The organism is Agrobacterium sp. CGMCC 11546 (assembly GCF_013365515.1).
In the GTDB taxonomy this organism is placed as follows: domain Bacteria; phylum Pseudomonadota; class Alphaproteobacteria; order Rhizobiales; family Rhizobiaceae; genus Agrobacterium; species Agrobacterium fabrum.
The window spans coordinates 1,317,132-1,547,817 of the sequence record NZ_CP047388.1; the positions used below are offsets into that span (position 1 = coordinate 1,317,132).

Annotated in this window: 204 protein-coding genes, 1 tRNA gene and 1 riboswitch (2 of these 206 only partly in view); of the genes, 114 read left to right on the forward strand and 91 right to left on the reverse strand. The window is 59.7% G+C overall.

All coding sequences use genetic code 11. The annotated features are described in order from the left end of the window. From GSF67_RS20665 to GSF67_RS20695, 7 genes are all read right to left on the reverse strand, one after another. Window positions 1–688: the 5' portion of a glycosyltransferase family 4 protein gene (locus tag GSF67_RS20665; RefSeq protein WP_006315622.1), read on the reverse strand. 518 nt of this gene lie to the left of the window's left edge; the window shows 688 of its 1,206 coding nt (coding positions 1–688); the start codon lies at window positions 686–688; its stop codon lies off the left edge, out of view. A gap of 16 nt (window positions 689–704) precedes the next feature. Beyond that, window positions 705–2,228 carry an O-antigen ligase family protein gene (locus GSF67_RS20670; RefSeq protein ID WP_006315626.1) on the reverse strand — a complete coding sequence of 508 codons (1,524 nt, stop codon included), beginning with the start codon at window positions 2,226–2,228 and terminating at the stop codon, window positions 705–707. A gap of 78 nt (window positions 2,229–2,306) precedes the next feature. After that, a complete protein-coding gene (locus GSF67_RS20675) occupies window positions 2,307–2,984 on the reverse strand; it encodes a hypothetical protein (RefSeq protein WP_244399898.1) in 678 nt (225 codons plus the stop codon). Continuing rightward, the gene (locus GSF67_RS20680) at window positions 2,977–5,226 is read right to left on the reverse strand and encodes a polysaccharide biosynthesis tyrosine autokinase (protein ID WP_006315642.1); all 2,250 of its coding nucleotides are present in this window, start codon (window positions 5,224–5,226) and stop codon (window positions 2,977–2,979) included. Before GSF67_RS20680 ends, GSF67_RS20675 begins: the two co-directional genes overlap by 8 nt. Before the next feature lie 131 nt (window positions 5,227–5,357). After that, a complete protein-coding gene (locus GSF67_RS20685; RefSeq protein ID WP_006315643.1) occupies window positions 5,358–6,284 on the reverse strand; it encodes a hypothetical protein in 927 nt (308 codons plus the stop codon). A 181-nt stretch (window positions 6,285–6,465) separates the two neighbouring features. Then, the gene (locus GSF67_RS20690; protein ID WP_035216475.1) at window positions 6,466–7,578 is read right to left on the reverse strand and encodes an acyltransferase; all 1,113 of its coding nucleotides are present in this window, start codon (window positions 7,576–7,578) and stop codon (window positions 6,466–6,468) included. A gap of 144 nt (window positions 7,579–7,722) precedes the next feature. Beyond that, a complete protein-coding gene (locus tag GSF67_RS20695) occupies window positions 7,723–9,051 on the reverse strand; it encodes a hypothetical protein (RefSeq protein ID WP_006315645.1) in 1,329 nt (442 codons plus the stop codon). A 495-nt stretch (window positions 9,052–9,546) separates the two neighbouring features. On the opposite strand from GSF67_RS20695, the gene GSF67_RS20700 reads away from it, so the two are divergent. From GSF67_RS20700 to GSF67_RS20720, 5 genes are all read left to right on the forward strand, one after another. Next, the gene (locus tag GSF67_RS20700) at window positions 9,547–10,782 is read left to right on the forward strand and encodes a glycosyltransferase family 4 protein (RefSeq protein ID WP_006315647.1); all 1,236 of its coding nucleotides are present in this window, start codon (window positions 9,547–9,549) and stop codon (window positions 10,780–10,782) included. A 161-nt stretch (window positions 10,783–10,943) separates the two neighbouring features. Next, window positions 10,944–12,422: a lipopolysaccharide biosynthesis protein gene (locus GSF67_RS20705; protein WP_006315649.1), complete on the forward strand. Its 1,479-nt coding sequence runs from the start codon at window positions 10,944–10,946 to the stop codon at window positions 12,420–12,422. After that, window positions 12,415–13,752, forward strand: coding sequence for a polysaccharide pyruvyl transferase family protein (locus GSF67_RS20710; RefSeq protein ID WP_176072079.1), 1,338 nt, complete (start codon window positions 12,415–12,417; stop codon window positions 13,750–13,752). Before GSF67_RS20705 ends, GSF67_RS20710 begins: the two co-directional genes overlap by 8 nt. Beyond that, the gene (locus tag GSF67_RS20715; protein WP_006315652.1) at window positions 13,749–14,975 is read left to right on the forward strand and encodes a glycosyltransferase family 4 protein; all 1,227 of its coding nucleotides are present in this window, start codon (window positions 13,749–13,751) and stop codon (window positions 14,973–14,975) included. Before GSF67_RS20710 ends, GSF67_RS20715 begins: the two co-directional genes overlap by 4 nt. A gap of 140 nt (window positions 14,976–15,115) precedes the next feature. Then, complete coding sequence (locus GSF67_RS20720; protein WP_006315673.1) at window positions 15,116–15,772, forward strand: DUF2161 domain-containing phosphodiesterase; 657 nt, start codon at window positions 15,116–15,118, stop codon at window positions 15,770–15,772. A 69-nt stretch (window positions 15,773–15,841) separates the two neighbouring features. Here the strand turns inward: GSF67_RS20720 and GSF67_RS20725 are convergent, their stop codons facing one another. Next, entirely contained in the window at window positions 15,842–17,860 is a 2,019-nt protein-coding gene (locus GSF67_RS20725) for a hypothetical protein (RefSeq protein ID WP_006315674.1), read from the reverse strand. Window positions 17,861–18,087: 227 nt separating this feature from the next. Between GSF67_RS20725 and GSF67_RS20730 the strand changes: the two genes are divergently transcribed. Then, window positions 18,088–18,423 (forward strand): hypothetical protein, encoded by a 336-nt coding sequence (locus tag GSF67_RS20730; RefSeq protein WP_006315675.1) that lies wholly within the window; start codon window positions 18,088–18,090, stop codon window positions 18,421–18,423. A 70-nt stretch (window positions 18,424–18,493) separates the two neighbouring features. On the opposite strand, the gene GSF67_RS20735 is transcribed toward GSF67_RS20730, so the two are convergent. Continuing rightward, window positions 18,494–19,747, reverse strand: coding sequence for an arsenic transporter (locus tag GSF67_RS20735; protein WP_006315676.1), 1,254 nt, complete (start codon window positions 19,745–19,747; stop codon window positions 18,494–18,496). 326 nt (window positions 19,748–20,073) lie between these two features. Between GSF67_RS20735 and GSF67_RS20740 the strand changes: the two genes are divergently transcribed. Then, window positions 20,074–21,768 carry a dihydroxyacetone kinase family protein gene (locus GSF67_RS20740; RefSeq protein ID WP_006315677.1) on the forward strand — a complete coding sequence of 565 codons (1,695 nt, stop codon included), beginning with the start codon at window positions 20,074–20,076 and terminating at the stop codon, window positions 21,766–21,768. A 14-nt stretch (window positions 21,769–21,782) separates the two neighbouring features. On the opposite strand, the gene GSF67_RS20745 is transcribed toward GSF67_RS20740, so the two are convergent. The 3 genes from GSF67_RS20745 to GSF67_RS20755 form a co-directional block, all read right to left on the reverse strand. Continuing rightward, window positions 21,783–22,574 carry a metallophosphoesterase family protein gene (locus GSF67_RS20745; RefSeq protein WP_006315679.1) on the reverse strand — a complete coding sequence of 264 codons (792 nt, stop codon included), beginning with the start codon at window positions 22,572–22,574 and terminating at the stop codon, window positions 21,783–21,785. Window positions 22,575–22,693: 119 nt separating this feature from the next. Continuing rightward, window positions 22,694–23,296 carry a transglutaminase-like cysteine peptidase gene (locus tag GSF67_RS20750; RefSeq protein WP_006315681.1) on the reverse strand — a complete coding sequence of 201 codons (603 nt, stop codon included), beginning with the start codon at window positions 23,294–23,296 and terminating at the stop codon, window positions 22,694–22,696. 146 nt (window positions 23,297–23,442) lie between these two features. Continuing rightward, the gene (locus tag GSF67_RS20755; protein WP_006315682.1) at window positions 23,443–23,832 is read right to left on the reverse strand and encodes a hypothetical protein; all 390 of its coding nucleotides are present in this window, start codon (window positions 23,830–23,832) and stop codon (window positions 23,443–23,445) included. 233 nt (window positions 23,833–24,065) lie between these two features. On the opposite strand from GSF67_RS20755, the gene GSF67_RS20760 reads away from it, so the two are divergent. After that, entirely contained in the window at window positions 24,066–24,623 is a 558-nt protein-coding gene (locus tag GSF67_RS20760) for an HNH endonuclease (protein WP_006315684.1), read from the forward strand. A gap of 30 nt (window positions 24,624–24,653) precedes the next feature. Here the strand turns inward: GSF67_RS20760 and GSF67_RS20765 are convergent, their stop codons facing one another. From GSF67_RS20765 to GSF67_RS20785, 5 genes are all read right to left on the reverse strand, one after another. After that, window positions 24,654–25,169 (reverse strand): disulfide bond formation protein B, encoded by a 516-nt coding sequence (locus GSF67_RS20765; RefSeq protein WP_006315687.1) that lies wholly within the window; start codon window positions 25,167–25,169, stop codon window positions 24,654–24,656. 348 nt (window positions 25,170–25,517) lie between these two features. Beyond that, window positions 25,518–27,059: a sugar ABC transporter ATP-binding protein gene (locus tag GSF67_RS20770; RefSeq protein ID WP_006315698.1), complete on the reverse strand. Its 1,542-nt coding sequence runs from the start codon at window positions 27,057–27,059 to the stop codon at window positions 25,518–25,520. 4 nt (window positions 27,060–27,063) lie between these two features. Then, on the reverse strand, window positions 27,064–28,041 hold the full coding sequence (locus GSF67_RS20775) for an ABC transporter permease (protein ID WP_006315702.1): 978 nt from the start codon (window positions 28,039–28,041) through the stop codon (window positions 27,064–27,066). Between the two features lie 10 nt (window positions 28,042–28,051). Beyond that, entirely contained in the window at window positions 28,052–29,092 is a 1,041-nt protein-coding gene (locus tag GSF67_RS20780; RefSeq protein ID WP_006315704.1) for an ABC transporter permease, read from the reverse strand. Window positions 29,093–29,231: 139 nt separating this feature from the next. Beyond that, entirely contained in the window at window positions 29,232–30,272 is a 1,041-nt protein-coding gene (locus tag GSF67_RS20785) for a sugar ABC transporter substrate-binding protein (RefSeq protein ID WP_006315706.1), read from the reverse strand. Between the two features lie 150 nt (window positions 30,273–30,422). On the opposite strand from GSF67_RS20785, the gene GSF67_RS20790 reads away from it, so the two are divergent. The 6 genes from GSF67_RS20790 to GSF67_RS20815 are packed head-to-tail and all read left to right on the forward strand — an operon-like array spanning window position 30,423 to window position 36,476. Continuing rightward, complete coding sequence (locus tag GSF67_RS20790; protein WP_006315708.1) at window positions 30,423–31,172, forward strand: GntR family transcriptional regulator; 750 nt, start codon at window positions 30,423–30,425, stop codon at window positions 31,170–31,172. A 22-nt stretch (window positions 31,173–31,194) separates the two neighbouring features. Next, on the forward strand, window positions 31,195–31,935 hold the full coding sequence (locus GSF67_RS20795; protein WP_006315710.1) for an SDR family NAD(P)-dependent oxidoreductase: 741 nt from the start codon (window positions 31,195–31,197) through the stop codon (window positions 31,933–31,935). A 17-nt stretch (window positions 31,936–31,952) separates the two neighbouring features. Then, complete coding sequence (locus GSF67_RS20800; protein WP_006315712.1) at window positions 31,953–33,425, forward strand: mannitol dehydrogenase family protein; 1,473 nt, start codon at window positions 31,953–31,955, stop codon at window positions 33,423–33,425. A gap of 3 nt (window positions 33,426–33,428) precedes the next feature. Then, window positions 33,429–34,622: a mannonate dehydratase gene (uxuA, locus tag GSF67_RS20805; RefSeq protein ID WP_006315713.1), complete on the forward strand. Its 1,194-nt coding sequence runs from the start codon at window positions 33,429–33,431 to the stop codon at window positions 34,620–34,622. Next, a complete protein-coding gene (locus GSF67_RS20810) occupies window positions 34,619–35,608 on the forward strand; it encodes an aldo/keto reductase (RefSeq protein WP_006315714.1) in 990 nt (329 codons plus the stop codon). Before uxuA ends, GSF67_RS20810 begins: the two co-directional genes overlap by 4 nt. Before the next feature lie 25 nt (window positions 35,609–35,633). Continuing rightward, the gene (locus GSF67_RS20815) at window positions 35,634–36,476 is read left to right on the forward strand and encodes an amidohydrolase (RefSeq protein WP_006315715.1); all 843 of its coding nucleotides are present in this window, start codon (window positions 35,634–35,636) and stop codon (window positions 36,474–36,476) included. Window positions 36,477–36,537: 61 nt separating this feature from the next. On the opposite strand, the gene GSF67_RS20820 is transcribed toward GSF67_RS20815, so the two are convergent. Next, a tRNA-Leu gene (locus GSF67_RS20820) sits at window positions 36,538–36,622 on the reverse strand. Window positions 36,623–36,978: 356 nt separating this feature from the next. Between GSF67_RS20820 and uppQ the strand changes: the two genes are divergently transcribed. After that, window positions 36,979–37,641, forward strand: coding sequence for a polysaccharide biosynthesis GNAT family N-acetyltransferase UppQ (uppQ, locus tag GSF67_RS20825; protein WP_006315717.1), 663 nt, complete (start codon window positions 36,979–36,981; stop codon window positions 37,639–37,641). A 52-nt stretch (window positions 37,642–37,693) separates the two neighbouring features. Here uppQ and GSF67_RS20830 read toward each other — a convergent pair whose 3' ends face one another. From GSF67_RS20830 to secA, 5 genes are all read right to left on the reverse strand, one after another. Continuing rightward, window positions 37,694–38,965: a GNAT family N-acetyltransferase gene (locus GSF67_RS20830; protein ID WP_006315718.1), complete on the reverse strand. Its 1,272-nt coding sequence runs from the start codon at window positions 38,963–38,965 to the stop codon at window positions 37,694–37,696. A gap of 29 nt (window positions 38,966–38,994) precedes the next feature. Next, window positions 38,995–40,389 (reverse strand): Wzx-type polysaccharide biosynthesis protein UppV, encoded by a 1,395-nt coding sequence (gene uppV, locus GSF67_RS20835; RefSeq protein WP_035216450.1) that lies wholly within the window; start codon window positions 40,387–40,389, stop codon window positions 38,995–38,997. A 56-nt stretch (window positions 40,390–40,445) separates the two neighbouring features. Further along, window positions 40,446–41,648: a glucans biosynthesis protein MdoC gene (mdoC, locus tag GSF67_RS20840; RefSeq protein WP_083816019.1), complete on the reverse strand. Its 1,203-nt coding sequence runs from the start codon at window positions 41,646–41,648 to the stop codon at window positions 40,446–40,448. A gap of 81 nt (window positions 41,649–41,729) precedes the next feature. Further along, window positions 41,730–42,623 carry a DMT family transporter gene (locus tag GSF67_RS20845; RefSeq protein ID WP_006315723.1) on the reverse strand — a complete coding sequence of 298 codons (894 nt, stop codon included), beginning with the start codon at window positions 42,621–42,623 and terminating at the stop codon, window positions 41,730–41,732. A gap of 149 nt (window positions 42,624–42,772) precedes the next feature. Beyond that, window positions 42,773–45,481, reverse strand: coding sequence for a preprotein translocase subunit SecA (secA, locus tag GSF67_RS20850; RefSeq protein ID WP_006315732.1), 2,709 nt, complete (start codon window positions 45,479–45,481; stop codon window positions 42,773–42,775). Between the two features lie 242 nt (window positions 45,482–45,723). Between secA and GSF67_RS20855 the strand changes: the two genes are divergently transcribed. The 6 genes from GSF67_RS20855 (at window position 45,724) to GSF67_RS20880 (ending at window position 49,903) form a co-directional block, all read left to right on the forward strand. After that, on the forward strand, window positions 45,724–46,590 hold the full coding sequence (locus tag GSF67_RS20855; protein ID WP_035216477.1) for a peptidylprolyl isomerase: 867 nt from the start codon (window positions 45,724–45,726) through the stop codon (window positions 46,588–46,590). 92 nt (window positions 46,591–46,682) lie between these two features. Continuing rightward, window positions 46,683–47,924, forward strand: a complete 1,242-nt coding sequence (argJ, locus tag GSF67_RS20860; protein ID WP_006315734.1) for a bifunctional glutamate N-acetyltransferase/amino-acid acetyltransferase ArgJ — start codon at window positions 46,683–46,685, stop codon at window positions 47,922–47,924. A gap of 18 nt (window positions 47,925–47,942) precedes the next feature. Next, entirely contained in the window at window positions 47,943–48,719 is a 777-nt protein-coding gene (locus GSF67_RS20865) for an N-acetyltransferase (RefSeq protein WP_035216479.1), read from the forward strand. After that, a complete protein-coding gene (mutT, locus tag GSF67_RS20870; RefSeq protein WP_006315742.1) occupies window positions 48,716–49,129 on the forward strand; it encodes an 8-oxo-dGTP diphosphatase MutT in 414 nt (137 codons plus the stop codon). Before GSF67_RS20865 ends, mutT begins: the two co-directional genes overlap by 4 nt. 172 nt (window positions 49,130–49,301) lie before the next feature. Then, complete coding sequence (locus GSF67_RS20875; protein WP_006315743.1) at window positions 49,302–49,616, forward strand: hypothetical protein; 315 nt, start codon at window positions 49,302–49,304, stop codon at window positions 49,614–49,616. 95 nt (window positions 49,617–49,711) lie between these two features. Further along, window positions 49,712–49,903, forward strand: a complete 192-nt coding sequence (locus GSF67_RS20880) for a Flp family type IVb pilin (protein ID WP_006315744.1) — start codon at window positions 49,712–49,714, stop codon at window positions 49,901–49,903. 17 nt (window positions 49,904–49,920) lie between these two features. On the opposite strand, the gene GSF67_RS20885 is transcribed toward GSF67_RS20880, so the two are convergent. Next, window positions 49,921–50,802: a methyltransferase domain-containing protein gene (locus GSF67_RS20885; RefSeq protein WP_006315746.1), complete on the reverse strand. Its 882-nt coding sequence runs from the start codon at window positions 50,800–50,802 to the stop codon at window positions 49,921–49,923. Between the two features lie 142 nt (window positions 50,803–50,944). Between GSF67_RS20885 and GSF67_RS20890 the strand changes: the two genes are divergently transcribed. From GSF67_RS20890 to GSF67_RS20905, 4 genes are read left to right on the forward strand one after another with little or no spacing between them, the layout of a single operon-like run. Next, on the forward strand, window positions 50,945–51,736 hold the full coding sequence (locus tag GSF67_RS20890) for a ComF family protein (protein WP_006315747.1): 792 nt from the start codon (window positions 50,945–50,947) through the stop codon (window positions 51,734–51,736). A gap of 60 nt (window positions 51,737–51,796) precedes the next feature. After that, a complete protein-coding gene (grxC, locus tag GSF67_RS20895; protein WP_006315748.1) occupies window positions 51,797–52,051 on the forward strand; it encodes a glutaredoxin 3 in 255 nt (84 codons plus the stop codon). 24 nt (window positions 52,052–52,075) lie between these two features. Next, complete coding sequence (locus GSF67_RS20900) at window positions 52,076–52,936, forward strand: carbon-nitrogen hydrolase family protein (protein WP_006315749.1); 861 nt, start codon at window positions 52,076–52,078, stop codon at window positions 52,934–52,936. Further along, window positions 52,933–53,361, forward strand: a complete 429-nt coding sequence (locus GSF67_RS20905; protein WP_006315750.1) for a DUF1178 family protein — start codon at window positions 52,933–52,935, stop codon at window positions 53,359–53,361. The genes GSF67_RS20900 and GSF67_RS20905 overlap by 4 nt, the downstream gene beginning before the upstream one ends. An 85-nt stretch (window positions 53,362–53,446) precedes the next feature. On the opposite strand, the gene ubiG is transcribed toward GSF67_RS20905, so the two are convergent. Next, window positions 53,447–54,199, reverse strand: coding sequence for a bifunctional 2-polyprenyl-6-hydroxyphenol methylase/3-demethylubiquinol 3-O-methyltransferase UbiG (gene ubiG, locus GSF67_RS20910; RefSeq protein ID WP_006315751.1), 753 nt, complete (start codon window positions 54,197–54,199; stop codon window positions 53,447–53,449). A gap of 258 nt (window positions 54,200–54,457) precedes the next feature. Between ubiG and GSF67_RS20915 the strand changes: the two genes are divergently transcribed. Then, window positions 54,458–55,276: an SH3 domain-containing protein gene (locus tag GSF67_RS20915; protein ID WP_035216456.1), complete on the forward strand. Its 819-nt coding sequence runs from the start codon at window positions 54,458–54,460 to the stop codon at window positions 55,274–55,276. 69 nt (window positions 55,277–55,345) lie between these two features. On the opposite strand, the gene GSF67_RS20920 is transcribed toward GSF67_RS20915, so the two are convergent. Continuing rightward, complete coding sequence (locus tag GSF67_RS20920; RefSeq protein WP_006315755.1) at window positions 55,346–55,603, reverse strand: DUF2934 domain-containing protein; 258 nt, start codon at window positions 55,601–55,603, stop codon at window positions 55,346–55,348. A gap of 261 nt (window positions 55,604–55,864) precedes the next feature. On the opposite strand from GSF67_RS20920, the gene GSF67_RS20925 reads away from it, so the two are divergent. From GSF67_RS20925 to GSF67_RS20945, 5 genes are all read left to right on the forward strand, one after another. Then, on the forward strand, window positions 55,865–56,956 hold the full coding sequence (locus tag GSF67_RS20925) for an enoyl-CoA hydratase/isomerase family protein (protein ID WP_371814447.1): 1,092 nt from the start codon (window positions 55,865–55,867) through the stop codon (window positions 56,954–56,956). Window positions 56,957–57,125: 169 nt separating this feature from the next. Continuing rightward, window positions 57,126–58,112: a thiosulfate ABC transporter substrate-binding protein CysP gene (cysP, locus tag GSF67_RS20930; RefSeq protein ID WP_006315763.1), complete on the forward strand. Its 987-nt coding sequence runs from the start codon at window positions 57,126–57,128 to the stop codon at window positions 58,110–58,112. Between the two features lie 61 nt (window positions 58,113–58,173). Then, complete coding sequence (gene cysT, locus GSF67_RS20935) at window positions 58,174–59,007, forward strand: sulfate ABC transporter permease subunit CysT (RefSeq protein WP_006315764.1); 834 nt, start codon at window positions 58,174–58,176, stop codon at window positions 59,005–59,007. 3 nt (window positions 59,008–59,010) lie between these two features. After that, window positions 59,011–59,898: a sulfate ABC transporter permease subunit CysW gene (cysW, locus tag GSF67_RS20940; protein WP_006315765.1), complete on the forward strand. Its 888-nt coding sequence runs from the start codon at window positions 59,011–59,013 to the stop codon at window positions 59,896–59,898. A 5-nt stretch (window positions 59,899–59,903) separates the two neighbouring features. Continuing rightward, window positions 59,904–60,929 (forward strand): sulfate/molybdate ABC transporter ATP-binding protein, encoded by a 1,026-nt coding sequence (locus GSF67_RS20945; protein WP_006315766.1) that lies wholly within the window; start codon window positions 59,904–59,906, stop codon window positions 60,927–60,929. 15 nt (window positions 60,930–60,944) lie between these two features. Here GSF67_RS20945 and GSF67_RS20950 read toward each other — a convergent pair whose 3' ends face one another. Both GSF67_RS20950 and GSF67_RS20955 read right to left on the reverse strand, forming a co-directional pair. Next, window positions 60,945–62,042 (reverse strand): DNA alkylation repair protein, encoded by a 1,098-nt coding sequence (locus GSF67_RS20950; protein ID WP_035216458.1) that lies wholly within the window; start codon window positions 62,040–62,042, stop codon window positions 60,945–60,947. A gap of 238 nt (window positions 62,043–62,280) precedes the next feature. Beyond that, complete coding sequence (locus GSF67_RS20955) at window positions 62,281–63,717, reverse strand: NAD-dependent succinate-semialdehyde dehydrogenase (protein ID WP_006315769.1); 1,437 nt, start codon at window positions 63,715–63,717, stop codon at window positions 62,281–62,283. A 597-nt stretch (window positions 63,718–64,314) separates the two neighbouring features. Here GSF67_RS20955 and GSF67_RS20960 point away from each other — a divergent pair. The 4 genes from GSF67_RS20960 to GSF67_RS20975 all read left to right on the forward strand — a co-directional run bounded on the left by GSF67_RS20960 (window position 64,315) and on the right by GSF67_RS20975 (window position 68,775). Continuing rightward, window positions 64,315–64,821, forward strand: coding sequence for a molybdopterin-dependent oxidoreductase (locus GSF67_RS20960; RefSeq protein ID WP_006315770.1), 507 nt, complete (start codon window positions 64,315–64,317; stop codon window positions 64,819–64,821). A 21-nt stretch (window positions 64,822–64,842) separates the two neighbouring features. Next, on the forward strand, window positions 64,843–66,765 hold the full coding sequence (locus GSF67_RS20965) for a bifunctional diguanylate cyclase/phosphodiesterase (RefSeq protein ID WP_230058160.1): 1,923 nt from the start codon (window positions 64,843–64,845) through the stop codon (window positions 66,763–66,765). A gap of 161 nt (window positions 66,766–66,926) precedes the next feature. After that, window positions 66,927–67,622, forward strand: coding sequence for an FkbM family methyltransferase (locus tag GSF67_RS20970; RefSeq protein WP_006315772.1), 696 nt, complete (start codon window positions 66,927–66,929; stop codon window positions 67,620–67,622). A gap of 316 nt (window positions 67,623–67,938) precedes the next feature. Further along, window positions 67,939–68,775 carry an alpha/beta fold hydrolase gene (locus GSF67_RS20975; RefSeq protein WP_006315773.1) on the forward strand — a complete coding sequence of 279 codons (837 nt, stop codon included), beginning with the start codon at window positions 67,939–67,941 and terminating at the stop codon, window positions 68,773–68,775. Between the two features lie 52 nt (window positions 68,776–68,827). Here the strand turns inward: GSF67_RS20975 and GSF67_RS20980 are convergent, their stop codons facing one another. The 7 genes from GSF67_RS20980 to GSF67_RS21010 form a co-directional block, all read right to left on the reverse strand. Next, window positions 68,828–70,210, reverse strand: a complete 1,383-nt coding sequence (locus GSF67_RS20980) for an FGGY-family carbohydrate kinase (RefSeq protein ID WP_006315775.1) — start codon at window positions 70,208–70,210, stop codon at window positions 68,828–68,830. Next, a complete protein-coding gene (gene rhaM / locus GSF67_RS20985; RefSeq protein WP_006315776.1) occupies window positions 70,207–70,530 on the reverse strand; it encodes an L-rhamnose mutarotase in 324 nt (107 codons plus the stop codon). The genes GSF67_RS20980 and rhaM overlap by 4 nt, the downstream gene beginning before the upstream one ends. Window positions 70,531–70,533: 3 nt before the next feature. Beyond that, window positions 70,534–71,544 (reverse strand): ABC transporter permease, encoded by a 1,011-nt coding sequence (locus GSF67_RS20990; RefSeq protein WP_006315777.1) that lies wholly within the window; start codon window positions 71,542–71,544, stop codon window positions 70,534–70,536. Next, the gene (locus tag GSF67_RS20995; protein WP_006315778.1) at window positions 71,541–72,542 is read right to left on the reverse strand and encodes an ABC transporter permease; all 1,002 of its coding nucleotides are present in this window, start codon (window positions 72,540–72,542) and stop codon (window positions 71,541–71,543) included. The genes GSF67_RS20990 and GSF67_RS20995 overlap by 4 nt, the downstream gene beginning before the upstream one ends. A 12-nt stretch (window positions 72,543–72,554) precedes the next feature. After that, a complete protein-coding gene (locus GSF67_RS21000) occupies window positions 72,555–74,090 on the reverse strand; it encodes a sugar ABC transporter ATP-binding protein (protein ID WP_006315779.1) in 1,536 nt (511 codons plus the stop codon). A gap of 224 nt (window positions 74,091–74,314) precedes the next feature. Beyond that, window positions 74,315–75,325 (reverse strand): rhamnose ABC transporter substrate-binding protein, encoded by a 1,011-nt coding sequence (gene rhaS / locus GSF67_RS21005; RefSeq protein WP_006315028.1) that lies wholly within the window; start codon window positions 75,323–75,325, stop codon window positions 74,315–74,317. Between the two features lie 47 nt (window positions 75,326–75,372). Then, entirely contained in the window at window positions 75,373–76,203 is an 831-nt protein-coding gene (locus GSF67_RS21010) for a DeoR/GlpR family DNA-binding transcription regulator (RefSeq protein ID WP_006315029.1), read from the reverse strand. Window positions 76,204–76,403: 200 nt separating this feature from the next. Here GSF67_RS21010 and GSF67_RS21015 point away from each other — a divergent pair, with 200 nt between their 5' ends. Both GSF67_RS21015 and rhaI read left to right on the forward strand, forming a co-directional pair. Then, window positions 76,404–78,500, forward strand: a complete 2,097-nt coding sequence (locus GSF67_RS21015) for a bifunctional rhamnulose-1-phosphate aldolase/short-chain dehydrogenase (protein WP_006315030.1) — start codon at window positions 76,404–76,406, stop codon at window positions 78,498–78,500. Window positions 78,501–78,551: 51 nt separating this feature from the next. After that, window positions 78,552–79,844 (forward strand): L-rhamnose catabolism isomerase, encoded by a 1,293-nt coding sequence (gene rhaI / locus GSF67_RS21020; RefSeq protein ID WP_006315031.1) that lies wholly within the window; start codon window positions 78,552–78,554, stop codon window positions 79,842–79,844. Between the two features lie 200 nt (window positions 79,845–80,044). On the opposite strand, the gene panB is transcribed toward rhaI, so the two are convergent. The 8 genes from panB to GSF67_RS21060 form a co-directional block, all read right to left on the reverse strand. Then, on the reverse strand, window positions 80,045–80,884 hold the full coding sequence (panB, locus tag GSF67_RS21025) for a 3-methyl-2-oxobutanoate hydroxymethyltransferase (RefSeq protein WP_006315032.1): 840 nt from the start codon (window positions 80,882–80,884) through the stop codon (window positions 80,045–80,047). Next, a complete protein-coding gene (gene panC, locus GSF67_RS21030) occupies window positions 80,881–81,759 on the reverse strand; it encodes a pantoate--beta-alanine ligase (protein WP_006315035.1) in 879 nt (292 codons plus the stop codon). Before panC ends, panB begins: the two co-directional genes overlap by 4 nt. A gap of 140 nt (window positions 81,760–81,899) precedes the next feature. After that, complete coding sequence (locus GSF67_RS21035) at window positions 81,900–82,676, reverse strand: enoyl-CoA hydratase-related protein (protein ID WP_006315036.1); 777 nt, start codon at window positions 82,674–82,676, stop codon at window positions 81,900–81,902. Next, window positions 82,666–83,592, reverse strand: a complete 927-nt coding sequence (locus tag GSF67_RS21040) for a hydroxymethylglutaryl-CoA lyase (protein WP_006315037.1) — start codon at window positions 83,590–83,592, stop codon at window positions 82,666–82,668. Before GSF67_RS21040 ends, GSF67_RS21035 begins: the two co-directional genes overlap by 11 nt. A 1-nt stretch (window position 83,593) precedes the next feature. After that, complete coding sequence (locus GSF67_RS21045; RefSeq protein ID WP_176072080.1) at window positions 83,594–85,588, reverse strand: acetyl/propionyl/methylcrotonyl-CoA carboxylase subunit alpha; 1,995 nt, start codon at window positions 85,586–85,588, stop codon at window positions 83,594–83,596. Between the two features lie 7 nt (window positions 85,589–85,595). Continuing rightward, entirely contained in the window at window positions 85,596–87,197 is a 1,602-nt protein-coding gene (locus GSF67_RS21050; RefSeq protein ID WP_006315039.1) for a carboxyl transferase domain-containing protein, read from the reverse strand. Window positions 87,198–87,205: 8 nt separating this feature from the next. Continuing rightward, entirely contained in the window at window positions 87,206–88,378 is a 1,173-nt protein-coding gene (locus tag GSF67_RS21055) for an isovaleryl-CoA dehydrogenase (RefSeq protein ID WP_006315040.1), read from the reverse strand. 80 nt (window positions 88,379–88,458) lie between these two features. Next, on the reverse strand, window positions 88,459–88,932 hold the full coding sequence (locus GSF67_RS21060; RefSeq protein WP_006315041.1) for an Lrp/AsnC family transcriptional regulator: 474 nt from the start codon (window positions 88,930–88,932) through the stop codon (window positions 88,459–88,461). 232 nt (window positions 88,933–89,164) lie between these two features. Here GSF67_RS21060 and GSF67_RS21065 point away from each other — a divergent pair, with 232 nt between their 5' ends. From GSF67_RS21065 to gpmI, 6 genes are all read left to right on the forward strand, one after another. Next, window positions 89,165–90,280 (forward strand): acetyl-CoA C-acyltransferase, encoded by a 1,116-nt coding sequence (locus GSF67_RS21065; protein ID WP_035216219.1) that lies wholly within the window; start codon window positions 89,165–89,167, stop codon window positions 90,278–90,280. A gap of 11 nt (window positions 90,281–90,291) precedes the next feature. Then, the gene (locus GSF67_RS21070) at window positions 90,292–91,419 is read left to right on the forward strand and encodes an acyl-CoA dehydrogenase family protein (RefSeq protein ID WP_006315043.1); all 1,128 of its coding nucleotides are present in this window, start codon (window positions 90,292–90,294) and stop codon (window positions 91,417–91,419) included. A gap of 44 nt (window positions 91,420–91,463) precedes the next feature. Beyond that, complete coding sequence (locus tag GSF67_RS21075; RefSeq protein WP_006315044.1) at window positions 91,464–92,702, forward strand: 3-methyl-2-oxobutanoate dehydrogenase (2-methylpropanoyl-transferring) subunit alpha; 1,239 nt, start codon at window positions 91,464–91,466, stop codon at window positions 92,700–92,702. Between the two features lie 3 nt (window positions 92,703–92,705). Next, window positions 92,706–93,719, forward strand: a complete 1,014-nt coding sequence (locus GSF67_RS21080) for an alpha-ketoacid dehydrogenase subunit beta (protein WP_006315045.1) — start codon at window positions 92,706–92,708, stop codon at window positions 93,717–93,719. Between the two features lie 2 nt (window positions 93,720–93,721). Further along, on the forward strand, window positions 93,722–94,999 hold the full coding sequence (locus GSF67_RS21085; RefSeq protein WP_006315046.1) for a dihydrolipoamide acetyltransferase family protein: 1,278 nt from the start codon (window positions 93,722–93,724) through the stop codon (window positions 94,997–94,999). 361 nt (window positions 95,000–95,360) lie between these two features. Next, a complete protein-coding gene (gene gpmI / locus GSF67_RS21090; protein ID WP_006315048.1) occupies window positions 95,361–96,878 on the forward strand; it encodes a 2,3-bisphosphoglycerate-independent phosphoglycerate mutase in 1,518 nt (505 codons plus the stop codon). Window positions 96,879–96,952: 74 nt separating this feature from the next. Here the strand turns inward: gpmI and GSF67_RS21095 are convergent, their stop codons facing one another. The 7 genes from GSF67_RS21095 to GSF67_RS21125 all read right to left on the reverse strand — a co-directional run bounded on the left by GSF67_RS21095 (window position 96,953) and on the right by GSF67_RS21125 (window position 101,840). Continuing rightward, window positions 96,953–97,390: a YeeE/YedE family protein gene (locus tag GSF67_RS21095; RefSeq protein WP_006315049.1), complete on the reverse strand. Its 438-nt coding sequence runs from the start codon at window positions 97,388–97,390 to the stop codon at window positions 96,953–96,955. After that, window positions 97,387–97,794: a YeeE/YedE family protein gene (locus GSF67_RS21100; protein WP_006315050.1), complete on the reverse strand. Its 408-nt coding sequence runs from the start codon at window positions 97,792–97,794 to the stop codon at window positions 97,387–97,389. The genes GSF67_RS21095 and GSF67_RS21100 overlap by 4 nt, the downstream gene beginning before the upstream one ends. Beyond that, window positions 97,791–98,144 carry a sulfite-sensing transcriptional repressor BigR gene (bigR, locus tag GSF67_RS21105; RefSeq protein WP_006315051.1) on the reverse strand — a complete coding sequence of 118 codons (354 nt, stop codon included), beginning with the start codon at window positions 98,142–98,144 and terminating at the stop codon, window positions 97,791–97,793. The genes GSF67_RS21100 and bigR overlap by 4 nt, the downstream gene beginning before the upstream one ends. Beyond that, complete coding sequence (gene blh, locus GSF67_RS21110) at window positions 98,138–99,433, reverse strand: bifunctional sulfur transferase/dioxygenase Blh (protein WP_006315052.1); 1,296 nt, start codon at window positions 99,431–99,433, stop codon at window positions 98,138–98,140. The genes bigR and blh overlap by 7 nt, the downstream gene beginning before the upstream one ends. A gap of 262 nt (window positions 99,434–99,695) precedes the next feature. After that, a complete protein-coding gene (locus GSF67_RS21115) occupies window positions 99,696–100,181 on the reverse strand; it encodes a hypothetical protein (RefSeq protein WP_006315053.1) in 486 nt (161 codons plus the stop codon). 13 nt (window positions 100,182–100,194) lie between these two features. Further along, window positions 100,195–100,986 carry an SDR family oxidoreductase gene (locus GSF67_RS21120; protein WP_006315054.1) on the reverse strand — a complete coding sequence of 264 codons (792 nt, stop codon included), beginning with the start codon at window positions 100,984–100,986 and terminating at the stop codon, window positions 100,195–100,197. 26 nt (window positions 100,987–101,012) lie between these two features. Continuing rightward, the gene (locus tag GSF67_RS21125; protein WP_006315055.1) at window positions 101,013–101,840 is read right to left on the reverse strand and encodes an alpha/beta fold hydrolase; all 828 of its coding nucleotides are present in this window, start codon (window positions 101,838–101,840) and stop codon (window positions 101,013–101,015) included. Between the two features lie 128 nt (window positions 101,841–101,968). Here GSF67_RS21125 and GSF67_RS21130 point away from each other — a divergent pair, with 128 nt between their 5' ends. Further along, window positions 101,969–102,952 carry a GlxA family transcriptional regulator gene (locus GSF67_RS21130; RefSeq protein WP_006315056.1) on the forward strand — a complete coding sequence of 328 codons (984 nt, stop codon included), beginning with the start codon at window positions 101,969–101,971 and terminating at the stop codon, window positions 102,950–102,952. 95 nt (window positions 102,953–103,047) lie between these two features. Continuing rightward, window positions 103,048–103,776, forward strand: coding sequence for a FadR/GntR family transcriptional regulator (locus tag GSF67_RS21135; protein ID WP_006315057.1), 729 nt, complete (start codon window positions 103,048–103,050; stop codon window positions 103,774–103,776). A 27-nt stretch (window positions 103,777–103,803) separates the two neighbouring features. On the opposite strand, the gene GSF67_RS21140 is transcribed toward GSF67_RS21135, so the two are convergent. Next, window positions 103,804–104,439, reverse strand: a complete 636-nt coding sequence (locus GSF67_RS21140; protein ID WP_035216255.1) for a LysE family translocator — start codon at window positions 104,437–104,439, stop codon at window positions 103,804–103,806. Window positions 104,440–104,742: 303 nt separating this feature from the next. Between GSF67_RS21140 and GSF67_RS21145 the strand changes: the two genes are divergently transcribed. From GSF67_RS21145 to GSF67_RS21160, 4 genes are read left to right on the forward strand one after another with little or no spacing between them, the layout of a single operon-like run. Continuing rightward, a complete protein-coding gene (locus GSF67_RS21145; protein ID WP_006315059.1) occupies window positions 104,743–105,765 on the forward strand; it encodes an ABC transporter permease in 1,023 nt (340 codons plus the stop codon). After that, window positions 105,765–106,652 carry an ABC transporter permease gene (locus tag GSF67_RS21150; protein WP_006315060.1) on the forward strand — a complete coding sequence of 296 codons (888 nt, stop codon included), beginning with the start codon at window positions 105,765–105,767 and terminating at the stop codon, window positions 106,650–106,652. Before GSF67_RS21145 ends, GSF67_RS21150 begins: the two co-directional genes overlap by 1 nt. A 4-nt stretch (window positions 106,653–106,656) precedes the next feature. Next, window positions 106,657–107,493 (forward strand): ABC transporter ATP-binding protein, encoded by an 837-nt coding sequence (locus GSF67_RS21155; protein ID WP_006315061.1) that lies wholly within the window; start codon window positions 106,657–106,659, stop codon window positions 107,491–107,493. Then, a complete protein-coding gene (locus GSF67_RS21160; protein ID WP_006315062.1) occupies window positions 107,493–108,251 on the forward strand; it encodes an ABC transporter ATP-binding protein in 759 nt (252 codons plus the stop codon). Before GSF67_RS21155 ends, GSF67_RS21160 begins: the two co-directional genes overlap by 1 nt. 217 nt (window positions 108,252–108,468) lie before the next feature. Here the strand turns inward: GSF67_RS21160 and GSF67_RS21165 are convergent, their stop codons facing one another. The 3 genes from GSF67_RS21165 to GSF67_RS21175 all read right to left on the reverse strand — a co-directional run bounded on the left by GSF67_RS21165 (window position 108,469) and on the right by GSF67_RS21175 (window position 111,933). After that, the gene (locus tag GSF67_RS21165) at window positions 108,469–110,067 is read right to left on the reverse strand and encodes an ABC transporter substrate-binding protein (RefSeq protein WP_128822057.1); all 1,599 of its coding nucleotides are present in this window, start codon (window positions 110,065–110,067) and stop codon (window positions 108,469–108,471) included. Between the two features lie 81 nt (window positions 110,068–110,148). Beyond that, window positions 110,149–110,778: an SGNH/GDSL hydrolase family protein gene (locus GSF67_RS21170; RefSeq protein ID WP_006315067.1), complete on the reverse strand. Its 630-nt coding sequence runs from the start codon at window positions 110,776–110,778 to the stop codon at window positions 110,149–110,151. A 6-nt stretch (window positions 110,779–110,784) separates the two neighbouring features. Then, a complete protein-coding gene (locus GSF67_RS21175) occupies window positions 110,785–111,933 on the reverse strand; it encodes a mandelate racemase family protein (RefSeq protein WP_006315069.1) in 1,149 nt (382 codons plus the stop codon). 427 nt (window positions 111,934–112,360) lie between these two features. On the opposite strand from GSF67_RS21175, the gene GSF67_RS21180 reads away from it, so the two are divergent. Further along, entirely contained in the window at window positions 112,361–113,389 is a 1,029-nt protein-coding gene (locus GSF67_RS21180) for an LLM class flavin-dependent oxidoreductase (protein ID WP_006315070.1), read from the forward strand. Between the two features lie 86 nt (window positions 113,390–113,475). Here GSF67_RS21180 and GSF67_RS21185 read toward each other — a convergent pair whose 3' ends face one another. Beyond that, the gene (locus tag GSF67_RS21185; protein ID WP_006315071.1) at window positions 113,476–114,783 is read right to left on the reverse strand and encodes an NtaA/DmoA family FMN-dependent monooxygenase; all 1,308 of its coding nucleotides are present in this window, start codon (window positions 114,781–114,783) and stop codon (window positions 113,476–113,478) included. A gap of 347 nt (window positions 114,784–115,130) precedes the next feature. Between GSF67_RS21185 and GSF67_RS21190 the strand changes: the two genes are divergently transcribed. From GSF67_RS21190 to GSF67_RS21220, 7 genes are all read left to right on the forward strand, one after another. Then, the gene (locus GSF67_RS21190) at window positions 115,131–116,183 is read left to right on the forward strand and encodes an ABC transporter substrate-binding protein (RefSeq protein WP_006315072.1); all 1,053 of its coding nucleotides are present in this window, start codon (window positions 115,131–115,133) and stop codon (window positions 116,181–116,183) included. Between the two features lie 7 nt (window positions 116,184–116,190). Further along, window positions 116,191–117,084, forward strand: coding sequence for an NmrA family NAD(P)-binding protein (locus tag GSF67_RS21195; protein ID WP_006315073.1), 894 nt, complete (start codon window positions 116,191–116,193; stop codon window positions 117,082–117,084). Further along, window positions 117,075–118,244: an LLM class flavin-dependent oxidoreductase gene (locus GSF67_RS21200; protein WP_006315074.1), complete on the forward strand. Its 1,170-nt coding sequence runs from the start codon at window positions 117,075–117,077 to the stop codon at window positions 118,242–118,244. Before GSF67_RS21195 ends, GSF67_RS21200 begins: the two co-directional genes overlap by 10 nt. A gap of 92 nt (window positions 118,245–118,336) precedes the next feature. Next, entirely contained in the window at window positions 118,337–118,501 is a 165-nt protein-coding gene (locus GSF67_RS21205; RefSeq protein ID WP_006315075.1) for a hypothetical protein, read from the forward strand. A gap of 158 nt (window positions 118,502–118,659) precedes the next feature. Continuing rightward, window positions 118,660–119,010, forward strand: coding sequence for a DUF3088 domain-containing protein (locus tag GSF67_RS21210; RefSeq protein WP_006315076.1), 351 nt, complete (start codon window positions 118,660–118,662; stop codon window positions 119,008–119,010). Window positions 119,011–119,049: 39 nt separating this feature from the next. Further along, a complete protein-coding gene (locus tag GSF67_RS21215) occupies window positions 119,050–120,645 on the forward strand; it encodes an ABC transporter substrate-binding protein (protein ID WP_006315077.1) in 1,596 nt (531 codons plus the stop codon). Window positions 120,646–120,700: 55 nt separating this feature from the next. Further along, window positions 120,701–122,053: an LLM class flavin-dependent oxidoreductase gene (locus GSF67_RS21220; protein WP_006315078.1), complete on the forward strand. Its 1,353-nt coding sequence runs from the start codon at window positions 120,701–120,703 to the stop codon at window positions 122,051–122,053. A 16-nt stretch (window positions 122,054–122,069) separates the two neighbouring features. Here the strand turns inward: GSF67_RS21220 and GSF67_RS21225 are convergent, their stop codons facing one another. The 7 genes from GSF67_RS21225 to GSF67_RS21255 form a co-directional block, all read right to left on the reverse strand. Further along, window positions 122,070–123,041 (reverse strand): LysR substrate-binding domain-containing protein, encoded by a 972-nt coding sequence (locus tag GSF67_RS21225; protein ID WP_006315079.1) that lies wholly within the window; start codon window positions 123,039–123,041, stop codon window positions 122,070–122,072. Window positions 123,042–123,060: 19 nt separating this feature from the next. Then, on the reverse strand, window positions 123,061–124,299 hold the full coding sequence (locus GSF67_RS21230; protein ID WP_006315083.1) for an acyl-CoA dehydrogenase family protein: 1,239 nt from the start codon (window positions 124,297–124,299) through the stop codon (window positions 123,061–123,063). A gap of 67 nt (window positions 124,300–124,366) precedes the next feature. Further along, the gene (locus GSF67_RS21235; protein WP_006315084.1) at window positions 124,367–125,422 is read right to left on the reverse strand and encodes an aldo/keto reductase; all 1,056 of its coding nucleotides are present in this window, start codon (window positions 125,420–125,422) and stop codon (window positions 124,367–124,369) included. An 18-nt stretch (window positions 125,423–125,440) separates the two neighbouring features. Then, on the reverse strand, window positions 125,441–126,376 hold the full coding sequence (locus GSF67_RS21240) for an ABC transporter ATP-binding protein (RefSeq protein WP_176072081.1): 936 nt from the start codon (window positions 126,374–126,376) through the stop codon (window positions 125,441–125,443). Next, window positions 126,354–127,352 carry an ABC transporter ATP-binding protein gene (locus tag GSF67_RS21245; RefSeq protein ID WP_006315086.1) on the reverse strand — a complete coding sequence of 333 codons (999 nt, stop codon included), beginning with the start codon at window positions 127,350–127,352 and terminating at the stop codon, window positions 126,354–126,356. Before GSF67_RS21245 ends, GSF67_RS21240 begins: the two co-directional genes overlap by 23 nt. Beyond that, window positions 127,349–128,344 (reverse strand): ABC transporter permease, encoded by a 996-nt coding sequence (locus GSF67_RS21250; RefSeq protein ID WP_006315087.1) that lies wholly within the window; start codon window positions 128,342–128,344, stop codon window positions 127,349–127,351. The genes GSF67_RS21245 and GSF67_RS21250 overlap by 4 nt, the downstream gene beginning before the upstream one ends. After that, on the reverse strand, window positions 128,341–129,330 hold the full coding sequence (locus GSF67_RS21255; RefSeq protein ID WP_010973037.1) for an ABC transporter permease: 990 nt from the start codon (window positions 129,328–129,330) through the stop codon (window positions 128,341–128,343). Before GSF67_RS21255 ends, GSF67_RS21250 begins: the two co-directional genes overlap by 4 nt. 269 nt (window positions 129,331–129,599) lie before the next feature. Here GSF67_RS21255 and GSF67_RS21260 point away from each other — a divergent pair, with 269 nt between their 5' ends. From GSF67_RS21260 to GSF67_RS21270, 3 genes are all read left to right on the forward strand, one after another. Beyond that, window positions 129,600–131,207: an ABC transporter substrate-binding protein gene (locus GSF67_RS21260; protein ID WP_006315089.1), complete on the forward strand. Its 1,608-nt coding sequence runs from the start codon at window positions 129,600–129,602 to the stop codon at window positions 131,205–131,207. A gap of 69 nt (window positions 131,208–131,276) precedes the next feature. Beyond that, a complete protein-coding gene (locus tag GSF67_RS21265; protein WP_035216257.1) occupies window positions 131,277–132,308 on the forward strand; it encodes an ABC transporter substrate-binding protein in 1,032 nt (343 codons plus the stop codon). Then, on the forward strand, window positions 132,305–133,483 hold the full coding sequence (locus GSF67_RS21270) for an acyl-CoA dehydrogenase family protein (protein ID WP_006315091.1): 1,179 nt from the start codon (window positions 132,305–132,307) through the stop codon (window positions 133,481–133,483). Before GSF67_RS21265 ends, GSF67_RS21270 begins: the two co-directional genes overlap by 4 nt. Window positions 133,484–133,540: 57 nt before the next feature. Here GSF67_RS21270 and GSF67_RS21275 read toward each other — a convergent pair whose 3' ends face one another. Beyond that, complete coding sequence (locus GSF67_RS21275) at window positions 133,541–134,611, reverse strand: LLM class flavin-dependent oxidoreductase (RefSeq protein ID WP_006315092.1); 1,071 nt, start codon at window positions 134,609–134,611, stop codon at window positions 133,541–133,543. A gap of 386 nt (window positions 134,612–134,997) precedes the next feature. Between GSF67_RS21275 and GSF67_RS21280 the strand changes: the two genes are divergently transcribed. From GSF67_RS21280 to GSF67_RS21300, 5 genes are all read left to right on the forward strand, one after another. Further along, on the forward strand, window positions 134,998–135,615 hold the full coding sequence (locus tag GSF67_RS21280) for an alpha/beta hydrolase (RefSeq protein WP_006315093.1): 618 nt from the start codon (window positions 134,998–135,000) through the stop codon (window positions 135,613–135,615). A gap of 140 nt (window positions 135,616–135,755) precedes the next feature. Continuing rightward, a complete protein-coding gene (locus tag GSF67_RS21285) occupies window positions 135,756–135,953 on the forward strand; it encodes a hypothetical protein (protein ID WP_006315094.1) in 198 nt (65 codons plus the stop codon). 167 nt (window positions 135,954–136,120) lie between these two features. Then, window positions 136,121–137,290 carry an FMNH2-dependent alkanesulfonate monooxygenase gene (gene ssuD / locus GSF67_RS21290; RefSeq protein ID WP_035216223.1) on the forward strand — a complete coding sequence of 390 codons (1,170 nt, stop codon included), beginning with the start codon at window positions 136,121–136,123 and terminating at the stop codon, window positions 137,288–137,290. A gap of 154 nt (window positions 137,291–137,444) precedes the next feature. Beyond that, a complete protein-coding gene (locus tag GSF67_RS21295) occupies window positions 137,445–137,990 on the forward strand; it encodes a flavin reductase family protein (protein WP_006315096.1) in 546 nt (181 codons plus the stop codon). Between the two features lie 51 nt (window positions 137,991–138,041). Then, complete coding sequence (locus GSF67_RS21300; protein WP_006315097.1) at window positions 138,042–138,986, forward strand: acyl-CoA dehydrogenase family protein; 945 nt, start codon at window positions 138,042–138,044, stop codon at window positions 138,984–138,986. Window positions 138,987–139,012: 26 nt separating this feature from the next. Here the strand turns inward: GSF67_RS21300 and GSF67_RS21305 are convergent, their stop codons facing one another. Next, window positions 139,013–139,462: an Rrf2 family transcriptional regulator gene (locus GSF67_RS21305; RefSeq protein WP_010973026.1), complete on the reverse strand. Its 450-nt coding sequence runs from the start codon at window positions 139,460–139,462 to the stop codon at window positions 139,013–139,015. Window positions 139,463–139,764: 302 nt separating this feature from the next. On the opposite strand from GSF67_RS21305, the gene GSF67_RS21310 reads away from it, so the two are divergent. From GSF67_RS21310 to GSF67_RS21340, 7 genes are all read left to right on the forward strand, one after another. Continuing rightward, window positions 139,765–140,766 (forward strand): LLM class flavin-dependent oxidoreductase, encoded by a 1,002-nt coding sequence (locus GSF67_RS21310; RefSeq protein ID WP_006315100.1) that lies wholly within the window; start codon window positions 139,765–139,767, stop codon window positions 140,764–140,766. Between the two features lie 23 nt (window positions 140,767–140,789). Then, the gene (locus GSF67_RS21315; RefSeq protein ID WP_006315101.1) at window positions 140,790–142,130 is read left to right on the forward strand and encodes an LLM class flavin-dependent oxidoreductase; all 1,341 of its coding nucleotides are present in this window, start codon (window positions 140,790–140,792) and stop codon (window positions 142,128–142,130) included. A gap of 83 nt (window positions 142,131–142,213) precedes the next feature. Continuing rightward, the gene (locus tag GSF67_RS21320) at window positions 142,214–143,401 is read left to right on the forward strand and encodes a M20 aminoacylase family protein (protein WP_006315102.1); all 1,188 of its coding nucleotides are present in this window, start codon (window positions 142,214–142,216) and stop codon (window positions 143,399–143,401) included. 23 nt (window positions 143,402–143,424) lie between these two features. After that, window positions 143,425–143,970 carry a GNAT family N-acetyltransferase gene (locus tag GSF67_RS21325; RefSeq protein ID WP_006315103.1) on the forward strand — a complete coding sequence of 182 codons (546 nt, stop codon included), beginning with the start codon at window positions 143,425–143,427 and terminating at the stop codon, window positions 143,968–143,970. Window positions 143,971–143,983: 13 nt separating this feature from the next. Beyond that, window positions 143,984–145,795, forward strand: a complete 1,812-nt coding sequence (locus tag GSF67_RS26270; RefSeq protein WP_006315104.1) for an amino acid ABC transporter permease/ATP-binding protein — start codon at window positions 143,984–143,986, stop codon at window positions 145,793–145,795. A gap of 22 nt (window positions 145,796–145,817) precedes the next feature. After that, window positions 145,818–146,756, forward strand: a complete 939-nt coding sequence (locus GSF67_RS21335) for an ABC transporter substrate-binding protein (protein WP_006315105.1) — start codon at window positions 145,818–145,820, stop codon at window positions 146,754–146,756. A gap of 139 nt (window positions 146,757–146,895) precedes the next feature. Next, entirely contained in the window at window positions 146,896–147,831 is a 936-nt protein-coding gene (locus tag GSF67_RS21340) for an ABC transporter substrate-binding protein (RefSeq protein ID WP_006315106.1), read from the forward strand. A gap of 90 nt (window positions 147,832–147,921) precedes the next feature. Here GSF67_RS21340 and GSF67_RS21345 read toward each other — a convergent pair whose 3' ends face one another. Then, window positions 147,922–149,247: an FAD-binding oxidoreductase gene (locus tag GSF67_RS21345; protein WP_006315107.1), complete on the reverse strand. Its 1,326-nt coding sequence runs from the start codon at window positions 149,245–149,247 to the stop codon at window positions 147,922–147,924. A gap of 229 nt (window positions 149,248–149,476) precedes the next feature. Here GSF67_RS21345 and GSF67_RS21350 point away from each other — a divergent pair, with 229 nt between their 5' ends. After that, window positions 149,477–149,953, forward strand: coding sequence for an Lrp/AsnC family transcriptional regulator (locus GSF67_RS21350; RefSeq protein WP_004445447.1), 477 nt, complete (start codon window positions 149,477–149,479; stop codon window positions 149,951–149,953). 146 nt (window positions 149,954–150,099) lie between these two features. On the opposite strand, the gene GSF67_RS21355 is transcribed toward GSF67_RS21350, so the two are convergent. From GSF67_RS21355 to GSF67_RS21385, 7 genes are all read right to left on the reverse strand, one after another. After that, the gene (locus GSF67_RS21355; RefSeq protein ID WP_006315109.1) at window positions 150,100–151,755 is read right to left on the reverse strand and encodes an ABC transporter ATP-binding protein; all 1,656 of its coding nucleotides are present in this window, start codon (window positions 151,753–151,755) and stop codon (window positions 150,100–150,102) included. Further along, window positions 151,755–152,606, reverse strand: a complete 852-nt coding sequence (locus GSF67_RS21360) for an ABC transporter permease (RefSeq protein ID WP_006315110.1) — start codon at window positions 152,604–152,606, stop codon at window positions 151,755–151,757. The genes GSF67_RS21355 and GSF67_RS21360 overlap by 1 nt, the downstream gene beginning before the upstream one ends. Next, window positions 152,606–153,556: an ABC transporter permease gene (locus tag GSF67_RS21365; protein WP_006315111.1), complete on the reverse strand. Its 951-nt coding sequence runs from the start codon at window positions 153,554–153,556 to the stop codon at window positions 152,606–152,608. The genes GSF67_RS21360 and GSF67_RS21365 overlap by 1 nt, the downstream gene beginning before the upstream one ends. Before the next feature lie 92 nt (window positions 153,557–153,648). Next, window positions 153,649–155,259: an ABC transporter substrate-binding protein gene (locus tag GSF67_RS21370; RefSeq protein WP_035216267.1), complete on the reverse strand. Its 1,611-nt coding sequence runs from the start codon at window positions 155,257–155,259 to the stop codon at window positions 153,649–153,651. Window positions 155,260–155,352: 93 nt separating this feature from the next. Then, window positions 155,353–156,066 carry an HAD-IA family hydrolase gene (locus tag GSF67_RS21375; RefSeq protein WP_006315117.1) on the reverse strand — a complete coding sequence of 238 codons (714 nt, stop codon included), beginning with the start codon at window positions 156,064–156,066 and terminating at the stop codon, window positions 155,353–155,355. Between the two features lie 257 nt (window positions 156,067–156,323). After that, window positions 156,324–157,697, reverse strand: a complete 1,374-nt coding sequence (locus GSF67_RS21380) for an aspartate aminotransferase family protein (protein ID WP_006315122.1) — start codon at window positions 157,695–157,697, stop codon at window positions 156,324–156,326. A gap of 14 nt (window positions 157,698–157,711) precedes the next feature. Further along, window positions 157,712–158,548 (reverse strand): GNAT family N-acetyltransferase, encoded by an 837-nt coding sequence (locus GSF67_RS21385; protein ID WP_006315124.1) that lies wholly within the window; start codon window positions 158,546–158,548, stop codon window positions 157,712–157,714. A gap of 324 nt (window positions 158,549–158,872) precedes the next feature. On the opposite strand from GSF67_RS21385, the gene GSF67_RS21390 reads away from it, so the two are divergent. After that, window positions 158,873–159,541: a haloacid dehalogenase type II gene (locus GSF67_RS21390; RefSeq protein ID WP_006315126.1), complete on the forward strand. Its 669-nt coding sequence runs from the start codon at window positions 158,873–158,875 to the stop codon at window positions 159,539–159,541. Between the two features lie 15 nt (window positions 159,542–159,556). Further along, window positions 159,557–160,831 (forward strand): FAD-binding oxidoreductase, encoded by a 1,275-nt coding sequence (locus tag GSF67_RS21395; protein ID WP_006315128.1) that lies wholly within the window; start codon window positions 159,557–159,559, stop codon window positions 160,829–160,831. Between the two features lie 93 nt (window positions 160,832–160,924). Here the strand turns inward: GSF67_RS21395 and GSF67_RS21400 are convergent, their stop codons facing one another. The 6 genes from GSF67_RS21400 to argE all read right to left on the reverse strand — a co-directional run bounded on the left by GSF67_RS21400 (window position 160,925) and on the right by argE (window position 167,559). Continuing rightward, window positions 160,925–162,382 carry an NAD-dependent succinate-semialdehyde dehydrogenase gene (locus GSF67_RS21400; RefSeq protein ID WP_006315130.1) on the reverse strand — a complete coding sequence of 486 codons (1,458 nt, stop codon included), beginning with the start codon at window positions 162,380–162,382 and terminating at the stop codon, window positions 160,925–160,927. 15 nt (window positions 162,383–162,397) lie between these two features. After that, window positions 162,398–163,441 (reverse strand): tartrate dehydrogenase, encoded by a 1,044-nt coding sequence (locus GSF67_RS21405; protein ID WP_006315132.1) that lies wholly within the window; start codon window positions 163,439–163,441, stop codon window positions 162,398–162,400. Between the two features lie 13 nt (window positions 163,442–163,454). After that, entirely contained in the window at window positions 163,455–164,918 is a 1,464-nt protein-coding gene (locus GSF67_RS21410) for an aldehyde dehydrogenase (protein ID WP_006315134.1), read from the reverse strand. A gap of 189 nt (window positions 164,919–165,107) precedes the next feature. Then, on the reverse strand, window positions 165,108–165,464 hold the full coding sequence (locus GSF67_RS21415; protein ID WP_006315137.1) for a cupin domain-containing protein: 357 nt from the start codon (window positions 165,462–165,464) through the stop codon (window positions 165,108–165,110). Window positions 165,465–165,488: 24 nt separating this feature from the next. Continuing rightward, window positions 165,489–166,412 (reverse strand): glyoxylate/hydroxypyruvate reductase A, encoded by a 924-nt coding sequence (locus tag GSF67_RS21420; RefSeq protein ID WP_006315138.1) that lies wholly within the window; start codon window positions 166,410–166,412, stop codon window positions 165,489–165,491. A 22-nt stretch (window positions 166,413–166,434) separates the two neighbouring features. Then, a complete protein-coding gene (argE, locus tag GSF67_RS21425) occupies window positions 166,435–167,559 on the reverse strand; it encodes an acetylornithine deacetylase (protein ID WP_176072082.1) in 1,125 nt (374 codons plus the stop codon). 202 nt (window positions 167,560–167,761) lie between these two features. On the opposite strand from argE, the gene GSF67_RS21430 reads away from it, so the two are divergent. The 5 genes from GSF67_RS21430 (at window position 167,762) to GSF67_RS21450 (ending at window position 172,413) form a co-directional block, all read left to right on the forward strand. Beyond that, window positions 167,762–168,640: a GNAT family N-acetyltransferase gene (locus GSF67_RS21430; RefSeq protein ID WP_006315140.1), complete on the forward strand. Its 879-nt coding sequence runs from the start codon at window positions 167,762–167,764 to the stop codon at window positions 168,638–168,640. A 50-nt stretch (window positions 168,641–168,690) separates the two neighbouring features. Further along, a riboswitch (cobalamin riboswitch) is annotated at window positions 168,691–168,926 on the forward strand. Window positions 168,927–169,083: 157 nt separating this feature from the next. Continuing rightward, window positions 169,084–170,115 carry an ABC transporter substrate-binding protein gene (locus GSF67_RS21435; RefSeq protein WP_006315141.1) on the forward strand — a complete coding sequence of 344 codons (1,032 nt, stop codon included), beginning with the start codon at window positions 169,084–169,086 and terminating at the stop codon, window positions 170,113–170,115. Continuing rightward, window positions 170,112–171,140 (forward strand): iron ABC transporter permease, encoded by a 1,029-nt coding sequence (locus GSF67_RS21440; protein ID WP_006315142.1) that lies wholly within the window; start codon window positions 170,112–170,114, stop codon window positions 171,138–171,140. The genes GSF67_RS21435 and GSF67_RS21440 overlap by 4 nt, the downstream gene beginning before the upstream one ends. Then, window positions 171,137–171,937, forward strand: coding sequence for an ABC transporter ATP-binding protein (locus GSF67_RS21445; protein WP_006315143.1), 801 nt, complete (start codon window positions 171,137–171,139; stop codon window positions 171,935–171,937). The genes GSF67_RS21440 and GSF67_RS21445 overlap by 4 nt, the downstream gene beginning before the upstream one ends. Next, window positions 171,934–172,413 carry a pseudoazurin gene (locus GSF67_RS21450; RefSeq protein WP_006315144.1) on the forward strand — a complete coding sequence of 160 codons (480 nt, stop codon included), beginning with the start codon at window positions 171,934–171,936 and terminating at the stop codon, window positions 172,411–172,413. Before GSF67_RS21445 ends, GSF67_RS21450 begins: the two co-directional genes overlap by 4 nt. A gap of 176 nt (window positions 172,414–172,589) precedes the next feature. On the opposite strand, the gene GSF67_RS21455 is transcribed toward GSF67_RS21450, so the two are convergent. Further along, window positions 172,590–173,414: a class I SAM-dependent methyltransferase gene (locus tag GSF67_RS21455; RefSeq protein WP_006315145.1), complete on the reverse strand. Its 825-nt coding sequence runs from the start codon at window positions 173,412–173,414 to the stop codon at window positions 172,590–172,592. Between the two features lie 113 nt (window positions 173,415–173,527). Between GSF67_RS21455 and GSF67_RS21460 the strand changes: the two genes are divergently transcribed. The 20 genes from GSF67_RS21460 to GSF67_RS21555 all read left to right on the forward strand — a co-directional run bounded on the left by GSF67_RS21460 (window position 173,528) and on the right by GSF67_RS21555 (window position 199,435). Beyond that, a complete protein-coding gene (locus GSF67_RS21460) occupies window positions 173,528–174,661 on the forward strand; it encodes an ABC transporter substrate-binding protein (protein ID WP_006315146.1) in 1,134 nt (377 codons plus the stop codon). 96 nt (window positions 174,662–174,757) lie between these two features. Then, window positions 174,758–175,897 (forward strand): ABC transporter substrate-binding protein, encoded by a 1,140-nt coding sequence (locus GSF67_RS21465; protein WP_176072083.1) that lies wholly within the window; start codon window positions 174,758–174,760, stop codon window positions 175,895–175,897. Beyond that, a complete protein-coding gene (locus GSF67_RS21470; RefSeq protein ID WP_006315148.1) occupies window positions 175,894–176,961 on the forward strand; it encodes an iron ABC transporter permease in 1,068 nt (355 codons plus the stop codon). Before GSF67_RS21465 ends, GSF67_RS21470 begins: the two co-directional genes overlap by 4 nt. Then, on the forward strand, window positions 176,955–177,707 hold the full coding sequence (locus tag GSF67_RS21475) for an ABC transporter ATP-binding protein (protein ID WP_035216228.1): 753 nt from the start codon (window positions 176,955–176,957) through the stop codon (window positions 177,705–177,707). Before GSF67_RS21470 ends, GSF67_RS21475 begins: the two co-directional genes overlap by 7 nt. A gap of 211 nt (window positions 177,708–177,918) precedes the next feature. Next, window positions 177,919–178,419 carry an RNA polymerase sigma factor gene (locus GSF67_RS21480; protein ID WP_006315151.1) on the forward strand — a complete coding sequence of 167 codons (501 nt, stop codon included), beginning with the start codon at window positions 177,919–177,921 and terminating at the stop codon, window positions 178,417–178,419. Window positions 178,420–178,530: 111 nt separating this feature from the next. After that, entirely contained in the window at window positions 178,531–179,526 is a 996-nt protein-coding gene (locus GSF67_RS21485) for a FecR family protein (protein WP_006315152.1), read from the forward strand. Between the two features lie 149 nt (window positions 179,527–179,675). After that, entirely contained in the window at window positions 179,676–182,447 is a 2,772-nt protein-coding gene (locus tag GSF67_RS21490) for a TonB-dependent hemoglobin/transferrin/lactoferrin family receptor (RefSeq protein ID WP_006315153.1), read from the forward strand. A 103-nt stretch (window positions 182,448–182,550) separates the two neighbouring features. After that, window positions 182,551–183,306, forward strand: coding sequence for a hypothetical protein (locus GSF67_RS21495; RefSeq protein WP_006315154.1), 756 nt, complete (start codon window positions 182,551–182,553; stop codon window positions 183,304–183,306). 14 nt (window positions 183,307–183,320) lie between these two features. Next, window positions 183,321–185,168 (forward strand): type I secretion system permease/ATPase, encoded by a 1,848-nt coding sequence (locus GSF67_RS21500; RefSeq protein WP_006315155.1) that lies wholly within the window; start codon window positions 183,321–183,323, stop codon window positions 185,166–185,168. Further along, the gene (locus GSF67_RS21505; protein WP_006315156.1) at window positions 185,155–186,468 is read left to right on the forward strand and encodes an HlyD family type I secretion periplasmic adaptor subunit; all 1,314 of its coding nucleotides are present in this window, start codon (window positions 185,155–185,157) and stop codon (window positions 186,466–186,468) included. The genes GSF67_RS21500 and GSF67_RS21505 overlap by 14 nt, the downstream gene beginning before the upstream one ends. A gap of 207 nt (window positions 186,469–186,675) precedes the next feature. After that, complete coding sequence (locus GSF67_RS21510; RefSeq protein WP_006315159.1) at window positions 186,676–187,581, forward strand: LysR family transcriptional regulator; 906 nt, start codon at window positions 186,676–186,678, stop codon at window positions 187,579–187,581. Window positions 187,582–187,761: 180 nt separating this feature from the next. Continuing rightward, window positions 187,762–188,706: an ABC transporter permease gene (locus GSF67_RS21515; RefSeq protein ID WP_035216269.1), complete on the forward strand. Its 945-nt coding sequence runs from the start codon at window positions 187,762–187,764 to the stop codon at window positions 188,704–188,706. Continuing rightward, entirely contained in the window at window positions 188,703–189,521 is an 819-nt protein-coding gene (locus GSF67_RS21520; protein ID WP_006315161.1) for an ABC transporter permease, read from the forward strand. The genes GSF67_RS21515 and GSF67_RS21520 overlap by 4 nt, the downstream gene beginning before the upstream one ends. After that, window positions 189,518–191,152: an ABC transporter ATP-binding protein gene (locus GSF67_RS21525; RefSeq protein ID WP_006315162.1), complete on the forward strand. Its 1,635-nt coding sequence runs from the start codon at window positions 189,518–189,520 to the stop codon at window positions 191,150–191,152. Before GSF67_RS21520 ends, GSF67_RS21525 begins: the two co-directional genes overlap by 4 nt. A gap of 13 nt (window positions 191,153–191,165) precedes the next feature. Beyond that, window positions 191,166–192,008, forward strand: coding sequence for a serine hydrolase (locus tag GSF67_RS21530; RefSeq protein WP_006315167.1), 843 nt, complete (start codon window positions 191,166–191,168; stop codon window positions 192,006–192,008). Between the two features lie 29 nt (window positions 192,009–192,037). Continuing rightward, window positions 192,038–193,582 (forward strand): ABC transporter substrate-binding protein, encoded by a 1,545-nt coding sequence (locus tag GSF67_RS21535; protein ID WP_035216271.1) that lies wholly within the window; start codon window positions 192,038–192,040, stop codon window positions 193,580–193,582. A 127-nt stretch (window positions 193,583–193,709) separates the two neighbouring features. Next, on the forward strand, window positions 193,710–195,152 hold the full coding sequence (locus tag GSF67_RS21540) for a M20 family metallopeptidase (RefSeq protein ID WP_006315169.1): 1,443 nt from the start codon (window positions 193,710–193,712) through the stop codon (window positions 195,150–195,152). Window positions 195,153–195,669: 517 nt separating this feature from the next. Beyond that, entirely contained in the window at window positions 195,670–196,599 is a 930-nt protein-coding gene (locus GSF67_RS21545) for a sugar ABC transporter substrate-binding protein (protein WP_006315171.1), read from the forward strand. Between the two features lie 233 nt (window positions 196,600–196,832). Further along, window positions 196,833–198,374 (forward strand): sugar ABC transporter ATP-binding protein, encoded by a 1,542-nt coding sequence (locus GSF67_RS21550; RefSeq protein WP_010972980.1) that lies wholly within the window; start codon window positions 196,833–196,835, stop codon window positions 198,372–198,374. A gap of 32 nt (window positions 198,375–198,406) precedes the next feature. Beyond that, the gene (locus GSF67_RS21555; protein WP_006315173.1) at window positions 198,407–199,435 is read left to right on the forward strand and encodes an ABC transporter permease; all 1,029 of its coding nucleotides are present in this window, start codon (window positions 198,407–198,409) and stop codon (window positions 199,433–199,435) included. 82 nt (window positions 199,436–199,517) lie between these two features. Here the strand turns inward: GSF67_RS21555 and GSF67_RS21560 are convergent, their stop codons facing one another. Further along, window positions 199,518–200,273 carry a gamma-glutamyl-gamma-aminobutyrate hydrolase family protein gene (locus GSF67_RS21560; RefSeq protein WP_006315174.1) on the reverse strand — a complete coding sequence of 252 codons (756 nt, stop codon included), beginning with the start codon at window positions 200,271–200,273 and terminating at the stop codon, window positions 199,518–199,520. Between the two features lie 304 nt (window positions 200,274–200,577). On the opposite strand from GSF67_RS21560, the gene GSF67_RS21565 reads away from it, so the two are divergent. Next, on the forward strand, window positions 200,578–201,675 hold the full coding sequence (locus GSF67_RS21565) for a TRAP transporter substrate-binding protein (RefSeq protein ID WP_006315175.1): 1,098 nt from the start codon (window positions 200,578–200,580) through the stop codon (window positions 201,673–201,675). A gap of 388 nt (window positions 201,676–202,063) precedes the next feature. Here the strand turns inward: GSF67_RS21565 and GSF67_RS21570 are convergent, their stop codons facing one another. Beyond that, on the reverse strand, window positions 202,064–203,533 hold the full coding sequence (locus GSF67_RS21570; protein ID WP_006315176.1) for a TRAP transporter large permease subunit: 1,470 nt from the start codon (window positions 203,531–203,533) through the stop codon (window positions 202,064–202,066). Between the two features lie 32 nt (window positions 203,534–203,565). Beyond that, on the reverse strand, window positions 203,566–204,105 hold the full coding sequence (locus GSF67_RS21575) for a TRAP transporter small permease subunit (RefSeq protein WP_006315177.1): 540 nt from the start codon (window positions 204,103–204,105) through the stop codon (window positions 203,566–203,568). Window positions 204,106–204,521: 416 nt separating this feature from the next. Here GSF67_RS21575 and GSF67_RS21580 point away from each other — a divergent pair, with 416 nt between their 5' ends. Both GSF67_RS21580 and GSF67_RS21585 read left to right on the forward strand, forming a co-directional pair. Then, on the forward strand, window positions 204,522–204,746 hold the full coding sequence (locus tag GSF67_RS21580; protein WP_035216233.1) for an aa3-type cytochrome c oxidase subunit IV: 225 nt from the start codon (window positions 204,522–204,524) through the stop codon (window positions 204,744–204,746). Between the two features lie 69 nt (window positions 204,747–204,815). Continuing rightward, window positions 204,816–205,349, forward strand: a complete 534-nt coding sequence (locus tag GSF67_RS21585; RefSeq protein WP_006315179.1) for a hypothetical protein — start codon at window positions 204,816–204,818, stop codon at window positions 205,347–205,349. Window positions 205,350–205,364: 15 nt separating this feature from the next. Here GSF67_RS21585 and GSF67_RS21590 read toward each other — a convergent pair whose 3' ends face one another. Continuing rightward, window positions 205,365–206,618, reverse strand: a complete 1,254-nt coding sequence (locus GSF67_RS21590; RefSeq protein WP_006315180.1) for an FAD-binding oxidoreductase — start codon at window positions 206,616–206,618, stop codon at window positions 205,365–205,367. 314 nt (window positions 206,619–206,932) lie between these two features. Here GSF67_RS21590 and GSF67_RS21595 point away from each other — a divergent pair, with 314 nt between their 5' ends. Further along, window positions 206,933–208,669, forward strand: coding sequence for a PAS domain-containing methyl-accepting chemotaxis protein (locus GSF67_RS21595; RefSeq protein WP_006315181.1), 1,737 nt, complete (start codon window positions 206,933–206,935; stop codon window positions 208,667–208,669). Window positions 208,670–208,747: 78 nt separating this feature from the next. On the opposite strand, the gene GSF67_RS21600 is transcribed toward GSF67_RS21595, so the two are convergent. The 8 genes from GSF67_RS21600 to GSF67_RS21635 form a co-directional block, all read right to left on the reverse strand. Then, window positions 208,748–210,058, reverse strand: coding sequence for an LLM class flavin-dependent oxidoreductase (locus GSF67_RS21600; RefSeq protein WP_006315182.1), 1,311 nt, complete (start codon window positions 210,056–210,058; stop codon window positions 208,748–208,750). Between the two features lie 26 nt (window positions 210,059–210,084). Further along, window positions 210,085–211,431 carry an MmgE/PrpD family protein gene (locus GSF67_RS21605; RefSeq protein WP_006315183.1) on the reverse strand — a complete coding sequence of 449 codons (1,347 nt, stop codon included), beginning with the start codon at window positions 211,429–211,431 and terminating at the stop codon, window positions 210,085–210,087. A gap of 4 nt (window positions 211,432–211,435) precedes the next feature. After that, entirely contained in the window at window positions 211,436–212,251 is an 816-nt protein-coding gene (locus tag GSF67_RS21610) for an amino acid ABC transporter ATP-binding protein (RefSeq protein WP_006315184.1), read from the reverse strand. 12 nt (window positions 212,252–212,263) lie between these two features. Further along, on the reverse strand, window positions 212,264–213,046 hold the full coding sequence (locus GSF67_RS21615) for an amino acid ABC transporter permease (RefSeq protein ID WP_006315185.1): 783 nt from the start codon (window positions 213,044–213,046) through the stop codon (window positions 212,264–212,266). Next, complete coding sequence (locus GSF67_RS21620) at window positions 213,043–213,786, reverse strand: amino acid ABC transporter permease (RefSeq protein WP_006315186.1); 744 nt, start codon at window positions 213,784–213,786, stop codon at window positions 213,043–213,045. The genes GSF67_RS21615 and GSF67_RS21620 overlap by 4 nt, the downstream gene beginning before the upstream one ends. A gap of 184 nt (window positions 213,787–213,970) precedes the next feature. Next, entirely contained in the window at window positions 213,971–214,810 is an 840-nt protein-coding gene (locus GSF67_RS21625; RefSeq protein ID WP_006315188.1) for a transporter substrate-binding domain-containing protein, read from the reverse strand. A gap of 251 nt (window positions 214,811–215,061) precedes the next feature. Next, a complete protein-coding gene (locus GSF67_RS21630) occupies window positions 215,062–217,350 on the reverse strand; it encodes an NADP-dependent malic enzyme (RefSeq protein ID WP_006315189.1) in 2,289 nt (762 codons plus the stop codon). A gap of 160 nt (window positions 217,351–217,510) precedes the next feature. Further along, window positions 217,511–218,485 (reverse strand): LysR family transcriptional regulator, encoded by a 975-nt coding sequence (locus GSF67_RS21635; protein ID WP_006315190.1) that lies wholly within the window; start codon window positions 218,483–218,485, stop codon window positions 217,511–217,513. Between the two features lie 326 nt (window positions 218,486–218,811). Between GSF67_RS21635 and GSF67_RS21640 the strand changes: the two genes are divergently transcribed. From GSF67_RS21640 to queD, 10 genes are all read left to right on the forward strand, one after another. Continuing rightward, on the forward strand, window positions 218,812–221,241 hold the full coding sequence (locus GSF67_RS21640) for a glucose/quinate/shikimate family membrane-bound PQQ-dependent dehydrogenase (protein WP_050813498.1): 2,430 nt from the start codon (window positions 218,812–218,814) through the stop codon (window positions 221,239–221,241). 280 nt (window positions 221,242–221,521) lie between these two features. After that, a complete protein-coding gene (locus GSF67_RS21645; protein WP_006315192.1) occupies window positions 221,522–222,952 on the forward strand; it encodes a mannose-1-phosphate guanylyltransferase/mannose-6-phosphate isomerase in 1,431 nt (476 codons plus the stop codon). A 302-nt stretch (window positions 222,953–223,254) separates the two neighbouring features. Next, on the forward strand, window positions 223,255–224,487 hold the full coding sequence (locus tag GSF67_RS21650) for an ABC transporter substrate-binding protein (protein WP_010972963.1): 1,233 nt from the start codon (window positions 223,255–223,257) through the stop codon (window positions 224,485–224,487). A 143-nt stretch (window positions 224,488–224,630) separates the two neighbouring features. After that, on the forward strand, window positions 224,631–225,533 hold the full coding sequence (locus tag GSF67_RS21655; RefSeq protein WP_006315195.1) for a carbohydrate ABC transporter permease: 903 nt from the start codon (window positions 224,631–224,633) through the stop codon (window positions 225,531–225,533). Beyond that, a complete protein-coding gene (locus GSF67_RS21660) occupies window positions 225,526–226,467 on the forward strand; it encodes a carbohydrate ABC transporter permease (protein ID WP_006315196.1) in 942 nt (313 codons plus the stop codon). Before GSF67_RS21655 ends, GSF67_RS21660 begins: the two co-directional genes overlap by 8 nt. A gap of 5 nt (window positions 226,468–226,472) precedes the next feature. Beyond that, a complete protein-coding gene (locus GSF67_RS21665) occupies window positions 226,473–227,561 on the forward strand; it encodes an ABC transporter ATP-binding protein (RefSeq protein WP_006315197.1) in 1,089 nt (362 codons plus the stop codon). Window positions 227,562–227,617: 56 nt separating this feature from the next. Further along, entirely contained in the window at window positions 227,618–228,382 is a 765-nt protein-coding gene (locus GSF67_RS21670; RefSeq protein WP_006315198.1) for a sugar phosphate isomerase/epimerase, read from the forward strand. 23 nt (window positions 228,383–228,405) lie between these two features. Next, complete coding sequence (locus GSF67_RS21675) at window positions 228,406–229,539, forward strand: Gfo/Idh/MocA family protein (RefSeq protein ID WP_006315199.1); 1,134 nt, start codon at window positions 228,406–228,408, stop codon at window positions 229,537–229,539. 144 nt (window positions 229,540–229,683) lie between these two features. Further along, a complete protein-coding gene (gene queC / locus GSF67_RS21680; protein ID WP_006315200.1) occupies window positions 229,684–230,394 on the forward strand; it encodes a 7-cyano-7-deazaguanine synthase QueC in 711 nt (236 codons plus the stop codon). After that, window positions 230,394–230,686: the 5' portion of a 6-carboxytetrahydropterin synthase QueD gene (gene queD / locus GSF67_RS21685; protein WP_006315201.1), read on the forward strand. The gene runs 64 nt beyond the window's last position; 293 of the gene's 357 nt are visible here — the first part of the coding sequence; its start codon is at window positions 230,394–230,396; its stop codon lies beyond the right edge, outside the window. Before queC ends, queD begins: the two co-directional genes overlap by 1 nt.

Here is a 230,686-nt window from a genome sequence, read left to right on the forward strand (position 1 = left end):
CGAAGACCAGCGGCGCTCCTGGCGCGCGGGCAGTGCGCGGTTTTGGCGCGTCCGGCGTTGAAATCGCGTTCCAGATCACGGTACGGCGGCTCTCAGGTACATGGGTGAAAAACCCGGCCCGCACATGGCGCTCGACGATATCGCGACCAACGCCGGCGACGGCGTCGACCGAACATTGGCAACGCCGGTGGAGATAGGAAAAGGCACGGCATTTTTTGCTGCTGCCATCACAGATATGCCCGTCATGAAACAGCGAACCATTGGTGCACATGCTGGTGAAATCATGCAGCGAGTGGACGAGGGGAATGCCGCGCTTGCGGATCATCGGCCAGATCAACGGTGTCAGTTCCGACAGCGAATGGGTATTGACCACATCCGGCCGGAACTCATCGATGACGCGCGCAAGCCGGCGAATGAGGCACGGGTCCAGTTGCACAGCGATTTTGTAATATTTCCGCTTCCATTCCGGTTGCTGGCGCCAGTCGCCGATAAAGAACGGCGTGGTATGCCCGAGGCGATGAATGGCAAAACCATCGCGTTCTTCCGGCATCTGTTGTTCACGGGAGATGGCGGCTACCGCGACGGTGTGACCTTTATCGGCAAGCCCACGCGCAAGGTCTTCCACGAATATTTCCGCACCGCCCACCCGGTCCGGAGAAAACAACGAGGTTATCTGCAATATCCGCATGCTCAAATTCCTGCGCTCATTCTGAAATCACGACGGCTGAAGATTGCCTCTGCCTTTTGCGCGCGTCGCGCTCCACCCCGGGCGGGTTCAGGCAAAGTGTGACGACGGGGGCGAGAAAAACCGCGTAAGCCATGGCGAAGCCGGGGATTTGCAGCGAAAAATCAAGGATCGAATGCAGCAGGACAAGTAGCAGCGCCGCAAGGCCGAGATGAGATGCATAACGATAATTCCTGCGCTTGCGGGCCCCGCGAATAAAAATTGTGAGTTGGACCAGCACGAAAAAAGCCACGTAGAACGGAAAAGCGGCGCCCAGCGTCAAAAGGCCCTCGGCATAGACATTGTGGGCATGGGTGACGACGGCGTCCACGCCACATCGCGCGGCATGATAGGGGGCATAGATTTCGGCGAAGCTCGAAAGACCCGATCCCAGCGGCCAACTGTCGGTGATGGCGCGCGCGATGCCGGGCATGTAGCAGAAGCGCATGTCATCCTCCAAACGCGTTTCCATGCGTATTGCCACCCGATTGGCGAAAAGCGCGAACAGGGCGATGGCGACAGCGATCACAAGTGCGGCGCGACGTCTCGACCCGCGCTGTTTTCGCCGGCTGGAAGCGCCGTTGCGACCGGTTTTCGGCGCGGAATTGAAAACGGTCAAAAGGATCAGGAAAATCAGTGCGGCGAGGCTGGAGGCTATTCCCGCACGTGATCCCGTCAGCATCAAAGCGATGAAGGAGAAGCCGGCGAGTACGCCGATAACGACCGACTTGCGTATCAGTTTTTTCTGATCGGCCGGCACGGTCAGGCGATTGGCGACAAGCGCTTTTACCATTCCCCAGTCAGGCGCCAGAAGGCTTTTGTGCAGCAGCGTGGCGAGGGTAAGAAGGATGAGGCCGAAGAAGGTCGCGGCGGTATTGCGGTTGACGAAGAGACCGGTCAGGCTGCCGAGATAGAAGCGTTTCTGGATGAAGCCGAGCGCGTCGGGAAAAAGCGCGAATTGCACGATCGAAAACAGCGCCAGCCAGCCGCCGGCGATTGCGAACCATCGCAGGGTTTTGGCGGCGCGTTCATCGGTGTCGAAAATCACCAGGCCGGTCATGAAGGCGCCGAAGGGCAGGGCTGCGCTCATGAGGCCGAGCCAGTCATCCGCGGGTGTGAGCGAAATGGTTGCGGCCGGCGCAAGCCGCGTGAACATGGCGGCGGTGGACCAAGCCGGGTTGGGACGCGCCATTGCGGGCATGGACGATATTTGCAGCAGCATCTGCACGATGAGCGCGCCCAACAGAAAGCAGGCGGCAAGAAGCACCTTGCCCGCACCGGCCTTGGGCGGTCCGAACAGAAGGATCGCCGGTACCAGCAGCAGATAGATGGCAGCCGTGACAACGATGCGGCTTTCGATGTCCGTGGCACCCTGATTGAGCAGCGCCAGCAGAAAAATGGCCCAGAATGCGACGATCGCGACCGGCCGGGCATAGTTCTGAAATGCCATCGATTGCGGCTGCGAGGAAAAGACTGGTTCTGATCTGGCTTCGTTGAGCGACATTCTGGCGGCTTTACCGGTACATTTGGTGGTGGCTGAACCCCAAAGAGGGGCGGGGCTTTGCCCTTTCACCGTGTGGGATCATGGCAGCGTCGTCGGGCGTTTCGTGCCGCTCTGCGGCGGCTTCGGGCAGACAGCGGCGAGGGTCCATCGCAGGATTTCCCCTTCCTTGCCGCAGACAACAACCGTGTCCGCATCGCGCGCCGCTACGGCTTGGGGCAATGCATCTCTCTGAAATTTTTGCCACATCACGAAACGTCCGCGGATGAGATTGGCATCGGCGGGTCCATAAAGCTGAGAAAAATTCATCAGTACGGCGACTTCCATGGGCGAGGCGTTGCGCAGGGAACGGACCATGGCAAGACGCAGCCAGACATCGCCATTTGCGGGCAGGCAAAAAAGTGAATGGCGAATAAAGGTCTCGGCAAAATCAAGCCGCGCCATGCCGGAAGCAGATGCTGGATCGGCACCATTTGCATCGAGATCGGCGAGGATGAGCCGCAGCCCGGCCTTGACGATATCCGACCGGCAGATTTTTTCTGTGACGACAGAGCTGAGTTCAGGGACCGTTGCGGCAAGGAGAGCCGGTGCAAGGCCGTTATTGTCGTCGGCGATTTTCGCCATTGCGACAATGTCGGAGAAGCGCCGGCTTTGCGAAAATGCCTCAGCCGCGACGGACAGGACAAAAACGGAAATGACGAGGACTGGCGCGACCGCGAGGATTTTCCGCAGGCGCATCACGCCGTCACGCCTAGTCATGGTAATATCGCGTGTAGCGCGAATGATAATATTCGCTGGAACCATAGGCGCGATAGAGCTTCAGCTTTTCGGTGTCCACCTTGTTGAGGATGACGCCGAGACATTTCTTGCGGATGTGGACCTCGTTCTCCACGGTGTTGCGTACCGCCCTGCGTGCGGTTTTGCCCCATTCCGTAACGAAGATGAAACCGTCAATCCGTCCCGCCATCGCACGGGCATCCACCACCGGCCCGAGCGGCGGCAGGTCGACGATGATGTAGTCGAAAGCGCTGCTCGCTTCGGCCAGCAGCTTGTGCATTTGCGCCGAAGTCAAAAGTTCGGAGGAATGAGGCACGCGCTGTTTGACCACCGTGGGCAGGAAAGCAAGGTAGGTCTTTTCGTCGCGAAGCAGCACATCCTGCACGCTGCGACCTTCCAGCAAGACTTCGAGCAGGCCTTCTGCGGCGTGACGCGCCATGGCGCGCGTGGCGCCGGGATTGCGGATATCCGCATCCAGCAACAGAACCCGCGCACCCTGTCCGGCCAGCAACTGGGCGAGATTGATCGAGATCGTCGATTTTCCTTCGCTCGGCAAGGACGAGACAACGCCGACAATCCGCGCGCCGGTCTTGGCGGGAATGCCGAGATCAATGGCCAGTCTGGTGCTGCGCAGCGTTTCCGCAAAGGAGGAAAGCGGATGATCGACCGCATATCGGGCGACGCTGGTGGGGCGCGTCAGGCCGGGATGGCCGTTTTCCTGAGCCTCTGTCGTGGGCTGGTTCGGGATGAGCGGGGTGTTGCCGAGGAACTCCAGCCCGAGCACATCGCGAACCTGGTCGCCGGTGCGGAAAAACCGATCGCGGAATTCGCGGAAAATCGCGATGCCGCCGCCGGCCGCTGCGCCCATGACCATAAACAGAACCAGAATCATTGGCTTGTTTGGTTTGCTTGGCATGTAGGGCGGCATCGCCTTGGAAATCACACGCGCTTCCGTCACGGGGAAGGATTGCTGCTGCATCGCTTCCTGATAACGCTGCAGGAAGGTCTGATACATGTTCTTGTAGGTTTCAGCCTCGCGCTGTAATTCGCGCATCTGAACCTGTGTTTCGCTGGCGGAATTGCTGATATCGGTTGCTTTGGCGACGCTCTCGGCAAGCGATTTTTCCTTCGCCTCCGAAACCTCGAGATCACTTTTGTAACTCTGTGCAATGCGGCTGATTTCCTGGAACATCAACCGCCGGTATTCCTGCATTTCATTGCGCAGTCGCACGGCCTGAATATGGCTGCTGCCGAGCCGTCTGGTGATCTCCGTCTCTAGCTTCGAGGATTCCAGGTATTTCTTGCGCAGATCGTTTGCGACGGAACTGTCGAGAATATCGGTAACGACAGCATCGACATCGTCGGTTGCGAGAATGTGCTCGATACGCTGCACCCGCGCCCGCGCCTTTGCCGTTTCCGACTGGGCCAGAATAAGGGCGCTGTTGGATTCGGCCAGCTGCTGATCGGAAAGCAGGCCGTTATTACCGGTCGTGATCAGATTATGTTCGGCCCGAAATTTCTGCACGGCAAGATCGGTGTCGAGTGCGCGCTGGCGTAACTCGGCAATACGGTCGGACAGCCAGTCGCTGGCCCGCCGCGTCGCTTCATATTTGGAGTTCAGCTTATCCAGCAGATAGGCCGATGCCACCGCATTGACGATCTGCGCGGCAAGAACCGGCGATGTCGAGTTGTAGGTGAGTTCCAGCGCGTAGGTGCGGCCGATGCGCTTGACACTGAGGTCGTTGAGCAGGCGATCCGACAGGGATCGCTTCAGCGTTCCATCGTCGATGACAGCTTCTTTTTTCGTCGGCGAGAACCATTGCGATACGTTGACGAGCGAGCGGATCGTGCCGAAAATCGAGCTCAGAAGCGAGGCGCGTGTTGCCCTGAATTCCTGGTTTTCCGTGAGTTTGAGACTGTCGACGACGGCAAGCCCGATGGTTTCCGATTGCAGCACCTCGACCTGGCTGAGAATGGAGGCCTCGTCCTCCACAACGCCACCGATCGTCGAAAGTTGTTCGACAATCTGGCTATTGTTGCGGTCGATCAACAGGGTGGCCGTGGCCGAATAGATCGGAACGGCCGTCGCGGCAAAGGCGAGGCCGATTGCCCCGGCCACCGCGATTGCGGCAAGCACGACGCGCCACTGCCGGCGGATAATCGCAAGCGCGGCATCGATGTCGATAAACTCGGCCGTGAGACCGCTTTTATCGTAATCGGACATTGTGAGGGGATCGTGCCTTTGCAACAACTGTCAGCCTCGCTCATTTCGGCGGGCGCAGGGCCCACCAAGTCACGGTTGCATCACAGAACGGGTGGCAGCCTTCCCATTTCGGAAAGGCAACTAAGCCAAACTCAAACGGGACTTGTGCTGACCGGCGTGGTGGTATTGCCGGTCGAGAAGAAGTTATTGATTGTAGTGAAATTATTGGTCGTGGTGGATGGGGATGTGCCACCACCGCTGGTCGTTCCACCAACGCTACCGCCGCCACCTACTGGGGCGGCGCCACCACCCGCCTGGGCGGTGCCACCTTCTGTACCCGCGGTTCCCGAACCGCCGATGCTGTTGGCGCTGGCCGGTGAGGAACCGGCGCCGCCGATCGGCGATGCTGCGGCAGGCGCTGCGGCCGCTGCCGCCGGCCCGGCTGCCGTTCCCTGGATATTTTCGCTAAAGGCAATCAAGAGATCGGAAGGCACGCCGGGGCCTTTTGTCTGCAGCTGGATGGCGGCTGCAAGGATCGTGTTGCCGTTGCGCATCGCGGTGGCATGGGCAAGCGCCAGGCCTTCGCCGACAACTTCGGAGAAGTCCTTGTTGCCGACCTTCTGGGCCAGTGCGACGACGGTGGGCAGCTGGCCGGAATCGCTGAGGATCAGGGCGGAAAGCTGTTCGGAGAACTGTGCCGCGTTGGTGGAGACGGCGATGATCGGAAAACCGCTCGTCACTTTTCCGGTGATGTCTGCCGTTGCCGCATCCGTGCTGGACGCGATGGTGACAAGATCTTTGACGATTGCCTGCGTCGGAGACTGCTTGAACAGTTCCGCAGCGCTGATGGAAACGCTGTCCGGATTGGTGGTGTTGACGCGGGCCAGAAATGCAGCGGTTGATTCATCGGCTGCCTTGACGGGTGCGCCTGTAGCAGCGCTCTCCACCGCAGGTGTCTGCTGCGGGGCGGCCGGCGGAAGGGTTTCCACGGTCTGTGCGTTGGCGACTGAGGAAAAAACACCAAGGCTGGCGACGAACATCGCACCAACGAGCATCGAGCCGTTATGAATGCGGGGCATCCAACTCTCCAAATCTTTAAAATACGACTTTAAATACATCCAATGCTGAATATGGTTATCCAACATCTAAAATTTCTTTTTAAATCGCACAGCGCAAGCAAAGGATCAAGCGCTAAAATAAGACCGCGGCGGAAACCCTCAGCTATTGTTAACGGCCCGCCCCGCGCCTGTCTTGCGTTCTTCAGGACACGACGACTTTTCGTGGTGATGTTATTAGTCTGTCACGAAGCCAGAGATTGGCCGGTGTTTCGACGAAGACGTGGAATGCGTGGGCGATGGCGACTGTGCTGATGACGATGACGAGATAGACGAGGTTGCTCCATTCCGGCGGGAAGGTGACGCCGCCGAGCACGGTTTTGAAGCCCCTGAAAATAAACGGGTGCAACAGATAAAGCGCGTAGGACGAATCGCCGAGCTTTGCCAGCGGCTGTGCGAAGCGGGGCAGAGAGATATTTCGCGTCAGGGTAGCAGCCGCCATCAGCAGGATGGCGCCGCCACCGAAGATCAGCAGTCGCGAAAACGAATAACATCCGGGATTGCACTGGAAGCCGATGCTGTTCAGATCCGTCAGCATCCAGATCGCGAGGCCGCATAGGGCCATGGCAATGCCGAGCAGGGGCGGCAGGCGCACGCCCCGCAGGAAAAGCGTGGCGATCAGCATTCCCGCGACGAATTCGAGAATGATCGGCTGAAACCAGAAACTGAAGGGCAGGGCGAGATCGACACTAGAGCCGATCAGTACGGCCACCAGCAGCACGCCGGCTGTCGTGAAGACGGCGTGCTCCAGCGGCAGGAATATGAACACTGCGAAAACGAGATAAAAAAACATCTCGTAATTCAGGGTCCAGCCCAGATCGATCAGCGGAAACGGATAGGCGTCGCCAAAACCCATGCTGTCATAAGGAATGAAAAGATAGGAGGTCACGATCGCTTGCAGAGTTGGAAACGCCTTCATTCCCACGAAGGCGGTTCCTGCCAAGGCGATGAGCTTGAGAGTGAGCACAAACCAATAAAGAGGAACGATGCGGATAAATCGGCGTAAGAGGAAAGCGCGGCACCCGCCGCTAGCTGCAAAATATGGCTGTGATGCATACACGATGACGAAACCGGAGATGACAAAAAAAAGATCGACGCCGGCGCCAAATCGCAACATCTGTATCGGTAACGGCGTGAAACTCCAGTTTGCTTGCGCATGCAATGCGACGATCATGAGGGCCGCCACGGCGCGCATTACCTGAAGAACATCAAGACGCTGCGCCCCGGTTGCGGGCGCTTTCGTAAAGTTTTTCATCATCGTCAATCTATAAAAATAAAGATATATTTGGTAATATATTGCACCCGCTTTCGCGGAGCCGAAGTTCATTATTCGGTCAAGCTAACACGCCACAGGCGGGCGCGATACACACAATTTTGCGATGCGGCATTTCCTCCGCACCATTCAGAAAACTTCCAGAACCGTGAGCTGATCGCTGACAGAAAGCCGGTATTGTCCACCCTCCGGTGCAATCGTCTGCTGGCTCACCGAACCGTCATCAAGGAAGCGGTGTGCGACAACGCGGCTATGCTGGCCGGCCACTGAAAATGCTGCAACCCGTTCCGCAGGCGGGTTTTCGATCCGGGCGGGCCATTGCCAGCCTGAAACGGCAAGCCAGACCGGCACGAGCAAAGCGCCATCCCGCCTCGTGAGGGGCATGGACAGTCTTTGGGCGTCGGCATCGAGAAAGGCAACCTCTCGTTCCACAGATGTGGTCTGGCGGTTTGCCTTGCAGAGCGAAAGAAGGCCACGAACGGCCTCATAAGCAGGGGTGCGGCTCAGGTCATGACGCAGGAGGCCGAAGGAGGATTCCGGGTTCGTCGCATCGGCGGCGAAGCTTGAAACCAGTTCATAAATATAAGACCGGCGGATGCCGCTGATGAAACTCCAGAGCAGCATGCGCGGCATGTACCGCGCCTTGATGCCTTCGGTAACGGGAAAATGGAAGGTCTTCGTCTGCAGCGAGGTGTGGTAGCCCATTTCCGTGGCCAGCACCGGCTTGCCGGCCGCTATATGCGCCGAGGCGGCGATGGATTTGGAGAGTGCACCCGGACCGGTGGTTTCGGGATGTTCCATCCCGGCATAGGGATGAATATTGCCATAGTCGCAGGCATCCTTCAGATCCAATGCCAGTGCTCTGTGCGTCAAGACATAGCTTGGTGCTGCGACGGGCACTGCGCTGAGTTGCGGATTCGAATGGACTGCGTTGTAAAGGGCCGCCTGATGCTCTGCCGAAATGGGCGGGGCATTTTGCGGATCCTTCGTCAGGTTCGGTTCATTGCTGCCCTCGAAAATATTGATCCCTCCGTCACACCAGGCGTAAAAATCCGCGAGCCTGTCGAGCGGCGTCGAGACATAGGGGTTGAGATTGTCGTAACAGATGATGGTAAGGCGAATATTCGATGCCACGATCCGGCGCAGCCTCTGGAAGACCGGACTGTTGCGTTTGTCTTTCGGCGTAATAAGGCCGTCATCCCGAAGATGCTGCACGCCCAGTGCTTCGAACTCCGGCATGATCCGTTCGAACTGTTCCGTATAGACCCCGTTGGGGCGGGTGAAGTGGCCGCATACGCCAACACTGTTCAGAAAGGCGTCGGTGGTGGCGGATGCAACCGTCTGGGCCCTCGCGGAAACGGCCCGCAGACCCGAGGCGGCGACCAATGCAAGGGGGGCGGCTGAAAGCAGGCTGCGCCGTGTCAGGCTGCCCAGGGCGATCGGCTGTTTTCCATTCATAGGCGTCTCCCGACTGGCACGGAAAAAATACGGGGCAGGCATCATCCGATCGACATAGCCGTCTCAATGGCAATGACGCCACCTCACATGTCGATATCAGAATGTGCTTGATGTTTCTGGCGTCTGCAGACGCTCCAAAATCCATGTCTTTGAAATAAAATAAATATTATCGATCAGAATAGCATTATCGACGATGATGAAGCCTATTGCTTCCCTTCGCCGACATTTAAAACCGTTAAAAACGGTAACACGGGAGAGGTTCTTTTCGCAACACCGCATGACTTTTACCGCGCCGCGAAAAAAATCACTTGAAATGCCGCCGGTTCCCGTGCTTTTTGAAAAGTAGATTTTGGTAATTCATATTTTCAAACATTAGATCCGCTCCGGTTCCTGTATTTTTTACGGATATCTCACTGGTCTCCAGCATTACGGGGAGACAAACGAGCCGGGATGGACGCCATACATTTTCGATGAAGGAAAATAGAGCGTATCCGCATGAAAATTCTCCATCTTAGCAGCCTTTATCCGCCGCATATCGTTGGTGGATGCGAACGCTCGGTCGAACATCTCGCCGAGGAACTCGTTTCCATGGGCCACACGGTCGGCGCCGCCTGTATCGAGCGGCAGGCCGAGCCGAAAACGGTGCGCAATGGCGTCACCGTTTACCGCATGTTCCATAACAATGATTTCTGGCTTGAGGACTGGCCGCAATATTCGCCGCAGCAGCGGCGTATGCAGAAGCTCAAGCAGCAGTGGAATTTCGACGTCGAAAAGCAGTTCGAGGCCGTTCTCGACGATTTCAAGCCTGATGTTCTCAATACCCATTCGCTGCTGGATGTGACGACGCTGGTGTGGCGGGCGGCGCAAAAGCGCGGTATTCCGATTGTTCATACAATCTGCGAATATGATCTTCTCTGCGGCAATGCCGCCATGTTTAAGGGCGGCAAGCCCTGCGAGCATATCCATCTCGGCTGTCAGGTGGTGAATTTCTTCAAGAAATTCACGCAGCGTTCCATCAGCGCGGTGGCAAGCGTGGGCACCGAAATCCTCAAGACACATGTCAATCACGGGCTTTTCCATCACATTCCGGAAAGCCTGCGCCGCGTCATCTTTTATTCCTGCACGGTTCCGGGCGGCGACCCTGTCGCACGCCGGCAGATCGACCGCACAGGCCGGCCGCTGACCTTCGGTTACATCGGCCGTATCAACACCGAAAAAGGCGTCGGCAACATGGTCGATGCTTTCAAGGAAATCGGCCACGGCAACTGGCGCTGTCTGGTCGCCGGCCATGCCATGGATGATTCCATCGAGCGTTTCACGGCTCAGGCCGGCGATCTGCCGATCGAATTCGTCGGCTGGGCAAAGCCGAAGGAGTTTTTCGAAAAGATCGATGTGCTTATCGTCCCTTCCTTCTGGGCCGAGCCTTCGCCGCGCACCATCTACGAGGCCTATGCCATGGGCGTGCCCGTCATCGGTGCGGCTTCGGGTGGTATTCCCGAACTGATAGGCGAGACGAACCATGACTGGCTGTTCGAGCCGGGCAACGTTGCCGAGCTTGCGGACCGTATCCGCCGTGTTTTGACGCTGTCGCGCGAGGAGCTGCCGACGGAGGCCGATTTCGGAAACATCGTTGAGGAATCGACCTCGCGGCGCGTCGGCGAAAATTACGTGAAACTTTATGAGGACGTGCTGGCGAAAAGCAGGGAAGGCCGAACCTTACGCGCATCCTAGACCGGCAACGGACCCGGTCCGTTGCAAGCGTTTCTTCCAAGGAGAAAGCACATGGTAGAAGGCAATATCGGCGCCGTCCGTTTCCCCATGCCGGACTTCGGTCGTGTTTCTGCCGCTGAAGTCGTCGCCCTGCCGCGACCGGCCTTTCAGGCGGTGGGTTGATGGCGGAGCAACATTCGATAGGCAACGCTGCCCTAACTGGCGTTTTCTGGTCCATCGTCCAGAACTGGGGCGGCAAGCTTTTCACCTCCATCCTCTTCATCGTCCTTGCCCGTTTCCTCAGCCCCACCGATTACGGCATGGTCGCGACCGCCGGGCTGGTGCTGATGCTGATCCAGATGATATCTGAATTCGGCTTCGGTGATGCGATCGTGCAGAAGCGCGATCTGGAGCCTAGTGACGTCAACCTGCCATTTTACGCCTCGGTTGCGGTTGCGACGCTGCTGGCCATAACCGTCTGCGTATTTTCGTCGGAACTGGAACGCTGGTTCGAGGTCGAGGGGCTGGCGCCGATCATCGTGGCGATCTGCATATTGCTGCCGCTGAACACGGCTTCGCTGTTTCAGGAAGTGAATTATCGCCGCGCACTCGCTTTCAAACCGCTGGCGATCCGAACCTTCATTTCGAACATCGTTGGTGGCGGCGTGGCGATTGCTTTCGCAATCATGGGCCTGGGTGTGTGGAGCCTAGTGGTTCAGACCTATGTCGCAACCACCGTCACGCTGATCTGGCTCTGGCGAAAACCACATTGGCTGCCAGGCACCACGCTCAATCTCCGCAGCTTTATCCAACTGTTTCGCTTCGGCTCATCGGCGTTGAGCTTACGCAGCGTCGAGTTTGCTTCGACCCGACTGATCGATTTTATCATTCTAGGACGTTACGGCGTGGCGGCTTTCGGGCTCTACACCGTAGGCAGCCGGCTTTATCAAATTCTTATGCAGTTGCTTCAGTCGGCTCTGTATGATGTCTCGCTTACAGTGCTTTCCCGCATATCGCATGAGCGTGAGCGCATGGCGGAACTTTACAAACAGTTGATTGGGATATCAGCCATTGTCTCCACCCCTGCATTCGTGCTCTTCGCCGCGTTAGCGCCAGAGATTTGCCGCGTCCTCTTCGGACTGGCGTGGCAGGGGGCGGATGAGATTGCGCGACCGCTGCTGGTGCTTGGGGCCTTGCAATGCGTGCAGTTTCAAAACGGTCCGTTTCTTTCCGCGCGCGGCAGCCCGAATAAGGTGTTGATAGCCGGCACAGTCAAGTCGGTTTCGACGATCCTCATGATCCTCCTTATCCCGACACACAGTATCGGCGAACTCGTCGTGATCTATGTCCTGGGGCAACTCGCCTCCACGCCCTTCACGTTTTTTTATGTCTCTCGGGAACTGAATGTTCCGCTTCGTCGAATAATTCTCCTGCTTCTGCCGAGTTTCGTCTCAAATGGTGTCAGTTTTTTCGTGGTGGAGTTGATGCGCCCCGAAGTCGCGAGCTTTGGCCTCGGCGATTTTATGGCGGGCCTGATGCTCGGATTCATCTTCGTCGTTACATATTTTTCGCTCATGGCGCTTGTGGCGCGCAGGCAGGCTCAGGCGGCCCTTCTGTTCGTGACCAGCAAGATGCTCCCACGAAAGGAAGCGAATGCGTAAGCTTATAAAAAAGATACTTCCAGCTCCACTGCATCGCGAATGGGTGAGGTTCAACGAAGGCCGCAACGAAGAGATTGCAATTCGCCGTTTCTTTGATGCTTTGCAGCAGCGGAAACGCGATATAAAAATTGAAAGCGGTGGGGAACACCTAAATCGGATATTGATCGTAGCCTGCGATCCTTTTTCCGTTTTCGGCTCGATTGGTGATGATGCCATGATTACCGCGACTGTCCAACATGCGCGCGAAAGGAACCCCGATGTTGATATCGATGTCCTTCTCGAGGGCACTCATGCTTCGGAACTTGTGCGGCAGAGAGGATTCAATCCCGTCGATATCTTTGGAGACGTCGATTTTATCGCAGCGCTTTGCAATCAGTTCGAGGCAAGGCGGTATGATTGCGTCGTCGTGATTGGGGCCGATGTGATGGATGGCTATTATCATCCATTGGTTACGGCAAAACTTTTGGCAAGTGCCGACTTGGCAGCCGCCGTCGGTATAAAAAATGTCATCCTCGGTTTCAGTTTCAATGAAACGCCACATCCTTCTTTAGCGCTGTTTTACAGCGCGCTTCATCCAGGTGTGTCGATCAATGTGCGTGACCCGGTTTCATTCGGTCGCCTGAAATTGTTTGCAAAAACGAATGCTGCGCTGGTTGCCGATTCGGCCTTTAGTCTGATTGCATCTGAGGCCGATGCGGATACCAGGTCCTGGATCGCGCGAAAGCGCGCTGAAGGATACAGGGTGATGGGTTTTAACCTGCATCCCATGCTGTTCAAGAATGCGGATCGCAGTCAAATTGAAACGATCATCAAGCGCGGTGCGGAGGCGCTTCGGTACGTGGCTGACGCGCGGCCGGTTTGCTGGCTGCTTATTCCACATGATTACCGGGACGGTTTTGGCGATCAGTCTTGTCTTCAGGCGATTGCGGACCTGGTGCTCCCTTCACTTGAGGATAGGGTTAGATATCTGGAAGGAGAGTGGCCGGCGACTGTTCTCAAGGGGGTCGCAGGACAGCTTGATGGAATTGTCAGCGGTAGAATGCATCTTGCTATAGCAGGACTTGGCAAAGGTGTTCCTGTCATATGCATTGCTTACCAAGGAAAATTCGAAGGACTATATCAGCATTTTTCTCTGTCTTCCTCAGACCTGCTGTCCCCCTCGACTTTTTATACGGATGAGGGCCTCAGGAATGCTTTGATGGAATTCGTTGACAAGGTGGACGAGCGTCGCGAACAGGTACGAACGAAATTGCCGGACGTCCTCCGTATGTCGAAAAGCAATTTTCAGGTCTTCGAGACCTTTTCAAAAACTACTCGATCAGTCACATGAAAATTGCTTTCGTCTCAGCCATTCCGGCGGTTCCCGCGTCCGAAGGCAATCGTAGCCGTATTCTGCAGCTGACACGCGCTGTTCGTAGCCTCGGTCACGAGGTTCATTTCGTCTATATCGATACGCCGATGGTGCTCGATTTTGATTCCGCTGCCCATGAGGCGGAATTCGGGCCCCAATACGTGCATTTCGTCTCCCGTCAGCGGGGCGGTCTTAAATCTCGCGTTGATCAAGATATGAGCCTCGAATTTGGATTTACCGCCTTTCGGGCGGTCCGAAAAGTCCACCGGCTTCTCGGCCTCGATAGCGGTTTCTACAATTATCTCGACGAGTTCTATTACCCGGAAATCGGCCGGCAGGTGCGGGATATTCAGCGCCAGCTTGGCATTGATGCCGTCATTGTCGAATATGCCTTTCATTCGCGGGCATTTCTGGGTTTGCCGGATGAGGTGCTGCGTATTCTCGACACCCACGATTCCTTCGCGGACCGACATAAGGCCTTCATCAACACCGCCAACAAATACGGCTATTGGTTTTCGGTTCCGCCGAAGATGGAATGCAAGGCTTTCCGCCGTGCGGATGTGGTGATCGCCATCCAGGAAGAGGAGGAGCGGACGTTCAGGCAGCGGCTGGGCAAAGAGCCACCGGCTGTTGCAACCGTCAGCCATATTCTCGATCTTGACGGAAGAGTGGAAGACCTCAGTTCGAGCGACTTCCTGTTTCTTGGTTCCAGCAATGACGCCAACATCATTTCCCTGACGGGCTTCCTTGACAACGTGCTGCCGATCGTCAGGGCGACACGGCCGGATATTCGCCTGGTCGTGGCTGGCAGTATATGTGGCAAGATCGGGGATAGGGAGGGTGTTGTCAAACTCGGCCGTGTCGATCATCTGAAGGACGCCTTCACCCGTGCGCCTCTTTCGATCAATCCCATCACGCTTGGAACGGGTATCAACATAAAATTGCTCGACGCTCTCGCCGCAGGGGTTCCCACGATCAGCACCCGGACAGGCGCGAGGGGACTTTCGGACCGATACCAGCGCGGCGTGGTCATTGTCGGCGATGACGACCATCAGGCTTTCGCCGATGCGATCCTGCAGCTGGCCGCGAGCCGGGATCAACGGCAGGAACTGGGAAACAAGGCCTTCGAGGACGCCATTGAGTGGAATCGTCGGCAGATGGCGGTCCTTGATGATATTCTGACCGGCAGGAAGCCCGGATAAGGTATGAGTTTTCCCGTTGGACGTCGTCCCCGCCGAGGGGACTGATAATCGGTGATGCCATGACGGGCGCACCGAGGGTTGTTCTCGGTGGGCGGATCGATGTATTCAGGGGCCGGATCGTCACTTGAACCCGCTGGTATATGGAAACGTCGCTTTATCTGCCCGTCAAAGGCTTTCTCGAAAACGCTGGTTACACCGTCAAGGGTGAAGTTGGTGGTTGCGACCTCGTTGGCCTCAGCGACGATGACCCGTCTGTTGTCGTGATCTGCGAGTTGAAACTGAGCTTTAATCTGGAACTAATCCTGCAGGCCGTTGATCGCGCAGCTATCGCAGACGAGGTCTGGATCGCGGCGCGGGTTTCGGCCAAGGGCAGGGGCCGTGAGGCCGACAAACGCTACCGGGATCTCTGCCGCAGGCTCGGGATCGGCATGCTCGGTATTTCCGATACCGGCGATGTCAGCATTCTCGTCGGCTCCGTGACCCCCATGCCGCGCACCAATCCGAAACGGCGCTCCCGGCTCATGCGCGAACACCAGAGGCGGCGCGGCGATCCGGCGGTGGGCGGCAGCACACGCGCACCGATCATGACCGCCTACCGCCAGCAGGCTCTCGGCTGTGCGGTCGCACTGGTGTCTGGCCCACTGCGCGTGCGTCAGATCCGGTCCAGCGTACCGGACGCGGGCAAAATTCTGCTTGCGAATGTCTATGGCTGGTTCGAACGGCTCGATCGGGGGGTCTATGGCCTGACCGAGGCGGGGCAGGAAGCCCTGCAGAGATGGCCGCAACCGGCAACCTGATACGAAACTGCGCGTTCCATAAACCGGAAGGCCTTCTCGGCCTTCCGGGTCTTGTCGAACGGCGGCGGCTTATTCTGCCGTTGCCTGAATGTCGACCTTGTCGAGCAGAAGCATCGGATTGTCGGAGGCGGCAACGAGATCCAGAAGGCCGAGGCCGTTTGCACCTGTTGACTTGACCGTAACCGTCAGCGTTCCCGGGGTGCTGATGAAGCGGCCGAGCGCCTCCACCGCATTTTGCAGCTTCGGCTGTTCAGCCGCGACCTGCTGCAGCAGGGCACTTGCCACCAGTGTCAGGGTGGCGCGAACCTCTGCTTCGGTCATGTCGTTCTGCAGGGCATAGAGCTTGACCGCCTTGGCCATCAAACCCTCGTCCTTGATCGTGAGTTTCACTTCGCGACCGGCCAGCCCGAAGAGAGCGGCCTGGGCCCGACCAATGTCGAAGGAGAAGAACTCTTCCGTAAATCCGCTCGCCAGACCGGAGAAATTGACGCTGCCAATATCCTTGCCGCTGAAGAAGATTTCGCGGATCATCAGGTTGTTGTTCGGTTCGTCCCAACCTGCGGAGAGGCCATAAGACAGGGCGAGCGATTCGATCCCCAGCTTGCGTGCCTCAACGAAAACCTCCTCCGACGAGTCTGCCGGTATGGGGAGGGTAAGATCGTCCTGCCGGATTTTGATATCCGTCGGGATGCCGTTGAAAGGCTTCGTCAGTCCCATCTCGAAGTTCTTGAGCGTGAACTTGATGCGCTCCGGCGTGCCTTTCGTTTCGTCGTCCGTCTCTTCGTCCGACTTTTCTGGCGCAGCCACATCAACATTGATGCCGCCGACGCGGACCGTCCCCAGTTCCGGTATCAGACGGTTGAACGGGAAGGTCTCGATTTCCGTATCGTCGAGCCCGGCGAGCTCAGAAATTGCCTCGATCGTCGAAGTCCAGTCAAAACCCTTGAGGCTTGCCTCATCGAATTTGATCGTGTCGTCGCCATTTCCGACCGACATGCCATTCAGACCGAAATCGAGCTTGCGGCCGTCCATCTGTATGTCGATACGATCGATGGTAGCCTTGACCCTCTTGCCGGCCGCGCCTTCGCCTTCGTCGGGCGCATCCATCTTGAACCCGATCATCTGCATGTTGCTCTTGCCGACGATATCGAGAATAGAGATGATCTTCCTGAAATAGGCCTTGCGTTCTTCCGGGGACAGCTCCTCGGGCTTCTTGTCCGCGGAAAGGGCTTTCAAGGTTTCCAGAAGCGGTTCGGCTGGCAAGCGGGCGGTAAAGCCGTCGCTGCGGATTTCGTCGTAGCTGAAACGGCCATCACCTTCCGAGAACGAAATCGTGCTGACGGACAGCGGACCGTAGACAGGTTTTGCATCCTTGTCTTCCGGACCGGCTTTGTCGGTATAGAGCCGGGCGAGATAAGCGACGTCGATATCCTGACCGGCGATGGCGCCCGTCGACACGACCATATGCTTCTTTTCCATCGCGCCACTGTTGTTCGGCAGATCCATCTGGATGTCGAAGTTGGCATTGTCGATGGAATAACGGGCGATCCGGCCGCCGGCGATATCAGAGAAAGCCACGTTCTTGTAAACGGTTTTCTGCTCGCTGGTCGTGATGGACTGTGTAAGGGTCAATTCCGGCGTGGAGATGCGCGATGCACCGAAGCGCTCGATGCGCTTTGCCAGAGAATTGGCATTGCCATCGGCGGCTACCGCGGGTTTTTCAAAGGCGGCATTTTCGACGCGCGCATGCGCCATCGAGACTTTCCCGGCGGGCATATCGATATTGATGTCATTCATGTCCAGCGCGCCGTCCAGGAACGGCAATTTCGGACGTCCGTCGATGGCCGCAATCTTGATGTTTTTACCGTCTTCAAGCGGCAATGTCAGATCGCGAACGTGGATTTTCCCGAGGAAATCGACTTCCACGGAACCGGCCATGGCACCGCTGCGGGCAACGAGTTCGTTGACCTTGGCCTGGTAGAAGCTTTTGCCTCCCACGACACCTGCTGCAGCAACAGCAATGATCGCAACCGCCGCCCATAGAGCCGTGCGCCGGCCCTTGCCGGTCTGGGTAGTTGTCTGTTCCAAGAATTCGTCCTCTGTGACGCCAAATGAGCTATGCGCCTTTTAAGCACGCAAAAGTTGCTTCGCAAGCCGCTGTTAAGGGAAAACCGGCGCGTATTTCGCGTAAATTCTAACGGCCGTCGCGCCCCATGACACAGCCCCCAATAATCAAGAATTATTTTTTGCAGTCGGCAACTGACCGCGCATGAGGCCGTTTTCTCAGCGTTGTTCAACTCAAGAGGCCCATCCTCATGAAAAAGCTGATCATTGCAGGCGCTGCGATACTCCTCGCGGCGGGAACCGCCGTCGCCCAACAGCCGCCACCGCCGCCGCCCGGTCCTGCGGATAGCATGGCCCGGCCAGATGCACCGCCGCCGCCTCCACCACCGCCCCATCCCGGTCCGAGGGATGCCGGTCCCGGTGAAGACGGACCACGCGGCCATATGCCGCCGCCGCCTCCCTCGAAAGGCGCGCATTTCCGCCTTGAGCAGGGCGACATCAAGATCGATGTCAAATGTGCCGATGACGAGCCGATGAAGGCGTGCTCGGACATCCTCATGCAGCTGATCGACAAGATCAACGAATAATCCGATAGGACAACGGAAGCGGCGCAACGGCGCCGCTTCACGTCACTCTCAATACGTCCTCATGCGCGTGTCAGAGAAGCAAAGTTGCTAGCGACGCCAGCAAAGCCGGTGTCATGACAAGAGCGCCCAGTTTGAGGAAGTCAAGCGCGCTCACATGCAGGCCTTCACGGCGGAGCGCGGAAAGCCACAGGATGGTTGCAAGCGACCCCGTGACAGACAGGTTCGGTCCGAGATCGACGCCGATCAGGATGGCGGCGGTGACATTGTCCGGTACCTGTGCAGCCTGAACGGCACTTGCGGCGAAGAGGCCAGCCGGCAGATTGTTGACGAGGTTGGAAAAAAGCGCGACTGCCACGCCGCCGATCCCGATGGCCTGTGCCTCGGAATGCATACTCAGCGCCTTCAACTGCTCGGCGACGACGGCGGTGATGCCCGTGTGGCTGACGGCTTCGACGATGACGAACAGGCCCGCAACGAGCGGCAGCACCCCCCAGCTCACATCCTTGATGATCTCCACCGGGTTCTGCCGCACGATGGCAAGAACGAGGATGGTCGTGATCACGCCGGCGAGGAAGGTCGGAAGGCCGAGATCCATGTGGAATGCAGAGGCAGACAGCAGCACGGCGGCGGTTGCCAGCAGGCCGACGCCCGCCAGTTTTGCCGGCAGGCTGAGGGTCGGGCGTTCCACCCGATCCGCGACGGTGTCTTCCGCCAGAACACGCCGCTGCGACCAGTAAAGCGCGAGAAAGGTGACAATGATTGCCGCAATCGACGGAAGCAGGAAGGTGTCCAGCCAGCGGGACAACGGCGGCATCTCGCCGCCCGCGAAAATGACGAGGTTGGCCGGATTGGAGATCGGCAGCACGAAACTCGCCGCATTGGCAATGAAGGCGCAGATATAAAGGTAAGGAAGCGGATCCTTGACCCTGGCAGCGCGGCATGCCGCATAAACGGCAGGCGTCAGGACAACGGCGGTTGCGTCGTTGGAGAGAAGCGCGGTCACGATGACGCCGATCAGGTAGATCAGCACGAACAGGCGCCGCGACGATCCTCTGGCGTAGGAGATCGCAACGGCGGCGACCCAGTCGAACAGGCCCTCGCGCCGGGCAAGCTCTGACAGCAGCATCATGCCGGTCAGGAACAGGTAGACGTCGAGACCCTTGATCACCCCCGACCAGACTTCCGCAGGCGTCAGAATGCCCAGGGCGAGGATCAGCAGCGCTCCGGCGACTGCCCATACGGCCTCGGGCCACCGGAACGGCCTGATAACTACCCCTGCCGCAGTCGCGACCGCAATGGCCGACGTATAATACGCAGCGCTCATGTGTTTCCTTGATGCTGGTTGTTGAGGTTGATCAGGTGGCGGGTTGCGTCCTGTTATTTCAGTATTGTTCTTCGCGACCGGGAGGCCTGTCGAGAAGAAGGGAGATCACCGGCGTCCTATACAATGTTGGAGGCTGGCTGACCAGAAGTCTGCAGACAATTACACACTGGTACTGTTCCGCGCTTGAGGCTTCTCCATGCATGTCCAGCGGTTGCAATCGGCAGGGAGATCGTGCTTGTTCACTGTTTAAACGGCATCTGCGTTTTCCAGCTTGAGCAAATGCCGGTACCGCCCGCCAGCTGACGCACTGCATCGAGGAGTAAGGCATGAAGAAGCTCATCAACGATCCATCCACCGTTGTCCGGGACATGCTGGAGGGCATCGTGGCGCTCAGCCCCGAAACCATTCTGCTTCAGGATGAGAACGTGGTCATAAGGTCCGGCCTGCCTGAAGCGGAAAAGCGCAAGGTTGCAGTGCTTTCGGGCGGTGGCAGCGGACATGAGCCGGCCCACGCCGGTTATGTCGGCACGGGCATGTTGACGGTTGCGGTGGCGGGCGATGTCTTCACTTCGCCGAGCACCGACGCGGTTCTCGCCGGCATCAGGGCCGCGGCCGGCCCTGCCGGTGCGCTGGTCATCGTCAAGAACTATACCGGCGACCGGCTGAATTTCGGCTTGGCGGCGGAGCTGGCGAGGGCCGAAGGAATCCCTGTCGAGATCGTTGTCGTCGCCGACGACGTTGCCTTGAAGGATACGGTTCCCGCCGAGCGCCGCCGCGGGATTGCGGGGACGGTGCTCGTGCACAAGCTCGCGGGGGCCGCAGCGGAAAAGGGCCTTCCTCTTCAAGAGGTGGCCCGCATCGCCCGGGACGCTGCCGCCAAGCTATCTTCCATGGGTGTCTCGCTGGGATCCTGCACGCTGCCGGCTGTCGGCAAGCCGGGCTTCGTGCTTGGCGAGACCGAAATCGAAGTCGGGCTCGGTATCCATGGCGAGCAGGGCGTGCAGCGGATGCCCATTGCCTCGGCTGACGCGCTCGTGCAGCTGGTGATCGAAACGATCGAAGCCGACGGCAAGCTCGCCGGCGGCAATCGCGTCGCTCTGCTGGTCAACGGCCTGGGGGCAACGCCGCCGATGGAACTCGCCATCGTCGCACGGTCGGCAGTCGCGCGGCTGGAGGCGAAAGGCATCGTCGTGGAACGTGCCTGGGCCGGCACCTTCCTTTCAGCCCTCGATATGCCCGGGTTTTCGTTGTCGGTCATGCAGGTTGACGACGCAGCGCTCAGCCTCATCGACGCGCCAACCGAGGCTGGCGCATGGCCGCGCGGCGGTGCGGTGAACCGCAAGCGGGTTCTGCCTTCGGCAAACGCCGAAAAGACCGTGGTTGCGACAAACAAGATGACGGCGGCCGGCGAGCGGCTTCGTTCGGGCGCGGAACGGTCCGCGAGAGCCCTGATCGCTGCGGAGCCCAGGCTGACGCAACTCGATAGCGTTGCAGGTGACGGCGACCTCGGCGCCAGCATGGTGCGTGGCGGCGAGGCGATCCTTGCGCTGCCGAAAGAGAGTTTCGGCGACGTCTCCGATGGATTGATGGCGATGGCCAATGCGATGCGCAAGGCCATCGGCGGAAGCTCGGGGCCGTTCTATGCGACAGGCCTCATGCGCGCTTCGCGACAGCTGGCAGGGATCGATGAGCCAGCGGCCCAGCAGATGGCGGAAGCATTCGTGGCGGCTGTTGCGGCGGTCTCGGAACTTGGCGGTGCGAAACCGGGCGATCGCACGATGATCGATGCGCTTTATCCGGCAGCGAAAACCTTCAGGGACAAGCTTGTGACAGGCGCTTCGGCAGAAGAAGCCTGGCAATCCGCGGTGGCGGCGGGCGAGGTGGGCGCAGAGGCGACAGCGTCCATGAAGCCACGGCTCGGGCGCGCAAGTTACCTCGGTGAGCGGGCCGTCGGCCATCCCGATGGGGGCGCGGTCGCCGTTGGCATCTGGCTCAAAGCTATCGAGGCTGAGATCTCGTGAAAGTCTGACCGGGCTCAGCCGATCAGGTGCAGGCCTGCATCCGAGAGCCTGAGAATGGTGAGCCTGCCCGTGGTATAAGCGCCGGTGTCGATGCCGATGCGCTGCGGGCCGGTCTCCGGTTGCTCCACTGGCGTGTGCCCGTGAACGACGAGGAGGTCGAGTCCGGCTCCCTGCGAAAGGAAAGGCTCACGGATCCAGAGCATGTCCTCATCGGTCTGCGCATCCAGCGGCAATCCCGGTCTGAAGCCAGCATGCACGAAGATATAGGAGCCAATGCGGGCATAGACGGGCAGGCTGGATAAAAGCTGGCGGTGGGGCTGCGGGATTGCGCCGAGCAGCGCGTCCCTGAATGGCTGCTGCCTGAGACGGCCCTTGTGCATGAAATAGTCGATATCGACCCCGTAAGACAGAAGCGTCTGGCGGCCGCCAAAATCCAGCCAGTGCATGTTTTCCTGCGGATTTTCGAGAAAGTCGTGGAAGAGCTGCTCATGGTTGCCGCAAAGGGCGATACGGCGAAGCGGCGCGGGCGGCGCTTGCAGCAGATGTTCGAGAACGCCGCGGGAATCGCGCCCGCGATCGACATAATCACCCAGCAGGACGACCAGCGCGGGGGAGGGGTCGGGCTCCAGATCGGCAAGGATTTTCCGCTCCGCCTGCAAGAGCAGGTCGAGGCTGCCGTGCACGTCGCCAATGGCGTAAATGGGGAAGGTGGGCGGCTTGTCGCCAAGGTCTATTCTGCGCCGCCTCCGGTCGTCGCGGGGGGCTGGTTGCTTACGACCGCGAATCCAGTTGAATACCTTGGGCATAGCTGCCGATACTGTCTCTCCCGCACAAGGTCAAGAGCGTTGAAAACGGCTGTCTCATCCTGCGCCTAGGCTACGTCGTAGCCTCCTTGAATGAAGCCTACAAGCATGGATCCGGCGGTCTAGAGTTTCAGCCATATACGCGGGTTCTCGTGCGACTGGATCTTGATCCATTTCAGATCGACCGCTTTCCAAGGTTTGACGACATTGGTGCGGTTATCGAGCACGAGATCGCCCTGGCTGGTGCTGACGACCAGGACGGCATGGCCGATGCCATCCGTCGTGCGCGCCGTTGCGATGCGCAACGCGCCCGAGGGCCAGCCGGCGCGCAGGAGGCGCTGCCGCTTGGTCACCGCGAAATCATCGCAGTCGCCGCTTGCCGGGTTCAGCTTCCAGTCGTCTTCGCCGTCCTGCTCGCTGGCGTAAATGATCGATGTGTTGATCTCGGCGTTGACGCGCTGGAGTTCCATGCGCTTCTGTTTTGTCAGCTCCACCATGTCGCCATCGCCGATCCGGACACATTGGTCGGCGGCGCTGTCGCAGAATTTCGCAAAGGCAATGGGCGCGATGGTCGGGCGGCTTGTCGGCATGAACTGGCCGGGTCGAGCGCCGCCCGGCTTCTGGGCGAGGCCAAGCGGTACGGCCGATGCCGTTGTCGCAATGCTTGCCGCCACGCCGGCAGCGACGGCAAAAATCTTTGCCAGACGGATTTTTTTCTTCGCCATGTCCTTGCCCCTGCACAATTGTCTTCTCTTGTGCCTGGCATCATAGCGGCCCATTCTTGCAGGCCGTTTAAGTCGATGGATTGCATTTTAACGAAATCCGATTTTCTCACGGCGGGCTGAAAACAGCGATAAGAAGGAGCCGGCGCTCACTTGCAGCGCGTTCGGCCCTCGCTGTCGACGATACAGGTCTGTTGCGGGACGGCCTGCCTCAGGTCGCGCCGTGTCTCGGGTGGGGCACCGCCCGCCGGCGGCCGGTCGTAATTTCGCTCAACCTCGAAATTGCGTCCGCCGATGGCTCCCTGTGCACCGCCGCGCCCATCCGGCGTCACTTCGAAATTCTGGTATTGTTGGGCATGAGAACCCACCGCCAGGCCGATCACGACGGCGAGCGTCCCCGCCGCCAGGCTGCCCCGCAATATCGCCGCTTGCCGCATGCGCAACATCATGAGCGTTTCCTCCAAAGAAGGAATGATGGCCGCCGCCGCCGCACATTTGCCACGGCGGGCGCGCATTGGTTTCTCGTTGAAGGTCATCATACCACCGATATTGCGTCCGCCGTGAGAAGGATTTGTGTCTGGCCGAATCGCCGTCCTGCCGCATGGACCAGAGATGCACATGGCGACGGCGTCGCCCGGTCTTCAGGAATGCGAAAACGGCCTTTCCCGGGCTTAAAAATTAAGCTCTTTGCCGCTGCATTTATAGGCTTCACAATCCTGTAACAACGGACCTAATATACAGGTGCAGATGCCGAATCGATCAGGAGAAGCCCTTGACGATTGCAGTTTCACCACAGGCCCTGCCGGCGCTCGTTCTGAACGCAGACTACAGGCCACTGAGTTACTACCCCTTGTCGTTATGGTCCTGGCAGGACGCGATCAAGGCTGTCTTTCTAGACCGTGTGAACATCATTGCAGAATATGATCACGCGGTGTCGTCCCCCAGCTTTTCCATGCGGCTGCCGAGTGTCGTCAGCCTCAAGACCTATGTGCAGCCCATCCGCAACCCTGCCTTCACACGCTTCAACGTTTTCCTTCGGGACAAGTTCGAATGCCAGTATTGCGGTACGCGGGACGAATTGACCTTCGACCATGTCATTCCCCGCGCGCATGGCGGTGAAACGACGTGGCACAATGTCGTGGCGGCGTGCTCTCCCTGCAACCTTAGAAAAGGCAGCAAGCTTCCCAAGCAGGCGGGCATGTTCCCGGCGCAGAAGCCCTTCCAGCCAACGGTTCAGGATCTGCACAATAACGGACGGTTGTTCCCGCCCAACTATCTGCACGAAAGCTGGATGGACTATCTTTACTGGGATACCGAACTGCAGCCCTGATCCTTCAGGACTGCGACGCGGTTTTTCCGCTTACCGGCTTTTACGGCTCGCGCCAAAAAAGGCGACTGCCGCAAGTGCGATGCTTGCGATGACATTCCAGCCCGCAAAGGAAAGGCCGAGCACCCGCAATGCGGCGTCGTTGCAGGAGGGTGCCTTGATGGCGTTCAAATTGCCCAGGAGATCGCCGGCATTGGTGGTGATGGAAGGAGCCCCGGTCGCGCAGGTGATCGGGCCTGCCCAGAAACCCCATTCCACGCCGGCATGATAGACGCCAAGCCCGGCGCCGATCAGCATCGCCACGCCGATCAGGGCAAGAAGTAGGCGGGTGATCTGGGTCGGCAGTTTGAAGATGCTGGTCGCAATGGCCAATATGCCCAGCGGAATCGCGTAATAATAGGGATCGCGCTGCAACAGGCAGAGCGCGCAGGGCGTATAACCGCCAATATGCTGGAAACCGAGGGCGGAGCCGACGGTGAAGATCATTCCCGCCGTGACGCCGAGAGCGGCGAGCGTGCGGCTATTGTCGGCGGTGGTCGCATTGGCCATGTTGTTTTCCTCAAACTTCGCAAAGAAGCAGATATCCCGGACGGGCTTTCAAAAAGGCGGGCGTGATGGCGAAATTAAGTCGCCGGTTCCACGGTGTAACGGGATTCGTCTAATCCAGTCCGCTGCGTCTGGCAAATGAAAGCCCGGCAATGTTGGCGGGATGAACAAGCAAAGTTTCGTGAGTGCGCCGACGGCAAAATCGCACTCCAGGCCAGACATGCGCCTTCACGGCACCGCAGTCGCCGGGAAAAAGTCATGGCCGCTTTCGCCGCTCGAAGGCAGTCTCACCTTGCAATGATGAGACATGCCATCAGCATTCGGGCAGGCGGAAGCTCGGAGTGGTGAGACCTATGCCTGGTGGAGGCGGGCTTCGCTCTCTTCAGAGTGATGGATGAGAGCCATGATGTCGTGGCTCATATCGGCATAGAGGCCATTGTTCTCCACGACACCTTTCACCCTGTATTGGTCCATCACGACGATGCGATCGGCCAGCGCCACCATTTCCGGCATGTCGCTGGTAATGACGAGAATGGCGGTGCCGTTATCTGCCAGCTCGCGCAGCAGATCATGCAGATAGGCCTTGGTCTTGATGTCGATGCCGACGGAGGGTTCGTCGACGATCAGCAGTTTGACATCGGCGGCGAGCCATTTGGCGACACTGATTTTTTGCTGGTTGCCGCCGGACAGATTGCCGACCGTCTGGCTGAGGCTTGGTGTCTTCACCTCCAGCTTTTTCAGGAAAGGCGTTACCGCCGCCCGGATGCGCCCATCCGAAAGCACGCCGAACGTATTCGAGAGTTTGCGCCAGATGGGAACGCCCGCATTGGCAAGAACCGAGTGCTGGAGAATGAGGCCATCGCCCTTGCGGTCTTCGCTGACATAACCCACGCCGTAGTCGTGGATCGCTTCGGCAACGGAGCGGATGCGGGCGGGCCGGCCCGAAACACGCACGTTGCCAGAGGTGACCGCGAATTTGCCCATGATCGATTTTGCAAGTTCGGTGCGCCCGGCGCCGACCAGCCCGTAAAGGCCGACGATCTCGCCCTTGCGCACGGACAGACTGACATCGCCATGACCGATCGCGGTCGATACGCCCTCAAGTTCCAGCACCATCGGATTGTGTTCGACCGCGCGTTTGCGCCAGCCGCCGCCGCTTTCGGCGCGTCCGATCATCAGGCGCACGAGATCCTGACGTCCGAGACCTTCCATCGACCGACTTTCACAGGCGTTTTCGCCGTCCCGCAGAACCGTGACCCGGTCGCAGATATCCAGAACCTCTTCCAGCTTGTGGCTGACGAAGACAAGGCTTGCGCCGTCATCGCGCAGGCGCCGTAGAATGCGGAAGAGATTGTCCGTTTCGCTCGGCGTCAAGGATGTCGTCGGCTCGTCGAGGAGCAGCACACGGCTTTGCAGGGAAAGCGCCTTGGCGATTTCCACGAGCTGCATCTGCGCGACGGAAAGCTCCGATACTGGCGTTGCCGGATCGATTTCCAGATTGAGCGCCTCAAGCCAGCGGCGCGCATCGCGGTTCAGCGCGGCGTAGTCGATGGGTTTGAGATAATGCGCCCCGAGCTTTTCCATGTGGATATTCTCGGCAATCGAAAAGCGCGGAATGAGGTTGCGTTCCTGATGGACGACACCAATGCCGCGGGCAATCGCCTCGCGCGGATTGCTGAAACGCACGGCCTGCCCATCAACAAGGATCTGGCCGCTGCTTTGGTGATGGACACCCGTGACGACCTTGATCAGGGTCGATTTGCCGGCACCGTTTTCCCCAAGCAGGGCGTGGATCGAGCCGGGTTGCAGCGAAAGATTGACGCCCTTGAGCGCCCGAACGCCTGGAAATACTTTTTCGACGTTTCGTGCCTGAAAAACGGGTTGCTTGTCCATGATGTCAGGCCTTCCCTGTCTTTTTGCCGAGATGCGTTTCGCGCAGGCGGTTGATGCCGACGGCGGCGAGGATCATCGCGCCCAGCACCACCTGCACGAGGAACGGATCGATGGAGAACAGCACCAGCGCCTGCGTGATGATGGCCACGATGACGACGCCGAGCAGGGTGGCCCCGACGCTGACATGGCCGCCCGCCAGTACCGCGCCGCCGATGACGGGGGCGGCAAAGGAGAGGATGAGCCAGTCGTCACCGATGGAAGGCTGGCCGATCTGCAGGCGGGAGACGAGCAGGATGCCTGCAACCGATGCCAGAAAGCCGGAAATGCCATGCGCCACGATCACCGTCATGCGCACCGAAATGCCGGAAAGCTCCGCCGCATGGCTGTTGCCGCCGATGGCAAGGATGAAGCGGCCTATCGGCTGGCGTCGCAGCATGAACCACAGGGCGAATGCGACGATGATGGTCGGGGCAGCAAGCCATGGCACGGGCCCGACAATGAGGGCCGAACCGAAGTCTTTCACCGATTCGGGTATGCCATAGAAAGGCTCCGCCCGGGTGATGCCGAGGTTGATGCCCTTGTAGATCGACAGTGTCGCCAGCGTGATGACGAAGGCGGATATGCCGGTGATGGCGATCAGCAGGCCGTTGAGCATGCCGCAGACAATGCCGATCAGCACTGCGGCGATGGCAGCCACCGGTGCCGGAAGCCCCCAGACCTGCATCAGCCCCGCAAAGGAAATTGCCGCAAGGCCGCCGATCGCACCCACGGAAAGGTTCATCTGGCCGATGGCGATGATGATCATCTGCGAAAAGGCGATGAGCGCATTGACCGAGATGGCCAGAAGCAAAATCTGGATGTTGAAAGACGACAGGAAGTTGGGGCTGAAGCCACGGATCAGCACGATGGCGAGCACGGTGACCAGCAGGGGGCCGAACCAGTCGGTTCTGGCAAGGCGTAGAAGGGTGTTGTCGGTTGCCATCGTCCAGTCCTCAAGCCAGATTGCGCCGGGCGAGATAGCTTCGCCGCGCCTTGTCCATCAAAACCGCCAGCAACAGCAGCAGGCCGAGAAATGTCTGGACCCAGAATTCACCGAGCTGGAGCAGCAGCAGGCCGCTGGTCAGCATGGTGACCAGAAGTGCGCCGAGGCATGTGCCGAGCACCGAAACCTTGCCGCCCTGCAACAGCGTGCCACCGAGGACGGGCCCCAGAAACGCGGGCAAAAGCCAGTCCTGCCCAAGTTGGCCTGCCATGGAAGGAATGGCCGCGCCCGTGCGCGTCACCAGCATCAGGGCGGCAAGTGCGGCAAGCAGGCCCGACAGCACGTGACAGGCGATGAAGATGCGGTCGACACGGATGCCTGATAGTTCCGCTGCTTCCGGTCGCGCACCTGACGCCAGCATTTCTCGGCCGAGAACCGTGCGCCGGTAGAGAAAGGAAAGTGCAAGGGCGGTTACGAGCGTGACGAGAAGCAGCGGCGAAAAATATGTCGCAAGCTTCATCTTTCCGAAGGCGGCAAAGATCGGCGGCAGGCCGCGATAGGCCTCGGCCCGCGTCAGGAAGATCATCACCCCGAAAAAGATGCTCATGGTTGCGAGTGTGATGATGAAGCTGTGTAATCCCGTACGGATGACGGTCCAGCCGTTGATGAAGCCGAGCGCTGCGCCTGTGGCGAGGCCGCCGATGAGCGCGAGCGGCCAGGGCACGCCAAGCACCTCGATGAGATAACCGCAGGCCATGGCCGCCGACACGCCGATCGCGCCAACGGCAAGGTTGAGGCCGCCGGTCACGATCACCGCCATCATCGATAGGCCGATCATGATGTTGATCGCAGCACTTCGGCCGAGCGTGAACAGGTTGAAAGGCGAAAGGAAGCCGCCGGCCGCCACGCCGAAAATGACGGCGAAGACGACGATCAGCAGGATGAGGCCGAATTCATTGGTCAGGAAAAAACGGCCCTGCGAAAGGCTGGACCCCATTCGTTCCTCGGCCTCCTGCACGCCTTTTGTGAGCAAACTATCGTTCACGGTCATGAAACTGTTCCGGTATTGGTTCGGCCTGAGGCACCTCTCCGGGTGGCCTCAACGTGATGCTACCGCCGGAAGACGTTTTTCCGGCGGAGCTGGTTGCCGGGCGTGGTCGTCAGCCGCCCGGCAACCGCAAAGGGCTTGCTTAGTTGCAGCTCAGATACGTCGTATCGAAGTTTGCGAGCAGCTTTTTGGTCTCGGCGCGCATGGCATCAACGTAGTTGTCGACCTTGCTGGCATCGACATAGGCGGTGCCGGAATCGATGAACTTGGTCGTCAGCGCGTTGGATTTGAACGGTGCATCGGCCTTCACCTTGCAGCCGGACTGCAATTTGCTCAAAGCGAAGGAGCCGACATAACCCTGGCCATAGGGGTTCTGCAGCATCGTGCCATCAACGAAACCGTCCTTGATCGCCTTCAGCACCACTTCGTCGTGGTCGATGCCGACCATGTGAATGCGCTTGTCGCCGATCTTACGCAGCGCGTTGGAGGCGACAACTGCTGGAACCCAGGCCGTGGTGACGATGCCGTCCACTTCCGAGGCGTGAGCGGCGAGGTAGGCATTGATCTTTTCTTCGGCCGGCTCCGGCGCGTCGATATCGGCGATGACCTGAACGACCTCGGCGCCTGCTTCATCAGCCGCCTTCTTCACGGCATCGATGCGAAGTTGGGTGTTGGGGTCGACAAGGAAGCCGGTGAAATGGGCGATGCGTTTTTTGCCACTTCCCATTGCCTTAATGAGCTCCTTGGTGCCGAGATAGGCCGAATTGCCGGTGTCGGTGCCGAGGCAGAAGGCGGCGGGTGAGGGGTCTTTGAAGCAGCCGGCGCCGGCAATCACGTTCGCGCCGTTACCGGTCAGTTCCTCGGCCGTGGAGACCGCGCCGACGGGATCGCCGGGGAAAATCAGGAAGCCGTTATAACCCTGGCTCAGAAGGCTTTCGAGAAGCTGGTTCTGCTGCGCCAGTTCCCATTTCTGCGGCACCTTATAGTCGGCGCCAGCCAGACCGAAATCCTTGGCGGCGTCCTTGCCGGCCTGTTCCCACGCGGCGAAATAGGGGTGCGGACCGCCCGGAACGAGGGCGACCTTGGTGTCGTCCGCCGCCTGCGCAACACCGCAGGCTCCAGCGCCGATGATTGCGGCAGCGACGAGGCTGCGCATGAAATGCGTCATGTTTTTCTCCTCCATGAAACGGCCTGTTTCTTTAAAAAGCGACTGGAACCTCCCTTAATCGCTCTTTCTCCCAACAGCCGACTTGCGTAAGCGCCATGGACACTAGTATACTTGTATCCAAGTAGCAATGAGATTTTCACGGCGGCCTTTTGAAGGGGAGCGTTCATGACGAAAAACACCAATGCAGGTTTCATTGGGCGCGGCGGTCATCAAGAGGTTGCCGGCTCCGGAATCGAAAGCGTGGAGCTTGTGGTCAATCGTTATGGTCCGGTCGCCGATCAGGTGCATGCGGCGCTGCGTCAGGCGATTGTCGAGGTCCGCCTGGCGCCCGGTGCGCCGATCAGCGAGAACTCGATCTGCCGTCAGTTTTCCGTTTCGCGCACGCCGGTGCGCGCCGCGATCCAGCGCCTCTCGGAAGAGGGTCTTGTGGACGTGTATCCGCAACTCGGCAGCTTCGTTGCGCCGATCAGGCTCGGTGAAATTCAGGACAGCCATTTTATCCGCCGTTCGCTCGAAGTGGCGCTGCTGCGCGAGGTTGCGCCGAAATGGACGAAGGAGATGAGCCGCACGATGCGCGATGTCATCGCCGAACAGGAAAGGGTGATCGCCGCCCATGACGCCAATGGCTTTTTCCATGCGGACGAGGCGTTTCACCGGCTGCTCGGCACGTTTTCCGGCCGCGAGGGCGTCTGGCAGGCAATCCTTGCCGCCAAGGTGACGCTGTCGCGGTTCCATCGTTATTGGGCGAAACCCGAGCGCCTGCCCGCCGTGATCGAGGAGCATCTGGCGGTCGTCGACGCCCTCGATCAGGGCGATGCCGACGGCGCGGAAAAGGCGCTGGTGACACATCTGGATATGGTTTTCGTGATCTACGAACAGCTGCCCGAAGAAGAGCGCAAGCATTTGTCCATTTGATAATGGACGTGGAGGAGACAGAATGGAACTGAAACACAAGGCCGCGCTCGTGACGGGTGCGTGCGGCGGCATCGGCCGCGCCGTGGTTGCGGCGCTGGTGGCGCAAGGGGCGAGGGTGATCGCCTTCGATCGCGATATCGAGGCTGTGACGGCACTCGCGGAGGGCTTTGGCGGTGCCTGCGATCCTATCGCCGTCGATCTCGGTGATGCGGCGGCGCTACAGGCCGTCATGAGGGATATAGCCGGCCGTTTCAAGGTCATCGACATTCTCGTCAACAATGCCGGTGTGCTGTCTCCGCACAAGCTGGCCGCGACCACGCTCGAAGAATGGCACAGGCTGATGGCCGTCAATCTCGATGCCGCGCTGCTGCTGACGCAGGCCGTCGTTCCCGCCATGAAGGAAAACCGCTGGGGGCGACTGATCAACATCTCCTCCTACGCCTGGAAATCCGGCGGACTGACGGCGGGTACGGCCTATTCGGTCTCGAAATCGGCACTGGTCGGCCTCACCTACTCCTCCGCCCGTGAACTCGCCTCCTTCGGCATCACTGCCAATGCGGTCGCGCCGGCCTATGTGGTTTCGCCGATGATCATGGAGCAATTGTCGGAGGAAGATCGTCAGCGCCAGCTTGCAGCCATTCCCGTCGGCCGTTTCTGCCAGCCGGAAGAGGTCGCGCATGCGGTGCGTTTCCTTGCCTCGCCGCTGTCCGGCTTCATGACCGGCACTGTCGTTGACATGAATGGTGGCCTGCAATTCGGCTGAGATACGGAGATAATAACGTGACCAATCGACTTTCTTCCCTTGCGCTGCCGCATCTGCCAAAAGACGTGCTTTTGCCCGCCTATGACCGCAAAACGGTGACGCCGGGCATCGTGCATCTCGGCGTCGGCGCCTTTCACCGCGCCCATCAGGCCGTGTTCATCGATGATTGCCTGGCGCGCGGCGAAACCGGCTGGGGCATTGTCGCGGCCTCGCTGCGCAGCTCCGATACGCGCGATGCCATCGCGCCACAGGACAATCTCTATACATTCTGCCTGCGTGACGGTGAAAACGAGACGTTGCGGATCGTCGGTTCCATCCTCGAGACCATCGTTGCCCCTGAGGATCCGGAGCGGCTGCTGCGGGCCATGACCGATCCGCGGGTCAGGATCGTCATTTTGACGGTGACGGAAAAGGGCTATCTCGCCGATTTGTCGGCGGGCACGCTTCTTCGTGATCATCCCGATGTCGTCCATGATCTGGAACGTCCGCAAAAGCCGCGCTCCGCGCTCGGCTTTCTGCTGGAAGCGACAAGGCGCCGGCGGGTCGCCGGGGCTGTGCCGCTGACTTTGCTTTCCTGCGACAATCTCCCGTCCAACGGCCGCATCCTGCACCGGCTTCTGGTGGAGATGGCCGGTCTCACCGATAAGGATCTCGCTGAGTTCATCACGGAAAACCTCTCGTGCCCCTGCGTCATGGTGGACCGCATCGTGCCCGCCACTACCGCCACCGACCGCGAACGGGTGACGGTACGTCTCGGCTGCGAGGATGCCTGGCCGGTGATTGCGGAACCTTATTTCCGCTGGGTGATCGAGGATCGCTTTCCGCACGGTCGCCCCGGCATCGAGCTGTCGGGTGCCGAAATCGTCGATGGGGTCGAGCCTTATGAGCATATGAAGCTCAGAATGCTGAACGGCGCTCACACCGCCATGGCCGCGATCGGCCAATGCAGCGGGCTGGAGACGATCGCCGATATCTATGCCGATCCGCGGGTGCGCGGGTACATCGATCGTTACTGGCGGGAGGTGGGTTCGACATTGAGCCCCGCCGTCAGCGGCCCGGATTATGTCGCCGGTCTGCGCCAGCGTTTTGCCAACCCCGCACTTCGCCACCGCGCCACCCAGATAGCTTCGGACGCTTCCCAGAAAGTGCCGCAACGCATTCTCGCGCCACTTGCGGAGCTGCGTGCCGCAGGCGCGCCGCATACAGCCGCTCTTTTTGCCGTCGCCCTGTGGATACGGTCCTGCGCGGCGCTGAACGAGCGGGGAGAAGCAATTGTCATGGCCGATCCCGCCTTTGCGGAGTGGGGTGTGCCGACCGGTAACGGCGAGGAGCCGGATGCGGTGATCGACCGGTTTTTAACATTCCGTCGCGTTTTCGGTCCTGAATGGCTGGCGGACGAGGCGTTCGTTACGGCGCTTCGGGCGGCCTATCGCGACATCGTCCAATACGGCGCGCTCGGCGCCATCGAACGGCATTTTTCGGAGGAGTAGACTATGAAGGAAACCTGGCGCTGGTTCGGTGAATCGGACCCCATCACCTTGGAGCATGTGCGGCAGACGGGTGCGAGCGGCGTTGTAACGGCGCTGCACCAGATCCCCGACGGCACGGCTTGGCCGGCGGAAGAGATCGCCAAACGCAAGGCGATGATCGAAGCGGCCGGTCTGGAATGGAGCGTCTGCGAATCCATTCCGATGGAACAGTCCGTTAAGCGCGGCGACGCCGATGCCCCGAAAGCGATTGCGCGCTGGAAGGATACGCTCGCCCGCCTCGGCCACGCTGGCGTTCCCGTCGTCTGCTACAATTTCATGCCTGTCGTGGACTGGACGCGCACCAATCTGCGCTGGCAATCCCGCAATACCGGATTGGCACTGCGCTTCGAAATGGCGGATTTCGTCGCTTATGACGTGTTCATCCTGAAGCGTGTTCGCGCTGCTGAAAATTACGACCCTGCGCTGGTGGCGCGAGCCGAGAACCGTTTTGCGCAAATGAGCGAAGAGGAGCAGTCGCTTCTGGAGCGGAACATCATCGCCGGTCTTCCGGGCGGCGCATTGGTGCAGACGCGAGAGTCCATCGCCGCGCTGATTGCTTCGTTCGACGGCATCGACAGCGCGACCATGCAGGGCAATCTTCTGGCCTTTCTGAAAGAGGTCGTGCCGGTGGCGGAAGAGGTGGGCGTGCATCTTGGCATCCACCCCGATGATCCGCCATTCTCGCTCTTCGGCCTGCCGCGCGTGGTCTCGACGCCTTCGGATATTCGCGCCATCCTGTCGGCCGTTGAAAGCCCGAACAACGGTATCACCCTTTGCACCGGCTCCTACGGTGCCCGCAGCGACAACGATCTTGTGGCGATGGCACAGGAATTCGCATCCCGCATCAATTTTGCCCATCTGCGAAATGTCACCGTCGAGGCGGATGGTTCTTTCTTCGAGGACGATCATCTGGATGGCGGAACGGACATGATCGGCGTCATCGAGGCATTGTTGCGCGAAGAGCAGGCCGCTGCCAAGGCCGGACGCCGGACCAATATTCCGATGCGGCCGGACCACGGCCATCTGCTGGGTGACGACATCACCAAAAAGACCAACCCCGGCTATTCCTATATCGGCCGCATGAAGGGTCTCGGCGAACTTCGTGGTGTCATCCGTACCGTCGAGCGCCAGCTTCGCCGAGAGGAGGGGGCCGCATGAAAACCCGCAAACTCGGACGCACCGCACTGTCGCTGAGTGAGCTTTCCTTCGGCGCTGCCGGTATCGGCAATCTCTATCGCAGCGTCAGCCGCGAGGATGCGATGGCGACGCTGCAAGCTGCCTGGGACGCCGGTATCCGCTATTTCGATACCGCGCCCTATTATGGGCAGGGCCTTTCCGAACGACGCGTCGGCGATTTTCTTCAGGGGAAACCACGCGATGCATTCGTGCTGTCCACCAAGGTCGGGCGGATCCTGAAGGCGGCGGAAGACGGCGTCACACCGGATTATGGTTTTGTCGATGCGCTGCCTTTCGTGGTGGAATACGACTACAGCTATGATGGCATCATGCGCTCGTATGAGCAGAGCCTTGCCCGGCTTGGCCTCGGCTCCGTGGATATTCTCTATGTCCACGATCTGGAGGCGACCACGCTTGGAGAGGAAGCCTATCGCCATCATTTCGGGATATTCACCGAAAGCGGCATCGAGGCGCTGCACGAGTTGAAGGCTAAAGGCCAGATCGGCGCATTCGGCCTTGGCGTAAACGAGGTTCCGGCCTGCCTGAACCTCATGGAGATCGACGAAATCGACTGCATCCTTCTGGCAGGCCGTTACACGCTGCTTGACCGTTCGGCTGCAGCGCGGCTGCTTGGCCGTTGCGCGGAAACTGGCACCTCGCTCATCATCGGCGGTGTCTTCAACTCGGGCATTCTTGCAACTGGCGCAAGGCCAGGCGCGACCTTCAATTACGCTGAGGCTGCACCTGAAGTCATGGAGCGGGTGCGCGCCATGGAGGCCCACGCCGCCGGCCATGGCGTCGCGCTCGCGGCCGCCGCTTTGCATTTTCCGCTGCAAAACGCCGATGTCGCCAGCGTGCTGATCGGCACGGCGAAACCGGACAGTCTCCGGCGCAATCTATCCATTTTCGAAACTGCGGTGCCGGCCGCCGCCTGGGCGGGTTTTGACACGCTCGCGCTTGAAGAATGACCGACGCGACAGGGAGGAGGACGCCATGGACCTGATTGATACTCACCAGCATCTGATCTTGCGGGGCAAACTCGGTTACGCCTGGACGCGCGGCGAGCCGAGCCTTGCGGGAAGCTTCACCCGGGCGGATTATGCAACTCTTGTCGAGGGCAGCGGTGTCATCGGCACGATCTTCATGGAAACCGGGGTCGATGACGGTGATTATCGGGCGGAAGCCCGGCTTGTTGCCGGCATGGTAGGGGAAGGCACCTTGCCGATGTTCGGCCAGATCGCCAGCTGCCGGCCGGAGACGAACCAGGGCTTCGACGCCTGGCTGGAGGAGTGCCGCCACCTCAAAGTTGTCGGCTTCCGGCGTATCCTCCAGGTCATGCCCGACGATACCAGCCGTGTGGAAAATTACCGGCGAAACGTGCGCAAGATCGGCAAGGCCGGATGGCCGGTCGATCTGTGTTTTCATTCGCGCCAGCTCGCAATTGCCGCCGAACTTGTCCGGGCCTGCCCCGACGTCCGCTTCATGCTCGACCATTGCGGCACGCCTGACATCGTCGGAAACGATTTCCCCGCCTGGAGCGAGCGCATGGCCGATCTGGCCAGCTTGCCCAATCTCTCCGTCAAGCTCTCCGGTGTCACCGCCTATTGTGCGCCGGGGCAAGCGACGCTGGAAAGCGTAAGGCCTTATGTGGAAACCGTATTGAACCTGTTCGCCCCGGCAAGAATGGTCTGGGGCGGTGACTGGCCGGTGGTCGATCTCGGCTCGGGCCTGCCGGAATGGATCGCCATGACGAGAGAGCTTCTGTCTACGCTTTCCCCGGATGAGCAGGCATCGATCGGCCATGGCAACGCCAGACGATTTTATCTGGCGACATAGGATGATCCTCAACCGGATAGGGTCTCGTTCATGCCGATAATGTCGCGCAAATTATCAGAGGTGGTGCGGGTGGTCGGGGTCGAACCGACACTCCTTGCGGAACCGGATTTTGAGTCCGGCGCGTCTACCAATTCCACCACACCCGCATTCGCTGCCGATTGTGTTTCAGTTCACTGAGGCAATGCCACGGCGTCTATCACGGGCGAGACCGTGCGTGCAAGCCCAAAAGCGGGAAATTTGCCTCGCGAAACGTTATGTTCGTGCGCCGTTAGGTGAGGCAAAAATCACGGGCCGCTATTTAAAAAAATCCGCAGGATTGCCGCGGCGAAGGCAATTCAATCGGTCGCGCCTGTTTCAAAATGATACACCTATGATTGAATTATTCGGATAATTTTAGATATCTCTAATAAATTAGTATATACGCAATTGCTAATTGAAACTATGATACCGAGGTGGAGTTTTCCACGCGGGGCGGGAGTAGCCAACTCATAGGGAGGAAATTATGAGGGCTCTTTCTCGCAATTTGTTACTGTCTGCCTGTCTTATCCTGCCGGTTAATGCCCATGCACTGGATATCGGGATCGGCGGAGAGAACGGGGTAAATGCTAGCGTGGGTGGCAATGGCAGCGGTGGTCTCGGGGTCGATGCCTCCGTTGGCGGCAGCGGCGGTGTCAACGCCAGTGCGGATGTCGGCGGCAGGAGCGGCGGCGGATTGGGTGCAGATGTCAACGCTTCGGTCGGTGGCAGCAATGGGGTCAACGCCAACGTCAACACATCCGTCGGTGGTGCCGGCGGTGTCAATGCCGCCGCCAAGGCTTCCGTCGGCGGCTCTGGCGGCATCAACGCCAATGTCGGTGCGAATGTGGGTGGATCGAGCGGTCTCGGCCTCGATGTCGGGCTCGGAATTGGTGGTTCAGGTTCGCCTGGCAATCCAGGTAACCCTGGGAATCCGGGAAATCCAGGCAATCCGAACAATCCAAATAATCCCGGTAGCAATCCGGGGCAACTTTCCCCTGGCGCCGTGCGTAATGCCATACAGGCCTATAACGACATGTCACGTATCGAGCAGATCAAGCTCGCCCGTCGGTGTGTCGATATTCTGGGTGGCGGATATGATGCTGCCCTGACGCAATTGTGCAAGATGATCCGGACGGCCTCGCGCTGAAGCCGGCCGCATTTGCCGAACTAATCCGAAGGGCGCCCCGGCGTCCTTCGGATTAGTTGCCCTTGCGTCCGAAGGATAGGATCTTCTGCCGCAGGCTGCGGGCGAGGTTGCGGGTATTGCGGTACATGTCCACCTGCGTGGAAACCTGCCGCACGTCGCGGTCGCTGTTCTGGGTCAGGCCGACGACCAGCGTCCCCATTTCCTGCCGTTCCTGCCAGAAGCGGCTCATGATCGGATGATCGGGCACGGCGCAGCTGTCGCTGCGCAGAATATTGGCGTCGTCCAGATGCCAGTCGGTGAGTTTCTGCACCAGCAGCTTGCCGGGCGAATATTGCGAATAGGTTTCGTCGAAGGCGGTTTTCCACGTATAGGCTTCGCCGGCCGTGATGAAGACCACCATGGATGCGATGGCGCTACCATTGAGATCGATGGTGTGGATACGGACGGCATCGGCTTCGGCGAGGTTGGTGATGGCCTCGCGGGCGAAAGCGGCGCGATACCGGTCGTTGACCAGCGCGGTGCGTTTGCGGCCCTTCCAGCCACTCGCCTCCAGCGCCAGAAATTCCTCCATCCGGTAGCGCACATCCTTCGGCTGGCGGGTCACGCTGTAGGAGAGGGATCCAAGTTTTTCGAGCTGGCGCCACTGCCTGCTCATTTCGCGCAGATGGTGTGGTGCAAGGGTGTTGCGCAGATAGGCCTTGCCATCAAGGAGGCTTTCCAGCATCGGCCGGTGATAATTGCCCGTCGTCGTCACCGGCAGGTTGCGGCTGAGCGCAATCGCCCTGAACATGCGCGCAAATGGCCCTTCCAGCCGCACATCCGGCAGGACAAGAACATTCGGCAGACGCATGTTCCGGTCGGAAAGGGCATCGAAAAGATTGTCGAGGGTTTCAGCTGCCCCTTCGGTATCGACCAGCGGTGTGCCGAGCGGCCCAAATGGATTGGCCCAGACGCGAATGATGGACGGACCAATGGAAAAACCTGGCTTTTCCACGGTAAAAGGCATCAGGAAGCGCATACGGCTTCTGGCGCCGTTCTCGTCGCGAATGAGGGCGAAGCGCACGGACTTGTCTTCGATACGTGGCATGGCGGGCGCAAGTAGCCGCCCGGTGAAGAAGACATTCGCCTCCATCACGCGGTTGGAAAGGAAGTCAAGTTCTTCCTGCATGTCGTAACCGAGTTGACCCGGATAGATGCAGAATTCCCGGCCGTCGCGTCCCACGCGCCGGCTGCTGTCTGCCGCGGGACGGTCACGCTCCGCAGACGCCAACAGCGCCGCGATGCGCGGGTCCTGAAAATCCGGATTCTTTGGATCGCTGGACATGCTTGTTGTTATACCGCCTTCCCAGTGTCTTAACCTGCCCGGGGATCGTTGAAAGCAAAAAGCACGATCCCGAGTGTGCGGCGAATGGCAATATGCAATAGCACAGCTTCCATGCACATGGCTATTGCCACCGCTGCCGCGGCCCCTGCCAGACCATAGACCGGAATGAGCGCCATGTTGAGTGCAATGTTGCAACCAAAGATAATAATATAAAGCACAACGCAAAGTTTTTGTTTGCCGGCCATATTCAGCAGCGTTTCTCCCGGGCCGATCATCGCTTTGGCGAGGAAACCGGCAAACAGGAAGAACATTAGCTGGTAACCCTGGACGAAGCCCGGGCCGAAAAGTGACAGCAGGAACGGACCTGCCAGAAGCACCATGCTACCGACGGCGAGCGATGGCCAGAAAGCCCAGCGTGCGGCCTGACCGGCAAAACCCGCAAGCCCCTGACGATCATTGGCCGACATCAGGGCGGCAAGACGTGGCGCGGCAGCCGCCTGCACGGAGAAAAACACGAATTGCATCAGCACGATGGTTTTCGCCGCCGCAAAATAGATGCCGACCTGATCGGGTGGCAGGTAAAGCCCGACAATCACCACGTCGGAATTGGTCATCAGGAAACCGATGCCATCGATCAGGAACATCGGGAAGGCGAACCTTATCCAGTGACGGAAATGAACCTTGCGGGCTGTGCTGCGGAAATGCCGGTTGAGCCGGCGGTTCATGAAGGCGAAGTGAAAGAGCGTGGTGACGTAGGTGGCCAGAAGGGCCATGAGCATGGCGGTGGTCGCGGTTTTTTCCGCGCCGAAATGGACCGCCGCCATCATGAACAGCAGGATCAGCACCGGGCGGACGATATAGGTGGGGCTGAGGGCGGAGACGGCCCAGCCATTGGCGCGCGCGGTGCCGTTCAACACATCGCCCAACGCCACCATCGGCAGGGTGAAAAGCGCCAGCGCAACCGGGATGAGATAATAGGAAGCGATGCGCTCGCCGAAGAAATACAGGAAAACAAAACCGAAAATTGCGAGCGCGCTGGCTGCAAGCATCGCGAAGACGCGTGCCGTCGACGTCAGCCCCATGATCTTGTCATGGGCTTCCTCTAGACGGTAGCCGGGTAAAAAGCGGATCACGGTCGTATGAAAACCGAGACAGGAAAGGTTGCCGAACAGGATCACCAGAACCCAGACAAAGGCGAAGAGGCCATATTCGAATTCGCCCATCAGGCGGGCAAGGATGATCTGGGAAATGAAGGCGATGCCGGCGCTGACGATGCGCACTGCAAAGGCAACGAGCGCCATGCGTTGAGCGCGCGAAACCTCATCTCTTCCGGAAAGAAGGACGGCAACTTTCGCCCCCAGCGGCGCAAGCTTTGCGCGCAGGCTTGCGGGTAAGGCTTTTTCCGCCGAGTTGAGGATAGCCATGATCCACACGCCATCATTTCCAGTTGAATAGGCAGTTCGACTGTAAGCGCTTATCCTTAACGAAGGGTTTGGGAGGCGCCGGCCTGTGTGCCGATATCATCCACCTCGCGTGGCCTGCGGACGCCGTTGAAGAGGAAAAGTGCGAGCGGGCTCCGGCGTATCGCCTGATGCAGCACATAGGCCGTTGCCGTCGTAGCTGCGACGATGATCGCGAATTCCAGGATCGGCGGCAGCGCGATCAGGATGAAGAGGATACCAAAAGTGTAAATCAGCGGATGATGAAACAGGTAAATGGTGAAGGACGCATCCGTCATGCGTCTCGCAAGCGGGCTTGGCCTGTCGAAATAGCGGCAGGCGAGGTCGATCAACAGACGGCTCGCTGCCACCGCAGCAATTGCGGAAACAAGGACCAAAAGGGCCGGAGTCGAAAAAGGATGTTGCAGGCGCAATGCCACCGCCGCACCAATAGCGCCCGCAGCGATGACAACGGTGGGAAAACCCGTCTGACGGAATTGGTGAAAAAGAGCGCGATTACGCTGCAACAGGGCGCCAAGCAGGAAGAAGGGCAGGTAGCGCGCATAGGGGTCGGAAGCACGCTCATAAAGAAGGAAGAGCCTGCTTCCACTGCTTGCCGCAAGCAGACCGGAACCATAGACCATCAACTCCCACAGAACCGGGAGGGTGCACAGTGTCGCGAAAACCAGGGTAGCGTGCCGCTGCTGCAAGCTGTTGAACCAGTTTCTGACATGGGTAAATGGCGGGTGTGCTGCCAGAAACAGAAGAGCTGCCAGCAGGACCGAATAGGCAATGAGGGCCGGCAGGAACCACAGATGCATGATCCACTGTTCGCTCGGGCGCAGCAAGCCGGGTAGGCTCTCAAGCAAATGGTCAGCGGGAATATCGCCTTTGGCGACGCTGGCCAGTTGCAGCAGGAACAGCTGTAATGGCCCGAGCAGAACCACGGCCACGATGAAGGGCACGCCGAGGCGCAGGAAACGCTGCCTCAGCCAGCGCATCTTGCCCTTCTTGCCGATGACCATGGTGGAAAAATACCCCGCCACCAGGAAGAATGTCGGCATGCGGAAGGTGACGAGCGCAGCACCCAATGCGCTCAGAAGCGGGCTGGTCTCGAAATCCTTGATGTCCCAGGGCAGAACGTGGCTGTAGAGCAGGGAGGCGTGGTAGGGAATGCCGAGCATCATCAGGAGAGCCCTTAGAGGGTCCCAGTAATGCTCATAGTCTGACTTGCCCGGTTGCATTTTTCCCCCGCGCCGAAAACGCGATCCCGCGTGCTCCGTGACGACCAACACGACTATTGGTGGAAAACGCTAATAAACCCTTCACGCGCCCGAAGGGGTAGGCGGCGCCTTTTTCTTGGGCAGAAGGTCGAGCACCAGCGCGCAGCCGAAAATGATGATGCCGGCGCCGAAAAGCTGGGGAAGCGACAGGGGTTCATCGAGCACCAGGGCGCCGACAAGCACCGCCACGACGGTGACGGCAAATTCCACGCTGATCGCCTTCGTTGCGCCGATTGAGGAGACCAGCTTGAAATAGGTGATATAGGTCAGGCCGCTCATGACGACCGCCTGTATCAGAAGATAACCGTAGTCAACGAGATCAGGTGTTCCGGGCAAGGGCACCGCGAAAAGAAGCGGCAGGGTCATCAGGCCGCCTGTCAGGAAGGAACCGATGGTGATTTCCCACGATCCAACCCCTTTGAGGTGCAGGCTCGCAAAATTACTGCCATAGGCCGCACAGATGCAGGCGGCGACAGCGGCAGCACAGCCGATGATAAAGCCGGATGTGACGGGAACAGCGGGAAAGCCGACGAGCAGAACGATACCGGCAAAGCCGATGACGAGACCGGCAATGCCCTGCCGCGTCAGGCGTTCCAGACCCCATATCTGCGAGATGAGCATCGAGAAAAGGGGAATGGTCGCCACCAATATGGCTGCCATCGCGGTGCCGATCTGTGGCGTCGCATAGGAAAGGCCGATCAGTTGCCCGGCGACCGTCGTTGCGCCGACGATTGCGAAAGCGCGCCAGCTGGCGGAAAATGCCAGCTTCCGGCGGGCTGCCCGCGCAATGAGATAAAGGGCGACAGCGGTTATAAGCGAGCGAAGCGTGACCGCGCCAATCCAGCCGAAGGCGGCGACGACATGCAGAAGCAGCAGGAAAGACACGCCCCACGTAATCGCGAGAAAAATATAGGCGGCAAGATCGCGAGGGGCCATGAAAGCAGTTTCCGCAAGGTGATCCGGCTCCCATATGGAAAGTGCCGATACCAGTCAACACCCCGGCCGGCAGCAATGATCCGGCACAAACAAAATCGCCCGTAACGCAGGTTACGGGCGACCGATTTCTGGCATAAAGCCCTGACCTTTTACGCCTGTTCGTAAACGCCATGGCAGTGCTTGTATTTCTTGCCGGAACCGCAGGGGCACATTTCATTGCGCCCGATACGGCCCCAGGTGGCGGGGTTATTCGGATCGCGCTCCTCGGCCGGCACGAAAGCGGCAGGCACGCCCAGCGCCATCTCGTCTTCGCCGGTGACGGGGTCGAGGTGATGGGCGGTCATCTCAGGCAGTTCCGGCTGCTGCGGTTCCTGCTGCACCAGTTCCACGCGCATCAGCTGGGCAGTCACGGCCTCGCGCAGATTGGTGAGCAGCGACTGGAACAGTTCGAAGGCTTCCGCCTTGTATTCCTGCAGCGGATCGCGCTGGGCGTAACCGCGGAAACCGACGACAGAGCGCAGATGGTCGAGATTGACGATATGTTCGCGCCACAGATGGTCGATCGTCTGGAGAATGACCGAGCGTTCCACATAGGTCATGATCTCGGGGCCGAAACGTTCGGCGCGCTCGGCGGCGTATGTGTCGGCCGCTTCGGTGACGCGCTGGAGAATATCGTCCTCGGCGATGCCTTCTTCCTTCGCCCATTCCTCCACCGGCAGGTCGAGGTTCAGGAACTGGGCGATACCAGCTTTCAGGCCGGCGATATCCCACTGCTCGGCATAGGCATTTTCAGGAATATGCTTGGTGACGAGCGCTTCGATGACCTCGTGGCGCATGTCGGCGGCGGTTTCACCGATATTGTCGGCTTCCATCAGCTCGAGGCGCTGATCGAAGATGACCTTGCGCTGGTCGTTCAAGACGTCGTCGTATTTCAGAAGGTTCTTGCGGGTCTCGAAGTTGCGGGCTTCGACCTTCTTCTGGGCACGTTCCAGCGCCTTGTTGATCCACGGATGGACGATGGCTTCGCCGTCCTTCAGGCCGAGCTTCTGGAGCATCGAGTCCATACGCTCGGAGCCGAAGATGCGCATCAGATCATCCTGAAGCGACAGGTAGAATTTCGAGCGGCCCGGGTCACCCTGACGGCCGGAACGGCCGCGCAGCTGGTTGTCGATACGGCGGCTTTCGTGGCGTTCGGTGGCGATGACGTAGAGACCGCCGGCGGCAAGCGCCTTTTCCTTCAGCACCTTGATCTCGGCGCGGATAGCCGCTTCCTTGGCATCAAGCTCCGGACCCGGCTCCATACCTTCCAGCTCGCGCTCGAGGCGCATGTCGACGTTGCCGCCGAGCTGGATGTCCGTACCACGACCGGCCATGTTGGTGGCGATGGTAACGGCGCCAGGAACGCCGGCCTGCGAAACGATATAGGCTTCCTGCTCGTGGTAACGGGCGTTCAGCACCTGGAAATCGGTAAAGCCGGACTGGCGCAGCATATGGGCCAGAAGCTCGGATTTTTCGATCGAGGTCGTGCCAACCAGAACCGGCTGGCCGCGCTCATGCGCCGCCTTGATCTCGGTGATGATCGCCAGGAACTTCTCTTCGCCGGTGCGGTAAACCTCGTCGTCCTCGTCGATACGCTGGATCGGCAGGTTGGTCGGCACTTCGATGACGTCGAGGCCATAGATGTTGCCGAACTCTTCCGCTTCTGTCGAAGCCGTACCGGTCATGCCGGCAAGCTTGGCATACATGCGGAAATAATTCTGGAAGGTGACGGAGGAGAGCGTCTGGTTTTCCGGCTGGATCTGCACTTTTTCCTTGGCTTCGAGAGCCTGGTGCTGACCTTCGGAATAACGGCGGCCCGGCATCATGCGGCCGGTGAATTCGTCGATGATGACGATTTCATCGTTGCGGACGATGTAGTCCTTGTCGCGGGTGAAGAGCTTGTGGGCCTTCAGCGCATTGTTGATGTGGTGAACGATGGCGACATTTTCGATGTCGTAAAGCGATTCGCCCTTCAGCAGACCCGCCTGACGCAGCAGGTTTTCGAGCTTCTCGGTGCCATCTTCGGAGAAGTTGGCCGAGCGCTGCTTCTCATCGATCTCGTAATCTTCCGGCGACAGAAGCGGGATGAAAGCGTCGATGGTGTTGTAAAGGTCGGAACGGTCGTCCAGTGGGCCGGAGATGATAAGCGGCGTGCGCGCTTCATCGACGAGGATCGAGTCGACTTCGTCGACGATCGCGTAGTTGTGGCCGCGCTGCACCATCTGGGCGCGATCATATTTCATGTTATCGCGCAGATAATCGAAGCCGAGTTCGTTATTCGTCGCGTAGGTGATGTCGCAGGCATAGGCCTCGCGGCGCTGGTCGTCGTCCAAACCGTGGACGATGACGCCGGTCGTCAGCCCGAGGAAGCCGTAGAGCTTGCTCATCGTGGCGGCGTCGCGCTTGGCGAGATAGTCGTTGACGGTGACGACATGCACGCCCTTGCCGGCGAGTGCGTTGAGGTAGACCGCAAGGGTCGCCACCAGCGTCTTGCCCTCACCGGTCTTCATTTCGGCAATGGCGCCGCCATGCAGAATCATGGCGCCGGTCAGCTGCACGTCGAACGGGCGCATGTGCAGAACGCGGCGCGATGCCTCGCGAGCGACGGCGAAAGCCGGGATCAGCAGATCGTCCAGCGTCTTGCCGTCGGCAAGCTGTTGGCGGAATTCCGCGGTCTTGGCCGCCAGCGCTTCGTCGGAGAGCGCCTTAGTGGCCTCTTCCAGCGCATTGATGGCTGCGATCTTGCTTTTATAGGAGCGGACGCGGCGTTCATTTGCCGAACCGAACAACTTGCGGGCTATTCCGCCGAGACTGACCATCTTACTGGCCCTTTCTGAAATTCCGTTTTGCCGGGCGCTTTTCTCCGTCACGCTGTTTTCAGCACAAATGACGGACTTCGCCCTTCAACGTATCTGGACGCGAGGTTGCGTGACAGATAAGAGGGGGGGCAAATGATGTCAACGGTTCTGCCCGTTACAGAATGGCCACATTCCGGTGTTTGGAAGTTTTTTCAGAGCCGGAAACCATGTCTGGAGCCGGCATTGTCCCCGAAAGGTTCAAAATGTTGCGCTATAATAAAATTGCGGCTGCGGTGATTGTGGCCACGCTCGGCCTCCAGCTTCCGGCCTTTGCACAGGAAGACAAGGTTGTCGCCAAGGTCGGCGATCTGGAAATCCACCAGTCCGAACTCGACCTCGCCATGGGTAACCTCGACCCCCAGCTCGCGCAGCTTCCCGATGAACAGAAGAAGGTCGCAGCCTTGTCCGGCGCGATCGACGTCAAGCTTCTCGTGAAGAATGCAGACGCCGAAGGTCTGGAAAAGACTGAAGATTTCAAGAAGCGCATGGAATTCATCAAGGATCGTGAGCTGCACAACGCTTATTTCCGCAAGCATGTGGTCGACGCCGTCACCAATGACGAAGTGAAGGCCCGCTACGACAAGGAAGTCGCAGCCCTGCCGCAGGAAGAAGAAATCAAGGCCGCGCACATCCTCGTCGCCAGCGAAGACGAAGCCAAGGACATCATCAAGCAGCTTGATTCGGGCAAGGATTTCGCCGCACTCGCCAAGGAAAAGTCGACCGATTCCAACAAGGATGACGGCGGTGATCTCGGCTGGTTCGGCAAGGGCCGCATGGTGCCGGAATTCGAAGAAGCCGCTTTCGGCCTCGAAAATGGCGCCTACACCAAGACCCCTGTCAAGACGCAGTTCGGCTTCCATGTCATCAAGCTGGAAGACAAGCGCATCGCCCCGCCGCCGGCTTTCGAGCAGGTCGAGCCTCAGGTTCGTCAGCTTGTCATGCGCGACAAATACGTTGCCCTCATCGAGAAGGCAAAGGCTGACCAGAAGATCGAAATCATGGATGAGACGCTGAAGAAGGGCTACGACGAAGCCACGAAGGAACAGCAGGCTCAGCCGCCGCAGCAGTAATAAATACCAATGTTACGGGGCGGCTTCGAGGCCGCCCCGTTTCATCTCAGGCTTTCCCAGACCCTCCCTTTCCAGAGTTTCAGGCGCTTCCCATGTCCGTTGCCGTTTCCCCGCTCGCTCCCAAATCCTATCCCGATATGCCCGCGCTGCGCGGCGTTCGCATGGCGACGGCTGCCGCCGGCATCAAGTACAAAAACCGCACCGACGTTCTCTTGATGGTGTTCGACAAGCCGGCAAGTGTGGCTGGCGTCTTCACCAAATCGAAATGCCCCTCGGCCCCCGTTGATTTCTGCCGCGCCAATCTCGGCGGCGGCGCGGCGCGAGCCGTGGTGGTCAATTCCGGCAATGCCAATGCGTTTACGGGCGTCAAGGGCAAGGCCGCGACCGAACTGACGGCGAAATCCGCCGCCGCTGCCGTCGGCTGCTCCGAAGGCGAAGTATTCCTGGCATCAACTGGCGTGATCGGCGAGCCGCTGGACGCCTCGAAATTTGCCGGTGTTCTCGGTGATATGAACGTCAGGGCGGAAGCCGATTTCTGGCAGGAAGCCGCCAAGGCGATCATGACGACCGACACCTATCCCAAGGTTTCGACCCGCACCGCCGAGATCGGCGGCGTGATCGTCACGATCAATGGTATTTCCAAAGGTGCCGGCATGATCGCGCCTGATATGGCGACGATGCTCTCCTTCGTGGTGACGGATGCCGACATCGAACCCGCCGCGCTGCAATCCTTGTTGTCCGCCGGTGTCGGCCCGACCTTCAATTCCGTGACGGTCGATAGCGACACGTCCACGTCGGACACGCTGATGCTGTTCGCCACGGGTGCGGCGGCAGAAGACGGTCAGGTAAAGGTGACGAGCGCCGATGACGAGCGCCTGTCCTCCTTCCGCGCCGCGCTCAACGATCTCCTGAAGGATTTGGCGCTGCAGGTGGTTCGTGACGGCGAAGGCGCGCGCAAGATGGTGGAAGTCACCGTGACAGGTGCGGAAAACGATGCCGCTGCCAAGAAAATTGCCCTTTCCATCGCCAATTCGCCGCTGGTGAAAACTGCCGTTGCAGGTGAAGACGCCAATTGGGGCCGCGTCGTCATGGCTGTCGGTAAATCAGGCGAAATGGCTGACCGTGACCGCCTCGCCATCTGGTTTGGCGGCGTGCGCGTGGCCGTGAACGGTGAACGCGATCCAGATTATTCGGAAGCGGAGACCACCGCCGTGATGCGGCTGGAAGATATTACGGTGAAGGTGGATATCGGCCTCGGCCAAGGCACGGCCACGGTCTGGACCTGCGATCTGACCAAGGAATATGTTGCGATCAACGGCGACTACCGGAGCTGACCGTTGGAATCGAAGAAAATGCAGGACAACAAGGCCGTCAATCTGCCGCTGGTTCGCCGTCTGGAAGCCGTCAGCTTCCGGGCATGGCCTGCCTCGTCGGTGATTTATGATGGCAGCTGGCAGATCCGTCTCACGGGTTCGCATCCCTCCAAACGTATCAACTGCGTGGTGCCGCTTGACCCGTCCGACTATGGCAACTGCGCGGTGCGGCTGGAAAAGGCGCGCAAGCGTTTCGAGGATTTCGGCCGGCCGCTGGTGGTGCGCGAAACGACGCTGATGCCGCCGCAACTCGTGGATTTTCTGATTGGCGATGGCTGGTCCGTCTTCGAAGAGGTGCTGGTTATGACGGCCGATCTCTCCAGCATGGAACTGCCGGAAACGCTGGTCAGCCTTCCCAGCCATGATATCGGTCGTTTTGTCGAAGCGAGCATCAAGGTGAGCGATGGCGATCCGGCGCTGCGCCCGGCAATCGCGGAAATCGTCAGTTCCATCAAGCCGACGCTCAGCCTCTTTATCAACGAGGAAGTGGAGGGCAACCCGCTCGCCACCATGATTTGCGTGCAGGATAACGATCTTGCCGGCGTCATCTCGCTCGATGTCGAAAAATCGCAGCGTAAAAAGGGACTGGGCACGCAGGTTCTGTCGTCGGCACTGCGGTGGGCCAGAATCAGCGGCGCCAAAACCGCCTGGCTGCAGGTGGTTTCCACCAATGCACCAGCGATCGCGCTTTATGAAAAATTCGGCTTCTCCGAGGCTTATCGTTATCGCTACTGGCAAAAGGGCACCGGCGAATGAGTGAGGCGGGCAAAAAAATCCTGCTGGTCGCCGCCTGTGCGCTTCTCGATCAGGATGGGCGCATTCTCCTGGCGCAGCGGCCGGAAGGCAAGTCGCTTGCTGGGCTGTGGGAATTTCCCGGCGGCAAGGTGGAGCAGGGCGAAACACCGGAAGAAACCCTTGTCCGCGAACTGGACGAGGAACTCGGCGTCAAAACCAAGGTCGCCTGTCTCGCACCGCTGACATTTGCCAGCCATACCTACGAGACCTTTCATCTTCTGATGCCGCTTTACGTGTGCCGCCGTTATGAAGGCATCGCCCATGGCCGGGAAGGACAGGCGCTGAAATGGGTCAAGCCCCAGGCGCTGCGCGATTATCCCATGCCGCCGGCCGATGAGCCGCTCATCCCCTTCCTTCAGGACTTGCTGTAAGAATCGAGGGGCCTCTGAGGCCCTCCTGCCTTATCCCGTCACAGCTTCGTGAAAACGCCCTTCGTGCACGGTTTTGCCGTGCCAAAACGGGGCTTCGTTAAGAGATCGTTCAGCACCCTCTGGCAGATTGTTAAGCTAAAGAAGCGGTAAACTGCGCGAGACGAGGTTGGTCATGAACGAGGATTTCTGGAAGACGGTGGAAGGTCGTCATTCGTATTCCAACAAATCCCGTCGCACCGGCGTACTCAATGTGGCGCTGTTGTTCGGCACGGCGGTCATCGCGCTCTCGCTGATCATCACTCCCATGCTTGCCGGAAAATCTCCCACGCGCGTGGCGCAGTTCCCCGACAATTACGACATGATCAGCACCGGCTCCATCAAGAAGACCGATGTGGGCAAGACCTATTCCATCCGCCGCAGTGTCACCCAGCCGATGCCGGAGATGCCCTGCGTGGTCACGGGTTACAGCAACGAGGGCGGTTGCTGATCATTTACCATCAACGGTAACGGATTCCTCATGTCGCCGACCTAGGATGGTGCTGAATTTCAACAGGGCGTGTGCCGGTTGTCGAAACGCACCGGATGGTGGATGGGGAATATCCTGTGCTGCATTTTTTTATCAATTTTTGCAAAAATGAAAACGGCGCGACAGCGATTGAATACGGCCTGATCGCAGGGATAATTTCCGCAGCGCTCATCGCCGGCCTCGGCAACATCAGCAGCGGTATCAATGCCGTGTTTCAGTTCATCGTCGACGCTTTTCCCAAGGGTTGAAAGCTCGCGCCGATCATTCAGGACAGTTTTACTTCTGTTGTCTTCAAGGCGTCAGCAAGGCGCATCTTGGCGGAGCCGGGCTTCAGGGGCTTTTGCTGGCTCTCATGCGGCGCCCAGCCCGATACATAGATGATGGAAAATGTCGCCCTTATCCGCCCGTCGGGATCGGAATAACGCTCGGCATAGAGTTCCGCCGCCCGCAGGAAAAAGGCGCGGTTGAGCGGCGTTCGGCTTCTGCTTGCCAGCGGGTTGGCCATGCCCATGGCGCGCAGGTCGCGCATCAGCGGGAAAATCGAATCATAACGCACCGTGTAGGTCTCTGCGTCGGTGACGGGAAGCGCAAAACCGGCGCGTTGCAGGAGCGCACCGACATCGCGCACATCGGCGAAGGGAATGACGCGCGGGCTGGCACCTCCGCTCAGCTCCGCTTCTGCGGTCAGCAAGACATCGCGCAGCTCATGCAGGGTGCCGCTGCCGGGAATGGCGCCGAGAAACAGACCATCGGGCTTCAATGCGCGCCTTATCTGGATCAGCGCACCGGGGGTGTCGTTGGTGAGATGCAGGGCAAGCGGTGAAACGATGAGATTGGCGGAGGCTTCCGCGAGCGGCAGATGCTCCATCGACGCCGTCTCAGGAATGTTTCCGTCCATCGCAAACGCGCTTTCGGTTTCGATGCGGCGAATGCTGTCCACTTTTCCCGTCTCGGCCAGCCGGCGGGCGGTGACGCCCGTTCCGCCGTGCAGTTCGATGGCCGTCTCGAACTTTCGCTCGACGATTGCAAGCCTGTCAGCCAGTTCTTCGGCCGCCATGTCAAGGAGAAACAGTGCCTTGTCGTCACGCCGGGTCCACGCCCGGTGGCGGTTTTGTTCGATCAGGGCCTGGTCAAAGAGAATATCCATCGTCTTGCCTGCTCGGCCTTCAGCGCCTTCTGGGTCGGCGGGCCGTATCGTTGCTGTCATGCCGCTTCGGGCATTATTTCCGGTGTCGCGCCGGAGCGTATCGCTCTCGCAAAGGCACCCGTTCGGCGCTAAAGTCAACCTCATGAGTGCTGGTGACGACTTGTTTTCGGGATTGCTGTCGAAGTCCGCCGTCGTGCCTTCCGCGGCACGCGAGGTGGCGCGTTCGTTCTTCCGCCTCGTCTATCCGCCGACCTGCGCCGGCTGCAATCGCATGACCGGTGGCGAAGGCGCCTTATGCCCCGATTGCTGGATGGATGTCGGCTTTATCGATCGCCCTTTCTGCGAGGTTCTGGGCATTCCCTTCGCGCGGGACCATGGAGAAGGTGTTGTCAGCGGGCGGGCAATCGCCGATCCGCCACCTTTCGATCGCCTGCGTAGCGTCGCCAGCCATGAGGGCACGGCCCGCAAGCTGGTTCACCGGTTGAAATATCAGGATCGCACCGATCTCGCCCGGTTGATGGCGCTGTGGATGTTGCGGGCAAGTGACGGGACGGTTGACGCCTGCGATTGCATCGTGCCGGTTCCGCTGCATCGCCGCCGCTTCCTGCACCGCCGTTTTAACCAGTCCGCTGAGCTGGCGCGGCATCTTTCCAAAGCCGCCGGCAAACCTTTGCTCGCCGGCACGCTGCTGCGCGTGAAGCCGACCGAGCGGCAGGTGGGGCTTTCCGCGCTTGCCCGTCGGGATAATGTGCGGGGCGCTTTTTCGCTCGCACCCGGCCGGGAGGCCGATATTTTCGGCAAGCGCGTGGTGCTGGTGGATGACGTCTATACGACAGGCGCGACGGTGGGCGCGGCAAGCCGCGCCCTGCGCAAGGCGGGTGCCGTGGATGTGACAGTTTTGACCTTTGCAATGGCCATTTCCGGCCCTATATGAAGCCTGAACGACGTGACTTTATCGTGCGTTTTGCCGCACGTTTGCGAGGCTCTGAAGAACATGGCACCGGTAACGATCTATACGCGGGATTTTTGTGGTTATTGTGCGCGCGCCAAGGCGCTGCTGGACATGAAGGGCGTCGATTACGCCGAATATAACGCCACCACGACGCCGGAATACCGGCAGGAAATGATCGAGAAATCCGGCGGCACGACCTTCCCGCAAATCTTCATCAACGGCCAGCATGTAGGCGGTTGTGACGATCTGCATGCGTTGGAACGTGCCGGCAAGCTGGATGCCATGCTGGCTGGCTGATCGGCAGGGTTTATGGAGGACGTGATGAGTTTCAAGGCTGCCGCCATCCAGATGCGCTCCGGCGTCGACCCGGTAAGGAACGCCGCCGATATGGAACGGCTGGTGCGCGCCGCCGCTGCGGAAGGGGCTGTGTATGTACAGACCCCGGAAATGACGGGCGCAATCCAGAAGGACAGGCAGGCGCTTCGTGCCCAGCTGCGTGATGACGATGGCGATATCATCGTAGCGACCGCCGCACGGCTGGCACGCGAACTCGGCATTCACGTCCATATCGGCTCCACGGCCATTGCCCGCCCGGATGGCAAGATCGCCAATCGCGGTTTTCTCTTCGCGCCGGATGGTTCGCGCATCTGCAGCTACGACAAGATCCATATGTTCGATGTCGATCTCGATAATGGCGAAAGCTGGCGTGAAAGTGCCGCTTACCAACCCGGTGAAGTGGCACGTATCGCCGGACTACCGTTGGCAAAATTCGGCTTTGCGATTTGTTATGACGTCCGTTTCCCTCAGCTTTTCCGGGCAGAAGCGCTGGCTGGTGCGGAGGTTCTGACGGTTCCGGCGGCCTTCACACGCCAGACGGGGGAAGCCCACTGGGAAATCCTGTTGCGTGCCCGTGCTATCGAAAACGGTGCTTTTGTCATCGCCGCCGCACAGGCCGGCGTTCACGAGGACGGTCGCGAGACATTCGGCCATTCCATCATCATCGACCCCTGGGGTAAGGTGCTGGCTTTGGCGGGCGGTGCGGGGGAAGAGATCATCTTTGCCGAGATCGACACGTCGCTGGTTGCGGCTGCGCGCGGCAAAATTCCCAATCTGCTCAATGCCCGCGAGTTCGGGCTGGACACCGTCATTCCCCTGAAACCTGCCGGAGGTGAGGCGGCGTGATCCGTTATGCGCTGGCCTGTGAAAAGGGCCATGAGTTTGAAGGCTGGTTTGCCGGTAGCGACGATTTCGACAATCAGTTGCAGCGCGGCTTGCTGTCTTGTCCGGTCTGCAATTCCGTTGAGGTCTCCAAGCTCCTGATGGCGCCTTCCGTCTCCACCGCCCGCAAGAGGGACGAACGCCAGACGCTCGCGATGGATTCCGCCAGGAAAGAGGCGCTTGCGAAAATCCGGGAAGCCGTTGCCAATATCCGCGCGAATGCGGAGGACGTCGGCGACAAGTTTCCCGAGGAAGCCCGCAAGATCCATTATGGCGAGGCGGATGAACGCGGCATTATCGGCAATGCCTCGGTACAGGAAGCCAAGGCCCTGCTGGACGAGGGCATAGAGATCGCGCCTCTGCCGGTGCTGCCCGACGACGTGAATTGAGTTTCTTCAGCTCGATATTGCCGCACCTAATCGCCTTCACGAGATGGCCGACCTGAGAGCGGCCCGTAAAAGCAGATAGGTTGTTTCACGCGGCCGCTGGGCGTTTCGCCATCATCATATAGTTGACTTCCATGTCCGGCGAGAGATTCCAGCGATCCTGGAGCACGTTATAGAAGACGCCGGTGCGGTGAATGATATCCATACCGCTCGCCACGATCGGCCGCTCGAGTTCTTCCGGGCGGACCAGCTTTTCATACTGGTGCGTGCCGCGCGGCAGCCAGCGCAGCACGTTTTCGGCGGCGAAGATTGCCAGCGCCCTAGCCTTCAGCGTGCGGTTTATGGTGGCGGCGAACATCAGCCCGCCGGGGCGCACCATTTTCGCGCAGGTGGTGACGAACAAATCGACATTGGCCACATGCTCCACCACCTCCATGTTGAGGATGACGTCGAAGCTTTCGCCGGCTTCCTGCAACTGTTCCGCGGTCACGGCGCGGTAATCAACGCTGACGCCGCTTTCCCGTGCATGGGTTGAGGCGATGCCGATATTCTTCTCCGAGGGATCGGCGCCCACCACGGTGGCACCCATGCGTGCCACGGGTTCGGACAGAAGGCCGCCGCCGCAGCCGATATCCAGCACGCGCAGCCCTTCCAGCGGGCGATGCGCCTTCGGGTTGCGGCCGAAATTCTCGCAGACGCGGTTGCGGATATATTCGAGCCGAACCGGATTGAATTTGTGCAACGGGCGGAACTTGCCTGTCGGGCTCCACCATTCCGCAGCCATCGCGGAGAAGCGATCCACCTCGCTCTGATCGACGGTCGTCTGTGCGGTCTCGCTCATGGGTCTGCTCCATATTGCTCTTGCATTGAAGTCGGATGATTGATCCCCGAAGTCAAGACCGGCGGTCTATTCCGCAGGTAAATTGTCGGGGGGCGCATTGCCGCAGATGGAACTGACACGGCACCTTGTTTGTTTCATGCTGCGTTCATGGAGGAACGCGTATTTTCCGATCGTGGCAGTATGCGGAACGCATGCTCGTCCATCGAATATGATGGATGCCGACAAGGGCAAAGCGGGCCTTTGCTTGAGGAGAAAGAAGTGAAGAGAAAACTATTTGGCGCACTAGCGCTGGTGGCGATGCTCGCTGCGCCGGCACTTGCAGAAGCTGCGACGCGCGGTTTCGCCACCGCAAATGTGAATATGCGCTCCGGCCCGAGCACGGCTTATCCGGCCGTCGTGGTGATCCCGGTTGGCGCACCATTGACGGTGCACGGCTGCCTGTCCGATACGCCGTGGTGCGACGTCTCTTTTGTCAATGGCCGTGGTTGGGTCGCCGGTCGTTATATCCAGACGACGTTCCGGCAAAACCGAGTCTACGTCGAGCCGCGTTATTATCGCGATCTCGGTGTTCCCGTGATCACCTTTGAAGCCGGCCGTTATTGGGACCGTTATTATCGCGACCGCGACTTTTACCGCGAGCGTGACCGCTGGCGTCGTCCGCCGCCATCAGGCGGTTACTGGAACGCGCCACCTCCGAGTGCCGGCTGGGATCGCCCGCGTCCGCGTGATGACTGGCGCGATGGCCGCCGGGATGACGGGCGCCGTGATGAATGGCGCGATCCGCGTCAGGGTGGCCCGAATGATGGTCGCTGGGAACGTCGTTACGGCGACTGGAACCAGGGTGACCGAAATCAGGACAGGCCACGTCGCGACGACGACCGCCGCCGTTGGGAAGATGAGAACCGCGACCGAAATCGTGATCGAGACAGCAATCGAGACGGCAATCGTGATCGCCCGCAAAATCAGTATGATGGTCAGCGTGGCCAGTTGGAAGGCCAGCCACGCCCGCCTGCACCAGCCCCGGATGCTCCTCTGCAGGGGTGCATAATCGGTAGTCCAGGTTGCGCCCAGCGCTAACAGACAAAGCCCGGCGAGATTTCGTCGGGCTTTTTCATTTGGGGCTTTGTTCGATGTATTCGTGCGGCGTTATTTCGCGGCAGTAGCCTTGCGGGCACGGCTCTTGGATTTTGCCGGTGCTTCCGCGTCCAGTGCGGCAACGTCAACAATCGCCGTAGGAGCGGCTTTTTTGCGAGTTGCCGGTTTTGTCGCTTCCGATGTCTTCAGCAGCGAAAATTCGTGCCTGGCCTGTTCCCAATGCTGCGCATCGCGGCCATGGGGATGGCCTTCCTTTTCCCAGAGTGTATATGCCCGTTTACTGATCCATTCGTTTTCCGAAACCTGCATGCTCGTCTCCCGTTGCTGTTTACAGCGCCTTTGTGAAGGCGACATTCCGCTTGGTCCGGCACACGCTCGACAGCAATCAATGCCGGCATTTCCACAACCTATTACATGCCATGATCTTTCGGGCGTCAAGCAAACATGCTGCATTGCGAAAGAGGATTTCTGGCATTTTCTCTCCTGCAAAGCGGTTTTGGCGAAAGACGTTCCCGCAGGACAAGATCAACGTTGCGTGATCGCGCCAAGGCCGCCAAGATGGGTGGATGCATGGCGGCGGAGGAGGCGGTCTTGGAACTGGCAAGGGAAGTGGAAACTGAGGTCATCGTCGAGACAAAAGGAGCGGCCGGCATCATCGGCCTCAATCGCCCGAAGGCCATCAACAGCCTGACGCTGCCGATGGTGCGCGCCCTGTTTCAGGCACTTCAGCGCTTCGAGGACGATCCCGCCATTTCCTGCGTGGTGTTGAGAGGAGAGGGCGAGAGAGGGCTCTGCGCTGGCGGTGATGTCCGTATCATCCATGATCTCGGCAATGCAGGCGACCCGCAAGTGCTGGATTTCTGGCGGGAGGAGTTTCCGCTCAACTATCGCATCGCCCGTTTCGGCAAGCCCTATGTGGCCTTGATGGACGGCATCGTCATGGGCGGCGGTGTCGGTATTTCCGCCCATGGCAGCCACCGCATCGTCACGGAGCGCACGCGGCTCGCCATGCCGGAAACGGGCATCGGTTATTTCCCCGATGTCGGCGGGTCCTGGCTTTTACCGAGGGCACCCGGCGAATGCGGTACCTGGCTGGGGTTGACGGGCAACGCCGTCACCGCTGCAGATGCGATTTATGCCGGTTTTGCCGACTATTGCGTGCCATCAGGACATCTCGACGAATTGGTGCAGGCTCTGTCGAAAGCCACCGATATCGAAGGTGTCGATGCGGCGATAGCGTCCTACGCCACTGACGAGGGCGAAGGCCTGCTGGCCGCAAATCGGGATATCATTGACGCGACATTCCGTTTCGACACGGTCGAGGAAACCTTCGCTGCGCTTTCGGCGCGTGAAGATGCTTTTTCACGCGAGACCCTCGAGATACTGCGTAAACGCTCTCCCACCAGTCTGAAACTGACCCTGAAGTTACTGCGCCTTGGCCGGGAAAGCGCGAGCCTGATCGAATGCCTGGAGCGCGAATTCGCCGCAGGCACGGAGATATTGCGGCAGCACGATTTTTACGAGGGCGTGCGTGCGGCCCTGGTCGATAAGGATCGCAATCCCCGCTGGCGGCCTGCACGGCTGGAAGAGGTGAGTGAAGAAGACCTTGCACCTTATTTTGCCGCGCATTCCGGCAATCTGTTTCCCGAGCATCGTCTTTAGCCTGACGCAAAAGAAATCCGTCTTCCCGCTCCATATGAAATCATCGCCTTTAGAAATTCAATTCTTTGGGCGAAATTTCCAATCTGCGCTTGCGCAAAGCACGACTATTTCTCGTCGCTGTTGCCGCCGCCGGTTATGTTGAGCACCATTCGAATTGCCGGGGGTATTCATGAAACGTCTTCTCATTATCGGTACTGCCATTGCCGCTCTTTTTGCAGGTGCGGCGCAGGCGCAGTCTCCGACCACCATTCTCAACGCGTCCTATGATGTCGCCCGTGAAGTTTTTGCGGCCGAGAACGAGGCGTTCATCAAGCTGCATCCGGGCATCACGGTCGATCAGTCGCATGCCGGCACTTCCAAGCAGGCGCGCGCCATCGTTGAGGGGCTGGAAGCCGATGTCGTCACCTTTAACCAGGTGACGGATGTCGATTTTCTGGTGAAGCAGAAGTTCGTGTCCGCCGACTGGAAAAAGGATTTCCCGAACGACGCCTCGCCGTTCTATTCCTTCCCGTCCTTCCTCGTGCGCGCCGGCAACCCCAAGAGTATCAAGGACTGGGACGATCTTGCCCGCGACGATGTGAAAGTGGTTTTCCCCAATCCGAAGACCTCGGGTAACGCCCGTTACACTTATCTCGCCGCCACGGCTTACGCCAAGGAGAAGTTCAACGGCGACGAGAAGAAGGTTCAGGAATTCGTCAAGAAAATCTTCGACAACACGCCAGTGTTCGATACCGGAGGCCGCGCAGCCACCACCACTTTCGTGGAGCGTGAAATCGGCGACGTGCTGATCACCTTCGAAGCCGAAACCCGCGGCATTGCCAAGCAATATGGCGCCGAGAAGGTGGAAGGCGTTGTGCCCTCGGTCAGCCTGCTCGCCGAATTCCCTGTCGCCGTGGTGGACAAGGTGGTCGACAAGCGCGGATCGCGTGAGCTGGCGAAGAGCTACCTGGACTTCCTCTATACCGAGGAAGGCCAGCGCATCGCCGCAGAATTCGGTCACCGCGTTCATGATGAAAAGGTCGTCGGCGAGTTCAAGGACAAGTTCCCGGCCATTCGCCTCGTCAACGTCAATGATGCCTTCGGCGGCTGGGAGAAAATCCAGAAAGAGCATTTTGCATCAGGCGCGACGCTTGATACGCTTTACGGCAGCCGTTAATCACAACGATAGAGAACGGTCAAAAGACCCGGCGGGAAACTGCCGGGTCGCTTTATGATTGATGGGGGCGGGTTTGAAGCGGAATGTTCTGCCGGGGCTGAAATTGTCCCTTGGCGTTACCCTCACTTACGTCGCCATCATCGTGCTCCTGCCGCTCTCGGCGCTGGTGTTCAAGGCCGCAAGCCTTGGACCTGCCGAATATTGGTCGATCATCTCTTCGCCACGCGCCGTCGCCAGTTACCGTGTCACGGTGCTCTGCGCGCTGGCTGCGACATTGTTCAACGTCGTTTTCGGGGTGGCGCTCGCCTGGGTGCTGACGCGTTATCGCTTTCCGGGCTGGCGCATCGTCGATGCCATTGTCGATCTGCCTTTTGCGCTGCCCACCGCCGTTGCCGGCATTGCGCTGACGACGCTGTTTGCGGGAAATGGCTGGTTCGGTTCTCTGCTGGCGCCGCTCGGCATCAAGGTGGCCTATACGCCTGTTGGCATTATGGTGGCGATGGCCTTTACCAGCTTGCCCTTTATCGTACGCACCGTGCAACCGGTGCTGGAAGACCTCGATCCGGCGCTGGAGGAAGCGGCGCAGTCGCTTGGCGGCTCGGATCTGGAAATCTTCCGCAAGATCATCCTGCCGCTGCTGACGCCGGCGTTGCTCGCCGGTCTTTCGCTTTCCTTCGCCCGTAGCCTCGGTGAGTTCGGGGCGATCATCTTCATCGCCGGTAACCAGCCGTTCTCGACAGAGATTACTGCACTGCTGATCTTTATCCGGCTGGAGGAATATGATTATCAGGCCGCCGCCGCCATCGCCTCCGTGCTGTTGATAACCGCCTTTGTGATGTTGGCCGTGACAAATTACCTGCAGGCGCGTGCGCTGCGTTATACGGTGAGGAGCTGAGGCATGAGCACCGTTTCCCGACACCACAAGCCGCCGCGCGTTGGTGACGCGCCTCTCGTTCGCCGCAGCCTGATCGCCTTCGTGCTCGTCATTGGCGCTCTCTTGGTTGTCGCACCGCTTATCATCATCGGTGTCGAGGCGTTTTCGCAGGGGTGGAAGGTCTATTCCGCCACCATCACCCATCCCGATACCCGTCACGCCATCATGTTGACGGTTCTCACGGCGCTGATCGCGGTGCCGGTCAATACAGCCTTCGGGGTTGCTGCGGCCTGGGCCATCACCAAATTCGACTTTCCCGGCCGGCGCTTCCTGCTGGTGCTGATCGAGATACCCTTCTCGATTTCGCCGATCGTCGCCGGTGTCGCCTATCTCTTCGTGTATGGTTTGCAGGGGCTGTTTGGACCGTTCCTTGACGCGCATGACATCAAGATACTGTTTGCGCTGCCGGGTATCGTCATTGCCTCGATGTTCGTCACAGCACCTTTCGTGGCACGCGAGCTGATCCCGCTGATGCAGGCGCAGGGGCGCGATCTCGAGGAGGCTGCGACCTCACTCGGCGCGTCCGGCTGGCGCACCTTCTTTTCGGTGACGCTGCCGAATATCAAGTGGGCGTTGCTTTATGGCGTGGTGCTGTGCAACGCCCGCGTGATGGGCGAGTTCGGCGCGGTATCGGTCGTATCGGGCAATATCCGCGGACAGACCAATACGCTGCCTCTGCATATCGAACTGCTTTACCACGACTACCAGACGGCTGGCGCCTTCGCCTCGGCCTCCATCCTCGCTTTGCTTGCCGTCGTTACCATCATCGCCAAGGTGGCGCTGGAACGGCGCGGTGCCGGGCGCGGAGCCAAAAAGACCAACGGCGATGCCGCCATCGCCACGGAGACCTGATTCCCATGAAAATCCGCCTCGAAAATGTGGTGAAGACCTTCGATACCTTCCGCGCCGTGCGAGATGTTTCGCTGGATATCGAAAGCGGCGAGCTTCTGGCGCTGCTCGGCCCTTCCGGCTCCGGCAAGACCACGATTTTGCGCATGGTCGCGGGTCTCGAATATAGCGATGGCGGCCGCATCTTTTTCGGGGACGAGGATGCCACCAATATTCCCGTTCGGGACCGCGGCGTCGGTTTCGTGTTCCAGCATTATGCGTTGTTCCCGCATATGACGCTCCATGAAAACATCGCCTTCGGCATGAAGGTTTCGAAGGTCAAGCGCGACAAAGCGGCGATTGATGCCCGGGTCAAGGAACTTCTGAACCTCGTCAAACTCGATGGTTTGGGTGACCGTTTCCCGGCGCAGATTTCCGGCGGGCAGCGGCAACGCGTGGCGCTGGCCCGCGCCCTTTCGGTCGATCCCAAGGTGCTGCTGTTGGACGAACCGTTTGGGGCACTGGACGCCAATGTGCGTCGCGACCTGCGGCGCTGGCTGCGGGAAATTCACGATTCGCTTGGTATCACCACGATTTTCGTGACCCACGACCAGGAAGAGGCGCTTGATCTGGCTGACCGCGTGGTCATTCTCAATCAGGGCGGGATCGTGCAGCAGGGCACGCCGAAAGAGGTGTGCCGCCAGCCCAACAGTTCTTTCGTCATGCGTTTCCTTGGCGATGCCAACCGGGTGTCCGGCGTGGCGCGCGGCGGCAAGGTCTATGTCGGCGACAACGAGCTGCCCTTCTCCTATGCTCAAGGCGACGGCGCCGTTGATATCTATGCCCGCCCCGGCGATCTTGAATGGGAAGATCTACATGAGGGGATTCCGGCTTCGGTGGAGCGTGTCCTCGACCGCGCTGGCGAGCGCCGGGTGATCGCCAGCACCGATGGTGGCGATATCCTGGAGTTCGACGTGCCCCCTGAAAACGATGTTACGGCCGGAGATCGCGGTTCGGTCATCATCCGCCGCGCGAAGATTTTTCCGGTGGCATAGGGGTGACAGCCGGCTTCAGATCAGAAGCTCGAAGGCGCTTTCCGCCACAAGCCTGCCATTGATCATCAGCTCGACCTTGTGGATACCGGCATAGTGCTTGCGCGTGGTGAAGTCGCGCATGGCGCGGCTGATCGACAGCGCGCAGGTTTCACCGGGCTGAAGTTCAACTTCTTTCCATTTGAAAACCTTGGCGGAGGCATCGCCACTCTTCTTCACGTAATGCACGGCGTAATCGATCACCAGCTTCTGCGGGCGCGTTGCCGTTGAGGTGAAAGAGGCGGAAATCCGCACCGGATTGCCGAGAGTGACCGTCTCAGGCGAGACTTGAAACGCCGCAAGCGTAATCTGCGCTTCCTCATGGGCGCCGAGATGGGCAAGCGCTGCGGCATCACCCTTTTTGATGAGGGTGCGCAGAGCCTGCCGCATGATCCAGCGGGTATGCGCGTTGTCCTTCGGCCATGTGTCGATCAGCGCCAGCACGAAAGCGGGATTATCCTTGGTAATATCGTTCAGGTGATTGGCGACGGATTTGCGCACATATAGCGCTTTATCGGCTTTCATGGCGTCGAGGATCGCGGTGACCGGGGAGGGATCATCGATCAGCGGTTTCAGCTGGAACGACCAGGGCAGGCGGGGCCGGCAGCCTTCGCTCGCCAGCCGCCGCACATGCTCGTTTTCGTGCAGCGACCATGTTTCCATCACGGCAAGCGTGGCGCCCAAGTCCTTTTGCAGGAAATGACGGATGGCGAATTCCGAGGAGCCGAAGCGGGTGAAATAGGACAAGGCCTGCATGGAAAGATCGAAATCATCAAGACCATAGAGTGCCACATATTCCGGCAGCGAAATGGAGGCGAAACCGTTGCCGATACCGGGGGCTGCGGCGGTCAGGATTTCGATGTTGCGGGCATAGTCGCCGGGAAGCGTCGCATGCAGGCTCGTCGCCACCTGCCGCATGCGCTGCATGATGCCGAGCGCCTCCAGATTCGTCGTGGCGTGTGCCATGAAGGCGGAAACGTCGAAGGACGGATGAACGGCCTTGGTCTGATCGGCGATGTGCTGCAGTTTTTCGCGGTTGAAGATTTCCTTCAATGCCGGTGCCGCGGTGTCGCTCATGTTGCCCTCAAAGTTCACTTTTTGTTCTTTTAGGGGATGGTAGGTCTTGAGGCAAGGGAGAGATTGCAGCTTTCATAGGGTGAGGGGCTAACTCGGTGCACCCTGCGCCTTCTCGCGGCCGGGGGAGAAGGTTGCGGCAGCGGGTTAAGGGGGGCGAGCGTAGCGACGCGCGGCTAGCTTGCCCCCTCTGCCATTCGGGCATCTTCTCCCCGGCGGGGAGAAGAAGTTTCTGTAAAAATCAACTCATCTGGCTGACGAATTTGGTCTCCAGATAGGCCTGAACCGCTTCCGAACCGCCTTCCGTGCCATAACCGGAATCCTTGATGCCGCCGAAGGGGACTTCGGGAAGCGCAAGGCCGTTATGGTTGATGGTCAGCATGCCGGCCTCGACCTGTTGGCCGAGCGCATGCGCGGTCTTGACCGAGCCGGTGAAGGCATAGGATGCAAGGCCGAAGGGCAGGCGATTTGCTTCGGTAATGGCATCATCGAAGCTCGAAAAGCGGTTGATGATCGCAACCGGGCCGAACGGCTCGTCATTCATGATCTTGGCGGTCACCGGCACATTGGCGAGAACCGTGGGCTCGAAGAAATTGCCCTTGTTGCCGATGCGGCGGCCGCCGGTCTTCAGTTCCGCGCCATGGGAAACGGCGTCGTTGATGAGACCTTCCAGGGCGGGAATGCGGCGCTCATTGGCGAGCGGACCCATGATGACGCCCTCTTCGAGACCGTTGCCGACCTTGATGGCTTTCGTTGCTTCCACGAAACCCTCGAGAAAGCGGTCCGCCACGCCATCCTGCACGAGGAAGCGGGTGGGGGCGACGCAGACTTGGCCGGCATTGCGGAACTTGGCAAGCGAGGTCACCTCGATCGCCTTCTCGATATCGGCATCATCGAAGATCATCACTGGTGCGTGGCCGCCCAGTTCCATCGTGGCGCGCTTCATGTGCTTGCCGGCCAAGGCCGCCAGATGTTTGCCAATGGGCGTGGAGCCGGTGAAGGAAATCTTGCGGATGACCGGATGCGGGATCAGATATTCCGAAATCTCCGACGGAACGCCGTAGACGAGGCCGATGACACCTGCCGGCACGCCCGCATCCACGAAGGCGCGGATGAGTTCGGCCGGCGATGCCGGGGTTTCCTCCGGTGCCTTGACGATGATGGAGCAGCCGGTGGCAAGCGCTGCGGAAAGCTTGCGGACGATCTGGTTGAGCGGGAAATTCCACGGCGTAAACGCCGCCACGGGGCCGACCGGCACCTTGATGGCAAGCTGCGACACACCGGTGGCGCGCGCGGGGATGACCTGGCCATAGGTGCGGCGCGCTTCCTCCGCGAACCAGTCGATAGTGTCGGCGGCGCCCATGATTTCGGTGGCGGACTGCGCCAGTGGCTTACCCTGCTCGCGGGTCATGATGTAGGCGATCTTGTCCTTGCGCTCACGCAGGATGTCGGCGGCCTTGCGCATGATCTTCGAACGCTCATAGGGCGAGGTGTCGCGCCACAGCTTGAAACCGCGCTCGGCGGCGGCAAGCGCCAGATCGAGGTCTTCCTTCTCGGCATGGGCAATCGCGCCGATGATCTCGTCGGTTGCCGGATCGGACACGGCGATCGTCTTGCCGGAAACGGCGTCTCGCCATTCGCCATCAATGAGAAGTTTGATGTCGGGATAGGTGTGCATAGGGACTACCTTCATGATGTGGCCGATACAGCGAGTGCCGTCCGGCCCGGAGACGTGAACAGAATTTTCCTGACCGGACGATATCCGGCGTCGCGGCTTGCGCTGCGCGGAACAGATGTCTGGATATTTCCGGCATCCGAGATGGCCAGAAACGGAAGTGACAGTCTTTATATTAAGTTCCGGGCGGTGCGTTTCAACCGTGCGCGTCGGCAATTGTCACGATTTTTCTGTGACGGGGACCTGTCTGCGTCATTCCGGTTCGGTATCTGGAAGGACGATGAGTGGCAGGCCGGTCCGCGCGAATCAGAAGGTTCTGTCCAAGGGTGGAACAGCTTCCGTCACAATTCGGCCTTTGTCACACCGGACGGATTGCCTCTGGCGTCTGCGGATTGCCTCATAACAGGGCGTCGAGCGTAAAAAACTATAATAAGACGGAAAAATTATCCAAAGGGTTTACTCAAAACCTAGAGAAAATACGGATAAAATCTCAGTGAGGATATAACATCAGTTCCTGATATATATTGTGAGTGTCGGTGCCTTTAACCTTCAAAGGTTGGCGAAAACCCTCGAGCTGAACGTTATAGATGGAGAAAAAATATGAGTGTCGGCCGGGTACTTCTCAGTGCATTCTTGTCGCTTATGTGGCTTTCCTGCGCGCAGGCCGGGACAATTGCCAAACCGCAGGGCAAACCGATATTAACCATATCCGGAAACATCACCAACACGAATGCCGAGGGTGCGGCGCAGTTTGACCGCGACATGCTGGAAGCGCTCGGCATGGAGACGGTGGAGACGACGACGCCCTGGCATGATGGCCGTGTTCGCTTCGATGGTGTTTCGCTGGCAAAGCTGATGGATATCGTCGGCGCGAAGGGCACAAGCGTCACGGCGGTCGCTCTCAACGATTATGTCAGTACGATACCGATTGAAGATTTTAAGAAATTTAACGTTATTCTGGCGATCAAGCTGGATGGCAATTACATGACAGTTCGCGAAAAAGGCCCGTTGTTCGTCATCTATCCCTATGACAGCGACCCGGAGCTGCAGAAGCAGACGTATTATTCGCGGTCCGCATGGCAAGTTGCCAAACTGATAGTGGAATAAAGGTGCCGTTTGCGAAAACTTGTGGCGGTGATCATCTGTTGCTTCGTCCTGGCAACGGGCTATATCGCTTTCGTCATTGCCGAGCGGCAGACCGCTCTGCAGAAATTCGCCCGCTACAATGATTCCTGGGCGGTCAGCCAGACGGTGGCGGAATATCTGCGCCTGCAGAACAAGCTGGCCGTCTTCGCACTCAACCCCGGCAAGATAGACCGGGACGAGTTGCAGCTGCGTCTGGACATCATGCTGAGCCGGCTTGAGCTTCTGAAGCAGGGCAATCTCGGGGCCTTCATCAATGAGAAACAGCAGTGGCGGGATTTGGTAACCCGCCTCGATGCCATTCTTGCGCACCTGGAGCAGGAGGTGAACACCCTTGATCCCGCCGAGGTTCCGGATTTGCTAGCGGCGATGAGCGCGCTCGATGCGCCGATGACGACGCTCGCCTCCTCTTCCGTCGCTTATGATGTCAATCTCATCGATACCGCCCACGAGGATGTGCGCAAGCTGCATATCGTCTATACCGCGCTGGCCGGTGGCCTGATCCTGTGCGGTATTGCTCTCGTCATATTGCTGCTGCGCCAGAACGATCTCCTGAACCGCGCGCAGAAAAGCATGCGTGGCCTGACGGACGACCTGCGCGCCGCCACGCTGGAATTGCAGGCGAAGAATGTCCGGCTCGAGCACGATGCCTATCATGACGCATTGACGGGGCTGCCGAACCGTTCACTGTTCCGGCAGGAGCTGATCGAGAGGTTGCGACGATCCTTCGGCGGCACCGGAACGACGGCCATCCTCCTGCTCGATCTCGACGGGTTCAAGGACGTGAACGATACGCTCGGCCATGATGCGGGCGATGCGCTGCTTCAGGCCGTGGCGCAGCGCCTTTCGGCCATCGGCGGCGATTATGACATGGTCTGCCGTCTGGGCGGCGATGAATTTGCCGTCGTCTCCGACGATCTGAACGAAGACGCCGCCCGCCGCCTTTCCACCAAGCTCATCGACCAGATCAGCCGCACCTATCAGCTGGGTGAGCAGGAGGTCAAAATCGGCACCTGCATCGGCATCGCCATCTCGCATGGTGCCGTCGATGCCGATGAATTGTTCAAGCGCGCCGATCTGGCTCTTTACGAGGCGAAAGCCATCGGCCCGGGCCGCGCAAGCGTGTTCAAGGTCCGCATGCAGAAGCAGCTGACCGAGAAGAAATCCTTCGAGGCCGATCTGCAGACGGCACTGCAGAACGACGAAATGGAAGTCTATTACCAGCCGCAGGTGGCAACGCAGACCCGCAAGCTCTGCGGTTTCGAAGCGCTGCTGCGCTGGAAACATCCGGTCAGGGGCGATGTGCCGCCCAGCGTGTTCATTCCCGTCGCGGAAAGGACCGGCCTTATCCATTCGCTTGGAAAATGGGTGATGGAGACCGCCTGCCGCGAGGCGATGGGGTGGGACGAGGATATGAAGGTGGCGGTCAATCTTTCGCCGGTTCAGTTCCACAGCACCAACCTCATCCAGAACGTCATGGGCGCGCTTGAGAAAAGCGGGTTGGAACCGAGCCGTCTCGAGCTTGAGATTACCGAATCGATCCTACTTAACAAGAGCGACCAGACGATCAACACCCTGTCGCGGCTGAAGGCCGTCGGTATCAAGATCGCCATGGACGATTTCGGCACGGGTTATTCATCGCTCGCCAATCTGCGCGGCGTGCCCTTCGACAAGATCAAGATCGACCGATCCTTCCTGCGCGATATCACCAGTGACCGTGACGCCTTGGCGATCGTGGAATTCGTGGTCGGCGTCGGTCGCAGCCTGCGCATGACGACGATTGCGGAAGGTATAGAGACGGAAGAGCAATATGAATGTGTCAGACGTCTGGGATGTGATCAGGTGCAGGGATATCTGATCAGCCGGCCCTTGCCAGCCAAGGAACTGGTGGCCTGGAGTTCCGTCTGAAACAGGCCTGTTTCACGACCTTGCAAGCGTGTCGAATTCTTAACCGATATATCATTGCCTGCTAAAACCGATATCGGTCGCCGCGCCGATGTTGTAGAGCAGTCCCGGTCGATGTGGATCATTCGGACGAAGCGACCGGGTTTTGCGAAAAGGCTTGAAACATGGAAATACTGGACGTGCATGGAGTTGCCCTGCCTCTTTCTTCCGATGAGGTGTCGCCCGTCATATGGCAGGCGCTGACCGACGGTAGCTACGAGGCGAAGGAGGCCCGCAGCGTCCTGAAAGCCATCAAGCCCGGCGACCGCGTGTTGGAGCTGGGATCCGGTATCGGCATCATCACCTCGATCATCGCCGGCATCGAGGATGTTTCCGTCTGGGCCTTCGAGGCCAACCCTGCGACGGCCGCGCTGGCGGAGCGGGTCATCAAGGCCAATTGCCGCGACAATGTGGTGTTTTCGCAGGGGCTCCTCACGGCAGACGAGCCTCGCTCCTATCCCTTTTATGTTCGCAAGGATCTCTGGATGTCGTCCATGGACGAAAATCAGGGTCCTTATGAAAAACGCATCGAAATCTCCTCGGCGAATATCGATGAATTTGTGGCCGAGCAGGGCATTACCGCGCTCGTCATGGATATCGAGGGTGCAGAGCGCGATCTGCTTGGCAAGGCCGAGCTGGCCGGTGTCGAGCGGATATTCGTCGAGCTCCACGACCACCTCTATGGTCTCGCCGGCGTTCGAGACATCATGCAGGCGCTGACCGCCAAGGGTTATGCCTATGATCCGCGCGGCTCACGCGGCCCTTGCGTGCTGTTTTCCAGGGATGACAGCCCGCGGGAATACGATCCCGACGTGGATTGAAAGCCGGGCACCTCAAGTAGAGGGTGACGTCAGAGAGTTTGTTCAAACTGAGGGCAGGGCGCGGAGCGTTCTGCCGTCAATCAGTTTTCCTTCCGCTTGCGCCATCCGGTGCAACTTTTGAGGCTGCGTGAAGTTTAGTGCCCATGCCATAATCCGGCAGGCAGCGGGCGGCTCCATTATTATTGCTAAAAGCGCAACTCATTCCGAATTATTATTGTAATTGTTGGGACCGTTTTCCTGCGTCATTATCCCTCCATCAAACCGGCGCACAAGAAGCTGCACTGTAGATGCCAACGCAACCGAAGGAGAAACGATCATGGGCTTTGTTAAGACGACAGACGGAACCGAAATCTTTTACAAGGACTGGGGCCCGAAGGATGCCCAGCCGATCATGTTCCACCACGGCTGGCCGCTCTCGTCCGATGATTGGGATGCGCAGATGCTGTTTTTCCTCTCTAAAGGTTTTCGTGTTGTCGCCCATGACCGCCGTGGTCACGGCCGCTCCGCCCAGGTAGCCGATGGTCACGATATGGACCACTACGCCGCGGACGCCTTCGCCGTCGTCGAGGCGCTCGATCTGAAGAATGCCGTTCATATCGGCCATTCCACCGGTGGCGGCGAAGTCGCCCGTTATGTCGCCAAGCATGGCGAACCCGCCGGCCGCGTTGCCAAGGCCGTTCTCGTTTCCGCGGTACCGCCGCTGATGCTCAAGACCGAGGCCAATCCGGAAGGCCTGCCGATGGAAGTCTTTGACGGCTTCCGCTCAGCCCTTGCCGCAAACCGAGCCCAGTTCTTCCGCGACGTGCCGTCCGGCCCGTTCTACGGCTTCAACCGCGATGGCGCGTCCGTGCAGGAAGGCGTGATCCAGAACTGGTGGCGTCAGGGCATGATGGGCGGCGCGAAGGCTCATTATGACGGCATCAAGGCCTTCTCCGAAACCGACCAGACTGAAGACCTGAAGAATATCAGCGTTCCAACGCTCGTTCTCCACGGTGAAGACGACCAGATCGTTCCGATTGCCGACTCGGCTCACAAATCGGTCAAGCTGCTGAAGAACGGCACGCTGAAGACTTATCCCGGGTTCTCGCACGGCATGCTGACAGTCAATGCCGATGTGCTGAATGCGGATCTGCTGGCCTTCATCAAGGGCTGATCCTCTGCAGAATCGAAATGCGGTCGATTGTTCGGCCGCATTTTTATGCGGATCAGGTCAGATGGTTTTGCCAGGCGGTGCGATAAGACGTAAGGCCCGCAATATCCTCCGCCGTGAAATGACGCTCGCGACCGGCAACCGGCTTGATCCCGGTGAGGAGCGCTGCACCCGCACTGGTTCCCGTCGAACCCTCCATGGCAATGACGTCGGTTGCGGCGAAAGCGGCGAGTGCCTTCAAATACAGTGCGTTTCCGGCGAATGGACCCTCAACGACAATCGGCCCTCTCCGCTCAACGAGCGAAAGGCAGAACTCCGTCATCAGGGCGAGATAAAGCGAGGCGGCCGCATGTCGCTCCGCCCCTGTTGCATCGCTATCGGCGATCCAGCGTGATGCGCTTTCCGGAAAGGGGCCGGAGCCGCTGACGACGCTCGGCAGCAACATCATCCCTTTTTCGACAACCCCACTGAGCGCGGTTTCGATGTCGTGGGGCGTCGCAGCTCCGAATTGCTGCGCCAGCATCTCATATTCCCTGCCGCCCATGAAGCGGGAGGAGGGAACGGGTCGCCCGAGAGCATCGACATTCAAAAGCGTATCGCGGGCGGGATCCAGTGCATCCGCCTTGCCGCCAATGGCGAAATTCACCACCCAGGTGCCGGTGGAGACGACGGAAAAATCGCCCTCCCGGCGCAATAGATGCGGCAGGAGCGATGCGTTGGAATCGTGGATGCCGCAATAGACCGGCATATCGGGTGAGAGCCCGGTTTCCTGCGCCAGTGATGGGCGGATCGTGCCCAACACATCGAAAGCGGAGCGGACAGGTGCCATCAGGTGCTCGATGCCAAGACGCCCGACCAGCGAGGAGAAGCTTTTCCAGCGTGGGTTCCACAGATCGGTATGGCACCCGAGCGACGTCGTTTCGGTTGCCTGCACCCCGGTCAGCCGGCCCGCCCAATATTGGGGATAGGTGACGATGCTGCGCACGCTGGCGAAATCGTCCGGAAAGTTGGTTTTCTGGAAATGGATCTGCGCACCGAGGTTCAGTCCGGCGGGAAGTTCCGGTGAGCCGGTTTCGGCAAAATCGGGCCTGATGCCGCGATAGGCCTGCTGAACCGGTTCGGGGTAGCTATGCTCGTAATCGAGCACCGGCATGGCGAGGTCGCCGGTTCCATCGAGAAGCGCTGCCGAAGCGCCATGGGTGGTGATGGAAATCGCATCGAAACCCGGCTCGCGGCCAAACCGCGCAAGAGCGGCAAGAATGAAGTTCCAGAGCATCTCCACATCGTAATGCGGGTAGGGGCCATCGCGAAGAACCGGGTTCGTCCGCTTCTCGGCAGCAATCTCCTCGCCGCTGCCGGTGTCGATGACGACCACCTTGGCGTTGGTCTTGCCGATATCGATGACCGCGACGCGGCCAGGTTTGATGCTGTCGCTCATGGCAGATGGAACACCGTCACCAGGTCTTTTGCGACGGGCGAATTGTCGGGATTGCTCTCCATGATATCAGCCATATGCGCCCACCATTTTTTCATCACGGGATGTTCGGGCAAAGCCGCCATGCCATGGACCTTCGGCCGGGTCAGCACGCCGAAAAGAATGTTGGTTTCGGGGTCGAGATGGATGGAGTAGTCGCTCACACCCGCCTCGTGCAGCAGCGCCACCAGCTCCGGCCATATCTCGTCATGGCGCTTTTTGTATTCGGCCTCCTTGCCGGCGAAGAGTTTCATCTTGAAGGCGTGTTTTTCGAGTTCCGGCATGGCTCAGCCTCTCATGGCTTTAAGGCGGCGAACGACGATGGGGATGGCGATGGTAATGATCAGCAGCAGGCCGACGAAAATCGACATGACGATGCCGGGCACGTTCAGAAGCCCCAGACCGAAAGTGACGAGACCCATGACGAAGGCAGCGATGACGACGCCCGCAATGGTGCCGGAGCCGCCGAGGATAGACACGCCACCCAGCACCACCATGGTCACCACCTCAAGCTCCCAGCCCTGAGCGATTGACGGGCGGGTGGAGCCGAGCCGCGAGGTGAGGCAGACGGCGGCGATGCCGCTCATCAGGCCGGTGAGCAGGAAGAGGATGAACTTCACGCGCTCGACGGGAATGCCGGAAAAGCGGGCGGCGAAGGGATTGGTGCCGATGACATAGACCTGCCGGCCGAAATTGGTGGCGTGCAGCAGAATGGCGAAGAGGACGGCCATTATGACGAACAGCACGAATTCGAAGGATATCACCCAGAACACGTAGCCCTGACCGAAATAGGCGAAATCCGCCGGATATTTGCCATAGGCCTGATCCCCCAGCACCATGTAGGAGATACCGCGAAACAGGCTCATCGTGCCGATGGTGACGACGATGGAGGGTAGTTTCAGCCCCGCGACCAGAAAGCCGTTGAAGGCGCCGCAGAAAAGCCCGGTGCCGATGCCGATGGCGACGAGGCCAGGCGTGCCGACCCCCATCTGCACCGCCGCACCCATGGCGGTGGAGGCCAGTGCAATGATGGCGGCAACCGACAGGTCGATTTCACCGGCAATGATCAGAAGCGCCATGGCAAAGGCGATGATCGCCTTTTCGGTGAAGTTGAAGGTCGCGTCGGAGAGATTCCAGGCATTGAGGAAATAGGGCGAGGCGAGCGAATTGGCGATGAAGATGAGGATCGCGACGCCAAGCAGCAACACTTCCCAGCTGGCCATGATACGGCTGAGCGGCGTGCCAAGTTTGTCGGGAATGACGCGCGGTGCCTGTGATGGTTGGGAATTCGTGCTCATGCAGATGCTTCCTTCCCATGGTCTGCCGCGGCCCGGTCACGCAGGATGATACGGCCTTTTCTGGCTTCGGCGCGGGCGTTGAAGACAACGGCGAGCACGATGACCACGCCTGATATCGCCATCTGCGCGAAGGGCGAGATACCGATGACGGGCAGCGCGTTCTTGATGACGCCGAGGAACAGCGCGCCAAGCACCGCACCGGCCACCGAGCCGATACCGCCGGCAATCGAAATACCGCCGATCACATTGGCTGCGACGCTGTCCAGTTCGAAACCGGCGGCGATATCCACATAGGCGACGGCGTAACGCGACACCCAGAGATAGCTAGCGAGGCCAGCCAGAGCGCCTGAGAGCACGAAGGCGAAGAAGCGCGTGCGGCCGACATCGATGCCCGCATAGGCCGCCGCACCCGGGTTGCCGCCCGACGCATAGGCTGAGCGGCCGAAAGAGGTACGGGTGAGCACCAGCCAGGCTCCCGCGATGATGAGAATGGCGACCCAGGACAGAACCGGCATGCCAAGGATCATCGTGCGCGGCACGTTGAGGAAGGTCGGCGAAAACTGATGCGCATTCACCCAGCCGCCGCCCGAGAGCACGAAAGCCATGCCGCGATAGATGGTGAGCGTGCCGAGCGTCACGACAATGGGCGGGATGCCGAGCCACCAGACGAGGATGCCGTTGAGCGAGCCCAGAAACGCGCCGATGCCGACCGCCATGACGATGAGCAGCGGCAGGGGCACGCCCGGAAAGGCGGCATTGGTCATCGCCACCGCCATGCCGGTAAAGGCGAGATTGGCGGCGACTGAGAGGTCGATGGATTTGGTGAGAATGACCGCCATCTGGCCAAGCGCCAGGATGATGAGGATCGACGTGTCATTGAAGATATTGACGAGATTGCCGGGCCGGGCGAAGCCGGGCGCGCGCAGGGCAAAGCCGGCAATCATGATGATGATGATACCCGCCAGCAGCCATTCGCGATTTTTGAGTAGACGTTGCATGTTTTGCCCCTCTCAGGCATTGCCGGTGGCGGCGCGCACCAGCTTTTCCGGAGAAAATTCGGTGCGTTCGAACTGGCCCGCCATCAGGCCTTCGCGCATGACGATGGCGCGGTCGGACATGCCGAGGATTTCGGGAAGTTCGGATGAAATCATGATGATCGACAGGCCCTCTGCCGCAAGCTCGCTGATGAAGCCATGGACGGCGGCCTTGGAGCCGATATCGATGCCCTTGGTCGGCTCATCGAGAATGATGACCTTCGGCTTCGTGGCCAGCCACTTGCCGATCACCACCTTCTGCTGATTGCCGCCTGAAAGCGTGCCAACAGGCACCGAAAGCGCGGCAGCGCGCAGATCGAGCCGCGCGGCATATTTGCGTGCCAGCGCGAATTCATTGGCGGCAGCGAGAAACCCCTTGCGCGACGTGCGGGTGAGGGATGGCAGCGACATGTTCTGATAGATCGGCATATCGAGTGCCAGCCCGTGGCGGCCGCGCTCTTCCGGCACGTATACGATGCCGGCGCGGATCGCATCTTCCGGTGAGCGGATGGTGAGCGGCTGGCCATCCAGCGTCACCTCTCCCGAAGCCGGGCGGGTGATGCCGAACAGCGACTGGCAGAGTTCGGAGCGCCCGGCGCCGATCAGCCCATAAAGACCGAGAATTTCACCCTTGCGCAGCTCGAGGGAAATGTCGCGGAATTCGGTCTGGTGTGAATAATCACGCACCGAAAGGACGGTTGGACCAAGGGTGACCGCCTGCTTCGGGAAGGCATTCGTCACGTCGCGGCCAACCATCAGCCGCACGATCTCATCCTGCGGGGTGGTGGCAAGCGTGCCGGCGCCAACCATTCTTCCGTCACGGAACACGGCATAATTCTCGGCGATTTCATAGACCTCATCGAACTTGTGGCTGATGAAGAGGATCGCCTTGCCCTGCCGTTTCAGGTTCTCGACGATGCGGAAGAGATCGTCGATCTCCTTGCGGGAAAGAGCGGCCGTCGGCTCGTCCATGATGACGATGCGGGCCTCGACCGATAGCGCCCGGGCGATGGCGACCAGATGGCGCTGGGCGATCGACAGGTCCTTCAGCCGGATGGTAGGATCGATGGTGCTTTCGAGCTGTTCCAGCAGAATTCTGGCCCGCTCGTTGATGGTCTTCCAGTCGATCAGGCCGAAACGGCCTTTGGGCGCATGGCCGAGGAAGATGTTCTCACCAACGGAAAGCTCGTCGAACAGCACGGTTTCCTGATGAATGGCGGTGACGCCGGCATCGATGGCATCTTGCGCACCGTGAAAGGTCACAGCTTTGCCATCCAGCAGGATTTCGCCCTCGTTAGGGCGATAGATGCCCGTGAGAATCTTGACCAGCGTGGATTTGCCCGCGCCGTTCTCACCGATCAGCGCGGTGACCTTGCCGGGGTAGAGCGCGATATCGACGCCATCAAGCGCTTTCACGCCGGGGAATATCTGGCTGATGCCGCGCATTTCCAGAATGGGCATGGCGCTGGAAGCCTCTGAGATGTTTATGGTTTGGGTTTCAGCACGCATCATTCCGTCTTACCGGTCAGTTTTGAGTGAAGTGATCGGGGCCACCCCCCTCTGCCCTGCCGGGCATCTCCCCCACAAGGAGGGAGATCGGCCAGAAGAAAACGCTCGCTCACTCGCAACGTTAGAGATGGCCGAGAGGCCGCCGCCTATCGATCTCCACCCTTGTGGGGGAGATGCCCGGCAGGGCAGAGGGGGGGTAGCCTCCGCACCGCCGGATATTATCAAGATCAGAAAATCTTCGAGAACTGATCGATATTCTTCGCGTCATAGATAAACGGATCGGCCATGGCGGCTTCACTGTTTTCGCCAACCTTGATCTTGCCCATGCGGCCTGCCTCGATTTCCGAGCCCGGCTTGCCATCGGCTTCACCCTTCACAAGGCGATAGGCGATCTGGGTAGCGGAATAGCCGAGGTCGATCGGGTTCCAGATGGCGAATTCCTTGGTCGCGCCAGACTTGATGGCGCCGGCCATTTCAGACGGCAGGCCAAGGCCCGTCACGAAGACCTGGCCGATCTTGCCCGCATCCTTCACGGCCTGCGACGCGGCGAGCACGCCAACGGTGGTCGGTGCGACGATGACCTTCACATTCGGCTGCGAAGAAAGCAGTCCCTGCGCTTCGCGATAGCTCTTGTCGGCCAGGTCGTCACCGTAAACCGTGGTGACGAGGTTGAGGCCGGGGAAGTCCTTCAGCTGCTTCTTCATCTCGCCGATCCAGACATTCTGGTTCGTGGAGGTGGTGGTGGCGGAAAGAATGGCGAAGTCGCCCTTGCCGCCGTCCAGATGGGCTGCCGCGAGCTGCAGGCACATCTTGCCGATCAGCGCGTTGGAGGACGGGTTAAGCTGGAGAATGCGGCCTTCAGGTGCAACGCCGGAATCCCAGGAAATGACCTTGATGCCGCGCTGGGCAGCTTTCTTCAGCGCCGGAACAACGGCGTCGGGGTCGTTGGCGGAAATGGCGATGGCGTCGACGCCCTGTGCGATCAGCGAATTGATGACTTCGATCTGGCCTTCCGCCGTGGTGCTGGTCGGGCCGGTATAGATGATCTCGACGCCGCCGAGATCCTTTGCCGCTTCCTGCGCGCCCTTGTTGGCGGCTTCGAAAAAGCCGTTGCCGAGCGACTTGACCACCAGTGCGATCTTGACGTCTGCCGCTTGGGCAACGCTGCCAAGCCCCGCGACGGAGAGTGCCGCGCTGAGTGCCAGAACGCTGGTCAATGTTCTGCGTGTAAGTTTCATGTCCCTTTTCCTCCCGTTTTGAACCTTGTCTTTCCCTCCAGCGCTCCTCAAGCGACTGAAGAAGAATTCTCCTCATCCGGCGGACCGGCGGCTTTACCCGCCGCCACCGCGCCGGCGATCAGCAATTCCACGCCGGCATTTTCCACCATCCTTGCCGCTTCGTCCGAAATCCCGTCATCGGTAATGATGGTCGTGACGTTTTCGAGCGGGCATAAAATCAGGCTGGATCGTTTTCTGAATTTCGAGGAATCGACCATGACGATTAGCTCCTCGGCCTGCCGCATCAGCTTCTGTTCGCTCTGGATGACCAGTGCGTCGGATTCCATGATGCCAAGCGCGCCCACGCCCTGCGCCCCTAGAAAAATCCGTCGCGCATAAAAATTGCGGATCGCGTCGTTTTCGAAAGGCGACAGGATAAGGCTCTGATCGCGATAGATCGCGCCGCCCGGCACATTGATGTTGCATTTGGAATGTTTGACCAGATGTTCGGCGATGGCGAAAGAATTGGTCATCACCTGCAGCCGTCGTGCCGCCATGTAATGCACCATCTGGAATGTCGTCGTGCCGCCATTCAGGATGATCGCGTCACCATCATTGCAGAGATCAACCGCCTTGCGCGCAATTGCGCGTTTCTTGTCGATATTGACCGATTCGGAGACGCGGAACGGGCGGGCTGCGAGATTGCCGAGCTGCGGCGGATGAACCGCTTCCGCTCCGCCGCGCACGCGCCGCAACTTTCCCTGCACATGCAAAGACGCAATATCCCTGCGGATCGTCGCTTCCGACGCATCCGTCAGTTCGGCAATATCCTGCACCGTCACGACAGCTTTTTCCTGCGTGGCGCTCAAGATGATGCGATGGCGTTCGCGTTCGTGCATGGGGTCCTCCTGATTGTGATTATTCGCAATCTCTTTACGTTGTCAATCAAGAACGATCAAATTAATCAATATCGCGTTGCAACATGAAAATTTATGATCGTTTTTGATTGACATTCTGCTTTTGGATGCGCGATACCTGCCATCAAAGGAGGCGGGCCGATATCGGCTCCGCGAATGCAGACAGATATTGGGAGGAAGACATGACGGGAACATCCCGCCTTCTCGAAAGCCGTTGGGACGACGCCTACGCACAGACGCTCGATGAGCCCGGCAAGCTGCTTTATCGCTCCAATCTGCTCGGTGCCGACAAGCGCATCACCAATTACGGCGGCGGCAACACATCCGCAAAGGTGCTCGAAACCGATCCGCTAACCGGCGGAAAGGTCCGGGTGATGTGGGTGAAGGGCTCCGGCGGCGATGTCGGCACCATCAAGCTCGATGGTTTTGCCACCCTTTATCTCGAAAAACTGGAAGCGCTGAAGGGCATCTACAAGGGTGTTGAAGATGAGGACCGCATGGTCGGCTTTTTGCCGCACTGCACCTTCAACCTCAACCCGCGCGCGGCCTCCATCGATACACCGCTGCATGGTTTCGTGCCTTTCGATCATGTTGACCACATGCATCCGGATGCGATCATCGCGATTGCCGCCTCCAAAAACTCCAAAGAACTGACACAGCAAATCTTTGGCGATGACATCGGCTGGCTGCCCTGGCGTCGTCCGGGTTTCCAGCTCGGTCTCGATCTGGAGGCTTTCGTCAAGGCCAATCCCACGGCAAAGGGCGTGGTGCTGGAAAGCCATGGTCTCTTCACTTGGGATAATGATGCCAAGGCTTGCTATGAACTGACGCTCGCCATCATCAACAAGGCGATCGAATGGTTTGCCGCTGAGACCGAAGGCAAGACAATCTTCGGCGGTGCCTTGGCCAAAAGCCTGCCGGTGGCCGAACGCCGTGCCATCGCTGCCCGGCTGATGCCGGAAATCCGTGGCCGGATCGGCCGCGAGGAGCGCAAGCTCGGTCATTTTGACGATCAGGACGCGGTTCTGGAATTCGTTAATTCGAAGGATCTGAAACCGCTTGGTAACCTCGGCACATCCTGCCCCGACCATTTTCTGCGCACCAAAATCCGGCCTCTGATTCTCGATCTCGATACCGCGAAACCCGATGTGGACGCGCTGACGGCGGGTCTGGACAAAGCGCTTGAGGCTTACCGCGCCGACTACAGCCGCTATTACGAGGCATGCCGCCACGATAACTCGCCAAAGATGCGTGATCCGAACCCGGTGATTTTCCTGATCCCAGGCGTTGGCATGTTGTCCTTTGCCAAGGATAAGGCGACGGCCCGCATCGCTGGCGAGTTTTATGTCAACGCCATCAACGTTATGCGTGGTGCATCCACCGTGTCCGAATATCAGGGCCTGCCCGAGCAGGAAGCCTTCGATATCGAATATTGGCTGCTGGAAGAGGCAAAGCTGCAGCGCATGCCGAAGCCGAAAAGCCTTGCCGGCCGCGTCGCCTTCGTCACCGGCGGTGCCGGCGGCATCGGCCGGGCAACCGCGGAACGGCTGGCAGGCGAGGGCGCCTGCGTTGTGCTGGCGGATATTGACGAGGCGGCGCTGGAAGCTGCCAAGGGCGATTTCGTCAAGCGTTACAGCGGCGATGCGGTGCGCACCGTCAAGCTTGATGTGACGCAGGAAGATGCGGTCATTTCCGCCTTTGCGGAAGCGAGCGTCGAATTCGGCGGTGTGGATATTCTGGTCTCCAATGCCGGCATTGCTTCCTCCGCACCCGTGGAAGACACGACGCTTGCCATGTGGAACAAGAATATCGACATTCTCGCGACGGGCTATTTCCTCGTCTCGCGAGAAGCATTCCGGCTGCTGCGGCGCCAGAATCTCGGCGGCAACATCGTCTTCGTCGCTTCCAAGAATGGCCTTGCTTCTTCGCCCAATGCATCGGCCTATTGCACGGCCAAGGCTGCGGAAATTCATCTCGCCCGTTGCCTTGCGCTCGAAGGGGCAGAGGCCGGCATTCGCGTGAACACCGTCAATCCGGATGCCGTGTTGCGCGGTTCGAAAATCTGGAATGGCGAATGGCGTGAGCAGCGTGCGGCGTCGTCCAAGATCGAGGTGACCGATCTGGAGGAACATTACCGCAAGCGTTCGATGCTGAAGCTCAATGTGTTTCCGGAAGATATCGCCGAGGCGATCTACTTCCTGGCATCCGATGCTTCGGCCAAGTCGACCGGCAACATCATCAATGTCGATGCCGGCAATGCGCAGAGTTTTACGCGATAATTGGGGACGGTGACAGGCGGGTGCACCGCCGTGATGACCGGGGAGGAAGACATGACCGAGACGAAAATCGCCGCCGATGTGATCGCGGCTGAAAACGAAAAGCGCGCCAGCGCACAGAAAGACGATTATCAGGCGCTGGGCAACCAGCTGGCGCGCCGCAACATCGACATCGATGCCGTTACTGCCAAGGTGGCGGAATTTTTCGTCGCGGTGCCGTCCTGGGGCGTCGGCACGGGCGGCACCCGTTTTGCCCGCTTTCCGGGCGCGGGTGAGCCACGCGGCATTTTCGACAAGCTGGACGATTGCGCCGTCATCAACCAGCTGACGCGAGCTACACCAAACGTCTCCCTGCATATTCCGTGGGACAAGCAAGACCCGAAGCGGCTGAAGGCGCACGCCGATGCGCTAGGTCTCGGTTTCGACGCCATGAATTCCAACACCTTTTCGGATGCGCCGGGCCAGGGCCACTCCTACAAATACGGCTCGCTCAGCCACACCGATGCCGCGACGCGGCAACAGGCTGTCGAGCACAACATTGAATGTATCGAAATCGGCAACGCCATTGGCTCGAAGGCGCTGACGGTGTGGGTGGGTGACGGTTCCAATTTCCCCGGGCAGAGCAATTTCACCAGAAGTTTCGAGCGTTATCTCGCCGCCATGGCCGATATCTACAAGGCGCTGCCGGATGACTGGCGCATCTTTTCCGAACACAAGATGTACGAGCCGGCCTTCTATTCCACCGTCGTGCAGGACTGGGGCACCAATTACCTCATTGCCAACACGCTCGGTGAAAAGGCCTTCTGCCTTGTTGACCTCGGTCACCATGCGCCCAACACCAATATCGAGATGATCGTCGCCCGGCTTATCCAGTTCGGCAAGCTCGGCGGTTTCCATTTCAATGACAGCAAATATGGCGATGACGATCTGGATGCCGGCTCGATCGAGCCCTACCGCCTGTTTCTCGTTTTCAACGAGCTGGTGGACGCCGAATATCGCGGCGTGAAGGGTTTCCATCCCGCCCATATGATCGACCAGTCGCATAATGTGACGGACCCGATCGAAAGTCTGATCTCCAGCGCCAATGAAATCCGCCGCGCCTATGCGCAGGCGCTGCTGGTGGATCGCGCGGCTCTCGATGGCTATCAGCAGGATAATGATGCTCTGATGGCGTCCGATATGCTGAAGCGGGCTTATCGTACCGATGTCGAGCCGATCCTTGCGCAGGCCCGGCAACTGACCGGTGGTGCGATCGATCCGGTCGCGACTTACCGGGCGAGCGGCTATCGCAAGCGGGTGGCGGCGGCACGCCCGGCTTCGGTTGGCGGTAGCGGGGGCATTGTTTAAGGTCGATCTGACAGGGACAAGCGCTGGTTCCAAGCGTTGTCAATGACCTTGCCTCAAACAACGACGTCATTCTCAGCCTTGTGCCGAGGATCTGCCCAGATTGCACGAAATCGATACGTAGCAGATGCTCGGGACAGGCCCGAGCATGACGAAGGCAAAGGTGCTGGTTATGGCCCTCGTCCGTTCGCCATGTTAGTCCTTCACTTCTCCGAAGGCGACGGCTTACGCACCTGAAACGTATGCTCCGGCCCTGGAAATGCACCGGAGCGCACCTCATCTGCATAAGCCGCAGCCGCTTGCGAAGCCGCCGTGCCGAGATCGGCATACCGTTTCACGAACTTCGGTTGGAAATCGGAAAACAGGCCAAGCATGTCGTCGGAAACCAGCACCTGCCCGTCACAGGCCGGCGATGCCCCGATGCCGACGGTCGGGGCGGCAAGCTTTTCCGTCAACTCGCGGGCAAGTGGTTCGACGGTGCCTTCCACGACGATGGCGAATGCGCCCGCCTGATCGACCGCAATACCATCGCGCCAGATCTTTTGCGTTTCCGCATCCGAATGGCCGAGCGAGCGGAAGCCACCGGCGGTGTGGACGAGTTGCGGCATCAGCCCGACATGGCCGAAGACGGGAATGCCACGCGCCACCAGAAAGGCGATGGTCTCGGCCATTTCCTCGCCGCCTTCCAGCTTCACGCCGTCGCAGCCGGTCTCCTGCATCAGCCGCACGGCGTTGCGGAACGCCTGTTCCTTCGATTCCTGATAGGTGCCGAAAGGAAGATCGACGATGACGCAGGCATGCTCTACGCCGCGCATGACGGCGCGGCCATGGGCGATCATCATATCCAGCGTCACACCAACAGTCGTATCCATGCCGTAAAGCACCATGCCGAGGGAATCCCCCACCAGCAAAAGGTCGCAATGTGGATCGAGCAGCCGGGCAATCGGCGTCGTATAGGCCGTGAGGCAGACGATGCGTGCCTGGCCCTTCATTTGCCGGATGGAGGCTGTCGTCAGCCGCTTTTGTTTTGCATGGGCGCTCATTGGGCGGCCTCCTGTTTCCCGGGTTTTTCGCGGCCGATGACGCGGTTGTCGAGAAGCCGCGTGCTGCCAAAGCGCACGAACAGCGCGACCAGCACAGGCCCGGCCTGCATGGAGGCAACGGGCGCCAGCGTATCGGGATCGCGCACTGCAACGACCTCAGGCGACGCCAGCGGCTCGGCTGCGATGAACTTTTCTATCGCCGCTTCAAAGGCTGCCGGGTCATCGACGCCTTCAGCATAAAGCCTCTCCGCCTCGTCCAGCGCCTGCGGTACGATCACGGCGGCAGCGCGTTGCTCGGGGCTTAGATAGACATTACGCGAGGAGCAGGCGAGCCCGTCGGCCTCACGCACCGTGGCGACGGGAACGACTCTCACTGGCTGAGCAAGGTCCTCGACCATGCGGCAGATCAGCGTCACCTGCTGATAATCCTTTTCGCCGAAATAGGCGGCATCCGGCTGGACGAGGTTAAAAAGCTTGGTCACGACGGTGGTAACGCCGGCGAAATGCCCCGGCCGCACCGCGCCTTCCAGCTGGCTACCCAGTTCAGGCACATCCACCACCGTCTGCATCGGGCGCGGATACATCTCCGTAACGTCAGGAGCGAAGAGAATGTCGACGCCGGTTTCTTCCAAAAGCGCGCTGTCACGGGCAAGATCGCGCGGGTAACGCGCCAGATCCTCATTCGCGCCGAATTGCAGGGGATTGACGAAGATGGAAACCACCGTCACGTCGTTTTCTGCCTTGGCTTGGGCAACGAGTGTGAGGTGCCCGATATGCAGAAAACCCATGGTCGGCACGAAGCCGATGGTTTTGCCGGTGCGGCGAAAGGCGGCGATCGCATCCCGCAATTCGGCGACGGTTTTTACAAGGCGCATGGGGTCTCCTCCGACTGCCCGATCGCCATCCGGCGAAAGGTGCTGGATAGAACGCGATTTGCTGAACGGGGTCAACGAGGCTGCGGGCATTATATCGATTAACAGCTGAAGCGGTGACGACTGCCCTGAAACGCGGCGGTTCAGGATCTTCTGATCCATTTGGGAGGGCGCTTTTCTGCAAAAGCCTGCCGCCCTTCGCGCGCCTCATTGCTGCCGCTGATGGCTGCGATGGCACCTTCCGCGAAGGCAAGCCGTTCGTCCGATGGCATGTCACGCATCGCCAGCAAGGCCGCCTTTCCCGCGGCGACGGCACCCGGCGCGTTCTGTCGCAGCTTTGCGAGAACCTCTTCGATAAGGCCATCGAGTTCAGCCAGCGGCGCCGTGCGATTGACGAGGCCGAGACCTTTTGCCTCCGCAGCGGTGATCGGCTGGCCGAGATAAGCCATTTCCTGAAGCCCGCCCAGGGGTATTTTTGCCAGCAGCTTTGCCGCCACCATGGCCGGGAAAAGCCCGATCCGTACTTCCGGCAGGCCGAATTCGGCATGATCGGCCGCATAGGCAAGATCGCAGGTGGCGACAAGGCCGAGCCCGCCGGCCAGAACCCGGCCATTGATGCGGGCAATGACGGGCTTGTCGCAGCTCTCTATCGCGCGCATCACGTCGGCAATGAGGTTCGTGCCGTTGCGCGACAGGAACATGCCGCCGGCACTTTCCTTCAGATCGGCTCCCGAACAGAAGCTGCGGTCTCCGGCTGCCGTTATCACCACGGCGCGAAGGCTGCCATCGCCGGACGCAGCGCGGATCGCATCCGTGAGTGCCTCCGTCATCGCGGCATTGAGGGCGTTGTGAACCTCGGGCCGGTTGAGCGTCAGCCACAGAACATCTTGGCGCGTATCGTGCAGCAGTTCATCCGCCATGCAGGTCTCCTTTCTGTTTTGCGGCAAGCAGCGCTTTTCCGGTGCGCGCCGCATTCGGCCTGCCGAGATGCCGGCTGATCCACTCACCGGTCTTCGCCACCGCCATCAGGTCGATACCGGTTTCGATGCCAAGTCCTTGCAGTAGATAAACGACGTCTTCCGTTGCGACATTGCCGCTCGCCCCCGGCGCAAAGGGGCAGCCACCCAGCCCGGCAACGGAACTATCGAAAACGACGATGCCTTCCTGAAGTGAGGCGAGCACATTGGCGACACCCTGCCCATAGGTATCATGGAAATGCATGGCGATTTGGTCGCGTGGAATCCCGGTCGCTACACGTTCGATGACATCGCGAATCTGGCCGGCCGTGCCGACGCCGATCGTATCGCCGAGCGAGATTTCATAGCAGCCGAGGGCCACAAGCGCCTCGGCCATCGCCGCCACTTCATCGGGCGCAACTGCCCCATCATAGGGACAGCCGGCAATGCAGGAGACGTAACCGCGCCTGCGGATATTTTTGTCAGCGGCAGCCTCCGTGACATCGTGCAGGCGCTCGAGGCTTTCAGCGCGCGAGCAGCCGATATTGTGCTGGCTGAAACCTTCCGAGGCAGAGACGAAAACGGCGATTTCCGCAACACCTGCCTCGATGGCCGCCTCGAAACCTTTCATATTGGGAACAAGCGCCGGATAGGCTGTTCCGGGCCGCCGTTCGATGCCCTGAAACACCTCCTTCGAACCCGCCATTTGCGGCACTTTCCTGGGAGATACGAAAGCGCCTGCCTCGACCGCTGGCAAACCGGCCGCGGCGAGCCGCTCGATCAGTTCGATCTTGATGGCGGTGGCGACCTCGGCGCTTTCGTTCTGCAGACCGTCACGCGCACCCACCTCAACGATCTTCACGTTGCGAGGCCAGTCCATCTCACACAGCCTCCGGCTCGAAATCCACCAGCACCGCACCGGCGGCCACCATGTCGCCTTCAGCGCAGTTGATGGCGGTGACGATGTCTTTTGCCGGCGCGCGGATCGTATGCTCCATCTTCATCGCTTCCATCACCACAAGCGCATCGCCGGTTTTGACGGCCGCGCCGCTCTGGCTGAGCACGGCGCGGATGACGCCCGGCATGGGCGCTTCCAGACCGCCCGTATGGCCAGAAGAATCTGCGATATCGACCGGGTCTGGCTGGCTGATGCGATAGTGTTCGCCGTGCAGAAAAAGTGCGTAGCTATCACTCTCTGCAAAGAAATAGCCTTGCCATGTCCTGTCGTTGACGGTGGCGCGGAGGTGGCCATCGTCTGAGAGGTTGCCACGGGCGCGGGTCGTCTGCCCGCCGGTCTCCAGCGAAAAGCTGTCCGCCTCATGGGTAACGCCAAGGTCGATCGGCCGGTTCTGAATGGTGAAATGCAGCGTCTCCCGGGCCGGCGCATTCAGCCGGAAGGTGTTGGTGGCGTTCCAGGGACTATAGCGGTCGGCCTGCGCTTGCGGGTTGGTGATTGCGTTTTTACGGCTGAGAAGGAGGCCGAGTGCCGCCAGTGCGATCTCATTGTCGCCAACGGCCTCCAGAGCAAAAAGGTCTGCCTCGTTGCGCGCGATGAAGCCGGTGTCCAGGTCGGCGGCGGCGAAAGCATCGAGCCCCGCGAGCCGGGTCAGAAAGGTAGCGTTGCTGGTGACACCGCAAATCGCCAGCTTTTCAAGCGCCGCCTTTAGACGCCGCACCGCGACGGGGCGGTCATTATCCCAAACGATCAGCTTGGCGATCATCGGATCGTAATGCACGGTGATGGCATCACCGGCGCGGATGCCGCTGTCGATCCTGAAGTGAGGACCTTCATCGGGAAAGACGAGGTGGCTGATCGTGCCAATCGACGGGAGGAAATCATGCGCCGGGTCTTCGGCATAAATGCGTGCCTCGATGGCATGGCCGTTGATGCGGAGTTCGGTCCAGTCTTTGGGCAGGACTTCGCCGTTTGCAACGCGCAGCTGCCATTCGACCAGATCGAGACCGGTAATATATTCCGTCACCGGATGCTCGACCTGAAGGCGCGTGTTCATTTCCATGAAATAGAAGTCGCCGGAAGGGTCGAGCAGAAATTCCACCGTTCCCGCGCCGCGATAATCGATGGCACGGGCAGCGGCGGTTGCCGCGTCATACATGCGTTGCCGCAAGTCATCGGGCAGGCCGGGGGCGGGGGCTTCCTCTATCACCTTCTGGTGCCGGCGCTGGATCGAGCAGTCGCGTTCAAAAAGCGAAACACAATTGCCGTAGTCATCGGCAAAGACCTGCACTTCCACATGGCGCGGCCGTTCGAGGTATTTTTCGATCAGCATGCGGTCATTGCCGAAGGCGGCCAGTGCTTCGCGTTTGGCGCCGGCAAGCTCCGCCGCGAAGTCGCGCTTTTGCCGGACAACGCGCATGCCCTTGCCGCCGCCGCCGGCCGAGGCTTTCAGCAGCACCGGATAACCGATCTTGTCCGCTTCGCTCGTCAGTCGTTTCTCGGCCTGTTCATCGCCGTGATAACCGGGAACGATGGGAACACCCGCCGTTGCCATCAGCGCCTTAGCTTCGCTTTTTCCGCCCATGGCGCGGATTGCTTCTGATGGAGGGCCGATGAAAACGAGGCCCGCAGAAGCGCAGGCTTCGGCGAAATCGGCATTTTCTGAAAGAAAACCATAGCCCGGATGGATGGCCTCTGCGCCGCTCGCCTTTGCGGCAGCGATGATCTTTTCGCCGTCGAGATAGGAGGCGCGCGCAGGTGCGGGGCCGATGGCGATGGCCTCATCGGCCAGCGCCACATGCATGGCGTCGCGGTCGGCATCCGAATAGACCGCGACGGTGCGGATGCCCATACTGGCTGCGGTGCGGATGATGCGGCAGGCGATTTCGCCACGGTTGGCGATCAGTATTTTCGAGAACATCGTCGCCTCACATCCTGAATATGCCAAAACGGGTGGGTTCAATCGGCGCATTGAGCGCGGCGGAAAGACCAAGGCCCAGCACCAGGCGGGTATCCTTCGGATCGATGATGCCATCGTCCCAGAGTCTCGCGCTGGCATAATAGGGATGGCCTTCCCGCTCGTATTTTTCGCGGATCGGCTGCTTGAACGCCTCTTCGCCTTCTTTCGACCAGTGGCGGCCATCGGCCTCGATACCGTCGCGGCGGATTTGCGCGAGCACGGAAGCCGCCTGCTCGCCACCCATCACGGAAATGCGGGCATTCGGCCACATCCAGAGAAAGCGCGGTGAATAGGCCCGCCCGCACATGCCGTAATTACCGGCGCCGAAGGAGCCGCCGATGATGACGGTGAATTTCGGCACCTTGGCCGATGCAACGGCGGTGACGAGTTTGGCGCCATCCTTGGCGATGCCACCCGCCTCATAAGCCTTGCCGACCATGAAACCGGTGATGTTCTGCAGGAAGACCAGGGGAATACCGCGCTGGCAGCAAAGCTCGATGAAATGTGCGCCCTTCAGCGCCGATTCCGAAAACAGTATGCCGTTATTGGCGATGATGCCGACCGGATAGCCATGGATATGGGCGAAACCACAGACCAGAGTTGTGCCGTAAAGTGCCTTGAACTCATCGAATTCCGAGCCATCCACCAGGCGGGCGATGATCTCGCGCACCTCGAAGGGTTTGCGCGTATCGGCAGGAACAATGCCATAAAGCTCGTCGGCCGGATAAAGCGGCTCCGCCGGCTCGCGGATATCCAGTTCCACCTGCTTACGGCGATTGAGGGTGGAGACGATCCGCCGGGTTAGCGCCAACGCATGGCGGTCGTCATTGGCATAATGATCGGTGACGCCGGATTGCCGGGAATGCACATCCGCGCCGCCGAGGTCCTCCGCGCTCACCACCTCGCCGGTCGCTGCCTTCACCAGCGGCGGGCCACCGAGAAAAATCGTGCCCTGATTTTTGACGATGACGGACTGGTCGCTCATGGCAGGGACATAGGCCCCGCCCGCCGTGCAACTGCCCATCACCACGGCGATCTGGGCGATGCCTTCCGCCGACATATTGGCCTGATTATAGAAGATGCGGCCGAAATGATCGCGGTCGGGAAAAACCTCGTCCTGATTTGGCAGGTTAGCACCGCCGGAATCGACGAGGTAAATGCAGGGGAGGCGGTTCTCGGTGGCGATCTCCTGCGCGCGCAGATGTTTCTTCACCGTCAGCGGATAATAGGTGCCGCCCTTCACCGTCGCATCATTGGCGACGATGACGCATTCGCGGCCCGCGACCCGGCCGATACCGGTAACGATGCCAGCGGCGGGAACGGGTTCGTCATAGACCTCGTAAGCCGCAAATTGCGAAAATTCGAGGAACGGACTGCCGGGATCGAGAAGCGCCTCGATGCGATCACGCGCCAGCAATTTGCCGCGGGAAAGATGCCGCTCGCGAGCCTTGTCGCCGCCGCCTTTCGAGATTTTTTCGACATGCCCTCTCAAATCCTCCACCAGACCGGACATGAAAGCAGCATTGGCGGTGAAGGCGGGATCGCGGTTCAGGCTGGAAGTTAGCTTCATCGCATTCCTCACCCGTTGCCCTTGACCAGTTCGCGGCCGATCAGCATCCGGCGGATTTCGCTGGTGCCTGCGCCGATCTCATAAAGCTTGGCGTCGCGCAGCAGCCGTCCGGCCGGGCTTTCATTGACATAACCGGAGCCGCCGAGAAGCTGGATCGCATCCAGCGCCACCTGTGTCGCCCGCTCTGCGGCGAACAAAATCGCGCCCGCCGCGTCCTGCCTTGTGATACGGCCATTGTCGCAGGCGCGGGCCACGGCATAGACATAGGCGCGGGATGCATTCATGGCCGAATAGATATCGGCAAGCTTTCCCTGCACCAGCTGGAACTCGCCGATCGGCTTGCCGAATTGCTTGCGCTCGCGGGCATAGGGCAGCACCAGATCGATGGCCGCCTGCATGATACCAACAGGGCCGGCGGCCAGCACGGCGCGTTCGTAATCCAGCCCGCTCATTAACACCGTCACGCCGTTATTCAAACGCCCGAGGATGTTTTCCTCCGGTACTTCGCAATCCTCGAACACGAGTTCCGAAGTGGGCGAGCCGCGCATTCCGAGCTTGTCGAGTTTCTGGGCCGGGCGGAAACCCTTGAAGCCCTTTTCGATCAGGAAGGCGGTGATGCCGCGCGCACCGGCGGACATATCCGTCTTGGCATAAACCACCAGCGTATCGGCCTCGTGGCCATTGGTGATCCACATCTTCGCGCCGTTCAGCACGTAACGGTCACCCTTGCGTTCCGCCTTCAGCCGCATCGATACGACGTCGGAACCGGCTTCCGTCTCGCTCATGGCGAGCGAACCGACATGTTCACCGGAGACGAGTTTCGGCAGATATCTGTGCTTCTGCTCATCGGTTCCCCAGCGGTGAATCTGGTTGATGCAGAGGTTGGAATGAGCGCCATAGGAAAGACCGATGGAAGCGGAAGCCCGGCTTATCTCCTCCATCGCCACGCAATGGGCGAGATAACCCATATCGGCACCGCCGAATTCCTCCGACACGGTGATGCCATGCAGGCCAAGCTCACCCATTTGCGGCCAGAGCTGACGCGGGAAGCGGTCGTCGCGATCAATCTCGGCGGCGAGCGGCGCAATTTTATCGTCGGCGAATGCACTGGCGCTGTCGCGCAATGCTGCGATTTCCGGGCCGAGATCGGCATCGAAAATGGCGGCGAGGTTCAAACTCATCGCGTCTCCTCCTCCGGACGGCTTTGCCGCCGTCCCTCTTGTTAGTCGCCGGCACCTCCTCCGCGCCGGCAACCCTCATTTTACGGCGCGTCACCTCCGGTGAAGGCGGCGGAACGGCGCACGAATGTCTTGATGGCAAAATTGGACTGGATGCGCGACACGCCGGGCACCGTCGTCAGGAAATCCAGAAGCTCCTGATAATGCGGCAAATCCCGAACCATGGCGTGGATCAGGTAATCGGAACTGCCGCTGGTCTGGTAACCGCCCACCACTTCGGGAATGGAAGCGACATGATGTTCGAAGGTCGTCAATGCTTCCTTGATCTGTCGTTCCAGCGTGACGGAAATGAAGACGCCCATATTGCCGAGCAGCCGGTTCTCATCGAACACCGCGGTATAACCGCGAATGATGCCTTCATCTTCCAGTTTGCGCACGCGGCGCAGCGTCGGCGTAAAGGAGAGGCCGATGCGGGCGGCGAGATCGCGCCAGCTTACTCGCCCGTCATCACCGAGCACATGCAGAATCTTGCGGTCGAAACTGTCGAGCTCAATCATGGATCATTTGCTCTATGATATGACTAATTGTTGGATCAAAGATATCGCCAATCAAAAAACTGTCAATCAAAATAGCTTTGAAATGAATTCGAGTTGGTGATAGCGTTCATGTCAGTCGCGGTCTGGAGGAGATCGTGATGATGGTCGTTCTCTCAAAGCGAGAGGATGGCCAAGGGAGGTGAATTTGGCTGTGCATGACCCTGTCGTGATCGTCGGGGCCGCCCGTACTGCTATGGGTGGGTTCCAGGGCGAATTCAAATCGGTGGCTGCGCCCGATCTTGGGGCCGCGGCGATCCGTGCGGTCGTCGAACGGGCGGCTATTCCAGTTTCTGACATTGATGATGTGCTGATGGGCTGTGTGCTCACGGCTGGGCAGGGGCAGGCTCCGGCCAGACAGGCAGCCATTGCCGCCGGTATCCCCAATTCCGTGGGCGCAACGACCATCAACAAGATGTGCGGCTCGGGCATGAAGGCGATCATGCTGGGGCATGACCAGATCGCGGCGGGAGGCTCTTCCATAGTGCTGGCGGGTGGTATGGAAAGCATGAGCAATGCGCCCTATCTGCTGGACCGCGCCCGGAACGGCTATCGTCTCGGCCATGGCAAGGTCATCGACCATATGTTTCTCGATGGTCTCGAAGATGCCTATGACAAGGGCCGGTTGATGGGCACTTTCGCGGAAGATTGCGCTGAAGCCTACCAGTTTACCCGCGCAATGCAGGATGACTATGCGCTGACCTCGCTTGAACGGGCGCGACGCGCCATAGCGGAAGGCGCATTCCAAGCGGAAATCGCGCCTGTTGGTGATGTTGCCGTGGACGAGCAGCCGGGCAAGGCAAAGCCGGAAAAAATCCCGCAGCTGAAGCCAGCCTTTCGCGATGGCGGAACGGTGACGGCGGCGAATTCCAGTTCCATTTCAGACGGTGCGGCCGCTCTTGTTCTCATGCGCAGATCGGAAGCGGAAAGGCGGGGTCTTTCACCGCTGGCAACCATCATCGGTCAGGCCTCGCATGCCGATGCACCCGCCGGATATCCAACGGCTCCCATCGGCGCGATGAAAAAGCTGTTCGATAAAACCGGCTGGGCCGCGAAGGACGTCGATCTGTTCGAAATCAACGAGGCCTTTGCGGTCGTGGCCATGGCAGCGATGCGCGATCTCGATCTGTCGCATGAGAAGGTGAATGTGCATGGCGGCGCCTGCGCGCTTGGCCACCCGATCGGCGCTTCCGGCGCGAGGATTGTCGTCACCTTGCTGGCGGCCCTGCAGCGCCACGGGCTGAAACGGGGCGTGGCCGCCGTCTGTATCGGCGGCGGTGAAGCAACCGCGCTCGGCATTGAGCGGCATTGAGGGAGGCGGCGATGATCCTGAACGAAGCCCAGCAGCAGATCAGGGACATGGCCCGCGATTTCGCCCACGAGCGGCTTTCCCCCGGCGCTGCCGTGCGTGACCGGGAAAGCCGGTTCCCGAAAGACGAATTGAAGGAAATGGGCGAGCTCGGTTTCCTCGGCATGCTGGTTTCAGAGGACTATGGCGGATCGGAAACTGGTGCCGTGGCCTATGCTCTGGCGCTGGAGGAAATCGCTGCCGGTGATGGGGCCTGTTCCACCATCATGAGCGTGCATAATTCTGTCGGCTGCGTGCCGATCCTGAAATTCGGCACAGAAGACCAGAAACAGCGTTTCCTGCCGAAGCTGGCTTCCGGCGAGTGGATCGGCGGTTTTGCGCTGACCGAACCGCAGGCCGGTTCGGATGCCTCCAATCTCAAGACCCGGGCGCGGCGCGATGGCGATCGCTATATTCTCGACGGCGCGAAGCAGTTCATCACGTCCGGCAAGAATGGCGATGTCGTCATCGTCTTTGCCGTTACAGATGCGGCGGCCGGCAAGAAGGGTATCAGCGCCTTCATCGTGCCGACGGATACGCCGGGTTACGAGGTCATACGCGTAGAAGAAAAACTCGGGCTGCATTCGTCCGATACCTGCCAGATAGCCTTTACCGACATGGCGGTTCCGGCCGACTTGCGTCTGGGCGAGGAAGGGCAGGGTTACCGTATCGCGCTCGCCAATCTGGAAGGCGGCCGCATCGGCATCGCCGCGCAGGCCGTCGGCATGGCGCAGGCCGCTTTCGAGGCGGCGCGGGACTATGCCCGCGAGCGCAAGGCTTTCGGGCAGGCGATCATCGAACATCAGGCCGTGGCGTTTCGTCTGGCTGATATGGCGACGCGGATTACGGCGGCGCGGCAGCTGGTGCTGCATGCGGCGGCGCTGAAGGAGGCGGGTGAGCCCTGTCTCTCGGAGGCGTCGATGGCGAAACTCTTCGCATCCGAAATGGCCGAGCGCGTCTGCTCGGACGCCATCCAGATTCACGGCGGTTACGGCTACATGGCGGATTATCCGGTGGAGCGGATCTATCGCGATGTGCGCATCTGCCAGATTTACGAGGGGACCAGCGATGTCCAGCGCATGGTGATCGCTCGGAACCTGTGAGGATTGTTTCGTGGTCTGGAGGAGACCACGACGGGAGGAGTAGAATGGATATATCAGAAACGCCACATCTCAGCCTGCATGTTCCAGAGCCTGCGGTGCGGCCCGGCGGGGAGCCGGATTTCTCCAATGTGAAGATACCCAAGGCCGGCACCGTGCCGCGCCCGGAAGTGGATGCCGCACCTGAAAGCATGCGGGATCTGGCCTATTCGATCATCCGCGTTCTCAATCATCAGGGCGAGGCTGTCGGGCCATGGGCAGGGCTGCTCTCGGACGAGGATTTGCTGGTAGGCCTCAAAAACATGATGCGGCTTCGGGCTTTCGATGCCCGCATGCTGATGGCGCAGCGGCAGGGCAAGACTTCCTTTTACATGCAGCATCTGGGGGAGGAGGCCGTCAGTTGCGCCTTCCGCAAGGCGCTTTCCAAAGGCGACATGAATTTCCCGACCTACCGGCAGGCGGGGCTGCTGATCGCCGACGATTATCCACTCGTCACCATGATGAACCAGATCTATTCCAACGAACTCGATCCGCTGCACGGGCGGCAATTGCCGGTTCTCTATTCCTCGAAGGAGCACGGCTTCTTCACCGTCTCCGGCAACCTCGCCACGCAATATGTCCAGGCGGTCGGCTGGGCGATGGCGTCTGCCATCAAGGGCGATACGAAGATCGCGGCCGCCTGGATCGGTGACGGTTCGACGGCGGAGTCGGATTTCCATTCGGCGCTGGTCTTCGCCTCCACCTACAAGGCCCCGGTCATCCTCAATATCGTCAATAATCAATGGGCCATTTCCACCTTTCAGGGCATTGCACGCGGCGGTTCCGGCACCTTTGCGGCGCGCGGACTGGGCTTCGGCATTCCTGCACTTCGCGTCGATGGCAATGATTATCTCGCTGTTTATGCCGTGGCGTGCTGGGCGGTGGAGCGGGCACGCCGCAATCTCGGCCCGACACTGATCGAATATGTCACCTATCGTGTCGGCGCTCATTCCACCTCGGATGATCCAAGTGCCTATCGGCCCAAGACCGAATCCGAAGCATGGCCGCTGGGCGACCCGGTTCTGCGGCTCAAGAAGCATCTGATCCTCCGAGGCGTCTGGTCGGAGGAACGGCACCGGCAGGCAGAGGCCGAAATCGCCGACGAAGTGCTTGAAGCGCAACGCGACGCGGAAAGCCACGGCACGCTGCACGAAGGCAAAAAACCGCCGAAAAAGGATATTTTCGAAGGCGTTTACGCCGAGATGCCGCCGCATCTCGCCCGCCAACGCCAAAAGGCAGGATGGTAAGACATGGCAAGAATGACGATGATCGAAGCCGTCCGCAGCGCCATGGATGTATCCATGGAGCGAAGCGACGATGTCGTGGTGTTTGGCGAAGACGTAGGTTACTTCGGCGGCGTTTTCCGCGCCACGCAGGGGCTGCAGGGGAAATACGGCAAGACCCGCTGTTTCGATGCGCCGATCAGCGAATCCGGCATCGTCGGGACGGCGATCGGTATGGCCGCTTATGGCTTGCGGCCCTGTGTCGAAATCCAGTTCGCCGATTATATGTACCCCGCCTATGACCAGATCACCCAGGAGGCGGCCCGTATTCGGTATCGCTCCAATGGCGATTTCACCTGCCCCATAGTCCTGCGCATGCCGACAGGCGGCGGCATTTTTGGCGGGCAGACGCATAGCCAGAGCCCGGAGGCGCTTTTCACCCATGTCTGCGGGCTGAAAGTGGTCGTTCCCTCCAATCCCTATGATGCCAAGGGGCTGCTGATCGCCTCCATCGAAGACCCTGACCCCGTGATGTTTCTGGAGCCGAAGCGGCTTTATAACGGGCCTTTCGACGGTCATCACGACCGGCCGGTGACCCCTTGGTCGAAACACGAAATGGGCGAGGTGCCGGAGGGGCATTACACCATTCCCATCGGCAAGGCCGAAATCCGCCGTCCCGGAAACGATGTGACCGTTATCGCCTATGGCACCATGGTGCATGTGGCGCTGGCGGCGGCGGAGGAGACGGGCGTGGATGCCGAAATCATCGATCTGCGCAGCCTGCTGCCGCTCGATCTCGACACCATCGTGAAGTCTGTCTCCAAAACCGGCCGCTGTGTGATGGTGCATGAGGCGACGCTGACTTCAGGCTTCGGCGCTGAAGTCGTGTCGCTGGTGCAGGAACATTGCTTTTATCATCTCGAAGCTCCCGTCGTCCGGGTCGCCGGCTGGGATACGCCTTATCCCCATGCGCAGGAATGGGACTATTTTCCGGGACCCGCCCGCGTCGGGCGTGCCCTCGTAGACGTCATGGAGGCCTGATTATGGCGGAATTTGTTATCACGATGCCCGATGTCGGTGAAGGCGTGGCGGAAGCCGAGCTGGTGGAATGGAACGTCAAACCGGGCGATATCGTCCATGAGGACATGGTGCTGGCCGCTGTCATGACGGACAAGGCGACGGTGGAAATCCCCTCGCCGGTGGCGGGGATCATCACCTGGCTCGCCGTGACGGTCGGAAACACGGTGCCGGTGAAAGCACCGCTCGTCCGTATCGAAACCGATGTCGCTGCGGCTGCACCCAATGGCAGCGCGCCGGAGGCGGAGGCGCCAACCCGAATGACGGAAGAGGAAGCGCCTGCCGACATGACGGAAGCGCCGCCACCAGTTGAAACCCAGCCGGCGGCGCGGCAGGCCGAGGAGGCGCCGTCTGCGCCCATAGCTGAGCCGCATCATAAACCGCTGGCATCCCCCGCCGTCCGCCAGCGTGCCGACGATCTCGATATCGATCTCACGCATGTCAAGGGAACGGGGCCGGACGGGCACATCACCCATGCCGATCTCGATGGGTTTTTAACGGTACGGGCACGGCCGGAACGTCCCGAGCCGATGACGCCGCACGATAGCGCGGTCGAGGAAGTGAAGGTAACAGGGCTGCGGCGCAAGATTGCCGAGAAGATGGTGCTCTCCGTCTCGCGCATTCCCCACATCACCTATGTCGAGGAAATCGACGTGACGGAGTTGGAGGATTTGCGCGCGACGATGAACGGTAACCGTCGTTCCGGGCAGCCGAAACTGACGATCCTGCCGTTTCTGATGCGTGCGCTGGTGAAAGCCGTAGCCGATCATCCCGGCATGAACGCGACTTTCGATGACGAAAAAGGCGTCGTCAGTCATTACGAAGCGGTCCATATCGGCATTGCTACGCAGACGCCCGCGGGCCTGACTGTTCCGGTCGTTCGCCACGCGGAAACGCTCGGCCTCTGGGACTGTGCGGAAGAAGTCGCGCGCGTCGCGGAAGCCGCCCGCACCGGCACGGCGCATCGGGAAGAGCTGATGGGTTCCACCATTACCATCAGTTCGCTTGGAGCCTTGGGCGGTGTGGTTTCGACGCCCATCATCAATCATCCGGAGGTGGCGATCATCGGCGTCAACAAGATCATGACGCGGCCGGTCTGGGACGGGAACCGGTTTGTGCCGCGCAAGATGATGAACCTGTCTTCGAGTTTCGACCATCGTGTGGTCGATGGCTGGGATGCCGCGGTCTTCATTCAGGCCGTCAAAGCGCTGTTGGAAAAGCCGGCACTGATTTTCATCGAGTGAGGGGCCGTTTTTGATCGGTGCGTTTTACGCCCTCATCCCTGTGCCTGTCACAGGGATCCAGCCAGCCCAAGTCCTTGGGCTGAAAAGAGTCCTCTCGCCGCGCAGACGCGCTTCGGCTGGATTCCTGTGACGAGCACAGGAATGAGGGAGGACGCGTGGTTTGACTGCATTTTTACCCAGTGTTTTCGACCTTCATGGAACTGTTTCGCTGCTGGTATAGGCTTGCGTTCGTCATCTTCGGGTATAGAAGAGAAGAACGAGAAGCATGTTTTCTCACCATGATCATAGTGGCGGACGCGGGCGCTCCGGTGCCCAGCGGTCCGCTGTCCGCCGGCAACCGAATGAAAAAGAAGGTCCTCCCATGCGCACTCCCAAACCCGTTGTCCTGACTATTCTCGATGGCTGGGGGCTGAACGAGGACACATCCAGCAATGCGCCGGTTCTGGCGAATACGCCGACCATGGACCGGCTTTTCGCCACCTGCCCGAATGCAACGCTGACCACCTTCGGCCCGAATGTCGGCCTGCCCACCGGGCAGATGGGCAATTCCGAAGTCGGTCACACCAATATCGGCGCCGGCCGCATCGTTGCGATGGATCTCGGCCAGATCGATCTGGCGATCGAGGATGGCAGCTTTTTCCGCAATGCGGCGATGCTTGATTTCGCCGCCACGGTGAAGGCCGCAGGCGGTGTGGCGCATCTGATGTGCGTCGTTTCCGATGGCGGTGTGCATGGCCATATCCTGCACGGCCAGGCGGCGGTGAAGCTGATGGTCAGCCATGGGCTGAAGGTCGTGGTGCATGCCATCACCGATGGCCGCGATGTCGCGCCGCAATCGGCGGAAGATTTCGTGGCGGCGCTTGTGGCAAGCCTGCCGCAGGGCGCGAGTATCGGCACAGTGATCGGCCGTTATTATGCGATGGATCGCGACAATCGCTGGGAGCGCGTCGAGAACGCCTATGACGCCATGGTTCTCGGTAAGGGCGAACACGCGCGGGATGCGGTGAGTGCCGTGGCCCAGAGCTACGCGAACAAAGTCACGGATGAATTCATCCTGCCGACGGTGATCGATGGCTACGAAGGCTTCAAGGCTGGCGACGGCCTGTTCTGCCTGAATTTCCGCGCCGACCGTGCCCGTGAAATCCTGCTTGCCATCGGCGCGGATGATTTCGACGGTTTTGCGCGCGAAAAGCCCGTGCTTTCGGCGCTGCTGGGCATGGTGGAATATTCGACGCGGCACAGTGATTTCATGACGACGGCTTACCCGAAGCGCGATATCGTCAACACGCTCGGCGCCTGGGTGGCAAAGCAGGGTCTGACGCAGTTTCGCCTGGCTGAAACGGAAAAATACCCGCATGTCACCTTCTTCCTGAATGGCGGCAAAGAAGAGCCGGAAGTGGGCGAGGACCGCTTCATGCCGAAATCCCCGAAGGTCGCGACATACGATCTTCAGCCGGAAATGAGCGCTGCCGAGGTCACGGAGAAATTCGTCGAGGTGATCGGCAAGGGTTACGACCTGATCGTCACCAACTACGCCAATCCTGACATGGTCGGCCATACCGGTGATCTGCAGGCGGCCATCAAGGCGTGCGAAGCCGTGGATCGCGGGCTTGGTGCCGTCGTTGCTGCTCTCGAAAAGGTGGGCGGCGCGATGCTCGTCATTGCCGACCACGGCAATTGCGAAACCATGGTCGACCCCGTCACAGGTGGCCCGCATACGGCTCACACCACCAATCCGGTGCCGGTGATCCTGTTTGGCGGCCCGGAAGGCGCAAAGGTGCATGATGGCATTCTCGCCGATGTCGCGCCGACGCTGCTGCAACTGATGAACGTGCCGTTGCCCCCGGAAATGACGGGAAAGAGCCTGATCGATCTGTAATAGAGCGTGGTCGCGCGGGTGTTTTTCGCCCGCGCGACCATCTGCTTTTCGTCCATCATGAATGAGTACTGGCGTTAGGGCTCTTTGGCGTAGAACCGGTCGTGAACGAACATGCCGGCAATCATGGCGCAGACGAAGAGGATGACCGGCGCAAGCCCGAGGGTGAAAGCCGAGAGTGCCGGGCCGGGACAGAAACCGGCAAGCCCCCAGCCAAGGCCGAAAATCGTCGAGCCAAGGATGAGCGGCCGGTCGATGCGGGTTTTCGCGGGGAGGCTGAAATCTTCCGCAAGGATGGGCCTGACAAGCAAACGGCTGAGCAGGACGCCTGGCACGGCCACAAGGACCGCGCCGCCGAGAACGAAGATCAGGCTCGGATCCCAATGGCTGCTCGCTACATCAAGAAAACCCGAAACGCGAGCCGGATCGATCATGCCGGAAAGCGAGAGGCCGAAGCCGAACAGCGCTCCGGCAATGAGTGCCAGCGCAAGACGTGCCGCTGCCGGATTTTTCATGACAGCACTCCCACTATCGTCGCGGCACAAATGCCTGAAATCAGGAAAGTGGCAGTGGCGGCGATGGAGCGGCGGGAAAATCGCGCCAGCCCCATGATGCCGTGACCGGAGGTGCAGCCGGAGCCCATGCGCGTGCCGAACCCTACAAGCAAGCCGGCAATGATAATGAGCGGCCATGGCGTTACCGCCGTGACGGCGGGAAACCGACCGAAGACGGCGGCATAAAGATAAGGCCCGGCCAGCAGGCCCGACAGGAAGGCCAGATCGGCAAAGCGCCGCTCGCCACTGAGCGCCTTGCCCATGATGCCGCTGATACCGGCGATGCGGCCGTTAAAGACAAACAGCAGAATGCTGGCGAGACCAAGCAGCATGCCGCCGAAGAGAGAGGGCCAATAGGGCGTCACAGATTTTCCTCCGGCGCGCAGAAAATGGCGTAGAGAGCCTCAATCAGCCGCGCCGCCTTGTCTTCCGCCAGCCGGTAGAAGATTTGTTTGGCTTCACGCCGTGTGTCGACGATACCCGCTTCCCGCAGCACGCCGAGTTGCTGGGAGAGCGTCGGCTGGCGAATATCGAGCTTGGCTTCCAGCTCGCCGACGGAAAACTCCCCCTGCGCCAGCGTGCAGGCCAGCATCAGCCGGGCAGGGTGAGCCAGCGTCTTTAAAAGTATCGCGACCTCTACGGCGCGTTTTTCCATGGCGGGAAGGGGTATTTCGCCGATATGTTTGGGTTTTTCCAGCGGGGTTTCCGTCACCATGTGCTGCCCTCCAGCACGTCGAGCGGAAACTTCAGATAGTGCTTGCCATTCGCCTCCGGCTCCGGCAGGCGGCCGCCGCGAATATTGACCTGCAGGGCATGGAGAATGAGCTTCGGCATTGGCAAGGTGCGATCCCGCGCTTCCCTCAGACGAACGAAATCCTCTTCCGTCATGCCGGCCAGATGCGGATTGCTGCGTGTCTGTTCGCCCACCGTGCTTTCCCATTTCGGGGCGCGGCCGCCGGGCTGATAATCATGGCCGGTGAAAAGCCGTGTGTCGTCGGGAAGGGCGAGGATATCCTGAATCGACGCCCAGAGCTGTTTGGCGCTGCCGCCCGGAAAATCGGCGCGCGCCGTGCCGGAATCCGGCATGAACAGCGTATCGTGCACGAAAGCCGCGTTGCCCACCACATAGGTCACGGAAGCCAGCGTATGGCCGGGCGAAAACAACACGCGGGTTTCCAGCGAACCGATGGTGAACCGGTCTCCGGCCTCGAACAGCCGGTCCCATTGCGAACCATCGGTCTTGAAATCAGGCCAATTGTATTTTTCCTGCCAGAGCTTCTGTACGCCGGTGACTTTGGCGCCGATGGCCGTCTTCGCGCCGGTTTTCTGCTTCAGATAATCGGCGGCGGAAAAATGGTCGGCATGCGGATGGGTATCGAGGATCCATTCCACCGAAAGCCCATGATGCTTCACATAGTCCAGAATGGCGTCAGCATTCATCGTTCCGGTCGCGCCGGATTTTTCATCGAAATCATAGACCGGGTCGATGATGGCACAGCCGCCGGTCGCGGGGTCGGAAACGACATATTGCACACTCCAGGTGCGCGGGTCGAAAAGCGCCTTGACGTGCGGCACCGCTGCCGACTGGCGCTCCAGCCAGCGCGTGGCGGCGGAAAGATCAAAACCATGCGTCTTGCCGAAATCCTCAATGTCGCTCCGCTGAATACGCCCGTCGAGCGCTTCACCGAGAACATAAAGTGTCAATGCCCGAGTGCCGCCTTTGCAATGGGCGAAAACGGGACCTCCGGCCTCGGCCATCTTCTGCTGGAAGGCGCGGATATCGGCTTCGGTGATGGTGGGACCATCGACCGGGATGAAACCATAATCCATGCCGGCGGCACCGGCGGCGCTTTTTTCCTGCGTATTGCCCGGCTGACCGGGCTCCTCGCCATCGGGCCGGGCATTGATGATGCTCTTAAAGCCCTGGGCGGAGAGCGATGGGAAGTCGGCAATCATCGGCTGGCCCGCAATCGTCAGACGTTCGTTGATCCTTACGGCCTTCATCGCCTTCTCCTGTTTGCTAAATTAGTATATATTATCATATAATGTATAATGTTTATTTGCAAGGGCTGAAAATTGCCGTCGTGCCCAATGCCTTCTGCGATCCTTTCAGGAGGATTCGAAAGGAGATTCTAGAGGCGGGATTTCTTCTTTTTGTGACGGGTGAACGGAGATCCGGCCGCATTTGGCGCGCAAAACACGCTGTGCCCGAAATTACTCGGGCACAGCGCGTCTTCTCCGGAAGCCGGTTAGATTTCGACGTGCCTCACGTGGCAAGCCTGCGGCGCGTCGCCTTCCAGCCAAGACAGATCGCAGCGAGAAGCAGGACCGTCTGAGCCACGACAAATGGCGGCTCATTGCCGTTCGGCGCCAGATTGTTGAGGGTTTCGACCTTGAGGAAGGACTGGACGATCAACACGAACATATTGAGATAAAGGCTGATCGTGGCGGCGATCGTGTAGATGAAGCGCGATCTGCCATTGAGGCCATATCCGTAAAGCGCAACGAGCGCGATTGCCAGAAAGAGGGTCGAGATGATGCCGACGCCGAGTGCGGGCGTGAAATTCCCGATGGGAAACAGAAAGCCGGTAAGCGTGGTGGCAAGCGTGGTGACGAGAAAAACCGCCGTCATGCGCGGCATCCACCGCCCCACCGCATAAGCGGGCAGGGCGATCAGTCCGGTGGCGATGCCGATGAGGCTCAAGGCCACATGCAATGTCGTGAATTGGGGAATGGTCAGTCCAAGGATCATGATACGTCTCCCACTATTCGGTTTTGCCTGCACGATACCGGCTGGCGGCAAGTGCATGCGACAGATTGGGCCTCAACGCTGCGCGTGCTGCAAGGAAATTTTCAAGGTCGACCGTATCCGGCAGGGAAGGAATGGTCAGCGCCTCACCGAGATCGAGACCGGCAAGGGCCGCGTCCACCATGTCGTGCACGTCCATGACCATGGCGGCCGGGATGGCATCGAGCCGTTCCTCTTCCCATATCGCGGTGCGGGTGATGCCGGGCAGCACGGCTTGAACCCGCACGCCGGACGGCGAAAGCTGCGCCTGCAGCGCTTCGGTGAAGGCGAGCACGAAGGCCTTTGTGGCCGGATAGACGGCGGTGAATGCCGCCGGCATCAGCGCCGTGACCGAAGTCATGTTGATGATCGTACCTTTGCCTGCGGCGGCAAGGCGGGGCGCGATGGCTGCCGCCAGCCGGGTGACGGCAAGAATGTTGAGATTGATCATCGTCGTCACATAGGCCGGGTCCAGTGCCGTGATCGCGCCTTCCCCGGCTATGCCGGCATTGTTGACGAGGCCGGTGATACGCTGGTCTTCGCGCAGCCGGACCTCGACCTTTTCGAGGTCTTCCGCCCTGGAAAGATCGGCGCTGAGAACCTCGACGGCAATGCCGTGGTCCTTTTCCAGCTGCGCTGCCAGTGCCTTCAGCTTCTCGGCACGCCGCGCCACGAGGATAAGATCGTGGCCGCGTCTTGCGAGGCGTTCGGCATATACGGCGCCGATACCATCGGATGCGCCGGTGATGAGAAAGGTATTCTGTGTCATGTCCGTGTCTCCGGTGTCTGGTGGTTTCAGGCGTTGATGAAGGTGAGGAGGTCGGCGTTGAACCGGTCCTGATGGGTCTGCGTCAGGCCATGGTCGGCGCCCTCGTAGATTTTGAGGGTCGCATGTTTGACGATCTTGACCGTGGAAAGTGCTGAAGCGCCGACCGGCACGATCTGGTCGTCATCGCCATGCAGCACCAGCGTTGGTTTGTCGAAGGCCTTCAGGTCCTGGTGGAAATCGCTTTCTGAGAAGGCGCGGATACTGTCGAGCTGGCCCTTGAGGCCGCCCATCATGCCCTGCCGCCAGAATTCCTCGCGAATGCCTTGCGAAATCACGGCGCCTTCACGGTTGTAGCCGTAGAAGGGAATGGTCAGGTCCTTGAAGAACTGGCTGCGATTGTCATAGGTGCCCTTGCGGATGCCATCGAAGACATCGATCGGCAGGCCGATGGTATTGCTTTCCGTCTTCAGCATCAGCGGCGGCACCGCGCCGATGAGGGCGATCTTCGCGACACGGGCCGTGCCGTGGCGGCCGATATAACGGGTCACCTCGCCGCCGCCGGTGGAATGGCCGACCAGAATGATGTCGTGGAGATCGAGCTGTTCGATCAACTCGGCGAGATCGTCGGCATATTGATCCATGGTATTGTTGTGCCAGACCTGATCCGAGCGGCCGTGGCTGCGGCGGTCATGGGCGATGGTGCGGAAACCGTTATTGGCGAAGAACACCATCTGCGCATCCCAGGTATCGGCGCTGAGCGGCCAGCCATGGGAGAAGATGATGGGCTGGCCGTCTTTCGGACCCCAGTCCTTGTAGAAGATGTGCGTTCCGTCTCTGGTGGTGATCGTTGTCATGGCTCTCTCTCCTGTTGCAGGCAGCTTGCTTGCGTCCCGTGGGAATAGAGATACTCTTGATGCAGCCGGGGCTGGATTGGCGCTTCTGACAGAAAGCGAGCCAAAACTGACAAAACAGGGGTAGGGGCATGGCGGGTGTAACGGGAAGCACGCTGGAAGTCGGTCTGGTCCTCTACCGGGACTGTCAGATCGCCATGGTACATGGCATCACCGATCTTTTTGCCATCGCATCGGTATTTTCACAGGATCGTGGCGGGCCGAAATTGCGGGTCAGTCACTGGAGCATGGGGGAGAGCGGTGAATTCTCCCGCTGTCATGATACCGATCCAGGTGTGGGCCATCCCGATATCTTTGTCGTACCCGGGAGGCTGACCGGGCCGGCAGAAATCGAGGAGGCCGAGCCTTACGCCCGCTGGCTGCTCGACCGACACGCGCAAGGTGCTACGCTGGCAGCCAGTTGCGGCGGCTCCTTCATGATCGCCGCGACCGGGCTTCTGGCCGCCCGCCCGGCCACGACCCACTGGCTGTTTGCCGAACGGTTTCGTGAGCGTTTTCCCGATGTACGGCTGGAAATAGACAAGATCGTCATCGAGGACGGTGATATCATCACCGCCGGCGGGCTGATGGCGTGGACCGATCTTGGCCTGCGCATCGTTGACCGGCTGCTCGGCCCTTCGGTCATGATCGAGACCGGAAAATTCCTGCTGATCGATCCTTCCGGGCGGGAGCAGCGCCATTATAGCAGCTTCGCCCCGAGGCTGACACATGGCGACGAGCCGATCCTGAAGGTGCAGCACTGGCTGCAGGCGCGTGCCGGGCGGGCAACGAGCGTGACCGACATGGCCGGTCACGCCGGGCTGGAGGAGCGGACCTTCCTGCGTCGCTTCAAGGCGGCGACCGGTATGAAGCCCATCGAATATGTCCAGCATCTGCGGGTCGGCAAGGCGCGGGAGTTGCTGGAATTTACCCGCCGTTCGGTCGATCAGATCGCCTGGTCGGTTGGTTATGAGGATGCTGCCGCCTTTCGCCGCGTGTTTCACCGCATTCTCGGGCTTTCGCCGGGTGAATATAGAAGCCGCTTTTCCAGCAACTCGGCCATGGCGGCCGCCTGAACCTTTCCTGCGGCTGCTCCGACGCTGACGCCGGCCCTTGCAATGTAGCGGGTGTTTGCTAACATGCCAGACAGGTTTAAAACAGGTGGGCCGGAATGGACATTGAGAGCAGCACCAAGCAAGTATCGCTTGCGGCGAAAATCAGTTCGGCCTTGCGGCGGGATCTGGCGGAAGGCGTGTTCCGCCCCGGTGACCGGCTTCCGAGCGAAAGCGAGTTGACGCGGGAATATTCTGTCAGCCGCACGGTTGTGCGTGAGGCCATCGCCATTCTTCGTGCCGATGGCCTGGTTGAAGCCCGCAAGGGGGCAGGCGTTTTTGCCATTGAGGCAAAACCGGCGAAGGAAGTGCCTTTCAACGATCTGGCGGTGGGACGGATTTCCTCCGTCATCGAGCTGTTGGAATTGCGCACCGTCTTTGAGGTCGAATCCGCCGGCCTTGCGGCCTCGCGCCGTTCCGCCGTGCAGGTGGAAGCGATTGTCGATGCACATCGGCGTGTGGGAGACTGCCTTGGCGTGGGCTTGCCGACGCGCGACGCGGATTTCGAGTTCCATCTGGCGATTGCACAGGCGACCCAGAACCGGCGTTTCCCAGAATTTCTCCAGCTTATCCGCTCCGGTATCATTCCCCGTGGCGAATTGCAGGGTGCGGCGCCGGGGTCGCGTCCCAAGGACTATAATCTGCATCTCCAGGAGGAGCATGCGAAGATCGTCGATGCCATTATCGAAGGGGACGCCGATGCCGCGCGCCAATATATGGCGGCGCATCTGCGCGGCAGCCTTGAGCGTTACAAGGTGCTTCTGCGTTCCCGTACCATGGCTGAGTGAGGCGGAAATAGTATAAACAACAATGGCTTATGCGCTGGCTCGTCGGTAAAGGGCAAGGGACGCGGCAAGCGTCAGCAGCGCGCCGCCGCAGATGCGGTCGAGCCACAGGGCGCCGGACTTGCGCAACACCCTGACCGCCTGCGCGCCGAGCAGCGCGTATCCGAACATCACGATAAAATCGATGCCGGCGAAGACCAGCGCAAGAACGGCATATTGCTGGATTTGCGGCGCGGCGGGATCGATGAATTGCGGCAGGAAGGCCGAAAAGAACAGATATCCCTTGGGGTTGGTCACGGCGACGAGAAAGCTTTTCAGAAAGATCGAGCGCGCCGATGCTGCGCCGTTTGCCTCCGCGGAGCCAAGAGCGCCATCGAGCATTCCTCTTGAACGCAAAAGCATGATGCCGAGGAAAACCAGATAACAAACACCCACCCATTTGACGACGCCGAACCAGAATTCCGAGGCGGCCAGGAGGGCTCCCAATCCCAGCGCAACCGCGCCAATCAGAACGACATCCGAAAGGACGGCGCCAGCCATGCCGATCATGGCGCGACGCACGCCGAATTTCGAGCCATTGGCGAGTGCCAGCAAGACGGTAGGGCCGGGCGTTGCAATGCCGATAAAGGCGACCACGGCAAAGGCCAGAAGCGTCACGTCGATCATATTTTCCTCCCCCGAGGTGGCAGACATTGTCGGCGATATCGCCGCAAGCTTCCATGTCCGCCTCTTGTGAAGCAGGAGAATACAGGCTTTTGCATTGGCGGCAATGCGGGCGATTTTTCTGAAAGAAGAGTGCCGGAACCGCCGCCCGAAACAACGCCGCGCACGCATTTCGCTGCCCTTGGCATATCGATTTCGGCGGCGCATGCTTGACAGCTTTCGACACCTGTGACAACTTGTGAATAGTTGTCAGACAGGATTGCGCTTTTATCCTTGCGCCGGTCGGTTTCTGGCAAGGGAGGAATCATGTCAAAAAGACGCCTTTCGCTTTATGGCCTCTCCGGCCAGATCGGAAGTATTGCGGTTACGCTGCTTGGATTGCTGTTGCTGACCTTTTTTATCGGCCGCCTGATGCCCGCCGATCCCGTGCGGGCGATCGTCGGCGAAGATGCGACGCGCGAAACCTATGAACAGGTCTATCATGCGCTCGGCTTCGACCGGCCGCTGTGGCAGCAGTTCATCTATTATCTCGGTGATGTCTTCACCGGCGATTTCGGAACTTCGATCCGAACCGGCCGCCCGGTGATCGAAGATATCATCCGGGTCATGCCAGCAACCATGGAGCTTGCGACCTTCGCCATCCTGATCGGCGCCGGTCTCGGCATTCCCATGGGCGTTTATGCCGCCGTCAACAAAGACCGCTGGCAGGATCATCTGGTGCGCGTGCTCAGCCTGTTCGGCCATTCCATGCCGATCTTCTGGACAGGCATGATTGCGCTGATCGTTTTTTACGCCCATCTCGGCCTTGTCGGCGGCGGTGGCCGCATGGACCAGTTCTATATCGGTTTGGTGGAGGAGCGGACGGGCTTCCTGCTGATCGACAGTCTGCTTGCGGGCGATATGGAGGTGTTTTGGTCGGCGATCAACCACCTTATCCTTCCCGCCGCCCTGCTCGGTTATTCCTCCTCGGCCTATATCACCCGCATGACGCGCAGCTTCATGCTGGACCAGCTGGGCCAGGAATATGTGACGACAGCGCGTGTCAAAGGCCTGTCGCAGCGGCAGACGGTGTGGCTGCATGCTTTCGGCAATATCCGCGTGCAGCTGGTCACCATCATCGCCCTTGCCTATGGCTCGCTGCTGGAAGGCGCGGTGCTCATTGAGACCGTCTTCGCTTGGCCGGGTTTCGGGCAATATCTGACCAGCAATCTTATCATTGGCGACATGAATGCCGTGATGACCTGCGTGCTTATCGTCGGCGTCATCTTTATCGGGCTCAATCTCCTGTCCGACATTCTCTACCGCTTTTTCGATCCGAGGACCCGCTGATGACGGCCCGTGCAGAAACCTCTTCCCGTCTTCCCGTGCCTTTGAACGCGCTGAAGAATATCATCCTCTTCCTGCTGAAAAGCCCGACATCGGCCTTCGGCCTGGCTGTCCTGCTTCTCCTCGTCATCGCCGCGATTTTCGCGCCCTGGCTTGCGACGCATGACCCTTACGCGCAGGATCTCGCCAACACGCTGCAGGCCCCGGGCAACGGCCATGTCTTCGGCACGGATGAGCTGGGACGCGATATTTACAGTCGTCTTCTCTGGGGCGCGCGCATCACGCTCACCATCATCTCGCTGGTCTCGATCATCGTCGGCCCCGTCGGTCTTCTGGTCGGCACGGCATCCGGTTATCTCGGCGGCAAGTTCGATACGGTGATGATGCGCATCACGGATATCTTCCTGTCCTTCCCCAGCCTCATCCTGTCGCTCGCATTCGTCGCGGCACTCGGCCCGAGCCTCAACAATGCGATCATCGCCATTGCGCTCACCTCCTGGCCGCCGATCGCGCGTCTTGCGCGTGCCGAAGCCATGACTTTCCGCAAGGCGGATTACATTGCTGCCGCAAGGCTTCAGGGGGCGTCACCTCTGCGCATCATCGTCAAATCGATCATGCCCATGTGCCTGCCGTCTGTTCTCATCCGCCTTACGCTGAATATGGCGACCGTCATCCTCACCGCCGCCGGCCTCGGTTTTCTCGGTCTCGGTGCACAGCCGCCGCTGCCGGAATGGGGAGCGATGATCGCGACTGGACGGCGCTACATGCTGGACAGCTGGTGGCTGGTGACCTTTCCCGGTGTCGCTATCCTCTCTGTCAGCCTCGCCTTCAACCTTCTGGGCGATGGGTTGCGGGATGCGCTCGATCCGAAGCAGATGAACCGGAGATAAGACCATGGAAAAACCAATCCTTGACGTCGAAAATCTCCGCATCCGTTACGGCGGCTCGGCCACCGAGGCGGTGCGCGGTATCTCCTTCACGCTCGGCCGGGAACGTCTCGGCATCGTTGGTGAAAGCGGCTCTGGCAAATCCACCGTGGGCCGCGCTCTGCTGCGGCTTCTGCCATCGGCGACGATCACCGCCGACAGGCTTGATTTCGAAGGGATTGATCTTCTCGCCCTCAGCGAAAAAGAGATGCTGAAGGTGCGTGGCCGGCGCATGTCGATGATCCTTCAGGATCCGAAATTCTCCCTTAACCCCATTCGCCGGGTCGGTGATCAGGTGACCGAGACCTATCTGCGCCACTTCAAGGCGTCGAAATCGCAAGCTCGTGAAAAGGCGTTGGCTATGCTCAATGCGGTGAAAATCCGCGATGCGGAGCGCGTCTACGAGCAATATCCGCATGAAATTTCCGGCGGCATGGGCCAACGCGTCATGATCGCCATGATGCTGCTTGCCGATCCCGATCTCGTCATTGCCGACGAGCCGACCTCGGCGCTTGACGTGACGGTACGGCTGCAGGTGCTGAATATTCTCGATGGCCTGGTGCGCGATCGCGGCATCGGCCTCATCATGATCAGCCACGACCTCAATCTCGTGCGCAATTTCTGTGACCGGGTTCTCATCATGTATGCCGGCCGCGTGGTGGAAACGCTTGCCGCCCGCGATCTCGATCAGGCGCAACATCCCTATACGCGCGGCCTGCTCGCGGCGCAGCCGCGCATTGGAGGCTCGCGCTCACCGCTTGCGGTGCTGGATCGCCGTCCCGAATGGCTGGAGGAGAAAGTATAATGGCCGTTTCCGTTGAAACCCGCGATCTCTCCATCACCTTCGGCAGCGGCCATACGGCACTAAAAGTGCTGCCTTCGGTATCCTTCCGCGTCGAACCGGGCGAATGTTTTGGGCTGGTCGGTGAAAGCGGATCGGGCAAATCCACCGTGCTTCGCTGCGTCTCCATGCTCAACGATTTCTGGACGGGCGACATCCTCATCGACGGCAGGTCGGTGCGCGACATACCGCTGATCGAGCGGTGCCGCATGCTGCAGATGGTGTTTCAGGATCCCTATGGCTCGCTGCATCCCCGCCAGTCGGTGCGCACCGTGCTTTCGGAATCGCTGTCGATCCACAAACTCGGTGACCGCGAAGAGCGTATGCGTAAGGTCATCATGGATGTCGGCCTGCCGGTCTCCTTCCTGGACCGCTTCCCGCATCAGCTTTCCGGTGGCCAGCGGCAGCGCGTGGCGATTGCGCGCGCACTGATCCTCGAACCCTCGCTGCTCCTGCTTGATGAGCCGACCTCCGCGCTCGATGTCTCGGTGCAGGCGGAAATCCTCAACCTGTTGCAGCGGCTGCGTGAAGAGCGCGGCTTCACCTATATCATGGTGACCCATGATCTCGCCGTGGTCGACCACATGTGCGACCGTTTCGCGGTGATGCTGCGCGGCGAAATCACCGAAATCCTGCCGCGCGAGGCCATCGCCGGCAACGGTGCGACGCATCCCTATGCGCGCGAATTGATCGGCGCTTCGCTGGAATATGAAGGCGCATGACGGCTCCAAAACGTGATCGTCCTCCTCCGGGGCGTCACGGATAATAAAATCCTCCTTCCTCGCCCGGCCTCCCTGCCGGGCACTTTTTTTGACTGGTTACGGCGGAGTGCGGAGGATGCGCTTTGGCCAAGCATTTCGGCCTTGCGGGGCTTTGTCGCCAACAAAAAAGGCGCGGGGGTTAGCCGCGCCTTATCTTATTCGCAGACAGGATGGCGGGTTACCGCTCCTTGCTCACTTCTTCGAACCGCGACAGCCAGGGGCTGACGATCATGCCCTTGACGTCGCTGCGGAAGGCGGCGGTGTCGACAACTTCGGAGAAGGGCTGAATGGACATGACGATCTCGTCCATATAGCCCTGCAGGTCCTCATAAAGCTTCGTCTGTTTGGCAACGTCGCGCTCGACCAGCGCATCCTCGATCATCTTGTTCAGCTTTTCATCGAAGAAGCTGGTGCGCCAGCTCTGGTAATTGGTGAGCTTGGCGTCGTCGGCATTGTTGGGGTTATAGGCGATCGAGCGCAGGTTGTTGTCGGGATGCGGCTGCTGGCCGCCGCCGCCGCGACCGAGCAGGAGTTCGAAGTTTCGCTCGCGCATCGCGCCGTAAATCTGGTCGCCGGAACCGCTGATCAGTTCGGCCTGAATGCCAGCCTGGGCGAGCGTATTCTGGATCGCCGTTGCCGCCTTCATGAAGGGGTCTTCAGAAAGCACACGCAGCGTCGTCTTGAAGCCGTTCGGATAACCCGCCTCCGTCAGAAGCGCCTTGGCTTTTTCGATGTCGAGCTTGTAGCCCTGATCCGGCAGCGCGCCCATGACCCCGGTGCTGAGGGAGCGCTGATGCAGCTTGCCGTAATAGGGCATGACCGCCTTGTCGAGACCGTCGTAATCGATCAGGTAACGCAGCGCCTCGCGCACCTTCTTGTTGGCGAATTTCTCATTCTTCATCGAAACGCTGAGGTAATAAAATCCGGAACCGGGTGTAGATTCGATGGTCACGGCCTTGTCGGCCTCAAGCGATTTCAGGTCCGGGGCCTGCAGGGAATAGGCAACGTCGATATCGCCCTTTTCCAGCATCAGACGCTGCGATTGCGATTCCGGCAGATGGCGCATCAGGATGCGTTTCATCTTGGCCTTTTCGCCCCAATAATCATCGTTGCGGGTGAGGATGATATATTCGTTGGACTTCCACTGCGTCAGCTTGAAGGGGCCGGAGCCAGCGGAATTCAGCGTCAGCCATGCGCCGCCCAGATCGCCGTCCTTCTCGTTCTCAAGTGCGGTCTTACTGTCGATGATCGAGCCTGGACCGTTCTGCGCGAGGATCATCAGCAGCAGGTTCGGGTCATCTGGTTTGGGGATATTCAGCACGAAGGTCTGGTCGTTTTCGGCAACGAACAGCTTGTCGGCCTCTTCCAGCTTGAAACCACGGGTTTTCAGGAAGGATGATTGTGCCAGGTTGCGGGCGAGCAGCCGCTTCAGGCTCCAGGCCACATCCTTTGCCGTCACCACATTGCCGGAGGCGAATTTGGCATCGGCGCGCAAATGGAAACGGATCGATTTGCGGTCTTCGGCAATTTCCCAGCGTTCGGCAAGGCGTGGCTGAACGCTGCGATCTTCAGAGGAAAGCACGACCAGCGTGTCATAGACGTTGTTCAGAACCTGCACGGTCTCGCGGCCGGTGATGGCGGCGGGGTCGAGGGTCAGGATGTTGCTCATGGTCGTGGCGACGATGAGCTGGTCCTTCGGCGTTTCGGCAAAGCTGCTAAGCGGCATGGCGCCGATCAGCAGGGCGCCAAGCGCTGCGGTTGCAAGAAAATGTTTCATCTTTCCTCCCAATATGGCCGGTTCATACGGCCTTTCCACGTTTTGATCCACGCGCCCGGTTCCTCCGCAGGCGGCGCATGATCAGCCAAGAATGTCTCTGACCGGCGCGGCAAGCGCCCGACCGATCGCCGCCGTTGCCGGCGCATCCAGATGCACGCCATCCACCGGCGAGGCGCTGGCGACCGATCCGGCATCGAAGAAGTGATGCCCCAGTTCGGCAGCGAGTTTGCGATAAAGCGGCGCAAGCCGCATGGACTGTTCGATATCGCGGCCGCCCGCCGGTTGGCCGCCGGGGCCGGCGACGCAGGGCGGCGGCGCGACGATCAGCAGTTTCGGCACGGCCTCGCGCGGTTTGTAGATGAAGGTTTCCACAATCTGCGCCAGCCTGCGCATGCCTGAAACGGCGGCTTCCGCCCGCCCGCCATGCACCGGCTTGATATCGTTGGTGCCGAGCATGATGATGACGAGATCGAGCGGCATGTGGCAGGACAACGCTACTTCGAGCGCCCGCGCGCCGTTGCGGCAGGCGGGGCCGGCATGGTCGTCGTAACAGGTGGTGCGCCCGCCGAGACCTTCGGGGTGAACCTTCGCCTTTCCGGCAAGCTCAGCCTCGAGCACATCCGGCCAGCGGTGCTCGACAGGGTGCCTCAGACCCGTGGCCGGGTCGGCTCCCCAGGTGAGGCTGTCTCCAAAGGCGAGCACCGTTTTCATCGCCGCTTACCTCACCCGGTTATTTTCGATGAAGGTGAAATCGATGTCCTCGCCAAGGCCCGGCCGATCAGGGACATGCACGAAGCCGTCGCGATCCATCGGGTCCGACAGCGACTTCAGATAGTCGTGGCCGTCATCATATTCGAGGAAGGGGTGCAAGAGGCCGCGCTCATACCAGCGGCAATTCTTTGTCGCGGCGACGACATGCAGGTTCATCGCCGTATTGCCGTGCACCTCGCATTCCATGCCAAAGGCTTCGGCCAGATGCATTGTCTTCAGCGCCGGTGTGATGCCGCCGACATCATTAACGCCGGTGCGCAGAATATCGCAGGCGCCGGCCTTGATCCATTCGGCGCGGTGCCACTGTTTGCCGGCTGCACTTTCCGGGCCGACGACGGGGATATCCAGATTGTCGGAGAGCCATTTGTAGGAGGAGAGCGACTGTTCATCCATCGGCTCCTCGATCCAGTCGAAGCCGAGCTTTTCGAGACCACGGCCCAGCGCCAGCGCATCGGTGCGCGAATACCAGTGGAAGGCGTCGATCATCAGACGAATATCGGGACCAACTGCTTCGCGCACAGCCGCGCAGGCCTTGAGGTCCATCTTCACATCCGGCGCCCAGCTGACGGGCGGCATCCAGGTGTGCAGCTTGATACCCTTGTAACCGCGTTTTACCAGCGTTTCGGCAAAGCGACCATAATCTTCAGGTGTCGCAAGCCCACCTTCCAGCTCGTCACCACACATGATGGAGCCATAGGCCAGCACCTTGTCGCGGTAACCGCCGATCAACTTGTATACAGGTTGTCCGAGCGAACGGCCGGCAAGATCCCACAGCGCGCAATCCACCACCGCCAATGTGCGGTCCGTCAGCTGTGCGGCCGAACCGCGCTGCCAGTGGGCAAGATCCTGCCACAACCGTTCGCGGTCACGGTGGTCCTCGCCGATCAGAACCGTCTTGACGAATTTTTCGATGACATGCGGGCGAACGATCTCCGGCGCGGTGAAGGAGTGACCTTCCTGCCCATCTTCCGTGCGGATGGTCAGCATGGCCTGTTCCACCTGATGCGCCGGCCCCGGATGTGCATGACCTGCACTGTCCGAGTGCCGACGGGTCGTCGTGCGGAAAACACGGACCTCGACGTCGGTGATGATCATAATTCCTCCCTCATGCAGATGTCTCGGCGTTTTGATTGCCGCTATGTCATACATGTATGCGTTATTTGTCAACATGTATGATAATCTGTATTACATGTTTGGATGAGAAATCAAGTTTATTTGCGCGGAACGTCATAGGGATGTCTCTGGTGGGTAGGGCGTTCCTGGCCGGGTGAGGGGGCAGTGTCACCTCAAAAGCGCAAGGCAGGGAGCAACGCCTGCCATCGCAAAGTAATCTATAATTTTAGTAGATTATTGAGTCGCGCAATGATCTTTTAACAATCGCCGTGACTATAAAAGACCATGCCGTGCCATCCCTGCCGGCCATCGTGCATTCTGCGGACATATGCGCGGCACGGGAGGACAGCCCGTACCTGCGCTGCCTGAGCCCCATTTTCCCATTAACACCTGGTCCCGGATGCACACCATGCCCTTTTCCCATATTTCCCATTTCGCCTTTCTGGTTCCCGGCAATTATCACGATGATGACCCTGAGCGGGGACTGGAGGAGACCCTGCAGCTTTTCGAAGCCGGGGAGGGGCTGGGTTATCACAGCGCCTGGGTTCGCCAGCGCCATCTGGAACGCGGCGTTTCCTCGGCTGCCACTTTTCTTGCCGCAGCGTCGCAACGCACCAAGCGGATCGGACTTGGCACTGCCGTCATTCAGCTGGGTTATGAAAATCCATTCAGGCTGGCCGAGGACCTCGCCACGGTTGATGTCCTGTCACACGGGCGGTTGAATGTCGGCGTTTCGGTGGGTGCGCCGCCCTTCGCTCACCTGATCTCTGACTATGTCGATACTGCTTCCGATGCGGATTACAGCCACGCCCGTGCCGAAAAGCTGGCAAGGGCCTTGAGATCGGAACCATTGTCTGGCGATACGGAGGCGGGCAATGCGGCAGGCGCGCAGGTGCCACGCCTTCGGCCCTTTGCCAAGGGTTTGATCGACCGGCTGTGGTACGGCGGCGGATCGCAGAATTCCGCCTGCTGGGCGGGTAAGGCAGGGTTCAATCTTCTGACCGGCAATATCGTCAGTGGTGAAAATACCGATGATTTTCTGACGGCGCAGGCGGCTCTTGTTGCGCGCTTCCGGCAGGAATGGGCGCATGAGCGCCAGCCGCGTATTGCGCTTGGCCGCGTGATCCTTCCGACCGATAGCGCAAGCCCCGCAACACGCCGCCGTTATGCGGAATTCGTTGCTGAGCGCGACAAGCGCACGCATGCGCCACATGGCGCGCGCCGCACGCTTTTCCTGCCTGACATCGTCGGTACGACGGGTGAAATTCTGGAGACGCTATCGCGTGATCCCGTGCTGCCGCATGTCTCGGAATTCCGTCTGGAATTGCCCTATGAGTTCCAGCCGGATGATTATCGTCAGATCGTGACCGATTTCGCTTCCGTTTTACCGCAGCTTTCGGGTGGAAGGCCGGTTTTGAAAGTGGCGACGGGTCAATGATGTGTCCCTGACATCAGCCACTCCCGCGCGCAGCGGGAATGGCGCGAGATGGACCTGTGGCGCTTTAATTGCGCCACATCTTTCGTTCAATCGGGATAAGGCAGACCATAACGATCGCGGACCGTCGCGCCTTCATATTCACGCGGGTAAACGCCGCGATCCTGCAATACCGGCACGACCTTCGCGACAAATTCCTCGATATCGTCGGGCGCTCGCGGTGGCTGCAGGGTGTAGCCATCCACCGTGCCATCCTGCCAGAGATCGATGATACCATCAGCCACCTCTTCCGGCGTGCCAAGCAGCAGCCGGTGGTGCCCCTCCGAGCGGCGCACGGCCTCGCGGGCAGTCAGCTTTTCGTGGGTCAGAAGCTCGGAAAGGCCGAGCCCCATGCCAACGGCCCATTGACGGTTCTGGTCGGGAATGAAGCGCTCGCCTTCAAGTTTCGCGTCGGGGTCAAAATCGCGCGGATCGATACCGTTTTCCTTGGCGAATCGCGCCAGGAGGCCGTCTTCCGAACCGGTTCCACTGTAGAGTTCATGCTTGCGCAGCGCTTCTTCGCGGGTCTCGCCAAGAATGACGACGAGGCCGGGAACAATGCGGATGCCGGAGGGATCGCGGCCGAAAGAGACGGCGCGGTCACGCACTTTTTTGCCGAAGGCCTGGCCGGCGGGACGGGAGAGAATGTTGCAATAGATGATCTCGCCATGGCGTGCGGCGAGATCAATGCCGCCTTCGGATGCGCCCGCCTGCGCAATGACGGGATGTCCCTGCGGACCGCGCGGAACGTTGAGCGGGCCTTTCACCTGGAAATATTGCCCGTCGTGATCGATTGTCTCGGCCGTCGCCGCATCCCAGAAACGGTCTTCTGGCACATCGCCTTCCCGGCGCGGATCCCAGCTCGACCAGAGCATTTTCGCCACATCGAGAAATTCGGTGGCCTTGGCGTAACGTTCGTTGCGCGGCGGCAGCGGGTCGTTGCCAAAATTGGCCGCGACATTTGGGTTGAAGGACGAGACGATGTTAACGATCAGACGGCCGCCGGTGACGACGTCAATGGACTGCGTCCGTCGCGCAAAATTATAGGGCGAATTATAGGTGGAGGACACCGTCGCCACAAAACCGATATCCGGCACCTGTGCCGCAAGCGATGTCGAGAGGATCAGCGGATCGATGGTGTGAAACGGGCGGCTGGCAGGATCGGTCAGCAGTGCCGGGTGATCGGACAAGAAAACGGCGTCGAACCGGCCCTTGTGGGCCAGTTCCGTCAGCCGCCGGTAATAGCCGATATCATTGATATCGTGCCGGTCGCCGCTCCTGTATTTCCAGGCATTGGGAAGATATCCCGTCGTGTTGATGCCGACATTCAGATTGAGCCGGCGTTTGGTCTTGCTCATGCTTCTACTTTTCTTTCGGTCCGCGTGGGCTGTCCGGCCTGCGGCCGGTGCGATTATCCGAAAACCTAACAACCGGGGTTGGGGTCGCGAGTTAAAAATCCTTGCTGTTCGGAGAAGAAAAACTTTCAGCCGACGTGCAGCTGAATGGAGGATGCGATCAAACAAGTGGGCGACGATCCGACCAGAAATCCCGAAATTCTCGAAAGGATATTCCGTCGTCGCGCTCAGGCGAGGTCATGAAGGAAACGAATTTCTCCAATGGCGCCTTAAATAGTACACTTTATCTATAGAAAATACCCCATGGCGTGTAGCGTGCCGTCCAGATCGCAATTTCGAGGACGAACACTATGGCCGATGCCGCCCTTCGCCAGGTAACCCAACCCGTAACCCTGTGGTACACACGCTGCCCGGCGCCCACGCCGCTTTCCATCGCGGTGCAACTTGGCTGGATAGAGGAGCGTTTCGCCGGCCATGGTATTTCCGTTTCCTCCATTCGGGATTCCGCCGATCCGGCCGTCAGGCAAAGCCATTTCGATCACCGGCTGGACTGGTCTTTCCGCCAGGGCGGCAATATTCCCCCCATCTGGGCGAAATCCGGTGGCCGGCAGACGCGGCTGGTGGGGCTGACGAGGACAGATGAGTTTCAGGCGGTCATCGCGCTGCCCGCAAGTGGCATAAGCAAGGGCCGCGATCTCAAGGGGCGGCGCATCGGCCTGCCGAAGCGGCCGAATGAAACCATCGACTTCCAGCGCGCCACATCACTCAAGGGCATCGTGTCGGCGCTCACCGTCTCGGACCTCTCCATTGCGGATGTCGAGCTTGTCGATCTGACCGCAAGAGAGCCGGTGCTGCTTGGCCCGGACGATGAGCGGTTCCACGGTCTGCGCCGGCGGCTTCCCTATGGCGAGGAAATTGCAGCATTGCACCGGGGCCAGATCGATGCGTTTTTCGTCAAGGGTGCGGAAGGCGTGACCGTCGCCAATCTTATCGGTGCGCAGGTCGTCGTGTCGACGGGGTTTCATCCCGATCCGAAAATCCGCATTAATAATGGCACGCCGCGTCCCTTGACGGTGGACGCCACCTTTGCAGATGAACGGCCCGATCTGGTGGCGGAACTCGTGGCGACGGTCCAGCGGGTTGCCCAATGGGCTGAGGATAATCCGGCGGAAGCGGTGCGTTTCATCGCGCGTGAAATCGGCGTCAGCGAGGAGGCGGTTCTGGCCGCCAATGGCGCGGATGTGCATCGCAATCTGCGGCTCGACCTCGATGCGGACGAGCTGGAGGCGCTCAGCCATTTCAAGGATTTCCTGCTGCAATGGAAATTCATCCCCGACGATTTCGACGTGCGGGACTGGGCCGACCCTCGCGCTATTGCTGCACAAAACAACACCGAAAAGTGAGGGCGCCATGACAGCCGCTATTCTCGTAACGGGCGCAACCGGCAAGCTCGGCCAGCGTGTCGTCAATCGTCTTTTGCAGAAACAGGCAAAGGTTCGGGTACTGACCCGCAGGCGCGAGGATGCGCTGAAACTCTGGGGCGACAGCGTCGATATTGCTGAGGGAAATTTCTCCGACCCGGCGAGCCTGAAAGGGGCCTCACGCGATGTAGACAGGGTCTTCCTGCTTTCCCCCATCGGCAAAACGCTGGCAGCGGATCAGAATGCGGTCATTGACGCGGCTCTCTCCGCCGGCGTGTCGCAGATCGTGAAACTATCCGGCTCCGACTGGACCCTTAAAAATGCGGCACGCTCGATCTCGGGTACCGCCCATGCGGCGGTCGAAAAGCATCTGGCGGAAACCGGCATAGCCCATACGGTGCTGCGGCCGAATGCCTGGATGCAGGTGGCGCTGGAACCCGTTGTCGCCGCTTTGCGCAACGGCGAGGATGTGCCTGCCCGTTTCGGGAATGCGGCCGTCTCTTTCATCGATGCCGATGATATCGCCGATGTCGCGGTAGAGGCGCTGTCTGCCAGCGCGCCGCCTGCCGGCACTCTGGTGCTGACCGGCCACGAAGCCCTGGCGGCTCTGGGAATCGCCCGCATCGCGGCCCGCATCCTGCATCGGCCGGTCGGAGTTTCGCATCAGTCTGCCTCGACCTTTCCGGCGCATATCGGTGCGTTCGAACAGAAGGCCATTGCCGAATTCGGGCAGCTGATCGGCGAAGGTCTCGCTGCATTCACCACAGATACTGTTGAACAGATTATCGGCCGCCCACCCCGCAGCGTGGAGAATTATCTGCGTGCCCGGCTCGCCGCCGCCCAGCAGGGCGATCATTCCGAAGGAGAAAAGACATGGCGCTGACCGTTGCTTTGCCTGATGGGCTTGAGCTGAGAGGCCCCGCCGATTTCGCGGAAAGCCCGCTCAGCCGGGCGGCAAGACAGCCGCTGATGCTGGGCCTTTTCCTCAATCTGCAGGACATCAACTTCTCCAGCCTGCCGACCAGCAATAGCTGGACCTTCGACTACAATGCGGAACTGGTGAAGCGTGCGGAGGAGTTGGGTTTTGAAATCGCCTTCAGCCGCACGCAATGGCTGCCCAAGGGCGGGTATGACGGGGAATCCTCGCTCGACAGTTTCATCGCGCTGGGCGCCATGGCGGCGGTCACGAAGAGCATTCTGCTGATCTCCACCATCCATGTGCTCTACGGTCCCCTGCATCCGCTTCATCTCGCCAAATATGGTGCGACGCTGGATCATATCGCCAAAGGGCGTTGGGGCATCAACATTGTCACCGGCCACCGCGCCATCGAGCACGAAATGTTCGGCTGGCAGCGGATCGATCATGACAGGCGTTACGACATGGCGGGGGAATTGTTCGATGTGCTTCACCGTCTGTGGGGCGAGACCGAGAATTTTTCCTATGAGGGCAAGTTAAACCCGTGGGCGATCAACAATGGCTGGATCACGCCGAAGCCCGCCTTCGGCCGCCCGCCGCTGGTGACGGCGACCGGTTCACCCGCCGGTATCGATTTTGCCGCCCGCCATTCCGATCTGGTTTTCGTCACCTCACCCGGCGGCGCGCATATCGACAGTGCGCTCGAAACGCTTCCCGATCATATCACCACCATCAAGAACCGCGCCAAGGCCTATGGCCGGCAGGTGAAGACGCTCATCAACCCGATCATCGTCAGCCGCGATACGGAGAAGGAGGCGATCGCTTATGCCGATGCCATCGAGGCCGGAAAGCCGCAGCCCGGAACGCGTGCTTTCGCCACCAATAATTACGACAGCGACGCCCATGCCTGGCGCGGCCGCGGCGATGCGCGCCACAAGCAGGGACGCAATCTCGGCGGCAATATCGAAATCATCGGCTCGCCGGAACAGGTGGTCGAGCAGCTTGTCGGCCTGAAGAAGGCGGGCATCGATGGTGTGCAGTTGAATTTCTACGATTTCCGCGAAGATCTAGAATATTTCGCGCAGCGCATTCTGCCCTTGATGAAGGAGGCGGGCCTGAGGCTCTGACGTCTCTCGTCGCCCCACCTTTCCAGTTCCAAAGCCCGCACTTCGCAATCGCCGAGATTGCGAGAACGATATTTTTTCCCTGAGGAGATACCGTGACTATCGCCGTCGATCCCATCAAAATGTCAGCACCTGAAATCATCGATCGGACCAAAATGAAACCGGCAATTTTGCCGGTTTTTTTTATTGTTGAAACGGCTCCCAGCCACGTTTGTGGCTTCGCGCGCCAACCTCGTTTTCGAGAAAAACATTGCGCGTGAGACAAGTCATCCAGAAGAGCGGTCCATGTTGGCTCAATTCCGAAAAAATAAGTTCATCAATAATTTAGCGCGAAGGAAATCTTTGTTTCAAAGCAAGAATTGCTTTCTGGACCCGCGCTTTGGCCGTCTGCACTGTGAGCTGGAAATCTCACCCTCACATGATGGATGCCATGGCCAAGGACACGCTTTTTTTGATCTCCCCCGGTTTCGAAGACCCAAAGCACCCCGGTGTCCGCTTCGTCTGCCCGCATTGTAACCAGATCGAAGGACTGCTGGCCGCCTTTCCGGACCTTGCCGCCGGGATCGATATCCACCGTGTCGGTTTTCAGCGCCCGCGAGAAGCGGTCATTGCCGTCGCGGGCGAGGAAAACCAGTCGCTGCCGCTGTTTGTTTTTGCCGGCGATGCGCCCGCCGATGCGGCAAGCCACGGCGACACGCACTTCATTCAGGACACGAAACGAATTTTGCAAATCCTCGCCGAACGCCACGGGTTCCCGCAGCTCCATTGAGCTGCCGCACCTGCGCATCGGATTTTTTCGGAGACAGACATGACTTTTTCCAGACGCCAGTTTCACAAAATTGCACTTGCCGCCGGGGCTTTCGTGGCGCTTCCCGGCGGTTCTTTCGCTGCTGCCGAAGAGCCCGTTTCGGGCGGCACGCTCAAGATCGTCTATTTTCCGGAGCCGACGCAGCTCGTGGCGATCAATACCAGCGCGGGTGGCCCGCAGTTTATCGGCTCGAAGATCTATGACGGGCTTTTGACATACGATTACGAGCTTTCGCCAAAGCCGAGCCTCGCCAAAGAATGGAGCGTTTCCGCCGACGGGCTGGAATATGTCTTCCATCTGCAGCCGAATGCGAAATTCCATGACGGCAAACCGGTGACATCGGCGGATGTGGAGTTTTCCATCCTGCGTCTGAAAGAGGCCCATCCGCGCGGCCGGGCGACTTTCGCGAATGTCGAAAGCATCGATACGTCCGATCCGCTGGTCGCGAAGGTGAAGCTTTCCAAGCCGGCGCCGGGATTGATCACCGCGCTCGCCTCATCGGAATCGCCTGTTGTGCCAAAGCACATCTTCGAGACCTTCAAGCCGACCGATAATCCGAAGCCCGCCCAGATCATCGGTAGCGGTCCCTTCGTTTTGAAGGAGTGGGTGCCGGGCAGCCATATCCTGCTGGAAAAAAATGCGAATTATTGGGACGCGCCGCGCCCCTATCTCGACCGCGTCATCATCCGCCTTATCAACGATGCCGGCGCACGCGCCGCAGCGCTGGAAACCGGGGAGGGCGACATTGGCCCCAACCCGGTAGCGCTTGCGGATCTGGAGCGGCTGAAATCCATCCCGACGCTGAAGGTGGATGACCGAATCTATGCCTATGCCGGCCAGCAGAACCAGCTCGTCATCAACCTTGAGAACGACTATCTCAAGGAGTTGAAGGTGAGGCAGGCCATCGCCCACGCGATCGACGTTCCGGCGTTGATCGATACCGTACTTTATGGGTACGCCGTGCCATCACCCACGCCGATCAGCCCCGGCCTTGCGAAGTTCCACAATCCGGATATCGGTTTTGCCAAGTTCGACGTCGCGCTGGCGGAAAAACTGCTGGATGAGGCGGGTTTTCCGCGCAAGGATGGCGGTAAGCGCTTCAAGCTCAGGGTCACCACCAACCCGTTCAATCCACAGACCTATTCGGATTTCATCGCGCAGGCGCTTTCGAAGATCGGCATCGAAGCGGATATCCAGAAGTTCGATTTCGGTACCTATGTGAAGGTCGTCTATACCGACCGCGCCTGGGATCTTTCAGTCGAATCCCTCTCCAACACCTTCGATCCGACAGCCGGAGTGCAGCGCGTCTACTGGAGCAAGAATTTCAAGATCGGTCTGCCGTTCTCGAATGCCAGCCACTACGCCAATCCGGAAGTGGACCGGCTGCTGGAAGCGGCCGCGATTGAACCGGATATCGAAAAGCGCGCCGCCTTCTTCAAGGAGTTTCAGGCCGTCGTCGCGAAGGACCTTCCCGTCATCAATCTTGTCTCACCAATCCAGCCGGTCGTCGGCAGCGTCCGCATTAAGGATTACGCGACAGGGGCGGAGGGGCTGAGTGGCAATCTCGCCAAAGCCTGGGTGACGAAGGAGGCGTAAGCGCCTCCCCACCTCTCGTCTAAAGCCGCGTCAAAGTTGAAAAGGGTTCATCGCCATGAGCAGAAAATCTGAGAAGCTGGTCCTCAATGCGTTTATCTATCCGGGTGGACATCATGAAGCAGCCTGGCGCCACCCCGAGTCGGAGCCACTGCGCGTCACCGATATAAAGCTCTACCAGGATATCGCCCGCAAGGCCGAGGCGGCAAAGCTCGATGCCATCTTTTTTGCCGATGCGCCGGTGCTGGACGCCAATATCCGCTATGCCGCCCGCCACCGGCTGGAACCGATCACCATGCTGGCGGCCTTGGCCGCCGTCACCGAAAAGATCGGCTTCATTGCGACGGCCTCAACCACCTATTACGAGCCGTATAATCTCGCGCGACTGTTCGCCTCGGTCGATCATATCAGCGGCGGCCGGGTGGGCTGGAATATCGTGACCACCTCGGCCGATGCGGCGGCCGGCAACTTCAATCTCCAACAGCATCCGCCGCATGCCGACCGTTACCGTCAGGCGACCGAGTTTGTGGAGGTGGTGACGAAGCTCTGGGACAGTTGGGAAGACGATGCCATCGTCGCCGACAGGGAGAGCGGTCTTTTTGCCGATACCGACCGCATTCACCCGGCCAGTCACGATGGCGAATTTTACCGGGTGCGGGGTGCTCTGAACCTGCCGCGCTCGCCGCAAGGACGCCCGGTCTATGTGCAAGCTGGCTCCTCGGAGGACGGGCGCGGCTTTGCGGCCCGTTATGCTGAGGCAATCTTTACCGCGCATCAAACTCTGAAGAGTGCGCGGTCTTTTTATTCCGATATCAAGCGGCGCGTGGCGGCCACGGGGCGCAATCCCGCCCATGTGAAAATCCTGCCGGGCATCAGTCCCTTCATCGCCTCCACCGAAGAGGAGGCGCGAAAGCTCGAGGCGAGTTTCAACGATCTCATCCAGCCGGCATTTTCGCTAGGCCAGCTGCAGCGCATCACCGGCATCGATCTCTCATCGGCCGATCTCGATCAGCCCTTGCCAAAGGAGGCTGTGGAAGCGACGCGTGCGCAGGCGGATAGCAGCCGTCATCAACTGGTCCTCGATGTCATCGACCGGGAGAACCCCACGATCCGGCAATTGCTGCACCGGCTTGCCGGCGGGCGTGGCCACAAGGTGATTTCCGGAACGCCCGAGCAGGTGGCGGACTGGATAGAGACGTGGTTCCGTGAAGGCGCCGCCGACGGCTTCAATATCATGCCGCCATGGCTAAATGGCGGGTTTGATCTCTTCGTGGACGAGGTGGTGCCGATCCTCAAACAACGAGGCCTCTTCCGTGAGGATTATGAGGGCGACACGCTGCGAGACCATTACGGCCTGCCCCGGCCGGAAAACATCCATGCGACCAGGGAGTTGCAGAGAGAACGCGCCTGATGTGGGACGGGCGTGTTCAGGCGGCGGCCTCGAGAGAGCGTATATCCTCGCGCAACAAGGCGAGTAGAGATGCGATTTCCGGCAGCCGCCGCCTGTCAGGACTGGTCAGCAGATGGTAACGGCTGGCGGTCGGCTGTGGTGTGCCGAAAGCTGCGATCAGACGACCGGATTTGAGCTCATCGGAAATCAGCGAATGGCGGGCAAGACCTATGCCGTGGCCGGATAAGATCGCCTCTATCAACGCGCTCTGGCGCGAAAAGCGCGGTCCTGTTGCCGAAAGTCGCAACGGAATGCGGCAGGCGCGAAGCCAGTTTGCCCACTCGAAAGCGGCATCCCCACCATTGCCGCGTAACATCGCAAAAGAGATATCGCGAAGTCGTTCGGGTTCGCCACAAAGCTGGTGACGGGCTGCAAAATCCGGCGTGCAGACGGCACTGACGGTGTCGGCAAAAAGCGGCTCGTGAATGAAACCGGGGATTTGTCCGTGGGTCGCGACGATCGCGCAATCGGCATCGAACTGCGTGAGGTCGATGGCATCGCCCTCGAGGGATTCGATCGAGATATCCACGTCTCCAAGGGCTGGAACGATGCGTCCCAACCTTGGCGCCAGCCATCTGGCCGCAAAACAGCCTTCCGCCAGAACCTTCACCTGCCGCCGGCCGCCGGAGGCCATGAGATCGGAAAGGCTGCCGATCATCGTCTCGAAAGCGTCCGCAAGGCCGGGGTAAAGCGTGCTGCCGGCGTCGGTCAGCACGAGCTCGCCGCGCTGGCGGCTGAAAAGCGGTTGCCCGAGATGGGTTTCGAGAATGCGGACCTGCTGGCCGATTGCGGCGGTCGAGACATGCAGTTCTTCTGCTGCCCGCGAGAAGCTGGAGTGACGTGCGGCCACCACAAATGCGCGCAGGGCGGTCAGCGGCGGCAGCCGGGAAAGCGTCGGCAATCGAAAAGCTGCCCGCGTGACCGAAGGAGGGATGAATTCCGTTCTCATGGCCGTTTTCCCTTCATGGCTAAAATACCCGGCCTTCCCTGAGATGGGTCGTGGTGCCGTTGAGGTAATAATCGCCGATGACGCGCGCCTTATGGGCAAGGGGATTGTGATTGTAGACCGTGCGGATGTTGCGCCAGTGGCGGTCGAAATTCCGCTCGCTTGATGTCGCCGAGCCGCCACCCAGTTCGTAAAGGTTGGTGGCGACCGTCAGCGAAAGCTGCGAGGCGATGATCTGGGTTCGCGCGGTGGCGAGCGATCCTTCCAGCAGGGCGGCCTCTATCGCCTCTTCATCGCCGGTGGCGAAGGCCGCCGCAGTGCGGTCGAGCGTCCGGGCAGCCTCGCGGATCAGGGTCTTGACGGCGAAAGCGCCGGCGCTGATTTCGCCGAGCATCTTCTGCACGAACGGGTCCTGATTGGCGGTTTCCGCGCTGCTGTGAAGGGTGGTGCGCGCCTGGCGCAGAACATACTCCACGCCGTCATTCAGCGCGCCTTGAACGGCACCGGCGGCAGAGGCGGCGAGATGCAACTGCCGCATGGCGGAGCTGTGGCGGCCGATCTGGCTGCCGAGCTTGCGGGTTGTCAATTCATGCGGCAGCACCTCGACATTTTCGAGCAACACGCCGCCGCTTGCCGTCATGCGCTGGCCCATGCTGTCCCAGTCGTCGAGGATGGTGATGCCGGTGCGATCGAGCGGAATGAGCACGCCGATTGGCTGCTCGTCGTCACCGATCGCGCTGAAAGTGCCGAAATCGGCAAAGGCGGTGCCGGTCGCATACCATTTTCGGCCGTTCAGCCGGTAGCGGTCGCCATCGGCGCTCAGCCGTGTGGTGATTTCGCCCGGGCGCTTGGTGCCCTGTTCGGTGCTGGCGCCCGCAAAGAGCTTGCCGGCAAGCACCTGTTCGAGATGCCGCCGGTCTTCCAGCTCGATGGGGGCGAGGGCGAGGTTTTCGGTGAAATTAAAATGGCTGCGCAGCGCGTGCGGAATATTGCTGTCGGCTTCGCCGAGGATCATCAGAACCTCAATATAGTCGGCAATCGAGCCGCCCGGTCCGCCCTTGGCTTCGGGAACGCGCAGCGTACCGATCTTTGCTTCCTTGATAAGCGCGAAGATGTCGAAGGGCAGGTCGCGGTGGCGCTCGCGGAGGGCGGCATCCTTTGCCGCGATAACCGCAATGTCCTTTGCCCGGGCCAGAATCTCGTCCCGGCTCGGCACGCCGGAATGATCGGTGGTGGTTGTCTGTGGTTTCGGAGTGGACATTGCGGTTTTCCCGTGAGCGGATGTGAGGGCCTGCGGCACGGTCGCGCCGCAGACTTTTTTTCGGTGATCAGGCGACGGCGCGCGGCTTGAGGGCCGGGCGGGGTGCGGGCTCGACATTGCGCGGCACGCGGCCTTCGACGGGATGGCTTGGGTCGTTGAAGCCGGGCGTGGACGGATGGCCTGTCGTGACAAGGCTGTCGACCAGCGCTTCATCTTCCGCATCGATCTTCACATCGAGGGCGCGGACATAACCGTTCCAGTGCTCTTCGGTGCGCGGGCCGGTGATGGCGGCGGTGACGAACTTGTTGTTCAGCACCCACGCGAGCGCGAAATCTGCCGCCGAAACGCCCTTCGAAGCGGCATGGGCCGCGACCTTCTGGGCGATCTCAACCGATTCCGGACGCCATTCCGTTTCCAGAACACGCTTGTCGCCACGACCGACGCGGGTATCGGCACCCGGCTGTTCGCCCGGCTGGTATTTGCCGGTAAGCACACCGCGTGCGAGCGGTGAATAGGACACCACGCCAAGGCCATAATGGTTGGCTGCCGGCAACTGCTCGGCTTCGGCCGTGCGGTTGACGATATTGTAGAGAGGCTGGCTGGCGACAGGCCGGTCAATGCCGAGCTGGTCGGCCAGATGCGAGATTTCGGCAATGCGCCAGCCACGGAAGTTCGACACGCCGAAGTAACGCAGCTTGCCGGCGCGGATAAGATCGGCAATGGCGCGCACCGGCTCTTCCAGCGGCGCGTCGAAGACGGCGCGGTGGAAATAGAGGATGTCGATATAGTCGGTATTGAGACGGCGCAGCGAATTCTCGACGGTCTCGATCACCCATTTGCGCGAATGCCCACCGAGATTAGGACCCTTGGTATGGGAGTTGACGAATTTCGTCGCCAGCACCCAGTGATCGCGACTGGCCTTGATGCCTCGGCCGACGACTTCTTCCGACTTGCCGTCATGATAGACGTCGGCGGTGTCGATGAAGTTGATGCCCTGTTCGCGCGCCTTGTCGATGATGCGGAAAGCCACGTCATCCGGCGTCGGGCCTCCGAACATCATCGTGCCGAGGCTCAGCGGCGAAACTTTCAGCGCGCTGCGTCCGAGATAGCGATAGTCGACCATTATAATTGCTCCTTGAAGTTATTGGGCATGGTGGCAAGCCACGGCGTGGTTCTTGCCGAAAAGGGTGTAATCCGGCGCTTTTTCGCGACAGAGATCGGTGGCGAGCGGGCAGCGGGTGTGAAACCGGCAGCCGGCTGGCGGATCATGCGGGCTTGGCAGATCACCGGAAATCGGTGCCGCCTGTTTGCGGCGGGCGGGATCCGGAACGGCGGCGAGCAGCGCGCGGGTGTAAGGGTGCTTCGGCGAGGCCCAGAGCTCTGCGGTCGGCGCGCTTTCCACGATCTTGTCGAGATACATAACCAGCACGCGGTCGGAGAAATAACGTACCACGGAAAGGTCGTGGGAGACGAAGAGATAGGAGAGCGACAGCCGCTTCTTCATCTCCACCAGCAGGTTGAGGATCTGTGCCTGTATCGAAAGGTCGAGCGCCGAGACAGGCTCGTCGCACACCACCAGTTCCGGTTCCAGAACCAGCGCGCGGGCAATGCCGATGCGCTGGCGCTGGCCGCCGGAAAATTCATGCGGATAGCGGTCGAGCGCGTCCGTCGGCAGGCCCACCTGCGCGACGATGGCCTCGACGATTTCGCGCTGGCGCGCCCTGTCGCCGATGCCGTGCACCTTGAGCGGCGCGGTGAGGATGGTGCGAACCGTCTGGCGTGGATTGAGCGAAGCGAAGGGATCCTGAAAGATCATCTGGATGCGGCGGCGGATACCGCGCAGCTGCGACGACGTCATCGCCGTGACATCAGCGCCCTTGAAGGTGATCCTGCCGGAAGAGGGTTCGACCAGCCGCATCAGCGATTTGCCGAGCGAGGATTTTCCGCAGCCGGATTCACCCACCAGCGCTACGGTCTCGCCCGCCTCGATGTCGAGCGAGACATCATCGACGGCGCGCACGGTGCCGCGTCCGCCCGTATAATGGGTGGAGAGACTATGCACTGACAAGAGCGTCATCGGATACCTCCTGTGATGTCGGGAATACGAAGGGACAGGCGGCGTAGCGGCCTTCCGAAATCGGCCTCAGTGGCGGCACGAACTGCCCGCAGAAACCACGGGCGCTCGGACAGCGTGGCCGGAAGGCGCAGCCGCGCTCGCCGGTGGCGGAGACGATGGAGCCGGGAATTTCGATCAGCGGCCCGTCACGATAATGCTGGCCGTCTTCCGCGCGTGGCGAAGCGGCAAGCAGCCCGCGCGTATAGGGATGGTAGGGGTTGGAGAACACCGGTTCCGGCAAACCCTCTTCCACCTTGCGGCCGGCATACATGACCATCACCCGGTCTGCCCATTGCGCCACGATGCCGAGATCGTGGGTGATCAGGATCACCGCCATGTTGAGATCGCGGCGCAGATTGTCGAGCAGTTGCAGGATCTGCGCCTGTATCGTCACATCGAGCGCGGTCGTCGCCTCGTCGGCGATCAGCAGTTTCGGATTGCAGGCGACGCCGATGGCGATCATCACGCGCTGCCGCATGCCGCCGGAAAGCTGGTGCGGATAATCATCCACCCGTCGGGCGGCATCGGGAATGTTGACGAGGTCCAGAAGCGCGATGGCGCGTTTGCGGGCCTGATGCCGGTCGATCTTCTCGTGGATGCGCAGCACCTCGATGATCTGCTCGCCGACCGTCAGAACCGGGTTCAGCGAGGTCATCGGCTCCTGGAAGATCATGCCGATATCGCGGCCGCGAATGCCGCGCCATTGCCGTTCGGAAAGCGGCAGCAGGTCGCGGCCCTCGAGCTGAACTCGCCCACCGGTCTTGGCGTGTGAGGGCAGCAGGCCAATGAGGCCGAGCGCCGTCAGGGATTTTCCAGAGCCGCTCTCGCCGACGATGGCCAGCATTTCGCCGGGGCTGACATCGAAACTGACGCCTTTGACCGGCTGGGCCGAGCCGAAGCTGACGGAGAGATCATGAACTTCGATCAGTTTGCTCATCGGCGTTCCTCCGAGAAACGGGGGTTGAGTGCATCGTTGAGGCCGTCGCTGATGAGGTTCAGCGAAATGACGGTGAAAACGATGGCGAGGCCGGGAAGGGCAGTCAGATACCAGGCGGTGCGGATGACGTCGCGTCCCGAACCGATCATTGAACCCCAGGAAACGCGGTTGGGATCGCCAAGTCCCATGAAGGACAGCGCCGCTTCCATGAGGATCGCACCCGCCACCATGACGGAGGAGGTGACGATGATCGGCGGTAGCGCATTGGGCAGGATTTCCTGAAAGACGATGCGCGCATGGCCGTAACCGAGGCTGCGGGCGGCGAGCACATAGTCCTTTTCGCGGATGGCGCGGAATTCGGCGCGGGTGAGGCGGGCCACCAGCGGCCATGTGATGATGCCGATTGCAGAGGTGACCGTAGTGACCGACGGTTGGGCGATGGCGACGAGTACAACAAGCAGCACGAAATTCGGCAATGTCTGGAATATTTCGATCAGCTTGACGAGAATATCGTCGATAACGCCGCCGAAATAACCGGCGAAAGCGCCGATCGAGATGCCGATCGTCAACCCGATCAGCGTGGCGACGACACCGACGGTGAGCGAAATGCGCGCGCCGTGGACGATGCCGGCCAGAACATCCCGGCCCATGGAATCGGTGCCGAGCGGATAGGCGGCATTCTGGCCGGGCCAAAGGAACGGGCGGGCCACCATTTCCAGGGGATCGCCGGGGTAGATCAAGGGGGCGATCAGCGCGGCGATGAGGACGGTGGCGAGAAACAGCAGCCCGACGATGGCGTTGGGGTTGGTCAGGAAAATTTTCAATTCCCGCCGCAGACCGCGCCGGGGCACGGAGACGGAGCGGGCCGAAAGCGCATCCGGCGCGTGGATATAGGGCCAGACTTTTTCTTCCGGTTTCTTCGGTTTGGGATTGGTCTCTTCAGCGCCGAGTTCGGCCGTGTTGAGGACCGCTGATGTATGGGAGGAATTCATCGGCTTTCTCCGATGCGGGGATCGAGCCATGCCTGCAACAGGTCCACGGCTGCATTGACAATGATGACGACGAGGGACGAGAGAAGCAGAATGCCGAGCAGCACGCTGAAATCGCGGGCCATGACGGCTTCGAAAGCAAGACGGCCAAGGCCCGGCCAGCTGAAGACGGTTTCAACCACGACAGCGCCGCCCAGCAGGCCGCCAATGTGCATGCCAGCCATGGTGGTTATCGGGATCAGCGCGTTGCGCAGAATATGGCGTGTGATGAGCCGGAACGGCGAAACGCCCTTGGCGCGTGCCGTGCGCACATAGTCCTGAGATTTCACTTCCAGCATCGCCGCGCGGGTGAGGCGGGCGTAGATCGCCAGAAAATAAAGCGCCAGCGAAAGGGCGGGGAGAACGATGTAGCGCAACCTGTCGAGAAAGGCGGCGAAACCGGTGAGGCTGCTGCCGATGGTGCTGTCGCCGCCAGACGGAAGCCAGCCGAGCTTCACCGAGAAGGTGAGGATAAGCATCAGGCCGATCCAGAAACCCGGCACGGAATAAAAGATCAGCGAGCCGATTGAAATGATCCGGTCCGGCAGCTTGCCGGAAAAAAGCGCCATGATGGAGCCGAGGAACACGCCGACGAAGATTGCGATGCCAAGGGCGGCGCCCATCAGCGCCAGAGTACCTGGCAGCCGCTGGCCGATGAGGTCTGCGACCGGCATGCCGTAGCGCGGCGAAAAACCGAGGCTGAACTGCGCGAGATTGCCGAGATAGTTCATGAGCTGATGCACGATCGGCAGGTCCAGTCCGAAGCGGGAGCGCATTTCGGCCATGGTCTCGACGGTTGCCGAACCGGCTTCCGCCGCCAGCACATCGGCGGCATCGCCCGGTGCCAGCTGCAGCAGGAAGAAGTTCAGGATGACGATACCGAGAACCGTCGGGACGGCCTGAATGGCCACCCGTCTCGCCTGCGATAATATTCTTTTCGAATTCGACATCGGCTCCAGTCCGCAATCGAGAAAACATAAATCAGCCCGCAAAGGCACGGACATTAGTTGACTAATTTTATGGAATTTGTCAAAGAATAATAGAATTATTTTCTGAAATTTACCAAAATATGCGCATTAAAAGAAAGATAATTCCCATTAATGAGAATGGTTGGTTCCTCATGCCAATCCCACTCTCGTCTGCGGAACAAACTTCTCTCAAAGCGCAGCCGTTCAGTTTCGCCGGGTTTTCGCCGGTTCAATCAAGGAGAGGGTATCGCATGACTATTTTCAACCAGACGACGCGGCGCGGATTTCTGCTGGCGTCGGTGGCGCTTGGCGTGGTGTCGTTGCCGGGGCTGAAGCTCAACGCGGCAGAGCCTGCAAGCGGCGGCACGGCCACCTTGCTGATCTCATCGGAACCGCCGGTGCTGACGACGATCGCACATACGGCCTATAACTCCGTCTATATATCGCCCAAGGTTACCGAGGGTCTGCTGACCTATGATTTTGATCTTAATCCCAAGCCGCTCTTGGCTAAATCCTGGGACGTGAGCGCGGATGGACTGCGTTATACCTTCAATCTGCGGCCCGGTGTGAAATGGCACGACGGCAAGCCGTTCACCTCCGCCGATGTGGCTTTCTCCATCAGCACCATCAAGGAAGTGCATCCGCGTGGTCGCAATACATTCCTGAACCTTACCGCGGTCGAGACGCCCAATGAGCTGACGGCGGTTTTGGTTCTTTCCAAACCCGCGCCATACCTGATCACCGCACTTGCCGCCGCCGAAACGCCCATCGTACCCAAGCACCTTTATGAGGGCACGAAAGTCACCGAAAATCCGGTCAACCTCGCACCCATCGGCACCGGCCCGTTCAAGTTCAAGGAGTGGGTGCGCGGCAGCCATATCGTTTTTGAGCGTAATGCGGATTATTGGGATGCGCCGCGCCCCTATCTCGACAGGCTGATCGTCCGCTTCATTCCGGATGCATCGGCCCGCGCCATCGCCATCGAAACCGGAGAGATCGATCTCGCCCCCAGCACGCCGGTCGCCTATAGCGATCTTGACCGCTTGAAGGAATTGCCGAGCCTCGGCTTCGACACCAATGGCTATCAATATACCAATTCGATCAGCCGCGTGGAATTCAACCTCGAAAAGGATGTCTTCAAGGATGTGCGTGTCCGCCGCGCCTTCGCGCATGTGATCGACCGCAACGTCATCTTCAATACGGTCAATTTCGGTTATGGCGCGACGATCACGGGCCCGATCAATCCGAAGCTGACGAAATGGTTCGTGGATGATCTGAAGACCTATCCGATCGACCTGAAGGTGGCGGAAGCGCTGCTGGATGAGGCCGGATACAAGCGCGGCGCGGATGGTATCCGTTTCAAGCTCAATCTGGATTACGTGCCGAGCACCGAGGCCTATCCGCGGGGCGCGGACTACATCCGCCAGGCGCTGGCGAAGGTCGGCGTGGATGTGACGGTGCGAACGCAGGATTTCGCCACCTATACGAAGCGCATCTACACGGACCGCGATTTTGATTTTGCCTATGAGGGCATGAGCAATCTCTTCGATCCGACCGTCGGCGTGCAGCGGCTTTACTGGTCGAAGAATTTTAAGAAGGGCGTGCCCTTCTCCAATGGTGCGGCCTACAGCAATCCGAAGGTGGATGCGCTGCTTGAAGCCGCCGCCATCGAGATCGATCCGGACAAGCGCGTCGCTCAATGGAAAGAAATCCAGCAAATCCTCGTCGAGGACGTGCCGGCTATCGACATCGTCGCAGCACCTGAAATCACCATCTTCAACAAGCGCATCGCCGATCACACCATCGGCGCCGAAGGTGTCGCGGGAAGCCTCGCTTTCGCGCATATCGCTGCATCCTGATTGTCTCGCCAGACCCGGCTCCCCTTTTTGCGGGGGCCGGTATTTTTCCCTTTCATCGAGGCCAAAGCCATGAGCACGACACTTTCTGAAATCTGGTACACACGATGCCCGGTGCCGACCCCCGTGGGGCTGGCGGCGCAACTCGGTTATCTCGGGCAGACCTTCGAGGAGGTCGGCATAGCGTTGAAATCCATCATCGATTCGCCTGACCGTTCGGTTCGCCAGAGCCATTTCAACCACACGCTCGAATGGTCCTTCCGCCACGGCGGCAACGTGCCGCCCATCCGCGCCCGTTCGGAAGGGCGCAATACGCGTCTTGTCGGCATTACCTGGACGGATGAATTTCAGGCGATCATCACCCTGCCGGAGAGCGGCATCCGCTCGCTTGCCGATCTTGTCGGCCGTCGTTTCGGTGTGCCACGGCGACCGGAAGGCATTGTCGATTTCATGCGGGCGACGGCGCTGAAGGGCATTGTCTCCGCGCTTTCATTACAAGGGCTGGGGGTTGAGGATGTCGAACTGACTGACATCGTCATTGCGGATTCGGTGCTGGCCTCGCAGGAGGGGCCGTCGCTTTTCGGCCTGAAGCGCCGGCAGTCCTTCGGTGAGGAGATCATCGCGCTGCTGCGGGGCGAGGTCGATGCGATTTTCGTCAAGGGAACGGCGGGTATTGCCGCAGCCAATCTGATCGGGGCCGTGCAGGTGGTGGAATTCGGCTTTCACCCCGATCCGAAGATCCGCATCAACTCCGGCTCGCCCCGGGTGCTGACGGTTGATGGGCGGCTTGCAGACGAGCGTCCCGATCTGGTGGAGCGGCTGGTTGGCGCTATTCGCAAAGCCTCGCTCTGGGCGGAGCAGCATGCGGAAGAGACGCGCCGGTTCATCGCGCGGGAGGCCGGCGCCACGGAAGAGCAGGTTCTGGCCGCCAACGGGCCGGAGGTTCACCGCCATCTTGGCCTCGGCCTTGATGCCGACCTTGTGGCCGCTGTCGGCCACTACAAGGATTTCCTGCATCAATGGGGTTTCCTTGAAAACGACTTCGATCTTGCTGCCTGGATCGACGCCCGTTTCGTGACGGCAAATGAGAGGGCGGTGGCATGAGTGGTGCTCTATCCACCGTTCCGCGCCCGCCGGAGCAGCAATCCAGCCCTGTTGCCATCGCAACCGCGCTGGCCGAAGATTTCAGCCAGACGGCGGCGGACCACGACAAAAGCGGGGAATTCGCCGCTGGCAATTTCGAAGCGCTTTTCAAGTCGGGTCTGCTCGGCCTGGTGACGGCTGAGAAGGATGGCGGCTGGGGCGAGGGCATGGAAACGGCGCATGCCGTCATTACGGCCATTGCCAAGGGCGATCCGTCCACCGCGCTCATTCTGGCCATGCACTACAGCGTTCATGCCGCAATCCGGCGCGGCAAATGGCCGGCTGCTCTCTCGGCAAAGGTACTGGCCGCCAATAACAGGGAGCCGGCGCTTCTGAACAATGCGCAGGCGGAGCCGGGTGTCGGTTCGCCCGCCCATGGCGGCCTGCCGGAAACGACGGCGCGGATCGAGGGCTATGTCTGGGTGGTCAATGGCCGCAAGAGCTTCGTCACCGGCCTGCCGGGGCTGAAATGGGCGATCGTGCTTGCGGTGACGACGGAAGAGACGCCACGTCTCATTCAGCTTCTGGTTCCACTCGATGCTGCTGGCATCGCCCAGGAAAAGGCATGGGAGGCGACCGGCATGTATGCCACCGCCAGCCATGATCTTGTGCTGGAGGATGTAAGAGTACCGCTTGCAGACATCGTTGCCGAACAGCCAGCGGATGAGCCGCTGCGGCGTGATGAGACCGATGGCTATAATTTCTTCGTGCTCCTGGCGTCCGTTTATCATGGTGTAGCACTTTCGGCGCGGGATGATCTGCTGCGCCATCTGACGGGCCATGCACCAGTAAGCCTCGGTGCGCCGCTCTCCTCCATTCCGCGTATTCAGGAAGGTCTTGGCCAGATCGAGGTGCTTCTCGCGGCAAACCGGCGCCTGCTTCTTTCCGTCGCCCGTGATATCGATGCGGGAGAGCGGGTGGGAACGGATGCGCTGGCCGTTCGCCATGTGGTGATCGACAATGCGGTGACGGTGACCGATCTGGCGCTGGAGCTTGGTGGCAATCGCGGCCTGCGGCGGGACTACAATCTCGAACGCCATCACCGCGATGCCATCACGGCAAGGGCGCATGCGCCGCAAAGCCACATGATCCGCACGATTCTCGGCCGTCAAAGCATCAAGGCGGCGGATGGCTGATTGGCGAAGGCACCGGGCGGCCTTGCTTCGGCAAGACCGCCCGGCATCGTCCCCGCTTCAATCCCGCAACAGCGGCAGCAGCCTGTCACCCTGCCGTTCGATTTCCTTCAGATAGGGCGTGTCGGAAAGGATGAAATGGGTGATGCCAAGCGCGCGGTATTTGCGCAGCGAGGCGGCGACATCCTCCGCCGAACCCACCAGCCATGTGGTTGCGGCACCGCCGCCGCCGAATTTGCCGGGCGCGGTATAAAGATTATCATCAAGCACGTCACTCCGATGGTGCAAATCCAGCAGCCGGCGCTGGCCGACCGCCAGGCCTTGCAGATGGTCGTTCCATCGCACGCCATTATTAGCGGCCATTTCAGCGACTTTCGCCTCGGCGTCGCGCCACGCTTCGGCCGTCGTTTCACGCACCAGCGTGGTGATCCGCAGGCCGAATTGCAGCGGCGGCAGGTCGCGGCCAAGCGTCTGGCTGAAATGTTTGAGCCTTTCTATCCGCTCGCGCACGTCAGTAAGTGGTTCGCCCCAGAACAATTGCACGTCGGCCTCGGTTGCGGCGACCTGCTCAGCCGCTTCGGAAGCACCGCCGAAGTAAAGCCTGGGATGCGGGCGGTCGGCGCGTGCGGCGATACGTGGTAGGACAGTGGAATTCTTCACCCGGAAATGCTCACCGTCAAAGGTGACATTTTCCTCTGTCCAGAGCCGCCGTACCAGCCGCATGAACTCTTTCGTTCGGGCATAGCGCTGCGCCTGATCACCTTCCTCGTCGCCATAGGCTGCAAGCTCGTCTCGACCCGAGACGACATTGATCCGCACGCGGCCACCGGAAAGCTGGTCGAGCGTGGCGGCGGCCGAGGCTAGGTTGGCCGGTTTCCAGTAACCGGGACGGATGGCGATCAGCGGCTCGAATGTCGTGGTCCGCGCCGCAAGGGCTGCTGCGACCGTGAAGGTGTCGGGCCGGCCCCAGCCGGTGCCGAGCAGCGCGCCCTTCCAGCCATGATTTTCCAGCGCCTTTGCATGGCTGGTCAATGTATCGAGGCTGTTATGGTTGTCGCTGACGGCATCGCCGCGATGACCGGGTTTGACGTCATTGGGAATATACCAGAGAAATTCACTCGTGCTGCTCACATCATCCGCCTGAATTGTCGGTTTGTCGCGCGGAGGAGGGGCCCGCCGCTGTAACGTCCGGTTTGGGAGGCGAAAACCTCCGAGGACACGAGAATGGCAAAGCCGCGCCTGCGGGGCCAAGCAGCGGCGTTTCTTTTGGCATGCGGCGGGGGAAAAGCTTTGCTCAGACTTTGCCGATATTGCACATATTTTCCATGTAAAAAATTGAGATAAAAGATTCCGTTTTTTCGGTGATCCTAAAGCCCACGGGAACCCATTTTCTACGCTGCTGTCATTACGTGGTTTGATTTTTCCCCGTGCTTAGAAAGGTGAGCAAGGCAATAGTCGACGGGAATCGTAGGATTCTCCATTCTTGAGGCACACCGCCCGCAAACCACGGAGTAGGCATGTGTACCACCTTGATTGTCCCCGGTCTGAACGGTTCGGATGAGGGGCATTGGCAGCGGCACTGGTTGCTGGATGATCCTCAGGCCCGGCTGGTCGATCAGGACAATTGGCAATGCCCGGTTCTCGAAGACTGGATTGACCGTCTTGAATCAGCGCTATCCGCAGTTGAAAGCGCCTATATCGTTGCCCATAGCCTCGGTTGCCCACTCGTGGCGAATATGGCGTCGCGAGCTTCGGCTGCCAAAATCAGGGGCGCGCTTCTGGTCGCTCCCGCCCATCTCGATCGGGTGGAGGCAATGCATCCTTGTATCGTCCGGTTCGGCGCGTTTCCGCAGCAGCCGCTTGCTTTTCCCAGTCTCGTGGTGGGGAGCATGAATGACCCCTATATGGACCCTGAAGAACTGGCGCAAACCGCCGCCAGCTGGGGAAGCGACCTCGTCAATCTTGGCTCCGTCGGGCACATCAACATCGCCGCCGGTTTTGGTCGGTGGCCCCAAGGTTATGCGCTTTTCGACCGTCTGAAATCGACCGCTGAAAAGACCGCGACCGGATCGAGACTGCACGGATTGCCGGGGATACATGCTGTGCATCTTCAGGGCGACGCCAGCGTGCTCTGAAACGGAATTTTTCCCGTGGCCACATCCTTGGTCCACCTTTGCCGGCGATGCCGCAATTATAGAATAGTAATTTTATGGAAAATATTGACGATTTTTGCCAGTCGCCGGAGGATAGGGAGAATTGAGCAAAGGAGGCGCACATGCCGCAGGGACTTCATGCGTTTACTTTCGATCTGTTCGGCCTGACCCGGCGTCAGCCCCGTGAGGAAGAACGGCTTCATCTTCACCCGCTAGATCACTCAGGGCGCATCCGGCAGGGGAAAAGCGATCTCGAACTGGAGCGGGAAGAGATCTGCGAAATGAACTTCGCGATGCTGGGCCTCTACCCGGTCTTCTGAGCACGGTTCGCAAGCGCTTCTTTCCCTTTTGATCCCGTTCATTCGAGAGAGAAACTCCCCTCGATGGATGGAAATTGGAACAAAATTTCTTAAACGCGCCGGGGAACTGGTTACCCTTCCATCATGACGTCGCATCGCCCGAGGGGCGGATTGCAAAGGACCTGCCGATGAGCAAGCACGATAAACCACTCGATTTCCTGTGGTTCATACCCACCTCCGGCGATGGCAGCTATCTCGGCTCCGATGATCTGTCGCGCCCCGCCGATCCCGGATATTTCCGGGAAATTGCCCAGGCCGCCGACAGACTTGGTTATTCCGGCGTGCTCATTCCCACCGGCGTTGCCTGCGAAGAATCCTTCATTCTCGCGGCCAATCTCGCTGCCTATACCGAGAAGCTGAAATTCCTTGTCGCCATTCGCCCGGGCGTTGCTTCACCCGCTTATTACGCGCGTTTGGCCTCCACGCTCGATCGTGTGTCCCATGGGCGGTTACTGCTCAACATCGTTGTTGGCGGCAGCGCGCAGGAACTGGCCGGGGACGGCATCTTCCTGCCGCATGACGAGCGTTACGACCATGCCGACGAATTCTTTCAGGTGTTCAATTCCCTGATCGAAACCGGCAAGGGAGATCTCGACGGCAAATACATCAAGGCGCAGGGTGCCCGGCTCGGCCTGCCGCCGGTGCAGGAACCGCGCCCGCCGCTTTATTTCGGCGGCTCTTCCGATGCCGGCATCGAGTTTTCGGCTGGGATCACCGACAAATATCTGACCTGGGGCGAGCCGCCGGCACAGGTGGCGGAAAAAATCGTCAAGGTTCGCGCTGCCGCTGCCAAAAAGGGGCGGGAGGTGACCTTCGGCATTCGCCTGCACTTCATCGTGCGCGAAACCGATGAGGAAGCATGGGCCGATGCCGATAGGCTGATTTCCAAGCTTTCCGATGAGACCATCGCTTCTGCCCAGGAGGTCTTCTCCAAGGCATCGGACTCCGTCGGGCAGGCAAGAATGCAGGCGCTGCACAATGGGCGGCGCGACAAGCTGGAGGTCTCTCCCAACCTGTGGGCGGGTATCGGTCTTGTGCGGTCTGGCGCGGGTACCGCGTTGGTCGGATCACCGAAGACGGTGGCGGCACGGCTCAGGGAATATCAAGCGCTCGGCATCGATACCGTCATCGCTTCCGGTTATCCGCATCTCGAAGAAGCCTATCGCCTGTCCGAGCTGCTGTTTCCGGAAATCGGCATTGACGGGCCGCGAAACCAGATTCGATCGTCGTTCGGCGCAAAACAGGTTTTCGGCGGTGGCGGCCATGGCGGCAACGTCAAGCTGGTGTCCGGATCCTGATCCATCCATGGAGAGTTTGCAGCGGTACCCACCCAACGGCGACATATAAAACATTATTTCTATAGAATATTACGATTATGGAAAACGATGTCTATTTCAGCCCCCGCCACCGCTGCTAGCTATTGAACAATTCAGCTGTTTCAGGAGCCACGCGATGACATTGCAATATGCGGCCAAGGATCAACAATTCATCAATCTGCGCGACCCGGTCGCCGGCAGGGCGGCAGATGCCGACAGCCTCAAGACGGCGCTGAGGACGCTCGGCGGCGGCGTCAGCGTGATTACCGCAGGCGAAGGGGATGAGCGTACGGGCGCGACCGTGACATCGGCCACCGCTTTGTCGGTCGATCCGCCGCGAATCCTTGTCGCGCTCAACCGTTCCTCGTCTACCTGGCCCGTGGTGCAGAGTTTCGGTCATTTCGCCGTCAACATCATCGGTACGAACCATCAGTTCGTCGCCAACCAGTTTGCCGGCATCGGCGGCCTGAAGGGCCCGGACCGGTATCGCGGTGCGGAATGGACAAGGCTCGCGAGCGGCGCCCCCATCCTCGAAGATGCCGTGGCCGCGATCGATTGCACCATCGAAGAGGCGATCGAGCGTCACAGCCACGTCATCGTCATCGGCAAGGTGGAAGCGATCCGTGTCGGTTCCGGCCATTCGCTGCTCTACCAGAACGGTCGTTATCATTCACTGGACTGAGCGTCGGTCGTTTCGACGCTTTCATTTTGTCATTGTTTGAGGGAGTTGAGCATGGGATCCGTCACGTCTCTTGGCGAAAGACTTCGTTTCGTTCCTCCACGCCTCGGCGCGGATATCGATGTGCTGACCGTCGCCCGGACGATCGCCGAAAAATGCGCCATCGAAAATCCTGGGCAAATCCATGCCCGGATTGCCCGCTCCGGCCTCCTCGCTCTCTCGGTTCCAACTGATATGGGCGGGGCGGATATCACCAATGATGTTCTCTCTCAGGCGCTTTCGATCATTTCCATAGCCAATGCCGAGGCGGCGCATGATCTCGTCGAGCATTTCACCGCGCTTGAATTCATCCGCAACGCCGGTAGCGATGAGCAGCGCAGGGTCCTCTTCGCCCGCCTGGATCTCGGTGAGACCTTCGCCCTGGCGACATCCGATGACGGGTTGGATAACGCAATCCCGGTGACGGCTGACGACTATGCCCTGAGGCTTCCCGATGACATTGCGCTGTCGGCAAGGGCCAATGCGGACTGGATCGTCGTTCCAGCCGTCAACACATCTGGGCAGCCCATACTTGTCGTTCTGCGTAATCGGCCGAATATCTCATGGGAGGGCCTGCTGCGCGCCGATCAGGTGGTGTTCCTCGCCCAGGGTGTGGGAAATCTCGCCACCGCCGTTTCCACCCTGTTAAAGGCTGCGGTGGCTCTGGGGCAAAAACAACGTGAGCTTTCGGTGCTGCTGATCGACAGGCTGGCGGATGATGGTGCGGCGAAACCAGTCATTGGGGAAATATTTCTCGCCGTCGAACTGCTGAAGGCGCAGATATCAAGTCTGGCGACCCATATCGACGCAGCGCAGGTGGGAGCGGAAAACGTCACGTGTCGTTCGGTCCGCAACAATGCCATTACGCTTGAAATTCTGATGGCGCGCCTTGGTCTTATCGAGGGCGTCAGCGAATCCGGGCTCATCGCATCGCTGGTGGATGATCTACGCCGTCAATAAAGTGACGCTGCCGTCTCTGCGAAATCCTATTCGCCGGCTGGGATGGACCGCTGGTCCTGCCCATCCTTTGCGACGAATTGCGCGAGCGTCATATTGTCCAGAATGGTTGCGATGGCATCACGCACGTCCGTCATCGAAACCCTGACCTGACAGGTCTCGGGATCATCGCAGTCATCACAGGCTTCAAAGGCCGTGCGGCTTGCGCAGCGAATGGGCGCGAGCGGGCCATCGAGCGTGCGGATAACCTGTCCGATCATGATTTCGGAGGGCAGTTTCGAGAGCGAATAACCACCATTCGGGCCCTTCTTGGAGCGTAGAATGCCGCTGTTGCGCAGTTCCAGAAGAATGGTGTCCAGGAATTTTTTCGGGATGTTGTTACGGGTCGCAATCTCGGTCACGAAGGCAGTCTCGCCCTGGGGCAACCGCGCCAGATCGACAAGCGCCTTCAATCCGTATTTGCCTTTTTTGGTCAACATCGCCTGATCCGAAAAGAGAACCGGCATATTCACAATGCCGGATCGTATTGTTCCTAAGTTACTTAGTAGTTTTTAGCGAATTCCGGTGCAAGCCCGTTTCAGTGCGTTCTCCGGTGAAAGCGCCCTGTAGCAGTCCTTTGAGGCAAGGTTTTCAGCGTTTTCGAGCGCCCCGATCAAGGCAGACTTCGAAAACCTGACTGAAAACAATATTTTCTCTGATCTCCTCGCAGCATGGAACAAACATCCTTTATTAGAATATAAAATCGGTAGACAAACTATGCATCAAGACACACGAGGTGACGATGTATACGCTCAGTTTGCTCGACAAGAGCCCGGTGCCGACGGGTGAGGACGCGGTAAGCGCGTTCCGCGATACGATCAATCTCGCCAAGCGCGCCGAGGAACTGGGATATCGCCGGTTCTGGGTGGCCGAACATCACAATTCGCCGGAACTTGCCGGTTCTGCGCCCGAGGCGCTGGTGGCGTGGATTCTGGCGAAGACCTCCCGCATTCGCGTCGGTTCGGGTGGCGTGATGCTGCAGCATTACAGCCCCTACAAGGTTGCCGAGGTTTTTAATGTCCTCTCCTCGCTGGCGCCCGGCCGGGTCGATCTTGGCGTCGGCAAGACACCGGGCGGCCTGCCGCTTGCAACCTCCGCCTTGCAGCAGGCCTATGATCTCGCCCGCAAGCCGGATTTCGAGACGGCTTTTGGTGAGCTCACGACATTTCTCGCCGGCAGCGCACCGCAGGACCAAGCTCAGGCCGGACTACAGGCGACACCCGTGCCGCCGATTGCGGCGGAACGTTTCCTGCTCGGCGCCAGCCCGGAAAGCGCAAGGCTTGCAGCGTCCAAAGGATGGAATTTCGTTTTTGCCGGCCATCTCAACGGCGATCCGGAGGTTCTGCGCCGCAGCCTCTTGGCTTTCCGTGAGACAAGCGGCGGAAGCGCGCCGATCCTTGCCCTCTCGGCTTTTGCCGCGAGCGATCCCGCCCATGCGGCAAGACAGGTCGAAGGCCAGCGCATCTACCGCGTGTTCCTGAGCGATGGCAGGGCCTTCAATCTCGGCCGCCGCGAACAGGCGGAAGAGTTCGCCCGCCAGTCCGGTGACAGCGATTATCGCATCGAAGAGCGCAAGCCCAATGTCCTGCATGGTGGGCCGGACGATATTCACCGGGCGCTGCGCGCGCTTTCCGAAGAGCATGGCATCGAGGAATTCATCATCGAGCCGCCGCATGTCGGCGCCGATCAGCGGCTTGCCTCGATCGAGCTCTTGGCCACGCATCGCCTTTCCCGGGCAGCGTAATTTTGTCCTCAGGAGAAAATGACATGACGAAAAAGAAAATCCGTTTCGGCATCATGCTTCAGGGTCCTGGCGGGCACATGAACGCCTGGCGGCACCCCAAGAGCCCGGTGGATGCCAGCGTCAATTTCGACTTCTTCAAGAAGACCGCGCTGAAAGCCGAAGCGGCCGGCATCGCTTTCGCCTTTGTGGCTGATGGCCTCTATATCAACGACAAGTCCATTCCGCATTTCCTCAACCGGTTCGAGCCGCTGACCATCCTTTCGGCGCTCGCCGCAGTCACTTCTAAGATCGGTCTTGCGGGTACGGTCTCCACTTCCTACAGCGATCCTTTCACGATTGCCCGACAATTCGCCTCGCTCGATCTTCTGAGCGGCGGCCGCGCGGGGTGGAACGCGGTGACGACGCCGCTTGAAGGCACGGCGAAAAACTACAGCCGCAACCACCCCGAACATGCACTGCGTTACGAAATCGCCGACGAATATCTAGAGGTCATCAAGGGCCTGTGGGACAGTTGGGACGACGGTGCCTTCGTTCGCAACCGTGAAACCGGGCAATTCTTCGACCGAGACAAACTCCACACGCTCGGCCACAAGGGCCGTTTCTTCCAGGTGGAAGGCCCGCTCAACATCCAGCGGTCGCCGCAGGGGCAGCCGGTGGTATTCCAGGCCGGCTCCTCCGATGCCGGCATCGGCCTTGCCGGCAAACATGCGGATGCCGTCTTCACCAATTCCGCCTCGCTGGAGGAAAACCAGACCTTCCTGAAGCGGGTGAAGCAGAGCGCCGTTGCGCAGGGCAGATCAACGGCGGACGTCAAGATTTTCCCGGGCATCGGCCCCATCGTCGCTGAGACGCAGGAGGAGGCGGAGGCGAAATACGACGTCATCCGCAACCTCATCACGATAGAGGATGCGCTCGCCTATCTCGGACGCTTCTTCGATCATCACGATTTCAGCGTCTACCCGCTGGATGAGCCTTTCCCCGAGCTCGGCGAGATCGGCAAGAACAGCTTCCGCTCGACGACCGACCGCATCAAACGGCGGGCGAAGGAAAAGAACCAGACGCTCAGGGAAGCGGCGCTGGAGGCCGCAACGCCGCGCGAAGGTTTCATCGGCACGCCGGACAAGGTGGCGGACGAGATCATCCGCTGGGTGGAGCATGATGCGGCCGACGGCTTCATTCTCGGCTTCCCGGTGATTGCCGAAGGGCTGGATGATTTCATCCGCCTCGTCATCCCGGTGCTGCAGCGACGCGGTTATTTCGATCCGCATCTGGAAGGGGCGACGTTGCGCGATCATCTCGGCCTGCCTTTCAAGGAAAGTGTCTACTCCGGCAGCGAAAGCAGCGCGAACAAGGCCATCGCATAAGGCTGCGGCCGGGCGATGGTGATCGCCGCCCGGCACAGATTTCAAGACGCGGGGCGAAAACGCGCTGCGCAGGAGACAGAACCATGAATATCCGCATTGACGGCGCGCGTCCGCAGGACGACGCCGAACGGGGGATCCTTGCCTTTATCGAGGAAAGCATCGCCATCCGGCACGATCTTCATCGGCACCCGGAGCTGTCGCTCAAGGAGACGCGCACGGCGGCGCTTATCGCCCGTTATCTCCTGTCATTCGGATATGAGGTGACGGAAGGTGTTGGCGGTAACGGCGTTGTCGCCACGCTCAAACGCGGCCACGGCGAAAAACGTCTCGGCATCCGCGCCGATATCGATGCGCTGCCGATCCATGAGGAGACGGGCCTTGCTTATGCCAGCGAAACATCTGGCATCATGCATGCCTGCGGTCACGATGGCCACACGACGGTCCTGCTTGCCGCCGCCCGATATCTTGCCGAAACCTCGAATTTTTCCGGCACGCTGACGCTGATCTTCCAGCCTGCGGAGGAAATCGGCGCTGGTGCGAGAGCAATGATAAAGGACCGGCTGTTCGAGCGTTTTCCCGTCGATGCCGTCTTCGGCCTGCACAATTGGCCGGGTGTGGAAACCGGTCAGTTCGGCTTCGTCGAAGGCCCGGCCATGGCCTCCGTCGACAAGGCAAGCGTGCGGATCATCGGCAAGGGTGGGCACGGCGCAGCACCACATGAGACGGTCGATCCGGTTCTCGCCTCGGCCAGCTTCATCACCGCCCTGCAAAGCATCGTCTCGCGCAATATCGATCCGCGCGAGATGGCGGTGCTGACGGTCGGTTCCATCCATGGCGGAACGGCCTCCAACGTCATTCCCGAAAGCGTGGAGCTGCAAATCACCGCGCGCGCTTTCTCAACTGCCGTGCGTGACCGGCTGGAGGAGCGGCTTCCGGCGTTGGCCAAAGCGCAGGCGGAAAGTTTTGGTGCAACGGCTGACGTCTCTTATTCCCGTGGTTTCCCGCCAGTCATCAATCACGCACCGGAGACGGCTTTCGCCCGCGATGTCGCCAGACGGCATTTTCCTGCTGCACAGATCGCCGACGCCTTTCAGCCGAGGACGGCGAGCGAGGATTTTGCCTTCATGCTGCAGGAGCGGCCCGGCTCCTATCTCTTCGTCGGCAATGGCGAAAGCGCGCCGCTGCACAGCCCCCATTATGATTTCAACGACGCGATCATCGCACCGGCAGCGCGTTTCTGGGTGCGCCTGGCCGAAGGCTATCTCTCCTGACGTAAAAAATTGAGGACAAGGACATGAGCGACAGTTTTTTCTACACATCGGTCAAGGATCCGCTCGCAACCCCGCTTCTGGAGGAGTTGCTGTTCGAATATGACAGCCGTTACGGCACCTTTTTCAACGCTGAAGGGGCGAGAGCCGAGCTGAACAAATATCCGCCGGAGGCCTTCAGTCCGCCTTCGGGCAATTTCCTGCTGCTGCTGCGGGACGGCAAGCCGATCGCCGGTGGTGCCTTCATGCGCCACGACGATGAGACCGCCGAGTTCAAGCGGGTCTGGACCCATTCCGCTCATCGCCGGCAGGGGCTTGCAAAAATCGTGCTGCGCGAACTGGAAGAGCAGGCGGTCCGGCAGGGTTATGCACGCGTCTATCTAACCACGGGTTTCCGTCAGCCGGAGGCGGTCGGCCTTTATCTCACCAATGGTTACCGCGCGCTCTTCGATACGGCGGCCGACCCCGAGACGATCAGGTCGCTGCCTTTCGAAAAATGGCTTTCCAATACGGTTCTGGACGGAGCGCCGATACCGGTGGCCCAGCCGCAACCTTCCCCGGTCCACCCCTGAAAGGTCCGTTCCGATGACAATAGCATCTGATTTTCCGCATGTTGCATTGAACGAACCGAAGGCCGCTCCAGTCGAGAGCGGGCTGGCCAAAAGCGGTTATTCGCATTTCCGCATCGTCCCGGCTCGGTATCCGCTGCGGACGGTGGGCACGGTTTTCTCCGTTCTCGTTATCGCGGCCGTCCTGCATTCCGTTTTCGGCAATCCACGCTGGGGCTGGGACGTTTTTGCCGAATGGTTCTTCGCCGAACCCGTGCTGGTCGGCCTTGGGCGAACGCTGCTGCTCACCGCGCTCGGCGCCCTTTTCGGTTTCGTGCTGGGAACGCTGTTGGCGCTTGCCCGCGTTTCCCGTTCGCCATTGCTGGTTGCCGTTTCCTGGACCTATATCTGGATTTTCCGGTCGATCCCGCTGATCGTGCTTCTGCTGATCCTCAACAATCTCGGTTATCTCTATGAGACCGTGACGATCGGCGTGCCCTATACCGGCATCAATTTCATCAGCTGGAACACCACGCAGTTGATGACGCCCTTTGCAGCCGCCATTCTGGGGCTTACACTCAATCAGGCCGCTTTCGCTTCCGAGATCGTGCGCGGTGGTATTCTCTCCGTCGACCAGGGCCAGCTTGAGGCCGCAGCGGCTCTCGGCCTGCCACGTCGGCGGCAGGCCTCCCGTATCATTCTGCCGCAGGCGATGCGCTCGATTCTGCCGACCGCTTTCAACGATATTATCGGCCTCGCGAAGGGCACGTCCCAGGTCTATATCCTCGCGCTGCCGGAACTGTTCTACACGATCCAGATCATCTATCGTCGCAATCTGGAAGTGATCCCGCTCTTGATGGTCGCGACCGTCTGGTATCTGGTGATCCTGACCGCGCTTTCCATCGTCCAGCATCATATCGAACGACACTTCTCGCGCGGCGCGCTGCGCAATCCGCCGCCCTCGCTGTTTGCCACGATCTTCCGCACCTTCCTGCCGCGCAAATCAACGCCTGGAGCGGTGGAAACGGTCACGGCCAAGTCCGAGCGTAAGGCACCGGCTCGCGCGGCTAGCTTCCAGCTCGGCAATCGCGGCGGTTCGGTCAATATCCACGGAGTTTCGAAATCCTTCGGATCGCTGAAGGTGCTTGACGATATAAGCCTCTCCATTCCGGCGGGAAGCGTCACCACCATTCTCGGCCAGTCCGGCTCCGGCAAGTCGACATTGCTGCGCTCCATCAATCATCTCGAGCGCGTGGATGACGGTTTCATCGCCATCGATGGCGAGCTGGTTGGTTATCGCCAGAAGGGCGACACGCTTTACGAATTGAAGGAGCGCGAAATCCTCAAGCGCCGCGCCGAAGTCGGCATGGTGTTCCAGAGCTTCAATCTCTTCCCGCATCTGACCGCGCTTGAAAACATCATCGAAGCGCCCGTCGCGGTTCGCGGCATCTCGAAAGAACAGGCGGAGGTCGAAGCGCGTGATCTTCTGGCCCGCGTCGGGCTTGCCGATAAGGCAGCGGCTTATCCCCGCCAGCTTTCCGGCGGGCAGCAGCAGCGCGTGGCGATTGCCCGCGCCTTGGCCCTGCGACCGAAGGTGCTGCTCTTTGACGAACCGACATCGGCGCTCGATCCTGAACTGGTCAACGAGGTGCTTGATGTCATCAAGGAACTGTCCCGCTCCGGCGTTACCCTCATCATCGTCACCCATGAAATCGGTTTTGCCCGCGAAGTCTCCGACAGGGTCGTCTTCATGGAACAGGGTCGCATCCTCGAAACGGGCACGCCGGACAAGGTTTTCAACAGCCCGGACCACCCGCGCACGGCTGAATTCCTCGCAAAAGTTCTCTAATCAAAAACAAGGAAACACTCACATGGCATTTTCATCGAAATTATTGTCCCTGCTCGCGGCTGGCCTTTTCACCGCCACCGCTTCCCTTGTGCCGGCCGCGCATGCGCAGAAGGTGGACCTGTCGCCGGAGCAGAAGGGCCGGGTGCGCGCCGAAAAGGTGGAGGAGGCGATCAAGCTTCTGCCCGCCGGCCATAAGTTCACTGCCGATGGAAAGCTGACGGTCGCGACGGTGCCATTCCGCCTGCCGCTGGTGGATTATGCGAGCGACACGAAGACACCGATTGGCGTTGAGCCGGATATTGCCCAGCTCGTCGCCGACAGTCTTGGGCTCGAGTTGCAGCTGGTCCCGATTGCTTGGGCGGACTGGCCGCTTGGCCTGTCTTCCGGCAAATATGATGCCGTTACCTCCAACATCACCGTGACGGAAGAGCGCAAGCAGAAGTTCGATTTTTCCAGCTATCGCAACGATCTGCTCGGTTTTTATGTGGGCAATAACAGCAAGGTCACCTCAATCGGCAAGCCTGAGGATGTCGCCGGGCTGAAGGTTATCGTCGGCGCCGCCACCAATCAGGAGCAGATCCTGCTGAAATGGATCAAGGACAACAAGGCGAAGGGACTGGCCGATACCGAGGTGCAATATTACGACGATCAGGCCGTGCTTGACGTTGCCCTGCAATCCGGCCGCGCGGACGCCTATCTCGGCCCCAACGCCACTTCGGCCTTCCAGGCGGCAAGCCAGAAGAAGACCAAGCTCGTCGGCACCTTCTCCGGCGGCTGGCCGGAAGCGGCGGAAATCGCCGTCGCCTCGAAAAAGGACGCCGGCATTGCCGAAGCCATCACGGCGGCACTGAATGCCCAGATCAAGAACGGCAATTACGGCAAGGTTCTCGCCCGCTGGAACCTCGGCTCCGAAGCCATCACCCAATCCCGTACCAACCCGCCCGGCCTGCCGAAGAGCTGAGCTGGCAGTGCCCAAAGCTGAACTGCCAAATGCTGAGTTGCCAAATGCTGAGTTGAAGGTGGGACATCACTCAGCCGGTGGCGCGGGCATCCTCCCGCCCGCGCTACTTTCGTCCCGCAATCCTAATCGGGAAACCACAATGACCTTCATCTCTCGTTTCGCCACGGTCACGCTTGGCACTTTCCTCTCCGTTGCCGGTTTTGGACCCGCTTCCGCCAGCGATGTCTTTGATCTGTCGCCAGATCAGCCCGGCCGCATCAAGGTCGAAAAAGACCCCGACGCGATTGCCGCCGTGCCGAAGGATTTCAAGTTCGTGACGCCGGGCAAATTGACCGTTGCCGTTTCTCCCGGCGGTCCGCCGCTGGCCACTTATGCAACGGATGCAAAGACGGTAGTCGGCGCCGATCCCGATTATGCGCTTGCGGTGGCCGACAGCCTTGGTCTCGAACTCGAACTGGTGGCGGTGGCATGGGCGGACTGGCCGCTCGGGCTTGCCTCGGGAAAATACGATGCCGTCATCTCCAATGTTGGCGTGACCGAACAGCGCAAGGAGAAGTTCGATTTCTCGACCTATCGCCAGGGCCTGCACGGCTTTTTCGTCAAGTCGGACAGCGGCATCACCGAAATCAAGGAACCGAAGGACACGGCGGGGCTGAGGATCATCGTGGGTGCCGGCACCAACCAGGAGCGTATTCTGCTGAAATGGAGCGATGAGAATGTCGCCGCCGGATTGAAGCCGATCGAGCTGCAATATTACGATGACGAAGCCACCCGGTTTGTCGCGCTTTCAGCGGGGCGGGCGGATGTCATCGTCCAGCCGCATGCGCAGCTGGTTTTCATCGCGGCGCGCGACAAGACCATCAAGCGTGTCGGAACGCTCTCCGCCGGCTGGCCGGAACGTTCGGATGTCGCCATCACCACGCGCAAGGGTTCGGGGCTCGCCGATGCTCTGACGCTTGCGACCAACGATCTGATCAAGAGCGGCGCTTACGCGAAGATACTGGACCGCTGGCAGCTTGCGGAAGAGGCCTTGCCGGAATCGCGGACAAATCCACCCGGTCTGCCGAAGAGCTGACCGGTCGAAAAAATGCGGCGGACGACAACACCCGCAGGTCATGCCTTGCGGGTGTTGTTTTATTCATCAGTGGCACCCCGCGCAGGGAAATCAGAAATCCGCAACCTTGCCCCAAGACGAGTCACGGAAACGGTTGGGGTGATAGGGGGCGGGATCAACGATCGGGTTTGAACCCGTCACGATATCGGCGATCAGGTGGCCAGCACCGGGACCGATGCCGAAACCGTGGCCGCTGAAGCCGGCGGCCAGGATGAAACCCGGCAACTCGCTGGTTTCGCCGATGGCGGGCACACCATCCGGCGTGCTATCGATGAAGCCGGCCCAGGCGGCGGATATCTGGGTTTTGCGCAGTGCGGGCAGAAGTTCCAGCGCCCGTTTGTGGGTTTCGCGGATGGCTGCGGCATTCGGTCTTGGATCAAGAATACGGATCCGCTCCATCGGCGTAGGTGCATCAAGCCGCCAGCGTTTCAGCGTCTCGTGACCGCCGCGAATCCCCTCCAGTCCGCCGAGCCGCAGGCTACGCCAGCGCTTGAGGAACATCGGAACGAATTCGCGTGCAAAGCGCATTTGCTGCGCGGTTGGGTCGATGCGACCGAGGCCGCTGATGGCGAGATTATAGCCACCATTGTACCGCTTCGTGACCGAAACGGCGGCGGTATGCAGCGCATCCGGCAGGCCTTCCGCGCCCGGCGTGACGGACAGAATGGAAGAGCGAACCGAGGCCTGCGGAAAACGAATGCCGAGCTGGCGGCAAAAGGAGGAGGCCCAGGCCCCGCCGGACATGATGGCGGTCTTGGTGCGAATGGTGCCTTTTTCGGTGACAACGGCGCTGACCCGGCCGCTTTCCGTTTCCAACCCGCGCGCAGCGCAATTCTGATGTACCGTGCCGCCTAGTTTGATGATGGCCCGCGCGACGGCGGGCGCTGCCATGGACGGATCGGCGGTGCCGTCTGTTGGTGAAAAGACACCGCCTTTCCAGCGTTTGCCGGTGGCGCTGCCGCGTTCGCTGGCCTCATTGGCACTCAGCATATGCGTCGTCACGCCCGCGGTGATGGCAAAGTCGCGCCAGCGCGCCCAGCGGTCAATCTCCGCTTCGCTATCGCTCAGGTAAAACAGCCCGCAACGACGAAAACCAGTGTTCTCGCCGGTGACGGCAGCGAATTCTTCCCAGAGCGCAAGGCTCTGGGTCGATATCGGCAATTCGCGGGCGTCGCGGTTCTGCTGGCGGCACCAGCCCCAGTTGCGGCTGGACTGTTCCGCCCCGATCAGGCCTTTTTCGACAAGCGCCACCTTGAGGCCGCTCCGGGCGAGATAATAGGCGGCGAAGACACCGACGATACCGCCGCCGATAATGACGGCGTCTGCGGATTTCGGCAATTCCGGTGAGGTCGTGATCTGGTGCAGCGGCGCTGGCATGGTCGGCTCCTTATCTCCCTCCTAATTTATCGTGGTTTGCGGGTAAACGCTGCCAGACTGTGGTGATTGCCGGCATCTCCTGCTGTTCGGAAACCTGTCTGCAACTCTTTATGCTGGATGAAAAAAATATCCCCGCGTCGACAGCGTGCGCCTATGTGTTAAGATTTCCGCTGCCGCGTCAGAATTTTATGCCGCGCTCAGAAAAAATCAAAAAGGGGTTCCGCACGTGATGAAACTCGATCGGATCGATATCAAGATTCTCTACGAACTTCAGAAAAACGGTCGCATCACCAATGTCGAGCTGGCGGAACTGGTCAACCTGTCACCCAGCCCCTGCCTGATGCGCGTCAAGAAGCTTCAGTCCGAGGGGTATATCGAGGGATATTCGGCGCAGATCAACATCAACAAGCTTGGCCAGACGCTGACCGTCTTCACGGAGATCACGCTCAAAAACCACCGTCAAATCGATTTCGCCCGTTTCCTCGGTGTTGTCGAAAAGATCGACCAGGTGGTGGAATGCCACCTTGTTTCCGGCGGTTATGATTATCTGTTGAAATTCGTCACGTCAGGCATCGTCGAATATCAGTCGATCATGGAGCGGCTGACGGATATGGATGTCGGAATCGACAAATATTTCAGCTTCGTGGTGCTGAAATCGCCGATCATAAAATCGCATATGCCACTGACCAGCCTGTTTCCGCTTTAAGGTGGAAAGGCGTTGCATTCACGCGCCGTCAACCCGGACTTGATCCGGGGTCCAGTGCGATCAAGTCCTTGCTCGCAAAAGATTCTTTTCACGGCGCAGACGCGGCTGGCTGCCGGCTCAAGGCCGGCATGACGGAGGAGAGTTTCTCATCGCTTAGAAAACGCCCTAACCAGCTCCGCATCCTGCTGGAGATTGTCGAGCCATGTTGGGTCGAGCTTCGGCACCGAGGAGAATAACAGCTTCGAATAGGGATGGGTCGGCGACTTGATCGCGTCCGTTTCCAGATGCTCCACCTTCTGCCCGCCATACATCACGACGATTTCATCGCAGATGCTTTCCACCACTGAAAGATCGTGGCTGATGAAGATGTAGGACAGGTTCAGCTCTCGCTGGAGTTCGCCGAGCAGGTCGATGATTGCGGCTGCGACGACGGTATCCAGCGCCGAAGTGATTTCATCGCAGATGATGAGCGATGGTTCGGCTGCGAGCGCGCGGGCGAAGTTGACGCGCTGCTTCTGTCCGCCCGACAGGCCGGAAGGATGGCGGTGACGAACCGAGCGTGGCAGTTTCACCATATCCAGCAGCTGGTCGATCCGGGCGTCGCGCGCCTTGCCCTTCAAGCCGCGATAAAAGGTCAGCGGCCGGCCGAGAATATCCTCGATGGATTTCGCCGGGTTGAGCGCCGTATCGGCATATTGGAAAACGATCTGCATACGGCGCAACTGATCGCTGGTGCGTCGGCGGGCATCGGCATCCAGCTGCCGACCTTCGAAGATGACATGACCGCTGGCGGCGGGGAGAATGCCGGCAATGGCACGCGCCAGCGTCGATTTTCCGCAGCCGGATTCGCCGATGATGCCGAGATTGCGGCCGGGATAGACCGCAAGGCTGACGGAATCGACTGCACGCACCAGCGGCATATGGTCGTCGCCTTTCGTTCCATACCCGGCGATCAGCTTCTCAATATCCAGCAGCGGCTTTGCGCCATTCTGTTTGAGCGGCGCTACAGTTCGCACCTTGTCGTTAAAAGCGGTCAGCAACTCCCGTGTATAAGGATGCTGGGCATTCTCAAGAATATCCGTTGTCGTGCCGATTTCCTGTATCTCGCCACCTTTCAGCACCACGATCCGGTCGGCAATCTGGGCGACGACGGCGAGATCGTGCGAGACATAGACGCCGCCGATACCGCCCTTGCGCATCGCTGATTTGAAGGCGCGCAGAACCTCGATCTGTGTCGTCACGTCGAGTGCCGTGGTCGGCTCGTCGAAGATGACCAGTTCCGGACTGCCAATTAACGCCATGGCGGCGGAGAGACGTTGAAGCTGGCCGCCGGAAACCTGGTGCGGATAACGCTCGCCGATGGTTTCAGGATTGGGCAGCGACAATGCCTTGAACAGTTCCACCGCTCTTCGGCGCGCCTCCTGCGGCGGCATCAGATCGTGGATGCGGGTGACCTCTATGACCTGATCGATGATCTTTTGCGCCGGGTTGAAAGCGGCCGCCGCACTTTGCGGGACGTAGGAGATTTTCGTGCCGCGAATTTTGGCCCGTTCCATTTCGGAAAGCTGCACCATGTCGCGACCCGCCACCGTGACGCTGCCGCCGGAAATATGGCAGCCTGGGCGTGCATATCCCATCAATGTCAGCGCAATGGTGGTCTTGCCGGAACCGCTTTCGCCGATCAGTGCAACAATCTCACCCTCGGCGATATCGATGTCGACACCCCTGATGATTTGGATGCGGCGGCCGGAATCGGTGGTCGCCTCGACTTTAAGTCCACGGATTTCAACGAGATTGCTCATTATTCGCTCCTGTCGCGGATTTTCTGCGGCAGATTGTCGATCAACAGATTGACGCTGATCGTCAGGCTGGCAATCGCCAGCGACGGGAAGATCACGGCCGGTGCGGCAAAGGGCAGGCCGCCGATGTTTTCACGCACCAGTGCACCCCAGTCTGCATTCGGCGGTTGCAGGCCAAGGCCGAGGAAGGAGAGGCCCGACAAAAGTAGCACGATGAAGACGAAGCGCACGCCGAGATCGGCAAGCACCGGACGGATGATGTTGGGCAGGATTTCCGAGCTGATGAGGTAAAGAAGGCTTTCCCCGCGTACGCGTGCGACAGTGACGAAATCCATGGTGTTGACATTCACTGCCAGCGCCCGGGCGAAACGATAGGCGCCCGGTGTATAGATGACCGAGAGGGTAACGATCAGCACCGGAATGGACGAACCGACGGCGGCGACGACCACAAGCCCGAAAAGCTTGCTGGGAATGGAATTCACCGCATCCAGAAACCGGCTGAGGGCGGCATCGAACCAGCCGCCGATGACGGCCGCGCACATGCCGAGCACAACGCCGGATACGCAGGCGATGGTGACGGCCGCCAGCGAAATGCCGACCGTGAAGCGTGCACCCATGAGAATCCGGGAGAAGACGTCGCGGCCGAGATAATCCGAACCAAGCCAGAGATCGGAGGTCATCGGTCCGAAATAATCGAGATCGACGATGTCTCCCACCGGATACGGAATGAGATAGGGCGCGAAGATGGCGACCATCGCCCAGATAAAAATGACGAGAAAGGCGAAAATGCCGACTGCGTTGATCTTGTAGCCCAAACGCGAAGTTCCTGAATATGTCTTGAGATGATCGGCCATCAGCGCAGCCTCGGATTGGACATGATGGCGATGATGTCAGCTGTCGTGATGAGGAGCAGATAACCGACGCAGAAAATCATCGCACAGCTCTGTATCAGCGGCAGGTCGCGGGTCGCGACGCCATCGACCATCAGCTTGGCGATGCCAGGATAATTGAAGATCGTCTCGACGATGATGACGCCGCCGACGAGATAAGAAAGCGACAACGCCACAGCATTGACGATGGGGCCGAGTGCATTGGGCAGCGCATGGCGCAGGACGATGCGCATGCGCGGCGCACCCTTCAGGAGCGCCATTTCCACATAGGGCGTATCGAGTGTTTCGATGACGGCGGCGCGGCTCATGCGGATCATCTGTGCCGAGACGACGAAGGTGAGTGTGATGACCGGCATGGCGTAAATACGCAGCACATCGAAGACGGAGTGGATCTCGCTCACCAGCGACAGAGCCGGCAGCCATTTCAGGTAAACGGCGAAAAGCAGAACGGCGAGCGTCGCGATCATGAATTCCGGCACCGAGATGACACCGATGGTCAGGACCGTGACGGCACGATCATACAGCGTTCCGCGCAGCATGGCGGAGCTGATGCCGAGTGTCAGCGCCAGCGGCACGGCGATGATGGTTGTAATGCCGGCAAGCTTCATGGAGTTGATGAAACGTGGACCGATAAGGTCGGCAATCGCCATATTGTTGGCGTAGGATGTGCCGAGTTCACCGTGCAGCAGGCCAAACAGCCAGCGAACGAAACGCAAAAGGGCGGGGTCATCGAGATGCATGGCGGTACGCAGACCGGCCACGGCCTCCGGCGTTGCCGACTGACCAAGAAGGATCGTCGCCGTGTCGCCGGGCAGCAGACTGGTGGCGGAAAAGACGATAAATGACACGATCAGCAGCGTCGTCAGCATGACGACCAGCCGCCTGGCGATAAGAGACAATATTCGGCTGTTCATTCAAGATGCTCCTGCGACCGGCCCTTATTGTGGAGGCTTCCCGCATCGGCGGAAAGGTCGCCGGGCACTTGAATGCCCGGCTCCATGGTCTATCAGGCTTCGAGCCAGACGTATTCCGCAAAGGCGTACCCCATCATGCCACCAAGCGGATTTGCTTCCAAACCCTTCAGCTTGGAGGAGATCGCGTCGACATTCGAAATATAGGCCGGAATGATGGTGCCAGCTTCATCGGCAATCATTCTTTCCATTTCGAAGTAGATCTGCTTGCGCTTTTCCAGGTCGAGCAGACCGCGTGCTTCAAGCATCATCTTGTCGAATTTCGGCGACTTGTACTGGCTTTCGTTCCACGGCGCGTCGGAGGCATAAAGCAGCGAGAACAGAATGTCCGGCGTCGGGCGCGGGTTGATGTTGCCGAAGTGTATCGGTGCCTTCAGCCAGTAATTGCTCCAGTAGCCATCCGATGGCACCCGTTGTACGTCGAGTTTGACGCCGATTTGTGCGGCGGAAGCCTGCATGATCATTGCCATGTCGATGGATGATCCCGCCGCATCCGATGCGATGACCGGAATGGACTGACCGATGACGCCGGCTTTTTCGAAATGGAACTTGGCCTTGTCCAGATCAAAGGCCTTCGGTTTGAGGTCCGGGTTGTAATAGGGGCTCATGGGCGGAACGGGCTGATCGTTGCCAACTTCACCGAGGCCGCGCAGCGCCGCCTTGATGATCTGCTCGCGATTGATCAGCGATTTCATGCCAGCAACGAAGTCGGTTTTGTTGCCGGGTGCCTGATCAAGCCGAATGTTGAGGTTGGTATAATTTCCGGACGTCGTCTTGGACATGACGACGCCGTCCTGTTTGTCGAGCAGGCGAAGTGCACGCGGATTGATGGCGGCAGCAAGCTGGATATCGCCGGAAAGAAGGGCGTTGACGCGTGCATTGTCGTCGGAAATCGCCATGAACTCAAAACTGTCGAGGTGCGGACCGCCGGACTTCCAGTAATTTGCATTCTTTGCCATGACGGAGCGAACGCCGGGCTCGAATTTCTCGAGCTTGAACGCACCGGTGCCATTGCCTTTGGAGAAGTCCGTGGCGCCATCGGCAACGATCATGAAGTGATGCAGCGCGAGGATGGATGGCAGGTCGGCGTTCGGGTTCGCCAGCGTAATTTCGACGGTGTTTTTGTCGACCGCTTTGAAACCGGTCATTTGAGCCGCGATCTTGGCGACCTTGGAACCGACAGCGGGATCGAGGTGACGCTTAAGCGAATAGACCACGTCATCGGCCGTCAAAGACTTGCCGTCATGGAAGGTGACGCCGGAACGCAATTTGACCGTCCACGTTTTGGCATCCTTCGTTTCGATGGATTCGGCGAGCTCCATCTGTGGTGTGCCGGAAACGTCGAGAAAGGTAAGCCGGTTATAAAGGGCGCAGCAACGGACATAATCTGTCGAAAGCGAGGCCTTTGCGGGGTCGAGCGTATCGGCGGTGGAGGAGGACCATCCGGCCGCCTTTAACGAGCCACCGGAAACCGGTGTCGCCGCCACGGCCTTCGAGGCGCGACCGAGGATGGCCGATCCGGCAGAAAGCGCCACACCACCGGCCAGCATCATGTGAAGCAGCTCTCGCCGCGTCGCGCCGCGACGGATAGCCTGTTCAACGGCGGCGTCGTCAGAGCGGGTCCAATTTGTAATCCTGTCACTCATGGTCTTCCCCTTTTGTATGATTTGTTGAAATGCGTCGGCAGAAATGTCCGGCATGCCGCATCCCAGTTCGCGGCAAGCCATGGGAGGAGCGCTTCAGCCGCCCGTTTGCCTGACGGCCCCGGCAAGATCGGCCATCGAGGTGAAGTGGTAGTCCGGCTCGGTAAAGTTTTCCGGCTCGATCGTGCCGCCATATCCCTTCTGGGCGTGGCGGCGCTCGATCCAGCAATTGGTCATTCCGAGCTGCCGGGATATGCCGATATCGTGGTACTGGCTTTGCGCGACGTGCAGAATGTCATCCTTCGATGCACCCTCGCTTTCCACGAAGGCAAACACCTTTTCGAAGAAGGCCGGGTCCGGCTTTTCCGTGCCGGTATCATCGGCGGTGAAGGCGGCATGAAAGGGATTGCCAAGCTCTTTCGAGAAATATTCGAAAGCCCAGCGCTGGGCGTTGGTCATGGCGATCAGGCGGTGAGTCTTTGCAAGTTCGGCCATGGCGGCGCGGCTGTCCGCAAAGCCTTTCCAGCTTTTTGCCGCATCACGCAGGCGCTCGCTGAGCGCGCGTTCCCCCGGCAGGCCAAGTTCAGGAGCGATGATCAGGTAAACGCGGACGAGATCGTCCGGAAACAGATCAGTCGCATCGGAATAACGGGCCGCGCGGTAGAGCGCGAGTGCTTTTTCACCGTCGACCTCCACGCCGTGTTCCGTGCCGATCTCAGCAAGCGTCGCTTTCAGACCACCTTCGAAATCGATGAGTGTTCCCACCACGTCGAAGCTCATATATTTGAAGTCGCTCAGGTTTTTGGGCAATGTCGGTCTCCGCTTCGCCGCTTTGGCCTCTTGGGGGAGCCTGCGGCAGATTATTCTGTTCCCGGACGGGATCCTTGTCCCGTTCCCATTTGTGACTACGCCCTTTTTTATGGCGTTTAGTGCCGTTTGCATTGATAGTTTGGCACTTCCAGCACGTTGGATACGCCGAAATGGATCGGCTGTTCGGCAGAATATTGCGAATATGCGGTGCGTTGCGACATTTCGAGAGGGTGCCGCAACGCCGCCCGTTTTTTCTCTCAGGCCATGGCCGCCCGCACCGCCGGGTCCTCGAGCGTCTGATCGAGCGTCTTCAGCGTCCGCTCGACGATGGCGTCGATTTCGCCATCGGTGCAGCAGAGCGGCGGCGCATAACCGAGGATGCCGTTTGCGAAGGCGCGTACGATGAGGCCGTTTTCCCAAGCGCGGTCGAAAACTTTTCGCGCGGGGGCGGCTGCGGCCGGCAAGGGCGTTTTCTTGTCCTTGTCGGTCACGAGTTCGATGGCGGCGAGCATGCCCCGGCCGCGCACATCACCCACCAGCGGGTGGCTTCTCAATCCTTCAAGGCCGGCCATCAGCCGTTGACCGGCACGACGGCCGTTCTCCAGCAGTCCGCCTTCATAAAGTTTCAGAACTTCAAGGCCGACAGCGGCGCTGACGGGGTGGGCGGAATAGGTATATCCGTGCCCGATGGCGGCCTCGCCGGCGAAGTCGGCTATTGTATCATAAACACGGTCGGCCATGAAGACGGCGCCCATCGGCACATAACCTGACGTGAGGCCTTTTGCGGCCGTGATGAAATCAGGCACGATGTCCTCGTCGGCGCAGGCAAAGAGCGGTCCCGTGCGGCCGAAGCCGGTGATGACTTCATCGGCCACGAAGAGAATGCCATAGGAACTGCAGAGCTCGCGCATGGCCTTGATCCAGCCCGGCGGTGGCACCAGAACGCCGCCCGAGCCCTGGATGGGTTCGGCGTAAAAGGCGGCGACGCGGTCCGGGCCGATGGCCTCGATCTTGTCCTTCAGAATTTGCAGCGAGGACGCGATGATGGCGGCCGGATCGCTGCCGGCCGGATTGCGATAGGCATAATGCGACGGAATTTTATGCTGCCAGTCGTAGGGCACGCCGAAACCCGCATGGAAAGCCGGTAGCGCAGTGAGGCCGGAGCCGGCGGTGGTGGAGCCGTGATACCCCTGTTCGATGGAAATGAACTGGTCGCGCTGCGGCTGGCCTTTCGCATGCCAGTAATACCGGATGAACCGGATGGTGCTGTCCACCGCATCGGAACCGCCAAGCGTGAAATAGACGTGATTGAGATCACCCGGCGCGCGGTCGGCAAGTTCCGAGGCTAGCCGGATCGCCGGTTCGCTGCCAATGTCGAAATAGGCGGTGGCATAGGGCAATTCACGCATCTGCTTTGCCGCGGCTTCGACGATGCTGTCGTGCCCGTAACCGGCATTGACGCACCAGAGGCCGGCAAAACCGTCGATCAGCTGATGGCCGGTGATGTCTGTTACGGTGGCGCCGCTTGCCGATTTCAGCACTCGTACGCCAAGTTTTTCATGGCCGCGGAAGGAGGAGACGGGGTGCACCAGATGGGCGCGGTCCAGTTCGATCAGTGAATTGCTTAACATGGGTCTCTCCGGATTCAGCCGAGTGCCTGGCTGGTCAATGCGAATGTCTTGAATTTTGTGTCGGCTGCGATGTCGGCTTTCGGCCGGCGCATGGCGATGCCGCCGCCGACATGGGCAAGGCCGCGTTCTGCAAGCCAGGGGGCAAGGCCTGCATCCACTGTCGTGTCCACGCGCAGGAATTCACCGGCGCGTTCGGACATTACGAATGCAATCAAATCTTTCGCGATTTCAACGTCTTCCGCCACGACAGGACCGATGACTTCACCACGTCCGAAGGCGCGCAGGGCCGCAAAACCCTTGATGACGCCCTGTTTCTCCACAAGTGCAAAACGGGCGCGTTCTGCAAGCACGGCGAATAGATTGCCTCGATCTGCGCCGAAGGCCTGGGCATCAAGCGCCGCAAGTTCGGCTGGCTCGACCTTATCCGTCCATGCGACGCCAGCCGGCTTTTCGGTGGCGAGCGGAACGGCCTGATATTGAAGCACCTGGCCGCAGGCGACAAAGCCCATTTTTTCGTAAAGCGGCAGGCCGTCAGACGTCGCCGTCAAACGGCATTCACGATTTTCTGCGGCTGCCATCGCCGCCTGCATCAGCTGACGACCAACGCCGCGGCCTCGCATGGCCTCATCAACGATCACCATATTCACCGTGGCGCAACTGTCGCCGAGAAGGCTCGCCATGGCGGTCCCGACGACGCGCCCGTTATCGAGCGCGACGAAACCCTTGCTGATGGAAAGGGCCAGCGCCCAGTCGTCCTTCCGGTGCGGCCACCCTGCCTGGCGGGATAACTCAACCGCTGCGTCGAGATGGTCAGGTTGAAACGCCTGGATATCGATGAGGTTCGCCTGCATGCTGGAACTCCGTTTATTCTTGTCATTCATTGATAGACTGATGCGGGAAGAAGATTGTCCCGACAAATGGGAAGGTTCGATATGTTTCGCTGTTGCTTTTATCCGCCGCCGCATCTTATGCCGCCGCTTGTCGGCATCGGGCGGTGAACCCGGGGCGGGCCATGGGCTTTCGGTTAGCCTCAACGCAACTCTCTGCCAAACTGGCAGTCGCATACGCAACAATCTGCTTCCGTGAGCAGCAATTGCGGTGCGCCGATCGGACAAAGGCCTCTATGATCTCATTATTGCAGCCACCACCAATCCCCAAGCAAGGATGACGACGAGATGACCATCTTCCGCCCCAAATACATCACTTTCGATTGCCACGGCACGCTCATTCATTTCCAGATGGCAGAGGCTGCCCGCGATCTCTACGGTGATCGTCTGGGAGAAGCGGAGATGGAGGAATTCATCAAGAATTTTTCCGCCTATCGTCTGGATGAGGTCATGCATGACTGGAAGCCTTACGCAGACGTCGTTCACAATGCTCTGTCGCGCACCTGCAAGCGCAATGGTGTTGCTTTCAAGGACGAGGATGCGGCAATGGTCTACGAGCGGGTTCCGACCTGGGGGCCGCATGCGGACGTTCCGGCGGGTCTGTCAAAGGTCGCCAAGGAGATTCCGCTGGTTATTCTGTCCAACGCCATGAACGCGCAGATCATGTCGAATGTCGCAAAACTCGGCGCACCGTTCCATGCCGTCTATACGGCCGAACAGGCACAGGCCTACAAACCGCATTTCAAGGCTTTCGAATATCTGTTCGACATGCTCGGTTGCAGCCCGGAGGAAATCCTGCACGTGTCGTCCTCCTTCCGTTACGATCTGATGTCGGCGCATGATCTTGGCATCAAGAACAAGGTCTGGGTCAACCGCGGCCATGAGCCGGCAAACCCCTATTATGGTTACACGGAGATTTCGGATATTTCCGGTCTTGCGGGCGTTGTCGGACTGTAAGAAAGGGACTGGATCATGAAGCTCGTCTCCTATTGGCACGACACGGCGCCCCTGTTTGCGGGGGCGGCGCAAGGTCCTGTCGAAGGCCACTATGATGTGGCCGTCATCGGTGGCGGCTTCACGGGTCTCGGTGCCGCGCGCCAGCTTGCGAAAGCCGGTGCGCGTGTCGTCGTTCTGGAAGGGCAGCGTGTCGGCTGGGGTGCCTCTGGCCGTAATGGCGGCCATCTCAATAATGGCCTTGCCCATTCCTATCTTTCCGCCAAGGCCGAACTCGGCAAGGAACGCGCCATCGCTCTATACCAGGCGCTGGATGCTTCCATCGATACGCTGGAAAGCCTTATTGCGGAGGAGAAGATCGACTGCAATTTCCGCCGGGCGGGCAAGCTTAAAATGGCGTCGAAACCACAGCATTTCGAAGGACTTGCCAGGAATTTCGAAGCAGTTCACGCCGAGGTGGATCCCGATACGGCGCTTTTGTCCGAGGCAGATCTGAAGGCGGAAATCGGCTCGCCTTTTTACGGCGCGATGCTCTCTAAGAAAAGCGCCATGATGCATATGGGCCGTTATGTCGCCGGCCTTGCCGAAGCCGCCAGCCGGCATGGCGCGGTGATTTTCGAAAACGCTGCGGTGACGAAGCATACCCAGAACGGCAAGCTCCATGATCTGGAAACCACACGCGGCAAGGTGACGGCCGATAATGTGCTGGTGGCAACCGGCGCCTATACGCCGTCCGGATTCAGCTATTTCCGCCGCCGCATCATCGCCGTTGGCAGCTTCATCATCGCCACGCGGCCGCTGACGGACGCCGAGATCAAGGCATCGGTTCCGGGCAACCGTACCTATGTCAACTCCATGAATATCGGCAATTATTTCCGGCTTTCGCCGGATAACCGGCTGATCTTCGGTGGCCGTGCGCGCTTTTCTGCGACATCAGATCAACGTTCGGATGCCAAGAGCGGCGCGATCCTGACGGAAAGCCTGCACCGCATCTTCCCGCAGCTTGCGCATGTGCCGATCGATTATTGCTGGGGCGGGCTGGTCGATATGACCAAGGACCGTTACCCGCGCGCCGGTTTCCATGACGGCGTCTGGTACGCCATGGGTTATTCCGGCCACGGCGCGCAGCTTTCCACCCATCTCGGCATGATCATGGCCGACACCATCATGGGACGGCCGGATACCAACCCTCTGAAGGGGCTGGACTGGCCGGCAGTGCCGGGCCATTTTGGCAAGCCCTGGTTCCTGCCTCTGGTGGGCCTTTATTACAAGATGCTCGACAAGTATCAGTAATTCAAAGCGGCCTCCGGGCCGCTTTTTTTGTTGCGTCGGCACAAAAAGAAGGGCCGCAGAGCGGCCCTTTAGGCGGGGAGAAAGAAACAGGCGTCAGGCAAGTCCGCCGATGTGGAACGTCTTCGTTTCCAGATATTCCTCGATGCCGACCTGCGCTCCTTCGCGGCCTAGACCGGATTGCTTGACGCCGCCGAAGGGAGCGACCTCCGTGGAGATCGCACCGGTGTTGAGGCCGACCATGCCGAATTCCAGCGCTTCACCGACGCGCCAGGCGCGCTTGAGGCTCTCGGTGTAGAAATAGGCGGCAAGGCCGAAGGGCGTGCCATTGGCGATGGCGAGCGCCTCCTCCTCCGTCTCGAAGCGGAAGAGCGGCGCGACGGGCCCGAAGGTTTCTTCGCTAGCCAGCTGCATTGCCGTCGTCGCGCCCGTCAGCACCACGGGTGCGGTATATTGCGGGCCTTCCGGCAGATCGCGCGGCTTGGTGATGATCGTTGCACCCTTGGCAACGGCGTCATCGATATGGGCGCGGATTTTCGTAATGGCGGGTTTGTTGATCATCGGGCCGATGGAGACGCCCGCTTCCGTTCCTGGACCGACCCGCATGGCGTCGACGCGATCCGCCAGCTTTTTCGCAAAGGCGTCGTAAACGCTCGACTGCACGAGAATGCGGTTGGCGCAGACGCAGGTCTGGCCGCCATTGCGGAATTTCGAAACGATCGCGCCTTCGATGGCGAGATCGAGATCGGCATCATCAAAAACGATGAAGGGCGCATTGCCGCCGAGTTCCAGCGACAGCCGCTTGACGCTATCGGCAGCACCCCGCATCAGAAGCGAGCCGACGCGGGTGGAGCCGGTGAAGGAAATTTTCCGCACCGTCTCGTTGGCCATGATTTCATTGCCGATTTCAGTCGGCATGCCGGTGACGATGTTGATGACGCCGGCGGGAATACCCGCCCGTTCGGCAAGCACGCCAAGCGCCAGCGCCGAATAGGGCGTGAATTCCGAAGGCTTGATGACGACGGTGCAGCCGGTGGCGAGCGCCGGCGCGACCTTGCGGGTAATCATCGCATTCGGGAAGTTCCACGGCGTGATGATGCCGCAGACGCCGACCGGCTCCTTCAGCACCACGATCCGCCGGTCCGGCGTCGGTGAGGGGATGGTGCCGCCGCCGATGCGCCGGGCCTCTTCCGCAAACCATTTGACGAAGGACGCACCGTAGCGGATTTCGCCCTTGGCTTCGTCAAGCGGCTTGCCCTGTTCGAGGGTCAGGATCAGGCCGAGATCATCGATGTTCTCGATCATCAGCGCAAACCATTTTTCCAGAAGGGCGGCGCGCTCCGCATGGGTCTTTTTCTTCCATGGACCGAAGGCGGCGTTAGCCGCCTCGATTGCCGCGCGGGTTTCCGCGCCGCCCATATCAGGCACGGTGCCGATAACCGCCTGTGTCGCCGGATCGATGACATCCACCACCTTGCCAGATGCCGCCGCTTTCCATGCGCCGCCGATCAAACCGGTCTGGCGAAAGAGTTCCTTGTCCTTCAAGCCCTGCATCATAATTCTCCGAAATCAGGCGAGTGCCGCGAGAACCGCGGCGGTGATGGTGTCAGTCTTGTCCTTGCCGGGCACGGTGCCGATGCCGCGGCCGGTCGCCGTTTCCAGCGCCGCCATGATTTTCGCGGCTGCATCCTTTTCGCCGAGATGCTCGAACATCATCGCGCCGGACCAGATGGCGGCGATCGGGTTGGCGATGCCGAGATGGGCGATGTCAGGTGCCGAGCCGTGCACCGGCTCGAACATCGAGGGGGCGCTGCGGTCGGGATTGATATTGGCGGAAGCGGCAAAACCGAGGCCGCCCTGAATGGCGGCGCCGAGATCGGTCAGAATATCGCCGAAGAGGTTGGAAGCAACGACGACATCGAGGCTTTCCGGCGCCATCACCATACGTGCCGCCATGGCGTCGATGTGATAGCTTGAGACCTCCACGTCAGGATATTCCGCCGCGAGCTTGTGGGTCACTTCGTCCCAGAACACCATCGAATATTTCTGAGCATTGGATTTGGTGATGGAGGCGAGCTTGCCGCGACGTTTTTGCGCCTGTTCGAAACCGAAGCGCAAGATCCGCTCCACGCCCTTGCGGGTGAAGATCGAGGTTTCGACGGCCACCTCGTCCTCCGTGCCTTGATGCACGCGGCCGCCGGCGCCGGAATATTCGCCCTCCGTATTTTCGCGAATGCAGAGAATATCGAAGCCATCGGCCTTCAAGGGCCCTTGTACGCCTGATAGTAGCCGGTGCGGGCGGATATTGGCATATTGCACGAAAGCCTTGCGGATCGGCAGCAGCAGACCGTGCAGCGACACCGAGTCAGGCACCTCCGCCGGCCAGCCGACCGCGCCGAGCATGATGGCGTCGAATCCACGCAGCGTTTCGATGCCGTCCTTCGGCATCATCGCCCCGGTTTCCTTGTAGAAGGCGCAGGACCAGGTGAATTCGGTTCCTTCGAGCGCAAAACCGGAGGTTTTGGCGACGGCATTGAGGACCTGCCACGCCGCGTCCGTCACGCTTTGGCCGATGCCGTCCCCGGGGATGAGTGCGATGCGATGCGTTTTCAAGAGAATTCCCCTGTTACAGTCCGATGAGGACGCTTTTGCTCTTGCGGTTGGCGAGATAGGCGTCCCGTCCCAGATCCTTGCCAATGCCGGAACGCTTGTAACCGCCGGTCGGCAGGATGTGGTCGCGCGAACGCCCGTAACGATTGACCCAGATCGTTCCCGCCTGGATGGCGCGCGACAGGCGTAGGACACGCGAGACGTCCCGGCTGAAAAGACCCGCCGCCAGACCGTATGTCGGATGATCGGCAAGCGCCAGAGCCTCTTCTTCCGTGCGGAAGGTCTGTAGTGTCAGCACCGGCCCGAAGATTTCCTCGGTGACGGCGGGCGAGGTCTGGTCGACATTGGCGATCAGCGTCGGCTGGTAGAAATAACCGGGACCATCCATGATTGCGCCACCCGTCAGGCATTCGCCGCCATGGGCGACGGCTGCCTGCACGATACCGTCTATACGCTGGCGCTGCACTTCGGAGATGATCGGCGAATATTGGGTGGCCTCGTCCCAGGTCGGGCCGGGCTTTACCGTCTTCATGCGGGCGATGATCGCGGCGGAGAGGGCGTCGGTCGCACTTTCCTCAACGATGATGCGCGAGCCGGCGACGCAGGCCTGTCCGGCATTTGAGAGAATATTGCCGGCGATTGCCGCTGCCGCCTTTTCGATATCGGCATCGGCAAAGACCAGTTGCGGGCTTTTGCCACCCAATTCCAGCGTCATGGGCTTGATGCCGGTGCGGGCGACATTGGCCATGATGGCCGCGCCTGCCGCGGTCGAGCCGGTGAAGCTGACCTTGGAGATTTCGGGGTGGCCGGTGATGGCGTTGCCCGTCACGGGTCCGTCGCCCAGCACGATGTTGATGAGGCCGGCGGGCAGACCGGCCTTGATGGCCAGCTCAGCCATGAAAATGCTGGAAAAAGGCGTCATTTCCGATGGTTTCAGCACCACGGCATTACCGGCCGCGAGCGCCGGGCCGAGTTTCCAGCCGGCCATCGAGACGGGGAAATTCCACGGTGTAATCGCGCCGACTACGCCATAGGGTTCGGTCATGATCATGCCGAGGCTGGCATCGTCGGTTGGCACGAGATCGCCGCCTTCCTTGTCGGCGAATTCGGCGAAGAAACGGATCTGTTCGGCGGTCACGGCGATATCGCCGGCGATCAGCTGGCCGACGGGCCGCGTGGAGGACAGGGCCTCGATTTTCGCCAGCGTCTCAGCCTCTTGTTCGATCAGGTCGGCCCAACGCTGCAGGACCTTCGTGCGTTCGCGCGGGCGCACGCCGCCCCAGTTGCTGCTTTTCAGTGCGACCTTGGCGGTCTGCACCGCTTCATCGACGAGTGCGGCATCCGCCCTCGGGCAGCCGGCATATTCGATGCCGTCCGAGGGGCGGTGCATGTCGATGCCGTTTTGAGCCGGGATCAGCCGGCCGCCGATGAAATGGCCGATCGGCAAGGACAGGCTGTCTGGATCGAAGCTGAGTGTCATGGGAAACCCTCTGTGGACATGCCTCAAACCTAGGCCCTGATGGCAAGCAGCATCGACCGACTGCGGCGGGGGCGGTGAACGAAAATCCTGTTTTGCCGCCGGCGGACAGCGCAATCTTCGGTGCGTGTGTCCGCCGGCATTTCCCCGACACAAACCTTCAAGGGCGATGCCGAAATGCGGGGTGTCAGCTCATCCGTTCACGGTGACGTAGATCTTGCGCACGGTCTCGATGGTCTTCCACACACCGACGAAACCCGGCTTCATGACGAAGCTGTCGCCCGCCGTATAACGAACCGTTTCTCCGCCTTCGGGGGTGATTTCGATCACACCTGAAACGATGTGGCAGAACTCGAAGGTCTCACCTTTGATAGACCGGTTTGCGCCAGGCGTTGCTTCAAAAATGCCCGTTTTTACGGTGCCGTCACGGGCCTCGTCCAGCGCCCAGGTCTTGTAGGAGGGATCACCTTCGACGAGGCGTTCCGGCATGGTCTTGGTTTTCTTGGGCTCGAAGGTGGGATTGGTATCGATGGTCTTGAGAAGCGACATGGTGGTCCTTTCCTGGAACGGGGGTTAATATCCACGGCTGCGATCGACGAGGCCAAGTGGCTCGAGACCGGACTGGTATCGTTTGATGTTCTCGACAACGGTGCGCGCTGCCGAATGCGGCTGGGTGACGCTGGCAACATGCGGTGTTAGCAGAATTTTCGGATGTGCCCAGAAACGATGGTCTTCCGGCAGCGGTTCGGGCTCGGTGACGTCGAGCACCGCGCCGGAAAGCCTGCCGCTATCCAGCGCGTCGATGAGGGCATCGTGATCGAGCTGCCTGCCGCGTCCGGCGTGGACCAGCCCCGCGCCCTGAGGAAGCATCCCCAGACGTTCGCTGTTCAAAAGACCCGTGGTTTCCTCCGTCAGCGGCAGCAGGCAGACGAGAATATCGCTCGTCGTGAGGGTCGTCGCCAATCCGGCCTCGCCATGATGGCAGGTCACGCCATCGATCTCGCGCGGTGAGCGGCTCCAGCCGGACAGCGGAAAACCGAAGGGTTTCAGCCGTTCCAGCGCCGCAACGCCCAGCATGCCAAGGCCGAGAACGCCCACCCGGCATTCTTCCGCCTGGCGCTGGGGCAGGGCCTTCCACAGGCCTTGACGCTGCTGGCCCAAATAGGCGGGCAAATTGCGGTGAAGCGCCAGCACGCCGAGGCTGACATATTCCTGCATCATGCGGATGATGCCCTCATCCACCATGCGCACGACCTTCACATGGGGAGGGACTGCGTCGATGTGAAACTGGTCGACACCGGCGCCGATCGAGAACAGGATTTCGAGATTGCGGTAGCGGCCTATATCCTCGGGCACCGTCCAGCTGATGAGGTATCGAACAGTATCCGGATCGACGCTCGCGGCATCCATCGAAAAGGGCAGGTCCGGCAGGTCGCGGGCCAGTGCCTGCCGGAAAATCTCGCCGCGCTTGGCGTCGGAATTGAAAAAAAACGTCATCTGAAATCCGTGTTCCGAAGGTTCAAGCCGTGCAGCGGTTTGCCAGTGTTTCCAGCATGGACTGGCAGGCCGACAGTTCGCCGGTGGTGATATATTCATCCGGCTTGTGGGCGCGGCCGATGTCGCCCGGGCCGCAGATGATGGCGTCGATGCCGGTCGCCTGGAAAAGCCCGGCCTCCGTGCCGTAGCTGACGGCGGGAATGCAGGGCGCGCCGGTCAAGTCTTCCAGAAGCTTTGCAAGCGGCGCATCGCCGGCAAGGGACAATGCGGGATAGTCGCTCATCGGCGTCCATTCGATATCGATGCCCTCAGCGGCAAGCGCCTCCACACCATCTCGCACCGGCTGAAGCAGCGTAAGTGGTGAAACGCCGGCAATCGCCCGCGTTTCCAGCTCGATGGCGCAATAATCGGGGATGATGTTGAGCGCCTGTCCGCCCCTCACCGTGCCGATCTGCAGGGAGGAATAGGGCGGCTCGAAGGTCGTTTCGAAGGGCCCCTGCGTCAGTGCCTGCGCCGTTTCGACCGCCTTTGCCATGATGCCGGTCATCAGGTGGATGGCGTTGACGCCCTGATCGGGCCGCGACGAATGGCCGGAGCGGCCACGAATGGTGATGCGCGCGGCGGCCTTGCCCTTGTGGGCACGCACGGCGCGCAGATTACTCGGCTCGCCGATGATTGCGCCCGCCGGTCTTGCGCATAGTTCCGGCAGTCGGGCGATCATGTGCGGCACGCCACGACACCCCGCTTCCTCGTCATAGGAAAAGGCGATGTGCACGGGCCGTTTCAGCGCCATGCGCGAAAATGCCGGTGCAGCGGCGAGAACCGTGGCGAGGAAACCCTTCATGTCGGTGGTTCCGCGCCCGTAAAGACGCTCGCCTTTGGCTCTCAGCATGAAGGGATCGGAAGACCATTCCGGCTCACCGGCGGGCACCACATCCATATGGCCGGAGAGGATGTATCCGGCGACATCAGCCGGGCCGAAACTCGCGAAGAGATTGGCGCGGTCGCCTTCAGGGCCGGCAAGCATGGACACTTTCGCACCGTGGGTTTCCAGATAATCGGCGATCCATCCGGCGATATCGCCGTTGGCGGTTCCGACGATCGATGGGAAGCCGACAAGACGCTCCAGAATTTCGATTGCGTTCATGGCTGTCTCCGTCGTTTCAACGTCGAGAGCTTAAAGTGGCTGATGGCGTTTATCTGCTGAAATGCGGGTGATTTCGGTAGATTGTTGTGTCCTTCCAGTGCTTTCGGAAAATTCGTGCTGGCAAGGCTGGTTATCTTCGGATGTCGTGGGCTGGGCTGCCGGGATCAAGGTTCCGCGCCGGAGGAAATGAGAGCCTTTTGCTATGGAGCTGCTCAAAGTCGATAGTTTCGAGTTGCGAACCGTGGATATCGCCGATGTCGAGGCCGATCATCTGCACGCGCTTTCCATGGCGGTGGGGTGGCAATATCACGCGAATGAATGGTGTTTTCTGCGGCAGTGCGGCGTCGGCCTCGCTGCCCTCGATGAGATTGATCGCGTCGTCGCAACCGCGATGCTGTTTGCCTATGATGAGGGTTTCGCAACGCTCGGCATGGTCATCGTTTCCCCACGCCTGCAGGGGCAGGGCGTTGCGCCATGGCTGGTGCGGCGGCTTTTGGCGAAGTTCCCTGTCATATCGCTCCGGATCAATGCCACGGACGAGTCGAGGCGGTTGTTTGCCCGGTTGGGGTTCACCGGAGAAACGGAAAAAGTGCATCTCTTTCGGGGAAAGGTGCAACGTCCGGCCGAGATGCCGCCCACTGGCAGAAAACAGAAAATTGAGCCGCTATCCGAAGACCATCTTGCCGATGTGGCTGACATGGACCGGGCGGCTTTCGGCGTTTCGCGCGGCAGCGTCCTGTCGCGTCTTCTCAGGGAAAAGACGGGTTACGGTCTGTTCGAAGCCGGCCGGCTTGTCGCTTTCGCCTTTCGCCGGACGGCGGGACGAGGCCATATCATCGGTCCGGTCGTTGCCATAGAGGAAATGGATGCGATCGCGCTGGTCAGGCGGCATTTTGCCGATCTGGAAGACCAGCTTGCCCGCCTCGATGCCGTACGCGACAGTGGCGCCTTTTCCGATTTTCTCGCGCAATCAGGCCTGGTAGTGATCGAAACGCTGACGACCATGTCAAAAGACGAGCCGCAGCCGATGGGGTCCGGCACGGCGAGAATTTTTGCGCTGGCGGGTCCTTCCCTGTTCTGACTTTGTGCTGAGCTGCGACACGATCGCAATTGACGCTCCGCCTCTTGCCCCTTATGTGAGAAAGCGACGGTTCCTGCAGCCGAAAGGCAAAGGGATTAATAGGGAACATGGTGCGGGCGATCTTTTTCGTCCAATGCCGTGGCTGCCCCCGCAACTGTAAGCGGATTGTCGTTCATCCCAGTGACGCTTGAAGGCGTCATGCCACTGTATTTTTCGGAATGCGGGAAGGCAGATGAGGGACGCAAATCCGTGAGCCAGGAGACCTGCCGTCAAAATGGAAACCATCGTTACGGGCGGGGAAGCCCGGAGGAGGAATTTGTAATGTTATTTCATAACATTTCGTTTGCGTCCTATAACCGTTCTCCGTACAAGACGTCCCGCTGTTGCTGCGCGTTCTGACGCCTGCTGCTCTGGAATAAGTTTTACTTTCGACTGGAGAACACATGTTTCATTCTAGACGCCTGCCGGTTCATGCCGGCTTTCTGGCCGCCGTGCTTTGGGCTTTGCCCGTTGTCGGTGCAAATGCCGCCGAAACCACCTATCCCCTGACGATCAACAACTGCGGCCAGGAGATCACCTTTAAGCAGGCACCCGCCCGTACCGTTTCCGTCGGCCAGAGCACGACCGAGGTTCTTTACCTGCTCGGCGTTGCCGACAGGGTCGTCGGCACGGCGCTGTGGATCGGTCCGGTTCTGAAGGGTTATGAGGAGGCCAATGCCAAGGTCGAACGGCTGGCCGATAATGATCCGAGCTTCGAGGCCGTTGTCGGCAAGAGGCCGGACCTCATCACGACGCAGTTCCAGTGGCAGATCGGTCCCGAGGGTGTTGTCGGCACGCCGGCGCAATTCGCCGAACTCGGTATTCCCGTCTATACCTCGCCTGCCGATTGCGTCGGCAAGGACAATTCCGGCGGCGGTGATGGCGTGCGCAATACCGGCTTCACCATGGAGCTGATCTATCAGGAAATCCGCGACCTCGCCAAAATCTTCAACGTGCAGGATCGCGGTGAAGAAGTCGTTGCCGACCTGAAGAAGCGCGAGGAAGCCGCCCGGGCCAAGATAGCCACCGCGAATGGCAAGCTTTCCGCCGTCTTCTGGTTCTCCAGCGCCGAACTGGATATCGACCCCTACGTCGCCGGCCGCAATGGCGCTCCCGGTTACATCATGTCCGCGCTCGGGCTAAAAAATGTCATCGAAAGCGACGAGGAATGGCCGACCGTCGGCTGGGAGACCATCGCCAAGGCCAATCCGACCGTGATTGTAGCAGGCAAGATGGATCGCCGCCGCTTTCCGGCAGACGATATCGCCGTCAAGCGCAAGTTCCTGGAAACCGATCCCGTGGCCAGCATCATGCCCGCCGTCAGGCAAGGCCATGTGTTCGACATGGATGCGCAAGCGATGAACCCGACCATTCGCACCATCGAAGGAATTGAAACGCTGGCCGAGGCGATTTCGGCCGCTGGCCTCGCCAAGTGAACCGTTTCTCCACCCATCTTGGCAGGGCGGGGCTGGCATTTGCAGCACTCGCCCTGCTGCTTGTCGCGCTGATGGCCGGGGCGGCCATCGGCGAGACCGCCATTCCTTTCGATGTCGTCGCAAAGACGATTGCCAACCGCGTTTTCCATGTGGGTTATCCGCTTGAGCCGCTGGATGAGGGTATTGTCTGGAGTTACCGCCTCAGCCGCGCGGTCGTTGCCGCCTGCTGCGGGGCGTCGCTGGCGCTTGCCGGGGCGGTGCTGCAATCGCTTTTGCGCAATCCCCTTGCCGATCCCTATATTCTCGGTATCTCCGCCGGTGCCTCCACCGGTGCCGTCGCGGTGGCACTTCTGGGTTTCGGCGCAGGGTTTCTGACAATGCCGGCCGGTGCGCTCATTGGCGCATTCGTCGCTTTTTCGCTGGTCAGCCTTCTGGCCGTGCGGGCAGGGCATGGTAACAGCGCCATCATTCTGGCGGGCGTTGCCGGTTCGCAATTGTTCAACGCCATGACCTCCTTCATCGTCACCAAATCCGCCAATGCCGAACAGGCGCGCGGCATCATGTTCTGGCTGCTCGGCAATCTTTCCGGCGTGCGCTGGCCGGATGTCTGGCTGGCGTTGCCGATCAGTCTTGCGGGCCTGGCCGTCTGCCTCTGGTATGCCCGGGCGCTCGATGCCTTCGCCTTTGGCGGTCAGGCGGCAGCCTCGCTCGGCATTCCGGTGCGCTGGGTCTATGCGGTGCTGATCTCCGTTTCCGCAATCATGACGGCCGCGATGGTGTCGCTGGTCGGTTCCATCGGTTTTGTCGGGCTCGTCATTCCGCATGCCGCGCGCATCTTCGTTGGTGTCCGCCATGGCATATTGTTACCGGTGACGGCGCTGACCGGCGCGGTTTTCATGATCATCGCGGATATTCTCTCGCGCATCGTCATTCCGGGCCAGGTGCTGCCGATTGGCGTCATCACTGCGCTCGTCGGCGCACCCGCCTTCGCCTTCATCCTGGGGCAGAAGAGAGGTCGGTCATGAAATTATCCGCCCACGACCTGCATTTCCATGCCGGCAATATCGATATCGTCCGCGGCGTCTCGCTTGATGTCGGTTCCGGGGAGTTTCTCGGCATCATCGGCCCAAATGGGTCCGGCAAGAGCACGCTTCTGTCCATGCTCGCCGGTATCCGCAAATCGCGCCGGGGACACGTCACGCTTGGCGAGGAGCCGCTTGGCTCATTGGGACGGCGCGACCTTGCCCGCCGGCTGGCCTTCGTGGAGCAGCAGGCCGAAACCACCGAGCGCATTACGGCACGACAGGCAGTGGAGCTTGGGCGTACGCCCTATCTCGGCCCGCTTTCCGGCTGGTCGCAGAATGACGATGCCATCGTTGATGCAGCACTTGCCAATGTCGACATGGCTGACAAGGCGGAGCGCAGCTGGCACCACCTTTCCGGTGGTGAACGGCAGCGCCTGCATATCGCCCGAGCCCTGGCGCAGGAGCCGCACATCCTGCTGCTGGATGAACCGACCAATCACCTCGATATCGGCCACCAGATCGGCCTGCTCGATCTGGTGCGCCGGCAGGGGCTGACGGTCGTGGCGGCGCTGCATGATCTCAATCATGCCGCCATGTTCTGTGACCGCGTCGCCATCCTGCATCGGGGCGAGATGATCGCGGTCGGGCCGCCGCGTGAGGTCCTGACGGCGGCAACGATCGCCGACGTCTTCGGAGTGAAATGTGCGGTCACCACGGATGAGGGCGGTTTTTCCCATATTCGTTTTCTGCCGGCCCATGGGCGGGCTGATCCAGCAAGGAAAGTACTGGCACGATGATGACATTGCCGACGCTCGTAAGCGCCGCTGCAAAGGCCAGATGGTTTTATGCCGCTGCCGCAATTGCCGTGGTAGTCGCAGGGTTTCCCCTTCATGCTTCGGCCGAGACCTTCGAGGTGAAGATGCTGAACCGGGGTGAAAAGGGCCCGATGGTGTTCGAGCCCGATTTCCTGGAGATCGGCCCTGGCGACCGCGTGCGCTTCGTGCCGACCCACAAGAGCCACAATGCCGCGACCATCGACGGCATGGTTCCCGAAGGTGTCGAAGGGTTCAAAAGCCGGATCAATGATGAGTTCGAGACCGGGTTAGAAAAACCGGGCTTTTACGGCATCAAATGCTCGCCGCATTACGGCATGGGCATGGTCATGCTGATCAAGGTGGGCGAGGCGACGTTGCCGCAAAGCTACAGGGAAGTCGAGGTGCCCGGTCGTGCCAAGACCCGGCTTGATGATCTTTTCGAGCAGGCGGGAAAATGAGTATTCTGCGGAAATCTTGATTGGCGTTCTGGATTGTCCGGGAGGTTGCTTCCGTCATGCTCGGGCCTGTCCCGAGCATCTGCAACGCGTTGATTTTGCGATACGTGATTGGATCCTCGGGACAGGCCCGAGGATGACGTCGTGTATGCGGATAGTGAAGGGGACTGTGGCTTTCCTCAGCCCTTGCCAGAAGTATCCGGCTTCACCGCACAGACCGCGTAACGATGCTGCAGCCCGCGCAGGATGCCCTTCAGCAGGCTGAAGTTTTTCGCCTGGGCGCGGTGAATGGCCTGAAGTTCCTGATCGATTGCGACAGGCTCGAAACCGGTCGCATGCAACATCGTCGCGACATCGCCTGCCCTTGCACCCTTCGAAAAATAGACCCGTGAGAGGATGCTGTTGAATGTATTTTCCGGGTCTGCCGGCTTGTGCGGCTGGTCGGCTTTGACGAGGCCGACGCTCTCCAGGCTGACGGCGAGTTTCTTCACCAGTCTTTCGCGCCAGCCGGTATTCACGAAATCGCCGTCGACGATCAGCAGTTTCCCGCCGGGTTTCAGAACACGGAACCATTCGGCAAAACTTGCCTGCGGGTCCACCAGCGTCCAGACCAGATGGCGGGTGATGATGACGTCGGCGCTTTCGTCCGGCTCCATCGTATTTTCGGCGTCGCCAACGAAAAAGCGGATGTTGCGCCCACGGCTCTTCGCCTTTTCCCGCGCAAGCCCCAGCATCGTCTCGGACCAGTCCATGCCCGTCACCTGGAAGCCGAGATCGTCCATCAGGTGCGAGATGACGCCGGTTCCGCTGGCGAGATCGAGCGCCTTGCGGCCTTCACCGCGGCCCAGATGTTTCAGGATAAGCGCGTGCCAGGCCGCGCGCTCGTCTTCGGAGAAAATTTCGTGCCCGGGTGAAAGGTCGAAAGTCGCGGCGCGGCCGGACCAATAGGCCTTTATCTCGTCTCTCAGGCTGTCGTTTTTGCCATAATGGATAGTGTCTATCATCGGTCTTCAGCTCACATACCAGTCAGTTAAGAATGGCTCTAAAACATAAAACTTGACTAGTATAGTCAGAAAATAATACAGCCGCGCCAGTCAACACTGGAGAGCAATATCCGATGCGCATCTCAGCCAAATCCGCGGCACTTGCCCTTGGCCTTCTCGTATCCGCCGCATGGCCGGCATTTGCCGAAAAAGTCACCGTCAAGGATGTGACCGGCCGCGATGTCGAAGTCAATGTGCCCGTTTCGCATGTGATCCTCGGCGAAGGACGTCAGATCTATTTCCTGGCGGCGCTCGACAAGGAAAATCCTTTCCAGCACGTTGTCGGCTGGCGCGACGACCTGGCGAAAGCCGACCCGGAAACCTATGCGGCCTATCTCGCGAAATACCCTGAGATCGCCAAGCTGCCGACCTTTAGCGGCATGAAGGACGGCACCTTCGATATCGAGCAGGCCATTTCGCTGAAGCCAGACGTTATCCTGATGAATATCGATGCGAAGACCGCCACGCAGGAAGCCGGTTATATCGAGAAGCTCGAAAAGGTTGGCATCCCGCTCGTTTACGTCGACTTCCGCGAAAAGCCCATGGAAAATACCGAGCCAAGCATGCGCCTGATGGGCAAGCTGACCGGCAAGGAAAAGATCGCCGAAGACTTCATCAAGTTCCGCGCCGATTCCATCGCCAAGGTCACCGATACGCTTGAAAAGGCAAATCCGAAGAAGCCCGTCGTGTTCGTTGAACGCGCCGGCGGTTATTCCGACGATTGCTGCATGTCCTTCGGCAACGAGAATTTCGGCAAGATGGTCGAGCTCGCCGGCGGCATCAACATGGCCAAGGACATCATCCCCGGCACGTTCGGCAACGTCAATCCGGAACAGATCATCGCTTCCAACCCGGAACAGATCATCATCACGGGTGGCAACTGGAACGGTTATGTTCCCGGCGGCAACTGGGTTGGTGTCGGTTATGGCGCGGATCTGAAGGAAGCCCACCGCAAGCTCGAAAACCTGACCAAGCGTCCGGCTTTCACCGGCGTGCAGGCGGTCAAGGACGGCAATGTCCACGCCATCTGGCACCAGTTCTACAACAACCCGTATCAGTTCGTGGCCATTCAGGAAATTGCCAAGTGGCTGCACCCGGATCTGTTCAAAGACCTTGACCCCGAGGCGACCTTCAAGGAATTGCATGCCCGCTTCCTGCCGCTCGACTACAAGTCCGGCTACTTCGTGTCGCTGAAGGACGCGAAATAAGACAGGGACGGTGAGGGGGAGCGCCGTCCGATCGATGGATGAAGCCGCAGCCCTGCGGCTTCATCGTTTTGTTTAGGAACTCAGTGAGGATTTCTCATGCGGCCCAACGCTCTCAGGCATCTTGCGGTGCTGGCTTTCTCCCTTCTCGCCGCGGCGGCGCAGGCCGGGGAGATTACCGACGTCACCGGACGCAAGGTCGAGCTGGACCTGCCGGCCAAGCGTGTCATCGTTGGTGAAGCCCGCCAGGTGCATGTCATCGCGGCACTCAGGGGCGATCAGACCTTCGATACCATCGTCGGCTGGCGTGACGATCTCCTCAAGAAGGACCCGGACAGCTACGCTGCCTATGTCGAGCGTTTCCCTGAGATAGAAAAACTGCCGCGTTTCGGTTATGTGCCGCAGGGTGATTTCAGCCTGGAAACGGCCATCACCCTCTCGTCTGATGTGATTACCCTCAATCTGGAAGCGGAAAAATCCGCGAAGGAAAGCGGTTTCGAAGACAAGGCCGCGGCTGCCGGTATCAAGGTCATCTATCTCGATTTCCGCATCGATCCCGAAAAGAACAGCGAAGCTTCCATCGAAATCCTCGGCAAGCTCTTCGGCGCCGAAGAGCGCGCCAAGGAATTCATCGCCTATCGACGGGCTGAAATCGCCCGCGTGACCGACCGGCTTGCCAGCGTCAAGGATCTGAAACGCCCGAAGGTCTTCATAGAGCGTGCACCCGGCATTTCTGGCGAGGACAATTGTTGCCGCACCTTCGGCCCGGTCAATTTCGGCGCGATGGTCGATCTCGCCGGTGGCCACAACATCGCCGACGGCATCATCAAGACGACCTTCGGTGATCTCAATCCCGAGCAGCTGGTGATTGCCGATCCCGACCACGTCATCGTCACCGGCTCCAACTGGGCGGCGGAATCCGACATCAACCAGTTCGTTCCCGTCGGACGCGGCGCCGATATGGCCCTTTCCCGTCAGAGGCTTGCCAATCTGATGAAGCGCACGCCGTTTCCGGAACTGAATGCCGTGAAGCGTGGCAATGTCCATGCCGTCTGGCACCAGTTCTACGGCGCGCCTTACGAGTTCTTCCCGATCCAGCAATTTGCCAAGTGGTTCCACCCCGATCTCTTCGCCGATCTCGATCCGGAAAAGAATTTTGAGGAATTCCACCGGAAATTCCTCCCCGTCACCTATAAGCCGGGCTATTTCGCCTCGCTCGAAAAAGGTTTGAACCAATGACTTCGCTGAATGAAAGCGCCGATGGCGTCAGCGGGCGCGATCAATATCGCGCCCTTGCCGCACGCAGGATCCTCATCCTCGTCGGGCTTTTCCTTGCCCTGTGTTTCAGCATGGCCGCAGACATGGCGCTCGGCCCGGCGCGTTATACGCTGTCGGAAGTTCTGGCGACCATTGCCGATCCGGCGGCCGTCGGAAACCAGCTTCGGGTGGTGATCTGGGATATCCGCATGCCGATCGCGCTGATGGCGGTTACCGTTGGTGCCTCGCTTTCGGTTGCGGGCGCGCAGATGCAGACCATCCTGTCCAACCCGCTTGCCAGCCCCTTTACGCTCGGCATTTCGGCTGCTGCAAGCTTCGGCGCGGCGCTGGCGCTTGTCGGCGGCGTGGCGATCTTTCCGGGGGCGGTGCATTACATGGTGCCGATCAACGCCTTCATCATGGCGATGATTGCGGCGCTCTTCATCCATTTTGCCTCGACGATGCGCGGCGTGACGGTCGAAACCATCGTGCTCCTCGGCATCGCGCTGGTTTTCACCTTCAATGCGGCGCTGTCGCTGCTCGAATATCTGGCTTCCGAACAGGCGCTTGCCGCCGTGGTGTTCTGGACCATGGGCAGTCTGACCAAGGCGACCTGGGACAAGGTCTATATCACCGCCGCCATTCTCGTCGTCACCGTACCGCTGTTCATGCGCCAAGCCTGGGCAATGACGGCACTCAGGCTTGGCGACGACAAGGCGGCCAGCATGGGCATCAATGTGCGCCGGCTGCGGCTGACGACCATGCTGACGGTCAGCCTTCTCGCCGCCATCCCGGTTTCCTTTGTCGGCACCATCGGCTTTGTCGGTCTGGTCGGGCCGCATATCGCCCGCATGGTGGTGGGTGAAGACCAGCGCTTCTTCCTGCCCGGCTCGATCATCTGCGGCGCGCTGCTTCTGTCGGCAACCTCGGTCATCAGCAAGATCCTCATTCCCGGTGCGATCCTGCCGATCGGCGTCATCACGGCGCTTGTTGGCGTACCTTTCTTCTTCGCGCTTATTTTCGGCAACAGGAGACGCGCATGGTAATGCTCGCACTGAAGGATGTCGGGGCCGCCTATGGCCGCACCACCGTTCTCTCCAAGGTCGGCATCGATACGCTGGAAAGCGGCAGCGTTACGGCCGTGATCGGCCCCAATGCCGCCGGCAAGTCGACGCTTTTCAAGCGTATCGCCAGCCTCATTTCCGGCCCCGGCCTGGTTGAACTGTCGGACACGGCCCGCGGCAAGCGCGCCATCTGCTACATGCCGCAGGATACCGGCGCCAACGCCGTGCTGACGGTTTATGAGTCCGTGCTTCTTTCGGCCAAGCAGGGCGGCGGCTGGCGCGTTCATGACGATGAATTGTTCGAGATCGACGCTATTCTCAAGGCGCTGAAAATCCACGACCTTGCCTTTCGTGGCCTCGGCGAACTTTCCGGTGGCCAGCGGCAGCTTGTGTCGCTGGCGCAGGCGCTCGCCCGCAAACCGGAAGTGCTGCTGATGGACGAGCCGACCTCCGCACTCGATCTTCACCGGCAGATCGAGGTTCTGGGGTTCGTCTCCGATCTCGCGCAGAAAACCGGCATGATCGTGCTGATCGCCCTGCATGACCTCAACCATGCGCTTCGTTATTGCGAAAATACGATGGTGATTGCGCGCGGTGAAATGGTGGTGAGCGGGAGTACCGAAGCGGTGATCACGCCTGCCATGCTGCGCGATATCTATCGCATCGATGCCCGCATCGAGCCCTGTTCGCAGGGCAGGCCGATGGTTATCGTCGACGGCGCTATCTGAGAGAGCAAGACCCGGCCGCATCTGTGGCCGGGTTCCCGTCGCCGGCAGGTTGTCAAGCATAGACCGCTACCGGCTTAATTCTTGATAATAATTGTCATGAAATATCTGTTCGATGCCGCTTTTGGATGTTAGAGCTATGAACGGCAGAACTGCGCGGCCAATCAGGCCTCGGCGGGTTTCGTCCATCCCTCGAATTTCTCTCGGTTGAGACATGGGCATACGGGAAGATGACAAGCGTTATAACGCTTACGTCGCGCATAGGGTCGACCTGATCAAATACGCCGCCCTTATTCTGGGGTCACGCGCGGATGCGGAGGACGTGGTTCAGGAAGCCTTCCTGAAATTCGTTCCCGAAGCCTCCGGCAATCCCACCAATCTCAAATCCTATCTTTTCCGCATCGTTCGCAATCTTGCCCTTGATAATCGCCGACGCAGCCGGCAGGACCTTCGGGAACGGCCGGACGATACGCCTTTCTGGGGCATGCCGCAGGATAATGGCACCCCGGAGGAACATGCGCTTTTCTGCGATGAAGTCCGGCAGATGCAGACTATTTTGGCCGGCCTGCCGGTTCAGGCACGGGTGGCATTGGAAATGCACAGATTTGGCGGTTACAATATGGAAGAGATCGCGCGTCATCTTGGCGTATCGGTGGCCAGCGCCCACCGTCTTATAAAGGGCAGCATTGTCGCGATTACCAGAGAAATGAAGTAAAATAGCCTTATTGTCCTGTCTTGTGAAAAAAATCCCGTCGTCAAACGTCTTTATAGCAATTGAGAGAGACGACCCTTCCCGTCTGCCCCGCAAAGGAACTGGCCCGGTTCAATGACTGTTGATCCCGATAACAAGATTGAGTTGCCGACCGGGAAGGCGGAAGAGGCGGCCGACTGGCTGCTGCGGCTGCAGGGGGGCGCGACGGAACCGCGATTGAAGGCGGAGTTCGAGCGATGGCTGGCTGCCTCGCAGGAAAATCGCCTTGCCTGGGAACGGACATGCAAGATCTGGCGGAACCTCGGCCTGGTCGAACCGGAATTCAAGAACCTTTGGGAAGATGCTGCCCATCTGCCGGGCAAGGCTGCAATAAGTCCAACCCGGCGGCGCTGGTCCGTCAGACATTATGCAGGTGCCGCCGTGGCGGCGGCATCGCTCTGTCTTGTGGTGCTGTTAATCCCGACATTTTCTGTTCGCCTTGAAGCGGATTATCAGACCAGCACGGCCGAAAGGCGCACCATCACCCTCGAAGACGGCAGCAGGGTAGAACTTGCCGCTGCAAGTGCGCTTTCCGCAGATTTCAGGGATGGCCGCCGCACCGTGAAGGTGCTGAAGGGCGAAGCCTTTTTCGATGTCGTGCCGGATAAAGCCCGCCCCTTTGTCGTGGAGGCAAAGAACGTCACCGTTCAGGTGCTGGGGACGGCATTTGATGTCGACTTGACGGATGGGATGACGCAGGTCGCACTTGCCCATGGTTCCGTGGAAGCCTCCTTCCGCAACGCGCCGCCAACGCGGCTTGTGCCGGGCGAGATGCTGGTTGTCGACGCCACCGGTGCGATCCGCAAAGAGAATGTTCCTGTCGAGGATATTGGCGGCTGGCGCAAGGGCGAACTCTATGTGGTCGACGCAACGATTGGCTCGGTGGTGGAGCAGATCCAGCGTTACCATCCCGCATGGCTGACCATGGCCGACAAGCGGCTGGCCGAGCAGAAGGTGACGGGATTTTACGATCTGCGCGACCCGGACCGGGCGCTGGAAGCGCTTGTGGAACCCTATAAGGGCAAGGTGCATGCGATTGGCGGATCGGCCCGCATTATCACCCGCTTCTGAAACGGTCAGAAGCGGAAAATATTATTTACTTTCAGTCGTTTATAAAATTTCTTCCAAAAGCCTGAAAAAAATCGCCGTGGCAATCGTCTTTTTGTTGAGTAATCCGGTCAAGATATGTCCGGAGCGAAAGACAGGAAGACAGAAGCATTATGCGCCTCCAGATATGCAGGACCGGTTCAGGGGAAAAAACCGCAGGGCAGACCCGCAGGGCCGTGTTGCTGGCGACAACAGCGATCGCCATTTCATTCGCACCGCCTGTTCTTGCCCAGACTGGAGCGGATGCCGCAAATTCCAGGCAACCGGGCGGTGAGCAGGGGGCGACGCGCCCATTCAATATTCCCGCCCAGTCGCTGTCGTCAGTCGTGAGTGCTTTCGGCCGGCAATCCGACCTTCAGGTCACGCTTGCCACGCCGACGGCCGGTAATGTGCGCACCAATGCCGTCACCGGCAGTTTTACGGTGCGGGAGGCTCTGTCGCGACTTCTCGCCGGTACGGGTATCAATTTCCGCATTGCCGGGAATGGCAGAACGGTGATCATCGGCACAGGGGAATCCACTGTCGATCTTTCCAGGGCGGCGGGTAGCACGGTTCTCGAAACCATCACCGTGACCGGCAAGACCGGGCGCAATTCCCTTGCCGGCGCCGGTTATCAGGGAACGCCCGACTGGGTTTACGACACGCCTGCCAGCGTCAGCGTGGTCAGCCGCGAGGCGATCCAGTCGGCCGGCGTGCGCAACACGCGCGATGTCTTCAACCGGGTCTCCGGCGTTTATGCCGGCGAGGGCAATGGCAGCTTCCCGACCGTTTCGCCCAACGTGCGCGGCTTGCAGGAAAGTGGCCGTGTGGTCGTCTCCATCGATGGCGCGCGGCAGAACGCGCAGCGGGGCTACAGCACCGGCGGCGCTTCTATTTATTCCGCCAATAACGGTCAAGCCTATGTAGACGCGGCCTTTATTCGCGCCGTCGAAGTCGAAAAAATGACCAGTGCCACTTCCGGCAATGCCGGTTCACTGGGCGGCAAGGTCGAGTTCCGCACCGTCAGCGCCGCCGATCTGATACCCGAAGGTGCAAATAAAGGTGCAGAGGTAAATGTCTCCCGCGGCAGCAATGGTTACGATTTCCAGGGTTCCGTTCTGGCCGCGGTTCGCGAACCGGACGGCCCTCTCTCTTTCGTCGCAGGTTATAGCCGCACGATCATGGATGAATACAAGATTGGAACAAAAGGCGAGGCCCTGAGCACCGCGTTAACGATGAAAGACCTTCTAGGCCGTGACGGCTGGTCGACCTTTTTCAAGGGTGAAGGCGACTTCGGGGATGTGCAGACGTCGCTTTCGTGGATGCACCAGCAGAATGATTTCGTGCAGGGTGCTTCCACGGTGGTCGATCGGGAAGGCGTGCGAAATGACAGCATCGTCGCGAAGCTGGACTGGGACCCGGAAAGCGAACTCATCGACTTCAAGTCGTCGTTGTGGCTGAACGATAATATGACGCATGAATTGCGGGCGGCGCGCACTTATGCGGTAGAGACGAATCTTGACATGGGCCTGCGCAGTTTCGGCGGCAGTCTGGAAAATACCAGTCGTTTCGACACCAGGGCTGGTGCGCTCAGCTTGAACTACGGAGCCGAAGCCTTTCGGGACATTGCGACATCCGTTGCGACGAGTGCCACAATTGCGCAAAATCCCTCCTTTGCAAGCAGCTACACGTCTTTCAGCCCTGCCGGGCGGCGCGATGTGGCCAGTCTGTTTTTAAACGGTGAACTGGAGCCGGCCGATTGGATCACTCTGAGTGGCGGGGTGCGTTACGACTGGTCGCGCCTGAAAGGATCTGCGACCTATTATAGTTTCAAGGAATCGATAGTAACGACAAGTGTGCCTTGCGATCTTGTTCGCAATCACTATACGGCCCTGGAATACTTCAATCAGGTCTTTCTGCCTGCAAATCTCCCCGTATGGGCATCCCGCTATAACGTTTTTCTCGCCAGCATCTGGCCGCGGACATCGGCCAATTGCATGCCGGGCACCGGTATAACCACCAAGACACCGGTCACCGAATACCCGTCGCATGAGGTCGATATCGATCGCACTTACAGCGCCTGGTTGCCCTCCGCCACCATCGAACTGAAACCCGTCGACTGGTTCCGCCCCTATGTGAGCTATTCCAAGAGCCTGCGCCCGCCGACAATTCTCGAGACATTTTTCGCCGGTGCGCGCCCGGGTGATAGCGCCGGATACGAATACGCTCCGAACCAGTCTCTACGCGCCGAAAAAGCGACGACCTACGAAATTGGCGCGAATATGAGTTTCGACGGCGTGCTGCTGGACGATGATACCCTGCGCATCAAAATGGCCGCCTTTCGCCGGGAGGTGAAGGACTACATCGCTCTCGGTCATCTCGTCACGGATCAGGTCTTCGACCGCACCTATACCAGCTTCGTCAATCTGGATGGCACGACCTATATGCGCGGGCTGGAATTGGAGGGCAACTACGACGCCCGCAGTTTCTGGATTGGCGGTTCGGCGACGGTTCTGAAAACGGAATGGCCTGAAAAGACACAGGTTTTTTCCAACAGCACGACCACCACATCAGGTGAAATCGTTGCCTGGCCCGGCGATGTCGCGCCCAAGATGAAACTGACGCTCGATGGCGGCATGCGTTTCTTCGATGAAAAATTCTCGCTGGGCGCAAGGCTCAACCACGTCACGCCGACCCAGTCGCGCACGCTGGATACGGAGGGCAATCTGCGCGAGGTGACCGATCCTTATACGACGGTGGACCTCTACGGTTCCTATGCCTTCAACGACAAGGCCACGCTTCGTTTCGCCGTAAACAACCTGACGGACCGCAAATATATCCCGGCCGCAAGCGCCTACACGGCGCCGGGCCGCACCTTTATCGCGACGATGAACGTGAAGTTCTAAAACGCGGAAGAATTCTCCGGGCTGGGTTGCAGCCCGTCCCGGAGATGAAACGCCTTCGCTACAGGACGAAGGTACCTCTATAGGCCAGCAAAGGAGTACACCTATGGCTACCACAATTCAACTGACGCAGTCTTCCTCCGACCTGATCGGTTACCTCAACGGTTGGACGAGCGGTTTCGGTTCGACCTATGGTGCGTTCTACGACGCTCAGACCAGCTCTCTCGCCACCACCACCATCGATCCGAACACGACCTATGAGGCGTGGGGCGATGGCAGCTCCGGCGGCAAGGGCATCGTCATGAGCGGCGCTCTGCAATACTCCCAGGGCAACCTGACGGGTTCGGTCGACAGCATCGTTCTGGGCACCGGCTACAGCCAGTCCACCAGCGGCATCGCGGTCAGCCAGCAGGAACTGCTGATCGACCCTGACAGCGCCTATTCGCTGGCCGGTGCCCGCGATCTTCTCGATCTCGCCGTCTACCAGCTTGCCCGCTTCGGTTCGCTGGCCGGCTTCTATGATTATTTTGCGGCCACTGGCACGGTGATCGAGGATACGGCTGCCTCCAACACCCTGACCGGCTTTGCCGGCGCGGATACCTTCGTATTCTCCGGCGGCAATGATGTCGTGCAGGCCGGACCGACCGGAACCTACGGCTATCAGGACGGCACGGATACGCTTGATGTCTCGGCCTGGGGCGCAACTTCGGTGGACGATTTGTTGTGGTATAATGATAACGGAAATGCCGTTATCCTTTCCGCAACAGACGCTTCCGTCTCTATCACGCTGAATGGCGTCGATGCAAATGTACTCGACGCATCGGACTTCATTTTCGCCAGCGCATTGGCGCTTGCCGCGTAAAGGAAAAACAGGCTGTGGGCTTTCAAAACCACCAGCAGACACCGCCGCAGTCCCTCACTGCGGCGGTTGTTTCGCCTCTTAAAAGCACGTTTCTCGGTGTCGCCCTCGTCAGTGGCGTGGTCAACATACTGGCGCTGACGTCGCCTCTGTTCATGCTGCAGGTCTATGACCGGGTGCTGGCCAGCGGCAGCCTGCCGACACTGGTCGGGCTCGCGCTTCTCGCGCTTGGCCTTTACGGTTTCCAGTGCCTGCTCGATATCATCCGCGCGCGTGTTCTGATCCGCATCGGCGAAGATTTCGACATGCGTTATTCCGGCAGGGTGCATGACGCGGTGGTGCGCCTGCCGCTCGTCAACCGCATGCCGGGTGACGGGTTGCAGCCGCTGCGTGATCTCGACAATGTGCGCGGTTTTCTTTCCGGCACCGGACCGACGGCCTTTTTCGATCTGCCGTGGATGCCGCTTTATCTCGGCCTATGTTTTCTGTTTCATGTCTGGATCGGCGTGACCGCGCTCGCCGGCGCCGTGCTGCTGGTATCGCTCACGATCCTCACCAACATCTTTTCACAAAAGCCGATCCGCGACACCATGGTAGAAAACATGGCCCGCAACCGGCAGCTGGAAGCCTCGCGCCGTAATGCCGAGGTCGTGCAGGCCATGGGGCTTGGCCGCCGGCTCGGCAAACGCTGGCAGAGTTCTAACGAGGCCTACCTCGCCGCCAACCGCAAGGCAGGTGACGTGGCCGGTGGTCTCGGCAATCTCGCAAAATCGCTGCGGGTCGTGTTGCAATCGGCGATTCTGGCGGTTGGCGCCTGGCTGGTCATCAGACAGGAAGCCTCGGGCGGCGTGATGATCGCCAGCTCGATCATGATGGGCCGGGCATTGGCGCCCGTCGATCTCGCCATTTCCAACTGGAAGTCCTTCGTGGCCGCCCGGCAGAGCTGGGCGCGGCTGAGAGAGCTGTTTGCGCAGATGCCGGCCAATGCCGCCGCCATGGCCCTGCCAAAGCCCGAAAAGGAACTGCGGGTCGAGAATGTCACCATCGTTCCGCCGGGAGAAAGAAAACCCACCGTCACAGGGCTTGGTTTTGTCGTAACCGCCGGAAACGCGCTCGGTGTCATCGGCCCTTCCGGCTCGGGCAAATCCTCGCTCGCGCGCATTCTCACCGGCGCCTGGATGCCCGCCGCCGGCAAGGTGCGGCTGGATGGCGCGAGCTTTGATCAATGGGATCGCGAAACGCTTGGCCGCCATATCGGTTATCTGCCGCAAGGGGTGGAGCTGTTCGATGGCACGATCGGCGAGAATATCTCCCGTTTCGACGACAATCCCGATCCGGAGGCCATCATCGCAGCGGCCAGGGCGGCCGGTGCACATGAACTGATCCTGCGCTTTGAAAAAGGTTATGACAGCGATATCGGCGAGGCGGGTTCTGCACTTTCGGCCGGACAACGCCAGCGCATCGGTCTTGCCCGCGCGCTCTACGGCAATCCCTTTACCGTGGTGCTGGACGAGCCGAACGCCAATCTCGATGCTGAAGGTGAGGCGGCTGTGGTCAAGGCCATTACATCGGTCAAAGCACGAGGCGGCATTGCCGTTGTCGTTGCCCACCGGCCGAGTGCCATCGGCGCCGTCGATTTTATTTTGATGATGGAAGAGGGGCGAATGAAGGCTTTCGGTCCACGCGATGAGGTGCTGTCGAAGGTGCTGCGCGTTCCGCAGGCGCAGGCTGCCAAGGGATTTATAGCATCCGCCCAGGCCGTCTCGCCGCTGCGTGTCGTTGCCAATGTCCAACCCAAACCCGCGCTGGTGGACGATGTTCAGGATGAGCAGAGCCAGGAAGGAGATGCGGATGCCAAACATTGATCAGCGAACCCATGTCTCCCGCTCCATCCGCAAACATCTTCTTGCCGGTCTTGCCGCAGGCGCAGCACTACTGGCCGGTGTCGGCGGCTGGGCCGCAACGACCAATCTTGCCGGCGCGGTGGTCGCTTCCGGTCACCTGGTGGTGGATTCCTATACGAAGAAGGTGCAGCATCCTAAGGGTGGTGTCGTCGGCGAAATCCTGGTGAATGAGGGAGAGAGGGTGAAGGCGGGTGACGTGGTCATGCGTCTTGACGCGACCCAGACCCGCGCCAATCTCGCCATCGTCACCAAGCGTCTGGATGAGCTTGGCGCGCGCATGGCAAGGCTGGAAGCGGAGCGCGACGACCTTGCCGAACTCATCTTTCCACAGGCTCTGATAGCGCGCAGGGACGATCCCGATGTCGCCTCCGCCATGCGCAGCGAAACGAAGCTGTTCGAATTCCGCAAATCCTACCGTGAGGGCCGCAAGGCGCAGCTTGCCGAACGCATCACCCAGTTCGAGCATGAAATCGAAGGGCTGAAGGCGCAGGAGGTAGCTTACAATAACGGCCTTGCGGTACTGGAAGCGGAAATCACCTCCCAAAAATCCCTGCGTGAACAGGGCGTCGTGTCCGTGCAGCGGCTGAACAGCCTGCAGACACAGGCCGCGACCTTTGGCGGCGAGCGTGGTGAAAAAATTGCCTATCAGGCGCAGACGGCGGGGCGCATCACCGAAACGAAGCTGCAAATCCTGCAGATCGATCAGGAGTTGCGCACCGAGGTCGGCCGGGAACTGCGCGAGATACAGGCTCAGATGGGCGAGTTCGTCGAGCGCAAGGTCGCCGCCGAAGATGAGTTGAAGCGCATCGATATCGTCGCGCCGCAATCCGGCATGGTGCATGAAATGGCCGTGCATACGGTCGGCGGCGTGGTGACGCCCGCCGATCCGATCATGCTGATCGTGCCAGACGGAGACGAGCTGGCGCTGGAGGTGCAGATCGTGCCCAAGGATATCGACCAGCTGCAGGTGGGGCAAAAGGCCATGCTGCGCATGACCGCCTTCAACCAGCGGGTCACGCCGGAACTGGAGGGTCATGTCAGCCGTATCGCGGCTGACATCACCACCGATCAGCGCACCGGTCTTTCCTATTATCTGGCGCGGATTTCTGTACCGGTCTCCGAGCGGGAAAAGCTGAACAATGCGCCGCTGGTGCCGGGCATGCCTGCCGAGGCCTTCATCCAGACCAGCGAAAGGACGGCGCTGTCCTATATCGCCAAACCACTGACCGATCAGATCAGCCGCGCCTTCCGCGAAGAATAGCGACCTTTTTGCCCGTCCGATGCCGTCATAGCAGTACGGCGGCGACGTATCGGGCGATGTAAGCATCGCCACGCATGACACGGTCTAAGACGTGAAACTGTCGGCGGCTATCGAGCTTGAGATAAAAAACCGGTGACATGAGGCACTATCGGCGGCAAAAGGTTTGAACCGATACCCGCTCGTTTTTCATCCATTGGTGCTGGCCTTATGAACATCAAGCAGCTCGAAGTCCTGCGAACGCTTCTTTCCACCGGCTCGACCATCGCCACCGCCAAGGCCATGGGGCTGAGCCAATCCGGTATCAGCCGGCTCCTGGCGCAGCTGGAGGCGGATCTGTCGCTGACGCTGTTTGCCCGTGACAAGGGGAGGCTCATTCCGACGCCGGAGGCTGCACTTCTTGCCCGTGATGCGGAAAATGTGCTGCTGGCAGTTGATCGTATGTCCGGCCACGCCGAAGATCTGCGCAACGGTGCGGCGGGTCCGGAAATCGTCCGCATCGGCCTGCCGAGCAGCATGTGGGAAAATTTCGCGCCCGCCATGCTGATTGATTACGTCCGGGATTTTCCCGGCGTGCGCATCGAGACTTTTTTCGAAACGACGACGGCCATCAACAAGCTTGTGGGGGAACGGGTGATCGATCTGGGTTTCCTGCGGATGGAAGGCGAGATCGGACCGGGCATCGATGTCGAGCGCGTTGCGACCGGCGAGAGCGTCTGCGTGGTCCGGGAGGATCATCCGCTGGCTGAATTCTCCGAGATCACCGTCAAGGACCTGCGCAATATTCCGCTGATCCTCATTGGTCGCCAGCGGCCGAACCGTATGGCGCTCGATCAAGTGTTCAAGAAGGCCGGCGTCAAGCCGATGGTGAAGATCGAGACCCATACCAACAGTTCCGCATGCGCTTATGTCGCCCACGGGCTAGGGGTAACGATCATCAGCAGTTTTTATGCGAATCTCTACCGGCATCTTCCCGTCATTGCCCGACCATTCGTCCCGCAGGCGACGCAGGAATTCGGTCTAGCTCGGGCTTCCGGTGCACCGTTGTCCATCGCTGCGCAGGCGCTTAGCAATGCGTTGAAGCGGGAAATTCAGCTTTCGCAAAAAATCGACTGAAAACGGGATTTTGGGCGGGAAATCTCATTGTCTTCATCAGGATGAAACGCGCCGCCATTCTGCATAGCTATATGACGTTTACGCATAATATTGCGCGATATTTCTCAATCCGTCATAGTCACCAGCAACGAAACCGATAGAGGCCGGATGTCATTCCCGGCCATCAATCGTGGGGAACCGATGATAAGATTCATACTGAGCCGTCTTTTGATGGCGCTGCCGACGATCGCATTCGTGTCGATCACGGTCTTTGCGCTCATCCGCTTCATTCCGGGCGATCCGGCTGCCCTGATGCTGGGCGATATGGCGCAACCGGAACAGATCGAGGCGATGAGGACTGAACTCGGCCTCGACAAGTCCATGCCGCAACAATTCGTCATCTGGGCGGGCAATGTGGTGCAGGGGGATTTCGGCCGGTCCATCGTCAACGACGAGGCGGTGTTGCCGCTGGTCGTCTCGCGCTTTCTCGTCAGCGCCGAGATCGTCGTGGTCGCCGTGTTGCTCGCCAGCCTGATTGCGGTACCGGCGGGTGTGATCGCGGCCTGGAAACAGAACAGCCTGACAGATCTTGCGCTGGTGGGAACGGCGACCCTGCTCCTGTCCATCCCGACATTCTGGCTGGGCCTTCTGTTGCTGCTGTTCTTCGGCCTCAAGCTTGGCTGGTTGCCGGTGCTGGGATATGTGTCGATCAGCGACAATCTCGTTGGGGGCATGCTGTATCTCGTCCTGCCTGTGATGACGCTTGTCATCCACGAAATGGGCGTTCTGATCCGCATGGCGCGCGCCTCGACGCTGGAAGTGCTGCGGCTGGATTACATCACCCATGCCCGCGCCAAGGGGCTGTCGGAAAGCGCAGTGCTCTGGCGGCACGCCTTCAAGAACGCCTTTGGCCCGACATGGACGATGATCGGCCTCATCCTCGGCAATCTTCTCGGCGGCATCGCTGTCATCGAGACGGTGTTCACCATTCCGGGGCTGGGACGGCTGATGGTCGACAGTATTTTCGCGCGCGACTACCCCGTCATACAGGGCTGCCTGCTGTTCGTTTCCCTGTCTTACGTGCTGGTCAACCTCGTCGTCGACCTTCTTTATCCCCTCTTCGATCCGCGCGTGGTTGCCGAATGAAAAAGTTCACACTCAACGGGCTTATCGGCGGCATTCTCATCGCCCTCCTGCTCATCACCGCCATTACCGGCCTGTTCTGGACGCCCTATGATCCGATGAAGCTCGGTTTCGCTTCGCGTCTGGCCGCACCGGGTCCAAGCCATCTTCTCGGCACCGACGAGTTCGGGCGCGATGTTCTCAGCCGCCTGATGGTCGGCGCGCGCGCCAGCGTCTGGATCGGTTTCCTGACGGTGAGCTTCGCGACGATCTGCGGCACTCTGATAGGTCTTGTCAGCGGTTATGCACGCGGCTGGGTGGATGGCGTCATCATGGCGATCAACAACGCGCTTCTCGCCTTTCCGGGAATTCTACTGGCGCTTGGTCTTCTCGCGGTGTTCGGCGCCAACCAGTACGGTATCATCTTTGCGCTTGGCATCGCCTACACGCCGTCCATGGCCCGCGTGGTGCGCGGGGCAGTGCTGTCGCTGCGTGAGCGCGAGTTCATCGAGGCATCGCTGGTAATGGGCAATGGCGAGATTTACACCATGTTCCGCCACATCCTGCCCAATTGCATAGCGCCGATCACGGTTCTCGCTACCTCCATGTTCGGCTGGGCCATCCTCTCGGAAAGCGCGCTGTCCTTCCTCGGCCTTGGCGTGCCGCCGCCGGCCCCCACCTGGGGCAATATGCTGGCCGCCGGCCGGCCTTTCATTCAGCAGGCCGTCTGGCTCGGGCTGTTCCCCGGTCTCTGCATCGCGCTGACGCTGCTCGGCATCAATCTTCTGGGCGATGCCCTTCGTGACAGGCTTGACCCGCGCATGAGAGGTCTCAAATGACTGATAATACACTTCTCACAGTGCGCGGCCTTTCGCTGGAGGTCGCAGGCAGCGGCCACCGGGTAGTCAAGGACGTCTCCTTCGATATTGCGCCTGGCGAAATCTTCGGCATCGTCGGCGAAAGCGGATCGGGAAAGACGCTCGCCACCCGCGCGCTCATCTCGCTTCTGCCCCCGGCAATCGCCGTTATCGGCGGATCGGTCATCTACAAGGGACAGGACGTAATGTCCCTGCCAGCAAGGGAGCTTCGCCGCCTGCGCGGCGCGGAGATCGGCGTCGTATTCCAGGAGCCGATGACATCTCTCAATCCATCAATGACGATTGGCCGGCAGCTGGAAGAAGGCCTGATCCTTCACACCAAATTGTCGCCGGAAGAGCGTCGTGAAAAAATTCTCGAGATGCTGAGACGGGTCGGCATCCGCGATCCCGAAGGCGCGCTTGCTGCCTATCCGCATGAGTTTTCCGGCGGTATGCGCCAGCGCATCATGCTGGCTTCGGTCATGCTTTTGAAACCCGCCTTGCTGATCGCGGACGAGCCTACGACGGCGCTCGATGCCGTCATCCAGCGTGACGTCATGGAACTGATGGTCGAACTGACACGCGCCGAAGGGACGGCCGTTCTCCTCATCAGCCACGATCTGCCGATGGTGGCGCGTTATACCAGTCGCATCGTTGTTATGGAGAAGGGCGCGATCGTCGAACAGGGTCGCACCGAAGACCTGCTCGACGCGCCGCGGCACCCCTATACGAAAAAGCTGCTTTCCTCCCTGCCATTCCGCGGCGAGCCGCGCAGTATCGACACCTCCAAGGCGCCGATGGTTTCGGCCCGCGGTATCGTTGTCGATTATGCCGGCCGCAAATCCTTGCTGAAGAAAGCCAAACCGAAGCGGGCGCTGCATGGCGTCAGTATCGACATTCATGAGGGCGAGGTCGTGGCGCTGGTCGGCGGTTCCGGCTCCGGCAAGACGACGCTGGGGCGCACCATCGCCGGTCTCGTCAAAGAAAGCGAAGGGCATATCCGCTTTCAGGGCCGGGAGCGCAACGAGGACTGGAATGACTATCGCCTGAATTGCCAGATGGTGTTTCAGGACCCCTATTCCTCGCTCGATCCGCGCATGACCATTCAGGCTCTGGTGGAAGAGGCGCTGCGCCTCGTGCCCGGTCTCGATCAGGCGGCCAAGCGCAAGCGGGCGCTGGAAACGCTGGAAGAGGTAGGACTTGGCGTGGACTATGCTGGCCGGTACCCGCACGAACTTTCCGGCGGCCAGCGCCAGCGCGTGGCGATTGCCCGCGCCATTGCCCGCCGCCCACGTTTCCTGATCGCCGACGAACCGGTTTCGGCGCTCGATGTGACGGTGCGGGCGCAGGTGCTCGATCTCTTTTCCGATCTGCAGAAACGCTACGGCTTTTCCTGCCTGTTCATCAGCCACGACCTCGGTGTGGTCGAACAGGTGGCCGACCGTGTCGTCGTCATGCAGGACGGCCGCATCATCGAAGAGGGCGACCGCGATACGATTTTCGACAGCCCGAGGGAGGCCTATACGCGCCGGCTTCTCTCGGCCATTCCCGCCCTGGACCAGAATGAAAAAGGCGGCGTGACACTCAAATGGCGTCTCGAAGATGAAGCTTAACAGGAAGATGACAATGACCGTGGCTGAACAACTGAATGCTATCTGTGATGTACAGCCTTTCGTGACGCGCTTCATGGTGCGCAATCTCCTGACCGGCGAAGAGATCGGTCGGGGAGAAAACGAGGAGACGCCATCGGGCAGCACTCGCAAGACGTCGATCATGATGGCCGTGCTCAAGGCTGCCAGCGAAGGGCGGATAGATCTCGACCAGCCCGTCACCTATGAAAAGCGGCTGGCGGAAGAGGTTGCCAGCGGCATGTTCCGCTATATGACGCCGGGCATCGTCATTTCGCTCCGCGATGCGATCGCCGGCATGATGGTGCTGAGCGACAATGTCTGCACCAAGATGGTGCTGGAGAGGCTGACGCTGGAAGAGGTGGACGGCTATTGCAAATCGCTTGGCATGGCCAACACCCACCACCGTTTCCTCATTCCGCCGCTGGCGCTTGCAGCTGACCATCCGCTGAAGACCGTCACCACCACCTCGGCGGCGGACCAGGTGCTGTTGCTTCAGACCATTCTTGATGCGCAGTCGTCGCCGGAAGCGCAGGCGAAACTCGGTTGCAGCCCGCAATTGTGTGAGTGGGCCATGCAGACGCTGAAAAACCAGATTTTGCGGTACGGAATTCGCTCCCGCCTGCCTTTCGAGGCCATGGTGGCCAGCAAGAGCGGTCGTGGCAAACGCGGGCGTATGGATGCCGGCATCGTCTACAGAAACGGCGCGCCGTCCTTCATCATCACCACCTATACAGACGAAGTACCGCAGGTAATGCCCGATGGCACGCCGGGATACACCATCGCGCTCGAAACGATCGGCCGGCTGGCGCAAGCCTGCTGGGACGGCTTTAAGCAATGACAATCAACGACAACAAAGAGGGTAGAACAGTGAAAAAACTTCTTCTTGCAGGCGTTGCCCTGCTCGTGACCGCCAATTTTGCCGCAGCACGCGACATCACCATCGCGCAAAGCTCCGATCTGCGTAGCAGCAATCCGGGCGTAAACCGTGACGGCAATACGGACGGGGTGATCCTGCACATCGTCGAAGGCCTCGTTGGTTATAACAATGCCGGTGAGGTGAAGCCGCTTCTCGCCGAAAGCGTCGAGGTTGCACCTGACGGCCTCGCCTATACGTTCAAGCTGCGCAAGGATGTGAAATTCCACAATGGCAAGCCGCTCACCGCAGAGGATGTCGTCTGGAACTGGACACGTTACCTGAAGCCGGAAACCAAATGGACCTGCCTCAACGATTTCGCGGAGGGCGGTGCAGCACACGTTACCGCCGTCAAGGCCACGGATGCATCGACGGTTCAGATCACCCTTGAAAAACCCTCAGGTGTTTTCCTCGGCCTGATGTCGCGGCCCGAATGCGGTTATAGCGGCATGATCTCGCCGGAATCGGTCGCCGCTGACGGCAGCTTCGTCAAACCCATCGGCACCGGCCCGTTTCAGTGGAACGAATGGAAGAAGGGCGAATATATCCGTCTTGCCAAATTTGCCGATTATGTTTCGCCGGCAAATGACGGCAAGCCTGATGGCATGGTCGGCTCTAAGCGGCCGCTCGCTGACGGCATCAAGTTCATGGTCATTCCGGATGCTTCCACCGTGAAGGCCGGGCTGGAATCCGGCGTGCTCGATACGGCTGAGATTTCTCCCGATCTCATTCCGGAGTTCAAGACCAATGACAAGATGCAGCTCATCGTGTCTCGTAACAACGGCAAGAACCTGTTCTACATCCAGACCCGCGACAAGGTGCTGAGCAATCCCGGCGTGCGCCGCGCCATGGCGATGGCGCTTGATCTCGACGAGCTGGTCGCTGCCGCATCGAACGGCACGGGCGAGGCCAACGGCTCGATGGTCTCGCAGGACTCGGTCTATTATGACGAGACCCAGAAGAAGCGCCCGGCCTATGATGTCGAGGCCGCGAAGAAGGAACTTGAGGCAGCCGGTTACAAGGGCGAGCCGATCTCCATCATCGCCAACAAGCGTGGCAACGTGCCGAGCTTCCCGGCCGCCGTCATGGCGCAGGCCATGATGCAGCAGGCGGGTCTCAATGTGCAGATCGAGGTGCTGGATTACGCCACGCAGGTGGACCGCCGCCGTTCCGGCAATTATCAGGTGATCTCGCAGTCGGTCGCCCCGCGTCTCGACCCGGCCCTGATGTATGCCTTCTACGTCGGCAACAAGGACAAGAACGCCTCCCTGATGTGGGATGATCCGAAGGCGATCGAGTTGATGAAGGCCGCTTATGTCGAGGCCGATCAGACGAAGCGCCAGAAGATTTTCGATGAGTTCCATGAGCTGATGCTGAAGGAAATGCCGGGCATCTTCCTCTACGACATGGTTGATGTCTGGGGCGCGACGAAGAAGCTCAGGGGCCAGCCGGTCTGGCAGTCGAATGCCCGCCTCTGGGAAGTCTCTGTCGACGACTGATCCGCTATCGCCCGCGCCGGAGGCGGACCCCGGCGCGGGCATTTCCATCATAGACCGTAATGATTTGGCGGCCCATCCGCCGAAGCGTTTGCGCGCGCCCTTGAGGGCAGGAATGCGAGGACAAGCCATGAACCGTGACGCCGTGACGTCGATTGCCGCCGAAATCGAGGCAATGAAGCCCGATTTCACCACCTTGAGCGACAGCATCTGGGACTTTGCCGAACTCAAATTCGAGGAGAGGCAATCCGCCGGGGTTCTGGCAAACGCGCTTGAGGAAAACGGCTTTGTGGTCCGCCGCGGTGTAGCCGGCATGGACACGGCCTTCATCGGCGAATTTGGTCAGGGCAACCCGATTATTGCCTTCCTTGGCGAATTTGACGCGCTTGCCGGCATGAGCCAGGTGGCCGGTGTGGCCGAGGCAAAACCGCTTGAACCCGATGCCACTGGTCATGGCTGCGGCCATAATCTACTCGGCGTCGGGTCGCTGATGGGGGCCATTGCTCTCGCCCGGCATCTGAAAGGCAATAACCTTCCCGGCACGGTGCGTTATTATGGTTGCCCCGGTGAAGAGGGCGGTTCCGGCAAGACCTTCATGGTGCGGGCCGGCCTGTTCGATGATGCCGATGCGGCTTTGACCTGGCATCCGGCACCCTTCAACGGTGTGCGTTCCACCAATAATCTTGCCGTGCTGGAATATTTTTACCGTTTCAAGGGTGTTGCGGCCCACGCCTCCAACGCCGCCCATCTCGGTCGCTCGGCGCTCGATGCTGTCGAACTGATGAATGTCGGCGTCAATTTCCTGCGCGAACACATGCCGCAGGATTGCCGGGTGCATTATGCAATCACCGATACCGGCGGCAAGGCAGCGAATGTGGTGCAGGCAAAAGCCGAAGTGCTTTACCTGATCCGCGCCCCGGAAATGCGTCAGGCACTCGACCTTGCCGCGCGGGTGGACAAGGTGGCGCGTGGTGCTGCCATGATGACCGAAACGGAGGTGGAGATCGTCTTCGATACCGCTTCCACCAATCTACTGCCCAACATCACGCTGGAAACGGCGATGCATGAAAACATGGTTGCGCTTGGGCCCATAGCCTTTGACGAGGCGGATATCGCCTTCGCCAAACGCATTCAGGATACTTTTACCGAAGAAGCGATCACAAGCAGCATCCGGCTTTACCAGATAAAGGATGATGTCTTTTCCAACCGGAAGATCGACGGCTCGACGCCTTTGCATCTCGGCCTGCGTGATTTCGAGGGCCAGTCGCATTTCAGGGCGGGCTCCACCGATGTCGGTGATGTCAGTTGGGTGACGCCGACGGCACAATGCTGGACGCCCGCCTGGGCGATTGGCACCAATCCGCATACCTGGCAGGTGGTGGCACAGGGTAAGGCCCCTGCCGCACACAAGGCCATGGCACATGCCGCCAAGGCGATGGCATTGACGGGTCTTGCGCTGATGACCTCGCCGGAACTGCTCGCCAATGCCAAAAAGGAGTGGCAGGAAAAGACCGAAGGCAGCAGATATGTCTGCCCGATTCCTCCCGATGTCATGCCCGGTTCCTACCTGTAAGACGCTGTGCGCCCATCACACCCGCTCGTCAACCGATCCGTTTGCCCCCAGATTTTTACCGGCGGCGTGGTGAATCGTATAGACGTTCCAGGTGAAGAGACAGGATCTTCCGTCGGCCCTCTGAAGAGAGGGCTGACGGTTTTCGGCGTGGAATAAATCTTCCATCATAGTAGACCTGATCCTGAGTCTCGAACCGGGTGTTCGCGATTTCAACGGCTTATGGCTCTCCGCCTCAAGGGCGAGAATGAGGCTGAAGGCGTCTTGATATTGCCGTTGGCAATCCGGTCCGGAACGCGCCTCTTCTGGAATTTCCCTTTATCACCGCCTTGTGTGCCGCTTTGTAGTGGGGCTGCGAAGAAAGCATTGACGTTCGAACCAAAAATGGAATAAATATATCGAACAGACAGAAAATCGGTTTCATTATTCCGTTTTCTGAATCTGAGGAGGTTGCGGCGGGCTTTCGGGTTCGCCTCCGGTTGGGAGAGGCGGCACCGGACGCCATGGAGGAGAAAACGCAATGAAGAAATTTATCATTGGCGCAGCCATGTCTGTGCTTCTCGGCACAGCAGCACATGCGGAGACGGTCGGTGTCTCGATGGCGCTGTTCGACGACAACTTCCTGACCGTGCTGCGCAACGGCATGCAGGATTATTCCAAGGAACTGAAGGGTGTGACCCTGCAGGTCGAGGACGCTCAGAACGACGTTGCCAAGCAGCAGAGCCAGATCCAGAATTTCATCGCCTCCAAGGTCGATGCGATCATCGTCAATCCCGTTGATACGGATGCGACGGCGGCCATGTCGAAGCTTGCTGCCGACGCCAAAATTCCGCTGGTTTACGTCAACCGCCAGCCGGTGAACGTCGATAGCCTGCCGGACGGCCAGGCATTCGTCGCCTCCGACGAGACGGTTGCCGGCACGCTTGAAGCGAAAGAAGTTTGCCGTCTTCTCGGTGGCAAGGGCAACGCGGTCATCATGATGGGTGAGCTTTCCAACCAGGCGGCGCGTATGCGCACACAGTCTGCGAAGGATGTTTTGAAGACCGACGAGTGCAAGGGCATTTCCGTGGTTGAAGAGCAGACCGCGAACTGGCAGCGCACGCAGGGTTCCGACCTTGTAACCAACTGGCTCTCCAGCGGCATCGAATTCAACGCCGTCATTGCCAACAACGATGAAATGGCGATTGGCGCGATCCAGGCCCTGAAGGCTGCCGGCAAGGACATGAAGAGCTATGTGGTCGCCGGTGTCGACGCCACGCAGGATGCTCTCGCGGCCATGCAGGCCGGCGATCTGGATGTGACGGTGTTCCAGGACGCTGCAGGGCAGGGCAAGGGTGCGCTCGATGCCGCGCTGAAGCTCGTCAAGGGCGACAAGATCGAGAAGAAGGTCTACATTCCCTTCCAGCTCGTCACGCCTGAAAACGTCAAGGACTACGTGGCCAAGAACTAACGTCCGCGTTCCGGCATCTGCGCCCGTTTTCTATATGACGGGCGGATGCCGGTTCTAGACGGCGCTGGAGTAATTGCTTCGGCGCCCACGCGGGCCAGGATTGAATTTCAGTAAATTCAAACTATTACAGCGCCCTTTTTGTCGTGACCGACATGGCGCTGTAAGCCTCCCCGGAGGCGAGGCGCCTTATGGCGAGCCTGTCGCCGGTATTTTTGTCTATTGTGGAGGATGAGATGGTCGTCAGTCCATCGACAATGGCCGCCGTGCGCGCCAGCGGAGCCGTGCCGAATGCGGAATTTCTTCTCGCGGCGGATGGCATACGCAAGGAATTTCCAGGCGTTGTGGCGCTCGACGATGTGCAGTTCCACCTCAAGCGCGGTACCGTGCATGCGCTGATGGGTGAGAATGGCGCCGGCAAATCGACGCTGATGAAGATTCTCGCCGGCATCTACCAGCCGGATAACGGAGAAATCCGCCTGAAGGGCGCGCCGATACGTCTCGATTCCCCGCTCGACGCGCTGGAAAACGGCATTGCCATGATCCATCAGGAACTGAACCTGATGGCTTATATGACGGTAGCCGAAAACATCTGGATTCGCCGCGAGCCGAAAAACCGGCTGGGCTTCATCGATCATGGCGAAATGTATCGCCGCACGGAAACGCTGCTGGAACGGTTGGGCATTGATCTCGATCCGGAAACACGTGTCGGCGAGCTTTCCGTCGCCAGCCGTCAGATGGTCGAAATCGCCAAGGCGGTTTCCTACAATTCAGACGTTCTCATCATGGATGAGCCCACATCGGCTTTGACGGAGCGCGAGGTCGAGCATCTCTTCCGCATCATCCGCGATCTGAGGGAACGAGGTATCGGCATCGTTTACATCACCCACAAGATGAACGAGCTGTTCGAGATCGCCGACGAGTTCTCCGTTTTCCGCGACGGCAAATATATCGGTACCCACGCGTCCACCGATGTGACGCGTGACGACATCATCCGCATGATGGTAGGCCGAGAAATCACCCAGATGTTCCCGAAGGAAGAGGTTCCGATCGGTGACGTAGTGCTGTCGGTCAAGAACCTGAATCTGGACGGTGTCTTCCATGACGTCTCTTTCGATGTCCGCGCCGGTGAAATTCTCGGCGTCGCGGGCCTCGTCGGCTCCGGACGCTCCAATGTGGCGGAAACGGTATTTGGCGTGACGCCCGCTTCCTCGGGTACGATTTCGATCGACGGCAAGCCGGTTTCGATCGACAGCCCGACAACGGCTATCAGTCACCGCATGGCGTTCCTGACGGAGGACCGCAAGGATACCGGGTGCCTGCTCATCCTCAATATTCTCGAGAATATGCAGATCGCGGTGCTGCAGGACAAATATGTCGCCAACGGCTTCGTGCAGGAAAACGCGCTGTCGGAAGCCTGCGAAGAAATGTGCCGCAAGCTCCGCGTCAAGACGCCGCATCTTTACGAGCGCATCGAGAACCTGTCAGGCGGCAACCAGCAGAAGGTACTGATCGGACGCTGGATGCTGACCAAGCCGCGCATTCTCATTCTCGATGAACCGACGCGCGGCATTGATGTCGGGGCCAAGGCGGAAATTCACAAGCTGGTTTGCGAGATGGCGCGCCAGGGCGTCGCCGTCATTATGATTTCCTCCGAAATGCCGGAGGTTCTGGGTATGAGCGACCGTGTCATGGTCATGCATGAAGGTCGGGTGACGGGTTTCCTTGCTAGAAGTGAAGCCACGCAGGTGAAGGTGATGGATCTCGCATCGCGGTGAGGCGCGCCGGGATTTCTCGAGGAGGAACGATTATGACTACGAACGCCGCCAACGCACAGTTGGACGCAAAATCCGGACGCAAGCCGCACCGGCGCATCCCGCCCGAGGCCAATATCTTTTTCGTGCTGATCGGCATTGCGCTAGTTTATGAAATTCTCGGCTGGATTTTCATCGGCCAGAGCTTTTTGCTGAACCAGCAACGCCTGACGATCATGATCCTGCAGGTATCGGTGATCGGCATCATCGCCGTTGGCGTGACCCAGGTCATCATCACCGGCGGTATCGATCTTTCCTCCGGCTCCGTCGTCGGCCTGACGGCGATGTTGGCCGCCAGCGTGGGGCAATCATCCACATGGCCGCGGGCGCTTTATCCGGGGCTGACTGATCTGCCCTTCTTCATTCCGCTGGCTGTCGGCATTCTGGCTGGCGCATTGGCCGGCTTTATCAACGGGCAACTTATAGCGCGCACGAAAATCCCGCCCTTCATCGCAACCCTCGGTATGATGGTGACGGCGCGTGGCCTTTCCAAATGGTACACCAAGGGCCAGCCGATTTCCGGTCTGACTGACGGTTTCACCTTCATCGGTACAGGTGTCTGGCCGGTCGTGGTGTTCCTCGTCGTCGCCGTCATTTTCCACGTCGCGCTGCGTTATACGCGTTATGGCAAGTTCACCTACGCCATCGGCGCCAACCAGCAGGCGGCCCGCGTTTCCGGTATCAATATCGAAGCGCATCTGATCAAGGTCTATGCCATTGCCGGTCTGCTGGCCGGTCTCGCCGGCGTCGTCACCGCCGCCCGTGCACAGACAGCGCAGGCCGGCATGGGTGTGATGTATGAACTTGACGCCATCGCTGCGGCCGTCATCGGAGGCACATCGCTCGCCGGCGGCGCTGGCCGGATTACCGGAACTGTCATCGGCACCATCATTCTTGGCGTCATGACTTCAGGCTTCACGTTCCTCAGGGTCGACGCCTATTACCAGGAGATCGTCAAGGGCCTGATCATCGTTGCCGCCGTGGTCGCCGACGTTTACCGCCAGAAGAAACGCGCAAAGCGCTGAACACTCCTCCTCCCGGACTTGGGGCAAGCTTTCAGAGCTTGCCCCTTTTTTATGGGCGGATGAATGAGGGGATCGGCAAAGATCAGGCCTTGCTGTTACGGTAAGCGTGAACAGCCTTGCCAAATGCCTCGAATAGCGCGCGCGAGGGCGCATCCGTCTCGGCCCAATATTCCGGATGCCACTGCACGCCGACGGCAAAGCCCTTGGCGTCGATGACGGAGACAGCTTCGATGGTGCCATCCGCGGCGGTCGCTTCCACCTGCAAGCGCGGTGCTGTCTCGGCAATCGCCTGTCGGTGCAGCGAATTGATCTGGATTTCGCCTGACATGCCGAGATGTTGCGCGATGCAGGAGCCCTCGCGCACATGCACCGGCTGGCGGATGGCGAAGGCGACGTCACGGTCGTCATGTTCCGGCTTGCGGTGATCCCACGTTCCGGGCTGTTCCTGAATTTCGGAAGCCAGCGTGCCGCCCAGCGCCACATTCAGTTCCTGAATACCGCGACAGATGGCAAGCATCGGAATGCCGCGTTCCAGCGCCCGACGTATCAGCGGCAGGCTGGTGGCGTCGCGGGCAGGGTCGAAGGGACCATCGCTTTCCTGCGCCTCTTTGCCGTAGAGGGAAGGGTGCACATTGGTGGCGGAACCGGACACGAGCAGGCCATCCACCCGGTCGAGAATGGCGTCCACCTCGTTGCCATCCTCGAGGGCCGGGACGATGAAGGACATGACGCCCGCCACCTTCAAAGCGGCGGAAAGATACTGGTTCTGCGCGGCGTGCCAGTCGGCTCCGGCAAAATGCCTGATGTCGGCGGGAACGGCGATGATGGGTTTTGGCATGGTGGCTCCGGGACGAATCTTCGAAATTTGTGCGACTGCCGGTGGGCCAAGTCAAGCGTGTGTTTTGCGTTCTATCGGTCATATATGCATCTAAAGTATAAGGCGTCGCTCGGATATTTCAGTTGCAAATAAAATACGGAGGAGAAGTCGAGAAAATTCTCGAAACCGCCGGTTTTTCCGCGATTAATTCTTGGAACGGGTGCTTGTCAGCCGGGCTGGAACCGTGCTTACTTCGCTACGATGCCTGAACAGCGACGAGGGGAATTCAAAGCTGCGGGCAGCGTTCATATCTGGGAGGATATAGATGGATCGCCGTTCCTTTATGAAAAAAGGCGCGCTTGCGGGGGCTGCTGCGACAGCCTTGGCCGCGCCTGCCATTGCACAGCAAAATACCAAGATAAACTGGCGCCTGACGTCGTCGTTTCCGAAATCACTCGACACTATCTATGGCGGTGCAGAGGATATTGCCAAGCACGTCGCGGCAGCAACCGACGGCAATTTCACCATTCAGCCCTTTGCCGCTGGTGAAATCGTGCCCGGCCTGCAGGCGGCCGATGCCGTGTCATCCGGCACCGTCGAAATGTGCCACACCTGCTCCTATTATTACGTCGGCAAGGATCCGACCTTCGCCATCGGCACGGCGATACCCTTCGGCCTTAATGCCCGCCTGACCAATTCCTGGTTCTATGAAGGCAACGGCAACAAGCTGCTCAACGAGTTTTACGCCAAGCACAATCTCTACGGGATGATCTCAGGCAATACCGGTGCCCAGATGGGCGGCTGGTTCCGCAAGGAAATCAATACCGTCGACGATTTCAAGGGCGTGAAGATGCGTATTGCCGGTCTCGCCGGCAAGGTGGTGGAGAAGCTTGGTGTCGTGCCACAGCAGATCGCCGGCGGCGATATCTATCCGGCGCTTGAAAAAGGCACCATCGATGCGGCTGAATGGGTCGGCCCTTATGACGACCACAAGCTCGGCTTTCAGAAGGTCGCGAAGTATTATTATTATCCGGCCTTCTGGGAAGGCGGCCCGGTCATCCATTCCTTCGTCAATCTGGACAAGTGGAACAGCCTGCCGAAGAACTATCAGATGGTGTTGCAGGATGCCTGCGCTTTTGCCAACACCAGCATGATGGCGAAATACGACGCGAAAAACCCGATCGCCATCAAGCAACTGGTGTCGGAGGGCGCGGTGCTCCGGCCCTTCAGCCAGGAAATCCTCGAAGCCTGCTACAAGGCTGCGCTGGAAGTTTACGCCAACATCTCGGCATCCAACCCGGACTTCAAGAAGATCTACGAGGACCAGGTCGCGTTCAAGCGCGAGGGCTATCTCTGGATGCAGCTTGCGGAATACACTTTCGATACGTTCATGATGATCCAGCAGCGTAACGGCAAGCTCTGATTATTCGGTAACGGCGGCGGACCGGGCAAAGACCTCGGAGACTTCGTTCTCCGGGGTTTTTGTTGTGTGCCTATGCCTTCACGCGCCCGACAAGAAAGGATGATTTACGATCATTTCTGTTGTGCGCAAAAGCAGTAGGTTCCGATACCAGCCGGAGTGTCGGCGAGGATTGGCCACGCCGACCTCGGCAAAGGCCTTGCTCTCAACTGTGGATGTGATGCGATGTGGAAACCACTGAGCATTGCGTTTGTCATTAGGAAAAACCGGACAGGCTGGTCAGTGACTGTCCGGCTTCATTTCAAACGATAAACAAACGGAAGGCAGGGCTGGAACCCTGTCTTCCACTCCGCAACTATAAGCGTTTCGCCCAGCCCTTACAACACGCCACTTACGGCCCGACCTTCGGCGGTTCGCCGAGATTAGGCATGCCCGGCAACCCGCCCGGCTGGCCGAAATTGGGCATGGTGTTGCCGCCCTGATTGCCGAAGGCGGGAATCTCGATCTTGATGGAGTTCAGATCGACGTCGGGTGCCTTGTCGAGCCAATAGGTGACGGATTCCGGCCAGAAGATCACGATGGCGACGAGGATGAGCTGCATGCCTAGCCATGGGATGGCGCCCATGTAGATATCCGATGTCTTGACCGAGCGCGGTGCGATGGAGCGCAGGTAGAACAGCGCAAATCCGAAAGGAGGATGCATGAAGCTCGTCTGCATGTTGATGCAGATCAGCACGCCGAACCAGATCAGATCGATGCCGAGCGACTGGGCGATCGGCGCCAGCATCGGAATGACGATGAAGGCGATCTCGAAGAAATCGAGGAAGAAGGCGAGGAAGAAGATGAAGATGTTGACGAAGATCAGGAAGCCGATCGGGCCGCCCGGAATGCCCGACAACATGTGTTCGATCCACAGTGAACCATCCATGCCCTGGAAGACAAGGGAGAAGCAGGTGGCGCCGACCAGAATGAACACCACCATCGATGTGATGTGCATGGTGGAATGCATGCCCTGCTTGACAAGGTCCCAGCTGAGACGACGGTGTGCCGCGGCCAACACCATGGCGCCGACGACACCGAGCGCACCCGCTTCGGTGGGTGTTGCCAGCCCGAGGAAGATGGTGCCGAGCACCAGGAAGATCAGCACGATGGAGGGGATCATGCCCGCCAGCACGCGGAATACCAGCGCCCGGTTGAGCTCGCCGCGCGCTTCCGGCGGCAGCGCCGGCAGGTCCTTCGGCCGCACGATCGACATCAGCAGGATGAACAGCATGAAGATCGTCACCTGCAGGATCGAGGGGCCGATCGCGCCGAGATACATGTCGCCCACGGATTTGCCGAGCTGGTCGGCGAGAACGATGAGGACGAGGGAGGGTGGAATGACCTGGGTGATCGTTCCCGATGCGGCGATGACGCCGGTGGCAAGCCGCGGATTATAACCGTATTTCAGCATGATCGGCAGCGAGATGACGCCCATGGTGATGACGGAAGCCGCAACCGTGCCGGTGATGGCGCCAAGGATCGCGCCGACGATGATGACGGCATAGGCGAGGCCGCCGGGAATAGCGCCGAACAGCTTGCCGGTTCCCTCAAGCAGGTCCTCCGCAAGGCCACATCGCTCCAGGATCGCGCCCATGAAGGTGAAGAAGGGAATGGCGAGCAGCAGGTCATTCGAGATGATGCCGAAGATGCGCAGCGGCAGGGCCTGAAGAAAGGCCGGCGAAAAATGCTCGGTGAAAATGCCGATGACGCCGAAAACGAGGCCGACGGTGGCAAGAGAGAAGGCAACCGGGAATCCGTAAAGCATGAAGATGATCATGCCGAGGAACATCAGTGGTGGAAGAATACCATATTCAAACATGGGAAATATCCTGAAGGTTCAGATCGGCGCGATCATTGCAGGGGCTTTTCGTATTTCGTATCCAGCGCATAAAGCCCGTTGAGGGCGCCGACGCGCTTGATGAGTTCGGAAAATCCCTGAAGAACCAGCAGGGCGAAACCGGCGAAGATGACGAGTTTCACGGGCCAGCGGATGAGACCGCCGGCATTCGAGGACATTTCACCCTGATGCCAGGAAAGCGTGAACATGGGCCAGGACAGCCAGGCGAGGTAAAAGCAGGCGGGTATCAGAAACAGCACGATGCCGATGATGTCCACCCACAGGCGGCTGCGCGGAGAGATGGCACCATAGATGATGTCGACCCGCACATGTTCATTCATGCGCAACGTGTAGGATGCGCCGATCAGCACGATGAAGGCGAACATATACCACTGGATTTCCAGCCAGCCGTTTGAACTATAGTTCAGGGCGTAACGGACCATGGCATTGCCGGCGCTGACGAGGCAGCAGATGAGCACGAGATAACCGGCAACCTTGCCCAGAGCTTCGCTCACAAGGTCTATCAGCGCGCTTAGTTTTAAAAGCGATTTCATTACTTTCCCCTCTTCCCGTTTGCGGGCCCTTTGCGGGTTTATGGCGGAGAGCAAAGTCCGGTATCCCTACGGCGGCCGCGCCTCCACGCGCATCCGTTGCCACAGGTTCCCAGAGTTCCTCCTCACAGAATCCCGTGTATGGTCAGGCAGTTCGAAAAGCAACCAAAACCGCCATGAAACGGCGCGGCGAAGCCCGCTTTTCAACCGTTTGCGAAAGAATGTTGCCCTATGGCATACTTTGCCCGGCGGAGCAGTCATGGTGCATGTCGTTGCCGCTCTTTCGCGCAGAACGCATTGCACTTTTCGGCGACTTCATGTTACGTCTGGCTCCGGAGAATCCGGCATGGACCTGCGATCGTCCGCGGGTAAATCGTCTCGTGCGACAGGCATGGCGGATGGAGCAAAGGGGAAGCGGAATGAGCGAACATCACACGGGTCCGGTCGAAGTTGGTGCCGAGATGAACTACGCCGAGCACGAAAAGACCTATAACGGTTTTCTAGCCATGACGAAGTATGGCACCATGCTGCTATGCGTGCTGATGCTGGCCATGGTCGCAGGTTTCTTCACATCCGCGGGCTTCCTTGGCGGTCTGATCGTCTTCGTCGCGCTTTCGGCTGCGGGTTTCGTTCTGCTGCGCTGAGCAATGTCATTCATGAGCGGTTCCCGGTCCGGGAACCGGGCGATGCCGGATAACCGGAAAGGCCAAGCCATGAAGCGTCTGGTATATTGCCTGTTCTTGCTGGTGGCGATTGCCCATCCTGTCTGGTCGCGCGATCTTTCGCCTGCCGAACAGGATGGTCTTCGCACGCAGATCGAGCGGTTCAGCGCGGCTTTGAATGCGCAGGATTTTGGAACTGTCAGCAAGACGGTGCCGCCGAAAGTCTTTGAATTCATCGCAAGCGAGGCCGGTATCACCGTGGAGCAATTGCGCGGCGCCTTGACGGCGCAGATGCAGATGGCGCTCGCGGCGGTCAAGATAACCGAATTCACCATGGACACGCAGGAGATCAGCCTCGCGCAAACGCCCGACGGAACGCCCTATGCGCTTGTTCCGACGAAAACGGTCATGGAAACCGGTGGCCAGACGATCGAGGCGAAATCCCATACCCTGGCACTGATGGATGGTGCGGAATGGTATCTACTGCGGGTCAGCGACCAGCAGCAGGTCGCTATCCTGCGCAAAGTCTATCCGTCCTTCGCAGAGGTGACGTTTCCGGACGATTCCATGCAGCAAGTGAAATAGGCAAGGCCTCTTCCTTCAGGAAAAGCGTCCTGGCCTGAACGGGTCGACCGAGATTGCCGTCTCCTCGCCGGTGGCCAGCTGCGTCACCAGACGGGCAGTTGCTGCAGATTGTGTCAGCCCCAGATGGCCATGGCCGAAGGCGTAGATCACGGAGGGCGTGGCGCGGGCCGTGCCGATGACGGGCAGACAATCCGGCATGGATGGGCGGAACCCCATCCATTGCTGCCCACCCTCCGGCTTCAGTCCGGGCAGGAAGCGCCCGGCCTTCTTCAGCATCGCTTCGGCGCGGCGGAAATTCGGTTTCAGTTCGAGCCCGCCGAGTTCGACGGCACCGCCGACGCGGATGCCCGTCGACAGCGGGGTGACGACGAACCCATGATCATTGAAATAAAGCTGGCGCGTCAGGTTGAAGGCTCCAGCGGGCAGGGTGGTGTTGTAACCGCGTTCGGTCTCCAGCGGCACGATGTTGCCAAGCGTTTCGGCAAGCTTTTTCGACCAGGCGCCGCCGGCAATCACCACTTTGTCGGCGTCGATCTTGTCGCCGTTTTCGAGCGTCACGATCGTGCTTTCGCCGACGGCATCGATGCGCTCGGCCTCACCTTTGCGCAGGCTGGCGCCACGGGCAACCACCAGATCGAAGATGGCGCGGGTGAAATCATAGGGGTTGGAGACCTGGAGGCCATCGGGAGAGAATATGGCGTGGCGGAACTGCGGTGCGAGGCCCGGCTGCAAGGCATCGATCTCGTTACGGCCGACACGCTCAAAGGTGAAGCCGGCGCTTTGTTTTTCTTCCCAATCCTTGCGAGCGGCGTTGAGACTAGCCTCGCTGTCGTAAAGATCGAGCGTTCCGGTTTTTGAAACGAGGTGCGATAGTTCCGGCATGGCGGCAACATGGGCCATTTCCACGGCCGCCAGCCGGTTTATTTCCGTAAGCGACTTCAGCCCGTGACGGAAGTTTCGCTCGGCGCTGGCGCGCCAGAAACGCCATAACCAGGGCGCAATCTTCGGCGCATAGGCCGGCGGCACGCTGAGCGGGCCCAGCGGATCGAACAGCCAGCGGGGCGCTTTTTTCATGATGCCCGGCGCTGGGATGGGAATGATCTCGGGAAAGGCCAGAATGCCGGCATTGCCGGAACTCGCGCCGCGGCCAACCTCGCCCCGCTCCAGAAGCACGACGTCGCGCCCGGCATTCTGCAGATAAAGCGCCGCCATGGAACCGATGATGCCGGTGCCGATCACCAGCACATCGCATTTCAGGGTTTTGGTCATCGGCGCTCCTGCAAACTAGTCTTTCACCCCGCCATAACAATGAATGCCGTTTGGATGAAAGGCCGCATCGCGTCGTTGACGCAGAAATATCAGCACTGTGGCAAATAAGCGGTTCGAAATAGACAAGGCGAATATTTCGGCGGCAAAGCATGTCGGCAGTTAATCGACGCTTCGGATTGATAGTTATAAGTCATCATTAATCGCTATTTAACCGTACCCGGCTAGTTTCGCGTGCAGGCAGGCTGACCGTTTTCATCTTTATATTTCAGGGGTGAAGCGGTCCGCATATTGGTTACTGTTGGGGTTTCAAGCATATGTCTCACTTTTCCAAATTTGGTCTGGACGCTTCTGCAGTGCTGGACGCGCTTAGCCGTTCACAGGCCATCATCGAGTTCGACCTGACCGGAAAAATTTTGAAAGCGAACGATAATTTCTGCAAGGCTGTTGGCTATCAGCCGTCTGAAATCGTCGGGCGCGCCCACAGCATATTCCTGTCTTCCGAAGACGCCGCCTCGCCGGAATACAAGGCATTCTGGGCAAAGCTGTCGCGCGGCGAATATGATCAGGGTCAGTATCGGCGCCAGGCCAAGAATGGCGATGAAATCTGGATCGAAGCCTCCTACAATCCAGTGTTCCGTTTCGGCAAACCTTACAAGGTGGTCAAGATCGCAACCGATATCACCGTGATCAAGCGCAAGAGCGCCGAAGATGACGGCAAACTCGCCGCGCTCTCCCGGGCGCAGGCCATGATCGAATTTACGCCAGACGGAAAAATCCTCGGCGCCAACGAAAATTTCCTCACGACGCTTGGTTACACGGCGGAAGAAATCATCGGCAAACATCATTCGATCTTCTGTGGGCCGGCCTATGCCCAATCCCAGGACTACCGGGATTTCTGGAAGGAACTTGGCAGAGGTCATTTCTCGACCGGGCAGTTCATGCGGCTTGGCAAGGATAACAAGCGGGTCTTTATTCAGGCTTCCTATAATCCGATCATTGATGACCGGGGTCGCGTCTTCAAGGTGGTGAAATTTGCTTTTGATGTGACGGACAGGGTGCATGCGGTCGAGGAACTTGGGGCTGCGCTCGAGCGGCTGTCTCAATGCAATATCCGAGTCACGCTGGACAAACCCTTCGTCGGCGAATTCGAAAGGCTGCGGCAGGATTTCAACAAATCCATCGCCGAATTCCAGAAGACGCTGGAGAATGTTCTCGGCCAGACTGGTGACCTGACCCGCAGCAGCCAGGAAGTCAGCGAAGCCTCCGTCAATCTCGCCGAACGGTCGCGTGAGCAGGCGGTGGCGCTTGAGGAAACCTCGGCGGCGCTCGAAGAAATCACCGCGACCGTTCGCTCATCGACGGAAAATATGAAAGAGACGCGCAAACTCGTGCAGAGCGCGCGGGCCTCCACCGTTGCTTCCACCGAAGTCGTGGAGCGCACGGTCGATGCCATGCAGCGTATCGAAACGGCATCGCGGGAAATCAGTCAGATCATTGGCGTGATCGATGAAATTGCCTTCCAGACCAACCTACTGGCACTGAACGCCGGTGTGGAAGCCGCGCGGGCGGGCGATGCTGGCAAGGGCTTTGCGGTGGTGGCGCAGGAAGTGCGTGAACTTGCACAGCGTTCCGCCAGTGCCGCCAAGGAAATCAAGGCGCTCATCAACAATTCCGGCACCGAGGTTCTTGAGGGCGTCAGGCTGGTCGGCGAGACCGGTGAGGCGCTGAAGCAGATCGATTCACTGGTCCGGCATATTGACGGCAATGTCGACACGATCTCCAAAGCGGCGGACGAGCAGGCCGCCGGTATCAGCGAGATCAACAAGGCCGTTAACCGGCTGGACCGGATGACGCAGGAAAATGCGGCGATGAGCGCCCGCACCACGGTAATCAGTACGACGCTGGCACAGGGCGCCGATGCGCTGGCTCAGCTTGTCAGCCTGTTCAAGCTGAACCGCCGCACGGCTCAGCGCGACGATGGATTGTCCATGCGCCCCGATACTTCAAATACCGTTCGGCGCGATCAGGCCTCCGCAAGGGTGGCCGCATAAAGGGAGCGGCCCCGGGGCCGCTTTTCATGAACAGGATTTGGTGGATGCGGATGCCTTTGATCGGGCATCCGCACACCGTTATGCCCGCACGGCCGGTCGCGCGATACCGAGGTGGTCACGCAGCGTCGAACCCTCATAGTCCTTGCGGAACAGGCCGCGCTCCTGCAGGAGGGGCACGACCTCGCGGTTGAATTCCTCCAGCCCGCCGGGGAAGAAGGGCGGCATGACGTTGAAACCGTCGGCCGCACCGTTTTCGAACCACTGCTGCATCCGGTCCGCCACCTCTTTCGCCGTTCCCATGACGATGTGGTGACCACGGCCCGCGGCAACGCGCAGCGCCAGTTCCCGGATTGTCAGCTTTTCACGACGTGCGAGCTCCGTCAGGAGTTCAGCGCGACTGCGCAGCTGGTCGGAGATCGGCAGGTCCGGCAGCGGGCCGTCGAGATCGTAATCGGCAAGGCTGTGGCCGATACGTTCTTCAAGTAGCGGCATGGCGTTTCTGATGTCGGTCCAGCGGTTCAGTTCCTTCAGCTTTTCGCCGGCCTCCTCGAAGCTCCGGCCGATGATCGGCATGAAACCCGGCATCACGGCGACGCTTGCCGGATCGCGACCGAATTTAGCCACCCGCGCCTTGAGGCTGGTATAGAAGGCCTGCGCTTCGGAAATTGCCTGCTGGGCCGTGAAGACGATATCGGCGGTGCGGGCGGCGAGGTCCTGTCCCGGTCCCGAAGAGCCCGCCTGAATGAGAACGGGGTGCCCCTGCGGCGAGCGCGGAATGTTGAGCGGGCCCTTGACCGTAAAGTATTTGCCTTCGTGGTCGAGGATATGGACTTTTTCCGGATCGACATAACGCCCAGCCTGCTTGTCCTTGACGAAGGCATCGTCGTCCCAGCTGTCCCACAGGCCGCGCACGACGTTTACATATTCTTCCGCCACGGCATAACGCTCGTCATGCTCGGGATGGCTCTTGGAAAAATTCGCCGCCGTGCGGGCATAGGAGGTGGTGACGATGTTCCACGCCGCGCGGCCATGGCTGAGATGGTCGATGGACGCGAAGGCGCGGGCGGTGTGATAGGGCTCGCCATAGGTGGTGGAGGCGGTGGCGGCCAGACCGATCTTGTCGGTCACCATGGCCAGCGCTGCCAGCAATGTCAGCGGCTCGAAACGGGCGATCATCGACGGATGGGCGTCGACACCGCTGGTCAGGCCATCGGCGAGGAAGACCATGTCGAATTTTGCGGCTTCCGCCATTTTCGTGACGCGGGTGAGCAGATCGAAGTTCTCGCTGCCGGCCTCCGCATCGGGGTGACGCCAGCCGGAAACGTGGTGCCCGGCGCCCTGCAGGAAAAGGCCGAGATGCATCTGTCTTTTGCGGGTCGTATTGGTCATGGGGTCATGCCTTCATGTCGGTCGAGTTATATTGCGGTTGCCAGAAGAATTTCGAGCTTCCTGAGATCGGCTGCGGTCTTCATGCTCCGCACCAGCGCCGGAATCCCGGCGAATTTTTCGTTGCCGCCGGTGGCGTCGGCGAATTTCTCCGTCGGATCGTCGATGCCGGGAAGACCGTCTATGCGGCGCGAGAGAACTGAGCCGTCCTTTTTTGTCACATCGATGACCACGAAACGGGTGGTCGGATCGGGGGAGAGGCGGCGGGCGGTCTCATCGTGCCGGCGCGAGACCCTTGCTGAAAGTGCGAGCAGATCGGCACGCGCCGGGCGTTCGTCGAAATGGCCGATGCCGATTGCTCCGTCGGTCAGCGCGGCAGCAAAGACATATTCGGGGCTGAAGCGCGCATCGATGCCGGTTGCGGGTGTGGCTGAGCCGACGAGGGCAGCGTCGCCACCCGGGGGGAAGGTGATAACGACTGTTTCAATCTCGTTCGGTGTCAGATCATGGGCGCTGCGCAGCGCAAGCGCGCCGACGGCGACGGGGTGGGCGGCAGTGCAGCAGGGAAAGGCCTTGAGCGTCAATCCGGGCGAGACGATCTGCCAGGGTGCGCCCCAGCCGGAGAGAACGCGTTTTGGCTGCTCGGCGCCGAAGGCGAAGGCGGAATAAAAGCCGATCGGATTTTCCAGAAAATCCGGTGCGCCCTGAAAACCTGATCGTGCCAGTCGCGCAGCGGTAAGGCCGGCGCGCGTGGCAAGCCCGGCATGCAGCGGCTTGGCATCGAAGCCGAACTGTAGGCGAAGCCCGGCCGATTGCGTGGCCGCGAGCCCGAGTGCCACGGCCGTGGTCTGCGGATCGAATTTCAGGAGATGGGCAATAGCTGCCGCAGCGCCGATGGGGCCGAGTGTGGCAGTGGCATGGAAGCCATTTTCGTAGTGCTTGGTGCCGAGCGACAGGCCAATCCGCGCCATGGTCTCCAGCCCGACGATATAGGCGGCGATGAAGGCATCCGCTGTAGAGTTTTCCTCGACCGCAACAGCCAAAAGGGCTGGAATGATGGCGACAGTGGGGTGGCCACGCACGCTCCCATGGACGTCGTCATAATCAAGCACATGACCGGCGTGGCCGTTGATGAGGGCGGCGGTAAAGGCATCGGTGCGCAGATCGTGGCCGATGATTCCGGCCGTGCCTTGCGTTCCTGACGTGAAGGTATCGATCAGGATTTTCGCGCTTCTGTCGGCAGCGCCACCCAGCTGGCAGGCGAAAAAATCGATCAGAGCCGTGCGGGCGATTGTGACCGCCTCTTCATCGCGTAACGGATCGGAAGCGGCGATGGCTTCGGCAAGATGGAGGGTTAGTTTTTCGTCGGCGGCCATGGCGTCAGATCCCTTCGCCGTCGGTCACCCGCGCCACCTGCCCGCCAAGACCCTTGACGAAGGCGTTGATGCGTGGGTTGGTCGACCTGTAGAAGATATGTTCCGGCGTGCCCTGATCGACGATCAGGCCGTTTTCGGTAAAGACGATATTATCGCTGATTTCCTCGGCAAAGCGCATTTCATGGGTGACGAGAATGCTGGTCATGCCGTCATTGACGAGATCGCGGATGACGGCGAGCACTTCGCCCACGGTCTCCGGATCGAGCGCCGAGGTGACTTCGTCGAACAGCACCAGCTCCGGCCGCATGGCGAGCGCACGGGCAATGGCCACGCGCTGCTGCTGGCCACCGGAAAGCTGGCCGGGATAGGCATCGACCTTCTGGGAAAGACGGACCTTCTCCAGCAATTCGCGGGCATGGCGCTCGGCTTCCGCCTTCGGCGTGCCGAGAATTTTGATCGGCGCGATGGTGATGTTTTCCATGACCGTCAGATGCGGGAAGAGGTTGAACTGCTGGAATACGATGCCGATGCGCTTGCGCAGCGCGATGCGCTCTGCCTCGGTTTTCAACTGGTCTACCCGGGTGCCGCCGACGGTGATCTTGCCGGATTGCGGAATGAGCAGGCCGTTGATGCAGCGCAGGATCGTGGATTTTCCCGAGCCGGAAGGGCCGATGATGGAGACGGCGTCGCCCTTGTTGACCGTGAGGTCGATGCCTTTCAGGACCTGATTGTCACCGAAGGAGAGATGAATCCCTTCGAGTTCGACAAGTGCTTTGGTGACAGGGGCTTGGGCGGCGTTTTGTGGTGCGGGTGCGGACATGGCGTGTTCCAATCAGCGGGAAGCGAAGCGCCGTTCCAGGCGCTGCGTGAAACGGGAGACGGGATAGCAGAACAGGAAGAACGCCATCAGGACGGTGAGATAGACCACGACGGTGAAATCGTTGCGCTGCACGGCGGTGCTGGCATCCGTGGCGGCGTGCAAAAGCTCATGCACGCCCACCAGCGAGGCGAGCGCCGTGCCCATGGTGATCGAGGAATAGAGGTTCATCCATGGCGGCAGCGAGCGTTTCACGCATTGCGGTAGGATGATCCAGCGCAGTGTCTGGTTACGGGAAAAGCCCAGTCCTTGCGCCGCTTCCCATTGGGCGGTCGGGATGGACTGGATGGCGCCGCGAGTGATTTCGGCAATATGGGCGCTCGCCGGAATGGCAAGACCGACGACGGCCTTGATCCAGTCCGGGAAGGGAATGTAATTGCCGAAGGCGACGATCTCGAAAGGAAAGATGTAGGTCGCGGCAAATATCAGCACCAGATGCGGGGCGTTGCGGAAGATTTGCACATAGGTGAGCGCCGGCGCGCGCACCAGACGGTAAGGCGCAAGCTCCATGATGCCGAGCAGGACACCGATGAAGGTACCGATGGCGATTGCCAGAATGCTGATCAGCACATTCATGGCGAACCCCTTCGCCAGATAGGGCAGCCATTGCAGCAGCACCTGACCGAGCGAGGGGTCGAGGATCAGCCACAGAACGACTGATATCACCACGCCGAGCAGCAGAATGGTACCGAAGGGCAGCTTCTTTGCCACCCGCGTTTGAGAAACCACCGCGCTCATTGGCCGAACCCCGGAACCGCAAGGCGTCGTTCAAGCCAGAGACCGGCCCTTGCGACGATGAAATTGATGACGCTGAAGAAGATGAGGATGACGAGCATCAACTCGACCACATTGTCGCGCTGCGTCCAGATCAGGATCGAGGCATAGGTGATTTCACCCACCGCAATCGCCGAACCGACCGTTGTGAGCTTCACCAGGTTGACGAGATTGTTGATGATGGAAGGGAGCGCCGTGCGGATCGCTAGCGGAAACTCGACGTAACGCAAAATCTCCAGCGAACTGAAACCGATGGCGCGCGCCGCCTCGATGGTGGTGGTCGGCACCGCCTCGATACCGCCACGCAACGCTTCCGCATGGAAGGCGGCAACGTGCAGGCCGGTGATGGCAACGACCCAGAAAAAAGGCGTCAACGGATTGTTCTGCGCACCGCCCAGCGCATTGGAAATCAGCATGTTGAGCACGAGGAAACCGCACATCAGCTGCACCAGTGTCGGCGTGTTGCGTGTCAGTTCGACATAGGCACGCACGGGACCGGCGAGCCAGACTTTGCCCGACGTGAGCATGGCGGCGAAAATGAAGCCGAAAACGAGGCTGAGCGGCAAGGTGACGGCGACGAGGATGAGCGTCATCTTCATGCCATCAAGCCAGATCTGAACCTCGTAACCGCTGTTCAGAAAATCATAGTTGAGGCCGAGATGCGCGGCGAGTTCAATGAAGCGCGCTGTAAACGAATCCTGCATCGGAAATCCATGCTGTTATTGCGGGTGCCGCCGGACGGGCGGCGCCAGAATGGCCTGCCTTGTTATAAAGCAGAAAAGAACGGCAGGCGAAACCGGCCGTTCCTTAGGGTTGTCGTAAACGCCTTCTTGGCTGACGCCCGCCATCACGCAAAGGTGAAGGTGACGAACCAGATTGCCCAACGCCTTATTGCGCGGCGGAAAGCTTCTTCTTCTGCTCTTCCATGTAGCCGATGCTCGGCAGGCGGTTGGCCTTGGCAAATTCGATCATCTTGCCGGAGGCGTGCAATTCCTTGACGATCTTGTCGAGTGCGGCCTGCGTGTCGGCTTCACCCTTGCGCAGCCAGATGACGGAATCCGACGGGATGAGGTCGGTGGGGATGAGGATGCCGTAATCCTTCCACTCGTCGGCGCGGTCCTGGAGCATCAGGCTCAGCGTGCCGTTGACGTGAACGGAGACATCGCAATTGCCGCCCTTCAGCGCCAAGAGCGACTCCGGCTGGCTCGGCAACGCCTTCACCTGCGCGCCGTACTGCTCGATGAGCGGCTGGGTGTAGTTCGAGCCCTGCGAAACGCAGGCGATCTTGCCCTTCAGGTCCGACCAGTCCTTGATGCCCGAATCCTTGCGGCCGATGGCGGCGCCACCCTGACGGTCATAGGGGGTCGGCACGTAATCAAGCGTTTTGGCGCGTTCTTCGGTGTATTGCATGTTGGCGATGAGAATATCGACCTTGCCCTGCTGCAGGAACTGCACGCGGTTGGGCGGGGTCACGGTTTCGGTGACCAGGTCTACGCCGAGACCGGCGGCCAGTGCCTTGGCAACATCGATGTTGAGGCCCTTTTGCTCCTGCGTCTTCGGATCGATGAAGCCGAAAGGTGCACCAGACAGGATGACGCCGACGGTGAGCTTGCCGCGACCCTTGATGCGGTCAAGCGTTGCATCCGCGTGGGCGGCGGTGGCCATCGAAGCGACGACGACGGTTCCGGCAATGAGTTTTGCGGCAAATCTGGAGAAAGAGAGGGCCATGGGTATTTCCTTTTGAGTGTGAGTGGAAACTACATGAGGCACCCGCCGAGAGCGAGAATTGGCATTGCGCAAAAAATAGTATGAATAAAATCGCGTTCCAATAAAGCTACTTATGCGAAAAAATATCCTACTAATGGGAAATCGTAGAATCCTGTTCTTTGGTTTCGCTGCCTGTTGACCGGTTCGCCAGATATGAGGCGATCGATTGCGGTGTGTTCTTCTCCTCGCGGGGAGAAGAACACACGGCGACGTCACCGTCCGGCGTTATAGGCCGCGATTGCCGCCATGTTGACGATATCGCTGTCCTTGGCACCCATTGAGGTGATCTGCACCGATTTGTCGAGGCCGACGAGAAGCGGACCGATGACGGTCGCGCCACCCAGTTCCTGCAGCATCTTGGTGGAGATGGAGGCGGAATGGATGGCGGGCATGACCAGCACGTTGGCCGCACCGGAAAGGCGGGCAAAGGGATACTGGCTCTGCATGCGCTGATGGTTCAGCGCCACATCCGCCGACATCTCGCCGTCCACCTCGAAATTGACATTGCGCTTGTCGAGGATTTTCACCGCTTCGCGCACCTTGTCGGAGCGTTCACCGACCGGCTGGCCGAAGGTGGAATAGGCAAGCATGGCGACGCGTGGCTCATAACCGAAACGGCGGGCGAGGTGGGCCGCCTCTTCCGCGATATCGGCAAGGTCTTCCGCATTCGGCATGTCGTGCACGGCGGTATCAGCGACGAAGACGGTGCGATTTCGGGAGACAACAAGCGAAACGCCGATGACGCGATGGCCAGGCTTGGTGTTGATACAGCGGCGGATATCCTCCAGCGCGGTGGAATAATTGCGGGTAACGCCGGTCACCACGGCATCCGCATCGCCCATCGCCACCATGCAGGCGGCGAAATGGTTGCGGTCGTTATGGATGAGACGCTGCACGTCGCGCAGCAGGAAGCCGCCGCGCTGCAAACGCGCGTAGAGATAATCGACATAGGCATCGACACGGCTGGAGAGACGGGCATTGGTGATTTCGATATTGGCGCGGTCGAGATCGATGCCGGCTCGTTCCGCATTGGCCTTGATGATATCGTCGCGGCCGAGCAGGATGGCTGTGCCGAGACCCTGCGCCGTGAACGAAATCGCCGCGCGCATGACCTGCTCTTCTTCCGCTTCGGCAAAGACCACGCGCTTGGGCGAACGGCGCACACGCTCGTAAAGGCGCTGCGTCGTCGAGGCCATCGGGTCGCGGCGGGCGGAAAGCTCGCGGGCATAGGCGTCGAGATCGGGTATTTCGCGCTGGGCGACGCCGGTTTCAATGGCGGCTTTGGCCACGGCCACCGGAATGGCCGAGATCAGGCGCGGATCGAATGGAACCGGAATGATGTATTGCGGCCCGAAGCGCGGGCGGTTGCCCTGATAGGCGGCGGCCACGTCGTCAGGCACATCTTCGCGGGCAAGATCGGCCAGCGCCTGTGCGGCGGCAATCTTCATCGCGTCGTTGATCTGGCGGGCACGCACATCGAGCGCGCCGCGGAAGATATAGGGGAAGCCCAGAACGTTGTTGACCTGGTTCGGGTAGTCAGAACGTCCAGTCGCCATGATCGCGTCGTCGCGGATGCGCGAGACTTCTTCCGGCGTGATTTCCGGATCCGGGTTGGCCATGGCGAAAATGATCGGCTTCGGCGCCATCGAGCGGATCATCTCTTCAGTGAAAGCGCCCTTCTGCGACAGGCCGAACACCACATCCGCACCCTTCATGGCTTCCGTCAGCGTGCGGTTATTGGTCTTCACCGCATGGGCGGATTTCCATTGGTTCATGCCTTCGGCGCGGCCCTGATAGATTACGCCCTTGGTATCGCAGAGCGTGATGTTTTCCGGGTTGAACCCCATGGCCTTGATGAGATCCATGCAGGCAATCGCCGCAGCGCCCGCACCGTTGCAGACGAGCTTGGTGGTCTTGAAGTCGCGGCCGGTCAGTTCGATGGCGTTGATGAGGCCGGCGGCGGCGATGATGGCGGTGCCGTGCTGGTCATCATGGAAAACGGGAATGTCCATCAGCTCGCGCAGGCGGCTTTCGATGATGAAACATTCCGGGGCCTTGATGTCTTCGAGGTTGATGCCGCCGAAGGAGGGGCCGAGGTAACGCACGCAATTGATGAATTCATCGGCGTCTTCGGTATCGACCTCGAGATCGATGGAATCGACATCGGCGAAACGCTTGAAGAGGACCGACTTGCCTTCCATGACCGGCTTGGAGGCGAGCGCGCCGAGATTGCCGAGCCCGAGGATGGCGGTGCCGTTCGAGATGACGGCCACCATGTTGCCGCGGGTGGTATAATCGTAAGCGGTCGCCGGATTTTCGGCGATGGCTTTCACCGGCACGGCGACACCGGGCGAATAGGCGAGCGACAGATCCCGCTGCGTTGCCATCGGCTTGGTCGGGGTGATTTCCAGTTTGCCCGGCCTGCCCTGCGCGTGGAAATCTAGGGCTTCCTGATCCGTAACCGATGTTCTTGTGCTGGCGGATTTTGTCGTGTCGGACATGGGCTGAGCGTGCTTTCCTGTCGTTATCAGTATAAAAATATTCGTTGTTGTTATGGTATTTTTTGCACGCCTGCCAAGCCTTGAATGTTGTTCAGTGCAGCAAATTTAAGCGTGATGAAATTTACGGCCGATTCAATCGATTAAGTCCGTATGTTTGTTGTCAAAGGCTTGGTTGGTAAGCCTGGCGGGCCATATTTACGAAGGCATCGACGTGGAGGGCAAGCGGGCCGCGCCTGACGACCAGCACGCAGTCCGACCATGCGTCGGCGCTGTCGAGCGGTACGCCGGTAATACCGCGGGTGGAACGCACGGTGTTTTCCGGCAGGATGGAAATGCCCGCACCCGCTTCCACCAGGGCAAGAATGGTATTGATGTTGGCGATACGCATGCCGATTTGCGGTTCGCAACCGGCATCCTCGAAAAGCGTGAGCGCGCTGCTGCTGAGGCCGAGGCCGATCTCATCGATCGGCAGCAGCAGTTTTTCCTGCACGATATCGCCAGCCGATATTCTGCGGCTGGAGGCCAGCGGATGACTGTCCGACAGGGCAACGCACAGTTTCGAGCGGTCGAAAGGCATGGCCCTCAGGGTCTGTGGCAGCCGGGGAAGGGGTGCACGGATGAAGGCGACATCGGTCTTGCGTGTTTCCACCTGCTCGATCAGCTGTTCCATCGTCATGCCGGGCAATAGTTCCAGCGTCACATCTCTGTGCTCATCACCATAGCGGGTGATCAGTGCCGGCAGCTTCCGCTCGGCCATGACACTGGTGCCGTAACCGATGCGCAGCGTGCCGAGCTCACCGCGCCGGATCTGCTGCGCCTTTTCAAGCGCGCCTTTGGTGCGGGCAAGGATTTCTTCCGCCTCGATGAGCATGGATTGCCCCGCCGGGGTGAGTTCCACACCCCGATTAATGCGGTGAAAGAGCTTGAAGCCCAGATTCTCCTCCAGCTGCCGTATGCGCTGGGTCACGGCTGGCTGGGCGATGCCGAGCTGGACGGCAGCGGCCCGGAAGTTTCTGGCCTTGGCGGCCTCCACAAATATGGTGAGCTGGCGAGTATCCATTGGCGAAGAGGTCTTTGTGTTATCGGGCGCGGCGTGATATAAGCCTAGCTTATCAAAATTGCCCGTCTTGCGCATTGTCATCTTGTCGCGGGCGACGTTATACCGCAGCCAGCGTCCAGAACGTCTTTCCCACCCTTGCAGGTGAGGGCGATCAGGGCCGGGGAGGATTTGTTCAAGCATATGTCCCGTCGTCCATTCGGCCGGCGATAACCTGCAGCGAATGGGTCAAAAATGACGGTCACTACCGAAGCCTCCCCCACTATCGTTCCCCGTTCAGCCGCGCCGCCTCCGGCGCATCTTTGCCTGGCCTTATCGGCGGCGAACTGTCCGGGCTTTGCCGGACACTGAACGATCATCGGGCTTCAGCCTTTCGGGCGGCTCTTATAGACGGACATTCATTCATGGGTAATCCAACAACTTCATTGTCGCTCCCGGCCAGATTATGGCTGTTGGTGCTCGGCGCGGTCATCATCGCTGCGGGCCTGTTCTTCGCCATTGGCGGCTGGCAGCTCGTCGCTCTCGGTGGCAGCCCCTACTTCATCGCCGCAGGTCTTTCGCTCATCGTTTCGGGCCTGCTGATCCTGCTGCGCAAGCCGGCAGGCGCGCTTCTTTTCGGTCTTGTTTTCATCCTCACCGGCGTCTGGGCTGTATGGGAAGCGGGCCTTCACTTCTGGCCGCTGATTTCCCGTCTGCTGGCCATCGGGGTTGGCGCAACCGTCGTTGCCCTGTCATACCCGCTGCTGCGCCGCGCGGCCGGCAAAACGCCGGCATATGGCTCTTCTTTCGCGGTAGCCGCTGTTCTCGCCATCGCTTCCGGGGCCGGTTTTGCCGGCATGTTCGTGGCGCATCCGACCGTTGCCTTCAATGGCGAGCCGGCGGCGCTGACGCCGGTCAAGCCGGAAACGGAGCAGAAGAACTGGGAACATTACGGCAATACGTCCGGCGGCAGCCGTTTCGTGGCGCTTGATGAAATTACCCGAGACAACATCAAGAACCTCGAAGTCGCCTGGACCTACCACACCGGCGATACCCCGATCAGCCCCGGCGCCAACGGTGCGGAAGACCAGCAGACGCCGCTGCAGGTAGGTGACACCGTGTTCCTGTGCACGCCGCACAACAATGTCATCGCGCTCGATGCCGATACCGGAACCGAGAAGTGGAAGGCGGAAATCAATTCGAAATCCTCCGTCTGGATGCGTTGCCGCGGCCTTGCCTATTTCGATGCCAAGGCGCCGCTGAAGCAACCGACTGCGCCGGGCTCCACGCCCGTCACGGCCGCGGTTGTGGCCGAAGGTGCACTTTGCCAGCGCCGTATTCTGATGAACACGATCAATGCGGAACTCATCGCGCTTGATGCGGACACGGGCGCGTTTTGCCCTGATTTCGGCACAAATGGCCGCGTCGATCTGAAGATCGGTATGGGAGATGCGCCGGACCCGCAATATGTGCTGACCTCGGCACCAACGCTTGCCGGCACCACCGTCGTTGTCGGCGGCCGTATCGCCGATAACGTGCAGGTGGACATGCCCGGCGGCGTGATGCGCGGTTTCGACGTGGTGACGGGCGAGCTTCGCTGGGCTTTCGACCCCGGCAATCCCGATATCACCAAGCTGCCGCCTCCGGGCCAGACTTACACACGTTCCACGCCGAATGTCTGGGCATCCATGTCCTACGATCCGGACCTGAACACGGTCTTTATGCCCGTCGGCAGCCCTTCGGTCGATCTTTATGGCGCGACACGCACGCCGCTCGACCATAAATATGGTGCCTCCATGCTGGCGCTCGATGCCACGACCGGCCGCGAAAAGTGGGTATACCAGACGGTTCATAACGACCTCTGGGACTTCGACGTGCCGATGCAGCCGAGCTTTGTCGATTTCCCGAAGGCTGACGGAACCAGCGTTCCGGCGCTGGTCTTCGGCACCAAGGCGGGGCAGCTCTACGTGCTCGACCGCGCGACGGGACAGCCGCTGACCAAGGTGGAAGAGGTTTCCGTCAAGGCTGCCAATATTCCCAATGAGCCCTACGCCCCCACGCAGCCGCGTTCCGTCGGCATGCCGCAGATCGGTGCGCAGACGCTGACGGAAGCCGATATGTGGGGTGCGACCCCATTCGACCAGCTTTTGTGCCGCATCGCCTTCAAGGGCATGCGTTATGAGGGGTTGTATACGGCGCCCGGCACGGACCTCTCGCTCGCCTTCCCGGGGTCACTCGGCGGCATGAACTGGGGTGGTCTGTCGACCGATCCGACCACCAACACCATCTTCATCAACGACATGCGCCTCGGTCTCTGGATCGAGATGAAGGAAGCCGCACCCACCAAGGCCGTTGCCAGCGGTGGCGAAAGCGTCAATACCGGCATGGGCGTCGTCCCGATGAAGGGCACGCCCTATGCGGTGAACAAGAACCGCTTCCTGTCGGCTCTCGGCATCCCATGCCAGGCTCCGCCCTATGGCACCATGACCGCGATCGACATGAAGACGCAGCAGATCAAGTGGCAGGTCCCGGTCGGCACGGTCGAAGATACGGGTCCGCTCGGTATCAAGATGGGGCTTCCGATCCCGATCGGCATGCCGACGCTCGGCGGCACGCTCGCCACCCAGGGCGGCCTCGTCTTCATCGCCGGTACGCAGGATTATTATCTGCGCGCCTTCGATACGGCGACCGGCAAGGAAGTCTGGAAGGCCCGCCTTCCGGTCGGCAGCCAGGGCGGCCCGATGAGCTACAAGTCTCCGAAGACGGGCAAGCAATATGTCGTCATCTCGGCCGGCGGTGCCCGCCAGTCTCCCGATCGCGGCGACTACGTCATCGCTTATGCATTGCCCAACTGATCCTTTTGGTTCAACACTTTGAAAAAGAAACCCCGGGAGATAATTCCGGGGTTTTTCTTTGTTTGGGTTCAGGATAACCGGCACTTTCGTGCGGAACCTCGCCATCATCCTCGCGTTAGGAAAACAGGCCCGCCGGCAACACACCGCCATTCACCAAGCTTTCACAAGGCGAATTTATGAGCTTGAACTTGTCCGCCCGTGAACCGATGATGGCGGTATTTGGAAATATCTATATTGTCCGGCGCGCCGGGAAATTTTTTAGAGTTGGAAAGGTTTTGTTGTGAACGAACAATCTCGAAAGATCACGCCGGTTCTTCTTGCTGGCGGTGCCGGTTCGCGGCTCTGGCCGGTGTCGCGCGATCAGTTGCCCAAGCAGTTCCAGCCGCTGGTCGGCAATCTTTCGACCTATCAGCAGACGTTGAAGCGGGTCGGCGACAAGAGCCTTTATGCAGAGCCGCTGGTCATCACCAACGAGGATTTCCGCTTTTTTGCCCGCCGACAGGCCGAAGAGATCGATCTGCCGGCGACCGTGGTGCTGGAACCCGCCCGCCGCGACAGCGCCGCCGCCATGGCCGCCGCCGCCGTGCTGGCCGAACGCCGTGAACCCGGATGTCTTGTGCTGGCTCTTGCCGCCGACCATGTGGTGCTGGATGTCGACACGTTCTCCGAGGCCGTGAAGCTTGGTGCGAAAGCCGCCGATCAGGGCAATATCGTCGTTTTCGGCCTGGTGCCGACCGAGCCGCGCACCTCCTACGGTTATATCAAGCCGGGTGACGCGATCGACGGCGAAAAAGACCTCAGCACTGTCGATGCCTTCGTGGAAAAGCCTGATGTGACGACGGCCATCTCCTATCTGGAAAAAGGTTACCTCTGGAACTCCGGCAACTTCCTGTTCCGTTCCGATGTGATGATCGCGGAGCTTAAGGCCTTCGCGCCGGAAATCCTGGCTGCGGTGACGCAGGCGGTCGAACAATATGAAAGCGACCTTGGTTTCGTGCGCCTGCATCAGGCAAGCTTCGAGGCTTCGCCTAAGAATTCCATCGATTACGCTGTCATCGAGAAGACCAAGCGCATGGCTGTCGTGCACGGCCATTTCCGCTGGTCCGATATCGGCAGCTGGGACGCGATCTGGGAAATTGCCGACAAGCATGGCAATGACAACGCGCTCGAGGGCGATGGCGTCTTCATCGATTCCGAGGGTTGCCTGATCCATTCCACGCAATTGCTAACGACGGTGGTGGGCGCGAAGGATCTGGTGGTGGTGGCCACCAAGGATGCAGTTCTGGTGGTGCCGAAAAACCGGGTGCAGGATGTGAAGGGGCTGGTCGACACGCTGAAGGGCGGGAACCATGCGCCGCAGACCCAGACCCACAAGCGCGTCTACCGCCCATGGGGTTACATCGAGCACATGTATGTCGATCAGCGTTACAGGGTCGGCCATATCACGGTCGATCCCGGCCATCGCATTTCTTTCCAGAAACACTATCACCGCTCTGAACACTGGATTGTCGTCAAGGGCACAGCGACGGTGACGATCGGCGAAGAGACCCGTCTGCTGACGGAAAACCAGTCGGTTTACATCCCGATCGGTCAGCCGCACCGACTGGCCAATGAGGGGCAAATTCCGCTCGAACTTGTGGAAATCCAGACAGGCGCCTATCTCGGCGAGGACGATGTCATCCGCATCGAGGATGATTACAAGCGTCAGTAGTAGATGGTGTTTTGAGGTAGCACGACAGAGGCGAGGCGGGAGGCGTTCCGGCTCGTCTTTAAGTTTTAGGGGAGCACCCGCTACCCAAATACGGATGCAGCAGCCGCGCCCCTTGCAGAAATTGCAGGAATGGAAAGGACCCGCCGACAGGACGCAGCATGCCGCCGGTCGCAGATTTGCGGGGTTTCCAATCGCAAGGGATGTCCAAAACAGCCACATCGAGATTCATATTTTAGGCGGTTGCCTAATCAAAAATCTTCGCATAGGTTCCTACTGCAACGTTTCAGTGAGGGAGGAGACTCATGCGAATGCGTGTTATTTCTGCGGCCTTTTTGGCCAGTGTCATGATTCCGGCGGGTATGGCCGGGGCCACCGATCTTGAGGTGACCCATTGGTGGACATCGGGCGGCGAAGCCGCAGCGGTGGCCGAACTGGCCAAGGCTTTCGATGCGACCGGCAATAAATGGGTGGATGGCGCGATTGCCGGCTCGGGCGGCACGGCCCGGCCGATCATGATCAGCCGTATCACCGGCGGCGACCCGATGGGCGCCACCCAGTTCAACCACGGCCGGCAGGCGGAAGAGCTGGTGCAGGCCGGCCTGATGCGCGATCTGTCCGACGTTGCCGCAAAGGGCAACTGGAAAGAGGTCATCAAACCGGCAAGCCTGCTCGACAGCTGCACCATCGACGGCAAAATCTATTGTGCGCCGGTGAATATCCATTCCTGGCAGTGGCTCTGGCTTTCCAACGCCGCCTTTAAGAAGGCGGGTGTCGAGGTTCCGAAGAACTGGACGGAATTTGTCGCAGCCGCACCGGCGCTCAAAAAGGCCGGCATCCAGCCGCTGGCGCTTGGCGGGCAAGCCTGGCAGGCCAACGGCCTGTTCGACACGCTGACGCTTTCGATCGGCGGCAAGGACCTCTATCAGAAGGTCTATGGCGACAAGGATGCCGAGGCGGCAGCCGGTCCCGATATGGCGAAGATTTTCGCGGCGGCCGTCGAGGCGCGCGATATGGCCAAGGGCACCAATGTTCAGGACTGGAACCAGGCCACCAACATGGTGATAACAGGTAAGGCGGGCGGCCAGATCATGGGTGACTGGGCGCAGGGCGAATTCCAGCTGGCCAACCAGAAGGCCGGCACGGATTATTCCTGCCTGCCGGGTCTTGGCCTCAATGACTATATCACCACCGGTGGCGACGCCTTTTATTTCCCTGTTCTGAAAGACGAAGCGAAGACCAAGGCGCAGGATGTGCTGGCCGAAACCATCGTCGATCCGAAGACTCAGGTTGCTTTCAACCTGAAAAAGGGCTCGTTGCCGATCCGTGGCGACGTGGACCTCAATGCAGCCAATGACTGCATGAAGAAGGGTCTGGCAATTCTGGCCAAGGGCAATGCGCTTACCAGCACCGACCAGCTGATTTCCGCAGATACGCAGAAACAGAAGGAAGACCTGATGGCTGAATTCTTCGCCGGCTCGATGTCTGCGGCGGATGGCCAGAAGCGCTTCGCGGACCTTATCGGTTCTGCTGACTGATAGTGATCTCTCCGGGTTGGGGAGCGGTTTACCGCTCCCCATTCCAACGTCCGGTCCGTGCAATATTCACCAGCAAGGGCAGGGGTTTCATGCGGTGAGGTTTTTGCCTGACCGTTGACTGTAACGTTACAGGAGGAGGTAACATGGCAGGTCAAACGCGCTCCAGGCGTCCCAATCAGCTTTTCCGCAATCTCAATTCCAAGATTGCCTCCATTCCCATGATCTTGACCGCGATGGTGATCTTCCTCGGCGGCACGGTCTGGACGGTGATTTATTCCTTCACCAATTCCAAGCTTCTGCCGCGGGCGAGCTTCATCGGTTTTGACCAGTATGAGCGACTGTGGGCGGCACCACGCTGGATCGTTTCCATCCAGAACCTGGCGATCTACGGCATCTTGTCGCTGATGTTCAGCCTCGTCATCGGCTTCGTGCTGGCGGCGCTGATGGATCAGAAAATCCGCTTCGAGAACACCTTCCGCACCATCTTCCTTTATCCCTTCGCTTTGTCGTTCATCGTTACCGGCCTTGTCTGGCAATGGTTGTTGAACCCGGAATTCGGCATCCAGTCCGTGGTCCGTTCGATGGGCTGGGAAAGCTTCACCTTCGATCCGCTCTATAATCCGCAGATCGTCATCTACGGTATCCTGATCGCGGCGCTCTGGCAGGGCACGGGGCTCGTCATGTGCCTGATGCTGGCCGGTCTTCGCGGCATCGACGAGGATATCTGGAAGGCGACGCGCGTCGACGGCATTCCGATGTGGAAGACCTATATCCTCATCATCATTCCGATGATGCGGCCGGTTTTCATCACCACCCTCGTCATTATCGCGAGCGGCATCGTCAAGGTCTACGATCTTGTCGTCGCGCAGACCAGCGGCGGGCCGGGCATCGCGTCCGAAGTGCCGGCGAAATATGTCTATGACTACATGTTTCAGGCGCAGAACCTGGGGCAGGGCTTTGCCGCCTCGACCATGATGCTTCTGACCGTCGCGATCATCGTCATTCCATGGGCCTACCTCGAATTTGGAGGCAAGAAGCGTGGCTAATATCAGCACATTAAATACGGTCGTCGCCGCCACCGATGCGGTTGCCAAAGACCTTTCCGGCCCGCGCGGCAGGAAGCCGAGGAAAACCTTTTCCCGCCGCAACATCATTCTTTACGGCACGCTGTTCGTGGCTGCTGCCTATTACCTGCTGCCGCTTTACGTGATGGTTGTCACCTCGCTGAAGGGCATGCCGGAAATCCGGCTCGGCAACATTTTCGCACCGCCGGTGGAGATCACCTTCGAGCCCTGGGTAAAGGCCTGGGCAAATGCCTGCACGGGTCTGAACTGCGACGGACTTTCGCGCGGCTTCTGGAACTCGGTGCGCATTCTCGTGCCTTCCGTCGTCATTTCCATCGTCGTCGCTTCCGTCAGCGGCTACGCCATGGCCAACTGGAAGTTCAAGGGATCGGAACTGTTCTTCTCGATCCTGATCATCGGTGCCTTCATTCCTTATCAGGTGATGATCTATCCAATTGTCATCGTGCTGCGTGAAATGGGCATTTATGGCACGCTGACCGGCCTTGTCATCGTGCACACCATCTTCGGCATGCCGATCCTGACGCTGCTGTTCCGCAATTATTTCGCCTCTCTGCCGGAGGAACTGTTCAAGGCGGCGCGCATCGATGGCGCCAATTTCTGGCAGATCTATTTCCGCATCATGTTGCCCATGTCACTGCCGATCTTTGTTGTGGCAATGATCCTGCAGGTGACCGGCATCTGGAACGACTTCCTGTTCGGTGTGGTGTTCACCCGGCCGGAATATTACCCGATGACGGTGCAGCTCAATAATATCGTCAACTCGGTGCAGGGCGTGAAGGAATACAACGTCAACATGGCCGCCACGCTTCTGACCGGGGCAGTGCCGCTGATCGTTTATTTCGTCTCCGGCAGGCTTTTCGTCCGCGGCATTGCTGCCGGCGCAGTAAAAGGTTGAGCTATATGAACAAAAGCGTTTCCATCCGCGATCTTTCCCTGTCCTTCGGCGCCGTTACCGTGCTGAAAGACCTCAATCTCGATATTTACGACGGCGAATTCCTCGTGCTGCTCGGCTCTTCCGGCTGCGGCAAGTCGACCCTTCTCAATTGCATTGCCGGGCTTCTGGAACCGACCGACGGGCAGATCTTCATCAAGGATCGCAACGTCACCTGGGAGGAACCGAAGGACCGCGGCATCGGCATGGTGTTCCAGTCCTATGCGCTTTATCCGCAGATGACGGTGGAGAAGAACCTGTCCTTCGGCCTTCAGGTCGCAAAGATTCCAAAGGACGAAATCGAACGGCGTGTGAAAAGGGCGGCCGGTATCCTCCAGATCGAGCCGCTGCTGAAGCGCAAGCCGGCCGAACTTTCCGGCGGCCAGCGCCAGCGTGTGGCGATTGGCCGGGCACTGGTGCGCGATGTGGATGTGTTCCTGTTCGACGAACCGCTCTCCAACCTCGACGCTAAACTGCGTTCGGAACTGCGCGTCGAAATCAAGCGGCTGCACCAGTCGCTGAAGAACACCATGATCTATGTAACGCACGACCAGATCGAGGCGCTGACGCTGGCGGATCGCATCGCCATCATGAAAAGCGGCGTCATCCAGCAATTGGCGGACCCGGTCACCATCTATAACAAGCCGCGGAACCTCTTCGTCGCCGGTTTCATCGGCTCGCCGTCGATGAATTTCCTGCGCGGTGAATTGATCGAAAAAGACGGCAAGGTGGTCTTCACCACCAATGGCGTCAGTTTTTCGTTGGATGGCTATCAGCCGGAAACGCCGCTTGCCGCCGGTCGCGCCGTCGTTCTCGGCGTGCGTCCCGAACATGTGCGTGTCGATGCCGATATCCTCAGTGGCGAGGTGCATGAGGCTGTCGTCGATATCGAGGAGCCGATGGGTGCTGACAATCTGATCTGGCTGAAACATGCCGGCCACACAATGTCGGTGCGCGTCGGCGGCCACAGGCGGTTTTCGCCCGGCACAAAGGTTCGCCTCGGCCTCGACCTGACCATGGCCTCGTTGTTCGACGCTGAGAGCGAGGAGCGGCTTTAGACGCTGCAACTATTCCCCCACACAATCCCAAGACCCAAATCTCTATGGAGGAGACAATGACAGAACTCGGTTTCCAGCTTTACAGCGCCCGCAATTTCCAGCCTTTTTCCGATATTCTGAAGAAGCTTTCGGCGGCCGGCTACAAGCAGGTCGAAGGTTATGGCGCGATGTACGCCTCTCTTGATGAGGCCGGGCTGAAGGGCCTGCGCGCGGAACTCGACGCCAATGGCCTGACCATGCCGACCGGCCATTTCGGCCTTGATCTTCTTGAAGGCGACCCGAAAAAGGCGCTCAATATTGCCAAGGTTCTGGGCGTTGAGGCGATCTATTGCCCTTACCTGATGCCCGACCAGCGCCCGACCGACGCGAGCGGCTGGTCCGCTTTCGGCAAGCGCCTGCAGGAAGCCGGAAAACCCTTCGTAGATGCCGGCCTGACCTTCGGCTGGCACAACCACGATTTCGAGTTCAAGGCGCTTGCCGACGGTTCCACCCCGCAGGAGCAGATTTTTGCCGGCGGGCCGGACCTAAAATGGGAAGCGGATATCGCCTGGATTATCAGGGGCAATGCCGATCCGCTTGCCTGGATCGAAAGCTATGGCAAGCGCATCACCGCCGTGCATGTGAAGGATATCGCACCATCGGGCGAGAATGCGGATGAGGATGGCTGGGCCGATGTTGGCCATGGCACGGTGGACTGGAAGGGCCTTGTGGCGGCGCTGAAGGCGAAATCCGCCACGAAACATTTCGTGGTCGAGCACGACAATCCCAAGGACATAGATCGACTGATCACCCGCTCGATCGCTTCCTTCAAAACCTACTAAGTCTCACATTTCGGAGTTTCATCATGACCAGGGATCTTGGCGTCGGCATCATCGGATGCGGCAATATCTCGTCTGCATATTTCTCGCTGGCACCGCTCTTCAAGGGGATCAAGGTGCTTGCCTGCGCCGACCTCAACCGCAATGCGGCGGAGCTGAGGGCGGAAGAGTTCGGTGTTGTCGCGCAGTCCATCGAGGAACTGCTCGCCAACAAGGATATCGACGTGGTGGTGAACCTTACTGTTCCTGCCGCGCATTTTCCGGTGTCGAAAGCAGCCCTCGAGGCGGGAAAGCACGTCTATTCGGAAAAACCTTTGGTGCTGTCGCTCGAAGAGGGCGAGGAACTGCGTCGCATCGCCCGCGAGAAAAAACTCTCCGTCGGCTGCGCGCCGGATACGTTCCTCGGCGGCGCGCATCAGCTTGCCCGACAATATATCGATGACGGCAAGGTCGGGCGCATCACGTCAGGCACCTGCCATGTGATGAGCCCCGGCATGGAGATGTGGCACCCCAATCCCGGCTTCTTCTTCCTGAAGGGCGGTGGGCCGATCCTCGATCTTGGCCCCTATTACGTTGCCAATCTCATCAACCTCATCGGGCCGGTCAAACGCGTCGGTGCTTTGACCTCGATGGCAAACCCCACCCGCACGGTGACCAGCCAGCCGATGAATGGCGAAATCATTCCGGTGGAAACACCGACCAATATCCATGCGCTGCTGGAATTCGTGAATGGCGCGACGATCACGCTTTCGGCCAGCTGGGATGTGTGGTCGCACCGCCATGCCAATATGGAACTCTATGGCACCGAAGGCTCGATCTACGTGCCGGACCCGAACTTCTTCGGCGGGGTGGTGGAGGCCAGCGGTCGTGACAAGAATATCCAGCCGCTGGAAGACTGGGCGCATCCCTTCGGCATCGCCAATCAGGAAAGCCCGAACGGCCCGCGCGCCAATTACCGCACGGCGGGACTTGCAGATATGGCGATAGCGATCCTTGAGGGCCGTGATGCGCGCTGCTCGCTAGATCGCTCCCTGCATGGCATCGACGTGATGACGTCGATCCTGAGGTCAGGCGAGGAAGGTCGTTTCATTGAGATGACGACGACCTGCACGCAGCCGGCAGCACTCGGTATCGAGGAGGCGCAGGCGCTGCTGCGCTGAGGTTTGAGGCGATACGGAAAGCGGCGAAGGGGACTTTGCCGCTTTCGTGTTTTTACCGCAGGTCTTCACAATCCCTTCGGTTTGGTTTAAAGCCGCGCCGTATCCGGTCGCAGCCCACCCGGTCAAAACAAGGGATCCCAACTTATGAAAACCATCGTGATCTGCTCCGGCGGATTGGACTCCGTTTCGCTTGCCCATAAAATCGCGGCGGAACATGAACTTCTCGCTCTCGTCTCCTTCGATTATGGCCAGCGCCACAAGAAGGAACTGGATTTCGCCGCCGACTGCGCAAAACGTCTCGGCGTGCCGCATCATCTCATCGATATCGGAACCATCGGCGCGCACCTCACCGGTTCGGCGCTTACGGACGATATCGACGTGCCTGATGGCCATTATGCGGAAGAGACCATGCGCTCCACCGTGGTGCCAAACCGCAACGCCATCATGCTGACCATCGCGTTTGGCCTTGCCGCCGCCCAGCAGGCGGATGCGGTGGCGATCGCCGTGCATGGCGGCGACCATTTCATCTATCCCGATTGCAGGCCGGGCTTCATCGACAGCTTTAATGCCATGCAGGCCCATGCACTGGAAGGTTACGCCGACGTCACCCTGTTTGCGCCCTACGTCACCGTCTCCAAAGCGGCGATTGTGACTGACGCGGTGAAATACGGCACGCCATTTGGCGAAACCTGGTCCTGTTACAAGGGAGGCTTGCGCCATTGCGGCCGTTGCGGCACCTGCGTGGAGCGGCGCGAGGCCTTCCATCTGGCGGGAGTCACCGATCCCACGGAATACGAAGACCCGGATTTCTGGGTGGCGGCCACGCAGGCCTATGCGGCGCAGGAGGTGCACTGATGTTTCGCATCACCAAGGAGTTTCACTTCTCCGCCTCGCATCAGCTGAAAAGCCTGCCGTCAGATCACCAGTGCAACCGCCTGCACGGGCACAATTACATCGTCGAAGTGGAACTATCAGGCGAAGAGCTGAACGAGCATGGTTTCGTGCGCGATTATCACGAGCTGGCGCCGCTGAAGCGCTACATAGACGATCATTTCGACCATCGCCACCTGAACGACGTTCTCGGCCATGACCAGGTGACGGCGGAATGTCTGGCAAAGCATTTCTACGACTGGTGCAAGACCAGCCT

Coding starts and splice junctions, on each gene's coding strand:
- GSF67_RS20670 (WP_006315626.1), bottom strand. CDS start 2,228: ATGTCGCTCAACGAAGCCAGATCAGAACCAGTCTTTTCCTCGCAGCCG.
- GSF67_RS20675 (WP_244399898.1), bottom strand. CDS start 2,984: ATGACTAGGCGTGACGGCGTGATGCGCCTGCGGAAAATCCTCGCGGTC.
- GSF67_RS20680 (WP_006315642.1), bottom strand. CDS start 5,226: ATGTCCGATTACGATAAAAGCGGTCTCACGGCCGAGTTTATCGACATC.
- GSF67_RS20685 (WP_006315643.1), bottom strand. CDS start 6,284: ATGCCCCGCATTCATAACGGCTCGATGCTCGTTGGTGCGATGTTCGTC.
- GSF67_RS20690 (WP_035216475.1), bottom strand. CDS start 7,578: ATGATGAAAAACTTTACGAAAGCGCCCGCAACCGGGGCGCAGCGTCTT.
- GSF67_RS20695 (WP_006315645.1), bottom strand. CDS start 9,051: ATGAATGGAAAACAGCCGATCGCCCTGGGCAGCCTGACACGGCGCAGC.
- GSF67_RS20700 (WP_006315647.1), top strand. CDS start 9,547: ATGAAAATTCTCCATCTTAGCAGCCTTTATCCGCCGCATATCGTTGGT.
- GSF67_RS20705 (WP_006315649.1), top strand. CDS start 10,944: ATGGCGGAGCAACATTCGATAGGCAACGCTGCCCTAACTGGCGTTTTC.
- GSF67_RS20710 (WP_176072079.1), top strand. CDS start 12,415: ATGCGTAAGCTTATAAAAAAGATACTTCCAGCTCCACTGCATCGCGAA.
- GSF67_RS20715 (WP_006315652.1), top strand. CDS start 13,749: ATGAAAATTGCTTTCGTCTCAGCCATTCCGGCGGTTCCCGCGTCCGAA.
- GSF67_RS20720 (WP_006315673.1), top strand. CDS start 15,116: ATGGAAACGTCGCTTTATCTGCCCGTCAAAGGCTTTCTCGAAAACGCT.
- GSF67_RS20730 (WP_006315675.1), top strand. CDS start 18,088: ATGAAAAAGCTGATCATTGCAGGCGCTGCGATACTCCTCGCGGCGGGA.
- GSF67_RS20735 (WP_006315676.1), bottom strand. CDS start 19,747: ATGAGCGCTGCGTATTATACGTCGGCCATTGCGGTCGCGACTGCGGCA.
- GSF67_RS20740 (WP_006315677.1), top strand. CDS start 20,074: ATGAAGAAGCTCATCAACGATCCATCCACCGTTGTCCGGGACATGCTG.
- GSF67_RS20745 (WP_006315679.1), bottom strand. CDS start 22,574: ATGCCCAAGGTATTCAACTGGATTCGCGGTCGTAAGCAACCAGCCCCC.
- GSF67_RS20750 (WP_006315681.1), bottom strand. CDS start 23,296: ATGGCGAAGAAAAAAATCCGTCTGGCAAAGATTTTTGCCGTCGCTGCC.
- GSF67_RS20755 (WP_006315682.1), bottom strand. CDS start 23,832: ATGATGACCTTCAACGAGAAACCAATGCGCGCCCGCCGTGGCAAATGT.
- GSF67_RS20765 (WP_006315687.1), bottom strand. CDS start 25,169: ATGGCCAATGCGACCACCGCCGACAATAGCCGCACGCTCGCCGCTCTC.
- GSF67_RS20770 (WP_006315698.1), bottom strand. CDS start 27,059: ATGGACAAGCAACCCGTTTTTCAGGCACGAAACGTCGAAAAAGTATTT.
- GSF67_RS20775 (WP_006315702.1), bottom strand. CDS start 28,041: ATGGCAACCGACAACACCCTTCTACGCCTTGCCAGAACCGACTGGTTC.
- GSF67_RS20780 (WP_006315704.1), bottom strand. CDS start 29,092: ATGACCGTGAACGATAGTTTGCTCACAAAAGGCGTGCAGGAGGCCGAG.
- GSF67_RS20785 (WP_006315706.1), bottom strand. CDS start 30,272: ATGGAGGAGAAAAACATGACGCATTTCATGCGCAGCCTCGTCGCTGCC.
- GSF67_RS20790 (WP_006315708.1), top strand. CDS start 30,423: ATGACGAAAAACACCAATGCAGGTTTCATTGGGCGCGGCGGTCATCAA.
- GSF67_RS20795 (WP_006315710.1), top strand. CDS start 31,195: ATGGAACTGAAACACAAGGCCGCGCTCGTGACGGGTGCGTGCGGCGGC.
- uxuA (WP_006315713.1), top strand. CDS start 33,429: ATGAAGGAAACCTGGCGCTGGTTCGGTGAATCGGACCCCATCACCTTG.
- GSF67_RS20810 (WP_006315714.1), top strand. CDS start 34,619: ATGAAAACCCGCAAACTCGGACGCACCGCACTGTCGCTGAGTGAGCTT.
- GSF67_RS20815 (WP_006315715.1), top strand. CDS start 35,634: ATGGACCTGATTGATACTCACCAGCATCTGATCTTGCGGGGCAAACTC.
- uppQ (WP_006315717.1), top strand. CDS start 36,979: ATGAGGGCTCTTTCTCGCAATTTGTTACTGTCTGCCTGTCTTATCCTG.
- GSF67_RS20830 (WP_006315718.1), bottom strand. CDS start 38,965: ATGTCCAGCGATCCAAAGAATCCGGATTTTCAGGACCCGCGCATCGCG.
- uppV (WP_035216450.1), bottom strand. CDS start 40,389: ATGGCTATCCTCAACTCGGCGGAAAAAGCCTTACCCGCAAGCCTGCGC.
- mdoC (WP_083816019.1), bottom strand. CDS start 41,648: ATGCAACCGGGCAAGTCAGACTATGAGCATTACTGGGACCCTCTAAGG.
- GSF67_RS20845 (WP_006315723.1), bottom strand. CDS start 42,623: ATGGCCCCTCGCGATCTTGCCGCCTATATTTTTCTCGCGATTACGTGG.
- secA (WP_006315732.1), bottom strand. CDS start 45,481: ATGGTCAGTCTCGGCGGAATAGCCCGCAAGTTGTTCGGTTCGGCAAAT.
- GSF67_RS20855 (WP_035216477.1), top strand. CDS start 45,724: ATGTTGCGCTATAATAAAATTGCGGCTGCGGTGATTGTGGCCACGCTC.
- argJ (WP_006315734.1), top strand. CDS start 46,683: ATGTCCGTTGCCGTTTCCCCGCTCGCTCCCAAATCCTATCCCGATATG.
- GSF67_RS20865 (WP_035216479.1), top strand. CDS start 47,943: ATGCAGGACAACAAGGCCGTCAATCTGCCGCTGGTTCGCCGTCTGGAA.
- mutT (WP_006315742.1), top strand. CDS start 48,716: ATGAGTGAGGCGGGCAAAAAAATCCTGCTGGTCGCCGCCTGTGCGCTT.
- GSF67_RS20875 (WP_006315743.1), top strand. CDS start 49,302: ATGAACGAGGATTTCTGGAAGACGGTGGAAGGTCGTCATTCGTATTCC.
- GSF67_RS20880 (WP_006315744.1), top strand. CDS start 49,712: ATGGTGGATGGGGAATATCCTGTGCTGCATTTTTTTATCAATTTTTGC.
- GSF67_RS20885 (WP_006315746.1), bottom strand. CDS start 50,802: ATGGATATTCTCTTTGACCAGGCCCTGATCGAACAAAACCGCCACCGG.
- GSF67_RS20890 (WP_006315747.1), top strand. CDS start 50,945: ATGAGTGCTGGTGACGACTTGTTTTCGGGATTGCTGTCGAAGTCCGCC.
- grxC (WP_006315748.1), top strand. CDS start 51,797: ATGGCACCGGTAACGATCTATACGCGGGATTTTTGTGGTTATTGTGCG.
- GSF67_RS20900 (WP_006315749.1), top strand. CDS start 52,076: ATGAGTTTCAAGGCTGCCGCCATCCAGATGCGCTCCGGCGTCGACCCG.
- ubiG (WP_006315751.1), bottom strand. CDS start 54,199: ATGAGCGAGACCGCACAGACGACCGTCGATCAGAGCGAGGTGGATCGC.
- GSF67_RS20920 (WP_006315755.1), bottom strand. CDS start 55,603: ATGCAGGTTTCGGAAAACGAATGGATCAGTAAACGGGCATATACACTC.
- GSF67_RS20925 (WP_371814447.1), top strand. CDS start 55,865: ATGGCGGCGGAGGAGGCGGTCTTGGAACTGGCAAGGGAAGTGGAAACT.
- cysP (WP_006315763.1), top strand. CDS start 57,126: ATGAAACGTCTTCTCATTATCGGTACTGCCATTGCCGCTCTTTTTGCA.
- cysT (WP_006315764.1), top strand. CDS start 58,174: ATGGGGGCGGGTTTGAAGCGGAATGTTCTGCCGGGGCTGAAATTGTCC.
- cysW (WP_006315765.1), top strand. CDS start 59,011: ATGAGCACCGTTTCCCGACACCACAAGCCGCCGCGCGTTGGTGACGCG.
- GSF67_RS20945 (WP_006315766.1), top strand. CDS start 59,904: ATGAAAATCCGCCTCGAAAATGTGGTGAAGACCTTCGATACCTTCCGC.
- GSF67_RS20950 (WP_035216458.1), bottom strand. CDS start 62,042: ATGAGCGACACCGCGGCACCGGCATTGAAGGAAATCTTCAACCGCGAA.
- GSF67_RS20955 (WP_006315769.1), bottom strand. CDS start 63,717: ATGCACACCTATCCCGACATCAAACTTCTCATTGATGGCGAATGGCGA.
- GSF67_RS20960 (WP_006315770.1), top strand. CDS start 64,315: ATGAGTGTCGGCCGGGTACTTCTCAGTGCATTCTTGTCGCTTATGTGG.
- GSF67_RS20970 (WP_006315772.1), top strand. CDS start 66,927: ATGGAAATACTGGACGTGCATGGAGTTGCCCTGCCTCTTTCTTCCGAT.
- GSF67_RS20975 (WP_006315773.1), top strand. CDS start 67,939: ATGGGCTTTGTTAAGACGACAGACGGAACCGAAATCTTTTACAAGGAC.
- GSF67_RS20980 (WP_006315775.1), bottom strand. CDS start 70,210: ATGAGCGACAGCATCAAACCTGGCCGCGTCGCGGTCATCGATATCGGC.
- rhaM (WP_006315776.1), bottom strand. CDS start 70,530: ATGCCGGAACTCGAAAAACACGCCTTCAAGATGAAACTCTTCGCCGGC.
- GSF67_RS20990 (WP_006315777.1), bottom strand. CDS start 71,544: ATGAGCACGAATTCCCAACCATCACAGGCACCGCGCGTCATTCCCGAC.
- GSF67_RS20995 (WP_006315778.1), bottom strand. CDS start 72,542: ATGCAACGTCTACTCAAAAATCGCGAATGGCTGCTGGCGGGTATCATC.
- GSF67_RS21000 (WP_006315779.1), bottom strand. CDS start 74,090: ATGATGCGTGCTGAAACCCAAACCATAAACATCTCAGAGGCTTCCAGC.
- rhaS (WP_006315028.1), bottom strand. CDS start 75,325: ATGAAACTTACACGCAGAACATTGACCAGCGTTCTGGCACTCAGCGCG.
- GSF67_RS21010 (WP_006315029.1), bottom strand. CDS start 76,203: ATGCACGAACGCGAACGCCATCGCATCATCTTGAGCGCCACGCAGGAA.
- GSF67_RS21015 (WP_006315030.1), top strand. CDS start 76,404: ATGACGGGAACATCCCGCCTTCTCGAAAGCCGTTGGGACGACGCCTAC.
- rhaI (WP_006315031.1), top strand. CDS start 78,552: ATGACCGAGACGAAAATCGCCGCCGATGTGATCGCGGCTGAAAACGAA.
- panB (WP_006315032.1), bottom strand. CDS start 80,884: ATGAGCGCCCATGCAAAACAAAAGCGGCTGACGACAGCCTCCATCCGG.
- panC (WP_006315035.1), bottom strand. CDS start 81,759: ATGCGCCTTGTAAAAACCGTCGCCGAATTGCGGGATGCGATCGCCGCC.
- GSF67_RS21035 (WP_006315036.1), bottom strand. CDS start 82,676: ATGGCGGATGAACTGCTGCACGATACGCGCCAAGATGTTCTGTGGCTG.
- GSF67_RS21040 (WP_006315037.1), bottom strand. CDS start 83,592: ATGGACTGGCCTCGCAACGTGAAGATCGTTGAGGTGGGTGCGCGTGAC.
- GSF67_RS21045 (WP_176072080.1), bottom strand. CDS start 85,588: ATGTTCTCGAAAATACTGATCGCCAACCGTGGCGAAATCGCCTGCCGC.
- GSF67_RS21050 (WP_006315039.1), bottom strand. CDS start 87,197: ATGAAGCTAACTTCCAGCCTGAACCGCGATCCCGCCTTCACCGCCAAT.
- GSF67_RS21055 (WP_006315040.1), bottom strand. CDS start 88,378: ATGAGTTTGAACCTCGCCGCCATTTTCGATGCCGATCTCGGCCCGGAA.
- GSF67_RS21060 (WP_006315041.1), bottom strand. CDS start 88,932: ATGATTGAGCTCGACAGTTTCGACCGCAAGATTCTGCATGTGCTCGGT.
- GSF67_RS21065 (WP_035216219.1), top strand. CDS start 89,165: ATGGGTGGGTTCCAGGGCGAATTCAAATCGGTGGCTGCGCCCGATCTT.
- GSF67_RS21070 (WP_006315043.1), top strand. CDS start 90,292: ATGATCCTGAACGAAGCCCAGCAGCAGATCAGGGACATGGCCCGCGAT.
- GSF67_RS21075 (WP_006315044.1), top strand. CDS start 91,464: ATGGATATATCAGAAACGCCACATCTCAGCCTGCATGTTCCAGAGCCT.
- GSF67_RS21080 (WP_006315045.1), top strand. CDS start 92,706: ATGGCAAGAATGACGATGATCGAAGCCGTCCGCAGCGCCATGGATGTA.
- GSF67_RS21085 (WP_006315046.1), top strand. CDS start 93,722: ATGGCGGAATTTGTTATCACGATGCCCGATGTCGGTGAAGGCGTGGCG.
- gpmI (WP_006315048.1), top strand. CDS start 95,361: ATGCGCACTCCCAAACCCGTTGTCCTGACTATTCTCGATGGCTGGGGG.
- GSF67_RS21095 (WP_006315049.1), bottom strand. CDS start 97,390: ATGAAAAATCCGGCAGCGGCACGTCTTGCGCTGGCACTCATTGCCGGA.
- bigR (WP_006315051.1), bottom strand. CDS start 98,144: ATGGTGACGGAAACCCCGCTGGAAAAACCCAAACATATCGGCGAAATA.
- blh (WP_006315052.1), bottom strand. CDS start 99,433: ATGAAGGCCGTAAGGATCAACGAACGTCTGACGATTGCGGGCCAGCCG.
- GSF67_RS21115 (WP_006315053.1), bottom strand. CDS start 100,181: ATGATCCTTGGACTGACCATTCCCCAATTCACGACATTGCATGTGGCC.
- GSF67_RS21120 (WP_006315054.1), bottom strand. CDS start 100,986: ATGACACAGAATACCTTTCTCATCACCGGCGCATCCGATGGTATCGGC.
- GSF67_RS21125 (WP_006315055.1), bottom strand. CDS start 101,840: ATGACAACGATCACCACCAGAGACGGAACGCACATCTTCTACAAGGAC.
- GSF67_RS21130 (WP_006315056.1), top strand. CDS start 101,969: ATGGCGGGTGTAACGGGAAGCACGCTGGAAGTCGGTCTGGTCCTCTAC.
- GSF67_RS21135 (WP_006315057.1), top strand. CDS start 103,048: ATGGACATTGAGAGCAGCACCAAGCAAGTATCGCTTGCGGCGAAAATC.
- GSF67_RS21140 (WP_035216255.1), bottom strand. CDS start 104,439: ATGATCGACGTGACGCTTCTGGCCTTTGCCGTGGTCGCCTTTATCGGC.
- GSF67_RS21145 (WP_006315059.1), top strand. CDS start 104,743: ATGTCAAAAAGACGCCTTTCGCTTTATGGCCTCTCCGGCCAGATCGGA.
- GSF67_RS21150 (WP_006315060.1), top strand. CDS start 105,765: ATGACGGCCCGTGCAGAAACCTCTTCCCGTCTTCCCGTGCCTTTGAAC.
- GSF67_RS21155 (WP_006315061.1), top strand. CDS start 106,657: ATGGAAAAACCAATCCTTGACGTCGAAAATCTCCGCATCCGTTACGGC.
- GSF67_RS21160 (WP_006315062.1), top strand. CDS start 107,493: ATGGCCGTTTCCGTTGAAACCCGCGATCTCTCCATCACCTTCGGCAGC.
- GSF67_RS21165 (WP_128822057.1), bottom strand. CDS start 110,067: ATGAAACATTTTCTTGCAACCGCAGCGCTTGGCGCCCTGCTGATCGGC.
- GSF67_RS21170 (WP_006315067.1), bottom strand. CDS start 110,778: ATGAAAACGGTGCTCGCCTTTGGAGACAGCCTCACCTGGGGAGCCGAC.
- GSF67_RS21175 (WP_006315069.1), bottom strand. CDS start 111,933: ATGATCATCACCGACGTCGAGGTCCGTGTTTTCCGCACGACGACCCGT.
- GSF67_RS21180 (WP_006315070.1), top strand. CDS start 112,361: ATGCCCTTTTCCCATATTTCCCATTTCGCCTTTCTGGTTCCCGGCAAT.
- GSF67_RS21185 (WP_006315071.1), bottom strand. CDS start 114,783: ATGAGCAAGACCAAACGCCGGCTCAATCTGAATGTCGGCATCAACACG.
- GSF67_RS21190 (WP_006315072.1), top strand. CDS start 115,131: ATGGCCGATGCCGCCCTTCGCCAGGTAACCCAACCCGTAACCCTGTGG.
- GSF67_RS21195 (WP_006315073.1), top strand. CDS start 116,191: ATGACAGCCGCTATTCTCGTAACGGGCGCAACCGGCAAGCTCGGCCAG.
- GSF67_RS21200 (WP_006315074.1), top strand. CDS start 117,075: ATGGCGCTGACCGTTGCTTTGCCTGATGGGCTTGAGCTGAGAGGCCCC.
- GSF67_RS21210 (WP_006315076.1), top strand. CDS start 118,660: ATGATGGATGCCATGGCCAAGGACACGCTTTTTTTGATCTCCCCCGGT.
- GSF67_RS21215 (WP_006315077.1), top strand. CDS start 119,050: ATGACTTTTTCCAGACGCCAGTTTCACAAAATTGCACTTGCCGCCGGG.
- GSF67_RS21220 (WP_006315078.1), top strand. CDS start 120,701: ATGAGCAGAAAATCTGAGAAGCTGGTCCTCAATGCGTTTATCTATCCG.
- GSF67_RS21225 (WP_006315079.1), bottom strand. CDS start 123,041: ATGAGAACGGAATTCATCCCTCCTTCGGTCACGCGGGCAGCTTTTCGA.
- GSF67_RS21230 (WP_006315083.1), bottom strand. CDS start 124,299: ATGTCCACTCCGAAACCACAGACAACCACCACCGATCATTCCGGCGTG.
- GSF67_RS21235 (WP_006315084.1), bottom strand. CDS start 125,422: ATGGTCGACTATCGCTATCTCGGACGCAGCGCGCTGAAAGTTTCGCCG.
- GSF67_RS21240 (WP_176072081.1), bottom strand. CDS start 126,376: ATGACGCTCTTGTCAGTGCATAGTCTCTCCACCCATTATACGGGCGGA.
- GSF67_RS21245 (WP_006315086.1), bottom strand. CDS start 127,352: ATGAGCAAACTGATCGAAGTTCATGATCTCTCCGTCAGCTTCGGCTCG.
- GSF67_RS21250 (WP_006315087.1), bottom strand. CDS start 128,344: ATGAATTCCTCCCATACATCAGCGGTCCTCAACACGGCCGAACTCGGC.
- GSF67_RS21255 (WP_010973037.1), bottom strand. CDS start 129,330: ATGTCGAATTCGAAAAGAATATTATCGCAGGCGAGACGGGTGGCCATT.
- GSF67_RS21260 (WP_006315089.1), top strand. CDS start 129,600: ATGACTATTTTCAACCAGACGACGCGGCGCGGATTTCTGCTGGCGTCG.
- GSF67_RS21265 (WP_035216257.1), top strand. CDS start 131,277: ATGAGCACGACACTTTCTGAAATCTGGTACACACGATGCCCGGTGCCG.
- GSF67_RS21270 (WP_006315091.1), top strand. CDS start 132,305: ATGAGTGGTGCTCTATCCACCGTTCCGCGCCCGCCGGAGCAGCAATCC.
- GSF67_RS21280 (WP_006315093.1), top strand. CDS start 134,998: ATGTGTACCACCTTGATTGTCCCCGGTCTGAACGGTTCGGATGAGGGG.
- GSF67_RS21285 (WP_006315094.1), top strand. CDS start 135,756: ATGCCGCAGGGACTTCATGCGTTTACTTTCGATCTGTTCGGCCTGACC.
- ssuD (WP_035216223.1), top strand. CDS start 136,121: ATGAGCAAGCACGATAAACCACTCGATTTCCTGTGGTTCATACCCACC.
- GSF67_RS21295 (WP_006315096.1), top strand. CDS start 137,445: ATGACATTGCAATATGCGGCCAAGGATCAACAATTCATCAATCTGCGC.
- GSF67_RS21300 (WP_006315097.1), top strand. CDS start 138,042: ATGGGATCCGTCACGTCTCTTGGCGAAAGACTTCGTTTCGTTCCTCCA.
- GSF67_RS21305 (WP_010973026.1), bottom strand. CDS start 139,462: ATGTTGACCAAAAAAGGCAAATACGGATTGAAGGCGCTTGTCGATCTG.
- GSF67_RS21310 (WP_006315100.1), top strand. CDS start 139,765: ATGTATACGCTCAGTTTGCTCGACAAGAGCCCGGTGCCGACGGGTGAG.
- GSF67_RS21315 (WP_006315101.1), top strand. CDS start 140,790: ATGACGAAAAAGAAAATCCGTTTCGGCATCATGCTTCAGGGTCCTGGC.
- GSF67_RS21320 (WP_006315102.1), top strand. CDS start 142,214: ATGAATATCCGCATTGACGGCGCGCGTCCGCAGGACGACGCCGAACGG.
- GSF67_RS21325 (WP_006315103.1), top strand. CDS start 143,425: ATGAGCGACAGTTTTTTCTACACATCGGTCAAGGATCCGCTCGCAACC.
- GSF67_RS26270 (WP_006315104.1), top strand. CDS start 143,984: ATGACAATAGCATCTGATTTTCCGCATGTTGCATTGAACGAACCGAAG.
- GSF67_RS21335 (WP_006315105.1), top strand. CDS start 145,818: ATGGCATTTTCATCGAAATTATTGTCCCTGCTCGCGGCTGGCCTTTTC.
- GSF67_RS21340 (WP_006315106.1), top strand. CDS start 146,896: ATGACCTTCATCTCTCGTTTCGCCACGGTCACGCTTGGCACTTTCCTC.
- GSF67_RS21345 (WP_006315107.1), bottom strand. CDS start 149,247: ATGCCAGCGCCGCTGCACCAGATCACGACCTCACCGGAATTGCCGAAA.
- GSF67_RS21350 (WP_004445447.1), top strand. CDS start 149,477: ATGAAACTCGATCGGATCGATATCAAGATTCTCTACGAACTTCAGAAA.
- GSF67_RS21355 (WP_006315109.1), bottom strand. CDS start 151,755: ATGAGCAATCTCGTTGAAATCCGTGGACTTAAAGTCGAGGCGACCACC.
- GSF67_RS21360 (WP_006315110.1), bottom strand. CDS start 152,606: ATGGCCGATCATCTCAAGACATATTCAGGAACTTCGCGTTTGGGCTAC.
- GSF67_RS21365 (WP_006315111.1), bottom strand. CDS start 153,556: ATGAACAGCCGAATATTGTCTCTTATCGCCAGGCGGCTGGTCGTCATG.
- GSF67_RS21370 (WP_035216267.1), bottom strand. CDS start 155,259: ATGAGTGACAGGATTACAAATTGGACCCGCTCTGACGACGCCGCCGTT.
- GSF67_RS21380 (WP_006315122.1), bottom strand. CDS start 157,697: ATGTTAAGCAATTCACTGATCGAACTGGACCGCGCCCATCTGGTGCAC.
- GSF67_RS21385 (WP_006315124.1), bottom strand. CDS start 158,548: ATGCAGGCGAACCTCATCGATATCCAGGCGTTTCAACCTGACCATCTC.
- GSF67_RS21390 (WP_006315126.1), top strand. CDS start 158,873: ATGACCATCTTCCGCCCCAAATACATCACTTTCGATTGCCACGGCACG.
- GSF67_RS21395 (WP_006315128.1), top strand. CDS start 159,557: ATGAAGCTCGTCTCCTATTGGCACGACACGGCGCCCCTGTTTGCGGGG.
- GSF67_RS21400 (WP_006315130.1), bottom strand. CDS start 162,382: ATGCAGGGCTTGAAGGACAAGGAACTCTTTCGCCAGACCGGTTTGATC.
- GSF67_RS21410 (WP_006315134.1), bottom strand. CDS start 164,918: ATGACACTCAGCTTCGATCCAGACAGCCTGTCCTTGCCGATCGGCCAT.
- GSF67_RS21415 (WP_006315137.1), bottom strand. CDS start 165,464: ATGTCGCTTCTCAAGACCATCGATACCAATCCCACCTTCGAGCCCAAG.
- GSF67_RS21420 (WP_006315138.1), bottom strand. CDS start 166,412: ATGACGTTTTTTTTCAATTCCGACGCCAAGCGCGGCGAGATTTTCCGG.
- argE (WP_176072082.1), bottom strand. CDS start 167,559: ATGAACGCAATCGAAATTCTGGAGCGTCTTGTCGGCTTCCCATCGATC.
- GSF67_RS21430 (WP_006315140.1), top strand. CDS start 167,762: ATGGAGCTGCTCAAAGTCGATAGTTTCGAGTTGCGAACCGTGGATATC.
- GSF67_RS21435 (WP_006315141.1), top strand. CDS start 169,084: ATGTTTCATTCTAGACGCCTGCCGGTTCATGCCGGCTTTCTGGCCGCC.
- GSF67_RS21445 (WP_006315143.1), top strand. CDS start 171,137: ATGAAATTATCCGCCCACGACCTGCATTTCCATGCCGGCAATATCGAT.
- GSF67_RS21450 (WP_006315144.1), top strand. CDS start 171,934: ATGATGACATTGCCGACGCTCGTAAGCGCCGCTGCAAAGGCCAGATGG.
- GSF67_RS21455 (WP_006315145.1), bottom strand. CDS start 173,414: ATGATAGACACTATCCATTATGGCAAAAACGACAGCCTGAGAGACGAG.
- GSF67_RS21460 (WP_006315146.1), top strand. CDS start 173,528: ATGCGCATCTCAGCCAAATCCGCGGCACTTGCCCTTGGCCTTCTCGTA.
- GSF67_RS21465 (WP_176072083.1), top strand. CDS start 174,758: ATGCGGCCCAACGCTCTCAGGCATCTTGCGGTGCTGGCTTTCTCCCTT.
- GSF67_RS21470 (WP_006315148.1), top strand. CDS start 175,894: ATGACTTCGCTGAATGAAAGCGCCGATGGCGTCAGCGGGCGCGATCAA.
- GSF67_RS21475 (WP_035216228.1), top strand. CDS start 176,955: ATGGTAATGCTCGCACTGAAGGATGTCGGGGCCGCCTATGGCCGCACC.
- GSF67_RS21480 (WP_006315151.1), top strand. CDS start 177,919: ATGGGCATACGGGAAGATGACAAGCGTTATAACGCTTACGTCGCGCAT.
- GSF67_RS21485 (WP_006315152.1), top strand. CDS start 178,531: ATGACTGTTGATCCCGATAACAAGATTGAGTTGCCGACCGGGAAGGCG.
- GSF67_RS21490 (WP_006315153.1), top strand. CDS start 179,676: ATGCGCCTCCAGATATGCAGGACCGGTTCAGGGGAAAAAACCGCAGGG.
- GSF67_RS21495 (WP_006315154.1), top strand. CDS start 182,551: ATGGCTACCACAATTCAACTGACGCAGTCTTCCTCCGACCTGATCGGT.
- GSF67_RS21505 (WP_006315156.1), top strand. CDS start 185,155: ATGCCAAACATTGATCAGCGAACCCATGTCTCCCGCTCCATCCGCAAA.
- GSF67_RS21510 (WP_006315159.1), top strand. CDS start 186,676: ATGAACATCAAGCAGCTCGAAGTCCTGCGAACGCTTCTTTCCACCGGC.
- GSF67_RS21515 (WP_035216269.1), top strand. CDS start 187,762: ATGATAAGATTCATACTGAGCCGTCTTTTGATGGCGCTGCCGACGATC.
- GSF67_RS21520 (WP_006315161.1), top strand. CDS start 188,703: ATGAAAAAGTTCACACTCAACGGGCTTATCGGCGGCATTCTCATCGCC.
- GSF67_RS21525 (WP_006315162.1), top strand. CDS start 189,518: ATGACTGATAATACACTTCTCACAGTGCGCGGCCTTTCGCTGGAGGTC.
- GSF67_RS21530 (WP_006315167.1), top strand. CDS start 191,166: ATGACCGTGGCTGAACAACTGAATGCTATCTGTGATGTACAGCCTTTC.
- GSF67_RS21540 (WP_006315169.1), top strand. CDS start 193,710: ATGAACCGTGACGCCGTGACGTCGATTGCCGCCGAAATCGAGGCAATG.
- GSF67_RS21545 (WP_006315171.1), top strand. CDS start 195,670: ATGAAGAAATTTATCATTGGCGCAGCCATGTCTGTGCTTCTCGGCACA.
- GSF67_RS21550 (WP_010972980.1), top strand. CDS start 196,833: ATGGTCGTCAGTCCATCGACAATGGCCGCCGTGCGCGCCAGCGGAGCC.
- GSF67_RS21555 (WP_006315173.1), top strand. CDS start 198,407: ATGACTACGAACGCCGCCAACGCACAGTTGGACGCAAAATCCGGACGC.
- GSF67_RS21560 (WP_006315174.1), bottom strand. CDS start 200,273: ATGCCAAAACCCATCATCGCCGTTCCCGCCGACATCAGGCATTTTGCC.
- GSF67_RS21565 (WP_006315175.1), top strand. CDS start 200,578: ATGGATCGCCGTTCCTTTATGAAAAAAGGCGCGCTTGCGGGGGCTGCT.
- GSF67_RS21570 (WP_006315176.1), bottom strand. CDS start 203,533: ATGTTTGAATATGGTATTCTTCCACCACTGATGTTCCTCGGCATGATC.
- GSF67_RS21575 (WP_006315177.1), bottom strand. CDS start 204,105: ATGAAATCGCTTTTAAAACTAAGCGCGCTGATAGACCTTGTGAGCGAA.
- GSF67_RS21580 (WP_035216233.1), top strand. CDS start 204,522: ATGAGCGAACATCACACGGGTCCGGTCGAAGTTGGTGCCGAGATGAAC.
- GSF67_RS21585 (WP_006315179.1), top strand. CDS start 204,816: ATGAAGCGTCTGGTATATTGCCTGTTCTTGCTGGTGGCGATTGCCCAT.
- GSF67_RS21590 (WP_006315180.1), bottom strand. CDS start 206,618: ATGACCAAAACCCTGAAATGCGATGTGCTGGTGATCGGCACCGGCATC.
- GSF67_RS21595 (WP_006315181.1), top strand. CDS start 206,933: ATGTCTCACTTTTCCAAATTTGGTCTGGACGCTTCTGCAGTGCTGGAC.
- GSF67_RS21600 (WP_006315182.1), bottom strand. CDS start 210,058: ATGACCAATACGACCCGCAAAAGACAGATGCATCTCGGCCTTTTCCTG.
- GSF67_RS21605 (WP_006315183.1), bottom strand. CDS start 211,431: ATGGCCGCCGACGAAAAACTAACCCTCCATCTTGCCGAAGCCATCGCC.
- GSF67_RS21610 (WP_006315184.1), bottom strand. CDS start 212,251: ATGTCCGCACCCGCACCACAAAACGCCGCCCAAGCCCCTGTCACCAAA.
- GSF67_RS21615 (WP_006315185.1), bottom strand. CDS start 213,046: ATGAGCGCGGTGGTTTCTCAAACGCGGGTGGCAAAGAAGCTGCCCTTC.
- GSF67_RS21620 (WP_006315186.1), bottom strand. CDS start 213,786: ATGCAGGATTCGTTTACAGCGCGCTTCATTGAACTCGCCGCGCATCTC.
- GSF67_RS21625 (WP_006315188.1), bottom strand. CDS start 214,810: ATGGCCCTCTCTTTCTCCAGATTTGCCGCAAAACTCATTGCCGGAACC.
- GSF67_RS21630 (WP_006315189.1), bottom strand. CDS start 217,350: ATGTCCGACACGACAAAATCCGCCAGCACAAGAACATCGGTTACGGAT.
- GSF67_RS21635 (WP_006315190.1), bottom strand. CDS start 218,485: ATGCGCAAGACGGGCAATTTTGATAAGCTAGGCTTATATCACGCCGCG.
- GSF67_RS21640 (WP_050813498.1), top strand. CDS start 218,812: ATGGGTAATCCAACAACTTCATTGTCGCTCCCGGCCAGATTATGGCTG.
- GSF67_RS21650 (WP_010972963.1), top strand. CDS start 223,255: ATGCGAATGCGTGTTATTTCTGCGGCCTTTTTGGCCAGTGTCATGATT.
- GSF67_RS21655 (WP_006315195.1), top strand. CDS start 224,631: ATGGCAGGTCAAACGCGCTCCAGGCGTCCCAATCAGCTTTTCCGCAAT.
- GSF67_RS21665 (WP_006315197.1), top strand. CDS start 226,473: ATGAACAAAAGCGTTTCCATCCGCGATCTTTCCCTGTCCTTCGGCGCC.
- GSF67_RS21670 (WP_006315198.1), top strand. CDS start 227,618: ATGACAGAACTCGGTTTCCAGCTTTACAGCGCCCGCAATTTCCAGCCT.
- GSF67_RS21675 (WP_006315199.1), top strand. CDS start 228,406: ATGACCAGGGATCTTGGCGTCGGCATCATCGGATGCGGCAATATCTCG.
- queC (WP_006315200.1), top strand. CDS start 229,684: ATGAAAACCATCGTGATCTGCTCCGGCGGATTGGACTCCGTTTCGCTT.